This window comes from Pseudomonas sp. BS-2016 (assembly GCF_001806145.1).
GTDB lineage: Bacteria > Pseudomonadota > Gammaproteobacteria > Pseudomonadales > Pseudomonadaceae > Aquipseudomonas > Aquipseudomonas lundensis.
In genome coordinates this window covers 114,083-344,768 of record NZ_MLCT01000018.1, presented here as the reverse complement: position 1 = coordinate 344,768, position 230,686 = coordinate 114,083, and the positions used below count along the sequence as shown (strand labels likewise).

The 230,686-nt window shown below is 59.2% G+C and carries 179 protein-coding genes, 2 tRNA genes, 1 pseudogene and 1 riboswitch (2 of these 183 cut by a window edge); of the genes and pseudogenes, 97 read left to right on the top strand and 85 right to left on the bottom strand.

Annotation, left to right across the window (positions count from 1 at the left end):
- From BKD70_RS10120 to yaaA, 12 genes are all read right to left on the bottom strand, one after another.
- Nucleotides 1-234, bottom strand: partial view of an alginate O-acetyltransferase AlgF gene (locus BKD70_RS10120; RefSeq protein ID WP_047273463.1) — the 5' portion only. 423 nt of this gene lie to the left of the window's left edge; only the first 234 of its 657 coding nucleotides appear in the window; its start codon is at nt 232-234; its stop codon lies off the left edge, out of view.
- A 31-nt stretch (nt 235-265) separates the two neighbouring features.
- A complete protein-coding gene (locus BKD70_RS10115; protein WP_047273433.1) occupies nt 266-1,444 on the bottom strand; it encodes an alginate O-acetyltransferase in 1,179 nt (392 codons plus the stop codon).
- A 12-nt stretch (nt 1,445-1,456) separates the two neighbouring features.
- Nucleotides 1,457-3,007: an MBOAT family protein gene (locus BKD70_RS10110; protein ID WP_047273434.1), complete on the bottom strand. Its 1,551-nt coding sequence runs from the start codon at nt 3,005-3,007 to the stop codon at nt 1,457-1,459.
- Between the two features lie 151 nt (nt 3,008-3,158).
- Entirely contained in the window at nt 3,159-4,277 is a 1,119-nt protein-coding gene (locus BKD70_RS10105) for a mannuronate-specific alginate lyase (RefSeq protein ID WP_047273435.1), read from the bottom strand.
- A gap of 8 nt (nt 4,278-4,285) precedes the next feature.
- Entirely contained in the window at nt 4,286-5,719 is a 1,434-nt protein-coding gene (locus tag BKD70_RS10100; RefSeq protein ID WP_047273436.1) for an alginate O-acetyltransferase, read from the bottom strand.
- A gap of 11 nt (nt 5,720-5,730) precedes the next feature.
- Nucleotides 5,731-7,302 carry a mannuronan 5-epimerase AlgG gene (gene algG / locus BKD70_RS10095; RefSeq protein WP_047273437.1) on the bottom strand — a complete coding sequence of 524 codons (1,572 nt, stop codon included), beginning with the start codon at nt 7,300-7,302 and terminating at the stop codon, nt 5,731-5,733.
- A 26-nt stretch (nt 7,303-7,328) separates the two neighbouring features.
- Entirely contained in the window at nt 7,329-8,801 is a 1,473-nt protein-coding gene (locus tag BKD70_RS10090; protein WP_047273438.1) for an alginate export family protein, read from the bottom strand.
- Nucleotides 8,798-10,183 carry an alginate biosynthesis TPR repeat lipoprotein AlgK gene (gene algK, locus BKD70_RS10085; RefSeq protein ID WP_099421401.1) on the bottom strand — a complete coding sequence of 462 codons (1,386 nt, stop codon included), beginning with the start codon at nt 10,181-10,183 and terminating at the stop codon, nt 8,798-8,800. The genes BKD70_RS10090 and algK overlap by 4 nt, the downstream gene beginning before the upstream one ends.
- Before the next feature lie 2 nt (nt 10,184-10,185).
- Nucleotides 10,186-11,355, bottom strand: coding sequence for an alginate biosynthesis protein Alg44 (locus tag BKD70_RS10080; RefSeq protein ID WP_047273440.1), 1,170 nt, complete (start codon nt 11,353-11,355; stop codon nt 10,186-10,188).
- Nucleotides 11,356-11,390: 35 nt separating this feature from the next.
- Nucleotides 11,391-12,872: a mannuronan synthase gene (gene alg8 / locus BKD70_RS10075; RefSeq protein ID WP_047273441.1), complete on the bottom strand. Its 1,482-nt coding sequence runs from the start codon at nt 12,870-12,872 to the stop codon at nt 11,391-11,393.
- Between the two features lie 126 nt (nt 12,873-12,998).
- Entirely contained in the window at nt 12,999-14,315 is a 1,317-nt protein-coding gene (locus BKD70_RS10070; RefSeq protein WP_047273442.1) for a nucleotide sugar dehydrogenase, read from the bottom strand.
- A gap of 704 nt (nt 14,316-15,019) precedes the next feature.
- Nucleotides 15,020-15,799: a peroxide stress protein YaaA gene (gene yaaA, locus BKD70_RS10065; protein ID WP_047273443.1), complete on the bottom strand. Its 780-nt coding sequence runs from the start codon at nt 15,797-15,799 to the stop codon at nt 15,020-15,022.
- 203 nt (nt 15,800-16,002) lie between these two features.
- Here yaaA and BKD70_RS10060 point away from each other — a divergent pair, with 203 nt between their 5' ends.
- Nucleotides 16,003-17,127 (top strand): polysaccharide deacetylase family protein, encoded by a 1,125-nt coding sequence (locus tag BKD70_RS10060; RefSeq protein WP_047273444.1) that lies wholly within the window; start codon nt 16,003-16,005, stop codon nt 17,125-17,127.
- Between the two features lie 42 nt (nt 17,128-17,169).
- On the opposite strand, the gene BKD70_RS10055 is transcribed toward BKD70_RS10060, so the two are convergent.
- Nucleotides 17,170-17,490 (bottom strand): hypothetical protein, encoded by a 321-nt coding sequence (locus BKD70_RS10055; protein WP_047273445.1) that lies wholly within the window; start codon nt 17,488-17,490, stop codon nt 17,170-17,172.
- 462 nt (nt 17,491-17,952) lie between these two features.
- On the opposite strand from BKD70_RS10055, the gene BKD70_RS10050 reads away from it, so the two are divergent.
- From BKD70_RS10050 to BKD70_RS10020, 7 genes are all read left to right on the top strand, one after another.
- On the top strand, nt 17,953-19,347 hold the full coding sequence (locus BKD70_RS10050; RefSeq protein WP_047273446.1) for a PhoH family protein: 1,395 nt from the start codon (nt 17,953-17,955) through the stop codon (nt 19,345-19,347).
- A 660-nt stretch (nt 19,348-20,007) separates the two neighbouring features.
- On the top strand, nt 20,008-22,083 hold the full coding sequence (locus BKD70_RS10045; protein WP_047273447.1) for a type VI secretion system tip protein VgrG: 2,076 nt from the start codon (nt 20,008-20,010) through the stop codon (nt 22,081-22,083).
- A gap of 42 nt (nt 22,084-22,125) precedes the next feature.
- A complete protein-coding gene (locus BKD70_RS10040) occupies nt 22,126-22,935 on the top strand; it encodes a DUF4123 domain-containing protein (RefSeq protein WP_047273448.1) in 810 nt (269 codons plus the stop codon).
- The gene (locus BKD70_RS10035) at nt 22,932-23,453 is read left to right on the top strand and encodes a DUF3304 domain-containing protein (RefSeq protein ID WP_047273449.1); all 522 of its coding nucleotides are present in this window, start codon (nt 22,932-22,934) and stop codon (nt 23,451-23,453) included. Before BKD70_RS10040 ends, BKD70_RS10035 begins: the two co-directional genes overlap by 4 nt.
- Nucleotides 23,438-23,968, top strand: coding sequence for a DUF3304 domain-containing protein (locus BKD70_RS10030; protein WP_047273450.1), 531 nt, complete (start codon nt 23,438-23,440; stop codon nt 23,966-23,968). Before BKD70_RS10035 ends, BKD70_RS10030 begins: the two co-directional genes overlap by 16 nt.
- Nucleotides 23,953-24,486: a DUF3304 domain-containing protein gene (locus BKD70_RS10025; RefSeq protein ID WP_070415364.1), complete on the top strand. Its 534-nt coding sequence runs from the start codon at nt 23,953-23,955 to the stop codon at nt 24,484-24,486. Before BKD70_RS10030 ends, BKD70_RS10025 begins: the two co-directional genes overlap by 16 nt.
- 32 nt (nt 24,487-24,518) lie before the next feature.
- Nucleotides 24,519-27,101 (top strand): DUF2235 domain-containing protein, encoded by a 2,583-nt coding sequence (locus BKD70_RS10020; RefSeq protein ID WP_240478032.1) that lies wholly within the window; start codon nt 24,519-24,521, stop codon nt 27,099-27,101.
- 64 nt (nt 27,102-27,165) lie between these two features.
- On the opposite strand, the gene BKD70_RS10015 is transcribed toward BKD70_RS10020, so the two are convergent.
- The 3 genes from BKD70_RS10015 to BKD70_RS10005 are packed head-to-tail and all read right to left on the bottom strand — an operon-like array spanning nt 27,166 to nt 31,813.
- A complete protein-coding gene (locus BKD70_RS10015; RefSeq protein WP_047273464.1) occupies nt 27,166-30,252 on the bottom strand; it encodes a MexW/MexI family multidrug efflux RND transporter permease subunit in 3,087 nt (1,028 codons plus the stop codon).
- Nucleotides 30,249-31,376 (bottom strand): efflux RND transporter periplasmic adaptor subunit, encoded by a 1,128-nt coding sequence (locus BKD70_RS10010; RefSeq protein ID WP_047273465.1) that lies wholly within the window; start codon nt 31,374-31,376, stop codon nt 30,249-30,251. The genes BKD70_RS10015 and BKD70_RS10010 overlap by 4 nt, the downstream gene beginning before the upstream one ends.
- 23 nt (nt 31,377-31,399) lie before the next feature.
- Complete coding sequence (locus BKD70_RS10005) at nt 31,400-31,813, bottom strand: VOC family protein (protein ID WP_047273466.1); 414 nt, start codon at nt 31,811-31,813, stop codon at nt 31,400-31,402.
- Between the two features lie 47 nt (nt 31,814-31,860).
- Between BKD70_RS10005 and BKD70_RS10000 the strand changes: the two genes are divergently transcribed.
- Nucleotides 31,861-32,787: a LysR family transcriptional regulator gene (locus BKD70_RS10000; RefSeq protein ID WP_047273467.1), complete on the top strand. Its 927-nt coding sequence runs from the start codon at nt 31,861-31,863 to the stop codon at nt 32,785-32,787.
- Here the strand turns inward: BKD70_RS10000 and ribD are convergent.
- From ribD to BKD70_RS09970, 6 genes are all read right to left on the bottom strand, one after another.
- The gene (ribD, locus tag BKD70_RS09995; protein ID WP_047273468.1) at nt 32,766-33,872 is read right to left on the bottom strand and encodes a bifunctional diaminohydroxyphosphoribosylaminopyrimidine deaminase/5-amino-6-(5-phosphoribosylamino)uracil reductase RibD; all 1,107 of its coding nucleotides are present in this window, start codon (nt 33,870-33,872) and stop codon (nt 32,766-32,768) included. The two genes, BKD70_RS10000 and ribD, sit on opposite strands and share 22 nt — an antisense overlap.
- Nucleotides 33,869-35,569: a WD40 repeat domain-containing protein gene (locus BKD70_RS09990; RefSeq protein WP_047273469.1), complete on the bottom strand. Its 1,701-nt coding sequence runs from the start codon at nt 35,567-35,569 to the stop codon at nt 33,869-33,871. The genes ribD and BKD70_RS09990 overlap by 4 nt, the downstream gene beginning before the upstream one ends.
- A gap of 129 nt (nt 35,570-35,698) precedes the next feature.
- A complete protein-coding gene (gene ribA, locus BKD70_RS09985; RefSeq protein ID WP_047273470.1) occupies nt 35,699-36,298 on the bottom strand; it encodes a GTP cyclohydrolase II in 600 nt (199 codons plus the stop codon).
- Nucleotides 36,299-36,337: 39 nt separating this feature from the next.
- Entirely contained in the window at nt 36,338-37,288 is a 951-nt protein-coding gene (locus BKD70_RS09980; protein WP_047273478.1) for an SUMF1/EgtB/PvdO family nonheme iron enzyme, read from the bottom strand.
- A gap of 92 nt (nt 37,289-37,380) precedes the next feature.
- Nucleotides 37,381-38,118: a class I SAM-dependent methyltransferase gene (locus BKD70_RS09975; protein ID WP_047273471.1), complete on the bottom strand. Its 738-nt coding sequence runs from the start codon at nt 38,116-38,118 to the stop codon at nt 37,381-37,383.
- A gap of 91 nt (nt 38,119-38,209) precedes the next feature.
- Nucleotides 38,210-38,656, bottom strand: a complete 447-nt coding sequence (locus tag BKD70_RS09970; protein ID WP_047273472.1) for a DMT family transporter — start codon at nt 38,654-38,656, stop codon at nt 38,210-38,212.
- Nucleotides 38,657-38,856: 200 nt separating this feature from the next.
- Here BKD70_RS09970 and moaC point away from each other — a divergent pair, with 200 nt between their 5' ends.
- The 7 genes from moaC to BKD70_RS09935 all read left to right on the top strand — a co-directional run bounded on the left by moaC (nt 38,857) and on the right by BKD70_RS09935 (nt 44,956).
- Entirely contained in the window at nt 38,857-39,330 is a 474-nt protein-coding gene (gene moaC, locus BKD70_RS09965) for a cyclic pyranopterin monophosphate synthase MoaC (RefSeq protein WP_047273473.1), read from the top strand.
- Nucleotides 39,327-39,572, top strand: coding sequence for a MoaD/ThiS family protein (locus BKD70_RS09960; RefSeq protein WP_047273474.1), 246 nt, complete (start codon nt 39,327-39,329; stop codon nt 39,570-39,572). The genes moaC and BKD70_RS09960 overlap by 4 nt, the downstream gene beginning before the upstream one ends.
- Nucleotides 39,573-39,574: 2 nt before the next feature.
- Nucleotides 39,575-40,024 carry a molybdopterin synthase catalytic subunit MoaE gene (gene moaE / locus BKD70_RS09955; protein ID WP_047273475.1) on the top strand — a complete coding sequence of 150 codons (450 nt, stop codon included), beginning with the start codon at nt 39,575-39,577 and terminating at the stop codon, nt 40,022-40,024.
- Between the two features lie 120 nt (nt 40,025-40,144).
- On the top strand, nt 40,145-42,175 hold the full coding sequence (locus tag BKD70_RS09950) for a type VI secretion system tip protein VgrG (RefSeq protein WP_070415363.1): 2,031 nt from the start codon (nt 40,145-40,147) through the stop codon (nt 42,173-42,175).
- The gene (locus BKD70_RS09945) at nt 42,162-43,016 is read left to right on the top strand and encodes a DUF4123 domain-containing protein (RefSeq protein ID WP_052892132.1); all 855 of its coding nucleotides are present in this window, start codon (nt 42,162-42,164) and stop codon (nt 43,014-43,016) included. The genes BKD70_RS09950 and BKD70_RS09945 overlap by 14 nt, the downstream gene beginning before the upstream one ends.
- Nucleotides 43,017-43,244: 228 nt before the next feature.
- Nucleotides 43,245-44,285, top strand: coding sequence for a hypothetical protein (locus BKD70_RS25330; RefSeq protein WP_052892133.1), 1,041 nt, complete (start codon nt 43,245-43,247; stop codon nt 44,283-44,285).
- Between the two features lie 86 nt (nt 44,286-44,371).
- Entirely contained in the window at nt 44,372-44,956 is a 585-nt protein-coding gene (locus BKD70_RS09935) for a hypothetical protein (protein ID WP_139047486.1), read from the top strand.
- Nucleotides 44,957-45,051: 95 nt separating this feature from the next.
- Here the strand turns inward: BKD70_RS09935 and putA are convergent, their stop codons facing one another.
- Nucleotides 45,052-49,005 carry a trifunctional transcriptional regulator/proline dehydrogenase/L-glutamate gamma-semialdehyde dehydrogenase gene (gene putA / locus BKD70_RS09930; RefSeq protein ID WP_047273044.1) on the bottom strand — a complete coding sequence of 1,318 codons (3,954 nt, stop codon included), beginning with the start codon at nt 49,003-49,005 and terminating at the stop codon, nt 45,052-45,054.
- 457 nt (nt 49,006-49,462) lie between these two features.
- Here putA and putP point away from each other — a divergent pair, with 457 nt between their 5' ends.
- From putP to BKD70_RS09915, 3 genes are all read left to right on the top strand, one after another.
- Nucleotides 49,463-50,950: a sodium/proline symporter PutP gene (putP, locus tag BKD70_RS09925; protein ID WP_047273045.1), complete on the top strand. Its 1,488-nt coding sequence runs from the start codon at nt 49,463-49,465 to the stop codon at nt 50,948-50,950.
- A 227-nt stretch (nt 50,951-51,177) separates the two neighbouring features.
- Nucleotides 51,178-51,519: a hypothetical protein gene (locus tag BKD70_RS09920; protein ID WP_047273046.1), complete on the top strand. Its 342-nt coding sequence runs from the start codon at nt 51,178-51,180 to the stop codon at nt 51,517-51,519.
- Between the two features lie 89 nt (nt 51,520-51,608).
- Nucleotides 51,609-52,445 carry a 23S rRNA (adenine(2030)-N(6))-methyltransferase RlmJ gene (locus tag BKD70_RS09915; RefSeq protein WP_047273047.1) on the top strand — a complete coding sequence of 279 codons (837 nt, stop codon included), beginning with the start codon at nt 51,609-51,611 and terminating at the stop codon, nt 52,443-52,445.
- A gap of 190 nt (nt 52,446-52,635) precedes the next feature.
- On the opposite strand, the gene msrA is transcribed toward BKD70_RS09915, so the two are convergent.
- The 10 genes from msrA to aceE form a co-directional block, all read right to left on the bottom strand.
- Entirely contained in the window at nt 52,636-53,286 is a 651-nt protein-coding gene (gene msrA / locus BKD70_RS09910; RefSeq protein WP_047273048.1) for a peptide-methionine (S)-S-oxide reductase MsrA, read from the bottom strand.
- 67 nt (nt 53,287-53,353) lie between these two features.
- Nucleotides 53,354-56,047, bottom strand: coding sequence for an EAL domain-containing protein (locus tag BKD70_RS09905; protein WP_047273049.1), 2,694 nt, complete (start codon nt 56,045-56,047; stop codon nt 53,354-53,356).
- Between the two features lie 183 nt (nt 56,048-56,230).
- Nucleotides 56,231-57,619 (bottom strand): alkaline phosphatase D family protein, encoded by a 1,389-nt coding sequence (locus BKD70_RS09900; protein ID WP_047273050.1) that lies wholly within the window; start codon nt 57,617-57,619, stop codon nt 56,231-56,233.
- A 192-nt stretch (nt 57,620-57,811) separates the two neighbouring features.
- Nucleotides 57,812-60,019 (bottom strand): lipase family protein, encoded by a 2,208-nt coding sequence (locus BKD70_RS09895; RefSeq protein ID WP_047273051.1) that lies wholly within the window; start codon nt 60,017-60,019, stop codon nt 57,812-57,814.
- 11 nt (nt 60,020-60,030) lie between these two features.
- Nucleotides 60,031-60,843, bottom strand: coding sequence for a hypothetical protein (locus BKD70_RS09890; RefSeq protein ID WP_256542537.1), 813 nt, complete (start codon nt 60,841-60,843; stop codon nt 60,031-60,033).
- 3 nt (nt 60,844-60,846) lie between these two features.
- Entirely contained in the window at nt 60,847-61,635 is a 789-nt protein-coding gene (locus tag BKD70_RS09885; protein ID WP_047299341.1) for a hypothetical protein, read from the bottom strand.
- The gene (locus tag BKD70_RS09880) at nt 61,632-62,486 is read right to left on the bottom strand and encodes a DUF4123 domain-containing protein (RefSeq protein WP_047273061.1); all 855 of its coding nucleotides are present in this window, start codon (nt 62,484-62,486) and stop codon (nt 61,632-61,634) included. The genes BKD70_RS09885 and BKD70_RS09880 overlap by 4 nt, the downstream gene beginning before the upstream one ends.
- Entirely contained in the window at nt 62,483-64,564 is a 2,082-nt protein-coding gene (gene tssI / locus BKD70_RS09875) for a type VI secretion system tip protein TssI/VgrG (RefSeq protein WP_047273062.1), read from the bottom strand. The genes BKD70_RS09880 and tssI overlap by 4 nt, the downstream gene beginning before the upstream one ends.
- Nucleotides 64,565-65,002: 438 nt before the next feature.
- Nucleotides 65,003-66,637, bottom strand: a complete 1,635-nt coding sequence (gene aceF / locus BKD70_RS09870; RefSeq protein WP_047273063.1) for a dihydrolipoyllysine-residue acetyltransferase — start codon at nt 66,635-66,637, stop codon at nt 65,003-65,005.
- A gap of 11 nt (nt 66,638-66,648) precedes the next feature.
- Nucleotides 66,649-69,294 (bottom strand): pyruvate dehydrogenase (acetyl-transferring), homodimeric type, encoded by a 2,646-nt coding sequence (gene aceE / locus BKD70_RS09865; protein WP_047273064.1) that lies wholly within the window; start codon nt 69,292-69,294, stop codon nt 66,649-66,651.
- Between the two features lie 383 nt (nt 69,295-69,677).
- Here aceE and glnE point away from each other — a divergent pair, with 383 nt between their 5' ends.
- The 9 genes from glnE (at nt 69,678) to BKD70_RS09820 (ending at nt 80,768) form a co-directional block, all read left to right on the top strand.
- On the top strand, nt 69,678-72,650 hold the full coding sequence (gene glnE, locus BKD70_RS09860) for a bifunctional [glutamate--ammonia ligase]-adenylyl-L-tyrosine phosphorylase/[glutamate--ammonia-ligase] adenylyltransferase (RefSeq protein WP_047273065.1): 2,973 nt from the start codon (nt 69,678-69,680) through the stop codon (nt 72,648-72,650).
- 84 nt (nt 72,651-72,734) lie between these two features.
- Nucleotides 72,735-73,658, top strand: a complete 924-nt coding sequence (locus tag BKD70_RS09855) for a branched-chain amino acid transaminase (RefSeq protein WP_047273066.1) — start codon at nt 72,735-72,737, stop codon at nt 73,656-73,658.
- A gap of 155 nt (nt 73,659-73,813) precedes the next feature.
- The gene (gene waaF / locus BKD70_RS09850) at nt 73,814-74,848 is read left to right on the top strand and encodes a lipopolysaccharide heptosyltransferase II (protein WP_047273067.1); all 1,035 of its coding nucleotides are present in this window, start codon (nt 73,814-73,816) and stop codon (nt 74,846-74,848) included.
- Nucleotides 74,849-75,910: a lipopolysaccharide heptosyltransferase I gene (gene waaC / locus BKD70_RS09845; protein ID WP_047273068.1), complete on the top strand. Its 1,062-nt coding sequence runs from the start codon at nt 74,849-74,851 to the stop codon at nt 75,908-75,910.
- A complete protein-coding gene (locus tag BKD70_RS09840; RefSeq protein WP_047273069.1) occupies nt 75,910-77,031 on the top strand; it encodes a glycosyltransferase family 4 protein in 1,122 nt (373 codons plus the stop codon). The genes waaC and BKD70_RS09840 overlap by 1 nt, the downstream gene beginning before the upstream one ends.
- Nucleotides 77,031-77,837 carry a lipopolysaccharide core heptose(I) kinase RfaP gene (rfaP, locus tag BKD70_RS09835; RefSeq protein WP_047273070.1) on the top strand — a complete coding sequence of 269 codons (807 nt, stop codon included), beginning with the start codon at nt 77,031-77,033 and terminating at the stop codon, nt 77,835-77,837. The genes BKD70_RS09840 and rfaP overlap by 1 nt, the downstream gene beginning before the upstream one ends.
- The gene (locus BKD70_RS09830) at nt 77,837-78,571 is read left to right on the top strand and encodes a lipopolysaccharide kinase InaA family protein (protein WP_047273071.1); all 735 of its coding nucleotides are present in this window, start codon (nt 77,837-77,839) and stop codon (nt 78,569-78,571) included. The genes rfaP and BKD70_RS09830 overlap by 1 nt, the downstream gene beginning before the upstream one ends.
- A complete protein-coding gene (locus BKD70_RS09825; RefSeq protein WP_047273072.1) occupies nt 78,568-79,320 on the top strand; it encodes a lipopolysaccharide kinase InaA family protein in 753 nt (250 codons plus the stop codon). Before BKD70_RS09830 ends, BKD70_RS09825 begins: the two co-directional genes overlap by 4 nt.
- On the top strand, nt 79,320-80,768 hold the full coding sequence (locus tag BKD70_RS09820; RefSeq protein ID WP_047273073.1) for a lipopolysaccharide kinase InaA family protein: 1,449 nt from the start codon (nt 79,320-79,322) through the stop codon (nt 80,766-80,768). Before BKD70_RS09825 ends, BKD70_RS09820 begins: the two co-directional genes overlap by 1 nt.
- A gap of 96 nt (nt 80,769-80,864) precedes the next feature.
- On the opposite strand, the gene BKD70_RS09815 is transcribed toward BKD70_RS09820, so the two are convergent.
- Nucleotides 80,865-85,094 carry a membrane-targeted effector domain-containing toxin gene (locus tag BKD70_RS09815; RefSeq protein ID WP_047273074.1) on the bottom strand — a complete coding sequence of 1,410 codons (4,230 nt, stop codon included), beginning with the start codon at nt 85,092-85,094 and terminating at the stop codon, nt 80,865-80,867.
- 122 nt (nt 85,095-85,216) lie between these two features.
- Nucleotides 85,217-87,322 (bottom strand): TonB-dependent receptor, encoded by a 2,106-nt coding sequence (locus tag BKD70_RS09810; RefSeq protein WP_047273075.1) that lies wholly within the window; start codon nt 87,320-87,322, stop codon nt 85,217-85,219.
- Nucleotides 87,323-87,495: 173 nt separating this feature from the next.
- Here BKD70_RS09810 and BKD70_RS09805 point away from each other — a divergent pair, with 173 nt between their 5' ends.
- The 9 genes from BKD70_RS09805 (at nt 87,496) to BKD70_RS09765 (ending at nt 96,874) form a co-directional block, all read left to right on the top strand.
- Nucleotides 87,496-87,822, top strand: a complete 327-nt coding sequence (locus BKD70_RS09805) for a YceK/YidQ family lipoprotein (RefSeq protein WP_047273076.1) — start codon at nt 87,496-87,498, stop codon at nt 87,820-87,822.
- A gap of 154 nt (nt 87,823-87,976) precedes the next feature.
- Nucleotides 87,977-89,734: a carbamoyltransferase gene (locus BKD70_RS09800; protein WP_047273077.1), complete on the top strand. Its 1,758-nt coding sequence runs from the start codon at nt 87,977-87,979 to the stop codon at nt 89,732-89,734.
- Entirely contained in the window at nt 89,718-90,848 is a 1,131-nt protein-coding gene (locus tag BKD70_RS09795; protein WP_047273078.1) for a glycosyltransferase, read from the top strand. Before BKD70_RS09800 ends, BKD70_RS09795 begins: the two co-directional genes overlap by 17 nt.
- Nucleotides 90,848-91,744: an antimicrobial resistance protein Mig-14 gene (locus BKD70_RS09790; protein WP_047273079.1), complete on the top strand. Its 897-nt coding sequence runs from the start codon at nt 90,848-90,850 to the stop codon at nt 91,742-91,744. The genes BKD70_RS09795 and BKD70_RS09790 overlap by 1 nt, the downstream gene beginning before the upstream one ends.
- A gap of 120 nt (nt 91,745-91,864) precedes the next feature.
- Nucleotides 91,865-93,259 carry a PIG-L deacetylase family protein gene (locus BKD70_RS09785; RefSeq protein ID WP_047273080.1) on the top strand — a complete coding sequence of 465 codons (1,395 nt, stop codon included), beginning with the start codon at nt 91,865-91,867 and terminating at the stop codon, nt 93,257-93,259.
- 64 nt (nt 93,260-93,323) lie between these two features.
- Nucleotides 93,324-94,208: a DUF6625 family protein gene (locus BKD70_RS09780; RefSeq protein ID WP_169835832.1), complete on the top strand. Its 885-nt coding sequence runs from the start codon at nt 93,324-93,326 to the stop codon at nt 94,206-94,208.
- Nucleotides 94,205-95,356: a glycosyltransferase gene (locus BKD70_RS09775; protein WP_047273081.1), complete on the top strand. Its 1,152-nt coding sequence runs from the start codon at nt 94,205-94,207 to the stop codon at nt 95,354-95,356. The genes BKD70_RS09780 and BKD70_RS09775 overlap by 4 nt, the downstream gene beginning before the upstream one ends.
- Nucleotides 95,353-96,237 (top strand): glycosyltransferase, encoded by an 885-nt coding sequence (locus BKD70_RS09770; RefSeq protein WP_047273082.1) that lies wholly within the window; start codon nt 95,353-95,355, stop codon nt 96,235-96,237. The genes BKD70_RS09775 and BKD70_RS09770 overlap by 4 nt, the downstream gene beginning before the upstream one ends.
- Nucleotides 96,238-96,253: 16 nt before the next feature.
- On the top strand, nt 96,254-96,874 hold the full coding sequence (locus BKD70_RS09765; protein ID WP_047273083.1) for a CatB-related O-acetyltransferase: 621 nt from the start codon (nt 96,254-96,256) through the stop codon (nt 96,872-96,874).
- Here BKD70_RS09765 and BKD70_RS09760 read toward each other — a convergent pair.
- Together BKD70_RS09760 and BKD70_RS09755 are read right to left on the bottom strand one after the other, a co-directional pair.
- Complete coding sequence (locus BKD70_RS09760) at nt 96,871-98,100, bottom strand: acyltransferase (protein WP_169835837.1); 1,230 nt, start codon at nt 98,098-98,100, stop codon at nt 96,871-96,873. The genes BKD70_RS09765 and BKD70_RS09760 overlap by 4 nt on opposite strands.
- A gap of 2 nt (nt 98,101-98,102) precedes the next feature.
- Entirely contained in the window at nt 98,103-99,971 is a 1,869-nt protein-coding gene (locus BKD70_RS09755) for a bifunctional O-antigen ligase/aminoglycoside phosphotransferase family protein (RefSeq protein ID WP_169859519.1), read from the bottom strand.
- A 157-nt stretch (nt 99,972-100,128) separates the two neighbouring features.
- On the opposite strand from BKD70_RS09755, the gene msbA reads away from it, so the two are divergent.
- Complete coding sequence (msbA, locus tag BKD70_RS09750; protein ID WP_047273086.1) at nt 100,129-101,937, top strand: lipid A export permease/ATP-binding protein MsbA; 1,809 nt, start codon at nt 100,129-100,131, stop codon at nt 101,935-101,937.
- Between the two features lie 170 nt (nt 101,938-102,107).
- The gene (gene hldE, locus BKD70_RS09745) at nt 102,108-103,529 is read left to right on the top strand and encodes a bifunctional D-glycero-beta-D-manno-heptose-7-phosphate kinase/D-glycero-beta-D-manno-heptose 1-phosphate adenylyltransferase HldE (RefSeq protein ID WP_047273087.1); all 1,422 of its coding nucleotides are present in this window, start codon (nt 102,108-102,110) and stop codon (nt 103,527-103,529) included.
- A 47-nt stretch (nt 103,530-103,576) separates the two neighbouring features.
- On the opposite strand, the gene BKD70_RS09740 is transcribed toward hldE, so the two are convergent.
- The 4 genes from BKD70_RS09740 to BKD70_RS09725 form a co-directional block, all read right to left on the bottom strand.
- A complete protein-coding gene (locus BKD70_RS09740; RefSeq protein WP_047273088.1) occupies nt 103,577-104,545 on the bottom strand; it encodes a hypothetical protein in 969 nt (322 codons plus the stop codon).
- A 41-nt stretch (nt 104,546-104,586) separates the two neighbouring features.
- Complete coding sequence (locus BKD70_RS09735) at nt 104,587-105,399, bottom strand: aldo/keto reductase (RefSeq protein ID WP_047273089.1); 813 nt, start codon at nt 105,397-105,399, stop codon at nt 104,587-104,589.
- The gene (locus tag BKD70_RS09730; RefSeq protein WP_047273090.1) at nt 105,396-106,571 is read right to left on the bottom strand and encodes an FAD-binding oxidoreductase; all 1,176 of its coding nucleotides are present in this window, start codon (nt 106,569-106,571) and stop codon (nt 105,396-105,398) included. The genes BKD70_RS09735 and BKD70_RS09730 overlap by 4 nt, the downstream gene beginning before the upstream one ends.
- Nucleotides 106,572-106,677: 106 nt before the next feature.
- The gene (locus BKD70_RS09725) at nt 106,678-107,010 is read right to left on the bottom strand and encodes a multidrug efflux SMR transporter (protein WP_047273091.1); all 333 of its coding nucleotides are present in this window, start codon (nt 107,008-107,010) and stop codon (nt 106,678-106,680) included.
- A 147-nt stretch (nt 107,011-107,157) separates the two neighbouring features.
- On the opposite strand from BKD70_RS09725, the gene waaA reads away from it, so the two are divergent.
- Nucleotides 107,158-108,435 carry a lipid IV(A) 3-deoxy-D-manno-octulosonic acid transferase gene (gene waaA / locus BKD70_RS09720; protein ID WP_047273092.1) on the top strand — a complete coding sequence of 426 codons (1,278 nt, stop codon included), beginning with the start codon at nt 107,158-107,160 and terminating at the stop codon, nt 108,433-108,435.
- Nucleotides 108,436-108,465: 30 nt separating this feature from the next.
- On the opposite strand, the gene BKD70_RS09715 is transcribed toward waaA, so the two are convergent.
- Together BKD70_RS09715 and BKD70_RS09710 are read right to left on the bottom strand one after the other, a co-directional pair.
- Nucleotides 108,466-113,160 (bottom strand): dermonecrotic toxin domain-containing protein, encoded by a 4,695-nt coding sequence (locus tag BKD70_RS09715; RefSeq protein ID WP_047273093.1) that lies wholly within the window; start codon nt 113,158-113,160, stop codon nt 108,466-108,468.
- Nucleotides 113,161-113,298: 138 nt separating this feature from the next.
- Nucleotides 113,299-114,735: a TolC family outer membrane protein gene (locus BKD70_RS09710; RefSeq protein ID WP_047273094.1), complete on the bottom strand. Its 1,437-nt coding sequence runs from the start codon at nt 114,733-114,735 to the stop codon at nt 113,299-113,301.
- Between the two features lie 182 nt (nt 114,736-114,917).
- A riboswitch (TPP riboswitch) is annotated at nt 114,918-115,023 on the top strand.
- Between the two features lie 154 nt (nt 115,024-115,177).
- On the opposite strand from BKD70_RS09710, the gene thiC reads away from it, so the two are divergent.
- On the top strand, nt 115,178-117,070 hold the full coding sequence (gene thiC, locus BKD70_RS09705; RefSeq protein ID WP_047273095.1) for a phosphomethylpyrimidine synthase ThiC: 1,893 nt from the start codon (nt 115,178-115,180) through the stop codon (nt 117,068-117,070).
- Between the two features lie 112 nt (nt 117,071-117,182).
- Entirely contained in the window at nt 117,183-118,445 is a 1,263-nt protein-coding gene (cytX, locus tag BKD70_RS09700; protein WP_047273096.1) for a putative hydroxymethylpyrimidine transporter CytX, read from the top strand.
- A 57-nt stretch (nt 118,446-118,502) separates the two neighbouring features.
- Here the strand turns inward: cytX and BKD70_RS09695 are convergent, their stop codons facing one another.
- Nucleotides 118,503-119,249 (bottom strand): RsiV family protein, encoded by a 747-nt coding sequence (locus BKD70_RS09695; RefSeq protein WP_047273097.1) that lies wholly within the window; start codon nt 119,247-119,249, stop codon nt 118,503-118,505.
- A gap of 221 nt (nt 119,250-119,470) precedes the next feature.
- Between BKD70_RS09695 and BKD70_RS09690 the strand changes: the two genes are divergently transcribed.
- The 9 genes from BKD70_RS09690 (at nt 119,471) to BKD70_RS09650 (ending at nt 128,796) form a co-directional block, all read left to right on the top strand.
- Complete coding sequence (locus BKD70_RS09690; RefSeq protein WP_047273098.1) at nt 119,471-120,097, top strand: NUDIX domain-containing protein; 627 nt, start codon at nt 119,471-119,473, stop codon at nt 120,095-120,097.
- On the top strand, nt 120,088-120,540 hold the full coding sequence (locus BKD70_RS09685) for a DUF1249 domain-containing protein (RefSeq protein ID WP_047273099.1): 453 nt from the start codon (nt 120,088-120,090) through the stop codon (nt 120,538-120,540). Before BKD70_RS09690 ends, BKD70_RS09685 begins: the two co-directional genes overlap by 10 nt.
- A gap of 106 nt (nt 120,541-120,646) precedes the next feature.
- Nucleotides 120,647-121,462: a 3',5'-cyclic-AMP phosphodiesterase gene (gene cpdA / locus BKD70_RS09680; protein WP_047273100.1), complete on the top strand. Its 816-nt coding sequence runs from the start codon at nt 120,647-120,649 to the stop codon at nt 121,460-121,462.
- A gap of 111 nt (nt 121,463-121,573) precedes the next feature.
- Entirely contained in the window at nt 121,574-122,182 is a 609-nt protein-coding gene (locus tag BKD70_RS09675; RefSeq protein WP_047273101.1) for a YqiA/YcfP family alpha/beta fold hydrolase, read from the top strand.
- Nucleotides 122,183-122,235: 53 nt separating this feature from the next.
- Nucleotides 122,236-124,140 (top strand): DNA topoisomerase IV subunit B, encoded by a 1,905-nt coding sequence (gene parE, locus BKD70_RS09670; protein WP_047273102.1) that lies wholly within the window; start codon nt 122,236-122,238, stop codon nt 124,138-124,140.
- Entirely contained in the window at nt 124,140-125,117 is a 978-nt protein-coding gene (locus tag BKD70_RS09665; RefSeq protein ID WP_047273103.1) for an esterase-like activity of phytase family protein, read from the top strand. The genes parE and BKD70_RS09665 overlap by 1 nt, the downstream gene beginning before the upstream one ends.
- A complete protein-coding gene (locus BKD70_RS09660) occupies nt 125,114-125,635 on the top strand; it encodes a TIGR02281 family clan AA aspartic protease (protein ID WP_047273104.1) in 522 nt (173 codons plus the stop codon). The genes BKD70_RS09665 and BKD70_RS09660 overlap by 4 nt, the downstream gene beginning before the upstream one ends.
- Nucleotides 125,636-125,646: 11 nt before the next feature.
- Complete coding sequence (gene parC, locus BKD70_RS09655) at nt 125,647-127,911, top strand: DNA topoisomerase IV subunit A (RefSeq protein WP_047273105.1); 2,265 nt, start codon at nt 125,647-125,649, stop codon at nt 127,909-127,911.
- 180 nt (nt 127,912-128,091) lie between these two features.
- Entirely contained in the window at nt 128,092-128,796 is a 705-nt protein-coding gene (locus tag BKD70_RS09650; protein WP_169835834.1) for a membrane integrity-associated transporter subunit PqiC, read from the top strand.
- 109 nt (nt 128,797-128,905) lie between these two features.
- Here the strand turns inward: BKD70_RS09650 and BKD70_RS09645 are convergent, their stop codons facing one another.
- Nucleotides 128,906-130,438: an AhpA/YtjB family protein gene (locus BKD70_RS09645; RefSeq protein WP_047273107.1), complete on the bottom strand. Its 1,533-nt coding sequence runs from the start codon at nt 130,436-130,438 to the stop codon at nt 128,906-128,908.
- Between the two features lie 132 nt (nt 130,439-130,570).
- Here BKD70_RS09645 and serB point away from each other — a divergent pair, with 132 nt between their 5' ends.
- Nucleotides 130,571-131,785 carry a phosphoserine phosphatase SerB gene (serB, locus tag BKD70_RS09640; protein WP_047273108.1) on the top strand — a complete coding sequence of 405 codons (1,215 nt, stop codon included), beginning with the start codon at nt 130,571-130,573 and terminating at the stop codon, nt 131,783-131,785.
- Between the two features lie 47 nt (nt 131,786-131,832).
- Here serB and asd read toward each other — a convergent pair whose 3' ends face one another.
- From asd to BKD70_RS09625, 3 genes are read right to left on the bottom strand one after another with little or no spacing between them, the layout of a single operon-like run.
- Entirely contained in the window at nt 131,833-132,684 is an 852-nt protein-coding gene (gene asd / locus BKD70_RS09635; RefSeq protein ID WP_047273109.1) for an archaetidylserine decarboxylase, read from the bottom strand.
- Nucleotides 132,685-132,693: 9 nt separating this feature from the next.
- Nucleotides 132,694-133,521, bottom strand: a complete 828-nt coding sequence (locus tag BKD70_RS09630; protein WP_047273110.1) for a rhodanese-like domain-containing protein — start codon at nt 133,519-133,521, stop codon at nt 132,694-132,696.
- 44 nt (nt 133,522-133,565) lie between these two features.
- Nucleotides 133,566-135,104: an HDOD domain-containing protein gene (locus BKD70_RS09625; protein WP_047273269.1), complete on the bottom strand. Its 1,539-nt coding sequence runs from the start codon at nt 135,102-135,104 to the stop codon at nt 133,566-133,568.
- A 165-nt stretch (nt 135,105-135,269) separates the two neighbouring features.
- Here BKD70_RS09625 and motA point away from each other — a divergent pair, with 165 nt between their 5' ends.
- Entirely contained in the window at nt 135,270-136,121 is an 852-nt protein-coding gene (gene motA, locus BKD70_RS09620; RefSeq protein WP_047273111.1) for a flagellar motor stator protein MotA, read from the top strand.
- Nucleotides 136,122-136,124: 3 nt separating this feature from the next.
- Nucleotides 136,125-137,117 carry a flagellar motor protein MotB gene (gene motB / locus BKD70_RS09615; protein WP_047273112.1) on the top strand — a complete coding sequence of 331 codons (993 nt, stop codon included), beginning with the start codon at nt 136,125-136,127 and terminating at the stop codon, nt 137,115-137,117.
- A gap of 42 nt (nt 137,118-137,159) precedes the next feature.
- Here motB and rsgA read toward each other — a convergent pair whose 3' ends face one another.
- Nucleotides 137,160-138,191: a small ribosomal subunit biogenesis GTPase RsgA gene (rsgA, locus tag BKD70_RS09610; RefSeq protein ID WP_047273113.1), complete on the bottom strand. Its 1,032-nt coding sequence runs from the start codon at nt 138,189-138,191 to the stop codon at nt 137,160-137,162.
- A gap of 106 nt (nt 138,192-138,297) precedes the next feature.
- Here rsgA and orn point away from each other — a divergent pair, with 106 nt between their 5' ends.
- Both orn and BKD70_RS09600 read left to right on the top strand, forming a co-directional pair.
- Entirely contained in the window at nt 138,298-138,840 is a 543-nt protein-coding gene (gene orn / locus BKD70_RS09605; RefSeq protein ID WP_047273114.1) for an oligoribonuclease, read from the top strand.
- Between the two features lie 169 nt (nt 138,841-139,009).
- Nucleotides 139,010-139,621: a trimeric intracellular cation channel family protein gene (locus tag BKD70_RS09600; protein ID WP_047273115.1), complete on the top strand. Its 612-nt coding sequence runs from the start codon at nt 139,010-139,012 to the stop codon at nt 139,619-139,621.
- Here the strand turns inward: BKD70_RS09600 and BKD70_RS25325 are convergent.
- Nucleotides 139,603-139,782, bottom strand: coding sequence for a hypothetical protein (locus tag BKD70_RS25325; protein ID WP_240478001.1), 180 nt, complete (start codon nt 139,780-139,782; stop codon nt 139,603-139,605). The genes BKD70_RS09600 and BKD70_RS25325 overlap by 19 nt on opposite strands.
- A gap of 725 nt (nt 139,783-140,507) precedes the next feature.
- Here BKD70_RS25325 and BKD70_RS09590 point away from each other — a divergent pair.
- A complete protein-coding gene (locus BKD70_RS09590) occupies nt 140,508-141,503 on the top strand; it encodes a hypothetical protein (protein ID WP_047273116.1) in 996 nt (331 codons plus the stop codon).
- A gap of 53 nt (nt 141,504-141,556) precedes the next feature.
- Nucleotides 141,557-146,239, top strand: a complete 4,683-nt coding sequence (locus tag BKD70_RS09585; RefSeq protein WP_047273117.1) for an RHS repeat domain-containing protein — start codon at nt 141,557-141,559, stop codon at nt 146,237-146,239.
- Between the two features lie 10 nt (nt 146,240-146,249).
- Here BKD70_RS09585 and queG read toward each other — a convergent pair whose 3' ends face one another.
- Complete coding sequence (gene queG / locus BKD70_RS09580; protein ID WP_047273118.1) at nt 146,250-147,314, bottom strand: tRNA epoxyqueuosine(34) reductase QueG; 1,065 nt, start codon at nt 147,312-147,314, stop codon at nt 146,250-146,252.
- Nucleotides 147,315-147,376: 62 nt separating this feature from the next.
- Here queG and BKD70_RS09575 point away from each other — a divergent pair, with 62 nt between their 5' ends.
- From BKD70_RS09575 to BKD70_RS25615, 13 genes and pseudogenes are all read left to right on the top strand, one after another.
- Nucleotides 147,377-148,237, top strand: a complete 861-nt coding sequence (locus tag BKD70_RS09575) for an NAD(P)H-hydrate dehydratase (protein WP_047273119.1) — start codon at nt 147,377-147,379, stop codon at nt 148,235-148,237.
- Nucleotides 148,225-148,698 (top strand): tRNA (adenosine(37)-N6)-threonylcarbamoyltransferase complex ATPase subunit type 1 TsaE, encoded by a 474-nt coding sequence (tsaE, locus tag BKD70_RS09570; RefSeq protein WP_047273120.1) that lies wholly within the window; start codon nt 148,225-148,227, stop codon nt 148,696-148,698. The genes BKD70_RS09575 and tsaE overlap by 13 nt, the downstream gene beginning before the upstream one ends.
- Nucleotides 148,698-150,122 carry an N-acetylmuramoyl-L-alanine amidase gene (locus tag BKD70_RS09565; RefSeq protein WP_197432272.1) on the top strand — a complete coding sequence of 475 codons (1,425 nt, stop codon included), beginning with the start codon at nt 148,698-148,700 and terminating at the stop codon, nt 150,120-150,122. The genes tsaE and BKD70_RS09565 overlap by 1 nt, the downstream gene beginning before the upstream one ends.
- Nucleotides 150,119-152,032 (top strand): DNA mismatch repair endonuclease MutL, encoded by a 1,914-nt coding sequence (gene mutL, locus BKD70_RS09560; protein WP_047273121.1) that lies wholly within the window; start codon nt 150,119-150,121, stop codon nt 152,030-152,032. The genes BKD70_RS09565 and mutL overlap by 4 nt, the downstream gene beginning before the upstream one ends.
- Nucleotides 152,032-153,012, top strand: a complete 981-nt coding sequence (gene miaA, locus BKD70_RS09555; RefSeq protein ID WP_047273122.1) for a tRNA (adenosine(37)-N6)-dimethylallyltransferase MiaA — start codon at nt 152,032-152,034, stop codon at nt 153,010-153,012. Before mutL ends, miaA begins: the two co-directional genes overlap by 1 nt.
- Nucleotides 153,013-153,101: 89 nt before the next feature.
- On the top strand, nt 153,102-153,362 hold the full coding sequence (gene hfq / locus BKD70_RS09550; RefSeq protein WP_047273123.1) for an RNA chaperone Hfq: 261 nt from the start codon (nt 153,102-153,104) through the stop codon (nt 153,360-153,362).
- Nucleotides 153,363-153,374: 12 nt separating this feature from the next.
- A complete protein-coding gene (gene hflX / locus BKD70_RS09545) occupies nt 153,375-154,676 on the top strand; it encodes a ribosome rescue GTPase HflX (RefSeq protein WP_047273124.1) in 1,302 nt (433 codons plus the stop codon).
- Nucleotides 154,677-154,772: 96 nt separating this feature from the next.
- Nucleotides 154,773-155,957 carry an FtsH protease activity modulator HflK gene (gene hflK, locus BKD70_RS09540; RefSeq protein WP_047273125.1) on the top strand — a complete coding sequence of 395 codons (1,185 nt, stop codon included), beginning with the start codon at nt 154,773-154,775 and terminating at the stop codon, nt 155,955-155,957.
- The gene (hflC, locus tag BKD70_RS09535; protein WP_047273126.1) at nt 155,957-156,835 is read left to right on the top strand and encodes a protease modulator HflC; all 879 of its coding nucleotides are present in this window, start codon (nt 155,957-155,959) and stop codon (nt 156,833-156,835) included. Before hflK ends, hflC begins: the two co-directional genes overlap by 1 nt.
- A 323-nt stretch (nt 156,836-157,158) precedes the next feature.
- The gene (locus BKD70_RS09530; protein WP_047273127.1) at nt 157,159-158,346 is read left to right on the top strand and encodes an ATP phosphoribosyltransferase regulatory subunit; all 1,188 of its coding nucleotides are present in this window, start codon (nt 157,159-157,161) and stop codon (nt 158,344-158,346) included.
- A 54-nt stretch (nt 158,347-158,400) separates the two neighbouring features.
- Nucleotides 158,401-159,690, top strand: coding sequence for an adenylosuccinate synthase (locus tag BKD70_RS09525; RefSeq protein ID WP_047273128.1), 1,290 nt, complete (start codon nt 158,401-158,403; stop codon nt 159,688-159,690).
- 139 nt (nt 159,691-159,829) lie between these two features.
- Nucleotides 159,830-160,858: pseudogene (locus BKD70_RS25620) on the top strand (methyl-accepting chemotaxis protein); the annotation flags it as partial.
- A gap of 21 nt (nt 160,859-160,879) precedes the next feature.
- Entirely contained in the window at nt 160,880-161,764 is an 885-nt protein-coding gene (locus BKD70_RS25615; RefSeq protein ID WP_371058211.1) for a methyl-accepting chemotaxis protein, read from the top strand.
- Nucleotides 161,765-161,815: 51 nt separating this feature from the next.
- On the opposite strand, the gene BKD70_RS09515 is transcribed toward BKD70_RS25615, so the two are convergent.
- From BKD70_RS09515 to BKD70_RS09480, 8 genes are all read right to left on the bottom strand, one after another.
- Nucleotides 161,816-163,369 carry an iron ABC transporter permease gene (locus tag BKD70_RS09515; protein ID WP_047273130.1) on the bottom strand — a complete coding sequence of 518 codons (1,554 nt, stop codon included), beginning with the start codon at nt 163,367-163,369 and terminating at the stop codon, nt 161,816-161,818.
- On the bottom strand, nt 163,369-164,394 hold the full coding sequence (locus tag BKD70_RS09510; protein ID WP_047273131.1) for an iron ABC transporter substrate-binding protein: 1,026 nt from the start codon (nt 164,392-164,394) through the stop codon (nt 163,369-163,371). Before BKD70_RS09510 ends, BKD70_RS09515 begins: the two co-directional genes overlap by 1 nt.
- A gap of 122 nt (nt 164,395-164,516) precedes the next feature.
- Complete coding sequence (locus tag BKD70_RS09505; RefSeq protein ID WP_230683737.1) at nt 164,517-165,629, bottom strand: cytochrome-c peroxidase; 1,113 nt, start codon at nt 165,627-165,629, stop codon at nt 164,517-164,519.
- The gene (locus tag BKD70_RS09500; protein ID WP_371913985.1) at nt 165,626-168,403 is read right to left on the bottom strand and encodes a secretin and TonB N-terminal domain-containing protein; all 2,778 of its coding nucleotides are present in this window, start codon (nt 168,401-168,403) and stop codon (nt 165,626-165,628) included. Before BKD70_RS09500 ends, BKD70_RS09505 begins: the two co-directional genes overlap by 4 nt.
- A gap of 183 nt (nt 168,404-168,586) precedes the next feature.
- Nucleotides 168,587-169,558 carry a FecR domain-containing protein gene (locus BKD70_RS09495; RefSeq protein ID WP_047273133.1) on the bottom strand — a complete coding sequence of 324 codons (972 nt, stop codon included), beginning with the start codon at nt 169,556-169,558 and terminating at the stop codon, nt 168,587-168,589.
- 62 nt (nt 169,559-169,620) lie between these two features.
- Nucleotides 169,621-170,127, bottom strand: coding sequence for a sigma-70 family RNA polymerase sigma factor (locus tag BKD70_RS09490; protein ID WP_047273134.1), 507 nt, complete (start codon nt 170,125-170,127; stop codon nt 169,621-169,623).
- 195 nt (nt 170,128-170,322) lie between these two features.
- A tRNA-Leu gene (locus BKD70_RS09485) sits at nt 170,323-170,409 on the bottom strand.
- A gap of 165 nt (nt 170,410-170,574) precedes the next feature.
- Nucleotides 170,575-170,661: transfer RNA gene (locus tag BKD70_RS09480), tRNA-Leu, on the bottom strand.
- 224 nt (nt 170,662-170,885) lie between these two features.
- On the opposite strand from BKD70_RS09480, the gene rnr reads away from it, so the two are divergent.
- From rnr to dnaB, 7 genes are all read left to right on the top strand, one after another.
- On the top strand, nt 170,886-173,552 hold the full coding sequence (gene rnr, locus BKD70_RS09475; RefSeq protein WP_047273135.1) for a ribonuclease R: 2,667 nt from the start codon (nt 170,886-170,888) through the stop codon (nt 173,550-173,552).
- Nucleotides 173,549-174,316, top strand: coding sequence for a 23S rRNA (guanosine(2251)-2'-O)-methyltransferase RlmB (rlmB, locus tag BKD70_RS09470; protein ID WP_047273136.1), 768 nt, complete (start codon nt 173,549-173,551; stop codon nt 174,314-174,316). Before rnr ends, rlmB begins: the two co-directional genes overlap by 4 nt.
- A 235-nt stretch (nt 174,317-174,551) precedes the next feature.
- Nucleotides 174,552-174,977 carry a 30S ribosomal protein S6 gene (gene rpsF / locus BKD70_RS09465; RefSeq protein ID WP_003439045.1) on the top strand — a complete coding sequence of 142 codons (426 nt, stop codon included), beginning with the start codon at nt 174,552-174,554 and terminating at the stop codon, nt 174,975-174,977.
- Nucleotides 174,978-175,005: 28 nt separating this feature from the next.
- On the top strand, nt 175,006-175,236 hold the full coding sequence (rpsR, locus tag BKD70_RS09460; RefSeq protein WP_003171373.1) for a 30S ribosomal protein S18: 231 nt from the start codon (nt 175,006-175,008) through the stop codon (nt 175,234-175,236).
- A 35-nt stretch (nt 175,237-175,271) separates the two neighbouring features.
- Nucleotides 175,272-176,168, top strand: a complete 897-nt coding sequence (locus BKD70_RS09455) for a hypothetical protein (RefSeq protein WP_047273137.1) — start codon at nt 175,272-175,274, stop codon at nt 176,166-176,168.
- 19 nt (nt 176,169-176,187) lie between these two features.
- Complete coding sequence (rplI, locus tag BKD70_RS09450) at nt 176,188-176,634, top strand: 50S ribosomal protein L9 (RefSeq protein ID WP_010563337.1); 447 nt, start codon at nt 176,188-176,190, stop codon at nt 176,632-176,634.
- Nucleotides 176,635-176,755: 121 nt separating this feature from the next.
- Nucleotides 176,756-178,150, top strand: a complete 1,395-nt coding sequence (dnaB, locus tag BKD70_RS09445; RefSeq protein ID WP_047273273.1) for a replicative DNA helicase — start codon at nt 176,756-176,758, stop codon at nt 178,148-178,150.
- 16 nt (nt 178,151-178,166) lie between these two features.
- Here the strand turns inward: dnaB and BKD70_RS09440 are convergent, their stop codons facing one another.
- Entirely contained in the window at nt 178,167-182,288 is a 4,122-nt protein-coding gene (locus BKD70_RS09440; RefSeq protein ID WP_047273138.1) for a dermonecrotic toxin domain-containing protein, read from the bottom strand.
- Nucleotides 182,289-182,525: 237 nt separating this feature from the next.
- On the opposite strand from BKD70_RS09440, the gene BKD70_RS09435 reads away from it, so the two are divergent.
- Entirely contained in the window at nt 182,526-184,832 is a 2,307-nt protein-coding gene (locus BKD70_RS09435) for a YgiQ family radical SAM protein (RefSeq protein WP_047273139.1), read from the top strand.
- Between the two features lie 357 nt (nt 184,833-185,189).
- Here the strand turns inward: BKD70_RS09435 and BKD70_RS09430 are convergent, their stop codons facing one another.
- Nucleotides 185,190-185,393 (bottom strand): hypothetical protein, encoded by a 204-nt coding sequence (locus BKD70_RS09430; RefSeq protein WP_047273140.1) that lies wholly within the window; start codon nt 185,391-185,393, stop codon nt 185,190-185,192.
- A 327-nt stretch (nt 185,394-185,720) separates the two neighbouring features.
- Here BKD70_RS09430 and azu point away from each other — a divergent pair, with 327 nt between their 5' ends.
- Nucleotides 185,721-186,167: an azurin gene (azu, locus tag BKD70_RS09425; RefSeq protein WP_047273141.1), complete on the top strand. Its 447-nt coding sequence runs from the start codon at nt 185,721-185,723 to the stop codon at nt 186,165-186,167.
- Nucleotides 186,168-186,231: 64 nt separating this feature from the next.
- Here azu and BKD70_RS09420 read toward each other — a convergent pair whose 3' ends face one another.
- The 4 genes from BKD70_RS09420 to BKD70_RS09405 all read right to left on the bottom strand — a co-directional run bounded on the left by BKD70_RS09420 (nt 186,232) and on the right by BKD70_RS09405 (nt 190,503).
- Entirely contained in the window at nt 186,232-187,254 is a 1,023-nt protein-coding gene (locus tag BKD70_RS09420) for a DUF1338 domain-containing protein (RefSeq protein WP_047273142.1), read from the bottom strand.
- A gap of 179 nt (nt 187,255-187,433) precedes the next feature.
- Nucleotides 187,434-188,261: an ammonia-dependent NAD(+) synthetase gene (nadE, locus tag BKD70_RS09415; RefSeq protein WP_047273143.1), complete on the bottom strand. Its 828-nt coding sequence runs from the start codon at nt 188,259-188,261 to the stop codon at nt 187,434-187,436.
- Nucleotides 188,262-188,264: 3 nt separating this feature from the next.
- Nucleotides 188,265-189,479, bottom strand: coding sequence for a nicotinate phosphoribosyltransferase (gene pncB, locus BKD70_RS09410; RefSeq protein ID WP_047273144.1), 1,215 nt, complete (start codon nt 189,477-189,479; stop codon nt 188,265-188,267).
- Nucleotides 189,480-189,597: 118 nt separating this feature from the next.
- A complete protein-coding gene (locus tag BKD70_RS09405; protein WP_047273145.1) occupies nt 189,598-190,503 on the bottom strand; it encodes a LysR family transcriptional regulator in 906 nt (301 codons plus the stop codon).
- Between the two features lie 164 nt (nt 190,504-190,667).
- On the opposite strand from BKD70_RS09405, the gene BKD70_RS09400 reads away from it, so the two are divergent.
- From BKD70_RS09400 to BKD70_RS09360, 9 genes are all read left to right on the top strand, one after another.
- Nucleotides 190,668-192,158 carry an aldehyde dehydrogenase family protein gene (locus tag BKD70_RS09400; protein WP_047273146.1) on the top strand — a complete coding sequence of 497 codons (1,491 nt, stop codon included), beginning with the start codon at nt 190,668-190,670 and terminating at the stop codon, nt 192,156-192,158.
- A gap of 91 nt (nt 192,159-192,249) precedes the next feature.
- A complete protein-coding gene (locus tag BKD70_RS09395) occupies nt 192,250-193,533 on the top strand; it encodes an FAD-binding oxidoreductase (RefSeq protein WP_047273147.1) in 1,284 nt (427 codons plus the stop codon).
- Between the two features lie 343 nt (nt 193,534-193,876).
- The gene (locus BKD70_RS09390) at nt 193,877-195,013 is read left to right on the top strand and encodes a branched-chain amino acid ABC transporter substrate-binding protein (RefSeq protein WP_047273148.1); all 1,137 of its coding nucleotides are present in this window, start codon (nt 193,877-193,879) and stop codon (nt 195,011-195,013) included.
- A gap of 166 nt (nt 195,014-195,179) precedes the next feature.
- Nucleotides 195,180-196,094, top strand: coding sequence for a branched-chain amino acid ABC transporter permease (locus BKD70_RS09385; RefSeq protein WP_047273149.1), 915 nt, complete (start codon nt 195,180-195,182; stop codon nt 196,092-196,094).
- Nucleotides 196,095-196,096: 2 nt separating this feature from the next.
- A complete protein-coding gene (gene livM / locus BKD70_RS09380; protein ID WP_047273150.1) occupies nt 196,097-197,380 on the top strand; it encodes a high-affinity branched-chain amino acid ABC transporter permease LivM in 1,284 nt (427 codons plus the stop codon).
- Nucleotides 197,381-197,391: 11 nt separating this feature from the next.
- Nucleotides 197,392-198,267 carry an ABC transporter ATP-binding protein gene (locus BKD70_RS09375; RefSeq protein WP_047273274.1) on the top strand — a complete coding sequence of 292 codons (876 nt, stop codon included), beginning with the start codon at nt 197,392-197,394 and terminating at the stop codon, nt 198,265-198,267.
- Nucleotides 198,264-198,980, top strand: coding sequence for an ABC transporter ATP-binding protein (locus BKD70_RS09370; protein WP_047273151.1), 717 nt, complete (start codon nt 198,264-198,266; stop codon nt 198,978-198,980). The genes BKD70_RS09375 and BKD70_RS09370 overlap by 4 nt, the downstream gene beginning before the upstream one ends.
- 722 nt (nt 198,981-199,702) lie before the next feature.
- On the top strand, nt 199,703-200,470 hold the full coding sequence (locus tag BKD70_RS09365; RefSeq protein ID WP_047273152.1) for an SDR family oxidoreductase: 768 nt from the start codon (nt 199,703-199,705) through the stop codon (nt 200,468-200,470).
- A gap of 69 nt (nt 200,471-200,539) precedes the next feature.
- Nucleotides 200,540-201,445, top strand: coding sequence for a cation diffusion facilitator family transporter (locus BKD70_RS09360; RefSeq protein ID WP_047273153.1), 906 nt, complete (start codon nt 200,540-200,542; stop codon nt 201,443-201,445).
- Between the two features lie 79 nt (nt 201,446-201,524).
- On the opposite strand, the gene ureG is transcribed toward BKD70_RS09360, so the two are convergent.
- The 5 genes from ureG to BKD70_RS09335 all read right to left on the bottom strand — a co-directional run bounded on the left by ureG (nt 201,525) and on the right by BKD70_RS09335 (nt 204,579).
- Entirely contained in the window at nt 201,525-202,139 is a 615-nt protein-coding gene (gene ureG / locus BKD70_RS09355) for an urease accessory protein UreG (RefSeq protein ID WP_047273154.1), read from the bottom strand.
- A 9-nt stretch (nt 202,140-202,148) separates the two neighbouring features.
- Nucleotides 202,149-202,823, bottom strand: coding sequence for an urease accessory protein UreF (locus BKD70_RS09350; RefSeq protein ID WP_047273155.1), 675 nt, complete (start codon nt 202,821-202,823; stop codon nt 202,149-202,151).
- Nucleotides 202,820-203,320, bottom strand: coding sequence for an urease accessory protein UreE (ureE, locus tag BKD70_RS09345; protein WP_047273156.1), 501 nt, complete (start codon nt 203,318-203,320; stop codon nt 202,820-202,822). The genes BKD70_RS09350 and ureE overlap by 4 nt, the downstream gene beginning before the upstream one ends.
- A gap of 173 nt (nt 203,321-203,493) precedes the next feature.
- Entirely contained in the window at nt 203,494-204,126 is a 633-nt protein-coding gene (locus BKD70_RS09340) for a TetR family transcriptional regulator (protein ID WP_047273157.1), read from the bottom strand.
- Nucleotides 204,127-204,300: 174 nt separating this feature from the next.
- Nucleotides 204,301-204,579 (bottom strand): hypothetical protein, encoded by a 279-nt coding sequence (locus BKD70_RS09335; RefSeq protein ID WP_047273158.1) that lies wholly within the window; start codon nt 204,577-204,579, stop codon nt 204,301-204,303.
- Between the two features lie 275 nt (nt 204,580-204,854).
- On the opposite strand from BKD70_RS09335, the gene BKD70_RS09330 reads away from it, so the two are divergent.
- On the top strand, nt 204,855-206,930 hold the full coding sequence (locus BKD70_RS09330) for an AsmA family protein (protein WP_047273159.1): 2,076 nt from the start codon (nt 204,855-204,857) through the stop codon (nt 206,928-206,930).
- Nucleotides 206,931-207,059: 129 nt separating this feature from the next.
- Here BKD70_RS09330 and BKD70_RS09325 read toward each other — a convergent pair whose 3' ends face one another.
- Nucleotides 207,060-207,590 (bottom strand): bacterioferritin, encoded by a 531-nt coding sequence (locus tag BKD70_RS09325; RefSeq protein ID WP_047273160.1) that lies wholly within the window; start codon nt 207,588-207,590, stop codon nt 207,060-207,062.
- An 86-nt stretch (nt 207,591-207,676) separates the two neighbouring features.
- Entirely contained in the window at nt 207,677-208,555 is an 879-nt protein-coding gene (locus tag BKD70_RS09320) for a DMT family transporter (RefSeq protein WP_047273161.1), read from the bottom strand.
- A 97-nt stretch (nt 208,556-208,652) separates the two neighbouring features.
- Between BKD70_RS09320 and BKD70_RS09315 the strand changes: the two genes are divergently transcribed.
- The 3 genes from BKD70_RS09315 (at nt 208,653) to BKD70_RS09305 (ending at nt 211,033) form a co-directional block, all read left to right on the top strand.
- Nucleotides 208,653-209,441: a helix-turn-helix transcriptional regulator gene (locus BKD70_RS09315; protein WP_047273162.1), complete on the top strand. Its 789-nt coding sequence runs from the start codon at nt 208,653-208,655 to the stop codon at nt 209,439-209,441.
- 84 nt (nt 209,442-209,525) lie between these two features.
- Nucleotides 209,526-209,816: a PsiF family protein gene (locus BKD70_RS09310; RefSeq protein ID WP_047273163.1), complete on the top strand. Its 291-nt coding sequence runs from the start codon at nt 209,526-209,528 to the stop codon at nt 209,814-209,816.
- Between the two features lie 206 nt (nt 209,817-210,022).
- Nucleotides 210,023-211,033 (top strand): AI-2E family transporter, encoded by a 1,011-nt coding sequence (locus BKD70_RS09305; RefSeq protein WP_047273164.1) that lies wholly within the window; start codon nt 210,023-210,025, stop codon nt 211,031-211,033.
- Between the two features lie 54 nt (nt 211,034-211,087).
- Here the strand turns inward: BKD70_RS09305 and BKD70_RS09300 are convergent, their stop codons facing one another.
- Nucleotides 211,088-212,353: an Hsp70 family protein gene (locus BKD70_RS09300; RefSeq protein ID WP_047273165.1), complete on the bottom strand. Its 1,266-nt coding sequence runs from the start codon at nt 212,351-212,353 to the stop codon at nt 211,088-211,090.
- A gap of 301 nt (nt 212,354-212,654) precedes the next feature.
- Between BKD70_RS09300 and cbpA the strand changes: the two genes are divergently transcribed.
- Together cbpA and BKD70_RS09290 are read left to right on the top strand one after the other, a co-directional pair.
- Nucleotides 212,655-213,566, top strand: a complete 912-nt coding sequence (cbpA, locus tag BKD70_RS09295; protein ID WP_047273166.1) for a curved DNA-binding protein — start codon at nt 212,655-212,657, stop codon at nt 213,564-213,566.
- A 2-nt stretch (nt 213,567-213,568) separates the two neighbouring features.
- Nucleotides 213,569-213,886, top strand: a complete 318-nt coding sequence (locus tag BKD70_RS09290) for a chaperone modulator CbpM (protein WP_047273167.1) — start codon at nt 213,569-213,571, stop codon at nt 213,884-213,886.
- Nucleotides 213,887-213,966: 80 nt separating this feature from the next.
- On the opposite strand, the gene BKD70_RS09285 is transcribed toward BKD70_RS09290, so the two are convergent.
- A complete protein-coding gene (locus BKD70_RS09285) occupies nt 213,967-215,100 on the bottom strand; it encodes a sensor histidine kinase KdpD (protein WP_047273168.1) in 1,134 nt (377 codons plus the stop codon).
- Between the two features lie 382 nt (nt 215,101-215,482).
- Between BKD70_RS09285 and BKD70_RS09280 the strand changes: the two genes are divergently transcribed.
- Nucleotides 215,483-220,318 carry an NEL-type E3 ubiquitin ligase domain-containing protein gene (locus tag BKD70_RS09280; RefSeq protein ID WP_047273169.1) on the top strand — a complete coding sequence of 1,612 codons (4,836 nt, stop codon included), beginning with the start codon at nt 215,483-215,485 and terminating at the stop codon, nt 220,316-220,318.
- 44 nt (nt 220,319-220,362) lie between these two features.
- On the opposite strand, the gene ureC is transcribed toward BKD70_RS09280, so the two are convergent.
- The 11 genes from ureC to urtA all read right to left on the bottom strand — a co-directional run bounded on the left by ureC (nt 220,363) and on the right by urtA (nt 230,262).
- Nucleotides 220,363-222,063, bottom strand: coding sequence for an urease subunit alpha (ureC, locus tag BKD70_RS09275; RefSeq protein WP_047273170.1), 1,701 nt, complete (start codon nt 222,061-222,063; stop codon nt 220,363-220,365).
- Between the two features lie 74 nt (nt 222,064-222,137).
- Nucleotides 222,138-222,446 (bottom strand): urease subunit beta, encoded by a 309-nt coding sequence (locus BKD70_RS09270; RefSeq protein WP_047273171.1) that lies wholly within the window; start codon nt 222,444-222,446, stop codon nt 222,138-222,140.
- Nucleotides 222,443-222,976 (bottom strand): N-acetyltransferase, encoded by a 534-nt coding sequence (locus BKD70_RS09265; RefSeq protein ID WP_047273172.1) that lies wholly within the window; start codon nt 222,974-222,976, stop codon nt 222,443-222,445. The genes BKD70_RS09270 and BKD70_RS09265 overlap by 4 nt, the downstream gene beginning before the upstream one ends.
- Nucleotides 222,973-223,506: a GNAT family N-acetyltransferase gene (locus BKD70_RS09260; RefSeq protein ID WP_047273173.1), complete on the bottom strand. Its 534-nt coding sequence runs from the start codon at nt 223,504-223,506 to the stop codon at nt 222,973-222,975. Before BKD70_RS09260 ends, BKD70_RS09265 begins: the two co-directional genes overlap by 4 nt.
- Nucleotides 223,507-223,515: 9 nt before the next feature.
- Entirely contained in the window at nt 223,516-223,818 is a 303-nt protein-coding gene (locus BKD70_RS09255; RefSeq protein WP_047273174.1) for an urease subunit gamma, read from the bottom strand.
- 71 nt (nt 223,819-223,889) lie between these two features.
- Nucleotides 223,890-224,729 (bottom strand): urease accessory protein UreD, encoded by an 840-nt coding sequence (locus BKD70_RS09250; RefSeq protein WP_047273175.1) that lies wholly within the window; start codon nt 224,727-224,729, stop codon nt 223,890-223,892.
- 32 nt (nt 224,730-224,761) lie between these two features.
- On the bottom strand, nt 224,762-225,460 hold the full coding sequence (gene urtE, locus BKD70_RS09245) for an urea ABC transporter ATP-binding subunit UrtE (protein WP_047273176.1): 699 nt from the start codon (nt 225,458-225,460) through the stop codon (nt 224,762-224,764).
- Nucleotides 225,461-225,500: 40 nt separating this feature from the next.
- Nucleotides 225,501-226,346, bottom strand: coding sequence for an urea ABC transporter ATP-binding protein UrtD (gene urtD, locus BKD70_RS09240; RefSeq protein ID WP_047273177.1), 846 nt, complete (start codon nt 226,344-226,346; stop codon nt 225,501-225,503).
- Nucleotides 226,343-227,422 (bottom strand): urea ABC transporter permease subunit UrtC, encoded by a 1,080-nt coding sequence (urtC, locus tag BKD70_RS09235; protein ID WP_047273178.1) that lies wholly within the window; start codon nt 227,420-227,422, stop codon nt 226,343-226,345. The genes urtD and urtC overlap by 4 nt, the downstream gene beginning before the upstream one ends.
- On the bottom strand, nt 227,422-228,924 hold the full coding sequence (gene urtB / locus BKD70_RS09230; protein WP_047273275.1) for an urea ABC transporter permease subunit UrtB: 1,503 nt from the start codon (nt 228,922-228,924) through the stop codon (nt 227,422-227,424). The genes urtC and urtB overlap by 1 nt, the downstream gene beginning before the upstream one ends.
- A 72-nt stretch (nt 228,925-228,996) precedes the next feature.
- Nucleotides 228,997-230,262, bottom strand: coding sequence for an urea ABC transporter substrate-binding protein (gene urtA, locus BKD70_RS09225; RefSeq protein WP_047273179.1), 1,266 nt, complete (start codon nt 230,260-230,262; stop codon nt 228,997-228,999).
- Nucleotides 230,263-230,608: 346 nt separating this feature from the next.
- Between urtA and BKD70_RS09220 the strand changes: the two genes are divergently transcribed.
- Nucleotides 230,609-230,686: the 5' portion of a DUF4329 domain-containing protein gene (locus tag BKD70_RS09220; protein ID WP_047273180.1), read on the top strand. 3,423 nt of this gene lie beyond the right edge of the window; the window shows 78 of its 3,501 coding nt (coding positions 1-78); its start codon is at nt 230,609-230,611; its stop codon lies off the right edge, out of view.

The following is a 230,686-nucleotide window of genomic DNA, read 5'->3' as shown; positions in this document are numbered from 1 at the left end:
GCTGAAATCGCTGCTGCCCTGTGCCGCAACGTCGTTGAGCGCGGTATTGCCAACGGTGGCGCTGACGGGCTGGTTGCTGGCGTTGAACATGCGCACAAAGCTGGAGCCCTTGGGCGCGGTCGGGCCGTAGAGGGCGGCATCGCCACCGGCCCAGGCGTGTAACGACAGCAGGCTCATGCCCGCGATCAAGGCAAATGATTTGGCGAGACGACGTGGAGCAGGTGTGAACGGCATGGTTTTAATAGTCATCAGTCGAACCTCTCTTTCAGTGTTGCGCCCGGTTGGGCGTCTCGGATTTCGGCGTGTTTTGTGCCAGTTGCGGTTGGCGTGCGCCCGCTTCTTTCAAGGTTGCGACCCACTGCGGGTCGGCATCACCGATCTCGTTGTCCACCGGCAGGTAACGCTCGGGGAACTCCCAAATCAGCACCTGTGGCGGGGTGTTCTTGAAGGCATCGCTTTTGAGGTAAGCGAGCATCGGCAGGATCGGACCGTGGCCGTCCTTGGAGTCGTTGATCACGTCGCTGCGCAGTGCCTGTTTCAGGGCGCCGACGAAGTTCCAGTTGGGGTTGGCGCTGTAGCTGGTACCCACCAGCGTGACGGGCACTTCGCTGTCAGCGAACAACGCGTCTTCGCTGTCTGCCTCGGCGTTGGCCGCGCGGGTGCTGCGTTTTTCCAGCGGCTCGGAAGGCGGCATCAGGTTGCTGAACAGCGGGTCCATGGGCAGGAAGCGCTCAAGGTCGCCATTGTGCTGTTCGGTTTTTTCGGCCTCGGTCACAAACTGTTGCGGTTCACCGCTCAGGGGGAACTGGCTGCCAATCGCAGCGGCCAGTTGCTGGGCCGCGACCTGTGCGCCATCGGGTGTCCAGTGCGTATCGGTGCGCAGGAAGACTTGCGCGCCGCCTTGTTTGGCCTGTTGCAGCGGGCCCAGCAAGTCGGGGGCAATGATCTGGCTGGCCGCCAGTTGCGCATGGAAGTCACGGTACAGATCGGCGTGAATGCTGGCCGGACGCTCGTCACCCATGTGCTCGGGGTACAGGCGCACCTTGGACGGCACCACCGCCATCACCAGCTTCACCCCGTGGGCTTTCAAGGTTTGGCGCACGCCTTCGACCAGCGCGTAGTTGTCGGCCACGTTTTGCTCGGCGTTGGGCCACGGCTTGAACTCTTCATCGCTGAACAACCAGTGGTTGCGGCCCAGCACCACGCCGGGGCGGCCTTCATTGAACAGGGTGAAATCCAGCGCTGCCCACAGGTTGGTGCCCAACCGCTTGATCGGGAACTCGTCGTCATAGTGGGTCTCGACGGCTTTGCTCCAGCGACCGTTCAGCACGGTGGCGTCGTCGGTGGTGTTAAAGCCCATAAAGCTGCGCAATGAAATCAGCCCCAGGCCCAGCAGCAAGGCGCAGAAAAAGGCGACGTAGACGATGCGTAATGTTCGATTCATGGTCGGCTCCCCTTAGAACTGGAAGTACAGGAACGGCGAGAAGCTTTGCGCCGAGAGTTTGAGAATCGAGGCGATGAACAGCAGCACGATCAGGGTGCGCATTGCGTAGCGCGGCCAGTCGGCCACCCAGAACGCCGGTTGCACGCTGGCTTCTGTGCCCACGGTGTAGCCCGGCAGGTGCAGGCTGCCGGGAGCGTCGCCGGGTATGGCTTTGATCAAGCCCGGTTGCGCGGTGGCCGGGCCATCGGCCTCGGTTTTGCGCGGGGCGTTGGGCGTGCTGTACAGGTCGCGCAGGCCGAAGAACGCCAGCGTCAGGTAAGCCACCACCAGCGTGGCGACTTGCAGGCCGGTGAGGTTGGCGCGGTTGAGTTCCGACAGCGACCATTCCCCGAAGCTGAACATGGCGCCGTACATGCGACCGGCCACGTGCAGGTTTTCGGCCCGGAAGATCACCCAGCCCATGACCACCAGCAGGAAGGTCAGCGCCCAGCGGATCGGGTTCAGCGCGCGCGGCGTGGTGTTGATGCCCAGCGCTTTTTCAATCGCCAGCCACATGCCGTGCCAGGCGCCCCAGACGATGTAGGTGATGTTTGCGCCATGCCACAGACCGCCCAGCAACATGGTCAGGAACAGGTTGCGGTAGGTGATGAGCGTGCCTTTGCGGTTGCCGCCCAGGGTGATGTAGAGGTAGTCACGCAGCCAGGTGGAGAGGCTGATGTGCCAGCGACGCCAGAACTCGGTGATCGACTGACTGATGTACGGCTGTTTGAAGTTCTCCATGAAGCGGAAACCCATCATCAAGCCCAAACCGATGGCCATGTCGCTGTAGCCCGAAAAGTCGAAATACAGTTGCGCGGTGTAGGCCAGCGCGCCGAGCCAGGCATCGCCGGTGGTCGGGTTTTGCAAGGCGAAGCAATGATCGGCCACCACCGCCAGCGTGTCGGCGATAAAGACTTTTTTGATGAAACCCTGCATGAACCGCGTGGCGCCCTCGCTGAACTTGTCGAGGGTGTGGGTGCGGTTGTTGAACTGGTCGGCCAGGTCGCGAAAGCGCAGCACGGGCCCGGCGATCAAGTGCGGGAAGATGGCAACAAAAGCCGCGAAATCGATCAGGTTGCGGGTGGCCGGGGTGTCGCCGCGGTACACGTCGATGATGTAGCTGATGGACTCGAAGATGTAGAACGAGATGCCGATCGGCAACAGCACGTGGGTGAGGATAAACGGGTCGAGCCCGACCGAACCCATCATCGCGTTGATGCTGTCGACGCCGAAATTGGCGTACTTGAAGTAGCCCAGAATCCCCAGGTCAATGACCACACCCAGCAACAGCCAGCGTTGCGCGGGTTTGGTGCGTACCCCGGCGGCACCGACCTTGAGGCCGATCCAGTAGTTCCAGACGGTGACCCCGATGAACAGGGCCAGAAAGTCCACTCGCCACCAGGCATAGAACACGTAGCTGGCGACCAGCAGCAACAGGTTGCGATAGCGTTGCCCGCTCAAGTAATACAGGCCGAGGAACACCGGCAAAAATAAAAACAGGAACACATTGGATGAAAAAACCATCCTGACCTCTCCGTGTGGACCAACAGTAAAGGGCTCAGCCCCCCCAAACCCCCCCGTGAAAAAATGGGGAGGGTGCATGTGTTTCGTTCAGGGGTGGGTGTCGTTCGGTCGACCCTCACCCCAACCCTCTCCCAGAGGGAGAGGGGCGCTTTCAGCCTTTTTCGTGCGCCGGGTCGTAGACCTTGGTCAGGTCCCCGCCCAGACGAAAGGTTTTGAACGGCTGCATCCCGCGCTTCATCTCAATCACCTCGGGCGCACAGGTGTAGAGCGTGCAAAACGGCTCCAGCCAGGCGAATTTGGCGTCAACCTTCAAATCGGTCATGTCCGGCGCCTTGCCGTTTTTGGCTTCAAACGCCTGCGGGTCTTTCACGCCGCTGAGCACGCGTTCGCCCAAGCGTTTGAGCGCCGCGTTGTTTTCGTTGCGCAGGTCCACGCCATTGACCAGCGCGAAACTGGCGATCATCGCCAGCGGCGGCAGGGCGTAGTTGTGGTAGGCGAGGGCGCGTTGCTGGCGCTTGAGTTCGTTGGGCAAAAAGCCTTGGGCGTCGACCTGGTTGGCGCCGACCTTGAACTCTTTCACCGACCAGTCGAACAGGTCGCGGCGATTGGTGGCGATGGACGTGGCCATCACCGACCAGGCGGCCCAGTACGAATGGTTGTTGGTTTTAGCCAGCGGCAGGTTGTCCCAGTCGCTGACCACCTGTTCGGCCATTTTGCTGAACCAGGCTTCGATTTCTTTGGCCTGCTGCGGATGCTGCGCCAGCGGTTGCGATTCGGAGAACTTCAGGCGCAGGTACGACGACGCCATGCTGCCCAAGGCCCATTTGCGCATCGACTTGCCGGTGTGGTTGAACTCTTTGCTCATCAACGCATCGGCCTGCGCCCAAGCGGTCAACCAGCCGAGGGTGCATTCCAGTTGTTCCGGGCGGCCATCACGCATGAACTGCATCACCCGCTTGCTGGTGCCGCGCTCAAGGGTGGTGATACCGGAGGTCGCGTCGCGAAATGCTTTTTCCGAGACCACGTTGAGCGTCGAGCGTGCTTTGTCCGAGCCTTCGTACTTGCTGCGAAACTCCAGCTTGTCGGTGTACGGCTTGGGCATCGCGTCGCAGTCGTTTTTGAAGTCGCCGGTTTTGAACGCTTCGACCGGGGCGTAATAGCCCTGGGGCGGGCGCAAGGGCGCGGCGGCGTGGGCAGTGCTGGCAAACATCGCCAGCCCCAGCAAGGTGGGCGCCAGCAGAGTGCGCAGGTTGATCGGTGCAGTGGGCATCAGAAACCTCATCGTCCGGCCTGCGCGTTCAACGGCGCAGAGTGGGAGAAAACGTTGCGTTTGCAGATTTTGGCGTCGACTTTCTGTGCGTCGCCCGCGTCTTCCGGGCCCTGAATCTCAATGGCCAGCAAGTTCTGGCTGGCCCAGTCTTCATCGGTACGCAGTTCAAAGGCGAAACGCCCGTCTGTGTCGGATGTGGTCGGTTTGTCGATCTTCAGATCTTCATGGCGACCGTTCATGTACCAGAGCGTGGCTTGCAGGGTTTTCACCGACGGGTCAGCGAAGCGGATGTCGATTTGGTGGTTGGCGTTGCGCAGGTCTTTGTTGGTGCTGTTGACCAACATCTGGTTCTTGCCCGGCTTGAGGGTGGCGCTGCTGCTCATCAACGTCGGTTTGCCTTCGCAACCGTTGTCGAGCAGGGCCATCATCTGGCGGTAGATGGTTTCCTGATCCAGGCGATACAGCGGCGAAAACTCCCAAATCAGCACCTTGGGCGGGGTTTTCTGAAACTCGTCACTGCCCAGGTACTGCAACATCGACCCTTCCAGACCACCGCCGGGGAAGGCCACGTTCAGCACGTCGGCGCCGATGTATTGCTCCAGGAATCCGGCAAAGTTGTAGTTCTTGCCGCTGTGGCTGGTGCCCACCAGGGTGATTTGTGGGTTGGCATCGTCGCTGAACAAGTCGCCGTCCGCCGCTTCGCCTTTGGGTTCGGTACTGAACTGGTCCATGTACTGCACGGCATAACTGGTGCCGCACAGCTGCCCGGCCATGTTGTGCAGGGTGCCGGTCTTGCCCATGCGCCCGGTGATTTTGGTTTCGAATTCACGTTGCGGAATGTCGGCAAAGCCGGGGATTTTTTTCACCGTGTCGGCCACGATTTTTGCCGTGCGCTCGGCCCCGTACGGCGTCCAGTGCTGGTCACCGCGGAAGTAAAAGTCGTGGGCTTGTTGCTCATTGGTCAGGGGCGACAGGTCAGGCACGTAATAGCCCATTTTGGCGAAGCGCCCGAGCATGGCCTGGTAGTTTTTCAGCGCGGTGTCGTAGTCGAATGAATCGCGCTCGGCCGGCATCAATTTGTTGCGATTGACCAGCCCGCGGGTCGGTTGATACACCACCACCAGCTCCACGCCCTTGCTCTTGAAGGCGTCGTGCAGCTGTTGCATGCGTTTGTAACCGGCCGGTGTGGTGTCGAACTCAGTGCGCAGGTCTTCCTGGGTACGGAACAGCCAGTCGCCCTGGGCCTGAACCAGCGTGGTGAAGTTCTGCTGATAGCGCGTGGTGTAGTTTTTCGCATCGTGGGCGGCAGGGCACAGGTTGCAGCACGCCTCGGCCGTGAAGGCGGGCGCCTGAACCTCGTCGGCCTGCACACCGGCGGCTGCGCCGAGGATGGCGGCAGTCAGGCCCGACAGGCTCAAAATCTTGATCAGATGGAGGGGCATAACAGTCATCCTCAGTTGCGCAGTTCGGTCTGGCGTTCAACGGGGTCGATCAACACGGCTTTTTGCTGGCGCACCATCAGGTCGAGAATTTCGTCCTGACGCTCACCCAAAATGCCGTTGAAGCTGATGCCGCTGGATTTGGTCGGTGCCAGCATCGACACCCGGTACAGCTCGATGCTCAGCGGCGAATCAATCGCCAGCGGCCCGCTGCCATTGCCGGCCAGCTCGCCGCCCACCATGATCAGCGACACTTCGGCGTCGAACGGGTCGAGCTCGATGTCGCGGTCGGTGTCGGTCAGGTCTTTGATGTGGCCGTACACGCCGGTCAGGCCATTGGCCATGGCGATGTTTTCGTACAGGCGGATGTTGACGCTGTTACGCACGCGGATGCCGTGGCGGCGGTTGTTGATGACTTTGTTGCCCCACAGCAGGTTATTGCCGCTCTCGTAGAGGGTGATGCCGTCGGTGTGGTTCTGGAAAATCTCGTTGTCAGCGATCAGGTTGTTCACGCTGTTACGGTCGATCACCAGCCCTGACAGTTTGTTGTCGTGGCTGCGGTTGTTGAAGATGAAGCTGTCGTTCACCTCGCGGGAAATGATGATCCCGTGCTTGCGCTGGGTGCCGAACACATCGTTCTCGGCAATGATCAGCCCGTGGGAGCGGTCATGGGGGTCGATGCCGTAGACGACGTTGTCGCGGTAGGTGTTGCCCTTGACCACGAAGTCGCGGGTTTCGTAGCAATAGAAGCCGTACCACATGTCCGAGAACTCGGAGCCGATAATCCAGCCGGTGGGCTCGTCGCGCTTGATGACCTTGGCCATGTTGGGCGTGTACTGGGAAATACTCACCCCGTACGACTTACTGTTGGCGTAACCGAAACTCGCCATTTTGGTGTTGATGATGTAGGTCTCGGTGCCGCCCCAGGACAGCAGGAACGGGCGAAATTCCTTGGCATCGCGAAAGGTCGCGGGGCCATTGGCTTTTTCGCGCCAGCCGGTGACCTGGGTGTCACGCACGAACAACTGGCCGTCGTTGACCAGAAACGAACCCGCTTCCTGGGACAGGCGCAGCTCTTGGGTGCTGTTGTCGATCTCCAGAATGCCCTTGTGCCCGACCACAATCGGCAAGCGCGCCAGGTACACACCCGGTGCGGTCTCGCTGAAGTACTGCTTGGGCACGCGTGTGGCCAGATCCTTGAGGTTCACGTAGCCGTCGTCGATGAAAATCGCCTGCGGAATGCCGCCCTGGCGCACCACCCACTCGGCCATTTTGTTGTCGCCGCCGATGAAGTCTTTCAGCGCGTCTTCTTGCATCATGCGGCGCACGCTGACTTTACCGGCGGTGCTGCGCACGATTTTGGCCGCAGCCGCTTCGGCGGTGTAACCCGAGAGGTCGGGCAATGCCGGTTTCGGGATGTTCAGCGGTGCGACGGGCGCGGTGCTGACGGTGTAGGTTTTGGCGTGTTGCAGCTCTTTGGCCACGGTCGGTTTGACCGGCTCGACAGCGGCAAAGGTATTGGAACTGGCCAGCAGCAGAGCGCCGGCCAGCAGGCTGATCGCGCCGATATAAGCAGGATGATTCATGTCACGCACTCCCGTTGGCGTTGTCATCAAAAGCGCCAGATCACGTCAACGAACGCGCGGTGCATGTACGAATCCACCCCTTTGCCGTACGCATCGCCCGGCTTGAACACGCCGCCGCGAAAGCGCACCAGCGCCGAAGGTTCATCGATGGACTGGCTCAACGCGGCAGGCAACAGGCCTTGCTTGAAGTACTTGGTCACCACCAGGTCCATTTCCTGACCGAGGTCTTTTTTGCCGTCCATCATCGGCAGCGCGGTGCTGGCCAGCAGGGCGTCTGTCGGGTCTTCGTTGTTCTGCACGGCATTGATACCGCTGGCACCGATCGGCTTGTTGCCGTCGACCCGCCAGAATTTGTGGTAGACCAGCGAGGCGTCGTATTCGTCGCGCAATTGCCACGAACCGAACAGGCTGGCGCTCTGGATGTTCTGCATTTCGCCCCGGAACGCTTCACCAAAGCGGTGAACCCGCGAGCGCGTACCGGTGAAGTTGGAGCGGTTGCTCTCCAGACCGGTCTGCTGGTAGTTGGCGCTGGCGCGCGAGTAGGCGGCACCCACTTGCCAGTTCGGGTCCAGACGCAGGCGAACCCCCAGGTCGGTGGCCCAGCCATCCACGTCGTCACTGGCTTTGGCGCCAGCAAGGTTGCGGCCGTCCACGGTGGAGGTGGCGAGCTTGTCGCGCTTGCCGCTCATGCCGGTGACGCTGGCCCAGTAATTCACCGTGTGGGTGTTGCGGTAGTTGTAGGCGTCGCTGTTGGCTTCGAGGCCGAGCCAGGTCAGGTCGCCGTTCTGGGTTTTGTCCAGCGCCTCGACTTCTTCACCCTGATGCTTGAGCGAACCATCGTCATGGGTGTGATGGGCGCGCAGGCCGACCCATTGGCCGGGCGTCCACTGCGCCGAAATATCACCGAACAGGTGCAGGCGGTCTTTGTCTTCCGGGGCCAGTTCGGTCAGGTCGGTGCGGTATTCGCTGAAGCGTTCGGCCGCGCCGAGGTTGGCCTTGAGCAAGGTGGTGTCGAACGTCCAGGCGAGCGCTTCGATATTGGTGTCGCGCCATGTGCCGTCGTCATTGCGCAGACGCTGGCGACCGAACTTGAGCTGTTCGCCGGGGTAGGCGGTGAAGCCTTTGTAGCCGACCCAGAATTCGCGCAGGGCCAGGTAGCTTTTGTCCTGCTTGCGCGCATCGCTGCTGCTGTTTTGTTCGGTGTCCGATTGTTGCAGGGTGTCGGTTTCGATGATGTCGCTGGACGTCACTGCCTGGCCCATGGCGTACGCACTCCAGTTGCCGCGTTCACCGTACACCCAGGGGCGCAGGTCAAGGCCGATGCCGTTGACGTCGCCGCCACTGCGGGTGCCGAGGTCGCGGTCGTCTTCCGATTGCGCGGTGATCTTGGTTTCCAGGCCGAAGTTTTTTTCATCGGTCAGCGCCGCCAGGGTCGGGCATGACCACAGCAGGGCGAAGGTCAGGCCGATCCCGGCTTTTACAAAAGGATTCAGGGTCATAGGGCTTCCTCGCCGTTTTCTTCGGCCAGCGTCTGCACCGCCAGAGCGTTCTGGCTCAGGGTGGCGCGCAAGGCTTGTTCTTTTTGCAGCAGGCGCTGAGCCGCGGCGCGTTGATCGGCGGGCAGTTGCTCGTCGAGTTGGGCCGCCAGTTCATTGGCTTGCGGGGTGTTTTGCAGCTTGGCCAACTGGCTGAACACATAGGCGTTCATGGCGTTGGGCTGCGTGCCCTTGCCCTGGGAGAACAGCTGGGCGATGGCGAAGTCCGCGCTGTTCTGGCCGTTACGTGCCGCTTTGAGCAAATGGTCGAGGGCTTTTTGCGGGTACACCTGCCCCAGATAGCCGCGACGGTAAAGCTGGCCGAGGTAGTAATCGGCGGCCACTTCTTTGTCCACGGCGCGCTGGAAATGCGCTTCAGCTTGCTGCGCATCCGGGGTCAGCCATTTGCCGTCGTAATACAGCTTGCCCAGCAACAGTTCGGCGCGGGGTTGATCGGCGGCGCGGCCGTTGTCCAGGTATTCCTGCAACTGAGCGACGTCGCCCTGATCGGGGAAGTCGTACAGCAATTGCGCAAGGCTGACCCACGCAGCGGGGTAGGCCGGGGCAATGTTTTCCAACAGCGAACGGGCCGTCTGCGGGTCGGGTGTGCCCAGGTTCGCATCGGCCAGCACACGGGCCACGCCATCGACTTTTTGCGCCGAGGCGGTGCCCCGGTTGTAAGCGCTTTGCAGTTGCGAAATCAGCGCGGCCTGTTGCTCGGTGTTGCCTTGTTTCTGGTAGACCGTGGCCAGCTCGACGTAACAACTGTCGTTGGCGGACAAGGCTTGGCGGCAGATGGACTCGACTTCATCCAGGTGCTGGTCGTACGTGCCTTCGATGCGGTACAGCGCCACTTGGGCCAGACCGGCCTGCGGGTAGCCTTCGGCGCGCCACTGGCTGATTTGCTGCTGGGCGTCGATCCGGGGGAAGCTCTGCGGGTGCTGCAAATACAGCATCGCCAACGGCGTCAGGCTGTTGGCGTCGCCACTGGCAAACGCTTGTTGCAGCAGCGCTTGCGCCTCGTGCAACTCGGCCTCGCTGGCGCCGGGTTTGGCCGCCAGCAAACGACCCAGACGAGCCTGAGCGCGGGGCGACGTTTTGGCCGCCTCGCGGTAAGTGGCTTCGGCTTTTTTCAGTTGCTCGGCGTCGCGGCTTTCCATCCAGATATCGGCCAGACCGACCTGCGCCTCGGTGTAACCCAAGTCCGCCAGCGCCTGATAGTTGCGCTGGGCAGTGGCCGTGTCGCCATTTTTCAGGGCTTCATTGGCCAGACGCTGATCGGGCAGGCCGGAGCAGCCGGCGAGGGCCAGGGTCAGCAGGCAAAGCGTAGGGAAGGCGTTCTTCATGATTACAGACCTGCTGCCGAGGCTTTGCTGATCAGCCAGTCCATCGACGGACCGCGGTCACTGCGCACTTCAACCGGGCGACCGGCCAGGGCGCTGTCCAGCGGGGCATCGGGCTTGATCTGTACGCGGATGTCGGAAGACAGGTCATCGCTGTTCAAGCTGGTGCTGCTGATGATTTTGCCGGTGCGCTGGTAGTCTTCACCCGCCACCTGGAAGTTCACGCGGGCACCCGGCAGCACGTCGCCAAACTGGCGATAGCTGAAGCGAGCGGCAATGTTGGCTTCGCTGGTGCGCGGCACCAGTTTGAAAATCACGTCGCCTTTGCTGGCGTATTGGCCATTGGCAACCACTTGCTCGGCCACCACGCAATCACACGGCGAGGTCAGGGTGCCGGTCATTTGCTTGCCAAACAGGGTTTCGATATTGGCCGGCTGCAACTGGTTTTCGTCCAGATGGCCTTTGAGCACGTCGAGCATGCTGGTGCTGAAGGTCGCAATTGGCGCGCCATTAGCCGCCAGATTGTCGTCTTTGACCAGGCTTTGCACGGTGCCGTCGCGGGGCATGGTGATGTTCAGGCCGGGGACGCTGACCAGCGCCGACTGGGCGTGGGTGACGAAGTACACGCCGTACACCGATTTGACGATAAAACCGAATGCCACCAGCCCGACGACAAATACGCCGGCACTCAGCACCACGGCTTTCATGCGACCGAACGGGGTCATGCCGCTGCCGCCATCCTTGACCTTGCGCGCCTTGGTGAAGTTGTCGCGCTGCAAGGTGGCGAGCACTTCGCCCATGGTCACGATATCGCCGCTCAGGTGCGAGGTGATGAGGTGACGCAAGGTGGAGATGTCCTGTTGATCGAGGTTCTGGAACTGGCAACCGACGCGTCCGCTCTGGCGGTCAACGTTGCGTACCAGCAGCTCCACGTCCATCGCCAACCCCAGGTTGTCGATCACAAACTGCAAGCGGCCCTTGTGCACTTCGCCCACGGCCAAGGATTGGTTGGCGGCGTAAAAGCTCAGGCCACCGGCCGACAGGTCAATGATGCTGACTTCCATCGGTGTGCGGTCTTTGCCGAAAAAGCGCAGCTTGGCCGGGATTTTGACCCGTGCGTGCTGACGCTGGGCTTCGGATTCGTGGACAACGTTGGTGTTTACTTGAGTGTTCATAAGGTCTTGTTCCTGGTTAATTCGATCGGGTCGGGTCAGACCATCGTCAGCAGCACGGCAACAAAGATGCTGGCGGCCGAGAAGGTCATGGTCCGAGACGACCAGGTGTTGAACCAACGTTGAAAGCTGGCCAGATCACGGGTCAATTTGGTGTCCTGACGGGTCCAGGATTGTTGGTCGAGGCGGAAGAACACGTAGATCTTCACCAGCGCACCCACAATCTGGTTGTAATAAAGAATCAGCGGGTAAGCCGGGCCGATGCTGTGCCCGGAGCAGGCCAGCAACAGGGTCAAAATCAGGCGTGTGATGCCGATCCACAGCAGGTAGGCGATGAGGAACGTGATGCCGTATTTGGCGCTGGCAATCAGCGCGACGGTCAGGCCGAGCAACGAGGTCCACATCGAAATGCGCTGGTCGAACAGCACCACACTGGTGAACAGGCCGAGGCGCTTGACGCCCAGCCCCAGTGCCCGGGCGTTCTGCCGCAGGTTGTTGCCGTACCAGCGGAACATCAGTTTGCGGCTGGCCTTGATGAAGCTCTTCTCCGGCGGGTGTTCAACGGTGTGAATGGCCGCGTCCGGCACGTAGAACGTGTCGTAGCCCAGGCGCATCAGGCTGAACCAGCTGGACTTGTCGTCGCCGGTCAAAAACTTGAAACGGCCCAGACGCCAGTGCTGCAACGAGTCGCTTTCTACGTCGGCAATGAAGTCCGGGTCAGTGACCACATTGGCGCGAAAGACCGACATCCGCCCGGTCATGGTCAGCACGCGTTTGGACAGGGCCATCGAGCACATGTTGATGTGGCGCTGGGCGAAGCGCAGCTTGTGCCACTCGCTCATGATGTAACCGCCGCGCACTTCGCAGAACTCGTTGGTGGTCAGGCCGCCGACATTGCCGAACAACTGGAACCACGGCACGGTTTTGCGCACGACGCCGGGGGCGAGCACGGTGTCGCCGTCGATCACGGCCACCACGGCACGGCTGTCCGGCATGTGCCGCGAGATGGCGCGAAAACCAAAGGCCAGGCCGTCGCGCTTGCCGGTACCGGCAATGCGCACGAAGTCGAGTTTGACGCGCTCTGGCGGGTTAAGGCGCTCCCACATGCTCTTGACCAGCAGCTCGTCGGACATTTCCACGAGCGAGCACACCACTGTGGTCGGCAGGCCGCATTCGATGGCTTCGCGAATGACTGAGCTGTAGACCTGCGCCGTGGTCAGCGCGTCGATACGAAAGCTGGTCACCATCAAAAACACATGGGACGGGTCTGCCGCTTTGCCCAGCTTGCGCACTTTGCGTCGCAGGTGCGGGTACACCACATATAAAAACAGCATGCCGCGCAGGAAGTGCGTGGCACCCATTGAATAGCGCCAGATACCCACGGCGCCAATCAGGAAAATAAAGTTTTTCGACTCGGAGTCGAAGGTCGATGTCGGCAACGCCAGCGCGAGGCCCATCAACAGCGTGAGGTAAAACAGCCAACCGGCGGCTTGGAGAAGGCCGTGTTTTAGCCTGAGCATAATGAGGTTCCGTTTGAGCATGGAGGCTGTGATGCGCAGAGCGTGTAGTCGCTGGCGCAGGCTGCGATCGTTCGAGGTGTCAAAGATCGCAGCCCGTTTCACTCGTCAGCGGCTACAGCGCTGTTGTTACCAGCAAATGCCTTCGGTACGGCCGACGGTGCAGGTGGCTTTGGACATGAAGCCCACCAGGTCGATGACCTGTTTGCCCTGTGGCGCGGTTTCGGCCAGCGCACGGAACTTCTCATCGCGGTTGCCCAGGATGATCACGTCGCTGTTGTTGATCACGGAGTCGAAGTCCGAGTTGAGCAGGGACGACACGTGGGGGATTTTGGATTCGATGTAGTCTTTGTTCGAACCGTGGACGCGGGCGTATTCGACGTTGGTGTCGTAGATGCTCAGGTCAAAGCCCTTGCCGATCAGCATTTCGGCCAGTTCCACCAGCGGGCTTTCGCGCAGGTCGTCAGTACCGGCCTTGAAGCTCAGGCCCAGCAGGGCAACTTTGCGCTTGTCGTGGCTGGCGACGATGTCGAATGCGTTTTGCACTTGCGACACGTTGCTGCGCATCAGCGAGTTGAGCAGCGGCGCTTCCACGTCCAGCGAGCTGGCACGGTAGGTCAGGGCGCGCACGTCTTTTGGCAGGCACGAGCCGCCGAATGCAAAACCCGGACGCATGTAGTACTGCGACAGGTTCAGGGTTTTGTCCTGACACACCACGTCCATCACTTCGCGGCCATCGACGCCGACGGCTTTGGCGATGTTGCCGATTTCGTTGGCGAAGGTGACTTTAGTGGCGTGCCACACGTTGCAGGTGTACTTGATCATCTCGGCGACTTCGATGTCCTTGCGGATGATCGGGGCGTCGAGTTCTTCGTACAGCGATTGCAGCACGTCACCGGAGGCTTTATCGAACTCGCCGATAACAGTCATTGGCGGCTGGTCGTAGTCGGCAATCGCGGTGCTTTCGCGCAGGAATTCCGGGTTGACCGCGACGCCGAAGTCGACGCCGGCCTTTTTGCCCGAGCACTCTTCGAGGATCGGGATGACCACATTTTTCACGGTGCCCGGCAGCACGGTGCTGCGTACCACGATGGTGTGGCGCGATGTCTTGTCGCGCAGCACGGCGCCGATTTCGCGGCACACGGCTTCGATGTAATTGAGCTCCAGGTCGCCGTTTTTCTTGCTCGGGGTGCCGACACAGATCATCGACAGGTCGCTTTCGCGGATAGCCGAAGCAAAGTTGGTGGTGCCGCGCAGGCGGCCATTCTGGATGCCCTGGGCGAGCAACTCGCCAAGGCCCGGTTCAACGATGGGCGATTTGCCGAGGTTGATCAGGTCGATTTTGTCCTGAGAGATATCTACGCCGATCACTTCGTGACCACGGGCGGACAAACAACCGGCGCACACGGCGCCAACGTAACCCAAACCAAATATGCTGATGCGCATCGCAATTACCTCTGTCTTGTATAGGCCAATTAATGGCCGGACTTAAAGTGTGGGCGCACTTGGAACTACGGCACATAAAAGCCGTAACGCCGGGTGCAGGCATCGTTAAGTTTTAAGTTGTTGGAAGTTGCACCTTTAATGTGCAACTCATCACTATCAGTAAGGCATGTCAGATGATGGGGACGGCCTTGGGTGGGCGCCTGGCGCCGCGCGCTCTCTTATTTTTAGCCTTTGAAAACAAAGGGTTATAGCTATGTTTCAGTCACCTTTGTTTTGGCTTTTTAACAACCGATAACACCAGGGAGTTGGTCTTATCTGTGTAAGTGATATCTCACAAGCTCTGTAAGAATCGTTACGGGTTGTATGAGCGGAGGTATCGGACATAGTTCCGGGCCGTTCATCCCGTTTTCGACGAAATTTAACAAAATGAAAAATGATGGCACTGGTTCCATATTGATAGCACTTCAGGTTTTACCCTTTAGTTATAGGGTGTTCATCAGAGAGGATAGTTAAGTGCCACTATGGATAAATAAATTAGGTGCCACTATGAAAAAAAGTCACATCTGTCGAGTGAATTTAAGTTCATGGATATTTTAAGACGTATTTTTGGCGTCAAATATTTGGCTGTTCGGGGTGAAGTGTGAAAGGGGTCACACGCAGGTGAGCTCCCCGTTCAGGCCGGGGAGCGTCAAAAAGGCGGGGGGTTATTCGGGGGCGTGGTCGCGCAAAAAGACCAGCGAATCCGGTTTGGATTGCTCGGCGCTGTAGTAGTAACCCTGAGCATCGAACTGCTTGAGCTGTTCAGGGGTGTTGATGCGTTCCTTGATCACGAAACGGCTCATCATGCCGCGGGCTTTTTTGGCATAAAAGCTGATGATTTTGTGCTGCCCGTTTTTCAGGTCCTTGAATTCGGTGTTGATGATGCGCGCGTTCAGGGCTGATTTCTTGACCGCCGAAAAGTACTCGTTGGACGCCAGATTGAGCAGCACATCATCGCCCTGGGCGGCCAGTGCTTCGTTGAGCCACTCGCTGATGCGCGTGCCCCAGAAGGCGTACAGGTCTTTGCCCCGCGGGTTGGCCAGTTTGGTGCCCATCTCCAGGCGATACGGCATCATCAGGTCCAGCGGGCGCAGCAGCCCGTATAGCCCTGAAAGCATGCGCAGATGGGTTTGCGCGTAATCAAAATCCGCCTCGCTGAAATCCACGGCATTGAGGCCGGTGTACACATCGCCCTTGAATGCCAGCAACGCTTGTTTGGCGTTTTCAGGGGTGAAAGCAGGTGTCCAGCTGCCGAAGCGCGCGGCATTCAGGCCGGACAGCTTGTCGGACAGGTGCATCAGCTCGCCAATCTGCTGCGGGCTCAGTTCGCGCAGTTGGCCGATCAACGCCTGTGAATGATCCAGGTAGTGCGGCTGGGTAAAGCGCTGGGTGGCCGGCGGCGTCTCATAGTCGAGGGTTTTAGCGGGTGAAATCACCATCAGCATGGGGTCGTCTCCTGTAAGCGTCGGGGGATTCTAGGGGGTTGGGCGGTTTGACTCCACCTATGACGCCGATAGAACGCACAGGCCGCTGATGAAAGGGGGGGGAATCTGGCAGGGTCTGCATGCGAGGACAGCGACGGAGTATCAAAAGGCATTTGGTGGGCAGCAGGTTATAGTGCGCACAGTTTTTACAGGGAGATTGATTCGTGCGTATTGCTCTTTTCTTGTCGGCCTGGCTGGTGTGCCTGAGCACGGTGGCGGCGCCCAATGAGCCCGCAACGCTGGATCGCAGCACGTGGCCAGAGCCGTTAATCAGCCCGGCCCTGTTCGATGTGGCCTCGCGGGCAGAAATCCTCACCTTCGCCCATGCCCTGTTAACCAGTGAAGCGCTGGACGAAGCTGCGCTCAGTCAGCGTCTGGGGTTGAGGATCATCAACATGGATGCGATTGATACGGTCCGTCAGCGCCTGTGGCAACGGCTGTTGGCCAACTACAACCTTGCCCAGCAGAGCTGCGATCAGGACGCATCGTTCTGTTATTACGTCGACGGGATGGACAGCCTGCGCGAGCAAGCGGGCAAGTTCGAGATCGCTGAAGACTCGTTCTACGTGAACTGGGCCGAGCCGAGTGCCACGTTTCATCGTCACTACCTGGACGAGCTGTTACGGCTCGCCGCGCTGTTCCCGCAGACCGGCAGTGAGATCGCTCTCTACGGTGAGCATGAGTTCAATGGCGAGGCGATGAATGACCGGCTGTTCATGTTGTCCTTCGACAGCGGCCCCACCCAACTGCCCGGCACCACGGACTGGCTCACCGACTACCTGCGCAAACAATCCCTGAGCGCGACGTTTTTTGTCTTGGGCAACAGCGTGCAGGCGCGATTGAACAAACAGTCCGAGCAGCAGCTGCAGGCGCTCTACAAAGGGCAGTGCGTTGGCGTTCAGGGGTGGGAGTACCGTTCGCACAGCCATTGGAACGATTGGCAAGATTCAATCCTGCGCAGCACAGCGTTGGTCAAGCGAGCCATTCCCGACAGTTACGTGCCTTTATTCCGCCCGCCCTATGGGCATCGCCGTGAAGACAGCGGGCCTTTTTTTCAATCCCAGGGGCTGCGTGTGGCGCTGTGGGGTATCGATTCGCAGGACATGGCGTCCAGTTTGAGTGCCGAGCAATCGGCGCAGCGGGTGCTCAGCCTGATGTTGCTCTGGCGTCACGGGGTGATTGCCTTCCATGACACTCAAAACAAAGTGCGTACCGCGTTGCCCTGGCTGATGAAAGCCACGGCCCAGAGCGGTATTGGTTGGGAAGAGTGTGCGGCCTTCGGCCAATAGCAGAGGCCAGGGAACGCCCGCCGGTCAAGGCGGGCAGTGAACTCACAAAAGGCGCAATGCCACGTCGCTGCCAACGCGCAGGTATTCGACTTGAGCCACGAGGGCGTCTTTGACAATGGCCTCGCCGGTGTCTGTCAATTTGGCTTTTTTGGCGTCGATGACCGACAGCTGCAGCAATTGCATGGCCACATCCATCGCTTTTTGAAAGGCGGTGATGTTGTTGTGCAGGCCAAATTCGCGGATAACCGCATCCATACGCTCATCGGCATTGTCACGAAGTTGTTGGAATTCGGTGATAGACGCGCTGCCGTCCTTGTAAATATCCAGCAGCATCTGTTCCAGGGTTTTGGAAATAGGGGTCATACAACGTCCTTTGGCTTTAGCAGTAAGTGGGCGCCGGTCTGAATCAGCCCGTGCGCAACGAAGCTTAGTGCTGCCAAAAAGAAGGGCGGGTAGGCGTCCTCGCTGCTGTGTGTAAGAGCAGTCCGGCCGTTTGGGGGGAGGATTCGAATCAGGCGTTGTGGTGCCCGAAACAGGTGAATGTGGGGCCTGAAATGAGCCAGTGCTGTTTCAGGTAATTACTAAGCCTAGTAGCGGTTTGGCATTGTGCCAAGGGCTATTCGTCTTTCTGAAAAAAATAGTGCCCGGCCGCGAAAAAGACTTTTTCTTGTCACACTTTTTGGAGTATTACGAAGACAGACCGCCGAAACCTGCCACACAGGTGGCGTCTTTCAGGACACCACGGGGCAGGTGATCAGGCCGTCATATCGAGGCGCAGCACTGTTGAGGTATTGCGTCGAATGGCTCCCACAAAGGTGACCGAGTATGGATGATCACGGACGTACGCCTTCCTCCAACCAGCCAATCCTTTATGTACTCGATACCAATGTTCTGATTCACGATCCCAACGCCCTGCTCAACTTCGAGGAACACCACGTCGCGATCCCGATGACGGTGCTCGAAGAGCTCGACAAACTCAAAACCGGCAAATTACTGGTGGCAGCGGAATGCCGTCAGGCCATCCGTTTGATTGATCAGGTGCTGGGTGTGGCTTCGCCCGAAGACGTTGAAAAGGGCGTGCCCATCGAGCGCGGCAAAAGCGGCCCCAAAGGCTTTCTGTCGATCCTGATGAACAAGCGCAGAGAACCCAATGCGCTGCTGCCTGAAACCCTTAACGACAACATCATCATCAACCAGTTGATTGATTTGCACGCCCGCTCGCCCGAGATTCAGGTGGTGCTGGTAACCAAAGACATCAACATGCGCCTCAAGGCCCGGGCCTGCGGGATTGAGTCCGAGGATTACAGCACCGATCAGTTGGTGGACGACGTGTCGATGCTGTCACGCGGCTATCACACCATGACCGGTTCGTTCTGGGACCGCGTCAGCAAGGTGGAAACCCGTCAGGGGCATGGCAGCACGTGGCATCAGGTGCAACTGATCGAAAACCTGCCCTCGGTACACATCAACGAATTCATCATCGACGAACAGGGCTTCGTGGGCTGGATCAAGGAGGTGCGCAAGGACCACCTGCTGATTCTCGACATGCACCAGGAACCTTTGCTTCATCAGGAAGCCTGGGGCCTCAAGCCGCGTGACATTTACCAGGGGCTGGCGCTGTATGCCCTGCTTGATCCGGACATCCATCTGGTCAACCTCTCGGGCGCCGCGGGTTCGGGCAAAACCATCCTCGCGCTGGCCGCAGCCATTGAGCAAACCATGGTCAGCAAGCGTTACCGGCGCATCATTTGTACCCGCAGCGTGCAAGGGCTGGACCAGGAGATCGGCTTCTTGCCCGGCACCGAGGCCGAGAAAATGGAGCCGTGGCTGGGGGCGATCACCGACAACCTGGAAGCGCTGCACATGGACGATGAAAGCACCCACGGCAGCGTGGACTACATCCTGAGCAAGGTGCCGTTGCAGTTCAAATCCCTGAACTACATCCGGGGCCGCAGCTTCCAGCAAAGCCTGATCTTGATCGACGAATGTCAAAACCTGACCCCGCATCAGATGAAAACCATCATCACCCGTGCGGGCGCGGGGTCCAAAGTGGTGTGCCTGGGCAACCTGGCGCAGATTGATACGCCTTACCTGTCGGCCACCAGTTCGGGCCTGACTTACCTGACGGAGCGTTTCAAAGACTTCCCGAACGGTGTCCATATTGCCCTGCAAGGGGTGCCTCGTTCGATACTCGCCGAGTACGCCGAATCGCACCTGTAAACCTGTCATTTCACTCCAGATCCGGGCGGCCATGAGCCGCCCTTTTTTTTGGCAAAACGTGCCTTGAAACGCCGTGGCTGAAAAGGGCCAACTGCGCAAGAAGTTGCGCACTCATTTGTGGATAAACCTGTGAATACATTGCTACAGGCCATATGCCTATTGGTCTGTAGAGGAGTGCGCAAGAAGTTGCACAGTACTGCGCAACTTCTTGCGCACTTTTCCCCTGTTTTTGGCCCCAAAAACACCCTCTCAAAAACCCGATTTCGCTATGTGTTTGCTTTAAAAGGAATTCCTAAAAGCTGGCACGAACCTTGATTAATCGATTCAGCGCTTGAGCGATTGTGTGGTCTCTCAAGTGCCTGTTTTCAGCAAGGAGAACCTCCATGGCGGAGCCGAATTACATGCCCCTCACGGGTCCCCGACAGGGGCTAATTATTGCCGCTGCGAACACTGCATTTGGGTGGGTACACCCTGTCGGGACGCGCGTGCAAACCGGGGCATGTTTCAAGGCGTCTGCCAACGCGCGTCGGCTGCTTTTCGGTGCCGAGGCCGGGTGTTCACCTGTGGTTGGTTGTGACCGACCTGCTGCCTGAAGGCAACCCTCGTTCATCACGGAGGTTGCCGTTCCTAACGTTGAGGTGTTCACCCGAGGAGTCATGGATGTTCAGTCCAGCCAACGAAACGCAATTTACGCTCACCATCCAGGGGCTTAAGCATGACCTGCGCGTGCTCAAGTTTCATGGACAGGAGACGATCAGTACCCCCTTTGCAATCACGGTCGAGCTTGTCAGCGAACGCTCCAATCTTGACCTTGAACGCGTGCTGCACCAGCAGGCATTTCTGGCGTTCAACCGCCATGGCAACGGGATTCACGGGCAGATTTATCGCATTGAACAAGGCGAGTCGGGCAAGCGCCTGACCCGCTACAGCCTGACGCTGGTGCCTCACCTGGCGTACCTGCGCCATCGCACCAACCAGCGGATCTTTCAACAGCGCACGGTGGCGCAGATCATTGCCTGCGTGCTTGAAGAACACGGCATTCAAAGCGATACCTATCAGTTCCAATTGAATGCCAGCTACCCGCCGCGAGCGTACTGCGTCCAGTACGACGAGTCAGACTTGCACTTCATTCAGCGGCTCTGCCACGAAGAAGGCATTCACTACCACTTCCAGCATGGCGAACAGTCCCATGTGCTGGTGTTTGGCGATGATCAGACCGTCTTCCCGCGACTGCGCCGCCCCACGGCCTACGTACAAGACAGTGGCATGGTGGCAGATGAGCCTGTTATTCGGCAGTTCAAGGTGCGGTTTGAAGCCCGCCCCAGCCGTGTCACGCGCCGCGATTACGATTTCGAAAAATCCGGTTTTGTGATCGAAGCCGACCACCGTCCCGAGGTGCAGACCCCACAGCCCGATCTGGAGGACTACGACTATCCCGGTCTGTTCGTGACGCAAGATCGCGGTAAGCCCCTGACCCGACGCACCCTTGAGCGGCACCGCGCCGACTACCTTCAGGCCGAGGGCAACAGCGATCAGCCGACGCTGGTCACGGGGCATTTTCTCTCCCTCACCGGGCACCCGCGCAAAGAATGGAACGACCTGTGGCTGCTCACTGAAATCCACCACCAGGGTTATCAGCCGCAAGTGCTGGAAGAGAGCACCTCCTGCGACCTCGAACCGGACACGGACGCGTTCGAGCAGGGCTACCGCAACACCTTCCTGGCCACGCCGTGGGATGTGTTTTACCGCCCCAAACAGGCTTACCCCAAACCCCGGGTGCTGGGCAGTCAGACCGCGTTAGTGACCGGGCCTGCGGGGGAAGAGATCTATTGCGACGCCTATGGGCGCATCAAGGTCAAGTTCCATTGGGACCGCGCAAGCCAGGGGGATGACACGTCCAGCTGTTGGCTGCGCGTGGCCTCCAGCTGGGCAGGCAGCAGCCACGGCAGCGTGACGATCCCGCGGGTCGGCATGGAAGTGCTGGTGACTTTTCTGGAAGGCGACCCCGACCAGCCTGTGGTCAGCGGCTGCCTGGCCAACAGCCGTCACCCGGTGCCTTATCCACTGCCGGCCAACAAGACCCGCACGGTATTGCGCAGCCGCAGCACCCCCCAGAGCACCGGGTTCAATGAATTGCACCTCGAAGACCGCGCGGGTCAGGAGCTGATCTACCTGCGCGCCCAGCGCGACATGCAACGCAAGGTCGAACACGACTGCCGCCTTGAGGTGGGCAACGAGCGGCATGAAACCATCACCGGCAACAACATCGTGGTGCTGGAAGCCGAGGACCATCGCACCGTGGCTGCGGACCGCAAGGTCGAGCTCAAGGCCAATGACTATCTGCACGTTGCCGTCAGCAGCCACACCCGCGTGGGGCAAGCGCTGGTGGCCGAAGCCGGGCAAGAAGTGCACATCAAGGCGGGCGCCAACCTGATTCTCGACGCGGGTGCGAGCCTCACCCTGAAAGCGGGCGGGGAACACATTGTCATTGGCGGCGGGGGGATATTCAGCAGCTCCCCGATTCAAATCGGCGGTGCTCCGGCCAGCGGCACGGCTGCCGCCCCGTTGCTGCCGGGGATGCTCGGGCTCATGGCCACGCCGTCCTTGCTTGAGCACGGCCAGGACCCGACCGCGCAGGCCTCGCCAGCCCCTCAAACGCCACTGCCCCCCAAGCCCGTCTGCAAGGACTGTTTACTCGCCGCGCAGGCCAAGGGCGAAGCGTTAGTGGCGCGTTGATATTCAGGTCACCAAAACAATAAGAGAAGGGAAGGAAAAGCCATGACCACGAACGCAAAAGAATGGCTGCATCACTTGATGGGCGAAGCCCGCAGTGCCGGAATCGATCATCTGGACCTGCTGCTTAACGGCGCCGTGCTGCCAGAGGCGCTGTTACCGCCGCTGCTGGCACTGAGCCCGGCGCCTGAGTGTCAGTGGCTGCTTGAGCACACCCCCGAACAGGCGCTGGCTCATCAGGGGCCGGTGTTACTGCGCATCGCCCTGGGGGATCAGGCGCACATTGCAGCGACAACGCACTTATTCACCGCCGTGCATGCGCAGTTTTGCGTGCTGGCCCTGATCAGCCGTTGGCCTTTCGACAAACTGGCCGTGCAATTGCGTGGCGCCACCCAGGCAACCTGGAACAAAGGCGCCAGCAGCGGCGTGCTGCGCTACTACGACACGCGCCTGTTCAGGCATTTTTGCGAGCAACTCGACCCTGAACAACTGGCGCCTTTCCATGGCCCGGTGTGCCGCTGGCACTGGATCGACCACGACGGTAAAAAGGCCTCGCTGTGCGGTCTGGACATCAACCCCCAGGACCACAGCGCATTGACCGGCCTGACCTTAAGCGCAGCGCAGGTCCAGCCGTTGCACGCCCTCAGCGCAGCCCTCCAGTGGCTCAAAAAAAATGACTGCACGCCTGCCCAACATGGGTTTACCAGCCATGAAGCGCTGATTCGATGCCTGACAGGCATCCACCTGAACCTCAGCCGCCAACAGTTGGAAAAACCGCAACACGAAGCCTTCATCGCCAGCGCACTGAGCGAATTCCCGCCCTTAAGCCTCACCCCCAAGAAGGCCGCCTTATGACCCGCGCAGCTTGGCTCATCGTCATCAGCGGCCTTGCACTGCAAGGCTGCACCCCGCCAAAACCCGTGCGTCTGGGCGCACCCATCGAGGGGTATAGCCATACCTCAGCGGCGATTAACCGGTTTTCTGTGAACAGGGGCGGCGGGCCGAACATCAGTCCTTACAGCGGCGGCGGCAAACAAAATTGCTGCGCGTCACTGCCGGTGAAATGGCACCCCGGGCTGACGGTGGTGGTTGAGTGGGAGAAGGATCCTGATCCGCATGCTTATGGACGTTGGCCGGAACGGATGTTTTCTGATGAGTGGCGCAAGCGTATGGACGAGCACGAAACGCATTACACCCGCCATCGAGCCGTTGTGCCTGTTGCACGGTATGAGGAGTTGGGGCTTGTCAATGTGCACTTCTTACCTTGCAACCAAGTAGCCGTTTCAGCCGGTGCGACTTATCCGGGTCGTCCTGATTATCCGTTTCACTTCCCTCAAAAAATGCAGGAGCCCGCCACATGTCCAGAGTCCTGATTCGAGTCTTGTGGCTGATGTTGATCAGCGGCCTTTCGCTGCAAGGCTGCACCCCGCCAAAGCCCGTGCGTCTGGGGACACCCATCGAAGGGTACAGCCATACCTCGGCGGCGATTCACCGGTTTTCTGTGAACGGTGCCGGTGGGCCGAATCTGGCGCCGTATGGCTACGGGGGTGGGCAAAATTGCTGCGCGTCACTGCCAGTTAAATGGCACCCCGGGCTGACGGTGGTGGTGGAGTGGGAGAAGGATCCTGATCCGCATGCTTACGTGAATTGGCCTCCTCTCGGAACTGACGGCTATCGGGCTGCTTATAAGTTGCATGCCGCCAAATACACCCGTCATCGAGCCGTTGTGCCTGTTGCACGGTACGAACGGTTGGGGGTTGTGAACGTGCACTTCTTACCGTGCAACCAAGTGGCAGTTACCGCGGGGCTCATGATGCCCGGAACGCCCAAATATCCTTATTACTTCCCACAAAAAATGCAGGAGCCCGCCACATGTCCAGAGTCCTGATTCGAGTCTTGTGGCTGATGTTGATCAGCGGCCTTTCGCTGCAAGGCTGCACCCCGCCAAAGCCCGTGCGTCTGGGTGCCCCCATCGAGGGATACAGCCATACCTCAGCGGCGATTAACCGGTTTTCTGTGAACAGGGGGGGCGGGCCAAACATTAGTCCTTATAGCGGCGGTGGCAAACAGAATTGCTGCGCGTCACTGCCGGTGAAGTGGCACCCCGGGCTGACGGTGGTGGTTGAGTGGGAGAAGGATCCTGATCCGCATGCTTATGGACGTTGGCCGGAACGGATGTTTTCTGATGAGTGGCGCAAGCGTATGGACGAGCACGAAACGCATTACACCCGTCATCGAGCCGTTGTGCCTGTTGCACGGTACGAACGGTTAGGGGTTGTGAACGTGCACTTCTTACCGTGCAACCAAGTGGCAGTTACCGCGGGGCTCATGATGCCCGGAACGCCCAAATACCCTTATCAATTCCCTCAAAAAATGCAGGAGCCTGCCACATGCCCACAACCATGAATTCATCTTCCCAAAAGCCGGCTCCGGAATTTATGAGCCCCACTCCTTATTTCAAGGAAGACGGGTTGCTGCCAAAAACGCCGGGCGATGTGTTGCGCAATTACCGAGAGCAACAAGCGGCCTTTCATGGGTTTGAGCAAGCCGCGATGAGTGCTGCTTGGGCTGCGGGACATGCGTACGCGGGCGCCCCGTGCATGAAAATTGTGACGATCAGCCTGTGTTTTGACGGTACGAACAACCATGAACCGTCTGACAGCGAGGCAAAGCCTTCCACCACAACTAACGTGGCGCGTCTTTACCACGCGAGTTTGGGGCGTAACGAAAATGAAGTGGTAAGACGTGAGGGTTTTTACGCCTATTACATGCCAGGCGTTGGCACCGAATTTAAGGAAATACGTGAATTTGAACCCAACAGTGACGGCCTGACAAAGGCGGTGGGCGGTGAGAACCGGATCAACTGGGGTATTACCCGAGTGATCGATGCCTTGAAAAGGGCTTCAGGCGAAACCTATCTGGATACAGATGACGCCTATGCCTTGGTGCAGAAAATGGGCACCAGCCTCACCGAAGACTTACTCGGCGTTTCGCTTTTCAAAAACAGCTATACCCGCCGCCAGGAAGTACTGGCAGCCCCACTGGCTGAACTTAAAAGCCAGATTGATGCGGCACACGCGTCTAAAACCATTCCTGAAATCAAGGCCGTGCGCCTGTTCGTGTATGGCTTTTCCCGTGGCGCAGCCCAGGCGCGGACGTTTGCCAACTGGCTGGAGGCCCTGACCAAGGTGGAGGTGGAGGGCCGCACGTGTTACCTGTTCGCTGGCCTACCGATCAAGATCGTGTTCATGGGCCTGTTCGATACCGTGGCGTCGGTGGGGTTACCGTATATGGTGCCCTTTGCCGCCGGGCACATGGGCTGGGCCGATGGCAGCCTGCGCCTGAGCGATGACGAGGCCTTCCTTGAGCATTGCGTGCATATGGTGGCGGCCCACGAGCAGCGCAGTTGCTTCCCGGTGGATTCCATTCGACGCAAAGCCAACCCGGACGACCCGATGTGTCCGTCCACTTACCGCGCCGGTACGGCGGAGTACATCTACCCCGGCATGCACTCGGATGTGGGCGGCGGTTACCCGCCCGGCGATCAGGGCAAGGCATCGAAGGGCATGTATGAGGTGGTGTCGCAGATTGCCCTGCAGCATATGTACAGCGAGGCATACAAGGTCGGGGCGCCATTGCAAGCCCCTGAACCAGCGTTGGAACCTGAATTGAAAACGCGCTGGCCATGGCTGGTTATGGATGGAACCACCCTTCGTGAGTTCGAGGTAGGCCCCACCGTCATCACCCGTTTCAACGCCTGGCTCAATGCCATGGACAACGGTCCGCTGGAGGAGGTGATGAGGCGCGAGGCGGGGTTGATCACCGGGTGGCGGATCAGCCGTTACGCCAAGGGCTGTGCCCCTCACACGCAGTCGTACAGCGATGTGATGAGGGATGGCGCGACCAAAGACATGAGCTCTGACGAGGTCAAGGCCTTCAAAGCGTTGCACGGCATGCAACTCAAGGCAGACGCGGCCGCGCTGGCGGGCGCGCCTGCTCCCGTTTTGACCGAGGTGCAGTTGGCTGAAAAAACAGCCCACGAAGCCATCAAAAAGAAGTACGAGGAACGTAGCAAGACCACGCCCGTGCAGAGGTTCAACACCAGCAAGGTGTACGAACCGTCCCTTGAATACCGGCAATTGCGCAACGCCATGGCCGATTTTCGACGTGACTACGTGCCGGAATGGAACCTGGACGCCAGCGAGTTTGTCGGCTTCGGAACGCTGTTAAACACGTTTCTCGGCGGGTTGGTCTACATGACCAATGAGCAGGATGAAGCGCAGCACTATGCCGACATGCGCAGGGATGGGGAGATCCGTTATGGGCAACTGTTCGGCCATGATGGCAAGGCGTTGAACGACAGTGTGTTGCCGATCATCCGCCTGTTCGATGAGCATGTGCATGACTCCCGCGCCTGGTTCATGAACGCGGAGTTGAATGAGCGCGAGTTGTTCAGTGATTACTTCCGTTATCGCAACATCTTTTTCGACACCGAGTCCAACAACGAACTGACGTTGCTGGTGACCACTGAGCGCGTGGTGGGCGTGGCGCTGGCGGTGGCCAGCGTCGGCCTGAGCGTCAAACGCCATGACCCGCGCTTTCTGGTGGGGCTGATGATCCCGACCCTTGGCACCCCGGTGTTTCGCGGCAAAGTGGGCTTCCCGAGCATCAGCGCGTTTGACACCGTCACGCGCCGCGCCCTGCCCATGGTTGAAGGGCTGACCTCAATCCGCGCCTTCAGCAAAGACACGGCCAGCGCCGTCAAAGCCGCCCAGGCCTTGCCGCTGGCGCCGCTGCTGAGCGAAGCCACAGCCACGACCGAAGACCTGATCGCCATCCTCAAAGGCGAACCCGCCGAAATCCCCGTCCCCAGCACCGATGAACTGGCTCGCACCGCCGCCCGCAAATCCCGCTGGCCAAGCCCTGTGGAAATCGACCCCATTGAGCAGGCGATTGCCGAACTGGTCGGCGGCCACGTCTACGGCAAACCCTACTTTTTGGACATCGATTCGATTGTGTAGCGCCGGTTGAGGGCCAGCCCTGGCTGGCCCTGGCTGGCCCTGGCTGGCCCTGTTCCGCAGGGATTTACACGGTTTCAGGCTCGCCGCAGGGGGCTTTTTCAAGGGAGACCCCGTGGGTCACCGGCGCCGTGTGCCGTGTTGAGATGAGGGTGTAGATCGACGGCAGCACAAACAGCGTGAACAGCGTGCCCACGACCATCCCCACCACAATCACGATCCCCAGGCCAAAGCGGCTGCTGGCGCCCGCGCCGCTGGCGAACAGGAGCGGCACCAGACCCACGACCATGGCGGCGGTGGTCATCAGGATCGGGCGCAGGCGGATGCGCGCCGAGCGGATGATGGCGTGGGCCGGGGAGCAGCCACTGGCCTGTTGCAGTTCGTTGGCGAACTCGACCATCAGAATCCCGTGTTTGCTGATCAGGCCAATCAACGTCACCAGGCCGATCTGTGTGTAGATGTTGAGCGTCGCCCAACCCAGCGCCAGCGGGATGAGGGCGCCGCAGATCGACAGGGGCACGGTGATCAGGATGATCAGCGGGTCGCGCAGGCTCTCATACTGTGCGGCCAGCACCATGTAAATGACGATGATGGCGAACAGGAAGGTCATCATCAGCGCGTTGCCTTCGTGGATGAACTGCCGCGAGTCCGATTGCCAGTCGTGGCTGAAGCTGGCAGGCAGTTGTGCGCTCTGATTGGCCAAAAAGGCCACCGCTTCGCCAAGGCTCACGCCTGGGGCCGGGATGCCCTGAAAGGTGGCCGAGTTTTGCTGGTTGAACTGTTTGAGGCGGTTGGGCTGGATGTCACTGTGCAGGCTGACCACGGTCGACAGTGGCACTTGCACACCGCTGTCAGTGCTGACGTAAAAGCCGTTGAGCGCGTCCGGGGTCAGGCGCTGTTTGGCTTGCGTCTGCGGGATCACGTCGTAGGAGCGGCCCTGCAAACCAAAGCGGTTGGTGTAGTTTTCACCGACCAACACCGCCAGCGTGCTGGCGATGTCTTGCAGGCGAATGCCGAGGCTGTTGGCTTTGCTGCGGTCGATGCGCACTTCAGTCACCGGGTTGTTGAAGTCCAGGTCACTGTCGACCACCGCGAACAGGCCGCTGGCCCGCGCCTGCTCCTTGATGTCTTGCATGGCTTGATACAGCGCGCGGTAATCCTCGGTGCTGCGAATCACCAGTTGCACCGGCAGGCCGCCGGTCGAGGCGGGCAGGGGCGGCATCTGGAAGACGAAGATCGAGTTGCCTTCCACGGCGTCCACCTGTTGTTGCAGCTCGTTCTGGATCTGTGCCGCGCTGCGGTCGCGCTGACCCCATTCGCTGAAGTTGATCCCCGCGAAGCTGGCGGCAACCCCGTCGGTGCCGTTGATGATCCAGGTGCTGGTGGTTTCCGGGATCCGGGCCAGCAGTTCGCTCAGTTGGGCAGCGTAGCGCTCCACGAAGTCGAGGTTGGCGTGTTGCGGGGACTTGATCGCCAGCAGCAGGTTGCCCTGATCTTCGTTGGGCGCCAGTTCCTTGTCCGCGTGGCCGTATAGCAGCGGCAGGCTCAGCAGCACCAGCAGGCCGAACGCCAGTACCGCGCCGCGTGCGCGCAGCGAATGCACCAGCCCGCGCTGATACAGGCGCGACAGGCGGTGAAAGAAACCCTCGGCCAGCAGGCTCATGCGCCCTTCGCTCTGGCCGGGCGGCAGCAGTTTGGCGCACATCACCGGCGTCAGGGTCAGGGCGATCACGCCGGACACCAGCACCGCGCCCGCGAGTGTCAGGGCAAACTCCTTGAACAGCGCCCCGGTGAGGCCATTCATCAAACCGATGGGCATGTACACCGCGGCCAGGGTGATGGTCATGGCGATGACCGGCGAGGCGATTTCCCGTGCGCCAACCAATGCGGCGTCAAGCGGCGCGCGGCCTTCCTTGATGTGACGGTGAATGTTCTCGGTCACGACGATGGCGTCGTCCACCACCAGGCCGATGGCCAGCACCATGGCCAGCAAGGTCAGCAGGTTGATGCTGAACCCGAACATCGCCATCAGCGCCAGCGCCCCGAGCATCGACAGCGGGATGCTGAGGATCGGGATCAGCACGGTGCGCCACGAGCCCAGGCACAGGAAGATGATGACCACCACGATCAGGATCGCTTCGAGCAGGGTTTCGAGCACTTCCAGAATCGAGGCTTCGATAAAGTGCGCGGTTTCGAACGCCAGCGCCACCTCGACACCGGGCGGCAGGGTCTTCTGGATGTCGGGGAGCAGGCGCTTGATGCCCTCGACGATCAGCAGCGGGTTGCCCTTGGGCGTGGCGTACAGGCCCAGGTGAACCGCAGGTTTGGCGTCCATCAGGGCGCTGGTTTCATAGGCGGCCGAGCCCAGTTCGATCTCGGCAATGTCGCGCAGGCGCAACAGGTGGTCGCCACGGTTGCTGATCACCATGTCGCGAAATTCATCGAGGGTGTTGAGGTCGCTGTTGACCTGGATCGAGGACACCACGTAGTGGCCCTTGATCTGCCCCGGTGCGGCCTGAAAGTTGTTGGCGCGAATCGCCTGTTCCACCTGATCGGCATTGATGCCGTGGCCCGCCATGCGCTGCGGGTCGAGCCACACGCGCATGGCCAGGCGCTGGCCACCAAACGTGTCGACCTTGGCCACCCCTTCAAGGGTGGAAAACAACGGTTGCACCACGCGGCTGAGGTAGTCGGTCAGGGCGGCGGCGGACAGGGTGTCGCTGGAAAAGCCGACGTAGGCGACAGCCGTGGAGTCCCCGGCCGAACGCTCGATGACCGGGTCATAGGCCTGCTCGGGCAGGCGGTATTTGACCTGATTGACCTTGGCAATCACTTCACTCAGCGCCTTGGCCGAATCTTCGTTAAGCGCCATGCGCAGGGTAATCACACTGTGGCCCTGCACCGACGATGAACTGACGTAATCGACGCCTTCCACCGATGCCAGCGACTGGTTGATTGGCTGGGTGATGAAGCCTTGCATCAACTCGGCGGGCGCGCCGGGGTAATCGGTGCTGACGGTAATCACCGAGCTTTCCAGCAGCGGGTACTGGCGCACGGGCAGCCCCATCCAGGCTTTTAGACCGGCGAGCAGGATCATCAGGCTGACCACCAGCGCGAGCACCGGGCGGTGGACGAAAATGTCAGTGAATTTCACTTTTGCGCTCCTGCTTCGACGGCCAGCGCGGCGCTGGTCACCGGTTCGATGCTCGCGCCATCACTGAGCTTGATCTGGCCCGAGGTCACGACCTGGTCCTCGGCCGACAGGCCCTTGTCGATCACCACCCGGCCATCGCGCCGCTCGCCGGTCTTGACCGACACGCGGCGTACCGTGGGCGCGCTTTTTTCATCACGGGCCGGTTGCACCACGTACACGTCTTCGCCATAGGCGCTGTAGGTGACGGCGGTTTCCGGCAGGCTCAGGGTGTTTTCCGGCATGGCCTGTGGCAGGCGCACACGGGCAAACATGCGCGGCAGTGCTGCGCCAGGCGGGTCTTGCAGGCGTGCCTGAACGCTCAGCGTGCGGGTGCGGTCCAAAAACGGGTCGACGCTGCTGACCACCGCCGTGACCGGTTGGCCGGGCAGGGCATCGAGTTCAATCAGCAAGGGGCTGCCAGTCTTAAAGTGCGCCAGGGCTTTTTCGGGCACGCTGAAATTGACGAACAGCCCTTTATTGCCGATCAGGTTGATCAGGGTGTCGCCAGGGTTCACGTATTGGCCCATGTGCACTTTGCGAATACCCAGCGTGCCGGCAAAGGGCGCACGAATGGTGCGCTGCTCGATCTGTGCCATGAGTTCCTGCAAGGCCCCGCGTGCGGTGGTGTATTCGGCCTGGGCATCGTCCAGGGCCTCGCGCGACACGGCGTTGGAGGTAATGAGTTTTTGCAGGCGTTCGAGGCGTACGCGGGCGTTGTCCACCTGACCTTGCAAGCGCACCCGTTGCCCGCGCTCGGGGGCATCGTTAAGACGCACCAGCACTTGACCACGCTCGACCCGTTGCCCGGACTCGATGGGCAGCTCGACGATACGCCCGCCGATTTCGGCCGGCACGCTGACTTCTTCCACCGCTTCGAGCTCGCCGATGGCCTCCAGGTAACGGGTGAAGGGCTGGCGACTGACCGGCGCCACGGCCACCTTGATCGGGGCCGCCACATACCCGGCCGGGGCAGGCTGTTGCCAGCGCCAGACTCCCCAGGCCACGCCGGCAAGTACGAGAGCAATCAGGGCCCAAAGGGTTGTGCGCCGGATCAGCGGACGAGTGCTTGCAGCGACGTGAGGCATGATCTTCTTCCTTAAAGAGGCAATCAGTAAATCGGCCAACAGCCCGGCGTGAGCAATTCGACGAGGTTATGGTCGGGGTCGCGGAAATACACACTGGAACCGCCTTTGGGCCATTGCGTGCGGCCTTCGATGGCCACACCGCTGTCGTCCAGTTTTTGCTGCCAGGCGGGCATGTCGTCGGCGTCGATGGCGAAGCACACGTGAATCCGGCCGTGGGCATCGTGCGGTGGGATTTCGCCGCCGCTCAGGTATTTGGTTTCAAGGGACGCCCCGCGTTTAAACAACAGAAGCGTGTTGAGGTCGCCGACGTTAAACGCGACCAGCACATCGCTTTCGACCATGACCTCCAAATGAAGGGTTTTGTAGTAAAAATCTTTTGCTGCTGTAAGATCTTTCACGTAAAGAGCGGTTTCAATTATCCGTTTGAGTTGAAGCATGGGGCGCTCCGTATCGGGAAGGTAATCCCGGATTTGTGAATGACAGGATGGTCATGGTTTTACTGCGCAATATTGATTTGAACCTGTTAGTGGTGCTCGACGCGCTGCTGACCGAAAAGCACGTCACCCGCACCGGGGCCCGGCTGCATTTGAGTCAGCCGGCCATCAGCCACTCTCTGAGCAAGTTGCGGGTGTTGCTCGACGACCCGATCCTGATCCGTCAGGGCAGCGAAGTGGTACTCAGTGCCCTGGCGCAAAACCTGCAGGCGCCGCTCAAGGAAATCCTCAGCCAGATTGAAATCCTGCTCGGTAAGTCGATTGACTTTGTGCCCGCCAATTCTCACCGCACCTTCCGCCTGGCGATGTCTGATTACGGCGCGGCGATCGTGTTGCCCAAGCTGTTGCGGCAACTGCGCGCCGAGGCGCCGAACACCACGCTGGTCGTGACCCAGGACAGCCGCCACGGCATGCTCGAACAGATTGCCCAAGGCAAGATCGACCTGGCGTTGGGGGTGTTCCCCAACCTCAGCGCGGACATCTCCAGCGAAGTGCTGTTTGAAGAAACCTTCTCCTGTCTGCTGGATCGCAGCACCTTGCCGGCCAACGGCCAGCTGGATTTGGACAATTACCTGTTGCGCCCGCACATTTCGGTGTCGGTGGACGGTTGTTCGAACGGTGAAATCGACCGCCTGCTGCGTGACGAAGGCTTGCAGCGCCGCATCGCGGTCAGTGTCCCGCACTGGCGGACCGCCCCGAGCATGATCAGCAACACCGACCTGATCCTCACCGTGGCCACCCGTACGCTGGATAACGCGTTGCTGGATGAAGAACTGGTCAGCCTCAGCCCGCCGTTGCCGATTCCGCCGTTCCCGTTTGTGCAGCTCTGGCACAACCGTTTCGGCGAAGACCCGGCGCATAGGTGGCTGCGCGAGCAAGTGCGGCAGGTGGTCGGTCATGCAGCCCCCGTGACCTGAGCCGGGCGCAGGCGTAAACGCAAGTCCTGACCCAGTTGCGTGACATCGAACAGGGTGAAGTCCAGCGCTTGCTTGAGGTGCACCAGCTCCGGCATGTGCACCAGCGGCCGGGCCAGATCGCCCAGCAGTTTGGGTGCCATGTAGACCAACACCTCGTCCACCAGACCGGCTTTGAGAAATGCCCCGGCCAGGGTCGGACCGGCCTCGACCATTACGTCGTGCAACCCGCGCTGGCTGAGCTGGCTCAACAGTTCATGCAGGTCGAGCCCGTAGATATCGCCGTCGACGCGCAGCACTTCGGTGGTCTGATTCGCGGGCAGAGGCGTGTCGTGGCGCACCACGTGCAGGCTCGGGGCGCTGCTGTTAAACACCTGCGCACTGGCCGGGACTCGGGCGGCGCTGTCCAGCACCACGCGCAGCGGCGCGACGGCTTCGGGCGAGGAAAGCTGGCGCACCGTGAGCAGCGGGTCATCCCCCAGCACGGTGCCGCTGCCCGTGATGATGGCGGCACTGCGGGCCCGCCATTGCTGCACATCGGCACGCGCCTTGGGCCCGGTGATCCATTGCGAGCGGCCGTTGCTCAGCGCCGTGCGCCCGTCCAGGCTCATGCCCATTTTCAGTTGCACCCAAGGGCGCTGGCGCTGAATGCTCGACAGAAAACCGCGATTCAACTCACTCGCCGCTTCGCGCATCAGCCCCACCTTGACCTCGACCCCGGCGGCCCTCAACGCGGCAATTCCTTGGCCATTGACCTGTTTGAACGGGTCTTCAAGGGCCACGATCACTCGGCTGACACCGCTTTCGATCAAGGCCTGATGACAGGCCCCCGTGCGGCCGATGTGGCTGCACGGTTCCAGCGTCACGTAGGCGGTGGCCCCCTTGGCCAGGGCGCCTGCCTGGCGCAAGGCGAACACCTCGGCATGCGGCCCGCCCGCCCGCCGGTGCCAACCCTCGCCCACGACGCAATTGCCGTGAGCGATCACACAGCCCACCCGAGGGTTGGGCCAGGTGGAGTGGCTGCCACGCTCAGCCAACGACAGCGCGTGTTGCATGTGCTGAAAGTCGACTTCGGTGAAATAGGTCATGACAGCAGTGGCCTGCCTGCACGCGCCGTGATCGGGTAAATGCGACCGTCGTAGGCGCTGGCCAAAAAGCCGTTGCCGTTGGCCGCCTGGGTCAGGCAGGAAATGCCGCTGGCGGTCGGCTTCTCGAACTTCTCCCAAAGGCCGGTGCGTACATCGAACAGGGCCACAGTGCCGCCATAGCTGCCGGTGGCGATCAGGTTTTGGTCCTTGGACACGGCGATGCACTTGATTGAATGGTTGTGCGGGGTTTCGAAGACTTCACTTTCGCCATTGCGCCACAGGCGCAGCTTGAGGTCGCGGCCGATGCTGGCGAATCCGCCCTCAATTTGCGTGCAGCCGTTGGAGATGCGGTCGTGCGCCTTGTCCAGATAGGTGTGTTCGGTGAAATCGTCAATCGTGAAGAACGCCGCTGCTGCGGTGGCACACACGCTGAAGATATAGGTTTCGTCAGCGGCAATGCCTTTGATGGCGTTGTCGTGCATGGCCACTTCCGTGAGGAAGACGGGCTGCTGATGATCCAGTTTGAATATCAGCGCTTCACCGGTGTACGTGCCGATGGCCGCGTGCAACTGGCCGTCTTTGATGAACGTGGTGCCGCAGTTCAGGGGCGAGCGGTGCTGGTACAGGGCCTGTCCGGTACGGGCGTCGAACACCGTGCCCATCTGGCCGCCGGTGAGTACGCTGTCGCCGAACGGCAGCAGGAAGTTGCACAGGCTGCCGGCCTGGGTGTTGGCCACGCCGTTGACGTGCAGGATGCCCGCATCCCCGATGCTGAAAATGTCATCGTTGACCAAGGCCACGGCGTTGAGGCTGATGGCTGGTTCGATGCCGTCCAGGTCCCAGATCTGGGTGCGGAAGTTCCAGGTGGCATAGCATGAGCCGAAGGTCACGAACGCAATACGGTCTGTGCCGAGCAGGGCGCAGCTGCGTGGCCAGATGATGCTGGGCAGTGAGGTTTCGGCGGTTTTTTCCAGACGGTTCTGGCTGTTCAGGTGCCAGAGCATCACGGAGCGGTCATAGCTGAGGCTGATCAACAGACGCTGGGCGTCGTCCCAGATGATGCGCTTGATACCTGCGGTGTGAGCCGGTTGCAGGAACGTGCCCTGGGCGCTGATCAGTGAGATTTTGCCCTCGTCGTCACCGGCGAAAATGATGCCGTCGCGCGACAGGGCCACGGTGTCGGTTTCAACCCCGCCCAGGTCAATGATTTCCAGTTGTGCGCCGGTCATGGCGTCCCAGCGGCGGATCGAACCGTCGTCGCTGCTTGAAACCAGCGTGGCGCCGTCAGCGGCCCAGCACACTGAAATAACATCGGCGGTGTGGCCTTCGAGGATGCGCAGGGTGCGGCCATTGAGGTCGAACAGACGCAGCGTATGGTCGCGTGAGCAGGTGGCGATGGTTTGTCCGTCAGGCGAGAACGCGGCCATTTCGATGTCGTCATCGTGGCCGATCAGCACTGCTTTCATGCGCAGGCTCGGCACTTCCCAGACGCGCGCGGTGTAGTCACTGCTGGCGCTGACCAGCAGGGTGCCGGTGGGGTTGAACGCGCACTGGTTGGCCAGGTGGTCATGCACCACGCGCTGAATCGGGGTTTTGGTGGTGGCATCCCACAAAATGACCTGATTGTCATAACCGGCAGTGGCGACATAGAAATCTTTAAACGTGGCAATACCGCTGATCGGGCCGAAGTGCTTCATGTGTATTCATCCTGAATAGGTAAAAGTGCGTCATGCCGTGCCGTTAAAAACCGATTGTTTGCAAGGGCTGCCACAGACGATAAATAACGGGGCCCCTGCAAAGAACTTGCGGGTATTTAATGGACGGACTTATTTGAACAAGTTGATGTGGTGATTCTTTTTATTGATCTTGGCTTGTAAATAAGGCCGGTTGTGCCGGGTCAAAAACACCCCGGTCGGGATCACGTCGTCCACCTGCACGCCGTTGTTTTGCAGGGCGATTACTTTGTCCGGGTTATTGGTAATGACCCGGCAATGTTGCACCCCCAGTGCTTTCAACATATGGGCTGCTTCCGTGAAGTCGCGATCATCTTCACCAAAGTTCAAATGTTGATTGGCTTCAAAGGTATCCATGCCAGTGTCTTGCAGGCGATAGGCATCCAACTTGGCATATAAGCCAATCCCGCGGCCTTCCTGGCGCAGGTAAATCAAATAACCGCCTTCTTCGTGCATGCGCTCGATGGACTCGGACAATTGCGGGCCGCAATCACAGCGTTGGGAACTGAAGACATCTCCGGTCAGGCATTCAGAGTGCAAACGCACCAAAGGACTATTGATCGACGCCGGACCCAGTTTGATAACGATATGTTCCTTGTCGGCTTCCAGCCCCGTAAAGCTGTAAAACGTACCGGGGATACCCGATTCATTCAGGTGGATATCTACCTGGTTTCTAACGCGCAGCGGGTTCATAGAATTCCTTTCCTATTAACGGATTTTTATTAGTTGGGGTTACAGCGTTTCAGCGAGCCTGAAGCCCATGACATAGATTTCGCGCGGGTATTTGCCATGCCGACGGCAGTTGCGGGCCAGGTCGCGAAACCGTGTAAAGCTGCCGCCCCGTGCGATGCGGTGGTTGCCTACCACGGTGACCAGGTCATCGCTGATGGCGTGTCCGCCGGGGTAGGGGGCATAGTCGTCGGCCACGTATTCTTCAACGTTGCCCGCCATGTCCATGCAGCCGAAGGGCGAGGCGCCCAGGGGGAACATGCCCACTGGGGTGGTGTTGAAAATGCCCATTTCGGCGGTATTGGCGTGTTCCGGCAAAAAGCGCTCACCCCACGGAAACTCAAGGTTCTCCGGCCCGGCCGCCGCGTATTCCCATTGCGCTTCAGTGGGCAAGCGGAAGGCGCGCCCCGAGCGCAGGCTCAGCCAGGCCACGTAAGCGTCGGCGTCTTCTGCGCTCAGGCCGTAGACCGGATGGTTCGAACGTTCCACCGGGAATTGCCCAAATGCCCAGTTGGTCGGAATGCGCGGCTCCAGCGAATCTTCGAGAAAAGCTTTGTATTCCAGATTAGTGACCGGGTATTTGCCGATGGCATAGGGTTGAAGCTGCACCGTGTGGCGCGGCACTTCCTTTTCGATCCAGCTGCGGTCCAGCCCCAGCCCTTGCATCCTGTCCATGACACTGTCGACCCTGGCTTCATCCAGCCCGGTTTCAATCCAGCCACCTTCGATGCGGATCATCGGCGGGTTAAGCACATCCAGACGCGGGTCCAGGGTCTCGGCCAGGTAGCGGCCTGCCGCCAGGCGGATCGGCAGCGCGGCGTGCGGGTCTTCCACGCGCCGCGTCAGCAGGCTGGCTGGCGCTTGAGTCAATTGCTGCCACTCAGCCAGCGGCAAGGCCAGGTTGAGGCCCGGCTGGAAGTGCTCTTCGAGCCCCATTAATTGGCGGTCAGTCATGTGCGCGGTCAGCGGGCCGTCAAATACCGGCCAGTGGGGAAACGCCTTGGATGTGTTTGACACGTCGAACTCCACTACAGATGCAAAAGGTGTCAGAGGGTGCAGACCAGGCCGGTTTGCAAACAGTTGCGCTCAAAGTCACCCCAATAGCCTTCCGGGAATTTCTGGCGATTGGTTTTGGAGATCAACGGGCGTTGCCAGTGATAGTCGCTGAACCCCGCCTTGCGGATGGCCCGCTCGTAGTCTTCGTGGCTCCAGCGGTAAAAAGTGAATTCGCTGGGTGGCGTGGTGACAAATTCTGAAGGGCAGCGGAATCCGCCTTCGTGAGGGTTTTCGCTTTTGACGTGTACGCCGTACTTGGTGAAGTTGCCGTCTTCAAGGCGGAAACTGGGGTCGACGGTGTAGGCAATCAGCTTGCCGCCGGGCTGCAGGTTTTGCGCAACGGTGTAGAACATCGCTTCCAATTCGGCGGGCGACTGGGCGTAGTTGAACAGCCAGGCAGCGGTCACGCGTTCAAATTGGCCCATCACCGGCATCTCGCAGACGTTGGCCACGTGAAACTCAATGGCCTCGTTGTTGCGGGCCGACTCCTTGCGTGCCAGCTCGATCATCGACGGCGAGATATCAACCCCCACCACCCGCGCCGCGCCCTGACGGTACAGCTCGCGGCCGAAATACCCATAACCGCAGGCCAGGTCCAAAACGGACTTGCCTTTCACATCACCCACCATATGAAAGAACGTTTCGGTTTCAACGGAACGTTGCGATGCGGTGTCGGTGAAGACTTCAAAGCGATCGCCAATGGCGTCATAAGCGGTAAAAGAACTCATTGCTCACCTATTAAGTGTGATTGCTGTTATTAAATGCCGACCCCTGATAAAGGCCGGTGGGTGAAGTTGTTGCCTTTAAACGCGTCGCGGATTAACTGCGTACCGCAATTAAAAAACCGGCCAGTACCACACTGACGCCAATGATCTTTTGCAGATTGAGGGGTTGTTTGGGTAAGCCCACTAACCCGAAGTAATCAATAATGACCGAGATGGTCAACTGGCCGATAATCACGGCCATGATGAAGTTGAGTGCACCCAGTCGCGGCACCAATATCAGGGCGGCGGTGATATACAACACACCGGCAATGCCGCCAAACCAGATCCACCAGGGACCTGCTTGCAGGGCGGCAATATTGGGACGAGGTACTTTAAAAATCAGCATGACCACCATCACGGCAATACAACTGACCACCAAAGACACGGCAGTGGCCCATAAGGGATGTCCTAATAACACGCCCAGTTTGGCGTTAGTGCCTGCTTGCAAGGGCACTGCAAAACCCGCCAATAAACTCAAGACAATGGATACAAATAAACTCATGGTGCGTGCCGTCCTTTTTTTTAATCTTGTACGGCGAATATAAAAACAGGGCCAATTCTTTGTTCTAATGCGCGATATTCGCGAGGTGGATCGCCTGGCTACAGGCCTTGAGCCATAAGGCATTGAGGCTGCTGGGCGATCGAGGGTGCGCATGCAGCAGAGGCGGGTTTACAATCGCCGCACTTGAAGGGAGTAACCCAGTGCTGACTCATTTGGATTCACAAGGCCGTGCCCACATGGTGGATGTCACCGACAAAGCCGTGACCTTTCGCGAGGCGGCGGCCCAGGCCGTGGTGCGCATGCGCCCCGAAACGCTGGACATGATCGTCAGTGGCGGCCACCCCAAGGGCGACGTTTTCGCCGTGGCGCGCATTGCTGGCATTCAAGCGGCCAAGAAAACCTCTGACCTGATTCCCCTGTGCCATCCGTTGATGCTGACCGGCGTCAAGGTCGAACTCAGCGCGCAGGGCTCCGATGCCGTGTTGATCGTGGCGCGTTGCAAGCTTTCCGGGCAGACCGGCGTCGAGATGGAAGCCTTGACCGCCGCCAGCGTTGCGGCACTGACCGTGTATGACATGTGCAAGGCCGTCGACCGCGGCATGACCATCGAAAGCGTGCGCGTGCTGGAGAAGCGTGGCGGCAAGAGCGGGCATTTCAAGGCCGATGCGTCATGAAGCTCAACGTCATGTATTTCGCCCGTTACCGTGAAGCCTTGGGGCGGGACAGCGAGCAGGTCGAAGGCGTTTTTTCATCCATTGCTGAGCTGCGCTCGCACCTGTTGCAACGTGGCAACGCGTGGGACGTACTGGCTGAGCCCAACCTGATGTGTGCGCGTAACCAAGACCTGTGCAAACTCGATGAACCCTTGGCAGACGGCGACGACGTTGCGTTCTTTCCGCCGGTTACGGGAGGCTGAACATGGCCATTCGCGTCCAGACAGAGGCGTTCGACCCTGGCGTTGAGGTCAACGCCCTGCATGCCGCCAACGCAGGCGTGGGCGCCGTGGTCAGCTTTGTTGGCTATGTGCGCGACTTCAACGACGGTCGCGACGTGGCGGGCATGTTTCTGGAGCATTACCCCGGCATGACTGAAAAAGCGCTGGGCAAGATCGTCATCGAGGCCGAGCAGCGTTGGCCGTTGCTCAAACTTGAAGTGCTGCACCGCGTGGGCGCCTTGCAACCGGGAGAGCCCATCGTCTTTGTGGGCGTCGCCAGCGCCCATCGGCAAGCGGCGTTCGACGCGTGTGCCTTTGTGATGGACTACCTGAAAACCCGGGCGCCGTTCTGGAAAAAGGAACACACCCCCGACGGCCCGCGCTGGGTGGAGGGACGCGCCAGCGATCACGCAGCGGCTGATCGCTGGACGTAGGGTAGGGGGGCGGTCATTCACCGGCCGATCCCGTTTCTTTTAAAACATTCCGAATCGTCTGACACGTGATTCCTAAGCTAATCCTGTAGCGTCCCGTCCTCAGTTTCTGAGGAACCAAGGATGTCCACCGTTAGCCGCCAAACCCGCTTCCAGCTGACCCTCATGGGCAGTGACCAGCCCTTTTCGGTGCTGGCATTCAAAGGCGAAGAGGCCATCAGCGAGCCGTTTTCCTTTGACCTTCAACTGGTCAGTGAACGGCCCAGTCTTGACCTCGAAACCCTCTTGCACCAACCCGCCTGGCTCTCGTTTGGCCCCGGTCACGGCATTCATGGCCAGATTGAGCGCATCACTCGCGCCAGTACCGGCAAGCGCCTGACCCATTACCGCCTGACCCTGGTCCCAAGCCTTGCGTACCTCGCGCATCGCACCAACCACCGGATTTTCCAGCACCTGAGCGTGCAGCAGATCATCCAGCAGGTGCTTGAAGAGCACGGCCTGCTCAGTGACGTCTATAGCTTTGCCGGGTTCTCGGAGTACCCGCCTCGCGACTATTGCGTGCAATACGGCGAGTCGGACCTGCACTTCATCCAGCGGCTGTGTTTTGAGGAAGGTTTTCACTATTACTTCAGGCATTCGCCCGACAGGCATGAGCTGGTATTCGGGGATAAACAACAGGCCTTTACCCCGCTCAAAGCGCCCACACCTTACGTGCCGGGCAGTGGCCTGGTTGCGCAAGGCCCTGTCGTCCATGATTTTCAGATGAGCCTGCAAGCCTGCACCAACCGCACGTTTACCCGCGATTACGACTTCGATAAAGCCGGGCGCACCCTTGAGGCAGACAGCCAGTCGCCCTCCAGCATGCGCCCGCTGGAACGCTACACCTATCCCGGCCGCTTCACCCGCGATCAAGAAGGCCTGCGTCATAGCCTGCGCACGCTGGAGCGCCATCAGGCCCAACACTGCGTGGTCAGCGGCCAGAGCGATCAGCCCGCCTTGCTCAGCGGGCATTTTCTGACCCTCAGCGAGCACCCGACCCCTGCAAACAACGCGCAGTGGCTGCTGACCCGCGTGCGGCATGAAGGCCACCAGCCGCAAGTGCTGGAAGAAGCGGCGCCCGCCGCCGACGAAGGGTTTCAGGGCTATCGCAACACTTTTGAAGGAACGCCGGAGATCGGCACCTTTCGGGCCCCGACGGTGTACGAAAAGCCGCGCATTTTCGGCAGCCAGACCGCCCGCGTCACCGGCCCGGCGGGCGAAGAAATCCATTGCGACCCGTATGGCCGGGTGCGGGTCAAATTCCATTGGGACCGCAGCCCCGTCACCGATGAACGCAGCAGTTGCTGGCTACGGGTTTCGTCAAGCTGGGCGGGGGCGCGCTATGGCGGCGTCAGCGTGCCGCGGGTCGGCATGGAAGTGCTGGTGGACTTCGTCAACGGCGACCCGGACTGCCCGATCATTTCCGGGTGCCTGGCCAACAGCCTCAACCCGTTACCGCTGGACTTGCCAGCCAACAAGAGCCAAAGCGTGTTCCGCAGCCGCAGCACCCCCGGCGGCAACGGTTACAACGAACTGCGCATTGAAGACCGCCAAGGCCAGGAGCTGATCTACCTGCATGCGCAGCGTGACCTTGAGCAACACATCAAACACGACAGCCGCTTGCAGGTCGACGGTCAGCGCAGCGAAACCGTGACCGGCAACAGCATCAGCGTGCTCCAGGCCGAAGAACAGCGCACCGTCAGCGCGGACCGCAAAGTGCAGATCCTGGGCAGCGATCATCTGCACGTTGCAACCAGCGCCCATACCCGTGCCGGACAGAGCGTGCTGGCCGAAGCCGGGCAGGAAATACACCTCAAGGCGGGCGCCATGGTGGTGCTGGAAGCGGGCGCAGCGCTGACGCTGAAGGCGGGCGGGCAACATATCGTCATCAGTGCGGCGGGGATTTATTGCAGTTCGCCCATCCAGCTGGGAGGCGTGCCAATACCGGGCACGCCGGCGATGCCGTTAACACCGGGCGCGGTGGAGGTCTTGCACAGTGTTGAGCTGGACCCGGCGACCCAGATACAGGCATTGAGCCTCAAGGCACCAGCGTGTCCGCAGTGCGAAACCTTAAAAAAGACCGTTGCAGTGGGAGGCGCTCATGCTGACGCCTGACGCCTTGCCTCGCGACCTGCCCTGGCAGCGCAATGCCTATTTGTTTCTGGACGGTATCAGTGTGAGCAACCTGCGCGTCCGGTTGCACGAGTGGTTCGACGCGCCGGATTTCCAGCTGTTGTATGCCAACACACCGCTGGCGTCCTGCAATGCCGTCTCTCCCTGCCTGGTTACGCTCAACGGCCTGCAAACGCCAGGCTTGCAGCCTTATTTCAAGCAGATTGCTGAAGAATGGGGCTACCTGATTTTCAGCCAGGCCAGCGCCTATGAGGTCATCTGTCATTTGCGCGCGCTGCTCAATGCGCAGTACCCGCAAGGGCCGAATGTCTGGTTGCGGGTGGCTGACCCCGCCGTGATGCACGCCTTGCTCACCCATGCCGCCAGCGCGCACACGCCACACATGTTCGGCCCGATGGAGCAGGTGGTGCTGCCGGATGTGGTCAGCGAGGCGTGGCACCACCATGTGCGCAACGGTGATCTGCCTCAGCCCTTGGGGCCTCAACCGTATGCGCTGTGTGATCGCCAGGTGGCCTTGCTTGATGAGGTTCGTCTGCGGTCTACCTGGATCAACCTGCATCAGCACGTGCGTGGAGCATTCCCGCATGCGCCGATCGGTCAGGACGCGCCAGCGCGCTGGGCGTGGATTCGCCAAATCACCGAGGAGGCGTATGGGTTGGGATTCAGCAGCGAACACGACATCTGCCTGTACGCCAACGTGCAAGTGTTATTAGGGCATGACGGGGTGACACAGCACCCCGACATCGTCGAATTGCTGACCCGACCGTCCTCGCTCACGCCTGCCCAGCGCATTACACACGCCGCTGAGGACCTCACGGCATGAGCGCAGGGCGAGATAAAGCCCATACCCTTGGTCCTGGATGGCCTATGTCCCCTGTTGGGTGAAGGCGACAGGGCATCCCGAGATTAAACAACAAGGGTTCAAACAGGCGGCGAAGGCGCTGGAGGTTTATGGGGTAGAGAGCCAAGTCGCAGGGTTAACCCTCCGGTTTGGAGTACCGGCTCGTCATGACGTGAGGGCCTGCGGCAGCAATCAAAAAGGGTGATTTAAATGAATGAAGATCGATATGAGCACACACCGCGCGCGGGCGACCATGCTAAAGCCGCTGATTGTGAAATGTTGTTTCTAGCGCCCAAGCCGGTTCCCACGGGGTTTACGCCCTTTAGTATTCAGAAGATAAATCGACACACGAGTGATGTGTTTATAGATGTGGGACCTGGAGTCCGTAATTTCGAGTTTGAGTTTCGACTGGCTGCGGGATTCTTAGTGAGTGTGGCTTTAATTTTTACGATTTTGAATGTGATTATTTCTTTGGGCGCTTACGCCCAAGGGCATGATTTCAGGCGTGTGCTGATCGATAACGTTAACAATGCCTATGTGCTGGGGGGTGCAGGGTTCCTGTTGATCGCCGTCGGGATGTTTCTCTATAAGTGGGTCAAACGCGATATGACTCATCCCTGCATGCGTTTTAATCGCCAGCGCCGCGAAGTGGCGTATGCGCCCAAACATGGCCAGCCGCCGTTTATCGTGCCGTGGGAGGAAGTGGTTGCCGGGGTTACGTTCAGCCGGACGGTCAATGAACACATAAAGGTGACTGCTTCGTTGATGATCGGATTGCATGACCGCGCCAGTGGCGCTCTGGAATGGATGAGCATTCCCAGGGATAACCTGAAACTGGCGATCAGCGAGTGGGAAGCACTGCGGGTTTATATGGAAGAAGGGCAGCTGCGGGGGATGCGGGACACGTTGTTGACGGATGAAGCATGCACCCCCGGCACGGTTGCCCACTTCCATCAGTGCCGCCGGGTATACCGCGACACCCACTCGGCGCTGGCGTACTGCTTTGGATTTTTGATGGTTCAGTGGTGTAGCGGCTGGACCTTGCCCTGCCGACTGGCTCAATGGCTAAAAACGCGGCCCAAGGCGACGTTTCCGAAGTCCATTGTTGAATGGTCGACATCACTCCCCCCGAAACACCATGCCAAGCCCAGCGCCGAGTTGCTGCAAAAAAGTGCGCAGATGCGCGAGGCCTATGGCAAGGGCATAAACGTGCTGGGGTATTTCAATATTGAAGTCCCGGATCGGGTTTGATTAACGACTGAGTCGTTCATATGGTTGAGATTTGTCCTGCATGAAACTCGGAACAGGATGATGTTTCGGCGCTGTGGAAGGGAGCAATGTCGCCGCTTTCATTCGTCTGGAATTTCCCTATGGCACAGGACACAGCACTCGCGGGCGTTAGGCCCGCCGAGTTTCATGTCATTTCGATCAAAAAGTTCATCTTCATGTACGCCATCACCATGGGGTGGTACTTGATAATTTGGTTCTATTTGCAGTGGAGGCAGTACAAGCGTTCGACCGGCGATAATGTGTGGCCTGCCTTCAGAAGTGCTATTGGTTTGTTGTATGTTTTTTCGCTCTTCAGCAAAGTGCAGTGCGCACTCGTTGAGTCCGGTCGCGACTATGAGTGGTTTCCGACCGCCCGCGCCATCGTGCTGTTTACCGCTTGGATCGTCTCGAACGCCACCCTGTTGATGGAGCCGGAACCCTTCCTGTTTGTGCTTCACGCAGGGGTGTTGGCGCTCTGCTGCTGGGGACTGGCAGGGGCTCAGAAGGCCATCAATTTTCTGCACAACGACCTTCAAGGCAAACAGAACCAGGCACTGAGTCTTGGCGAAAGCGTGTGCGCAGTCGGAGGGGGCGTTATGTGGGTGTTGTTGATCGTGACGTCGTCACTTGTGATGGATATGCCCATTGAATAAACGCGCCTGCGAGGTTGATTGATTGTTCGCAGGCAATAAAAAAACCGGGCACCTTCACAGGTGCCCGGTTTTTTTTTCAGCTTACGGTTACGGCATCAACCGATGGTCATCAAGCTGGCGTTACCCCCCGCTGCAGCGGTGTTGACGCTCAGGGCGCGCTCGATCACCAGGCGTTCCAGTGCGATGTTGGTTTCGCCCTGGGACAGACCTTGCACACCGACGATAGCGCCCGCACGTTTGGCCACTTGCTGGCACACATCGCGCAATTGGTCGCAGTCGCCATGGTGCAGCACGGCGTCGAACACCACCTCGTCCTTGGTCCAGTCAGCGACCTGTTTGATGCGTGCCTGTACTTCTTTGGGCAGGCGGGTCAGCAAGGCTTTGGCCAATTCGCTGTCCGGCACGACCGCCGAGCTGCCCACGGCCAGAACGGCAGCCAGTTGAGTCAGCAGGTCGCTTTCAGTGTCGGCCAGGCACAGCACGTGTTCGCGCGGCAGGATGGCGTAGCTGTTGCGCTCGCCCGTCGGGCCATTCAGCAGGCGGGTAATACCGCTTTGCGAATGGGCGGCGAACTCGCTGCACAGTTCGGCCAGTGCCGCTTGCTGATTGTTTTGTGCCCAGCTTTGCAGCGCTTTGAGGGGTTTGCTCAAGGCTTCGCGGGCCTGGGTGTCTGGCGCGCTGATGGCGTCAACTTTCGCGAACGATTGCTCAATGGCATCGGCCGGACGGGTCGACAGCAGGCGGAACAGGTACAACGGGCCACCGGCTTTAGGGCCAGTGCCTGACAGGCCTTCACCACCGAATGGTTGCACGCCGACCACGGCGCCGACGATGTTGCGGTTCACGTAGACGTTGCCCGCATTGACGCTGTTGACCACTTTGGCGATGGTCTCGTCGATGCGCGTGTGTACACCCAGCGTGAGGCCGTAGCCCGATGCGTTGATTTGCGCGATCAGGTTGTCGAGGTCTTTGCGCTTGTAGCGAACCACGTGCAACACCGGACCGAAGATTTCGCGCTCCAGCTCGTCAAAGCTTTCGAGTTCAATCAGGGTCGGCATGACGAAGGTGCCACGCTTGCATTCTTCGATGTCGGCAATAGCCATTTGGTACACGTTGCGACCCTTGTCGCGCATGCCCTGGATGTGTTTTTCGATGCCGGCTTTGGCTTCGGCGTCGATCACCGGGCCAATGTCCACGCACAGACGCTCAGGGTTGCCCATGCGCGATTCGGCCATGGCACCTTTGAGCATTTCGATGACGCGATCAGCCGAATCTTCCTGCAAGCACAAGACACGCAGCGCCGAACAACGCTGACCGGCACTGTCGAAGGCCGAGGACACCACGTCGATGACCACTTGTTCGGTCAGCGCCGAGGAGTCGACGATCATGGCGTTCTGGCCACCCGTTTCAGCGATCAGCGGGATTGGACGGCCTTGGGCATCCAGACGGCCCGCGATGTTGCGTTGCAGCAGACGGGCGACTTCGGTGGAGCCGGTGAACATCACGCCTTTGACGCGATCGTCGCCGACCAGACGGGCACCCACGGTTTCGCCACGGCCCGGCAACAGTTGCAAGACGCCTTCCGGGATACCGGCTTCCAGCAGGATGCGCACCGCTTGTGCCGCCACCAGCGGCGTTTGCTCGGCAGGTTTGGCGAGTACCGGGTTACCGGCAGCCAGCGCGGCAGCCACTTGACCGCTGAAAATGGCCAGCGGGAAGTTCCACGGGCTGATGCACACCACTGGGCCCAGTGGGCGGTGGGCATCATTGGTCAGGTCGTTGCGTGCCTGTACGGCGTAGTAGCGCAAGAAGTCGACGGCTTCGCGGACTTCAGCGATGGCGTTGGCGTAGGTCTTGCCCGCCTCACGTGCCAACAGGCCCATGAGTGGCTGGATCTCGGCTTCCATCAAGTCAGCAGCACGTTCCAGAATGGCCGCGCGTTCGGCGGGCGGGGTGGCCTGCCAGATCGGCGCAACGTTCAGGGCGCACTGGATCGCGTTATCGGCGTCTTCAACCGTGGCTTCCTGCACGTGGCCAACCACGTCACGCAGATCGGACGGGTTGAGCACAGGGGCCGGGGTTTCAGTGCTGGACGCGCAACCGAGCATCGGCGCGGCTTTCCAGTCATTGTGGGCAGTGGCCAGCAAGGCGCAGGACAGCGACGCCAAGCGGTGTTCGTTGGCCATGTCGATGCCGCTGGAGTTGGCGCGTTCGCTGCCATACAGGTCGCGCGGCAACGGGATGCGCGGGTGTGGCAAGCCGAAGCCGCCTTCTTGCGCAGCCATTTGCTCGATCTGCGCGATCGGGTCGGCCACCAGCTCCTGAATCGAAATGCTGTGGTCGGCAATGCGGTTCACGAACGAGGTGTTGGCGCCGTTTTCCAGCAGACGACGCACCAGATACGCCAGCAATGTTTCGTGGGTGCCGACCGGTGCGTACACGCGGCAAGGACGGTTCAGCTTGCCTTCGGAGACTTTGCCCACCACTTGCTCGTACAGCGGTTCGCCCATGCCGTGCAGGCATTGGAACTCGTACTGTCCGGGGTAATAGTTCTGACCCGCGATGTGGTAAATGGCCGACAGTGTCTGGGCGTTGTGGGTTGCGAATTGCGGGTAGATGGCTTCTGGCACGGCCAGTAGTTTTTTCGCGCAGGCAAGGTACGACACGTCGGTGTACACCTTGCGTGTGTAGACCGGATAGCCTTCCAGGCCTTCAACTTGGGCGCGTTTGATTTCGCTGTCCCAGTAGGCGCCTTTTACCAGGCGGATCATCAGGCGATGACGGCTGCGGCGTGCCAGGTCGATCACGTAGTCGATCACGTACGGGCAACGCTTCTGGTAAGCCTGAATCACGAAGCCGATGCCGTTCCAGCCCGCCAGTTGTGGTTCGAAGCACAGACGCTCCAGCAGATCGAGCGACAGCTCAAGGCGATCGGCTTCTTCGGCGTCGATGTTCAGGCCGATGTCATATTGCTTGGCCAGCAAGGTCAGCGACAGCAGGCGCGGGTACAGCTCGTCCATCACGCGCTCGTACTGGGCGCGGCTGTAACGCGGGTGCAGGGCCGACAGCTTGATCGAAATGCCAGGGCCTTCATAAATGCCACGGCCGTTCGACGCTTTGCCGATGGAGTGGATCGCCTGCTCGTAGGACGCGAGGTATTTTTGCGCGTCAAGCTCGGTGAGTGCTGCTTCACCCAGCATGTCGTAGGAATAACGGAAGCCTTTGGCCTCAAAGCGCGTGGCGTTGGCCAGGGCTTCAGCGATGGTTTCGCCGGTTACAAACTGTTCGCCCATCAGGCGCATGGCCATGTCGACGCCCTTGCGGATCATCGGCTCGCCGCTTTTACCAATGATGCGGCTCAGGGAGGAGGTCAGGCCCGCTTCGTTGTGGGTCGAGACCAGTTTGCCGGTCAGCAACAGCCCCCAGGTCGCCGCGTTGACGAACAACGACGGGCTGTTGCCCAGGTGTGGGTGCCAGTTGCCGGTGCTGATTTTGTCGCGAATCAGGGCGTCGCGGGTGCCTTTGTCCGGGATGCGCAGCAGCGCTTCGGCCAGGCACATCAGGGCCACGCCTTCCTGAGACGACAGGGAGAATTCTTGCAGCAGGCCTTGAACGATGCCTGCACGGCCACCGGCGCTCTTCTGATTGCGCAGTTTTTCGGCAATCGAGGCCGCCAGGGTTTGCGTGGCTTCGGACATCGGCGCAGGCAGACGGGCCTGCTCGATCAGCATCGGCACCACTTCAGGTTCCGGGCGACGATACGCCGAGGTGATCGCGGCGCGCAGTACGGATTGGGGCAGAATGCTTTCTGCGAACTCCAGGAAGCACTGGTGAGCGTGATCGGTTTGCACGTCGTCGGCGTCATCGCTGGCCGCGCCAGGGATACCGCTCAACTCGGTCAGGGTTGCACCACCCTCGAGTTTTTCCAGGTAATTGAAGATTGCCTGCTTGATCAGCCAGTGGGGCGTGCGATCAATCGAAGTCGCGGCGGCCTTCAGGCGCTCGCGGGTCGGGTCATCAAGTTTGACCCCAAGGGTGGTGGTAGCCATATTTTTATCCTCATGGGTGCCGCATTTGCGCGGCAGCAGCTGGCGGCAAGATTAGCTCCGCGCACAACGAGGTGCAACCTAGTGCAACCCGTTTTTTTGAGGATTGTTCGACACTTCGTCAGGAATTTTCCTTGGCTGGATTTTTTTGCACAGCGTTGGTGCTTTTTCTTTGCTTATGTGCGGTTCTTGCTCCGAAAAGGAGCAAAAAAACCGAATTGAGATGAAAAGGCGACAAGGTGCAACTTGTCAGACAAAAACTGGTTGCACCTGATTTGCTTTGTTGCATAGCATTCGCCGCTAAGGTGCAACCGCTTCACTGTTTGGTTCATCGGCTGATGATTTTCCTGGGGAAACGTCAGTTATAAATGCGCGGCTATGTTCTTCGTCTCAAACAGGACGTTTGTGAGGTCCCACCAGACCGCTGCTAAACATAAAAACAATGCCAGGGCTTAATTCAATGAGTGTTAGTAACCCAACCCTGATCACGTTCGTGATCTATATCGTGGCAATGGTGCTGATTGGCTTTATGGCCTATCGCTCCACCAACAACCTTTCTGATTACATTCTCGGTGGCCGTAGTTTGGGCAGTGTCGTGACGGCGTTGTCCGCTGGCGCCTCCGACATGAGCGGCTGGTTGTTGATGGGTTTGCCGGGTGCGATTTATGTTTCCGGTCTGTCGGAAAGCTGGATTGCCATCGGTCTGGTGACCGGTGCCTACCTGAACTGGCTGTTTGTGGCGGGTCGCCTGCGGGTACAGACCGAGCACAACGGCGATGCACTGACCCTTCCGGATTACTTCGCCAGCCGTTTTGAAGACAAGAGCGGGCTGCTGCGGATCATCTCTGCCATCGTGATTCTGGTGTTCTTCACCATCTACTGTGCTTCCGGCATCGTGGCCGGTGCCCGCCTGTTCGAAAGCACCTTCGGCATGCCGTACGAAACCGCACTGTGGGCGGGCGCTGCAGCGACCATCGCCTACACCTTCGTCGGCGGTTTCCTGGCGGTCAGCTGGACGGACACCGTTCAGGCCACCCTGATGATCTTCGCGTTGATCCTGACGCCCATCATTGTGCTGTTGGCGACCGGCGGCGTGGATACCACCTTCCTGGCGATCGAAGCGCAAGACCCAAGCAACTTCGACATGCTCAAAGGCACAACCTTCATCGGCATCATCTCGCTGATGGGCTGGGGTCTGGGTTACTTCGGCCAGCCGCACATTCTGGCGCGCTTCATGGCTGCCGACTCCGTGAAATCGATCGCCAAGGCGCGTCGCATTTCCATGACCTGGATGATCCTGTGCCTGGCCGGTACGGTTGCTGTGGGCTTCTTCGGTATCGCTTACTTCTCGGCACACCCTGAAGTGGCCGGTCCCGTGACCGAAAACCCTGAGCGCGTGTTCATTGAACTGGCCAAGTTGCTGTTCAACCCATGGATTGCCGGTGTATTGCTGTCGGCCATTCTGGCGGCCGTCATGAGCACCTTGAGCTGCCAGTTGCTGGTGTGTTCCAGCGCCCTGACCGAAGACTTTTATAAAGCCTTCCTGCGTAAAAACGCTTCGCAAAAAGAACTGGTGTGGGTCGGTCGCGCCATGGTGCTGGTGGTTGCGTTGATCGCCATCTTACTGGCGGCCAACCCTGACAACCGCGTTCTGGGCCTGGTGAGCTACGCTTGGGCAGGCTTCGGTGCCGCGTTCGGCCCCGTGGTTCTGATCTCTGTGCTGTGGAAAGGCATGACCCGTAACGGCGCGTTGGCCGGTATCGTGGTGGGCGCCATCACCGTCATCGTGTGGAAGCACTTCGAGCTACTCGGTCTGTACGAAATTATCCCGGGCTTCATCTTCGCCAGCATCGCCATTCTGGCGGTCAGCGCGATGGGCAAAGGCCCGAGCAAGATGATGGTCGAGCGTTTCGATGCGGCCGAGAAAGACTTCAAGCTGAACCAGTGAGTGGATTGAGCCTGGGCTCAAGTCACTGCCTCTGAAAACGGCCCGTCTCCTTTGGACACGGGCCGTTTTTTTATCCACAACCTCAACAGGCACGGAATTCAAGAAGGCGCGCCGTAGGAGGGGTCTTGGAGATTTTGACGAAGCGTCTGAGCCTGTTTTAACCCGTGATTCAACGACTAGCCTTGCACCAGCGCTCGCGTTCGAGCGTTCACTCAAGGAGGTTGTTAATGAGCAGGAAAGTCATTCGCGGCGATATATCGCTGCACAAAATACCGTTTCAGTTCCAGAGCCAGTATGTCTGGACGATTCAGCTGTTTACCGTGTTGCCCAACGGTGTTCGCAAGCAACTCGGGATGATCAGCGAACCCACCTCGATCAGAGAGCCCTGGAATTTTGCGTTCAACTTCGATGATGACCATACCCCCGACGGTGTTGGGCACTATGGGATTCGGGTTGAAGTACTGGATGGCACCGTGGTGGTGGCGGATGCCGATCAGAGCTTTTCGATTGCCTGGCATAACGACGCGCCCAGCTTTCAACAACTGGTGCTAGAACCCCAGGCCATCTGAGGGGAGCCGCCGTCGAGCGCAGGGAGCGGCATAACGCCTGACGACATGGGCTGCACAGGGTAAACTTCGGCCCCTGCGCAGGAGCAACCATGAACTATCGTCACGCCTTCCACGCCGGCAACCATGCCGACGTCCTTAAACATATTGTTTTGACCCGCCTCATCGCCTTGATGTCGCGTAAAGAGCAGCCCTTTGCCTACCTGGATACCCACGCGGGCATTGGGTTGTACGACCTTCAAGGGGATCAGGCCACTCGCACTGGCGAGTACCTGGAGGGCATTGCACGCCTGTGGGGGCAGAAAGACTTGCCCGCCGTGACGGCGGATTACATGCAAGTGCTGCACAAGCTGAACCCGGACGGTGAGTTGCGTTACTACCCGGGCTCGCCTGAATTGGCGCGGCGTTTGACCCGCTCTCAGGACCGCGTGTTGTTGAACGAGAAACACCCCGAAGACGGTGTGTTGCTCAAAGACAACATGAAGGGCGATCGTCGGGTTGCGGTGCATTTGGGGGAAGGCTGGCATGTGCCGCGTGCGCTGCTGCCCGTGGCCGAAAAGCGTGGGTTGATGCTGATTGATCCGCCGTTCGAAAAGCTCGACGAAATGAAACGCTGCGCCGAGTCGTTGAAAGAGGCCATCAGCCGGATGCGTCAGACGGTGGTAGCCATCTGGTATCCGATCAAGGACAAGCGTCAGCTGCGTCGCTTTTATCAGGATTTGGCGGGTTCAGGCGCGCCGAAACTGTTGCAGGTGGAGTTGTTTGTCCACCCGCTCGACACGCCCAATAGCCTCAATGGCTCGGGCTTGGCGATTGCCAACCCGCCTTGGGGCCTGGAAGAAGAGCTGCGCGAGCTGTTGCCGTGGTTGGCCAAAAAACTGGGGCAAACCCAGGGCGGCTGGCAGATGGAATGGTTGATCGCGGAATAAGGCATCGCCCGCACACACTGACGGTCAGGGCGGTGTGTGGTGGGTGGGCGCAGTCGGCGGCGGTATCGAATCACAGCCTCACGCAGCGTGGCAGCGACCACAGGGTGGCGGGTGTCTGTAGTCGGTGACGCGCTGCGTGAGGCTGCGTGAGGCTGCGACGGGTGTGACACGGTTAACGCGTTATGGCGCTTTAAATCGGGCAGGTCACGCCTGTGCCGCCAATCCCGCAATAACCCTCAGGGTTTTTGGCCAGGTATTGCTGGTGATAAGCCTCGGCAAAGTACACCGTCGGGGCCTCATCAATTTCAGTGGTGATGGTGCCTTTACCTGCTTTGGTCAGTTCGGCCTGGTAGGCCTCTTTGCTGGCCTGGGCGAGTGCGAGTTGTTCAGGCGTGGTGCAATAGATCACCGAACGGTATTGGGTGCCGATGTCGTTGCCCTGGCGCATGCCCTGAGTCGGGTCGTGCAGTTCCCAGAACATTTTCAGCAGTGCTTCATAGCTGACCTTGTCCTGATCGTAGACCACCAGCACGACTTCAGTGTGGCCAGTCAGGCCCGAGCACACTTCTTCGTACGTCGGGTTGGGGGTCGAGCCGCCCGCATAGCCCACGACGGTGCTGACCACGCCATCTTTTTGCCAGAACTTGCGTTCCGCGCCCCAGAAACAACCCAGGCCGAAAATGGCAAAGCCGACATTGCCAATAAAAGGGCCCAGCAGCGGGGTGTTTTCAAACACGAAATGCTTTTCGGGCAGCACCATAGGCGTTTCACGGCCCGGCAGGGCTTGTTCAGGGGTAGGTAGCACGTTTTTATTCACCAGGATTTCCGAGCGCAAGACCATGTTTCAAGCCCTCTCAGTCAGTTTGTAAAAATGTAGACCGCCAGTGTGCCCGAGTGTTGCGGCGCTGTCAGTCCAGAGGGCCACGCGGGTAGCGTTTGAGTTTTTCCACCAGTTCGCTGCCAGGAATCGGTCGGTCAAACAGGTAGCCCTGGCCCACATCGCAGCGATGGCGGCGCAAGAAGGCCAGTTGCTCGGCGGTTTCAATGCCCTCGGCCACGACTTTGAGCTTGAGGTTGTGCGCCATGGCGATCACGGCCGAGGTGATTTCCATGTCGTCCTGGTTGTCCGGGATCTCATTGATGAAGCTGCGATCGATCTTGATGATGTCGATCGGGAATTTCTTCAAGTAGCTGAGCGATGAGTAGCCCGTACCGAAATCGTCCATGGCCAGGGTCAGGCCCAGTTTTTTCAGTTGGTCGAGCTGCAGGTGAGTGTCTTCGGTGGCTTCGAGCAGCAGGCCTTCGGTCAGTTCCAGCTCCAGCAAACGCGCGGGCAGTTGTTCTTCCTTGAGGATGCTGGCAATCGAGGCAACCAGGTCGGGGTCGGAAAACTGCTTGGGCGACAGGTTAATGGCGACTTGCAGGTTGCCCAGGCCTTCGGCGCTCAACTGCTTGCTCATGCGGCAGGCCTGACGTGCAATCCACTTGCCGATAGGGATGATCAGGCCGGTTTCTTCGGCCACGCTGATGAACTGGTCCGGGCGGATCATGCCGCGCTCCGGGTGGTTCCAGCGCAGCAACGCTTCCATCCCCAGCAACCGGCCTGTGCGCAGGCACAGTTTGGGCTGGTAAAAGACGTCAAGCTCGTTTTGGGTCAGGGCGCGGCGCAGGTTGTTTTCGACGAACAGCTTGTAGCTGGCTTCGGCGTTCAGCGCTTCGGTAAACACCTGAACCTGATGTTTGCCATTGGCTTTGGCTTTGTGCAGGGCAAGGCCTGCGTTACGCATCAAGGTTTGCGGGTCGCGGCCGTGCAGCGGTGCGCTGGCCACGCCTACCGAGCCGGTCACGCTGATTAACTGGTTGTCGACGAACATGGGTTTGTCGAGGGTCATCAACAACTGGCAAGCCATCTGCTGGCCGGCTTCAAGGTCCGTGTCGTCGAGCAACACCGCGAACTCATTACTGGCAAACCGCGCCAGACTGCCGCTAGGGCTCAGGCTATTGCGCAGGCGGCGTGCGAGGCTGATCAGCAGTTTGTCGCCGGTCTGGTGACCGAGGCTGTCGTTGATGCGTTTGAAATTGTCGATGTCCACCAGCAGCAGGCAAAGCGGGGCGTCATCGTGACGGTTGAAGCGTTCATCAAGGTTGCGAATGAAGGCGGGGCGATTGCCCAGATTCGTCAGGTTGTCGGTATAGGCCAGGCGCTCGATGCGTTGTTGGGACAGTTTGGACTCGGTAATGTCTTCATAAATACCGATGTAATGCGTCAACTCGCGGTTGTCGCCGTAGACCTTGGAAATCGACAGTTGCCCCCAGTAGGGTTCCAGGTTTTTACGTCGGCTTTTGAATTCGCCTTGCCAGCTGTTGCTTTTGCTCAGGCTCGATTGCGCGTCGAACAGCAGTTCGCTGAGGTTCTCCAGCGCGGGCAGCTCGGACAGTTTGTGACCCTGCACTTCTTCGGTGCTGTATTGGGTGATGGCTGTAAAACTGGGGTTTACGTACTCCACCACGCCATCGCAATTGACCAGCAAGAAGGCATTGGCGCTTTGTTCCACGGCCCGCTGGAACAGATGCAGCGCATTGGTGGCCGTGCGCCGGTTGTGATTGTTGATGACCTGCGCGAACTGGTCGGCCAGCTCTCCGGCAAAGGCTATTTCATCGGACTGCCACACGCGGGTGCTGCCTGTTTGCTCAAGGCACAGCACGCCCACCACCTGACCATCGATGCGGATACTGGCGTCGAGCATGGCGTTGACATCGCTCCGGCTGAGGCTGGCAGCCAGTTCGCGGGTGCGTGGGTCACGGGTGGCGTTTTGCGCGTCAATTGAGCGGCTGGTGTGCAGGGCTTCGAGGTAATCCGGGAAGTCACTGGCATCGAAAATATCGTGGGCGACGTAGGCATTACTTTCGCGCTCGTAAGCGGAAATAGGCAGCAGGCGGTTGCCTTCGAGGTTCCACAGGCTGGCGCCGTCGATTTGATAGATGTCGCAGGCGCTGCGGGTGATCAGCTCCGCGGCTTCTTGCAGGGAGTTGTTCTGGCTATAACGATGGCGGGCCAGGCGCAGGATCAAGTCTTGCTGGGCGCGGACACGTTCCAGATGCTGAAGTTGCTCTTGCTGGGCGCGCTGGTTGAGTTCAAGGGCAATCTGCAAGCGGGAGTTCTGGGTTTCGAGATCATCCAGCGGCACCGGGGGGGCGCTGTTGACGGCCGACTCAACCACCAGCAGGTAGCCACGTAACAGGTGCCGATTATGTTGTTTGTAGGCTTCGCCCAGTTCCATCAGGCTCAGCGCGCCCAAGGAGGTGTGCAGGGTGTAATGCACCACGTAATACGGGTTGACCCCCAACTGGAGCTGGATTGCGTCGTGCAACCGGTAGCGTGCTTGCGGTTCCATCAGGCTGGCATAAGGCGACCCCAGCAACGAACACAGCTCCACGGCCGGCAAGCCGAATTGGCGCTCGCAATTAGGGTCCAGGTAAAGCAGTGCCCAGCTGGCGTCATTAAGCCGCTCGAAACGCAGCATCCCGAGCCGGGAAGGCACAGGTAACTGCGTGACGACCTCGGCTGCCGCTCGCGGGACAGCATCGGGTTGGCTTTTCATCGGGAAACTCGCTTCACAAATGCTGTTAACGCATGGGCTGGCGCCTGTTACTGCGGTTTGAGCAAGGTTGCATCATGCTCACTGCGCTGACAAGTGAGCATGCAGGCTAAGTGCTATATGGGGTTATCGGCAGGCAGTCCCATTCCTGCATGCCGACTGTCGTACGTTTCAGATTTATGACTTTCACATCAGGGCGAGGGTCACGGATTCGATTTTTCTGCCTTTTTTATCGTGAAAGTCCACGTTTAACTGGTCCGCTTGCAGCGTCAGGCAAGCGAAATTGTCTTCGCTGATCATGCGGCTGGTCATTGAGACCTCATAAGCGCCGGCACTGTTGGTGGCCAAGGGGCGGTCGAAGATCAGGTTGTTGGCTTTGGCGTAGGGCAGCATTTTTGAGTTGCACAGTGGCGAAGAAACGATGCTGTGTACGAGGAAGTCAGGGTCTTGGCTATGCCGCAATTGGCTGGTCAATGAGCCATGAATATCGCCGGATACAAAAATGACGTTTTTGATCTTGTTGGTACGAATGGTCTCAAGAAGACGTGTGCGCTGGGCTGAGTAAGCCTGCCAGCCATCGTCGCCATGTTTGTTTTGGTCGGGGAAGACCAGCACGCTGCTGACAATGAATTTCACTTTGGCCGGGCTCTGGATCAGCCATTTAAGTAACGCGTTTTCCTGCTCGACGCCCAGCATGCGTTTGTTGCTGTCCTTAAGTGTGCGCTGCGTGCGGCAATCCATGACAAACCAGTCGCTGTCGCCGTCGGCAAACGAGTACCAATAGCGCGATGCCTTTCGGTTGATTTGTCCGTCGGGCAGCCGCTCAAGCGCCGGGCCATGGCTGCACTGATAGATTTCATAAGCACGGATGGCATTTTGATAAAGCGCTTTGTCGGTGCTGCTTTGATTGGCGGGCCAGTTATCCTCGATTTCATGGTCATCGAGAATCATGTACGTCGGTGTGCCCGACATTAAGGTGCGGATGTGAGGCTGAGAAAAGGCGCAGCGGTATTTGTGCGCGATGGAGGGGTAATCACGGTCGGGCGCCACGATGTTCAAATCATCAACGTAGACCTGATCGCCGATCATCAGCAGCGCATCGAGCGGTTGGTGGGCTGACAGCGACTGAATCGCGCTGAAAATGGCGTCCCCGAGTTCGGGCGCAGATGGCACGCCCAAGGTGAGCCTGAGGTAGCGACAAGACCCCACGATATAACGACGTGCCCGATTGCGTTCGGTGCTTGCAGTCTTGAAGGTATAAACGGTTTGTGGCCATTCCAGCGGTATCTTTGCCACGGTTTCGGCGGTGTGGTCGGGGTGCGTGGTGTTGAACCAGCCCGCCTGGTATTCGTAGGGCGTGTCGGCTTCAAGGTTGTCCAGCACCAGGGTGTCGGACATGTCGTAGGCGTCATCGAGCTTTGAGTAAACACCCGAAGACCACAGCGATTCGCCGCGTTTACGGTGCCGAATGCCTGCGAAAACCGGGTAATCCTGGCTGGGGGCGCCGCGCAGAAAAATGCGCGCATGGTGAGCAGTGGTGTAGCCCAGAATTGGGCCGACAGTGGGTCCATTCACATCGAAATCCTTTCTGATGTTTAAAAAAATCCTTTTTTAAACATAGAAGTGGCCCCACTGGATGACCTGTCCGTGAGTTCGACGCGCGCTGTAGGCCGCAGCGATCAGCGCCTGTGTGATCCTATCGATATGAACACCGCAAAACACAACCTCCAGCCCGGTGACTGGCGCAACCGGGCTGCTGGCGAGGCGTTACACAATGGAGTCTAAGTCCAGGAAATATGGCTTCCCGGCTGAAGCGACCTCCAAGTCATACCCCGTGAGCTGAGGGATCATCGCGATTTGCACCTGCACCTGGTTCTCGCGCTGGGCCATCCAGCGATCCAGCGTGGGTTGCAACTGGTCAGACTGCGCGGCCGTGCCGTAGACATCCTTGAGGGTCAGGTAACGATCGTTCTGGGTTTTGAGGCGTTGCAGGGCCGTGCCCAGCTTGCCGTACTCGCCTGAATAGTCGTTGACGGTCTGAATGTAGTCGGGCTCGTTATTGGCATACCCCTTGGTGTCGGCGGCTTCTCTGCTCTTGTTCAACACCTGTTTGCGCATGGTTTGCAGCGCCTCACTGACCAGCCTGTACTCACGGTTGGTGACCACCGTCTGACTGTCTTTCTCGGTTTGCTGCCAGCGCCGCAAGGTGGCCCATGAGAACGGGATGTAAGAGCCCGCCAAACTGTGATCCCCAAAACTCATGAACTGTTGGATCAAACCACCGCGCCAAGGAAGATCCCCGTCCTTGGCCAGGGCGCGGGTGCAAGCGGCCTCTTCGATAGAGGCACAACCAGGGTTCCAGAGAATGGAAGATTTTTCCTCGGCGCCGAAACGCACGGGCATGAAGTGGTGCAACGTGCCGTGATGCTCATACGGTTTGCCGCCGACCCGCACCAGGCCTCCGACAAAAATCAAAATGGCCATCACCGGGTTGATCACAAACAGCGAAGCGAGCCCCGGAAGCCAGATGGTACGCCGGGCATTCATCCAGGGCGCGGGTACGCTGGGCACCACGTCGTCGTTGTTGACCATACGATGGTGAACCAGCGGCCTGGCGGCCTCGACGAAAGCCGCATCACCCGCGCGTGGCGCGCCGTAGGTGTAGAGGAGGATGTCGTACTGTTGCTCTTTATCGTTGCGCAAGGCCTCGGCGAGGATCAGTGCAATTGCCCCGCCCAAACTATGGCCCGATATGATGATTTTTTGACCTGTATAGAATTGGGAAAGATATTTTTTTATGAAATTTTTCAGGGCTTTATAGGCATCGTAAAAACCGTGGTGAACATGACCTGTACCCTCTTCAAAAGGCACTTGTTCAGCATCGGCGTCACGCCACCAGTCTGCCTTTTCAAGCGTGCCACGTATGCCGATCAGGATGATTTCATCATGGTGTGTGATATAGGCCTGTGTGCTTTTACCGCTCAGCAAGTACTCATCGTGATCGGTGAAAAAATGAAGATTGGCCGGGTGCTCTTGCTCTTCTTCTTTCTCCGGTAAATTGCTTTCATAAAGCGTGGGGTCGAAGGGCAGGATTTCGAAGCGTTTGGAGTAGGGCACCTCTTCATAAAGAGGGTAATAGCGGGTGACCGAAGATTGGTCTTTTTCGACCCTCCAGCTTTGGCGAAAGTTTGCCAGGGCATCCCCGAAAAAGTTGCCAACACTGGGGTTAAATTTGAATTCGACTGTATGGGTAGGCCTGACGGGCGGCTTTTGGCCGAAATCCGAATAACTCAGCCCCGCCATGATGGAGAGCTGATACAAATTCAAGGCGCTGAATTCATTCGCGGTTGAAAGCAGGGGCCTGAAGGCACGCAGAGGGCGAACTTCCAGCACAGTATGGCGATTAGGCATTAGCCCGACACCGTACAGGTCGGACGCGTCTTGCCCCGGCGATAACTGGGCCACTGCATCAAGCAGTACTTTTTTGGGCGGGTAGTGACGGTCAACCACCGGCGGTAAATGCGCGCCGTTTTTAACCAGGTCGCGAACCTCCACCTGAATGAAATTGCCGTCGTTCTTATTGGCAGGGTTGTGTTCGGTACGGAAGCCGTCTTTGTGGAAAAAATGGGTTTTTTCTGCTCGGACTTGGAGTTCGGTGATGGGGAGCGGGTAGAAGTATCTGTCAGCCAAGTGTCGATAGGGTTGCTCTAAAGCAGAATGTAGAGAGTCGAAGTGGAGTATTGCTGGTCCTTTATAACAATCATGGATTTTCGCGGAGCCTTTTGAGTCCAGAACCCCAACGTATTGCACAAGAGTGCTATCCATAAGTTTGTAACAAAGCCCTGCATAGGGAGCACCATTTCCGTTTTCATCCACAAGCTGGAAACTTATCCATTGCTCTTTCGATGGGCAGGAAAGTATGTTGCTTTGAAAAGTGGATCTTTCATCGCTATCTATTGATGGAAATATAGCCATCGTTATTTTCCTTATTCTGTACAGTTCGGATAAACGGTACACTCTCGACCGCCCGGCATTTTGAAAGACTCAAGGAATTTATACGGCTTGGTGCAAGGCTCCTCATTTTGGGTGCCCCAAACACCTGTACAGGCTTTCCACCCTTTTGGAGTTTCAATCCACCAGCCTTTGTAGTAAGGCATTTCAATTTTGGCCACGCTCAACACCAACTTGACTGTCGAGTCCGCCAATTGATCGCGATGCAAGCGGCCGCCGATCATGCGTTTTTCCATGTCGCCGTTTGCATTCAAGGCTCTGCACATCGGGATTTTTACGATGTAGCGATATGGGCCCATAGTTCTGAATAACCACTGGCATTGCCCTTCAAACACTTGAGGCGTAGAGGCTTGTTGCGAGGTTTCATCTGAAATAGAGAAGTTGGCAGATTCTTGTGAAGTATGCTCTCTGCCTGGCCCCCACCGCCCCTCAATAGTCAGCTTCAAACTGTGAAGCACTGACGAGCAACCATGTTCGTTGTCGGTCAGTGGCACTTTAAATTCAACTTGGTGGGCCGTTTTTGGCTGGTCCGGCTTGAAGTGCAGACGACCGACGCGGAACGGTTTGCCGGATCGGCCCGTGCAGGTTTCTCCGGGCGCAGGTATGTAATTGCCTGTGCCCGTCACCGTAAAGTTTTCAGGCACGTCAGCCTGAAAGGTGAAGGTTTTGGGTGGGGTCATGGAACAGCCCGACATCACCAAAGCCAAAGCGCCCAGGCACGCTGTTTGCACCCAGTTGATGGCGGGTATTCGCACGTTCCAATCGCAAATGTTTAGACGTGTTTTCATTGTTTATTGTTCTTGTTCAGTGCAGCTGGGATAAACAGTGCAATCGCGACCGTCAGGCATTTTGAAGTTTTTAAATTGCGGGGGACTTATGCACAGTTCTTCTATATCCCGCCCCCAATTCCCTTTACAGGGTTTCCAGCCGGCGGCTGTCTTAATCCAGTAGCGGTTGAAGTAAGGTTCTTCTTCCTTCGCCACAGACAACACCAACTTGACTGTTGAATCCGCCAGCTGATCGCGATGCAAGCTGCCGCCGATCATGGGTTTTGCCATTTCGCCGTTTGCACCAAGGGCCTTGCATTGCAGTATTTTTCTGATAAATCGCTTAGGGCCGGCTGTTCGAAAAAACCACTGACATTGCCTCTTAAAAACGCGGACCGGTGGTGTCGAATTGGCGGGCAAATGTGCAGAGGGTTCATCACTGATAGAAAAACCAGCAGACGCCAAACTCATGTCCAATTCACGTTTGCCCCACTGTCCTTCAATCATCAGCTTCAGCCCTCGCAGTATCATCGAGCAGCCATGGTCGTCGTCTGTCAGTGGGACTTTGAACTCAACCTGATGGGCTGTTTTGGGTTGCTCCGGCTTGAAGAACAGGCTGCCTGTCGTGAACGCTTCGCCGGAGGGGGCGATGCAGGTCTCACCGGGCGCGGGTTTGTAGTTGGCCGTGCCGGTCACCGTAAAGTTTTCAGGCACGTCAGCCTGAAAGGTGAAGGTTTTGGGTGGGGTCAGTGAGCAGCCGGTAAGGAGGCTTATGCTGGTGCTCAAGAGCCATGCACGCAGGTTGGGCTTCATAGGGGCGTTTCTCCCGCCCAGAACTGCACTTCGCTCAACAGTCGCTCAAAGTGGGCCTGGGGCGTTTCGTGGTCGCGGGGGGACCAGTTTTTTATCAGCGGCCGCTCCAGGGTCTCTAAACGGTGCAGCACTAAAAAGTGCAGCTGTTCGGGCGTGTTCCAGTTCCAGTGCCGCGCTTGGGTCAGTTGCTCGGCCAGCCACTCGTCCGGGTCTCGATGCTGGCTGAGTGCGAGCATTTCATCGCTGCGTTCGGCCCACAGGTAGCGGTAGATATTGGTGTGCAGGATGTCGATGGCCAGCAACGGCGGGGCCGGGACGTTGAGCCACGCCGGTTGGTCGGGTACGGGGTGTTCACCGGGCGCGGGGTTGTGGGTGACGTCCCAGCGCGATTGGGCCCAGTAACACACGCTGGTGACAGGCCCCAGGTAGCCGGGCCGAGCGTCTTCTGGCATGAACGCCAGCGCCCGGGCCAGCACCCGGTTGTCGTGGAAACGGTACAGCGCCTGATTCGGGCGGGTGCCGGTGATGATGCGTTCGCGCCAGTGCCGGGTCAGGGCGGGCAGTTGCTGTTGGGGCAGGCTGGCCAGCCAGCCCCAGTGGCGCTGCGGCTCGGCCAGCAGTGTTTCGAGCACGGCGTATTCCCGGGGCTCGATGATGAAGATAAAGGGCCCGGCATCGGCCAGTTCGCTGACCGGGGTCTGGTGATAGACCCCGCAGTAGCGTTCGTAATCGCAGCTTCGCAACAACTGTTGACGGGTCTCGCGCTCGTCTTCGGAGTCCAGCACCAGAGCAATGGCCTGGCCGAGTTGACGCTGTTCGCTCATCCATTGCACGACGGTGGTGAGGCTCATGATGTGGCTCCTTGCGGCAGGCAGACGCCGTCTTTGCACGCCTCGCAGAGGGGGCAGAAGTCAGTCCCCTTGGCTTTACTGGCCTTCATCAGGGCCGACAGTGTGGGCGCAATCAGAGGTTTGGCCGCGATGGCCTGCGCCTGGGCTGCCTGCAATGGCGCGACGCCGGGCACGGGCGCACCGCCGACCACGATCGGCACGCTGCTGAAAATACCCCCGCCATTGATCACGATGTGTTGGCCGCCCGCGCTCAGGGTCAAGCTGGCCCCACCGTTGATTACCACGTGGGTCGCGGTGACATGGGCGTGGGCTCCCCCCTGAATCACCCACGTGCCGTCGACCTGGGTACTGCTGTTGCCGGTGACCGAGAGTTGCTCGTTGCCTTCGATCACGGTGTCGCGCAGCCCTTGGGTGGTGTGCTGTTCGTTGCCTTTGATGAGGCTGGTGCTGTTGCCGCCAACCTGCTCGAAACGGTCGTTATCAATCAGGCTGCGGCTGTCGCGGGTGATGTGTTCGGCGCGGTCGCGGCCGATTTTTGTGTCGCTGTCGTTCAGCACGATGTGTTCGAGATCGCGCTGTGCCCGCAGAAAGATTTTTTCCTGCCCGGCACGGTCTTCAATTGACAGTTCGTTGTAACCGCCGGTGTGCGGCGAGCTGTGGCTGCGCATCACTGTTCGGGTTTTATTGGCCGGCAGCGGGTAGGGCACAGGTGTTGATGTGTTGGGCACGCAGCCGGTGATCAGCGGTTTGTCGGGGTCTCCTTCGACATAGGTGACCACCACCTCCATGCCGACGCGGGGGATGGTACTGGCACCGAAATGCTCGCCCGCCCAGCTCGATGACACGCGTACCCAGCAACTGCTTTTGTCGCTGTCCAGTTCGGCCCGGTCCCATGGCAGCTCGATCCGCACGCGTCCCAGTTCATCGCAAAAAATCTCTTGGCCCTCCGGGCCGGTCACGCGGGCGGTCTGGGTCACGAGCGGAGGGCGCGGGGGTGTCAGGGGCGGGCGGTAGAACACGTCCCACGGGATGGCGCTGAACTGGTTGCGGTAACCCTGGGTGAAGCCATCTGCGGGTTGCACATCGCTGCTGACGGACTCTTCCAGCGCCTGGGGCTGCAGGCCTTCGTGATGGACGCTGAGCAGCAACCACAAGTCGTTACAGGCTTTACGCGGGTGTTGGGTCAGGGTGAAGAAGTGGCCGCTGCGTAACACGGGCTGATCGCTATGGCCTTCAGCCAGGCGATAGTCGCTGCGATGGCGCTCCAGGGCTTGCCGGGCCAGTTGCATGCCGCGTTTCTCGGTGTCGATCAGCGCCGGGTACTGATAGTCCTCGAGCGCGGGGGCAACGTCCGCCGTGAAAGTGCTTTGCAGCAGCAGGCTGGGGCGCTTGAGGTCGTAGTCGCGACGCGTCACGGTGCTGGTCCGGGTGCTCAGGCGCTGGGAGAACTGCTGAATCACAGGGTGGTCGGCCACGGTGCCAGTGCCTTGTTGGTAAGGCGTTTCTCCCAAAAGAGGAAAGTAGGTCTGGGTGTCTGTGAAGACCAGCAAGTGACCGTCTTTACTGTGCTGGTGATGCCAGGCGATGCCCTCTTCGGCGCACAGGCGCTGCAAGAACTCAAAATCAGTCTCGGCGTATTGCGTGCAGTATTCACGCACCGGGCTGTGGTGGACGTTGAAGGCGTAAGCATCTGCCTGGATGCCATGGCCCCCAAGCACCTTGGCCAGCACTTGCGGCACGCTCAGGTGCTGGAAAATGCGCGGGTTCTGGCTGAACTGCAAATAGTGCAGGGCGGGTACAAGGCTGACGCTATAACGCGTCAGGCGCTTGCCGGATTCCCCGACGTATACCTCTTCGATATGGCCGTGGAGCCCTTCGCCTTTATGGCCGAACTGTAGAAAAGCGGGTTGGCACAATAATGATTCCAGATCGATATTCGAATTTTCGCTGACCAACTCGATGCGAATGGCGTACAGCTGGCTGATCGCTTCCTTGCCGTTGAATGCCAAGACTTTGAAGTCGTTACGCACGTTCGGGATGAGCAAGGAAAAGTGAGCTGTATTGGCCTGCGCGAACATGTTTTTTACCCATGAAAAGAGTGAATTCAGCCCCGCAGGCCTGAATGGGAGCTAAGTGGGTAATCAACTTTCATGCCACTGTTTTTTAACGCCTTGTTTATACGGTAGTTATTTTTTTTTGGATTTTTAGAGGGGTAATTTACCCGTCAAAAGTTAGGGAAAGTTCGAAAAAGTGCGCAAGAAGTTGCGCAGTACTGTGCAACTTCTTGCGCACTTGCTTGAATGTATTGAACAGTAAGGGCTTCAGCGATGTATCCACACACTTATCCACAATGAGGTGTGCAAGAAGTTGCGCATAATGGCCTTGGGCTATTATGTTTTTGAGGGTGTTTTTAGGGCAAAAAAAGCCCCGCCAAATGGGCGGGGTTGAGGTACGAGCGTGGCGCTCGGAAAACAGTGCGCGGCCCCGGTCTTCGGTGAAGAAGACCGGGGTCAGGCTTACAGCAAGATGGTGCGGATATCAGCCAGCAACTGGCTCAGGCGCTGGGTGAAACGTGCAGCGGCAGCGCCGTTGATCACGCGGTGATCGTAGGACAGCGACAGGGGCAGCATCAGTTTGGGCTGGAAGGCTTTGCCGTCCCAGACAGGCTGAATGGTTGCCTTGGAGACACCCAGGATCGCCACTTCCGGCGCGTTGACGATCGGCGTAAAGCCGGTGCCGCCAATGTGACCGAGGCTGGAAATGGTGAAGCAGGCGCCTTGCATGTCGTCAGCGGTGAGCTTCTTGTCGCGGGCTTTGGCAGCCAGTGCAGCGGCTTCAGCAGCCAGTTGCAGCAGGCTCTTCTGATCAACGTTCTTGATCACAGGGACCAGCAAGCCGTCCGGTGTGTCCACGGCGAAGCCGATGTGCACGTATTTCTTGCGGATGATGGCTTTGCCGCTTGGCGCCAGCGAGCTGTTGAAGTCGGGCATTTCCTTGAGCAGGTGGGCGCACGACTTGAGCAGCAGGGGCAGTACGGTCAGTTTCACGCCGGCCTTTTCAGCCACGGCTTTTTGCGCGACGCGGAAAGCTTCCAGCTCAGTGATGTCAGCCTGATCGAACTGCGTCACGTGAGGGATGTTCAGCCAGCTGCGGTGCAGGCTCGACGCGCCGATTTGCATCAGGCGGGTCATGGCCACTTCTTCGACTTCACCGAAACGGCTGAAATCGACAGCCGGAATCGGGGGAATGCCAGCACCACCGGTTGCACCGGCGGCCGGAGCGTCCTTGGCCTTCTGCATCATGGCTTTGACGTAGGCTTGCACGTCTTCTTTCAAGACGCGCCCGTGCGGACCGCTCGGGCTCACGGCGTTCAGCTCGACGCCGAACTCGCGGGCCAGCTGACGCACAGCAGGGCCTGCGTGAACTTTGGCGCCTGTTGGCGCAGGCGCTGCGGCCGGGGCAGGGGCTGCCTCGGCTTTGGCGGCTGGCGCAGGGGCTGCAGCGGCAGGCGCTTCAGTTTTGGCCGGAGCCGGGGCGGCTGGCGCAGGTGCAGAAGGTGCCGCCGCGCCTTGAACCTTGAGCTTGAGGATGAAATCGCCAGTGCCGACTTCGTCATCGAGCTTGACCGAAATGCTTTCCACCACACCGGCAGCTGGCGATGGAATTTCCATGCTGGCCTTGTCGGATTCGAGGGTGATCAGCGATTGATCGGCCTCAACGGTGTCGCCAGCCTTGACCAGAATCTCGATGATTTTGGCTTTGCCCGACGAGCCGATGTCCGGGACGTGAATGTCCTGCACGGTGGCTTCTGCCGGGGCCGCAGCGGCGGGTGCCTGGGCGGCTGGCGCTTCTGCGGCAGGGGCTTTGGCAGGCTCATCAGCGGCGGCCGGAGCGGCGGCTTCAGGCGCCGCGCTGGCGCCCTCGACTTCCAGCTCCAGCAGTTCGTCGCCTTCTTTGAGGCGGTCGCCCAGGTTAACTTTCAGGCTCTTGACGATACCGGCCTTGGGCGCAGGGATTTCCATGCTCGCCTTGTCCGATTCCAGCGTCAGGATGCTCTGGTCGGCTTCAATGCGGTCGCCGACCTTTACAAACAGTTCGATGACTTCACCTTCACCGCTGCCGATGTCAGGTACTCGAATGAGTTCGCTCACAAATATTCTCCTCAGCAGTCCAGTGGGTTGCGTTTTTCCGGGTTGATGCCGAACTTGACGATGGCTTCAGCCACCACCTTGGGTTCGATATCGCCACGGTCAGCCAGCGCTTCAAGGGCTGCCAACACCACGAAGTGACGGTCTACTTCAAAGAAGTGACGCAGTTTTTTGCGGCTGTCGCTGCGGCCGAAACCGTCAGTGCCCAGCACTTTGAATTCCTTGACCGGCACCCACTGGCGAATCTGTTCAGCGAACAGCTTCATGTAGTCAGTCGACGCGATAACCGGACCTTTACGGCCACTCAGGCACTCTTCAACGTAGCTGACCTGTGGCTTCTGGCCAGGGTGCAGGCGGTTGGCACGTTCAACGGCCAGGCCGTCGCGACGCAGTTCGTTGAAGCTGGTAACGCTCCACACGTCAGCACCGATGTTGAATTCGTCACGCAGGATCTTCGCAGCTTCACGCACTTCACGCAGGATGGTGCCGGAGCCCATCAGTTGAACGTGGTGAGCGGCTTCCTTGGTGTCTTCTTCAAGCAGGTACATGCCCTTGACGATGCCTTGCTCGACACCGGCCGGCATGGCTGGCTGCTGGTAGGACTCGTTCATCACGGTGATGTAGTAGAAGACGTCCTGTTGCTCTTCGGTCATCTTCTTCATGCCGTCCTGAATGATCACCGCCAGCTCATAGCCGTAGGTCGGATCGTAGGTGCGGCAGTTCGGGATGGTTGCAGCCAGGATGTGGCTGTGACCGTCTTCGTGTTGCAGGCCTTCACCGTTGAGCGTGGTGCGCCCGGCGGTGCCGCCGATCAGGAAGCCACGGGTGCGGCTGTCGCCAGCGGCCCAGGCCAGGTCGCCAATACGCTGGAAGCCGAACATCGAGTAGAAGATGTAGAACGGCAGCATTGGCTGGTTATGGTTGGAGTACGAAGTACCGGCGGCGATGAAGGAGCTCATGGCGCCTGCTTCGTTGATGCCTTCTTCGAGGATCTGACCTTTCTTGTCTTCGCGGTAGAACATCACCTGGTCTTTGTCGACGGGCTCGTAGAGCTGGCCGGCGGACGAGTAGATGCCCAACTGACGGAACATGCCTTCCATACCGAAGGTACGGGCTTCGTCCGGGATGATCGGGACGATGCGCTGGCCGATGTCTTTGTCTTTGACCAACTGGGCCAGGATGCGCACGAACGCCATGGTGGTGGAGATTTCGCGATCGCCGGAGCCGTCAAGGATGGCCTTGAGGGTGTCCAGTGGCGGAGTCGGAATGCTCATGCTCTTGGCGCGACGCTGAGGCACAAAACCGCCCAGTGCCGTACGACGCTCGCTCAGGTAGCGGGCTTCAGCGCTGCCTTCTTCGGGTTTGAAGAACGGCAGGTTTTCGATTTCTTCGTCTTTGACCGGAATGTCAAAGCGGTCGCGGAACAACTTCAGGCTGTCGACGTCGACTTTCTTGGTGTTGTGCGCTGTGTTTTTCGCTTCGCCGGCACCGGTGCCATAACCCTTGATGGTCTTGGCCAGGATGACGGTTGGCTGGTCTTTGTGGTTGACCGCTTCGTGGTACGCCGCGTAGACCTTGTACGGGTCGTGGCCGCCACGGTTGAGTTTCCAGATTTCGTCGTCGGACAGGTCTGCAACCATCGCCTTGAGTTCAGGCGTGTTGAAGAAGTGTTCACGGACGAACGCGCCGTCTTTGGCTTTGTAGTTCTGGTACTCGCCGTCGATGACTTCGTCCATGCGGCGTTGCAGGATGCCGTCGACGTCTTTGGCCAGCAGCGGGTCCCAGAAACGGCCCCAAATGACTTTGGTCACGTTCCACTGAGCACCGCGGAACACGCCTTCGAGTTCCTGGATGATCTTGCCGTTGCCGCGAACCGGGCCGTCGAGGCGCTGCAGGTTGCAGTTGATGACAAAAATCAGGTTGTCGAGGTTTTCGCGGCCTGCCAACGAGATGGCGCCCAGGGATTCCGGCTCGTCACACTCGCCGTCGCCCAGGAAACACCAGACTTTTTGCTTGCCGGCCGGGATGTAGCCACGGGCTTCCAGGTACTTCATGAAGCGTGCCTGGTAGATCGCCTGAATCGGACCCAGACCCATGGAAACGGTCGGGAACTGCCAGAAGTCAGGCATCAGCCAAGGGTGCGGGTAGGACGAGAGGCCCTGACCGTCGACTTCCTGGCGGAAGTTGTTCATTTGTTCTTCGGTGATGCGGCCTTCCATGAACGCACGGGCGTAAACGCCCGGGGAGGTGTGGCCCTGGAAGTAGATCAGGTCGCCGCCGTGTTCTTCGGTCGGGGCCTGGAAGAAGTAGTTGAAGCCGATGTCATACAGGGTTGCGCTGGAAGCGAAGCTGGAGATGTGACCGCCCAGGTCAGAATCTTTCAAGTTCGTGCGCATAACCATGGCCATGGCGTTCCAGCGAACCAACGAGCGAATGCGGCGTTCCATGAACAGGTCGCCAGGCATGCGTGCTTCGTGGGTCACGGGAATGGTGTTGCGGTATGGCGTTGTGATGGCGTACGGCAGCTGCGAACCGGTGCGAGTAGCGAGCTCACCCATACGGGTCATCAGATAGTGAGCACGGTCTTCGCCTTCTTTGTCGAGAACCGATTCCAGGGCGTCCAGCCATTCCTGGGTTTCGACGGGATCGAGGTCTTGCATGGCTTGCTCCAGGGCGGAAAGGCTTCCAGAATCGGTTGCCTGAGTTTGCGACTGGCCTTGTGGGCAGACGACATAAATTCTTGGATAGCCGGAAGTAGATTCCGGGGTTGTGTAGTTTTACTACAAATCGTTGGCCATTTCAGCCTTTCAAATGGGTGAGTCAGTAGTAAAACTACAGGATAGGCTTCAACGGCCCCCTGTTTGCTTGTGTGAAAAATCGATACTGTTGGTGCGAAATTTATCTTTTTGCCGAGTTGTCGCAGGTTTTGTGCCAATAAAAAACAATTGTCAGCTATTTATAACCTTTGTTCGACAGTCGGATTAAACCGCTGTTTCTTCCTGTCACCGTACCCGGCATTCCCTTCGCCGATCAAGGATAGACCATGAGCCTTCCGTCGCTTGCTCCAATTCCCTCCCTTTTAATGCCCGTTGCGAACCGTGCCGAACAGTCTTGGCGCGCTGCAGTGGCCGGGCTTGACGGCGGGCCGGGGCTGGACGATTGGTCTGACGCGCGTTGGGCAGCGTTCAGTCGCGTCAGTGCGGCCAGTGACTTCTTTATTGAGCAGGCGGTGCGCGACCCGATGATGTTGCTGGAGCTGGCGAGCTTCGGTGAGCTGGACCGCAACTTCGCGCCTGGCGAGCTGTGCGGGCAAATTGCTGCCGCTGTGCAGCAGGCGCAAACCGATGAGGAGTTGGCTCGCGTGTTGCGTCGCCAGCGCACGCGGCAGCAAGTGCGCATCATTTGGCGCGACCTGACCCGCCAGGCGGACTTGATCGAAACCTGCCGCGACCTGTCGGACATGGCCGATGCCTGCATCGATCAGGCTTATCGCTGGCTGTACGAACGTCATTGCCAGCAGTTCGGCACACCGATCGGGCAGCGCAGTGGCGAGCCCCAGCCGATGGTGATTCTGGGCATGGGCAAGCTCGGGGCGGTGGAGCTGAACCTGTCGTCGGACATCGACCTGATCTTCGCCTACCCCGAAGGGGGCGAAACGGTCGGCGCCAAGCGCCCGCTGGACAATCAGGAGTTCTTCATTCGGTTGGGCCAGCGCCTGATTAAAGCGCTGGACCCCATGACCGTCGACGGTTTTGTATTCCGCGTCGACATGCGTTTGCGTCCGTATGGCTCGTCCGGGGCGTTGGTGCTGAGCTTCAATGCGCTGGAGCAGTATTACCAGGACCAGGGCCGCGACTGGGAGCGTTACGCGATGATCAAGGCCCGCGTGGTGGCAGGCGATCAAGTCATGGGCGCGCAATTGCTCGATCTGTTGCGCCCGTTCGTGTACCGGCGCTATCTCGATTTTTCGGCGATTGAAGCGCTGCGCACCATGAAGCAGCTGATTCAGCAGGAAGTGCGGCGCAAAGGCATGGCCGACAACATCAAGCTGGGGGCGGGCGGGATTCGCGAGGTTGAATTCATTGCTCAGGCCTTCCAGTTGATTCACGGGGGGCGAGACCTGAGCCTGCAACAGCGCCCGCTGCTCAAAGTGCTGAGCATTCTGGAGGGGCAAGGCTATTTGCCTGCCGCTGTGGTCGCTGAATTGCGCGAAGGCTATGAATTTTTGCGCTACACCGAGCACGCGATTCAGGCGATTGCCGATCGCCAGACCCAGATGCTGCCCGACAGCGAGCTGGACCAGGCGCGCATTGCGTTCATGATGGGGTTTGACAGTTGGGCCGCGTTTCACGCGCAACTGATGGCGTGGCGAGGGCGAATTGACTGGCATTTCCGTCAGGTGATTGCCGACCCGGACGACGAAGAAGACATCGATGACGGTGAGCTGATTGTCGGCGGGGAATGGTTGCCGCTGTGGGAAGAAGTTCAGGACGATGCAGCGGCGTGCGTTCAACTTGAAGAGGCCGGGTTTGTCGACGCGCCCAAGGCACTGAAACAACTGGCCAGTCTGCGTTCCAGTCCGCAACTGCGCGCAATGCAGCGCTTGGGGCGGGAACGTCTCGACGCGTTTATCCCGCGCCTGCTGGCCCAAGCGGTTGAACACGCCAACCCGGATTTGGTGCTGGAACGGGTGTTGCCGCTGGTGGAAGCCGTGGCCCGTCGCTCGGCGTATCTGGTGCTGTTGACCGAAAACCCCGACGCGCTGCGCCGTCTGTTGACCTTGTGTGCGGCCAGCCCGTGGATCGCTGAGCAAATCACGCGCTTTCCGCTGCTGCTCGATGAGTTGCTTAATGAGGGCCGTCTGTTCAAGCCGCCCCTGGCACCGGAGCTGGCTGCGGAGTTGCGTGAGCGCCTGACGCGCATTCCGGAAGATGACCTGGAACAGCAGATGGAAGCGCTGCGTAACTTCAAGCTGGCGCACCGTTTGCGCGTGGCGGCGTCGGAAATCGCGGGCAGCCTGCCTTTAATGAAGGTCAGCGATTACCTGACATGGCTGGCCGAGGCCATTCTGGAACAAGTGCTGGCGCTGGCCTGGCGTCAGACGGTGGCCAAATACGGCACGCCGCAGCGCACCGACGGCAGCCTGTGCGACCCCGGCTTTATTATTGTCGGCTACGGCAAAGTGGGCGGTATCGAACTGGGGCACGGCTCTGATCTGGACCTCGTGTTTATCCACGATGGCGACCCGAACGCCGATACCGACGGGCCAAAACCCATCGACAGCGCACAGTTTTTCACCCGCCTGGGGCAGCGGATCATTCACTTGCTCACCGCGCAAACCAACTCTGGCCAGTTGTATGACGTCGATATGCGCTTGCGTCCGTCAGGCGCTTCCGGGTTGTTGGTCAGCTCCCTCGGTGCTTTTGAGCGCTATCAGCAAAACGAAGCCTGGACCTGGGAGCATCAGGCGTTGGTGCGCGCCCGTGTGCTGGTGGGCTGCAAGCAAGTGGGCAGTGCATTCGAGCAAGTGCGCGCCAGCGTGCTGGGCCGCGAGCGGGACTTGCCCACATTGCGTCAGGAGGTCAGCGAGATGCGGGCCAAGATGCGCGACAACCTCGGCACGCGCATAACCGCCGCCGGCCTGGGTGAAAACGCCTTCGAGGCCACCGTGCCGTTCGACCTCAAGCAGGACGCCGGAGGTATCGTCGATATTGAATTTATGGTGCAATACGCGACCCTTGCATGGGCGCGGGACTACCCGCAGTTGCTCCGTTTCACCGATAACATCCGCATTCTGGAAGGGCTGGAAGAGGCCGGGTTGATGCCCGCCGCCGATGCCAGCCTGCTGCGCGAGGCTTACAAGGCCTTTCGTGCCGTTGCCCACCGCCAGGCCTTGCAGAAGGAAGCCGGGGTGGTCACGGGCGATCAGTTTGTCGTCGAACGTCAGAACGTACGGCGCATTTGGTCTGAGCTGGGCCTGGGCCCGGTCAGCCAGAACACAGAGTTAAAGCTGTAAAACGTATCCGGCGGGCCCATAAGGTCCGTCCAATTTGCCTGTCGTCTCAAGGCGCAGGTGCTGGATTCTTTGAGGAGCGTAATGATGTCGATGGCTGATCGTGATGGTGTGATCTGGTATGACGGCAAATTGGTGCCGTGGCGTGACGCAACAACCCACGTGCTGACCCATACCCTGCACTACGGCATGGGCGTGTTTGAAGGCGTGCGTGCGTACGAAACCCCGCAGGGCGCCGCGATTTTCCGCCTGCAGGCGCACACTGACCGCCTGTTCGATTCGGCCCACATCATGGGCATGAAGATCCCGTTCAGCAAAGACGAAATCAACGAAGCGACCCGCGTGGCGGTGCGTGAAAACAACCTCGACAGCGCCTACATTCGCCCGATGGTGTTCTACGGGTCTGAAGCCATGGGCCTGCGTGCCACCGGGCTGAAAGTCCACGTGATCATCGCGCCGTGGAGCTGGGGTGCCTATATGGGCGCCGAAGCACTGGAAGTCGGGATCAAGGTGCGTACCAGCTCCTTCACCCGCCACCACGTGAACATTTCCATGACCCGTGCCAAGGCCAACGGTCACTACATCAACTCGATGCTGGCCCTGCAGGAAGCGATTTCCGGCGGTGCCGACGAAGCGCTGTTGCTGGACCCGGAAGGTTTCGTGGCCGAAGGCTCGGGCGAGAACGTGTTTCTGGTCAAGGATGGCGTCATCTACACCCCGGACGTGACCGCGTGCCTCAATGGCATCACCCGCAGCACGATCCTGACCCTGGCCACCGAGCTGGGTTACAAATTTGTTGAAAAACGCATCACCCGCGACGAGGTGTACATCGCCGACGAAGCGTTCTTCACCGGCACGGCCGCTGAAGTGACGCCGATTCGTGAAGTCGACGGGCGTCAAATCGGGATCGGCCGTCGTGGTCCGATCACTGAAAAACTGCAAAAGGCTTACTTTGATCTGGTTACCGGCAAAACGTCGGCCCACGCCGAGTGGCGTACACTGGTCAAATAAAGCGAAATGGCATCACAGCGGGGAGGCGAAAGCCTGAGACCCGCCAGTTAAGAACAGGCTGCCCCTGCACGAGCGAGTTCGCTCACTCTTGCGGCTGATGGCCCTTGACTGGCGAGCATCAGGCGAATGCCTCCCTTGCTTGTTTATGGAAACTTATGAAAATTTTGATCGTTGGGCCCAGCTGGGTCGGTGACATGGTGATGGCGCAGACACTGTTCCAGTGCCTGAAACAGCGTCACCCAGAGTGCGAAATCGATGTGCTGGCGCCTGAGTGGAGCCGGCCGATTCTCGAGCGCATGCCTGAAGTTCGCCAGGCCTTGAGCTTTCCGCTCGGCCACGGCGCACTGGAACTGGCCACGCGGCGCAAGATCGGCAAGTCCCTCAAGGGTCAGTACGATCAGGCCATCCTGCTGCCCAATTCACTGAAATCGGCGCTGGTGCCGTTTTTCGCCGGGATTGCCAAGCGCACCGGCTGGCGCGGCGAATTTCGCTACGGCCTGCTGAACGACGTGCGCACGCTCGACAAAGAACGCTACCCGCTGATGATCGAGCGCTTCATGGCGCTGGCGTATGCGCCGGGCGCCGCGTTGCCTACGCCGTACCCGCGCCCGGCCTTGCAAATTGACCCGCAAAGCCGCGACGCCGCGCTCAACACCTTTGGCCTGACCCTCGACCGCCCGGTGCTGGCGTTGTGCCCAGGCGCGGAATTCGGTGAGTCCAAGCGCTGGCCGTCTGAACACTACGCCAACGTCGCTGAACAGAAGATCCGCGAAGGCTGGCAGGTGTGGCTATTCGGTTCGAAAAACGATCACGCGGTGGGCGAAGAGATCCGCGCACGCTTGATCCCCGGCTTGCGTGAAGAGGCTGTCAACCTCAGCGGCGACACCTCGCTGGCCGAGGCCATTGATCTGTTGTCTTGTGCCGACGCCGTGGTGTCCAACGATTCGGGCCTGATGCACGTGGCGGCTGCGCTGAATCGCCCGCTGGTGGCCGTGTATGGTTCAACCTCGCCGGGTTTCACCCCGCCGCTGGCCGACAAGGTTGAGATCGTGCGCCTGGGGCTCGAATGCAGCCCGTGTTTTGAACGCACCTGCCGTTTCGGTCATTACAACTGCCTGCGCGAACTGATGCCGCAACTCGTCGTAGACGCCTTGCAGCGTTTGCAGGGCTCACCGGTCGAGGTTCACTAGGTGCGCGTCCTGTTGGTGAAAACCTCATCCCTCGGGGATGTGATTCATGCATTGCCTGCGCTGACCGACGCCGCGCGGGCGATTCCGGGCATCACGTTTGACTGGGTGGTGGAAGAAGGCTTTGCCGAGATCCCGACCTGGCACCCGTCAGTGGGCAACGTGATTCCCGTGGCCATCCGCCGCTGGCGCAAGAACCTCTGGGAAACCATCAAAAGCGGCGAATGGCGACGTTTCAAGCAACGCTTGCGCGCTGAAAAATACGATCTGGTAATCGACGCGCAGGGTTTGCTCAAAAGTGCGTGGCTGACCCGCTATGTCAAGGCGCCCGTCGCAGGGTTTGATCGCGACTCGGCCCGGGAGCCGTTGGCCAGCCGCTTTTACCAGCGCCGCCTGGCTGTGGCGCGCGGCCAGCACGCCGTCGAACGTTTGCGTCAGCTGTTCGCCGTTGCGCTGGGCTACGACTTGCCCAAAGGCTTGGGCGATTACGGGCTGGATGTCGACCGCTTGGTCGAGTTGCCGCGTCAAAAGCCGTTTGTCCTGTTCCTGCACGGCACCACGTGGGACACCAAACACTGGCCCGAAGTGTACTGGCGCGACCTGGCCATTCGCATGGGGCACCTGGGCGTTCAGGTGCGCTTGCCGTGGGGCAACCCGGCTGAGAAGGCCCGCGCGGAACGTATCGCCAGGGAGTTGCCTCACGTGGTGGTGCTGCCCAAGTTGAACCTGGCAGGCGTCGCCAAAGTGCTGGCCGGCGCCAGTGCCTGCGTGGCGGTGGACACGGGCCTCGGGCATCTGGCGGCGGCACTGGATGTGCCCACCATTTCCCTGTTCGGGCCGACCAACCCCGGTCTGACGGGCGCCTATGGCAAGTCGCAAATCCACCTCGCCAGCGATTTCCCGTGCGCGCCTTGCCTGCAGAAAAAATGCACATACCCACCGACTGCACAGGACCAGCAGCGGTTTGACCTGAAAACCGAGTGGCCCTTGTGCTTCACTCGTTTGAGCCCTGAGCGTGTCGCAAGTCGATTAAGCACGTTGTTACTGGCTGAGGAACTGCGCTGATGCAACTGGCTTTTGTCCTGTACAAATACTTTCCGTTTGGCGGTCTGCAACGGGACTTCATGCGCATTGCGCTGGAGTGCCAGAAACGCGGGCACCAGATCCGCGTCTACACCATGATCTGGGAAGGCGATATCCCGCCGGGTTTTGAAGTGCTGGTGGCGCCGGTCAAGGCGTTCTTCAACCACACGCGCAATGAAAAAATGCTCGCCTGGATGCAGGCCGACCTGGCCAAGCGCCCGGTGGATCGCCTGATTGGCTTCAACAAAATGCCGGGGCTGGACGTCTATTACGCCGCTGACGGCTGTTTTGAAGACAAGGCGCAAAACCTGCGGCACTCGATGTACCGCTATTTCAAGCGCTACAGGCACTTTGCCGAGTACGAGCGCGCGGTGTTCGACAAGCACGCTAAAACCGACATTCTGATGATTTCCGAAGTCCAGCAACCGTTGTTCATCAAGCACTACGGCACCCCGATCGAGCGCTTCCATTTGCTGCCGCCGGGGATTGCGCTGGATCGCCGTGCGCCGCCGAATGCGGCTGACATTCGCGCGGATTTCCGGCGTGAGTTCAAGCTGGCAGACGATGATTTGTTGCTGGTGCAGATCGGTTCTGGCTTCAAGACCAAAGGCGTGGATCGCAGCCTTAAAGCGCTGGCGGCCTTGCCCGCGGACCTTAAAAAACGCACCCGCCTGTTTGTCATCGGTCAGGACGACCCCAAAGTCTTTCAATTGCAAAGTGCCACGTTGGGGCTGGGCGAGCACGTGCAGTTCATGAAAGGGCGCAGCGACATCCCGCGCTTTCTGTTGGGCGCGGACGTGCTGATTCACCCGGCCTACAACGAAAACACCGGCACCGTACTGCTTGAAGCGCTGGTGGCCGGCTTGCCGGTGCTGGTCAGCGCGGTATGCGGTTACGCCCATTACATTGCCGAAGCGAATGCGGGGCGTGTGCTGGATGAGCCGTTCGAGCAGGCGCAACTCAATGAGTACCTGACCCACATGTTGTCCGATGATGCTGCGCGCGCGGCCTGGAGCCAAAACGGCTTGGCCTTCGCGCAGACGGCCGACCTCTATAGCATGCCGCAGCACGCTGCGGATGTGATTCTGGCGGAGCAACACTGATGAAATTGATACTTGCCGAACCGTTCAAGCGCTTATGGGCCGGGCGCGATGCGTTCACCGAAGTCGAGCGTCTGGAAGGCGAGGTTTACCGCGAGCTGGAAGGCCGACGCACGTTGCGTACTGAGGTCGACGGGCGTGGTTTCTTTGTCAAAATCCACCGGGGCATTGGCTGGGGCGAAGTGTTCAAGAACCTGCTGACCGCCAAATTGCCCGTGCTCGGCGCAGGTCAGGAGTGGCGGGCGATCAATCGCCTGCATGAGGTCGGCGTTCCGACCATGACCGCCGTGGCCTATGGCGAGAAAGGCAGCAACCCGGCCGCACAGCACTCGTTCATCATCACCGAAGAACTGGCGCCCACGGTCAGCCTTGAAGATTTCAGCATCAACTGGGTCAAGCAACCGCCTCAGCCCCGGCTCAAGCACGCGCTGATCGCTGAAGTGGCGCGCATGACCGGCATGATGCACCGCGCAGGCGTCAACCATCGCGACTGCTACATTTGCCACTTTTTGCTGCACACCGACCAACCGGTGACGCCGGACAATTTCCGTCTGTCGATCATCGATTTGCACCGCGCCCAGACCCGCCCGGTCATCAGCCGCCGCTGGCGCAACAAAGACTTGGCAGCGCTGTATTTTTCGGCGCTGGACATCGGCTTGACCCCGCGCGACAAACTGCGTTTTTTGCGTGGTTATTTCCAGATGCCGCTGCGCCAGATCTTGCGCGATGAAGCCCGTCTGTTGGCCTGGCTGGAAGGCAAGGCGAAAAAACTCTACGAACGCAAAGTGCGTTATGGGGATGCACTGTAATGGCGGGCTGGAATCTGGACCCGGCCTACAGCGCGCTGGCCCGCGACTTTGGCACCCTGGACGCGGTGTTTGCGCTCAAGGGCGAACACCTGACCCGCGATCCGCTGTCGGAGGTGATCCGCGTTCAGCGCGAGGGCGTGAATTATTACGTCAAGCGCTACACCGGGGCTGGCAAAGGGCTGCGTCGCTATCTGGGCCGCCCGCGCGTGAAGTCCGAATGGCAGAACCTCAAGCGGTTCGCCAAGTGGGGCATTCCGACGGCTGACGTGGTGGCCTGGGGCCTTGAGCGTAAAGGTCTCGCCTACGCCCGTGGCGCCATGATTACCCGCGAACTGCCCAACACCCGCGACCTCTCGGAGCTGGCCGACAACAACGACCCGTTGCTCAAGGACCGGCGTTGGGTCGATGGAGTCAGCCGCCAGTTGGCGCGTTACACCAAGACCATGCATGACCACCGCTTCACCCATAACGATTTGAAGTGGCGCAACTTGCTGATCGACGATCAGGCGCAGCTGTATTTGATCGATTGCCCCAACGGCGACTTCTGGCGCGGTTTCTGGCTCAAGTACCGCATCACCAAAGATCTGGCCTGCCTCGACAAAGTGGCCAAATACCACCTGTCGGCCACCCAGCGCCTGCGGTTTTATTTCCAATACACCGGGCGGACGACGCTCACTGGGGCGGACAAGGAACGCGTCCGTCATATCGTGCGTTTTTTTGAGGGCCGGGAATGACTGATTTTGTGGCAGACGCTGATCGCGCCTTGCTGGAGCGCAATGGACTGGCGGATTTCGATGCGTTGTGGAACCTGCAACTCGATGCGGTGGACGAACCCAACACCAGTCGCGGTGGCTGGAGCAGCGTGTTTCGCATGGACCTCGACGGTCAGGGGTTTTACCTCAAACGTCAAAGCAACTACCTGACCCGCACGCTGCACAGCCCGTTGGGTGAGCCGAGTTTCGCCCGCGAGTTCCGTAATATTCAGCGCTATCAGCAGTTAGGCATTCCCGCGCTGGAAGCGGTGTTTTTTGGTGAGCGCAAAGTCGGGGGCGAGCGTCGGGCCATTCTGATGACCCGTGCGCTAGATGGCTGGAATGACCTCGACTCGTTGCTGGAGCAATGGCCCCAGTTGAGCGCACCCCAGCGCCAGGCGATCTTGCAGGCCTGCGGCCAACTGGCGCGGCGTCTGCACGAGGTGCGTCAGGTGCACGGCTGTTTCTACCCCAAGCACATCTTCTTGCAGCCTGATGGCCCGGCGTACCGCGCGCAGTTGATCGACCTTGAAAAAACCCGGCCGTTGCTGTTGGGCCAGCGCGACCGGGTCAAGGATATTGAGCCGTTACTGCGTCGCGCGCAGGTCTGGACTGAAACAGACGTGCGTACGATGCTGGCGGCTTATCTCGATCAGCCCCTGGACAGCGGTTTGGTCGAGGCGTGGTATCAACGTCTGAATGTGCGTCGTAATCAAAAGGAGAACCGCTGATGCGTCTATCCGAACTGCAAAAAACCGGGCGTGCCCCGGGATTGCCGCTGAGTATTGAGCTGGCGGACGCCGCCGGGCCCGCGCACTTGCAACTGCTGACGTTGTTGCGCGTCTTGCCGGGCCAGCGCTATGTCGGCGCCGGTGTCTGGCGTGGTCGCACCGTGCTGGCCAAATTGATGGTCGGCAGCAAGGCTGCGCGCAACTTTGAACGTGAGCTGACGGGTGTGCGCGTGTTGGCCGAGCAGGGGTTGACTACACCGCTGTTGCTGGCAGACGGGTTGCAGGAAGGTGAGGGCGGCTGGTTGCTGTTTGAGTTTCTGGAGCACGCCGAGAGCCTGGGCGACGCGTGGCGCGCCGTTGAGGATTTGCCGGTGCTGGCAGACGAGCAACAAGCTGTATTGGCGCAAGCCCTGGAAGCCATTGCCCGGATGCACCTCAAAGGCGTGTGGCAGCAAGACCTGCATCTGGACAACCTGTTGCGTCAAAACGGCAAACTGTTCGTCATCGACGGTGGCGGTATTTGCGTTGAAACCGCGGGCACGCCGTTGTCTCGACAAAAGGTGCTGGAAAACCTGGGGGTGTTCTTCGCCCAGTTGCCCAAAAACCTTGAGCCGTTTATCGAAGAGTTGCTGGTGCATTACCTGCTCAGTAACGGTGAGCACGCCTTGCCGCTGGAAGCATTGCTCAAGCACGTCGAAAAAGTGCGCGCCTGGCGTCTGAACGACTTTCTCGACAAGGTCGGCCGCGACTGTTCGTTGTTCAGCGTGCAACGTGGGGCGATGTCCTTTCAGGCTGTGCGACGTGAAGAAGAGGCGGCGATGGTGCCGGTGCTGGCCAGAGCTGATGCGTTGCTCGATCAGGGCCATCTCTACAAAACCGGCGGCGCAGCCAGTGTCGGCAAGGTTGAAGTAGACGGTCGCACGCTGGTGATCAAACGCTACAACATCAAGGGCGTTGCCCATTGGCTTAAACGCTTCTGGCGCCCAAGCCGCGCCTGGCACTCATGGCGTGAAGGCAATCGGCTGGCGTTTCTCGGTATCGCCACGCCCAAGCCGTTGGCACTGTTGGAAACCCGGTTTTTGTGGTTGCGCACCAAGGCCTATCTGGTCACTGAATACTTGCCCGGGCCGGACATCATTGAGCGTTTTGCGCCTTACGTTGAGAGCGGCGATGCCCCAGAAGCCGAGTTGCAGGCGCTGGATCAGCTGTTTGCTGACTTGATTCGTGAGCGCATCAGCCATGGTGATCTGAAGGGGCATAACGTGTTTTGGGACCCATCACGGGCGCCCGGACGTTGGGCGCTGATTGATCTGGACTCAATGTGCCAGCACCGCAGCACTGCCAGCTTCTCCGCGGCCTACGCCCGTGACAGGGCGCGCTTTATGCGCAACTGGCCGCAGGCTTCAGCGTTGCATCGTTTGCTGGACGAGCGCCTGCCTACGTGCTGATCGATGTGGCTTGACCCGCGCGCCCCTCTGCAAGGCCCCGCCCCTTTCGGCGGAGCCTGACAGACAGGCGCAGTGCCAGACTGCTATGTAGTTAATTTACGGCGCATGCCGCAGGCCGATAGCGTTGAGGTCTTCTATCAAGTCTTTGACGAAAACGTAGCGCTTTTCATGGACGGGTTGCCAGCGAGGGCGCTCGATAAAAAAGTGCCCTGATTCGGTTGTTTTCAAAGGCGTGTAAACGATTTCATTGGAAGTGGATCGATGTATTAACCGTGCGCCTTGCGGGGAATTGTCGAGCAGGAATGTGCCGGGTTTATCCAGTTGATGTTCAAGCTGCTCTACGCTCAAGGGTGGCCTGCCGGGTTGGGCGCCTTCGATGTTTACTTCAAGCCAATAATCGTTTTTCAGCCATGTATAGTCAGCGCCGGGCCTGTTCTTTATCAGGTCACTGATGTCTTGGCGAAGGGTGTAGGGCGTTCCGCAAGCGGCATCGGACACTCGTATGCCGACAGCCCCTTCAAGTTCAGACAACCCCGGTACACCTTTGAACGTGTTGGTGTGTGAATTGCCTGTCAAGGCGATCCATTTGTGTCCGCCGGTGTCTGCCATATGTTTTTGGATAACACGAGAAGCGACGTAACTGAACATTTCATACCGTTCCAGATTAAAGGCGGTTATTGGCAAGTCCTGCGAGTAGTAACTGGCCATGCAGTCGAGGGCTTTCACTTCAATCCCGTAACGCCTCGCCTCTCGTACCAGGTTGCTGTAGGTATAGGGGGTGCCCTCGGGCAATTGGTGACCCGCATCCTGGTTTTTCAGAAACTGCTTTAACGGTCGATCCATCTTTCCGGTTTTAAAGTATTTATCGAGCAACGGTTGATGCGCGTCGGTTTGAAGGTGTTCGAGATAAATCACCTTCACCTTGTTTTTAGACAGAGACTTCATGCTCTCGATAAGAATCTTTTTAGCGCCGATGTCCGAGTGGCATTCACCGACCACGATGCCGTTGAAGTCTTCATGTAACCGCTTGAAAAAATCCTGTGGCGCCATGGGCTCCGGGAACGTGGGGCGTGCAGCCCGTGGCTGTATAGGGTTGCTTGCGAAAAAGTGTTGAGCGTCGGCCAGCAACTTAAGCCGAAACTCAGTGAAGAACTTAGCCAGCCGTGCGATTTCGGGATTGGGAAAAATATAGTGACTGTCCAAAAACTTGGGCGTGTTTTCAATATGAAGTTGCAGGGCCTTGTTGTATTGCGCAGGCACGTCGTAATGACCTTCAGGCACTACGGGCAGGGCAGCAGGCAGTTCAATGTCGGGGTTTCGCAGTGACCGCCAGCAGTTTGGCCCCAGCTTGATTTCCCAGTGCTCCGCGGGTTTACGCAGTTTGTACGGGCCGGCACGCTGTGCTGATCCGCCGGGTGTTTGCAAATATACGTTGCGGCCCAGCCAACCTTTGTACACCTCATATACATGGCCGTTTTCCTGTATGTAACGCTTGTTATTGAGGTGATAGATGCCCTGGCTGTCGGCCGTATGAGCCGACAGGTTCACGCCAGTTACCCGTGCACTTTCCACGAGGCGTACAGGGGCGCTCTTTCGTTGGAAGAATGGCGCCACCACATTAACGCCCCAGCGCCCGGCCGAGATTTCCCGAACAGGCGTCTGATACGGTGCGTTGGGGTTGCGTTCATCAATCACGCGCCAGGTGTTCTCCAGCGTGTCGTAGCGAGCGCGGTACACGTTGCCGGTTTCATCTTTTATATAGTGCCGCGTTGGCCCGGTTGCGCTTGCAACTGACTCATACACACCGCCGCCATAGGCCCCGCCCGTTTTCAGAAGCAGGTCGCTGCCGGGCTTCGCGCATGCCGCGCCGGGACTGAGTGTTGCCGCTGGGGGTTTGACACGCTGGCGGATGGCGCGCGCGAAAACAGAGGAGCCCGCGAAATCTGAAGCGCCATCGGTCACATGGGCGATAGCCCCCATGAAGTGCAAAAAGGCTTCGTGTTCGTCTTCGCGTGCGAGTGCGTCCACCCCCAGCGTGATTTGATAAATGAAGCGCAGCGCCACAATGGGCAGCAGCACGCGGACAGGTAATACGAAGGACACCACATCAACGACGGCCAACACCGCGTCCTTGGCAGTGTTGACGTTACTTTCGTAGGTGGAGGTCGTTTGCTCATCCGCGTCCCGGAACGCGTAGGACACTTCATTGTTGTATGACGCTTCGAACGCATGGTCATAGATGATCTGCAGCTGGGTGTTGGATTCATCCAGGCCTGCTTTCAACAGGGGCGCGAGGTAAGGCTGGCGAGCGGATGTCACACGCTGTTGCACATAGCTGTGCAAATGCTCGCGGGACATTAACTGCCCCAGCGCCTGACGAGCGTTCGCCACTAGAAACCGGCTATTGTCGGGCGCATCAGGCAGGTAACAGAGCAGCTCGGTGCTTGCGGTCGAACTGAACACCATCACGCCGGGCAGCACGTTCTTATTCACGATCAATAGCTGTGCCCTGATCTGCGCACCCTCGACCTTTGCACGTGTCGCATCATCAGGCTGATCGAGCACGGCTTGTACGATGGCCACTTGCGTGGCGTTCAGGGTGCCGGCCAATTTGGCTTCAAGCAGGTCCAGGCTCAGTTGTGCCCGCTTTAGCGCTACGTAGCGTTCTTTACGCCAGCCGGCTTGTGGCGACGTCACCAACACATGATTCAAGTGTTTGATATAGCTGTCGCCCACATCCAGCTGGCGGACCAGCGTCTTGATGTAGTCCTTGGTGAGGACCGGATGCGGGGTGCCATTGGCCTCTATGATCTGGGCCGTGAGCGCAAACGTCACGTCCCACACACCGACATTGGAGAGTGCCAGCTGGGTCAGGCTCATGCGGTGGGTGACGTAGCTGATCGTAGGGCCGGTCCTGTCGATGCTGTTCCCGGCGGTGTAGGCCGAACCAAACGTGGGGAAGATCACGGGGCCTGTTTGAACCGCCTCAGTGGTCAGAATGCACAGGCTGTCGGGGTCGCACTCAATGCCGTGGTCGGCTTTGATCTGCTGCTTGAGTTGCGTGCGGGCGTAACCCAGCAGCGTGTGTTTCTTACCGCTTTCGGTGATGGGGGAGGCATCCGGGGCTTCGCAGGCCTGCTGTTCATGGATCAGCCGTGCTGCGGCCAGCCGCCATTGCGCTTTTTCATCGTCGGTTGCTGTTTTGAGCCAGTGCGGCAACTGCTTCTCAAACAGGTGGGCATAGCGCGAACGCACAATGGCCGCCGGGTTCACGAACCAGCTCGCGTTCACGGACTGTTCGATCCGTTTGAACAACCGTTGCGGCGACACGAACGTGGTCCCTGCGAGGTGATCGCGTCGGACTTCGGCGCAAGCATGCAGCATGTCGTGCTTCAGTTTCTCGATTAAGTCGTTTGCGCAAAAGGCCGGGGCCTCTTGTTCGGTCGAGACCAGCCTGACCAGCTCAAGACCCTGTGTGTGTGGGTGTTCTTTGGCCAGCACCAGGTTAAGTAAAGCGGTGCGCTGGTCAGGGTCCTTGAGCCTGGCGTTGAGTTCCTGTGTCAGCAGATGCAGCGAGTCGAACGCCTCAAGGCCGTTGTCAGGCGTGTAAAACACGACAGTGCGCAGGCTTGAGTCGTCCGTGTCGCTCAGGTGTTTGTCGGTCATGGCAAACACCCCCCTCAGCTTGATATCGGGCATAGGCCTTTCGGCCTTCAGGAAAACTTCGTACAGCCCTTGTGTTGAGGGGTGCTTAGGCAGGACCGAACTGCAGCCGTGAGTGATTGCATCGGCCGCTGCGCGGCTCAGGGTTTGGTCTTCAAGGCGCACCGCAGCCTCGTCCAACAGCAAATGCTGAAGACACTGGGTCAACCATTGCTGGGGCGGCATCGCTTGGAACTCGGCATGCGGCGTTTGCCAGAAGTCAGCCCAAACGTCCTGAACACAAAGGTCATAGTTGCGAATGACATGCTCTAGGTAGCTTTCAAGGTCGGCGGGTGGCAGACCCGGAGTTCGATGCGCCTCGTCCACGGAGTAAGCCTGACTGTAAACATGGTGTTGGCCTTGTACGAAGGTAGGCGGAGTTTGTGCCAGAAAGCTGCCTTCGATCTGCGAGCTGAGGGTCTTGCTGACGAGCACCGGGGACTGCCCCGGCTCGGGCAGGGCTTCGTGATTGATGTGCAAACCTTCGGTCCGGGTGTCTTGGGGAAGCCGCGGGAAGGTTTTGCACAGCCGATGATTAAAGGCCGCCTCTAGCGTGGGCACGTGCAAACGCAGAGTGTGCAGCTTATGTTCAGCGCTTTTGAGGCGATCCAGGTGCGTGGTCATATGACGTCCTTGTCAGAGCCCGCGCGGGGATCGCGCGAGCCAGTGCTGACAGGAGATATGAACGGAGTCGGGCTAGGGTGGTAGATAGTTACTGCCGGTGGCGTTCTCTCGCTTTACATGCCTTAAAAGCTGTACTGCGCGCCAGCACCCGCGTACCACGAGCGGCCGGGGGCTGCTTCGTAAAAACGGTCGTTGCCGTCGGCCACAATCACCGAGCCCACGTATTGGCGGTCCAGCAAGTTGTCCAGGCGCAGGGTCTGGTGGAAGGTCCAGTGCTCGACCTTCTGCTCAAACTGCGCCCGCCAGTTGAACACACTGTAAGCCGGTGCCGCCTTTTTGCTGTTGGTGTCTTCGACGTACACCTTACTGCGGTACATGCCTTCGACGGCGGTGCTGACCCAGTCGGTCGGCTTCCAGTTCACTTCGGCAAACAGCGTGGTTTGAGGCACGCCGGGCAAGTAGTTGCCTTTGTCCACCGGGCCTTTGCTACTGGCGAAGTCGCTGTCGTAAGTTGCCTGAAGGCGGGTGTAGGCAAGGGTGGTGGTCCAATGCTCGCTGAGCTGGCTTTCGACGCCCAGCTCAAAACCGCGGCGCAGGGTGCGGCCAGCGTTTTGGTAAATAGCTCGGCCTTGGTCATTCTGTAGAACAGAAATTTCATCTTCAGTTGTGATCTGGAAAATAGCGGCGTTAAGGCGGGTATTGCTGAGCTGCGCCTTAAGACCCATTTCGTACTGCGTGCTTTCAGAAGGCTTAAGCCCAAAGTTGAAGCCTTTGTTACCGACCGTGTAAGCCATTTCCGCCTGAGTCGGGGTTTCAAAACCTTTGCCCGCGCTGACATAGCCATGCAGTTCAGGCGTGAAGGCATACATCACGCTCATCGACGGCGTGGCTTTTTCATAACGTTTGTTGCCGCTGTCATCGCCGTTGGTAGCGGTTATAAATTGATCATGTACATCCATTTCCATGGTGCTGTAGCGCAGCCCGGCTTGAACGGTCCAATTGTCGATGGCCCAATTGGCCTGCACGTACGGATCGAGGCTGCGGGCGGTGTCGACTTCGTCGCGAACCAGTGCGCCTTTAACCCCAAGTTGGTTGCCGAGGTAGTTGTTATAACCATGGCGACTGTCCTGGCTTTGGTCGTAATCGAGCCCTGCAATCAAGGTCAGATCCCCCGGAACGCTGTACACCGGTTGCAGCCAGCGCAAGCTGCCGCCATAAAATTTACGGTCGAACTGGACAACGCCGCCCCCTTGTTCATTTGCCGGGTTTGGTTTTGGAGGGTTACCTACCGTTTTTGGAATCGCCAAATACTGAATCACGCTGCGCGTACCGGTGTACGCATTGACCTGCAAGGTCGCGTCGCCAAAGTAGCGCTCGTAGTTCATGCCCAGTTGCTGATGATCGATGCTTTTGCGCGTGTTGTACGTGAGTGCGTTGGGCGTGACTGAGCGCGGATCGGCCTTGTAGGCGTCCCAGCTTTGCCCCAGCGGGTCTTGCGTGCCGTTTTGCTCAAGGCTGCTGTAGATCAGCGCCAGTTTGCTGTCTTCGTCAGGTTTGAGGTTGAGCTTGGCAAAGGTCTGATCGCGGCGGGCAGCGCTGTGGTCGCGGTAGCCGTCGGTGTCCATGCGCGAAGCATCGAGCACAAAACCAACGCCATCGGCAGCGCCTTCGGCCGTGAGATGGTTTTTGCTCAGGCCGTCGCTGCCGACGAGGGTTTCGGCGCCAATACGAGGCGGCCCTTCGCCGTCTCTGGAGAACATTTGAATGACCCCGCCAGCATTGCTGCCGTAAAGCGTGGCTGCCGGGCCGCGCAAGACTTCAATGCGCTCGGCGGTGTCGAGATTAAAGGTCGCGGCCTGGCCCTGGCCGTCCGGTGTGCTGGCGGGGATGCCGTCCGCAATCAGTTTGATGCCGCGCACGCCAAACGCGGAGCGGGCACCAAAGCCACGGGACGAGATCTGTAGGTCCTGCGCGTAGTTCTGCCGGTTTTGCACCACCAGGCCTGGAACGCGGGACAGCACTTCCGACGCGTTGATACCCAATTGGCCATCACTGATGTGCTGCTGATTGATGCTGTCTACCGAGTAGGGCAGGTCAAAACTGGGGCTGGCGCTGCGCGAACCCGTGATGACACTTGGGTCGAGTTCCAGTGTGTCAGCAACGCTGAAGGGGGCGAGGCACAGGCCCGGCAGCAAAAGGGCAAAACGGGCGGGTACAAAAAATTTCATGGGGGGTATCGGGGTTCCGTGTGACGCGACCCGTCAGGGCGACGGGTTTCAGGCTAGCAGAGGGGGTGCAGTTTAGCGGGCGTAAGAGCGTTCATACGAGGACTTCAGAAGCCATGACCTGCAAATCAAGTAAGTCGGGTGCTAGGTTGCCCAGTCCTTCTGGAGTCAATCGGATGACCTGCAAACGTGCGCTGTTGTGTGTCTTGCCGTGCCTGTTAATCGGCTGCGGAACCGCCAAAACCCTGATCGGCAGCGATGCGAGCGTGGTCCGGGACCTGAAAAAACAGCGCACATATTGTGAGTCGGTGCCGCGTGTGTATAGCGGTGTGGCGTTCGACCTGTGTGTGATGAATGCCACGCCCAATACCGTCAGTGGCGTGCCCGAAGGGTTTGTGCCGATTTTCTTTTTTGACGTGCTGGCCAGCGCGGTCGTCGACTCGGTGGTGCTGCCCTACACGATTTTTCTGCAGAACCGCGATGGCAGCCTGCTATTGAAGTAGACGGTCAGGGCGCCAGGGCGCGGCAAATAGCGCTGGGTCATTGCGGCACTCTTTACGCTATAATCCCGCCCTTTAGTTGTTTCCTGCTGTGTAGGAAGCACTTCATTTTTTTCAGGCGCCCGCCGCCTGCCTGCATTCAAAAGAGGCACAACCTGTGGCATTGACGATTCTTGGCCTGTCCGGCGCCCTGAGCCATGACCCCTCAGCGGCCCTCTATATCGACGGCAAGCTGGTAGCAGCGGCCGAAGAAGAGCGTTTTGTCCGCGACAAGCATGCAAAGCACCGCATGCCTTACGAGTCCGCGAAGTTCTGCCTTGAACAGGCGGGTATCAAGCCTTCTGACGTTGATGTGGTCGCGATCCCTTTCGCACCGATCAGCTTGTTCGGTGAGGCGCGCTGGCACTATGCCAAGCGTTACTGGTACGCCCCGGATCGCGCGCTCGACGCCATCCTGATGGGCAATCGTCGCTACAAGCGCTATCGCAACAAGATTGTCTGGTGCCTTGAGCAGCTGGGTTTCGATCCGAAAAAAATCAAGATCGAACCGGTTGAACACCACTTGGCGCACGCCTCCAGTGCTTACCACTGCTCGGGTTTCAAAGAGAAAACCGCGATCCTCGGCATCGACGGCAAGGGTGAGTACGCCACCACCTTCTTCGGCTATGGCGAAAACGGCAAGATCACCAAGATCAAGGAATTCTACGACCCGGACTCCCTCGGTGGCCTGTATGGCGCGATCACCGAGTTCCTGGGTTTCGAGATGCTCGACGGCGAGTTCAAGGTCATGGGCATGGCGCCGTACGGCGATGCCAGCAAATATGATTTCTCGCGTCTGGCCTCGTTCGAGAACGGCGAGCTGGTGATTAACACCGAATACGCCAACGTGATCGGCCTGCGTCGTTACAAAGAGAAAGGCAAGGGGTTCTACTTCTCGCCAAAACTGATCGAGTGGCTGGGGCCCAAGCGTGAAGGCGATATCGCCGATGAACCTTACATCCACTACGCGGCCAGCATGCAGGCGCTGTTCGAAAAACTGTCTCTGCAGATGATCGACTACTACTTGGGTGACATCCTCAAGGAAACCGGCAAGCTGGCCTTCGCCGGTGGCTGCGCGCTGAACGTGAAGCTGAACCAGAAGATCATCGCCCGTCCTGACGTCAAGGAGCTGTTCGTGCAGCCTGCCTCCGGTGACGCAGGCACGGCCGTGGGCGCGGCAGCCTATGTGTCCGAAGCCCGTGGCGTGCCGGTCGAGAAGATGGAGCACGTCTACCTTGGCCCTGCGTACAGCAACGAAGACGTGATTGCCGCGTGTGCCCGTCACCCTGGCAAACCGGCGTACCGCAAGATCAATAACACGCCTGAAAACATCGCCAAAATCATGGTCGATGGCAATCCGGTGGCCTGGTTCCAGGGCCGTATGGAGTTCGGCCCGCGCGCATTGGGCGGCCGTTCGATCATCGGATGCCCGAGCAGCGCAGGCGTGGCTGACCGCATCAACGAGCAAATCAAGTTCCGCGAGCGCTGGAGGCCTTTCTGCCCGTCGATGCTCGACACCGTGGCCCCGCAGATGATCAAGGTCGATCACCCGGCACCGTTCATGACCTTCACCTTTGAAGTGGCGGAAGAATGGAAAACCCGTGTGCCTGAAGTTGTACACGAAGACGGTACTTCGCGCGCTCAGGTGCTCAAGCGTGAATACAACCCGCGCTACTACGACATGATGAAAGCCCTTGAAGTGCTGACCGGTAATGGCGTGTCGCTGAACACCTCGCTCAACCGCCGTGGCGAGCCGATGGTTTGCTCACCGACCGACGCACTGAACATGTTCTTCGGCTCGGATCTGCAGTACCTGATCATGGAAGACATTCTGGTAGTCAAAGACGGCGCGGACGCTTATGACTCGCTCGACTGAGCGTCATGTGTTGCAGTTCTGCCACGGCTATGACGGGCCGTTTCTGGACTGCGCCCGTCAATACGCCAGCCTGTTTGCGGGCACCGGGTACAAGGTCACCACGGTCTTTCTGACCGGGGCGGCCGACCCCGAGGTGGCGGCGGGCTGTGGGTCGGACGAAGTGCTGTTCATGGAATTCAGCTCCAGCGCCATTCGTGGCCTGAAGCTTAGGGCCATTCGCGAGATGCGCAAAATTGCCGCCTCGCGTTCGTTCAGTTTTTGCATCGCCCATAGGTTCAAGCCGATTTACATCGCTTTGTTGGCCACTGACTTGCCGGTGATCGGCGTGCATCACGCGTTTGGCGACTACCAGCGTCGCAGTCGCAAGCTGTTCGCGCACCTGTTCCGTAAGCGCCTGAGCCTGGTGGGCGTCTCGGATGCAGTGCGCGATGACATGCGCGCGTGCTTGCCCAAGTGGCCGACCGGGCGTATTCGTACGCTCTACAACCGTATCGACATTCAGGCGGTACAAGCCAGTCAGTTGCCACGTGCCGAAGCTCGCGCCGACCTTGGCCTGCCCGCTGAAGCCTTCATCGTGGGCAACGTCGGCCGCCTGCATCCCGACAAGGACCAGGCCACGCTGATTCAGGGGTTTGCCAAGGCATTGCCGCAACTGCCTGCTGGCAGTCAGTTGGTGATCATGGGCAAGGGCCGTCTGGAACAGGACCTCAAAGAACTGGCCAAAGCGCTCGGGATCGCCGCTCAGGTGAATTTCCTGGGGCAGGTGCCTGACGCCCGGCGCTTTTTCCGTGCCTTCGATGTGTTTGCGCTGAGTTCGGACCACGAGCCTTTTGGCATGGTGCTGCTTGAGGCCATGGCGGCGGGTGTTCCCCTGCTGGTCACGGCGTGCGGTGGCGCCAAGGAAGTGGTCGAGGGCGTGGGGATCCTGTTCCCGCTGGGCGACGCCGATCATCTGGCTCAAGGTTTACAGCATTTGGCGCAACTCGATGACGCTCAGCGTCAAGCGTGCGGTGAACTGATGCTGGCGCGCCTGCACGAACGCTTCTGCGATCAGGCCGTGCGCGACACCTTCTGGCAGTTGCCGCACGTCACCGACCTGACTGCGGAGTCCTGATGCTTAATCGATTTCAAGGCTGGCGCGAGCGCGGCTGGCGCGCAGTTGACGCGCACACCTATGCCGCTGCCTGGCAGCGTTTTGGTGGCAGCGTCGCGACACACCCACAGGTGGTGGAACGTCTCGCCAACCTGGCCGGCATCCCGGTGCGTTACCTGGCCTGGGAGCACAACGGCGAGCTGAAAGCTGCCATCCCGACCTGGGGACGCGATCTGGCGTTATCCAAAGATGTGCTCAAGCGTCACGGCAAAAAAGGCCTCTTCGATCTGGGCAATGCCGAGTTGATCCTGCCTGCCGCCGCAGACGCACACGCGCCGTTGCGCCATCGTGGGCGCTACTTGTCGCAGCTCAATGAGGGGCGTTTCAGCACCTTGCAGCCGCAAACCGAACAGTTGGCCATGGCGCGCACGCCGGAAGAGCTGTCAAAGAAATTCCGTTATAACCAGCGTCGCGAACTGCGTTTGCTGGAAGAAGCGGGCGGCGTGATACGCCCGGTTTCGACGTTTTCCAGTGTCGAGCTGTCGGCAATCTATTGCGATTTGTTTCTGCGTCGTTGGGGGTTTGTCGCCACCGGGGCCGAGCGTATGGCTGAGGTGATTGAGCTGCTGCGCGAGTTTTTGATGGGATCGGTGATTTTCCTCAACGATGCCCCGATTGCAATCCAGCTGGTGTATCGGGTTGAATCGCCGCAATGGATCAGCGTCGAATACGTCAATGGCGGCGTCGACCCCGAAACCCGTGCGTTCAGTCCCGGCAGTGTGCTGAGTTTTCTCAATACCCAGTCGGCCTGGGAACAGGCCCGTAGCGTCGACAAGCCTCTGCGGTTCTCGTTCGGCCGCGCCGACCGCGAATACAAAGAGCGCTGGTGCAACCCGGTGCCTGTCTTCAAGGTGTGAATGGACGCGCAAGCGCGCGTCTCGCGATGCTACCGGTGCGGAGTGTGAGCTACCGGGTTAACGCCATCACGGGGTCAGCGCGCGTCTAAAGGCAAACCGCCAGCAAACAAGAGCCCAGTCATGACTCGCAAGCAACAACTCCTAAAGCGCCATCGACGCAACAAGCGCATCAGTTTGCTGATCGGCCTGGTGATACTGATTGCCTGCGGGGTGCTGGTGGCCTGGTGGCTGCCGTTAGTACTGGCCGTCCTGGGCTGGATCGCCCACGAAGCGTGGTTTGCCGACCACCTGTTTTACGCGCCCCAAGACGACTATCAGTACCGTTTTACACCTGATAGCGAGTGCCCGGCTGTTCGCCTTGAAGGCAGTCGCCTGGTACTGGACGCGCCCATTGACCTGTGCGGCAACGAAACCCTGATCCTCGCGCTCAAGGTCAAAAGCAGCTGGCTGGGACGTTTTATCGACCCGTTTGTCGTGTTTTCCGACGACCGCCAAACCTTTGAACGGGGCGTTAATGGCCTGCGCTATGTGAACCTCACGGGCAATGCCGACGCGTTGATCGCAGGTGAGTTGAACGTTCGTGGACGTTATTGCCGGGTCATGGGCCCGCCTCAACTGTGGGTCATGCGCCAGCCTGATTACCGCGAGCAGCGTGTGATGGTGATTGCACCTCACGCCGATGATGCCGAGTTGGCGGCGTTCGGTTTGTACAGTCAGGCCAACGAGGCGTGGATCGTGACCCTGACAGCGGGCGAAATCGAGGCCGAGCACTATCAGCAGATGGGCCTTGGACGCGCTGAAGCGGCTCGGCTCAAGGGCCGTCTGCGCGCCTGGGACAGTTTGGCTGTGCCGCGCTGGGCCGGGGTGCCCGAAGCGCAATGCGCGCAACTGGGTTACTTCTGCCTGCAACTGCCCGCGATGCAGGCAGCGCCCGACCAGCCTGTGCCTTCACGCGAAGCCGACCTGACCGATACTCGGCTGTTTCGCCAGTTGAACGCGTTCGAATTGCCGGGTGACCTGGACGGTGCGCCGACCTGGAACAACCTGTTGGCTGATGTTCGCGCATTGATCTTGCGAGCCCGGCCTGATGTGTTGGTATTGCCGCATCCCGCCATCGATCCACACCCCGACCATGTCTGCGCACATGCAGCGGTCATTGAGGCGCTTGAAGGGCTGGAGTGGCAGCCGCAGACGATTTTGGGCTACGCCAACCATTTGCATGACAATGACCGCTGGCCAATGGGCAACAGCGGTGATGGCATCGCGTTGCCACCGGTGTTCGACACCGCACTCACGTTGCGGCCTTGCTGCCTGTTGTTGAGTTCAGAGCAGCAGCGTGACAAGGCCATGGCGTTGGGCATGATGCATGACCTGCAACCGCGTGCAGCGCTCAAGCGCCGGGTGCGGCGGTCGATACAGACACTCTTGGCTGGCCGAAAGCCATCGCCTTGGGGTGAAAACGAGTTTTTCCGTAAAGCGGTTCGCCGCCATGAGTTGTTTTGGCGGCTCAAATAATAAGAATCACCGTAATCAGGGGCATAGCATTGCCCTCTATCTCGACCTTTACATTGAGTTCCCCGTGATAAAACCATCGCCGCGTATTGTGTTTGTCATTCCATACTTCGGCCAGTGGCCGTTCTGGATGCCTTTTTTCCTGGAAAGTTGCCGGCGCAACCCAGACATTGACTGGCTGCTGTTCAGCGACTGCGGCGTGCCTGACAACCTGCCACCCAACGTAACAATCCAGAGCATCAGCTTTGGCGATTATTGCCGCACGGTGTCTGAGCGTCTGAATATCCACTTCGCGCCCAAAGCTGCTTATAAGTTGTGCGACATCAAGCCCGCGCTGGGTTACATCCATGAAGACCGCCTGCAGGGTTACGATTTCTGGGCGTTTGGCGACATTGACTTGGTGTACGGCAACTTGCGCAGCTACTTCACGGCTGAGCGTCTGTCGCGCTATGACCTGTTCTCGACCCACGAGCGCCGCGTGGCTGGCCATCTGTGCCTGATGCGCAATACGCGCTGCAAGCGCGAGCTGTTCATGAAAATCGAAAACTGGCAGCAGCGTTTTACCGATGATCAGCATCATGCGCTGGATGAAGGCGCATTCAGCCGCATCTTCTTGTGGCGCAAGAATTTTCCGAAGCCCTTGTTTGATCTTGTGGGCAAGTTCAACCCGTTGCGACGTACCAGCGATTTCACCGAGGCCTTCAGTACGCCGGGTGGCTGCATCAAATGGCACGACGGCACAGAAAATTTCCCGGGCCAATGGTTCTGGAAGAACGGCCAATTAACGAATGATCGTGACGGTGACCACACCTTTCCGTACTTTCACTTCGTCTGCTGGAAGCGCAATGAATGGGCGGCCTTGCCCATACCCGATCCCGTCACTGTCCAGCGTCTGGCCGCAGAGCCCGCCTGGATTATTGATGCCACCGGATTCCACCGGGGAGAGCTATGAAACGTTCCAAGGTTTTGCAGTTGCAGCCTGATTACAACGTCAAATCCCACGACTTTGCCGACCTAGCCGAGCAAATCGTGCGTGCGCTGCCCCGTGAGCGTTACGAGATCACCGCCGCGTTTTTGCGCGGGCGCCCCGGTCCGGGCGAGCCGGTGAGCAAAGCGGATCATTCCGTGTACTTCGAGTTCAGCGACAAGGCGCTCAAAGGCATGCGCATCCGCGCGATGTGGGCGTTGTACAAGTTCTGCCGCAAAGAGCAATTCGACGTGGTGATCTGCAACCGCTTCAAGCCGGTCAACATGATGTTGCAGCTTAATCGCTGGCTGAAAATCCCGTTGTGCGTGGGGATTTCCCACGGTTTTGGTGAGTACGATCGCGTCTATCGCCGCAGCCAGGCCAAGCGCCTGATCGACAAGGCGTGGCGTTTTGTTGGCGTATCGCCTGCGGTCAAGCAGTACCTGCTGGACTGCAAATGCGGCTTTACTGACGAAAATACCTACGCGATCACCAATGCCATCGACATTGAGCAGGCCGAAGCCCTGCAATTGCCGCGCGTTCAGGCACGCGAAAAGCTCGGGCTGGATCAAGATGCACGCATGGTGGGGGCCTTGGGACGACTGGTGCCTATCAAGGGGCACCGCTTCTTGTTGCAGGCTTTTGCCGCGTTGAAAGACAAATACCCGAACGCGCAACTGGCGATCATTGGCGCCGGGCGAGAAGAGTCGCGCTTGCGCGAGCAAATCCAGCAGTTGGGCCTCAATGGCCGGGCGCACTTGTTGGGCTTTCAGGAAAACGCCTTGCAGTACGTGCGCGCTTTCGACATCTGGACCATGCCGTCACTGGCCGAGGGGCTGGGGCTGGCATTGTTGGAAGGCATGAGCGGCCACCTGCCGGTGATTGCTACCGAGGTGCCGGCCATGTTGCCGTTGATTCAGGGCGCTGGCGGGCTGGCCGTCAAACCCAGCGATGTCGCCACCCTGACCGCTGCGCTCGATGACTACCTGGCGCTGCCGGACGAAGCCCTGCGCGCCAAGGGCGAACAGGCTTACCGCTATTTGCAGGAGCACCATGACATCGAGGTGTTCCGCCAGGCGTATTTAGATTTGATCGACTCAGGCTTGAGTCAGGCTCGCAAGGAACGCTCATGACACACGCTCAACCGTTGGTGACGGTGATCATCGCCTCGTACAACCACGCCCCTTACATCGAACAAAGCATTCAGAGCGTTCTGGATCAGACGTATCCGAACATTGAATTGCTGGTGGTCGACGATGGCTCGACCGACGACAGCGTGGCGCGCATCCAGCGCTTGCAGGCAGCCCATGGGTTTGATTTTCGCGTGCAGCAGAATCAGGGCCTGACCAACACCCTCAACGGCGCTATCGCGCGGGCCAAGGGTTCGTTAATCGTACCGTTCGGCTCCGACGACATCATGAAACCCGACCGCATTGCGGTTCAGGTGGAATACATGGACGGCAAACCCGAAGTCGGTATTTGCGCGGGCAACATTGAACTGATCGATGCCCAGGGCAATTTATATCCCGAGAAGCGCCAGCGCCGTGATGTGCCGTTCCGTCGTCTGGACTTTGATGACATGTTTCTGGAGCGCAAGCCTTACCCGCCGGCGACCACGCTGATGATTCGCCGCGAAGCGTTGGACAAGGTGGGAGGGTTTGACCCGAGCATTCGTCTGGAAGATTTGTACATCGAGTTGAAAATCACCCACGCCGGGTACTTTATCGACGGCCTGAACGTGGTGATGGCGCAATACCGCAAGCACGCGACCAACTCGTACAAAAATCACCGGTTCATGATCGACAGCATTTTGCGCATCTACGCCCTGTTTAGCGATCACCCGCTCTACGACGAGGTGCGGTACAAGTTTCTCAACTCCATGTTCCTCAAGACAGCCAACCGTGACCGGGCGCTGGCCCGAGAACTGCTCAAGCAGATCCCGTTCAAACACTGGACCGGCAAAACCTGGCGCGGTCTGGGGCGGTTGTATTTTTCGCCGTTGGAAAAGAGCTGAGCGAACGGGAGTCGTTATGGGATGGCTGGAGCGTTATCGGGAAAAGCGTGCCAAGCGCGCTATTCGAAAACTGCCAAAAATTGAGCGCGGTGTAGCGCGTTTCAAGCAACAGTATCCGGATTACGCCATCGGCTATGGCAGCTACGGGCTGCCGCAGGTGCACGACTGGAAGGAAGGTTCAACCTTGCGCATCGGGGCTTTTTGCTCGATCGCCGAGGGGGTTAACATTTTTTTGGGCGGGCATCATCGTGCTGATTGGGTCACCACGTTCCCGTTTCCGGCCATGCTCAAATCGGCGCAACATATTGCTGATTACAACGGTACCCGTGGCGATGTCGTGGTCGGCAATGATGTGTGGTTATGCTCTAACAGCACCTTATTGTCGGGGGTGACCATCGGGCATGGCGCTATTGTGGCAGCCGGTGCGCTGGTGACTCGCGATGTAGAACCTTATGCCGTTGTCGGCGGTAATCCGGCGCGCTTTTTGCGCTGGCGCTTCCCGCAAGAGCAGCGTCTCGCGTTGCTGCAAAGTGCCTGGTGGGACTGGCCATTACCGGAGATCGAGCAAGTGGTCGGTGCGTTGTGCAGTGACGACATTGACGGTTTTCTGGTTTATGCGAGACAACGCAGCGTTTAGTCTGCGTTGTGGGTTTCAGAGGCCGATTTGACGGGGCCATTGACTGGCGAATTTCTGCGCAGCCAAGACAAGAAACGCTTGCCAGCGTTAATGCCCGGCTTCTCAATCAACAAAAACGTCAAGCTGCTGACTGCTATCAACAGACAGCTGCTGAAGGCTGTGAGAGTCAGGAAAACTAAGGGCTCCTTGGTGTCGAATGGCAGCGCCAGTGGCAAGCGTTGCATCAACAGCCAGATGACGAAGCCATGCAGCAAGTAGGTGCTGTAACTGATTTCTCCCATCCAGCGGATACTGCGCAGTCTCAGTGCACCGAAGAGTGTGTTGCCCGAGGCCACAATCGTAAAAAAAACGGTCAGTAGCATCAGCGGGAAAATGGCGAAACTTTTACGAAACAGCAGGAGCTCAATGGCCAGCGCCAATAACGCAATCCAGCCTGCTTTCGGGGTCTGTCCCCACGCCATCCGCTCAGGGTTGCGCACCCAGTAGGCAGCCGCTATGCCACCCAGAAAGCTCATCAGGATGTGCTTCTTCAGCGAGTGTTCCCAGCCAATCACTTGATACAGGGTATAGATGCCGATCAGGCACGCCACCACCTGAATCCAGTGTTTTCGGTACAGGAACACTGCGCCGAACAGCGGCAGTGCCATGTAAAAGAACACCTCATAGTTGAGTGTCCAGGTGACGTTGGAGATCAGCATCCCCGTCTGCGGGTACTGATTGATATCTGGACGGTCGAATACGAGCCATGCCAAAACTTGCCGTACCACCTCGCCAGGCGAGTCTTTCAGCTCCCAATCCTGAATGTAGAGAACGCTGAAAATCACCAGTGCCAATAGCGGCAGGTAAAGCGGATAAAGCCGGAATACCCTCGACACGGCGAACGCCAGCCAGTCGTGGTGGCGCCCATGTTTGAGCAGGCGTCCCCAAAACAGGAAACCGGTAATCATAAAGAACAGTGCGACGCTGGCCAGGCCAATCTGCGTATAAAAGTTGCTCGGCGGGACGTTTATCTCACCCGTGTGCAAATAGACCCACGTAATGGCGACGTGATGGATAAACACCCCGAACGCCAAATACCCGCGCAGTCCATCCACACTAGAAAAACGGTTTTCGCCGACATGCTCAAGGCTTCCCCGGATACGCGGGAAATAGCGGAGCAACAACGCTGAAGTGGTAATCGCCAGTGCGTAAGCAATCACGGCCCATAACGGGTTGTTGCTCCCCAGGCTCAACTGACGGTGCTCCCAGTCTGGCCCAGTTGTTCAATCTGGCGCCTCAAACGGCCAACGGCAATTTCCGGCGCAAGGCTGGCATAGCCATCGAGCAACGCTTGCAGCTGCTCTTCGAACAGCCAGCGGCGGTCTTCGGGGTAACGCTGCATGTGGCGCAGGTTGCGTTGGCGTAAAGCAAGCCTCAAGGGCGACGGGTACAGGTGCAGGTCGGCAATGTCGATCAGGCCAAACTCACCGTCGTCCATCAGTAAGACGTTGCCCAGATGCAGTGAACGGAAGTAAACGCCTTGTTCGTGCAGCAACGCCAGAAACTTGCCGAAGCGCTCCACCAGCGCCTGTCGCATCGCGCCGGAGCCCATTGACTGCATCACTTGTCGCAACGTTTGGCCAGGCAATGGCTGATACAGCACGCCGCTGCTGCCGTCGGCAAAGACATACAGGTCCAGAATGGCGGGTGCGGTAATGCCCAGTGCTTGCAGGCGCTCGCTATTGACGGCAAAGCGCTGTGAATAAGGATTGAAACTGCCGGAGGTATAGCAGCGGCGCTCGCGGAAGAGTTTCAGGAAATTGCCGTTTTCCAGTCGAAGGACTTTTGGCCCCAGGCCGTCTTCTTCAATTACCTTGGCATTGACTTCAAGAGCCTTGAAATCGGCTTTGTTCAGGCACTTGACCGGTCGATCGAGAACGGCCTTGAGCCGCTGGCCCACGCTTAATGCCGCGATCAGTGCCAAGGGAATCCATAGCAGGTACCAGTGTTCTTTTGGCCGCGGCAGGATGCCCCCGCCTTCAGTCAGCGCGGCGCCAATGCCGTACACCAGCCAGGCGGAAGCCAGAATGAACAGGGGATTTACGCGGTGGCGCCAGCTGTTGTACAGGCCCCACAGTTGCATGAACGCCCATGGGATAAGGCCAACAATGCCGACGTAGTAAAGAACGCCCAATGCAAAGTTGTGTGGTTCGCTGAGGAAATAGCCGGAGTTTTCGAGTTCCAGCGCCAGTGGAGCTTCATAACCATGGCCGAAGAAAGGCTTTTGCCCGATCAGTTCAAGCGCCATGCCCCACAATTCAAAGCGAAACGAACTGCCACGGCTGAAAATCATCTCGGAGAACAGCGCAAAAACCACGACAGCGCCAGCGATGAGCATGCCCATCAAGGCCAGCGAGCGGCGATTCCAGCAAATGAAACTGAGCCAGATCATGCTCAACACCACCGCGACCAGCGGTGTTCTGGAGCCTGTGGCCAGCAGCGCGGCAAACATGATGAGGCACGCGGGGGCCGCAGCCAGAACAATGGCTTGGCGCTTGCTGGTCATGCCGAGGGTCAGCCAGTAAATGCAAAAGAAACCAAACGCATGGGAACTGAGGAGCGGGTTGTCGAAGGCACCAGTGCCCACCATCCGCGCTTCCGGTGAATAGATGCCGGCAAACACATACAAGTTGTAAACGGTCATCACCAGCGCAACGACGGCGGCGCCGAAGAACACGGGTTGCAGGCTTTCGCTGCGGTATTTGACCAGCAGCGAGCACCCCAAAAACAGCATCAGGATATGCAGCGGAGGCTTCAGCAGGCCGAGCGGACTGTTATCGGTCGGGCTCCAGATCAGGGTGATCATTGCCCAGGCGATAAACGCGAGCATGCCCAGGATCAAGGGCTCTTGAAGCAAGGTTTTCATCTCGCGCGGTCGCAAGAGAAGGGCAATCAGTGTCGGAATACTGAACAAACCGTAATACAGTTTGTGGTGGATGCTGCGGTCGGGCACAAAATACAAATCAGATAGAAGCAAAAAAAGCCCGACCGGCAAAAGCCACAGGCAAATGAAATCGAACATCCGATGTTTTGAGTAGCTCAAGTAACTGAATTGCATGCTGAAAGGTTCATTCCAGGTTTTGGATGACCATATTAACGTAATGGCCATTTAATGTCGTTTTAGGCGTCCTGTGAGACCTTGTCCCAACCGGCTGGCAGTACACCAGAGAAGCTGTGATAAAGTCAGCAACCTTTTTTCACAACTGTCGCGTGATATGACCGAATCCAGCCCCAGCTCAAGCGAATCGAGCTTGAAGATCTATCTGCGCCTCCTCAGTTATGTCCGGCCTTATATCGGTCTGTTTCTGCTGAGCATCATCGGCTTCCTTATCTTTGCTTCTACCCAGCCGATGCTGGGCTACATCCTCAAGTACTTCGTGGATGGCCTGTCCAATCCGGATGCGGTGTTGTTCCCCTCGGTTCCCTACTTGCGAGACTTGCGCCTGCTGCAGGCGGTCCCGCTGCTGATCGTCCTGATCGCGGCGTGGCAAGGTTTTGGCTCGTTCCTGGGTAACTACTTCCTGGCCAAGGTTTCGTTGGGCCTGGTCCACGATCTGCGGGTCCAGTTGTTCAACAACCTGCTGGTGCTGCCTAACCGGTACTTCGACAAACACAACTCGGGGCACTTGATCTCGCGCATCACCTTCAACGTGACCATGGTCACCGGTGCGGCCACCGATGCGATCAAGGTCGTCATCCGTGAAGGCATGACCGTGGTGTTCCTGTTTGCGTCGTTGCTGTGGATGAACTGGCGCCTGACGCTGGTGATGATCGCCATCCTGCCGCTGATCGCGGTCATGGTCAGCACGGCCAGTAAAAAATTCCGCAAACAGAGCAAGAAGATTCAGGTGGCGATGGGCGACGTGACGCACGTGGCGTCCGAAACCATCCAGGGTTACCGCGTGGTGCGCAGCTTCGGCGGCGAGAAGTACGAGCAACAACGCTTCCTGAAGGCCAGCCAGAGCAACACCGACAAACAACTGCGCATGACCCGTACCGGGGCCATCTACACGCCGATGCTGCAATTGGTGATCTACGTGGCCATGGGCATCCTGATGTTTCTGGTGCTGTACATGCGCGGCGACGCCTCGGCGGGCGACATGATTGCCTACATCACTCTGGCGGGCCTGTTGCCCAAGCCGATTCGCCAACTGTCCGAAGTCAGCTCCACCATCCAGAAGGGTGTGGCGGGCGCTGAAAGCATCTTCGAGCAACTGGACGAAAAACCGGAAGTGGACACCGGTACGGTGGAGCGTGATCACGTCAGCGGTCGTCTCGACGTCCGTCACCTGAACTTCACCTACCCGGACACGGATCGTCAGGTGCTCAAGGACGTCACGTTCACGGCCGAGCCGGGCCAGATGGTGGCGTTGGTCGGGCGCTCGGGCAGCGGCAAGTCGACGCTGGCCAACCTGATTCCGCGTTTCTACCATCACAACTCGGGTGAAATCCTGCTCGACGGCATCGAAATCGAGCAGTACCGCTTGCTCAACCTGCGCCGTCATATCGCGCAGGTGACTCAGCACGTGACCCTGTTCAGTGACACGGTCGCCAATAACATTGCCTATGGCGACTTGGCCGGCGCACCGCGTGCCGATATCGAAAAAGCCGCGCGCGACGCTTATGCCATGGACTTCATCGAGCAACTGCCCCAAGGCCTCGACACACAGGTCGGTGAAAATGGCGTGCTGCTCTCCGGTGGTCAGCGCCAGCGTCTGGCAATCGCGCGGGCCTTGTTGAAAAACGCGCCGTTGCTGATTCTGGATGAAGCGACCTCGGCCCTGGACACTGAGTCCGAGCGCCATATTCAGGCGGCACTCGATCACGTCATGGAAGGGCGCACCACGTTGGTGATTGCGCACCGTCTTTCGACCATCGAAAAGGCTGACCTGATTCTGGTCATGGATCAGGGCCAGATCGTTGAGCGCGGCACCCATACCGAACTGCTGGCGCAAAACGGTTATTACGCGCGCCTGCATTCCATGGGACTGGATGCGCCCCTGACCTCGGGCGATATCGCCTGACCCTGCGCGGGAGACGGGCCTGCCCCTCTCCCGCGTTTGCCCGTGTGTAGGTCGATACGGGTAATGTAAGCCTCGTCTGATTCTCATTCCCCGCGATAAATACCGTGAACTGACCAGCGTTCACCCTGTGTTAATATCGCGCCCCTGTTCATTTTGTATGTGGGTTCTCCATGAAGTTGTCCATGCCGCGATTCGATCAAGCCCCTGTCTTGGTGGTAGGCGATGTCATGCTCGACCGTTATTGGCATGGCGGAACCTCACGGATTTCCCCTGAAGCGCCAGTACCGGTTGTCAAAGTCGAGCAAATCGAAGACCGCCCGGGCGGCGCTGCCAACGTTGCGCTCAACATCGCTGCATTGGGTGCACCTGCTTCACTGGTGGGCGTGACGGGCGATGATGAAGCCGCCGACAGTCTGGCCAATAGCCTGCAAGGTGCAGGCGTACGCGCTCTGTTTCAGCGTATTGCCCATCAGCCGACCATCGTCAAGCTGCGGGTCATGAGCCGTCACCAGCAATTGCTGCGCATCGACTTTGAAGAACCCTTCGCCACGGATGCACTGGCCTTGGGGGCTGAAGTCGACAACTTGCTCGAAGGCATCAAGGTGCTGGTGCTGTCGGATTACGGCAAAGGCGCGTTGAAAAACCATCAAGTGCTGATCCAGGCCGCTCGCGCCAAAGGCATTCCGGTGCTGGCTGACCCCAAGGGCAAAGACTTCTCGGTGTACCGTGGCGCCAGCCTGATCACGCCTAACCTCAGCGAGTTCGAAACCATTGTGGGCGGCTGCACCGATGAGGCCGATCTGGTCGCCAAGGGCGCCCGCCTGATGGCCGATCTCGACCTCGGTGCGCTGCTGGTAACCCGTGGCGAGCACGGCATGACCCTGCTGCGTCCGGGCTTCCCGGCCATGCACTTGCCAGCCCGGGCCCGTGAAGTGTTTGACGTGACCGGTGCAGGCGACACGGTCATTTCTACCTTGGCTGCCGCGATCGCCGCGGGTGAAGAACTGCCCCACGCCGTTGCGCTGGCCAATCTGGCTGCTGGCATTGTGGTGGGCAAACTCGGTACGGCAGCCATCAGCGCGCCGGAACTGCGTCGCGCCATCCAGCGCGAAGAAGGGTCCGAGCGGGGTGTGTTGAGCCTGGAGCAACTGCTGCTGGCTATTGACGATGCACGTGCCCACAACGAGAAAATCGTGTTCACCAATGGCTGCTTCGACATCCTGCACGCCGGTCATGTCACGTATCTGGAACAGGCCCGTGCCCAGGGCGATCGCTTGATCGTCGCGGTCAACGATGATGCCTCGGTGAGCCGTCTCAAAGGCTCGGGCCGTCCAATCAATAGCGTTGACCGCCGCATGGCGGTACTGGCCGGGCTGGGCGCGGTGGACTGGGTCATCAGCTTCCCTGAAGGCACTCCTGAAAACCTGCTGGCTCAGGTCAAGCCTGACGTGCTGGTCAAAGGTGGCGACTACGGCATCGATCAGGTAGTCGGCGCTGACATTGTGTCGGCCTACGGCGGCACGGTGAAAGTGCTGGGGCTGGTCGAGAACAGCTCGACCACCGCCATCGTCGAGAAAATCCGCGGCCAGTAAGGTGTGCGGGCCTGCCCCGATCTGACCCTTCCCTTATGGGAGAAGGGTCAGGTTGAGGTGTTTTTGCGTTTCACCACTTTTCTGAATATTTGCCTGGCCTTACCGGTCAAGCGTTTGAGCCTCGACTCTTTGTCCGGTTCGCTCAAGCCCTGCTGTTTGAGCCAGTCCTTCCAGCGAATCCGCTCTTCGCGCACCACCCAGCCTTCCTGAACCGCAAAACTTTCTGCCAGATGCAGGCCACGGGTACTTGCCGCGTGCAATTTGTCTTTGTTCAGGGTGTACAGCTCGGCACACGGCTGGCCATCGGTCAGCGGGATCAGGTACAAATCAGGCCGTTTGCGATCAAGGCGCGCCACCAGTTGATCACCTTCGAGCCGTTCGTCCACATGAAACAGGCTCAGGGATTTGGCTTCTTTGGGCACTTCCAGGCGCAAGTCATAGACCAGTTGCAGCGATGCCGTCGGTAAATGCACGTAGGCCCGCGGACGTTCCAGCAGGGGCTGGCTGCCACAGCGCACGGGACGCGCCGCGCCCGAGTTGGGCGTCAGGCGAAAGGGCAGGGCTTCGCGGTAATGCAGCGCGCTGATGTAGGGGGCTGGCAGCCAGGTCTCGTTGAAGCGTCCGCCGAGCCAGCCTTCGGGGGTTTCCAGCAGGCATTCTTCGGCCACTTCCTGAATGGCGGTGTGCAGCGGCAGATTCATCTCATGGGCCGGGACGTAGCCGGAGATCAGCTTGAGCACCACATCGCCACGATCCTGACGCCGCTGGCGCACCAATACCCAGTAATCGCGGCCCTGCCATTGCAGCGTCAGGCGTACGGACACGCCCAGATTCGCCAGCTCCAGCCCGAAGCGCCCGGTATCGGCCACGTCGACCTGTCGGCGCTTTTGCAGGGTTTGCGCAAAATTGAGCGGCATGCCGACGCTTTGGTAACTCAGGCCTTCGGCAGTGGCCTCGACAAACAGAGCCAGGGTTTTGAAGTCGCTGGGATTCTTGCGGATAAGTGAACGCGGCATGTCGGCTCCTTCTTGCGTCGGGGTCGGCCGCGTCGGCGGCATCAGGGTGTGCGCAACACCTGCGCTACCGTTGCCACGTTGTGGGCCAGGTGCAAAGGATTGATGGTGCCGACAATAGCACTGGCAACCCCATGATGGCCAAACACCAGTTCGAAGCTGGCCCGCACCGGGTCAACCCCCGGGCTTAAGCAGACGTGGCCGCTGGCCAGCGCTTTTTTGACCAGAATGGCCTTGCCATGCGCCGCCGCGTAATCGATGACCGGCTTTTCGGCCTGCTCATTCAGGTTGTACGTGACCATGGCGCAATCGCCGGTTTGCAGGGCTTTCAGCCCGCCTTCAACGGTTTTTCCTGACAGGCCGAAGCCCCGGATCTTACCTTCGCGCTTGAGTTCAGCGAGCGTTTCATAGACCTCGCCCTCATTAAGAATGGCCAGATCATTGCCATCGGAGTGCACCAGCACCAGATCGATGACGTCTGTTTCTAAACGCTGAAGGCTGCGCTCCACGGACTGTCGGGTGTGGGCGGCGCTGAAGTCATGGCTGGACTGGCCGTTGACGAATTCTTCACCGACCTTGCTGACGATCACCCATTCATGACGCTGCCCGCGCAACAGCGGCCCGAGGCGTTCCTCACTGCGGCCATAGGCCGGCGCGGTGTCGATCAGGTTGATCCCCAGATCGCGCGCGAGCTTGAGCAGCATGCGTGCTTCGTCATCATCCGGGATCTGAAAACCGCTGGGGTATTTCACCCCTTGGTCACGGCCCAGCTTGACGGTGCCCAGCCCCAGCGGGGACACCGACAGGCCGGTACTGCCCAGCGGGCGATGCAGGTCGTGCAAGGTAGGTTGGCTCATGGCAGCAGTTGCTCCCAGGGTGTCTGGCCCAGTGGCGGGCGTGGCAGCTCAGGCAGGGCAGGGACATGACCCGGTTTGATGCCGTCCTGCTCCAGGGCTTGCAGCACGCGGTCCGAGAAATCCGGTGCCAGCGCCAGTTTGGTGGGCCAGCCCACCAGCAAGCGGCCCTGATCGGACAGAAAGGCGTTGTCCGGGCGCACCAGACCCGATTGCGCGGGTTCAGCACGGTTGACCCGCAATGTGGCCCATTGCGCCTGGCTCAGGTCGACCCACGGCAGCAGGTTGCTCAGCTCTTTTTGCGCCACGGCGATTTGCTCGGCCGGTTCGCGGGCCACCCCGTCGGCCTCGGCAATATCGCCCCCCAGATACCACACCCACTCGCCATTGGCCGCCGGGTGGGTGGTCACGGTAATGCGCGGCTTGGGACCGCCGCCCAGGCAGTGCGCGTACAGCGGTTTGAGGCTAGGCCCCTTGACCAGCACCATGTGCAAAGGCCGTAACTGTTGCGCGGGAACACTGATGCCTGCACTGGCCAGTAGCTCGGCATTACCGGCCCCGGCGCTGAATACAATGCGTTGCGCGTGGATGTCACGCCCGTCGACCCGCAAGCCTACCCACTCATTGTTATCAAAGAGTGGCTCGATGGATTGGCCTGCGAGCAAACCATCCCCTGCGAGGTTGGCCAGTCGTTCAATCAGGCTCGGCACGTCGACCACCAGCTCGGCCAGGCGGTACACCTTGCCCTTGAAACGCGGGTCTTGGAGGGCAGGCGGCAATTGCTCGCCCTTGACCTGATCGACACGGCCCCGGACGGCCTTGCTGGCGAAGAAGCTGGTGAGGTTGCCCGCCAGTGTGCCCGGTGACCACAGGTAATGGGCCTGGGACAGGATACGAACGCCGCTTAAGTCCAGTTCGCCGTCACCGGCCAGCGCTTCGCGCCAGCGGCGCGGCATGTCGGCAATGGCTTCGGAGGCGCCGGTCAGTGCGCCGTGCAGCGCGTACTTGGCGCCACCATGGATGATGCCTTGAGACTTCACACTTTGGCCGCCACCCAGGCTCTCGCGCTCGACCACAATCGTCGAAAAGCCCTGTTTACGCAGGCGGGCATTGAGCCAGAGGCCGGCGACACCAGCGCCGACAATCAATACGTCGGTGGAAATTACAGATGGCATGGGCGACCTCAGCGTTCAAAGACAAGGCCGGGAGTATACATCCTGATCGCGCCCCTATCAGGCTAACCCTGCGACGCCGGGCTTCAACGCCACGGCGTGCAGCGGGTTAATGACCGGCGGTTTTGGAAAACAGCTGAATCACCACCACGCCCAGCACAATCAGCGCCATGCCCAGCATGGCCGGCACGTCGAGTTTCTGTCCGTAGATAAACAGTGCGGCAACGCTCACCATCACGATCCCCATGCCCGCCCACACAGCGTAGGCCACCCCGACCGGAATGGTGCGCACCACCAGCGTCAGCATCCAGAACGCCGTGGCGTAACCGGCAATCACCAGGACAAGGGGCAAGGGCGTGCTAAAACCTTTGATCGCTTTCATCGATACGGTGGCAATCACTTCGGCGCAAATGGCGATGGCCAAGTAGTAGTAAGCGTTCATGTTGGAGTCCTGAATGAGGGGCGCAGCAATTTAACAGCACGGCATTCTAGTGATTGTAAAAGTGTGTAGCGGTTTTTTATTGCATCTTGCGCGGGCCCTGTTCGGTGCCATCATCGTGGATGTCGTTTTCAAGTAAACTCCGCGCCCATGAATAGAACCCTGTACACCTTGCTGTTTCATCTGGGGCTGCCGCTGGTAGCGATTCGCTTGTGGCTGCGGGCACGCAAGGCGCCCGCTTACGCCAAACGCATCGGTGAACGCTTCGCCCTGAACCTGCCCGTGATGCAGCCGGGCGGGATCTGGGTGCATGCCGTGTCAGTGGGCGAAAGTATTGCTGCCGCGCCCATGATTCGGGCGCTGCTCACACGTTATCCACAGATGCCGATCACTGTGACCTGCATGACGCCCACGGGTTCACAGCGGATCGAGGCCCTGTTTGCCGATGAACCGCGTATTCAGCATTGTTATTTGCCTTACGACTTGCCGTGGGCAGCGGCGCGCTTTTTGGCGCGGGTGCAGCCCAAACTGGCCGTCATCATGGAAACCGAGCTGTGGCCCAACCACATCCACCAGTGCGCCAAGCGCGGGATCCCCGTGGCGCTGGCCAATGCCCGGCTCTCGGCCCGTTCGGCCAAAGGCTATGCGCGTTTCGCCAAACTCACCCGGCCCATGCTCGAAGAAATGAGCTTGATCGCGGTGCAGACCGAAGCCGAAGCCGAGCGCTTCCGTCAGTTGGGCGCGCGTCCCGAGTGTGTGCAAGTGACCGGTTCGATCAAATTCGACCTGACCATCGACCCGCAACTGCTCACCGCGGCGCGGGCGTTGCGTGAGCAATGGCAAGCGCAAGAGCGCCCGGTGTGGATTGCGGCCAGCACCCATGAAGGCGAGGACGAAATCATACTGGCGGCCCATCGACAATTGCTCAGCCACTATCCCGATGCGTTGCTGATACTTGTCCCGCGTCACCCCGAGCGCTTCAACAGCGTGTTCGAGCTGTGCCAGCGTGAAGGTTTCGATACGGTGCGCCGCTCTACGGCCGCCCCGGTCGGCCCGCACACGCACGTGCTGCTCGGGGACACCATGGGCGAGTTACTGTTTTTGTACGCGCTGGCTGACAGCGCGTTCGTTGGCGGCAGTCTGGTGCCCAACGGCGGGCACAACCTGCTGGAACCCGCCGCGCTGGCCAAGCCGGTGCTCAGTGGTCCGCATCTGTTCAACTTTCTGGAAATCGCTGCGCTGCTGCGCAACGCCGGTGCGCTTGAAGAAGTGGAGGATGCCCAGGGGTTGGCCGTTGCCGTTCAGCGTTTGTTCGAGCTGCCTCAAGATGCGCAGCATATGGCACAAGCTGGCCTGAACGTGATGCTGGCCAATCAAGGCGCTTTGCAGCGCTTGCTGGATGGATTGGCGCGCTTGCTGGCGCGCTAAGCCACCCAGGTCTCGCGTGATGAACCGCCCTTAGTTGGCCAGGGGCAAGAACCAGCGCTCAGCCATGGCCTTACCGATCTGGCCACGGTGAATGTTGACGATGGCTTGCCCGGTTTGAGCCGTATTGAGCTGCGAGTAGTAGCTTTGTTTGCGCTGCTCGCCGGTTTTCAAATGGGCGACGGTGTAGCGCTCCTTTGGGGTGTCGAGTTGCTCATAGTGAAAATGGGCATACCACAGGGGCGTCTTGCCCGGCTCGCTGATGGCATATTCCTGAATGAAGTCCTGACGCTCGCCGGTTAACTGGATACGGCGCCCCAGCCCTGCAATCTGGACGAGTCCTTCGTCGAGCAGGTAGTGCAGGTTGCCGTGGGTGGGCGGCAGTTCAAGGCAAAGTTGAAGGCGCAGCGCCTTGCCTTGCGCTTGAAGCCGCTGGGCGGCGCTGTGCATGTCATTGATCAGGGTCTGGTCGGCGGGCAAACGCGCGGGTTCAGGTTGCCCCAGCCAGGCGGCGTGCAACTCGTCGGCCAACGTGTCGAATTTTGACGCTTCATGGGTGAGGATTTCTTCTATTTCCTGCGGGTGCCGTGCCTGGTTCTTGTATTGCAGGGCTTTGCGCTGAATCGTCTCAAACATGCCGTACAGTTTGCGCGCCAGCCCCTTGATGACATCCAGTGGGCGTTTGGCAATCGGCGCTACCGGGCGTGGCGAGGTGATCTGCACCCACTCGTCCCCGTGTTGCGAATAGGTCGACAGTACTTTGTTGTCGTATGCGTCCCGTATTTCAACCACCTCAATCGGCCATTCCCCGCCCGCTGGCCGAACGCTGCCAATCAGACTCCCTTTGCCACGGGCCTTGATGACTTTTCGCAACGGCCGGCCGGTCGCGGATGGCACGCGTTTGCGGGGCTTTTTGCGGGGTTTTGCCGGGGGTTTGATTTCAGCGGCCAGTTGCGTCGTGGCGTCTTGATAAAGCTGGGTCAACAATTGGCGCAGCTTGTTGAAATAGTTCATCTCCAGTTCTTCGGCGTTGATGAGTTCGATGCCTTGCACGGCATCCAGCGCCTGGCCGTAGTGCTCGACCAGACTGTCCAGCACCTCCAGGCGTCTACCGGATTCCAGCTCCAGGGAGTTGAGCTGGTTGTGGGTGTGGATATATTCCCTGAGGGGGTCGATGGCATTGTCGAGGCTGTCTTGTACTCGAAAGCTGGCCGTTGTTTTCGAACTGGCCAGCTTCAGGCAACTGAGTAAAAAGCTCTTTAGCGTCAGGCTGGTGTGTTCGTCAGGGGACAGGCTGGAAGTCAATTGATTGGCCGCTTCGGTCCCCGCATCGCTCAAGTTGGTCAGTTGGTCGAGGAAGTTGTTTCTGAGTTCCACATACTCGACTGCGCGCTCATTGAGGTCTATTTGCAGTTTGATGAATTGCAGAAAACCTTGTGGGTCAGCGTCACCGGCCGCTTCCAGTTCGGGACCGGGCGTCGTGAACTGAGGCCACTGTCGGGTGAGGATGCGTTGCTCGGTCGCCAGATAGGACAAGGCGACGGAGCGATTGTCGAACACTTTTTGCAGCAGGGAGATCACCACCTTTTCGCTGAACGGGATCTGCAACTGGATGCGCTCACTCATACTGTTCAACAGTTCCTGGTAGGCCATCAGTTGACGCGACAGCGCAGCTTCCAGTCGCGTGCGCAACAGGGCGAGCTGTTCAGGGGTGAAGCGTGGGTCGGTGCTTGCCTGGACATAGATCGAACGGGTTTTCTCCACAATGTCGAAAAGCGACCGTTCCTGATCGAAAAAGCCCTCCAGCGTGGCCTTTAGTTCGTTGATGCGCGCCTGTTTCTGTTGTTGATACGCGGCAATCCGTTTAGGCGGCATGCCGCCGTGCAGGCGTAAGCCCAAATCCAGCGACCAGTTGCCATCAGTGTCTGAGCGAACATTCGGCCCGCACTGGTTGTTGTCGGTGGGTAACACGATGGTGGCGCTTGCCTCCTCATTCAATTGGACTTCATAGAGTTGCGCGTCAATCAGCACGTGCCATTTCTGGTATATTCGGTACAGGCCTTTGCCTGTACCACTGGCGTGTGCCGGTGGCAGGGGCACCGGGCGGGCAACCTGAAACCTCGCGAGCCGAGTGCGCTGGCTGGCGTCAAGCCGATACGGGCCGAAGAAACTGAAGTCCAGAACGGTGCTTTGGGTATTGGGGAACTCACCGGGCAGCGCCACGGCCCCTTCAAAAATTTTGGGGAGCGGAGGAGCGGGCCATTCTTCTGCATTGCGACGTGGGGCGATGGGCCTCAGGGCCATTTTTCTCATCGTCGTCAGCTGTGCCGGTCGGTCGGGTGTGATCCTCGGCGCCAGGTGCAAAAGCACCATGCCGAGGTTAATCAGCACGTCCACCATGGCCAATTCCCGTTCTTCGGCGTCATTGCTGGCCAATGCCGGTATGTCTTGAGCGGCTGAGCGGGCCAGGCTCAACAGCCAGCCCGTCAGCATCAGGGGGCGTGGCAAGCCGGGTAGCAGCAAAAGGCTGTCAAAAATCAGGCCGCCACCTTGCAGCAATACCGCCCAGCGGCTTTCACGGTTAGACACCGACTCTGCGTCGGCCTGGTCTACCAGCGCTCGGGCATTGCTGCCGTACAGCGACAACATCAGCTGACCGTTATGCAGGTATTGCAACAACTCACTGCTGGCGCCATCGGTTGCCAGTTGGGCAGGGGCGGGTACTTCACGCGGGGCAAACTCATCCCCCGTGCCGAACCGAACGTAATGCGGCTCAAGGAAACCGCCGTTGTCATAGATCGGGCGGGCACTGTCACTCAACCAGGTCAGTACGCTGGTCTGCAGAGCCCCCGGTTTGACGATGGCGTCGAGCAGCGCGTCCCGGGTGGCGAATTCAAGCAACGATTGCGCATAAAGCGGCCGATAGAGCAGGTGGGGTCCGACGTCGATATTGGCGGGTTCAATGATGAACATGTTGCTCACCACGTCCGCCGTCGCCTCGGGTTTGCGCACCAGGGCCAAATACCGAATGACCACCGTTTGCCCGTCGGTCTCGCGGTCGGCAGCCAGGGTTTTTACCAGCGCTGCCACATAGCGGGCGCCCAACGGTGTTACGCCGTTTTCGTGTTTGAGACTTAACTCCAGCGCGAGCAACGGCAGTTGTACCCGCAGGTGCTCGGCAAACAGGCGCTCGCGTGCTTGCGCATCCGGCGTATTGCTCAACAACAGGTTTTCCAGTCGCTTGGGGTAGTCGCCGCCGATGTTGGCTTGCTCGATCAGCCCTTGACTGCGGGTGATGTAATCAGGTGTCAACCACGTGGGCAAACTGAGCCCTAGGCGATGACGCACGGTCAAGCGGCCGGTGGGGCGACCCTGCAAATTTTTCAGCGCCAGCTCGGTCAGGGTCATAGTGACGGGCTCTTCAATGCCAATCGTGCCCGGTAAACCCGTCACCGTATGAAACGTCAGCTCAATGTCGTCAGGGGCGAGCTGGGCTTCGGGTGTTTGCGGCTGAACCTCGGGCTCTAACCGGCTGCGCTCACCCATCATTAGCTGTTGCAGAACATCAACGGTGTAGCTGCGTATATCGGCAATGCCACTCAAAAACGTTTTGCCTTGATGGTTTTTTTTCGTGCTGGCCAGTGCCAGGCTGAATTGGCGGTAGAGCGCTTGATCCGCAAGAGCGGCTTTTTTCAGCCAGTCAGGCAGTTTCTGTTCAAGTGCGGCCAGCGTGTTTGGGGCCAGGCGTGGGGTGCTGATAAATATGCTCGAAGGGTCGGCAATATCTTGGTAGACCGCCTGCAGTTGGGTCCAGCCGAGGCTGGAAGGCAGTTTGAGCATGCTCAGGTTGGTCAACTGCTGATTCAAAATGGCCGCGCTCTGGGCATCAAAAATGTTGCCGTCGAGTTCGAAGCGTTTGATGTGGACTTCTTCGGTGGTCACCGATTGGCCAATACTCCTGCTCCAGGCTCTGGCAAATGAATTGAGGGTTTTGAAGGGTCTGACGGTTGCGCTCGGGGACCAGGAAAGCACCTGGCCAGGCAATTCGATCACCAGTCGCGTGCTCAGTATCGATCGGCTGGTTGAATTGACCAGCGTGGCTTTGGCCAGGTAGGCGCGGGTAGCCCCTTCGCCGTATTGGCCGATCCGGTCCGCACGTTCGGGGCAGTCCAGAATTTGTTTAATGGCTGCGCGGTGTGTGTCGTTCAGGTCGGTTTGTTGCACCACGCTGATGCTCAGGGTGTCCTTGAGCAGATGGCTGAGCCATCGCAAGCGACTGGTTCCGGTATTGGCCTGTGCTGACCAAAAATCAGTCAACGCGCTTTGTAAGCCGATCGGTACACGCCAGGTCAGCTCTTCGATCACCTCCTTGACGACCGCCATGTCCAGCTTGCCCTCAGCGGGCGCGAGCCAGGTCGGTGGGTCATCGCACAGGTAATAGGGCTGGTTATTGCGCGGGGTGAAGTCCAGCTCGGTGCCACTGCCCAGATACGCCAGCACGGTAGGCATGAACGGTTGCAAATCCCAGCCGATGGTCAAGCGCGGGACGGCCAGTTGGGTGCGTTGCAGGTCGATGATGAGTGTCGGGTATTTTTCGCCAAGGGCGCCGCTGAGCATGCTGCGCACCAGCGCCTCAAGGTCGGGCGGGTTGTCGAACTGTGCCTTGACGGCACTGGCGACGGGAATAAGGGGTGCTGTTGCCGGGACAAGGGCAGGGTATGTAGACATGAGCGTACCTGTGTTGAGTTCCAGAGGTCACACGACCGATGCCGTATTAATGGCCGGAACGCTCACGCACAGGTGGTAGCCGGATATGCCCGGGCAGGGATGATCGCAGCCGGGTGGCCGCGATCACCGAGGGAAGGTTCAGTTGCCGGGCGAGCGCATGTTGGCTTCGGCGGCTTGCGCCAGATCGGGCGGCAGGAAGTCTTTGTCGGGGTTGTAGTCGGCTTTCAGGTAACGCGACAGCGCGTCCAGATCGCCGGGGTTTAGCGTGCCGGCGACTTGCTTGAGGCGCAGGTTGTCGAGGATGTAGTCGTAACGGGTGTTGTTGTAATCGCGCACCGAGTTGTACAGCTGGCGCTGGGCGTCCAGCACGTCGACGATGTTGCGCGTGCCCACCTGATAACCGATTTCCGTGGCTTCCAGCGCGCTCTGGTTGGAAATGATCGACTGCTTGCGCGCCTGAACCTGTTCGACGTCAGTGTTGACCGCACGGTGCAGGTTGCGGGTGTTTTCGACCACCTGACGGCGCAAGCCTTCACGTTGCTGTTCGGTCTGATCGAGGCGCGAGTATGACTCGCGGACCTGCGAACTGGTCAGGCCGCCGCTGTAGATCGGGATATTCAACTGTATGCCGATGCTGCGCTGCGACACGTCACCGCTGTAGCGCTGCTGCAAGGCATTGGGGTTGCTCAGGCCAAAACCGTCGTTGTCGCCGGTCTTGTACTGCGCCACCGCATCGAGGGTCGGCGCGTGACCGGCCTTGCGTTGCTTGAGGGTTTCCTGCGCAGCGTCCACGGCAAAGTTACTGGCCAGCAGATTGAGGTTTTGCTGCGCGGCGGTTTCCACCCAGATTTTGGCGTTGTTCGGTGACGGCGGCAGGATCGGCAGCGTATGGCGCATGCCTTCGATCGAGTTGTACTGACGGTTGGTCAGGGTGATCAGCGCCTCGAACGCGTCATCGACCTGGCGCTGTGCCACGATCCGGTTGGCGCGCGAGGTGTCGTAACTGGCCTGGGATTGCAGCACGTCGGTTTTGTCTGACAGACCCACGTCAAAGCGTTCGCGAGACTGATCCAGCTGGCGCTTGAACGCCGCCTCTTCGGCCTTGGTCGCGGCCAGTGTGTCCTGGGCACGCAACACCGAGAAGTAAGACTCGGCGGTTTGCAGGATCAGGTTTTGTTCCGTGGCCGACAGTTGCAGCGCGGCCTGCTCGTTGACCGATTCGGCGGCTTTTAACTGGAACCAGCGGTCAATGCGAAAGATCGGCTGCGCCAGCGTCGCCTGATACACCACCGCACTGCGTGTAGTGGTCAACGAAGGCTGGTCAATGGAGGTGCGCACGCTGCTCGACTCGGCACCGCCCGACAGGTTGGGCAGCAAGCCGGCGCGGGCCTGCGGCACCACTTCTTTGCGTGCCGCGTAGTCGGCACGGGCGGCCGCCAGGTCGGCGTTGTTATCCACCGCCTCGTGATACACGCTGACCAGGCCTGTCTGGCTGGCCAAGGGGGCCTGGGTTTCCATGGCCATTACGTTGGTCGCACAAGACACGGCGATAGCCAGTGAGAGTTTGCGCAGCATGAGCGATCCCTAGTTCAATAATGCGGAGAAAATAAACTCCCGAGGCCTCGTGTGGCACTCGTGGTGTCAAGACGTAGCGAGTGTAGTAGCGGTGACACCTTGCAACAATGCCGTTGTTGCGACTTTTATCAGGCTGATTATTCCGGGGTTGGCGTTCTGCCTCAGTCTTGTCTAGACTGGCCGGGTTCTTGTCGGGGTGCCTTGCTATGAGGCTGAGATCGAATAATTTCGGATCCCGTTGAACCTGATCAGGTTAACGCCTGCGTAGGGAACAAGATTTCTCGTCACCCGGCGAGTCCTCTTGAGTACCGTCCGGGATCGATTGTTCAAAAAATGATCAATCTTTCGAGGCCGTCACTCAGCACCCAGTCCTTGGGTCAGTCCGTACATTTTTCAGGTTCTCCCTCCGACAATCCGCCTGGATGCAGTCTGGAGAGCCGTGATGAGTACGACAAAACTAAAAAACGCAATCAACCTCAGTGATTCGGCCAAAGTCGATGAACAGTCGGTCAAGCCATTTACCCGCTCGCAAAAAGTCTACGTACAGGGCTCACGCCCGGACATTCTGGTGCCGATGCGCGAAGTCAGCCTGGACGTGACGCCCACTGATTTTGGCGGCGAAATCAACGCCCCGGTATTGATCTACGACACCTCAGGCCCCTACACCGACCCGTCGGTGCAGATTGACGTGCGCAAAGGCCTGGGCGATGTGCGCTCGGCCTGGATCGACGACCGAAACGACACCGAACGCCTGCCGGGGCTGAGTTCGAACTTCGGCCAAATGCGCCTTGAAGACGCCGAACTGACCCAACTGCGTTTCGCCCACGTCAAGAACCCGCGTCGGGCAAAGGCCGGTGCCAACGTCAGCCAAATGCACTATGCGCGTCAAGGCATCATCACCGCCGAGATGGAATACGTCGCCATCCGCGAAAACATGAAACTGCAAGAAGCGCGGGCGGCGGGTCTGCTGGACCAGCAACACGCCGGACACAGCTTCGGCGCCAACATCCCGAAAGAAATCACCCCTGAGTTCGTGCGCGAAGAAATCGCCCGCGGCCGCGCCATTATCCCGGCCAACATCAACCACGTTGAGCTGGAGCCCATGATTATCGGGCGCAACTTCCTGGTGAAGATCAACGGCAACATCGGCAACAGCGCGCTGGGTTCTTCGATCGAAGAAGAGGTGGCGAAACTGACCTGGGGCATCCGCTGGGGGTCGGACACCGTCATGGACTTGTCCACCGGCAAGCACATCCACGAAACCCGCGAGTGGATCATCCGCAACTCGCCGGTGCCGATTGGCACCGTGCCGATTTACCAGGCGCTGGAAAAGGTTAACGGCGTGGCCGAAGACCTGACGTGGGAGTTGTTCCGCGACACCTTGATCGAACAGGCCGAGCAGGGCGTGGACTACTTCACCATCCATGCGGGTGTACTGTTGCGTTACGTGCCGCTGACGGCCAAGCGCGTGACCGGCATCGTGTCCCGGGGTGGCTCGATCATGGCCAAGTGGTGCCTGGCGCACCACCAAGAAAACTTCCTCTACACCCATTTCGACGACATCTGCGAAATCATGAAGGCCTACGACGTCAGCTTCTCGCTGGGCGACGGCCTGCGTCCGGGCTCGATTGCCGACGCCAACGATGCGGCACAGTTCGGAGAGCTGGAAACCCTGGGCGAACTGACCAAGATTGCGTGGAAGCACGACGTGCAGTGCATGATCGAAGGCCCGGGCCATGTGCCGATGCAGTTGATCAAAGAGAACATGGACAAGCAGCTTGAGTGCTGCGACGAAGCGCCGTTCTACACCCTGGGCCCGCTGACCACGGACATTGCGCCGGGCTACGACCACATCACCTCGGGCATCGGCGCCGCCATGATCGGCTGGTTCGGGTGCGCCATGCTCTGCTACGTCACGCCCAAGGAACACTTGGGGTTGCCGAACAAGGATGACGTGAAGACCGGGATCATCACTTACAAAATCGCGGCCCATGCTGCCGACTTGGCCAAAGGCCATCCGGGGGCGCAAATCCGAGACAACGCGTTGAGCAAGGCGCGTTTCGAGTTCCGCTGGGAAGACCAGTTCAACCTCGGCCTGGACCCGGACACCGCCCGCTCGTACCACGACGAAACCCTGCCCAAGGACTCGGCCAAGGTCGCGCATTTCTGTTCCATGTGCGGGCCGAAATTCTGCTCGATGAAAATCACGCAGGAAGTGCGCATCTATGCCGCCAACCAGCGCATCGACGCGGTTGACGTTGATGTGGCCCAAGGCCTGGCCGAGCAGGCCGCGCGCTTCAAGCAGGAAGGCAGTCAGCTGTACAAAAAAGTGTGACGTCAGGCCAGCCCCTGTCGAGGCGTGTCACTGCGCCTCGACGGCGGTGACCTGATCAGGCAACGGCCACAGACCCTGACAGGGTTGTCCTCCTCTTTTCGAGACACATTCTTTGAACGTACCCGGCCTGTATTCCCCGGATTCTGCGGTCCCGGCGGACCAGCGTGTCTTCGGTGCACGCGACCTGTTTTCCCTGTGGTTTTCCCTCGGCATTGGCTTGATGGTGTTACAGACCGGCGCGTTACTGGCGCCGGGCCTGGGCCTGTCGGGTGCGTTGCTGGCAATCTTTCTCGGCACGCTGGTGGGTGTCGCCTTACTGGCGTCGGTCGGGGTGATTGGCTGCGACACCGGCCTGTCGTCCATGGCCGCGCTCAAGCTCAGCCTCGGCAGTCGCGGTGCGCTGCTCCCGGCGCTGCTCAACGTGCTGCAACTGATTGGCTGGGGCGCGTTTGAAATCATCGTGATGCGCGACGCCGCCAGCCTGCTCGGCGCCCGGGCGTTCAGCGACGCCAGCGTGTTCAGCAACCCGCTGCTGTGGACGTTGTTTTTCGGGGCGTTGGCGACCTTGCTGGCTGTCAGCGGGCCGCTGACGTTTGTGCGCAAAGTCCTGCGCAAATGGGGGATTTGGTTGCTGTTGGCGGCTTGTCTCTGGCTGACGTGGAACCTGTTCTCCAAAGCTGACCTGGGCGCGTTATGGGCGCAAAAGGGCGACGGTTCACTGCCGCTGGCGGTCGGTTTTGACATCGCGATTGCGATGCCATTGTCATGGTTGCCCTTGATCGCGGACTACTCACGCTTTGGCAAACGCGCGAAAAAGGTCTTTGGCGGCACGGCTGCGGGCTTCTTTTTGGGTAACGTCTGGCTGATGAGTCTTGGCGTGGCGTACACCCTGGCGTTTGCCCCCAGTGGCGAGGTGAATGCGTTGTTGTTGGCGCTGGCCGGGGCAGGGTTGGGGATTCCGTTGTTGCTGATTTTGCTCGACGAGTCGGAAAACGCGTTCGCGGACATTCACTCGGCGGCAGTGTCGGGCGGGGTGTTGTGGCGATTGAAGGTTGAACATCTGGCGTTGGTCATCGGGGTGATCTGCACCCTCATCGCCTGCTTTGCGCCGCTGGCGCAGTACCAGAACTTCTTGTTGCTGATTGGCTCGGTGTTTGCGCCGTTGTTTGGCGTGGTGCTGGTGGATCACTTCCTTGTGCGCAAACGCAGCGCGCAGGTGACCACGGCGTTGTTCTGCTGGCCGGCATTGCTGGCGTGGGCGGGTGGGGTGAGTACCTACCACCTGTTGGCCAATGTGTATCCGGATGTGGGTGCGACCTTGCCAGCGTTGGTGCTGGCGGGGGTATTGCACTGGGCTTTTGGGCGTCGCCGCTAAAAGCCCCTCACCCCAACCCTCTGCCTGTGGGAGAGGGTTGGGGTGGGCTGGGGAGACTCACCGTTGTGCAGGGAACCACTGCGGCTTGAGAATCCCGTTGAGGCGCGAGTAAGGGATTTTCAGTTCGACATGGCCTTCGGAGTACGGCGCAATGCTGTACACATCGTACTTGAGGACCACATTGTCCTTGAGCAAGGCCACGTGCGGGGTTTGTTGGAACGGCCAGTTTTTGACGAACTCGGGATCGTTACCGAAGCGGGTGCTGATCAACCAGTTGTTGTGCGCGACTTTACCTGCAGCCCAGAAGGCTTTCTCCTGACCTGGAATCAACATGTCCTGCAAGGTCACTTCCCGCTGATCCTGACGCGAATAGTTGATAAAGCCACGGCCTGGCATGCCGTGCGCGCCACCGGTGTCCAGATAGCTCGACAGCTCAATAATCACCAGGTCGTCATGCTGCTCACGTACCTTGGCCTGCAAATAGCTGCTGTTGCGACTGGCGGCGGTGCGCAAAAACTGTTCGCGGTAGGCATTGAGAGAGGGCGCCAGTTTGTCTTCAGGCGAGAAGACGGTCATTTTCAGCAGGCGGCTTTCGATCAGCGCGTCCAGTTTGGGGTCGCCCTGCGGGTGTACGGTGTCGATGTTCACCAGCGGGCAATCCTGGCCCTTGCACCCGGTCTTGAGCTGTTCCGAGGCATCAGGGGTGAAGGCCAGCGGTTTTGGCGCGGACGCTTGAAATACGCTCTGGCATGCGCCCAGGGTCAGGGCGATGCAGGTCAGGGAGGCAAACTTTAAAAGCGACATGGTCGTCCTTCATCAACAAAAGAAAAGCAAAATTATGGAGGTTCGACTGCCTGCGAGGGCATCCGTTCGCCACTAAGCTTAAAGGTGCCAATTAGAGTTGGTTTGCAGGTGATCCGTCTATCCCCGTGTCAGAAAAGTGGCTGCATCGCGGCGTTCATGCGCGTTAGGATGCGCGATGCCGCGGGCCACCCCGGCAGGAATTAGCCAGCAAGAGGTTTGAAATGACGGATACCACGAAGGCGACTACGCCCCGCACAGTCGAGATCGTCAAGCGCGAACAGTGTTTTAAAGGTTTCTACCAACTGGACCGCGTGCACTTGCGCCACGAACTGTTTGCCGGTGGCATGAGCCGTGAGATCAGTCGCGAAGTGTTTGTGCGCCATGATGCGGTTTGCGTGTTGCCCTACGACCCGCAGCGTGACGAGGTGGTGCTGATCGAGCAGTTCCGCGTCGGCGCCATGGGCAAGACCGACACGCCGTGGCTGATCGAGCTGGTGGCCGGTTTGATCGACAAGGAAGGCGAGGTCAATCCTGAAGACGTGGCCCACCGCGAAGGCGAAGAGGAGGCCGGTGTGACCTTCACCTCGCTGTGGCCGATCACCCGCTACTTCCCGTCGCCGGGCGGCAGCACCGAATTTGTGCACCTGTACGTGGGCCGGTGCAGCACCGAAGGCATTGGTGGCTTGCATGGCCTTGAGGAAGAGGCGGAAGATATTCGAGTGACAGTTTGGGCGTACGAAGATGCGCTTCAGGCAGTACGCGATGGTCGAATTTCCAATGCAGCGAGCATCATTGCCCTGCAATGGCTGGCGCTCAATCGCGCCGAGGTGAGGGGGTTATGGTCGTAAACGGGGTGCGCGACCGTTATCGGGTCGACTTGATTGGCTTGCAGGCTGCCTGCGAGGCCAATTACGCGCGCCTGATGCGTTTGTTGCCCGACATGCGCGAGCAGCCTGATGCGCGGCGCATTGCCGTGACCCAGGGCGATCAGATGCTGGGCGTACTGACCCTTGAAGTGATGCTCGACTGCCCGTACACCAGCACCCTGCGCGTGCGTCAGGAACATAGCTTGCCGTGGTTGCCGGTGCCCGAGTTGCAGGTTCAGGTGTACCACGATGCGCGCATGGCTGAAGTGATTGGCGCCGAACATGCACGACGCTTTCGCAGCATCTACCCTTATCCCAATGACGCCATGCACCAGCCTGACGAAAAAGCTCAGCTCAATGTGTTTCTGGGTGAGTGGTTGAGCCACTGCCTGACGTGCGGTCACGAATACGCACAAGTCAGGTAACACCGCTTCAAGTCGCTGTCGAATCGCGAGGCTGCGATCGACAGCGCAGGCGCTCAGGCTAATGGCATAATCGCGCCCTTCATCGACGCCCTCCGGGAGAGCCGCCTTGCCGAGTGTTTCCACCCTGACCACTGAAGACCCGGTGCTGCTGGTGCAGCTCTCTGACAGCCACTTGTTTGCTGACGCAAACGGCTCCCTGCTGGGGCTTAACACCGCGCGCAGCCTGCAACAGGTGATCGACCTGGTCAGTGCCGAGCAGCCGTCTGTCGACGTGTTGTTGGCCACTGGCGATCTGGCCCAGGACGGCAGCGTCGCGGCCTACCAGTATTTTCGACAGGCCACCGCCGCGTTGGCGCCCGTGGCGCGCTGGATTCCGGGCAACCATGACGATGTTCAGCAGATGCGCGAGGCGGCCATTCAAAGCCGGTTGATGGAGCCGCGTGTCGATGTTGGCAACTGGCGCATCACGTTGTTGCATTCCAACGTGCTGAATAAAAGCCATGGTTATCTGGAGGACGACCAACTCCAGCGACTGGCGCAATCACTGAGCGAAGCGCCGGAACGTCATCACTTGGTTTGCCTGCATCATCATCCGGTTCCGGTTGGTTGCCAGTGGATTGAGCCCATCGGCCTGCTCAATGCCGACGCGTTCTGGGCGGTGGTGGACCGCTTCCCCCAGGTCAAAGCGGTGTTGTGGGGGCATGTGCATCAGCCTTTCGATCAGCAGCGTAAGGCGGTCAGGTTGCTGGCCACGCCTTCAACCTGTTTCCAGTTCGCGCCCCACAGCGAGGATTTCAAGGTCAGCACCGAGGCGCCCGGCTACCGCTGGCTGCAGCTGAACCCTGATGGCACTTTGGATACCGGGACCTCGCGGGTGGCGCACTTTGACTTCGAACCCGACTACTCCCACGACAAATATTGACCACTGGACAAACTTACAGATGATGGGTCGAGTCATTCACCCCGAGTCAGGCTAAACTGCGCGTCTTTCTCAAGGCTGTGTCTGGCTGAATTTGTACTCGGGAGTAATGGCATGTCGGGTTCCATCTTGTATATCCACGGTTTCAACAGCGCGCCCGAGTCCAAAAAGGCTTCGCAGTTGACGTCGGTGATGCAGCAAATGGGTCTTGGTGAGCAACTGCGTGTGCCAGCCCTGCACCATCACCCGCGACAGGCGATCGCACAGCTTGAGGCCGCCATTGGCGAGCTGGGCAGCCCGCTGCTGGTGGGCAGCTCCCTCGGCGGCTACTATGCGACCTGGCTTGCCGAGCGCCACGGCCTCAAAGCCTTGCTGGTCAACCCGGCCGTCAGCCCGCACCGCATGTTTGACGGTTATCTGGGCACCCAGACCAACCTGTACAGCGGCGAGACCTGGGAGCTGACCCACGATCACGTGAACGCCCTGGCCGAGCTTGAAGTCCCGGCGCCCCGCGATCCGCAGCGCATTCAAGTGTGGCTGCAGACCGCCGATGAAACCCTCGACTACCGCTACGCTGAAACGTACTACGCAGCGTGTGCCTTGCGCATTCAGGCCGGGGGCGATCACAGTTATCAAGGTTTTGCCCGGCAACTGCCCGCGCTGCTGAGCTTTGCCGGAGTAGCAGCAGAACAGTACCAGGCCATCGACTTCGCGGCCCTGTGAGGCACCGGCGAATGGCCTTTATTTTCTTTATTTACGACTGACGACGAGACCCTATGGCCACTCCCAGCGCTAGCTCTTATAACGCCGACGCCATCGAAGTCCTCTCGGGCCTCGACCCGGTGCGCAAACGCCCCGGCATGTACACCGACACCAGTCGGCCCAACCACCTGGCTCAGGAAGTCATCGACAACAGTGTCGACGAAGCCCTGGCCGGTCACGCCAAATCGGTCAATGTCATCCTGCACGCCGACCACTCGCTGGAAGTCAGCGACGACGGGCGCGGCATGCCGGTGGACATTCACCCCGAAGAGGGCGTGTCGGGCGTCGAGCTGATCCTCACCAAGCTCCACGCGGGCGGTAAGTTTTCGAACAAGAACTACCAGTTCTCCGGCGGCCTGCACGGCGTGGGGATCTCGGTGGTTAACGCCTTGTCGACCCAGGTCCGGGTCAAGGTCAAGCGTGATGGCAACGAGTACCAGATGACCTTCGCCGATGGCTACAAAGCCACCGACCTGGAAATCATCGGCACCGTCGGCAAGCGCAATACCGGCACCAGCGTCTACTTTGCGCCGGACCCGAAGTATTTCGACTCCCCCAAATTCTCGGTCAGCCGCCTCAAGCACGTCCTCAAGGCCAAGGCCGTGTTGTGCCCCGGTCTGCTGGTCACGTTTGAAGACAAAAACACCGGCGAAAAAGTCGAGTGGCATTACGAAGACGGCTTGCGTTCCTACCTGGTGGACGCCGTCAGTGAATTCGAGCGCCTGCCCGACGAGCCGTTCTGCGGCACCCTGGCGGGCAATAAAGAAACCGTTGACTGGGCGCTGCTGTGGCTGCCCGAAGGCGGCGACAGTGTTCAGGAAAGCTACGTCAACCTGATTCCGACGGCGCAGGGCGGCACCCACGTCAACGGTTTGCGTCAGGGCCTGCTCGATGCGATGCGTGAGTTCTGTGAATTCCGCAGCCTGCTGCCGCGTGGCGTGAAACTGGCCCCGGAAGACGTGTGGGAACGCATTGCGTTCGTGCTGTCGATGAAAATGCAGGAGCCGCAATTCTCCGGCCAGACCAAAGAGCGCCTGTCGTCCCGCGAAGCGGCCGCGTTTGTCTCCGGTGTGGTCAAAGACGCGTTCAGCCTGTGGCTCAACGCGCACCCTGAACTGGGCATGCAATTGGCTGAGCTGGCGATCAACAACGCCGGTCGCCGCCTCAAGGCCAGTAAAAAAGTCGAGCGCAAGCGCATCACCCAAGGGCCGGCGTTGCCGGGCAAACTGGCTGACTGTGCGGGCCAGGACCCGATGCGCGCCGAGCTGTTTCTGGTGGAAGGCGATTCCGCTGGCGGTTCCGCCAAGCAAGCGCGGGACAAAGAGTTTCAGGCGATCCTGCCGTTGCGCGGCAAGATCCTCAATACGTGGGAAGTCGATGGCAGCGAAGTGCTGGCCAGCCAGGAAGTGCACAACATTGCCGTGGCCATCGGCGTGGACCCGGGCGCGGCCGACATGAGCCAGCTGCGCTACGGCAAAATCTGCATCCTTGCCGACGCCGACTCCGACGGTCTGCACATCGCGACGTTGCTCTGCGCTTTGTTTGTGCAGCACTTCCGGCCGTTGGTGGACGCCGGTCACGTGTACGTGGCCATGCCGCCGTTGTACCGCATCGACCTGGGCAAAGAGATTTTCTACGCCCTCGACGAGGCTGAGCGTGATGGCATTCTTGACCGTCTGGTGGCCGAGAAAAAACGCGGCAAGCCGCAGGTCACGCGATTCAAGGGGTTGGGTGAAATGAACCCGCCGCAACTGCGTGAAACCACCATGGACCCGAACACGCGTCGCCTGGTGCAGCTCACGCTGGAAGACTTCGCCGCGACCTCCGAAATGATGGACATGCTGCTGGCGAAAAAACGGGCGGGCGACCGTAAGACCTGGCTGGAATCCAAAGGCAACCTGGCGCAGGTGCTGGCCTGATGCGCAGAGCCTTGTTGGCGCTGCAGGTGCTGGCGACCCCGGTAATGGCCGAAACATGGCCAGCACTGGTGTTGCAGTCTGAGCACCCGGTGGAAGGCATGCGCGGCGGCAATCTGTCGGGGCTGGCGGTGTGCCAGGGTGAAATGTGGGCTGTGTCTGACCGCGATGATGATCAGATTTACCGGCTTGATACCCGTTATCCCGAGTGGCTGGCTGAAGCCGTGAGCCTCCATCTACCCCAGCCGCCGAAGACCGGTTTGCCGTGGGGCGTGCGCATGATGGGCAAAGCCATCAGCCCGCTGCGCGGTGGCGATCTCGATTTTGAAGGCATCACCTGCGACGCGGCGGGCAACCGTTACGTGGTCAGTGAATCCCATGCCGGTGTGGTGCTGATCGCGCCGCAGGGCAACGCCTCCTGGCTGAAAATCGACGCCGGTCTGGTGCGTCAGGCGCGGGCCAGCGGCATGCTGCTGCATTTCAATGCCTTGTTTGAAGGCATTGCGATCAACCCGCAAGGCAATCAGATCTGGCTGGCGGCAGAGCGCGAGCGCCGTGGCTTGCTGACCCTGCACAAAAAACAAAGCGTGTGGGCCTGTGAAGACAGCTGCGTAATCATGAGTGAGGCGGGGCCGCAACAGCCGCCACCGCAACTTAAGGCCAAATCGCAGGCCAAGGATTTCGCAGATCTGGCGGTGTTCGAAGGCAAGTTGTTCACCCTCGAGCGCATGGCTTATCGCGTGTGCCGCCGAACGCCTGCCACCGGGCACGTGGAGCGCTGCTGGTCGTTCGCCAATGACGCACTGACCGCCGCGCGCCGCTACGCCTCGGCCTACGGCAATGCCGAAGCCTTGAGCGTCGACGCTCAAGGGGCCTGGATCGGTGTCGACAATGGCAACCACGTGCGTGCCGATGGCGAGGCGCGTCCGGTGGTCTACCGCTTTGCGGCGCCGCCCGGTGGTTGGGGCGCCCGGTCATGAGCCAGCAGCCACCGGGCAAGCGGGCCGGTCGTGTCTTCATGATCGTGGCCTGGTGTGCGGGCCTGTACCTGGCGACCCAGTTTTTCGGGCGCTGGGAGCAGCGTCAGGAGAACCCCAACCGCGACGTGGTTTCGGAACAGGGCGAAGGCTTCATCGACGTCAAGCTGCAAGCCAACGTGCAGGGGCACTTCGTCGCCAGCGGCCGTATCAACAACGTGCCGGTGGAATTTTTACTGGATACCGGGGCCACCGACGTGGCGGTCCCGCTGGATTTGGCCCGGCAACTGGCATTGCCCAAGGGCGTGCCCGTGACCCTGAATACCGCCAACGGGCAGGCGCAGGGCTATCGCACGCACATCGACCGCCTGCAACTGGGTGCCATTGTGTTGCGCAACGTGCGCGCAGTGGCTGCGCCGGGGCTGGACGGCGAACAGGTGTTGCTGGGTATGAGCGCTTTGAAAAAACTTGAATTCACCCAGCGCGGCGGCACCATGCTGCTGCGCCAGACAACGAACTGAATGAGGTCCGCATGAGCGACTCCCTTGATCTCAGCCTGGACGGCGTAGAACGCCGGTCACTGGCCGACTTCACCGAACAGGCCTACCTCAACTACTCCATGTACGTGATCATGGACCGGGCCTTGCCGCACATAGGCGACGGCCTCAAGCCTGTACAGCGGCGTATCGTCTACGCCATGAGCGAGTTGGGGTTGGACGCAGACGCCAAGCACAAGAAATCGGCGCGTACCGTCGGTGACGTGCTCGGCAAGTTTCACCCCCACGGCGATTCGGCCTGTTACGAAGCCATGGTGCTGATGGCGCAGCCGTTCAGCTACCGCTACACACTGGTTGACGGTCAGGGCAACTGGGGTGCGCCGGACGATCCCAAGTCGTTCGCCGCCATGCGTTACACCGAGGCGCGCTTGTCGCGTTACTCCGAAGTCCTGCTCAGCGAACTGGGTCAGGGCACGGCGGACTGGGTACCCAACTTCGACGGCACGCTGGACGAACCGGCTGTGTTGCCTGCACGTTTGCCGAATATCCTGCTCAATGGCACCACCGGCATTGCCGTGGGCATGGCCACGGACGTACCACCGCACAACCTGCGAGAAGTCGCCACCGCTTGCGTGCGTTTGCTCGATGAGCCCAAGGCCACGGTTGAGCAACTGTGCGAACACATTCAAGGCCCGGACTACCCGACCGAAGCTGAAATCATCACCCCGCGCGCCGACCTGCTGAAGATCTATCAGACCGGTCGTGGCTCGGTGCGCATGCGCGCGGTGTATCACGTGGAAGACGGCGATATCGTCGTCACCGCCTTGCCGCATCAGGTCTCGGGCGCCAAGGTGCTGGAGCAAATTGCCGCATTGATGCAGGCCAAGCCGACCAAGCTGGCGATGGTGACTGATCTGCGTGACGAATCGGACCACGAAAACCCGTGCCGCATCGTCATCATTCCCCGCAACAACAAGGTCGACCTCGACGAACTGATGCAGCACCTGTTCGCCGTGACGGATCTGGAGTCCACGTTCCGCGTCAACATCAACATCATTGGCCTGGACGGCAAGCCGCAGTTGAAAAACCTGCGGGCGCTGCTGGTGGAATGGCTGGAATTCCGTATCAACACCGTGCGGCGCCGCTTGCAGTTCCGCCTCGATAAAGTCGAGCGTCGCCTGCACCTGTTGGACGGTTTGCTGACGGCTTACCTGAACCTCGATGAAGTGATTCACATCATCCGCACCGAGGAGCACCCCAAGGCTGAATTGATTGCACGGTTTGCCCTGACCGAAACACAGGCCGACTACATCCTCGACACGCGCTTGCGCCAGTTGGCCCGTCTCGAAGAGATGAAGCTGCGTGACGAACAGGATGCCCTGCGTAAAGAACAGGCCAAGTTGCAAGCCCTGCTCGGCAGCGAAGCCAAGCTGAAAAAACTGGTGCGCAGCGAACTGCTGGAAGATGCCAAAACCTACGGCGATGACCGTCGTTCGCCGATCGTGGCCCGTGCAGAAGCCAAGGCACTGTCGGAAAACGAGCTTGTCCCGACTGAGCCTGTGACCGTTGTGCTGTCTGAAAAGGGCTGGGTGCGGTGCGGTAAAGGCCATGACCTCGACGCCACCGGACTCTCCTATAAAGCGGGTGACGGCTACAAAACCGCGGCGGCGGGGCGTTCCAACCAGTTTGCGGTGTTCATCGACTCCACCGGGCGCAGTTATTCGGTGGCGGCGCACACCTTGCCCTCGGCCCGTGGTCAGGGCGAACCGTTGACCGGTCGCCTGACGCCACCACCGGGTGCCAGTTTTGAATGCGTGCTGTTGCCTGAAGACGACGCGCTGTTCGTCATTGCCTCCGACGCGGGTTACGGCTTTGTGGTCAAGGGTGAAGACCTGCAAGCCAAGAACAAGGCGGGTAAAGCCTTGCTCAGCCTGCCCAAGGGCGCCAAGGTCATGCAGCCGCGTCCGGTCACCGACCGCGAGCATAACTGGCTGGCGGCGGTAACCACGGAAGGGCGTTTGCTGATCTTCAAGGTCAGCGACTTGCCGCAGTTGGGCAAAGGTAAAGGCAACAAGATCATCGGTATACCCGGCGATCGCGTGGCCAGTCGCGAAGAATACGTGACCGATATTGCCGTGTTGCCGGACAACGCCACGCTGGTGTTGCAGGCTGGCAAACGCAACCTGTCGCTCAAGCCTGATGACCTCGAACACTACAAAGGCGAACGCGGACGTCGAGGCAACAAATTGCCCCGTGGTTTCCAGCGCGTGGACGCGATGTTGGTAGAAACGCCCAATTAAGCCGGTTTAGAGCGCCCGATCTGCGTTTTTTCGCGTAGATCGGGTCTGCGGCGCTGGAGTCGGGCTGGATATTCGCGGATGATATGGCGCACTTGCGGCACCGCCCCTTGGCGATGTGGCCAGCGACTTTTTCGAGAATCACACTGTGGCGCGCCCGATGGCTGCCACCTGGATGGAATGATGAACGTTCTGCGCCTTCCTTTAATTGCGTTGCTGACCGGTGTGCTCGGTCTGGCGGGGTGCTCCACGCATCAGCCAGCGGCCTTGTACCAACTGGACAGCGGCACCCCCGGCCAGCCCGCGCAAAGCGCCGGCATGGCCGTGGTACTCGGCCCGGTCACCGTGGCTGACTACCTGCAACGTGAAACCCTGCTGCAACGTCAAACCGACGGCAGCCTGAGCGCGGCCACCGATGGTCGTTGGGCAGGTAGCCTGTCGGCGGATATCGATCAACTGCTGCTTCGCCAACTGGCCTGGCGTCTGGACAGCCAGCGCGTGGTATTGGCCCCGGCCCCTGCGGGCTTCGCCCCGGACGTGCAAGTGCTGTTGTCGATTACGCGTCTGGACTCTGGCAAAAATCAGCCGGCCATCCTTGATGCGCAATGGCGTCTGATTGACCGTCGCGGTCAGGTGCGTGATAACCGCATGGTGCATCTGGAAAAACAGCACGATGGCACCACGGCCTCTCAGGTCAAGGCTCAAGGCGAGTTGTTGCAACAGATGAGTCAGCAATTGGCGGTGGCCCTTAAACCCTTGGCCAACCAGCCGCCGTTGGTGGAGTCCCGCAAGCCGGAGCCAAAGCCGGCCCGCAAAGGAGAATCAGACAAGCCCCGCATTCCGATGGCTTCACCGATTCGCACAGACATGGAAGTGTTTCGCTTCTGAGTCAGTGACCACTACAAAAAAATCCCGCATCTGAGCGGGATTTTTTTGCAGGTCAAAAACCCCTCACCCAACCCTCTCCCGGATGGAGAGGGTGAGTGCGTTTGTGGATTTACCCGCGCTTCTCGTGCATGCGCGCCAATTGGCGTTCAAGCATCGACGGGTACGGTTCCATCAAGCGCTCTACACAGCACGCCCCTTCAGGGCTGGCAATCGGGCGGATGCGGGCGCGCTGGCGAATCAGCGCATCGTCACTGATCTTGCGCTCAACCAGCAGCAAGTTGCGGCTGTGTTGTGACAGCGCCAGCGCGTCTTGCGCGGTTTCAGTCAGCAGCAAGTCGATCTGGCTCATGCCCGTCAGGCCTTCGCCCACCACCAGCCCCAATTGCAGCTGCAAGGTGATGCCACTGTCTGCCACTTCGATTTGCAAGGCGTGACCCAGTGCGCGCAATAGCTCACCGCAGCAAATGGCGTTGGTCAGGTAGTCGTCGCCGCTGTCTTCGCTGTGGAACAGCATCAGCGTGCTGCCATCGTTGAGCGTGTGCAGCTCGCTGTCATACAGCGAGGCGGCTTGCTCCAGGCAGTCGCGATAACGTTCCAGTAATTCGGTCAGGCGGGCGCGGGGCAGGCGACGCAGTTGATCCTGCGCACCCAGTTGCACGGCCAGCACAGCGCTCGGCTGTGGCGCGGAGGGTGCGGTCGGCTGCGGCTTGGTCAGGGTCGCCGGGGCGGCACTGCCCGTGTCGCGCAGGTCGGCAAACGGGTCTTCGTCGCTGTCGTCTTCTTCCGCATGAACCACGTGCCGCGGGGCCGCTTTGGGGGCTGGCGCAGCAGGCGCTTCGTCAAAGTCCGGGTCGCGCAGGTTGCGCACTTCGAACGAGGGCTCTGGCTCGTCGTCTTCGTAGTCGCTGTCGTCGTAATCGGGCTCAGGTTCTGGCTCGGGCTCTGGCGCAGGCGGTGCCAGGCGAGTGTGAAGCTGGCGCGCCAGATCACCGATTTCATCCTGGCGGTTGATCGCCGGTGTGTAGGGATCAGGCTCGCGCAGCCACACGCGCAATTGCAACAACGGGGTGGAGATGTGACGCCCCAGACGCAGGCTCAAGGCCAGCGCCAGCGCCAGCAAGATTGCGCTGAGGATGCCCATGCTTTGCAGGCTGATGGTCATCGGTTGCTGGAACTGGTTCATGTCGAGGCTGATGCGCAGATGCCCGGCGGTCACGTCCTGGAACGTGATCTTGGTCTGGTACATGCCTTCGGCTTCGCCCAGCAGGCCGTTTTTCGGTCGCTCACCGGCTTCTGCGAGGATGCGGTTGTCAACGCTATAAATAGCCGCGTGCGCCACCAACGGGTTTTTCGTCAGGTTATTGAGCAGCACGTTGAGGCTGAGGATGTCATTGGACACCAGCAGCTCGGTGGCAGACGTCGCGGTTTGCGTGGTCAGGCTCTGACCCAGTGCGTCGGCCTGATCATGCATGGCCTGCTTGAATTGCAGGCCCATGACCACGGCGTAAATCACCAGTGCCAGGGCGACCAGAATCACGTTATGGCTGGCAATACGCAGAGCCAGCGGAATGCGGCGATCGCGCAGGGCCCGGAAGATCAGCAGGAAGAAGTTATCGGTTTTGACAGGCGATGGCCGGTTCACTGAGCGCGGCTCTTAGTCCGTTAAATTGGTGCGCAGTATAGCGAGCGGCCCACAGGCGGCAAAGCCTTGGCGATGCCCGATGGTCACTGAAAGTGGGTAGAATGCGTTTTTTTTAGCGAATGGGGGTGTGCCTTGCGCGAAATCGTCTTGATAAACATCACGGGTGAAGACCGTCCGGGTCTCACTGCGGCCATCACCGGTGTGTTGGCCAACAATGGTGTGAACATGCTCGACATCGGCCAGGCCGTCATTCATGGCGTTTTGTCGTTGGGGTATCTGGTTGAAATCGAGCAAGCCGATCAAGTGTCGGCCGTGCTCAAAGACCTGCAACCCCTGATTGCCAATGAAGGGCTGCAACTGCGTTTTGACCCCATTAGCGAAGCGCATTACCAGCGTTGGGTGAACGAACAAAGCCAGAAGCGTCACGTGGTGACATTGATGAGCCGTCAGGTCACCGCCCAGGAGCTGTTACGCGTGACGTCGGTGATCAGCCAGCACGGTTTGAACATTGAACAGACCGATCGCCTGTCCGGCCGCGTGCCGCTGGATGCGCCGACGCGTCTGAGCAAGAGCTGCATCGAGCTGCGCGTCACCGGCGAAGTGGCTGACCTTGATGCCTTGCGTGCCGAGTTCTTCGAGCTGTCGCAGGCGCTCAACATCGACATCGCGCTGCAGGAAGACACCCTGTTCCGTCGTAATCGCCGCCTGGCCGTTTTCGACATGGACTCGACCCTGATTGAAGCCGAAGTCATCGACGAACTGGCCAAAGCCGCGGGTGTGGGCGATCAAGTGGCGCAAATCACCGAACGTGCCATGGCGGGTGAGCTGGACTTCAAGGCCAGTTTCAAAGAGCGTTTGGCCTTGCTCAAGGGGTTGGACGTCGGTGTGCTGGACGCCATCGGTGCATCGCTGCGTTTGACCGAAGGCGCAGAAGTGCTGTTCGCTGAACTCAAGCGTCTGGGCTACAAAACCGCGATTCTGTCCGGCGGTTTCACCTATTTCGCCAAGCAGTTGCAGGCCAAGCTGGGCATCGACTACGTGTTCGCCAATGAGCTGGAAGTGGTGGATGGCAAAGTGACCGGCGTGGCAGTTGAGCCGATCGTTGATGCGCAGCGCAAAGCCGACTTGCTGCGCGAACTGGCGCAAAAGGAAGGTTTGAGCCTGGAGCAGACCATTGCGGTCGGGGACGGCGCCAACGATCTGGCCATGCTGGCCATCGCGGGTCTTGGGGTCGCGTTCCGTGCCAAGCCGCTGGTGAAGAAGTCGGCCAAACACGCGATTTCAACGCTGGGTCTGGATGGCGTGCTGTACCTGTTGGGTCAGCGCGACCGCAACAGCCAGGGTTAATCCGCCACTGTCGTCGCTGCCGCACCCTGCGGCAGCGACACCAGGATTTACTCGCCGATCTTCTGGCCCATCATCACCGGCGAACCCGCCGTCAGCTCTTGCGCCCATTTCACCTGTTCTGGCCCGAACAGCACGATCGCGGTCGAACCCAGTTTGAACCGGCCCAGCTCGGTGCCTTTTTCCAGATGGATCGGCGCACGCGCCGCTTCGTCATAACGAAAGGTTTTCAGCTCGCGTTTGGGCGGCGTGACCAACCCTGCGAACACCGTTTCAATCGAAGCCACGATCATCGCGCCCACCAGCACCACGGCCATCGGGCCGCGTTCGGTGTCGAAAATGCACACGGCGCGTTCGTTGCGGGCGAACAGTTCTGGCACGTTTTCAGCCGTGGTCTGGTTGACCGAAAACAGGCGGCCCGGCACGTAGATCATTTCACGCAGGGTACCGGCCAGCGGCATGTGCACGCGGTGGTAATCCTTGGGCGACAGGTAAATGGTGGCGAACTCACCGCCCATGAACTGCGAAGCCACGGCCGGATCGCCGCCCACCAGTTCCAGCACACTGTAGCTGTGGCCTTTGGCCTGAAACACCCGGCCGTGTTCAATCGCGCCCAGTTGGCTGACCGCCCCGTCGGCCGGGCTCAAAATGGCGCCTGGCGTCTGGTCCAGCGGGCGTGCGCCGTCTTTCAGGGCGCGGGTGAAGAATGCATTGAAGTGCTCGTAAGCGGTGATGTCTTCAACCAGGGCCTGAGACATGTCCACCTGATAACGCTTGGCGAACCAGGTGGTGAAGGCATTTTTGAACCAGCGAACGCGGCACTCGGCAACGCAGCCGGCCAGGCGCGACAGCAGGTGATGCGGCAACAGGTACTGACTGAGGAGAAACAAACGCTTTTTCATGACGGGTCCTTAATGTTTGGCAGGCAGTTCGACGGGGGTGTCGGGGTGGTTGCCCCATTCGCCCCAGGAGCCTGCGTAGCCTTTGACGCGCGGGTAACCGAGCGCCTTGGCCACCAGATACGTAAAGCCAGAACGATGGTGAGTCTGGCAGTGGGTAATCACTTCTTTGTCGGGCGTAATGCCCAGATCCTCAAGGATCTGCGCCATGTCCGTGCGGATGCGCAGGCTACGGGCTTTATCCATGCCTGCGGTCCATTCAAAATTTTTCGCGCCGGGGATATGACCCCCTTTGGCCGCCAGCACTTTTTCGCCGCTGTACTCAGCCGGGCTGCGAGCGTCCCAAATCGCCAGATCGGCAGCGCCCAACCGGCTTTGCAGGTATTCGCGGGTGGCAGTGGGTTCGTCGTGCAGGATCAGCGTGACCGGTGCGTTTTTAGGCGTCGGAACCTCGGTTGATTGGCGCAGGCCATCGGCGATCCATGCGTGAATACCGCCGTCTACATAGTGATACGCCTTGTGCCCGATCACATCCAGCAGCCAGATAAAGCGGCCCGCCCAACCGCCGCCTTCATCGTCATACACCACGTAGACCGCGTCAGGGTTGTGCCCCAATTCGCTGAACAGTTTTTCGAGCGCGGCTTGCGTGGGCAATAAGCCCGGAGCAGGCGGCAGGCCGAGTTGGGTGCGCTTGGGATCAACGAAGCGCGCGCCTGGCACGTGGCCTTGGGCGTAGCGTGCCTCGCTGGTCAGGTCGACAATAATCAGGTTCGCTGCGTCGAGCCGATCATGCAGGTCTTGGGGCTCAATCACCAACGGCAAGCCAGAGAAGTCAGGCATGTGAGGTCTCCAGGGCGAAAAGGGGGCGAATTGTAGCGCAAGCGTCAACGTCCGCGCGTGGTAAAGCTGTTGAGCGCTTTTTCGATGCATTGCACGGTTTTGCCGAAAGCCTGCACGGTGGTCTCAGAAAACGGCCCGCCGCCCTGATCGGCCAGCACCAGCATCACCACGCGGCCGTTGTTGCTGATCGAGCGCAACAGCAGGTGCTCGCCGGGAAACAGGCCGCGCAAACTTTTTGGCAGGACCGCTGTGATCTGCGCATTGTTTTCGGGTGTCAGGCGAAATTGCGCCGGTTGCGTCATCAAGCGTTGCAGGACAGCGCTCTGGTTAATTTGCAGGCTCAAGTCGAAGGCTGCCTTGGGCAATCCGGCAATCTGATGCACGCTCAGGCTGGTCGACGTTTTATCGGCCATCAACAGCAGCACCCGGCGCATGCCGCAGGCCACCAACGCATCGCGGGCGCAGGTGGTCAGGTGCATCGAATTGGTGAACGAACTCGGTTCGGCCAGCAGTTGCCCGCATTGCTTGCGCCACACCACCAGCGATTCGGCTGACGGCGGCGGGGCAGGCAATAAACCCCGGTGCATGCGACGCACGCCCCACGGCCACAACAGGGATTGAGCCGGGTGCCAGAGGTCGGGCATCGAGTGATAGCGCGCGCTGCTGGCCGCGTTCTGGTGAACCAGTTGTTGCAGTTCTTCCAGTGGCATTTGCATGTACAGGCTGGTCAGGTATTGCCAGCGCAAGTTGTGAGGCGTGTCCCAGGCCTGCTGGGCCGACAGGGCCAGGCCATTGGCCAGCAACACAGTGTTTGACGGCTGATTTAACCAGCGGCGCAGGGCCGGGTCAGCGTCCAGACGTTGCTGCTGACGCAAACGATGATGATTGTCGCGGGCGATATGCAACACCCTGACCAGGGTGCGCTGTTCGTCGGTGATGACGGCGTAACCTTGCAGCACCCATTCGGGCAGTCGCCATAATTGCGCCAGCGCGCGGCATATTTCAAACAGGCGCACGCCGAACAGTGTGAGTTCAACTTTGTTTGCGCATTCACCTTTATGAATCACCCGCAGTTCCCACTCTTCGAGCTGTTCGGGGTGAGTGAGTGCCATGGCCCACAGCGGCGACAGAAACAGCAGGCTGCCCCAATAGATTTCTTGCCACAGGCGCGCCAGGCGATTGCCAAACAGGCCGCTGGCTTGTTGCGCAGCGTGCTGGCTAATCAGTTGAATCTGGCGAAAAGCCTGCGGGATTTCTTCCCACGGCAACGCGGGCAGGCGTTCAAGCAGTTCTTGTGTGCGGGCCAGCCCCAGGCGGTTGATCGCCACTTCCAGGCTCTCGGCCGGCTCGCTCAAACTGCCGTGCGTGTGGTGATTGGCGTCGCGGATCAAGCTCAGTGCCAATGCAGGACTGTCTTGCATCAGCTCGGCAATGTCGCGTAACGAGCGGCGATTGTCGTTGATTGCCTTGCAGACGCGCTCGTGGCTGTCTTGCGGGATGGGCAGGCGAACAGCGTCGAGCTGCTTGACCCACGCATCGAGGGTATTGGGGATTGGAGTCGCGTTGCCGGTTTCATTAGCCATGATGGGAGAGTGGTCATCATCCATTGTTTACACGCCCGGAGTGGGCCCAACTGGCTTTTCGCCTTTATGGCCTATAGTCTGGCGCAGTTTTGCCGATAAGTAGAAGAAGAGTTTTTTAACTCTCGAATATGACCTTGAACCCGACGCAGAAGTACCTGAATTCCTATGGCTAAAATTATCGGCATCATTGTCGTGTTCGCGAGCGTGCTCGGCGGATACGTGCTTTCCCACGGCAAGATCGGGGCGCTGATTCAGCCGTTCGAGGTCTTGATTATCGGCGGGGCGGCGTTTGGTGCGTTCCTGCAGGCGAACCCCGGCTACATGACCATGCACGTGATCAAAAAATCGCTCGGCATGTTCGGTTCGCGCTTCACCCACACGTTCTACCTGGAAGTGCTGGGGCTGGTTTACGAGATCCTCAACAAAAGCCGTCGCGAAGGCATGATGGCCATCGAAGGCGACATTGAAGACGCCGCGGCCAGCCCGATCTTCGCCAAATACCCTTCCGTGCTCAAAGATGACCGCATGACCGCGTTTGTTTGCGATTACTTGCGCATCATGTCGTCGGGCAACATGGCGCCCCACGAACTCGAAGGCTTGTTTGACATGGAGCTGTTCAGCCTTAAAGAAGAGCTTGAGCACCCGTACCACGCCGTGACCGGGATTGCTGATGGCATGCCGGGCTTCGGTATTGTGGCTGCGGTACTGGGTATCGTGGTGACCATGGCTTCGCTGGGCGACGGCGATCAGGCGATGATCGGCGTGCACGTGGGTGCGGCGCTGGTCGGTACGTTCTTCGGTATTTTGGCGGCCTACGGTTTCTTCGGCCCGCTGGCGACCTCGCTCTCCCACGATGCGAAAGAAGAACTCAATGTGTACGAATCCATCAAGGCGTCGCTGGTCGCTTCGGCCTCGGGCATGCCGCCGTCGCTGGCGGTCGAGTTCGGTCGTAAAGTGCTGTATCCCAAGCACCGTCCGAGCTTTGCCGAGCTGGAACAAGTAGTCCGCGGTCGCTGATCCATGGAAAACAATCAGCCAATCATCATCAAGCGCGTCAAGCGCTTCGCGGCGGGCCACCACGGTGGCGCCTGGAAAATTGCGTTCGCTGACTTTGCTACGGCGATGATGGCGTTCTTCCTGGTGCTGTGGCTGATGTCCACAGCCACCCCGGAACAGAAAATCGCCATTGCCGGTTACTTCAAAGACCCGATCGGGTTCACCGAAACCGGCACGCCGTACATCATCGATTTGGGAGGCACGCCGACCCTGGCGCCGGACACCACCCTCAATCCTGAAGAAAAAATGCAGCCTCAGCCCGACAAGATCACGGTCGACACCGATCAGGTCGAAGGCATGGCCGAGCAAGTCGAGAAAGAACGGCTCGAACTGCTGCTTCAGGAGTTGCAGAACAAGGTCGAAGAAAACCCGCAATTGCGCAAATTCAAAGACCAGCTGTTGTTCGAAATCACGCCTGACGGCCTGCGCATCCAGATCATGGACGCGGAAAACCGTCCGATGTTCGACGTCGGCAGTGCGCGCCTCAAGCCTTACTTCGAAGACATATTGCTGGCCATGGCGGACACCATCAAAGCCGTGCCGAACAAAGTCAGCATCAGCGGGCACACCGATGCCACGCCGTATGCCAGCGATGCGGAGTTCGGTAACTGGGAATTGTCGGCCAACCGCGCAAACGCAGCGCGCCGGGCATTGATCGCGGGCAGTTATCCACATGATCAGGTCGCGCGGATTGTGGGTTACGCCTCGTCGGTGCTGTTCGACAAGGTCAACCCGCTGAACCCGATCAACCGCCGCATCGACATCGTGGTGTTGACGAAGAAAGCGCAGCAGGCGATTGAAGGTGAACAGGGCACCGAGATGGCCACGCCGCAGGCGCCGACCACTCCGATTGACCCGATCACCCTGCCGGCTGACCAAGTGCCACCCGCCATGCATGAAGAACGGGAAAAACTGAACCTGTTTGATGACAAGGCGCCAGCAACACCGAAGCCTTGATGCCGCATGCCTTCACCCTCGCTCAGAGGGTGAAGGCACCGTTCAGTAACTCGACTCAGGCAGGCTGGCGATGATCGAACGGTAGCTGTTCATGCGTTGTTGCTGTACGCGGCCATCTTCCAGCGCCATCAGCAAGGCACAGCCCGGCTCGCGGTCGTGCTTGCAGTCGCGGAAACGGCAACGGCCGATCAAATCGTGGAACTCGATAAACCCGGCTTCCACATCCGCCCGGCTCACGTGGCCCAGGCCAAACTCGCGAATACCAGGGGAGTCGATCAGCTCGCCGCCACCCGGGAAGTGGAACAGCCGCGCCGTGGTCGTGGTGTGCGTGCCCTGACCGGAAATTTCGGACAGCGGTCCGACCCGCAGGTTGACCTCGGGCAGCAAGCTGTTGACCAGCGATGACTTGCCCACGCCCGACTGACCCACAAACACACTGATGTGCCCGTCCAGCTTGGCTTGCAACTGCTGCATGCCGTCGCCGTGATGTGCGGACACTTCCAGCACCGGATAACCCAACTGACGATAAACGCCCAGCAACGCATTCAGCGCAGGGGCGTTTTGCTCGTCAATCAGGTCGGCTTTGTTGAGCAACAGCAACGGACGAATCCCCGCGTGCTCGGCGGCTACCAAATAGCGGTCGATCAAGTTGGCGTGTGGCTCGGGCATCGGCGCGAACACAATCACAATCATGTCGACGTTGGCGGCAACCGGCTTGAGCTGGCCACGGCTGTCTGGGCGGCACAGTTCGGTTTTGCGGGGCAACTGGGCGACGATCACGCCAATCCCTTGGTTGCCCGCGCGCCATACGACGGTGTCACCGGTCACCAGGGCTGGCAGGTTGGCACGCAAATGGCACCGGAACATCTGGCCTTTGAGCTCGCCTTCCTGGGCCTCGACTTCGACCTGCACACCGAAGTGCGCGATCACCAGACCGAGTTGCTCGGGGCCCAGATCGCCCCCTTCAAGCGCTTCGACGGCACTGGATTCGCGTTTGGCGGCGCGGGCAGCGCGCTCGCCCTGGATCTTTTCGATGCGCCAGTTTTGGCGACGGTTGAGCTGGCGTTTGGCCATGGGTGTTCCGTGTTGATAAAACGATAAGGAGGGTAAAACGCTGGCGAGTTTAGCACGTGGGCTGCGTGCCTAAGCTAAACTGCGCGACTAAGCCCAGGAGCCTTCTATGCAAAACCCACAGAATTTGATTTGGATTGACCTGGAAATGACCGGTCTGGACCCAGACAACGACGTCATTATCGAAATGGCCACCATTGTCACCGACAGCAACCTCAACACCCTGGCTGAAGGCCCGGTCATCGCCATCCACCACAGCGACGACGTACTGGCGCGCATGGACGAGTGGAACACCCGCACCCACGGTCACAGCGGCCTGACCCAGCGCGTCAAAGACAGCACCACCAGCATGGCCGAGGCCGAGGCACAGACCATTGCCTTCCTCGAACAATGGGTGCCCAAAGGCAAGTCGCCGATCTGTGGCAACAGCATCTGCCAGGATCGTCGCTTTCTTTATACCCACATGAAAACCCTGGAAAGCTACTTTCATTACCGCAACCTTGACGTCTCGACGCTCAAGGAACTGGTGGCTCGCTGGGCACCCGAAGTGCGCGACAGCCTGGTGAAAAAAGGCACGCACCTGGCGCTGGACGACATCCGCGAGTCGATTGCCGAGTTGCAGCACTACCGCAAACACTTCATCAAGTTCTGAAACGCGTGCCGGTCGCCGCTGCCGCCGGCTGCTAAGGGCGCAGCGGCAACCCGTTTTCAGCGGTGGCGTGGCCTGCCGACAACCTTTACAACAGTCGTGCCCACGCCGCCCCCTTTTGGTGCCCGCGCCAACTGAGTAGACTGCGCGCCTTATTGCAAGGAACGCCGCCATGTTGCTGATGCTCTATTTAGTTGCCATTACTGCCGAAGCCATGACCGGGGCGCTGTCTGCCGGGCGTCGGGGCATGGACTGGTTTGGTGTGGTACTGATTGCGTGCGTCACGGCGCTCGGTGGCGGCTCGGTGCGCGACATGCTGCTCGGTCACTACCCGCTGACTTGGGTCAAACACCCGGAATACCTGGTCCTGACCACGTTTGCTGCGCTGGTCACGATCTTCATTGCCCCCTTGATGCGTCACCTGCGCTCACTGTTTTTGGTGCTCGATGCGCTGGGGCTGGTGGCTTTCACCCTGATCGGCTGCATGACCGCGCTGGAAATGGGCCAGGGCATGCTGGTCGCGTCCGTCAGTGGTGTGATTACCGGTGTGTTTGGCGGCATCCTGCGAGACATCTTCTGTAACGACATCCCGCTGATCTTCCGCCGTGAGCTTTACGCCAGCGTTTCATTTGCGGCTGCGTGGTGCTTTTTGCTGTGTACTTACTGGAACATGCCCAACGAGCAGGCGATTTTTGTCACCTTGTTCGGTGGGCTTTTGTTGCGCCTGTTGGCAATCCGCTTTAACTGGGAAATGCCCAAGTTCGTCTACAACGACGCGCACTGAGTCGGCTGTACACCTGCCAAGAGCGCGTCGACCACGGCGCGCGCCATCTCCACGTTATGAATCACGCTCCACAACCGTTCAGCTTCAAAGCGGCTGAGGTGGGAGCTGATGTCGTCGGCGTTCAATTCTGCCCCTTTGAGCAACAACGAGACCTGCTGCAAGGCTTCCTGAGCCGTGACGCCGGGTTGATGCTGAATAAGGACGAGCCGGAATGGGCCGTGGTGTGCAGGGAATGGAGGGGTGGGTCGGAGACGATTGTTTTCATCGATTTGTGCCCACATTCAAGTTGGAAGAGCTGCTGCAGTTTCGCGGTCAATCGAAAGGTGGCAGTTGTGTGCAGGTTGACAGACCGGGGAGAACAACCAATACCCGGCGCACCCGAAAGTGCCCCGCACACAACGGCCATGACACGGTGAAATGTGGCTAGCGGTTGCCTTACTCGTCCTCATGCGGTCTGTCAAACCCGGTCACTGATCTCTGCGAGACTATCCGCGCATTTCAAATGCCACAAGGCGGTGCGGTTTTTCAAGGAAACATCCCGCAAATGAAAACGACGATGCAGGTGCAGACGTTGCAATTTGTGTGGGAAATTTTTCTAACTTAACGCTCTTTTTGTAGGCGAAAGTTTACCCGTCATGCGGATTTAAATATTCCCTGTGTGCGACAGTGCATCACTCACCTGTCCTGATAATAGTTTTCTGAATTGAATGTTCTTATTTAGGGGGCGTGAACGGTTTCGCTAGCGGAGCAACTTAATTTGATGCGATTGCGGAGAATCAGCCTACAGCTTGTAGAGAACATACGGTTCTCTGTTGTTGAGTGGCTGAGCTAATCTGCAAAGGCATGGAAGGATCTGTGCGATCAAAATTAGACAGGGAGCTTACGTGTGAATGAATTATTAAAGGATAGTGCTGCTGTCGATGTGGGCGACATTGCAGGGGTTTCAAAGTTAAGTGTGGTTTTTGACTCGCATCCCAATAATGTGTCTAAAAAAATTTATGCGAATGAAAGGATGCAAGCGCGAATCACCGTATTAATAAGCTGCATCGATAACAATGGGCGTGATGTTCGCCCTTCGGATGACATGCTTAAAAGCCTTAAACTGATTCACTATCACGGTGGGCATGATCTTGGGTCGCAGTGGATGGTCCGTGAAGTGCCCAACCAATACAGGCATGACATCTCAGGCGCGGGAGGGCGTCAGCGTCGTCACGCCAGCGATGAAGATGAAAACGGGGTGGTGGTTGAGCGCTGGATCAGCTGTAATCAATTGGATGAAACCAGGATAGCTGCCGCTATTACCCTCCCCAATGGTCAGGTGGTGAAAAGCAATAACCCTCACTCTTTAATAGGGGGCAGTGACAGTTCAGTGACATTGGAGGCGATTGCCCCAGTTCGCTATGGCCCTGAGTATTTCCGATTGGAGAAAGTTGCTGAGCCCGCGGACCGAGGACACAAAATTTACAAGTGGTATTTGGGATTGCGTGTGGGCGCAAGCAATATTGCCCTTCAAGACTGGATTACTAAAGATATAGAGGTATTTAGAGGGCAGCCATTTTACTGCGATTCTTGGACGGGAGGCACCATCAACTCTCCCTTGTATGTTGTGGCTACTCTCACTCCCACCGAGAACAAGCAGCTTCATGTCTGGCTGCCTACAGACTCGGCAGACCATTCAGGGCGTTTCAGACAGAACTACATCGTTGATGTGAATGACAGGGCTGGAGAGTTAACCATTGTTCAAGGGCTTTCTGGATGGGGAGATCGAACTCGTCCGGCGAAAAAAAATCCTTGTTTCATCACCGTTATTGACGAGTACGGGACGGAACATGCGCTGCATATTGTCGTTAATGAGTATGAGCAAGGCTTCGAGTTGAAATGACGAAAAGGGGGCGTTCTATTCGCGTGATATATAAAATTTGAAAGGGGTGCGTAATGCCAGTTACGGAAAATAGCGACATTTATTCAAATGCTTTTAACTTTGATAGTTTCCTGTCGGGAGGTGTGGATCCTCGCACAGGTATTTACAGTTGTAGATTGTCGTTGGGCAACGTCCATTCTCATGCGCTCAATGGTCCAGCCCTGCCACTGAGCCTTCACTTCAACCCGCTTAATTCCGTTGATCGCGGTTGTGGTCTCGGCTGGACGCTGGCGGGTACGCGTTATGATCGGACAGCTAAAACGCTATCGCTGGCAGGCGGAGAAACCTATAAAACGCAGGAGTTACCGTCCAGGGTTCTGCTGACGGATCAAAAACTTGAGCGCCACAAATTGCTTGTAATAGGGGAAAACCGCTTCCTCTTGTCCGCTCAAAATGGCCAACGTGAAGAACTGGCCATGATGGGGCTCAGCAACGTTGCAGTGACGCAACGAATATGGAGTGCCAACGGGGCAAGTCTTGAACTGGCGTACACGCTTTATAACGGTCATCCGATGCTCAGCGAGGTGCGCGATAGCCGTCGCACGCTGTTGTCGATCACGCGTACGGGCGCTGGATTAGAGCTCAAGCGCTTTCCCGGTTCCGCTGAGGAAGCCACTTTCGTTATTCATTTAGTTAATAACCGCCTCTCAAGTATGACTTTGCCCGAGGGGGGGCGATGGGAAATACGTTATCTGGTTCTCGACGGGTTGGCCTATGTGTCGCGCTTGTACTCACCCTTGGGGGCCGTTGAACATATAAGTTACAAAAAAAGGGGGCTGCGCTTTCCTGAGGGGAGCGGCATGCCTGCAATGGCTTCGGTGGCAACACATGCTGTATTCCCGGGTCATGGGCAGCCCTTCATTCACAAGCGCTTCAGCTTTTCAGATACCAACTTTCTAGGCTTTGGGGCGGCCGGTTTCTCATCTGAAACGTCTGGCGACAGGCTGTACAAAGTTGTTGGAGATTACAGCTATGCATCGACCGAAACCCTGATGTCAGGGAGTGAGGTGCACAGTGAAACAGTGCGCACCTTCAACAAGTTTCATTTGCTGGACGCTGAAGTGACTCAGTGCGGTGCCAAAAAAATATCCGAGCGGGTGGATTATCACACTGAGCCAGGCAAGTGCTTCAGGGACCAGCCCGCTCAATGTCGACTGCCAAAGCGCTCGCTGAAGCGCTACGAGGATGTCAAGACAGGCACTTTGCGTGAAGAGGTCACACAGTTTGAATTCGACGCATATGGCAATGAAGTCAAACGTATAACGCCTGATGGCCTTACCACGCTGACAGACTATTTCCCCAGCGAAGGCGCTGACGATTGCCCGGCGGACCCTTTAACGTTTGTGCGATTCCCACGTCAAAAAACGGTTTTCTCTGGCACCCACGCGCAAGACCCTCATCACATCACACGATTTCGGTATACCGCCTTACCGTTGCTGGAGGGCTCGACAGTTGCTTCGGTTGTTCCCGTGCGTGAGCAGTTTTTTGTACGTGTGGGTGAAACCGAGGTTCTGCATGAACAAACCGATTATGAATACGCCGCAACACCTCAGGATCCCACTCTGCATGGTCGCCAAGTAGCCAAAACGTCGACCCTCAACGGCTTGGCTACCAAAGAAACGAATAACTACTCCATCAGTCATCAAGCGGTGACGGTAGAAACTGTACTGACGGGCCATGACGAAAGCCGCGCAACGGACCGCGTTGTTTACTGCGCATTTACGGGAGCATGTTTATCACGTAGCGAAGAGGACAAGGCGCCTGTCGAATATGAATATGACGCGTTAGGGCGGGTGATACGCGAAACCGTTTCCAAGGCTTCATCCTACGAAGCCTCAAAAACACGGACTTACCAGCTTCCCCAATCCGAGTCGCAGTACCCCACGCTCCTCATTACTGATGTCAATGGTATGCAGCAGCGAGTGACATACGACGGTATTGGCCGTGTCTGCACGATCGAGGAACAAGACGTAGAAAGTACTTCGACCGAACAGCCACTGCGGCTCATCAAGCGCAACCAGTACAACAGCCTGGGTCAGCTTCAGAGCGAAACAGTGACAGACTGGCTGGGAGGCACGCCGTTGGTGCTTCAGACACGCTATGTCTATGACGATTGGGGGCAGGTCAAAACAACGCTGCACCCTGATGGTGTGCAGGCGCATGTCGAGCGATCCCCCGAAGATTTATCGGAGGTCTGCTGGAAGCAGGGGCAAGGTAAAACGGTCACGTTCTTTAATACCCAAGGCAAGCCTGTCAGTGTGGAGACCTTCGACTTGCAGGGCGTTAGCCAGTCCAAAACGACCCATGTCTACGATGGCTTTGGCCGATGCATCCGGCAAACAGACCCCGAAGGCAATGAGACAGCATTTGAGTACGACGCCTTTGGGCGCCTCTGTCGAAGCACTTTGCCCGACGCGACGGTTGTAGAAACCCGGTATGCCTTGTTCAGTAGCGAGGAACTGCCGGTGCAAGTTCAAGCGGCTAACAAAGTGATCGGCACCCAGACATTCGATGGCTTGGGCCGTTTGGTCGCAAGCAACACCGGGGGGCGGAAAACGACCTATGAATATGCACCGGGTAGCTCACTTCCACGCGCAGTCACTCGACCCGATGGTCAGCGCAGCACACGTGACTATGAGGCGCAGCTTGATGGCGCTGTGGTCGGACGTACGAGCGCGAATCAAACCGCCGTTTATGGTTATGACCCCCGCTCCGGATTGCTCACTCGCGCCAGCGAACAGGGACGAACCAGCACCTATGAATACTCCCGTGCGGGAAGGCTAAAGCGCGAGCAATGGGCCTTGGCGGGGCAGTTGTACGAGGCTTTCTACACCTACTCTCTGGGGGGGCGCGTGCTGAGCCAGATCGGTGTAGACGGTTCGCGAAGCGAACATGGTTATGACGCATATGGCCGGTTGAAAACCATGAGTAACGGTGCCTTAAAGGCTGAATGCGAGTACAACGCCCTGGGGCAGATGCACATCATCAAAGCCAGTGATGCAGCGCACCAACAGCTCATAACGACCTTGAATTATGACGAGCTGGGACGGGAAGTGCAGCGCGTGGTGCACGCCAATGGCATCGAGAAAATCACTCTGAAAACCCGTTACACCCGTGCCAGTAAAGTTGCTCAGCGCAGCCTGTTGAGTAACGGGGTCGTCCTGCGCGATGAGCATTTCGACTATGACCGTCGGGGACGACTTATTCATTACCGGTGTAATGGCTCCCAGCGTCCCTGTAACCCGCTCGGGAAAGAAATTGTGGCCCAGCGCTTCGAATTTGATGCCTGGGACAACATTGTGTTGCTGCAGACAGACTTTGAGGGCGGTCAAAACACTACGACCTACACCATGAGCGAGAGTGATCCGACGCAGTTGATCAAGGTTGAGCACTCTCATGCGGACTATCCAGCGGCGGTTACATTGCGCTATGACGCCAATGGGCATCTGATTCTGGATGCAGCCGGTCGGACGTTGAGTTATGACGGCCTGGGTCGTCTCACACAGGTATCGCTGGCGGTTAATGCTGCCGTTCGCAAGTACGGCTATGACGCGGGGGATCGGTTGGTTGAGGTGATCGATAGCGACACGGCGCCCAGGCATTTTTTTTACCGCGATGACTGTTTGGTCAATGAAGTGAAAGGCTCGGATACCAAGACGTTTTTCCGTATGGGAAATACGCTGCTGGGGCAGGAGGAGCAAGGGGCAGCGGTACGTACAGTCTTATTGGCGGGTGATTCACAGAAAACCGTATTGGGTGCCTCTGTGACTGATCATTTTTCTTCGGTTGCGTATGACCCTTATGGCAACCGGTCGATGCAGGGTGATGTGCTGACCGGGCTCGGTTTCAATGGCGAGCGGCTTGACTCGGTGACTGAGTGCTACCTGTTGGGCAATGGCTATCGGGCTTACGATCCGTTGCTGATGCGTTTTCAAAGTCCGGACAACCAGAGTCCGTTTGGAGCCGGAGGGTTGAATCCCTATGCCTATTGTTTGGGTGATCCGATCAATCGAAGCGATCCTACAGGGCATTCCGTTTGGGAAGCTCTGCTAGGCGCCGGTATGGCCGCGCTGGGTATCCTGGCAAGTATTGCAACTTTTGGTGCGGCTACACCGCTGGCAATCGCGGGACTGGTGGCGGGCGTGACCAGTGGCATCGCAGGGATTGCCAGTGCTGTATTCCAAGGGGCCTGCCCGGAGTCAGGTGCAGGCGAAATATTGGGTTATGTAAGTCTGGGGCTTGGGCTTCTATCAGTGGGTATAGGCCTTGCCGCCATGGGCAAAGCTTTCAGCCATGTTGGTAATCGTTTGCACGATGCCTTTAAGAGTGGGCTCGATGGAAAAGGGGCGCTGAAGGCCGGAAAGGCAATGGCAAAAGGTGCCAAAGGGAAAACGATTGCACCCACCGTCAAATGGAAGGTTATTGCGCCCAAGCCGAAAAATATACGTTCAGATTTGAGTGAGAGTGCCCTGAATGACTATCAGCGTTTTGTTAGAAGTATTGAAGAGCAGAATTTACACCCGGGTATAGCCGCGCAAAAACTGGGTGACGCCAAGTACACAAGAATGAGTGGCACGGCTAAAAACATACATCAATATGAGATTCGAATAGGTGGAAAGGACCGCGTGACGTTTTTATTGCACAAGGATTCAGTAGAAATACTCCAGGTGGGCGGGCACGCTCTGATGAAGAAGTAAGCCCAAACCCCTAACGCGCCGCGTGCTGATCAAGCGCCCACTGCACATGCTCCTGCACCAGCTCTGACGGGTAATCGCGGCGTGCCTTCAATGCTTCCAGCACAGGAATGGTCGACGGCGCATTGCCCAGTCCCACGGCCAGATTGCGCAGAAAGCGCTCATAACCGGCGCGGCGAAGCGGCGAGCCTTCTGTGCTGCTGAGGAACGTGGCTTCATCCCACATGAACAGTTGCGCCAGTTCGGCGTTGTCCAGATTGTGCCGTGGTTTGAAGTCACCTTCGGCCGTGGTACGGGCGAAGCGGTTCCACGGGCACACGATCTGGCAGTCATCGCAACCAAACACCCGATTGCCGATCATGGCCCGCAGTTCGACCGGGATGGCGCTCTTGAGCTCAATCGTCAGGTATGAAATACACCGCCGCGCATCCAGCACATACGGCCCGACAAACGCATTGGTCGGGCAAATGTCCAGACAGGCTGTGCAGCGCCCGCAATGCTCGGTTTCGTGGGGCTCATCTTCGGGCAGCGCAAGGTCGACGAACAGTTCGCTCAAAAAGAAGTAACTGCCCGCCTTGCGATTGAGCACTAAGGTGTTCTTGCCGATCCAGCCTAAACCGGCCTTTTGTGCGATGGCTTTTTCCAGCACCGGGGCGCTGTCGACGAAAGCGCGAAAGCCGAACGGCCCGATCTGGGCTTGAATACGGTCTGCCAGTTGTTGCACGCGCTTGCGGATCAGCTTGTGGTAATCACGCCCCAGTGCGTAACGCGACACGTAGGCTTTTTCAGGCTGGGCCAGTAAGTGCGCCATGTGCGTGTCGCCGGGCAGGTAGTCCATGCGCAGCGAGACCACGCGCAAGGTGCCGGGTACCAGCTCTTCGGGGTGCGAGCGTTTGCTGCCGTGGGCGCCCATGTAGTCCATTTCGCCGTGGTAGCCCGCCGCGAGCCAGCGTTCGAGGTGTTGCTCGTGCTCCCCCAAGTCGAGGCCGGCAATGGCGACTTGTTGAAAGCCCAGCTCGCGGCCCCATTCCTTGATGGATTGAGCGAGAGCGGGCAGGTCGACAGTATTAGCAGGCATGAGGCAAGAGAAACCGGGGCTGAGATGCGTATAATTCTGCCAGACATCGGAGCCCGACACGTATGCCGCAGACCAAACACCTGTTATCTGAACCCGACCTCCTGCGTGCAGCCACGCTGCCACGCCTGCCTGCCCGCGCGCCAGACGCCCATAAAGGCCAGTTCGGGCACGTGCTGCTTATCGGTGGTGACCGAGGTTTTGGCGGCTCGATTACCTTGAGCGCTCAGGCGGCTTTGCGCTGCGGCGCCGGGCTGGTGTCGCTGGCCACACGCCCTGAGCATGTGCCCGCGGCGTTGACCCGCTTGCCTGAAGTGATGACCTCAGGTGTGTCGTCGGCCAATCAGGTGATGGGCCTTTTGGCGCAAGCCTCGGTGTTGGTGGTCGGCCCCGGTTTGGGGCAGGCGGCATGGGGCCGTAGCTTGTTGTCCGCAGCGGCGCAGGCAAAAATCCCGCAAGTGTGGGATGCCGATGCGTTGAATCTGTTGTCCAACGCTGACCTTGCCTTGGCTCCGGGCACGGTGATGACGCCGCACCCTGGTGAGGCGGCTCGGTTGCTGGGCATCAGCACTGAACAGGTGCAGGCCGATCGCCCTGCAGCGGCGCGGGCGTTGGTTGAAAAATACTCAGCTGTGTGCGTGCTTAAAGGCGCAGGCAGTTTGATTGCCGGGCTGGAGGGGCAGTTGGCGCGCTGCGATCTCGGTCACCCTGCCATGGCCACCGCCGGGTTGGGTGATGTGCTGGCAGGGGTGATTGGCGCCTTCATGGCACAAGGCATGGCAGCGTTTGATGCTGCGTGTCTGGCGGTGTGGCTGCATGCCAGCGCCGGAGAGCAACAAGGAACTTTGGGCCGAGGGCTGGCGGCCACTGATTTGATTCCAGCCATTCGTCAGTTGTTGGAGGAACACGCACCGTGCACGAATTAACACTGCAACTGGACGATGAAGCGGCCATGACCGCGTTTGGCGCAAAGTTGGCGGGCATCACGCAAGGCCATGGTCTGATCTTCCTTGAAGGCGACCTTGGAATGGGCAAGACCACCCTGTCACGCGGCCTGATCCGCGGGCTCGGGCATGTGGGCGCGGTTAAAAGTCCGACCTTTACGTTGGTTGAGCCCTACGAGATTGACGACATCCGCGCCTTCCATTTCGACCTTTACCGTTTGGTTGACCCTGAAGAGCTGGAATTTCTGGGCATCCGCGACTATTTCGAAGATGACGCACTGTGTTTGATCGAGTGGCCCGAAAAGGGTGCAGGCTTTTTGCCAAAGCCCGACCTGACCATTACCATTACCCCGCATAACACCGGGCGTTTGCTGAAGCTGACGCCCCAAGGTTCGCGTGGCGAGTCTTGGTGTGCCGCCTTGGCACCGGAAAACAATCAATGATGGGGTTTGGTATGCGCTTTCGCGCGTTAGTGAGTGTCGTTGGAGTGTTGCTCAGTGTCATGGCCGTCAATGCCTTGGCCGCGACTCAGGTAAAAAGCGTGCGGCTGTGGCGTGCCCCGGACAACACCCGTTTGGTGTTTGACCTGACAGGCCCGGTGCAACACAGCGTATTTACCCTCACATCGCCTGACCGTCTGGTGATCGACATCAACGGCGCCACTCTGGCCGGTGCATTGAATGTGCCGACGGCCAACACGCCGATTACCAGTTTGCGTTCGGCGCAACGCACACCCACCGACCTGCGCGTGGTGATTGACCTGAAAAAGGCCGTCACCCCCAAGAGTTTCGTGCTGGCGCCTAACGCCCAGTACGGCAATCGTCTGGTGGTTGACCTGTATGACCAGGGCGTGGACCTGGCGCCAAGTCTGCCTGCCACCAACGTGGCGAAGGTGCCTGTGGTGCCGGTGACCCCTGCGCAGCCTGATGTCACATTGCCCCCGATCCCGAGTGGCAAGCGCAGTGTTGTGGTGGTCATTGACGCTGGCCACGGCGGTGAAGACCCGGGCGCTTCCGGCTCCCGCGGTCAACGCGAGAAAGACGTGGTGCTGGCCATTGCCAAAGAATTGCAGCGTCAGGTCAACGGCATGAAAGGCTTCCGCGCCGAACTGACCCGCACGGGCGATTACTTCATTCCTCTGCGTGGCCGTACTGAAATTGCCCGTAAGAAGGGCGCCGATCTGTTTGTCTCGATTCACGCTGACGCCGCGCCTTCCAAGGCTGCGTTTGGCGCTTCGGTGTTTGCGTTGTCTGAACGCGGCGCCACCTCTGAAACCGCACGCTGGCTGGCCGACAGTGAAAACCGTTCTGACTTGATCGGCGGTGCCGGTAACGTCAGCCTGGACGACAAAGACCGCATGCTGGCCGGTGTGCTGCTCGACCTGTCGATGACGGCGTCGTTGACCTCCAGCTTGAACGTGGGTCAGAAAGTCCTGACCAACATTGGTCGCGTGACCCCGTTGCACAAGCAACGCGTGGAACAGGCCGGGTTTATGGTGCTTAAATCGCCGGACATCCCGTCGATCCTCGTGGAAACCGGCTTCATCTCCAATGCCAACGAAGCCTCGAAGCTGGCGTCGGCGAATCACCAGCAAGCACTGGCGCGCTCGATCAGCAGCGGTGTTCGCCAGTTCTTCCAGCAAAACCCGCCGCCGGGCACGTACATCGCCTGGTTGCGAGACACGGGCAAAATCGCCCAAAGCGCTCGCGAGCACCGTGTGTTGCCGGGCGAAACGCTGGCCATGATCGCGGTGCGCTATCAGGTTGGCGTGGCCACGTTGCGCTCCAGCAACAGCCTGAAAAGCGATGAACTCAAAGTGGGCCAGACCCTGAGTATTCCGGCTGCTGAACTGGTGTCCAAGCAATGAGTGATGTTGAGCTCACGAGCAGTGCGCGGATTGAACTGCTCAGCCCGCGCCTGGCCAACCAGATTGCTGCGGGCGAGGTGGTTGAGCGTCCCGCGTCGGTGATCAAAGAGCTGCTGGAAAACAGCCTGGACTCCGGCGCCAAGCGCATTGATGTGGACGTTGAGCAAGCCGGTATCAAGTTGTTGCGTGTGCGCGACGACGGCAGCGGTATCTCAAGCGACGATTTGCCTCTGGCACTGGCGCGGCACGCCACCAGCAAAATTCGTGACCTTGAAGACCTTGAGCGGGTGATGAGCCTCGGTTTTCGCGGTGAGGCGCTGGCGTCCATCAGTTCCGTCGCGCGGTTGACCCTGACCTCGCGCACCCGTGGTGCCGATCAGGCGTGGCAAGTCGAAACCGAAGGCCGCGACATGGCGCCTCGGGTTCAGCCGGCGGCCCATCCCGTGGGCACGTCGGTTGAAGTGCGCGACCTGTTCTTCAACACCCCTGCGCGCCGCAAGTTTCTCAAGACTGAAAAAACCGAATTCGATCACCTGCAAGAAGTCATCAAGCGTCTGGCGTTGGCGCGCTTCGACGTGGCCTTCAATTTGCGCCACAACGGCAAGTCGATCCTCAACCTGCACGAGGCGCGTGACGACGTAGCGCGTGCCCGGCGCGTGGCCGCGGTGTGCGGTTCGGCGTTCCTGGAGCAGGCGCTGCCGATTGAAGTCGAGCGCAACGGCTTGCATTTATGGGGTTGGGTGGGCTTGCCGACATTCTCGCGCAGCCAGGCCGACTTGCAGTATTTCTACGTGAATGGCCGGGCCGTGCGCGACAAGCTGGTCGCGCATGCGGTGCGTCAGGCGTACCGCGACGTCCTGTTTAACGGGCGTCACCCGACGTTTGTGCTGTTTTTCGAGGTCGATCCTTCGGTGGTCGACGTGAACGTTCACCCGACCAAACACGAAGTGCGTTTTCGCGACGGGCGCATGGTGCATGACTTTTTGTACGGCACCTTGCACCGTGCGCTGGGTGATGTGCGCCCCGAGGACCAACTGGCAGCTCCGGCACCCGTGCCGGGGGCTGAGCGCCCGACCGGTCTGGACGCGGGGGAGTTTGGTCCGCAAGGTGAAATGCGCCTGGCCGCCCATGTGCTGGAACAGCCGCAGTCCGCGCCCACCCCGCACGTTGCCGGATCAGGCGCCGGAGCGGGGTATCAGTACCAGTACCGCCCACAGCCTGCCACGCCCTCGGTGCCCGCCGAAGAAGCACGCAATGCCTACCGCGAATTTTTCGCGCCGCTACCCGAAGCCAATGCCTCGCCACTGCCTGAAGGGCAGGGCGACATCCCGCCGCTGGGCTTTGCGCTGGCGCAGCTCAAGGGCATTTATATCCTTGCCGAAAACGCGCTGGGCCTGGTGTTGGTGGACATGCACGCCGCGCATGAACGGATCATGTACGAGCGGCTGAAAATCGCCATGGCCAGCGAAGGTTTGAGCGGGCAGCCGTTGCTGGTGCCCGAGTCGATCGCCGTCAGTCAGCGCGAAGCCGATTGCGCTGAAGAACACGCCGAATGGTTCCAGCGCCTGGGCTTTGAATTGCAGCGTCTGGGCCCGGAAACATTGGCCATCCGCCAGATTCCGGCCCTGCTCAAGCAAGCAGAAGCTCAGCGTCTGGTGCATGACGTGCTGGCCGACTTGATGGAATACGGCACCAGTGACCGGATTCAGGCGCACCTCAACGAACTGCTCGGCACCATGGCGTGCCACGGTGCGATCCGGGCCAATCGCCGCTTGGCGATCCCGGAAATGAACGGCTTGTTGCGTGACATGGAAAACACCGAGCGCAGTGGTCAGTGCAATCATGGTCGTCCCACCTGGACCCAAATGGGTCTGGACGACTTGGACAAACTCTTTTTGCGCGGTCGCTGATGACAGGTTCCAACGCATTACCCCCCGCCATTTTTCTGATGGGGCCGACGGCAGCCGGCAAGACCGACCTCGCCATTGAGCTGAGCAAAGTGCTGCCCTGCGAGCTGATCAGTGTTGACTCGGCGCTGGTGTATCGCGGCATGGACATTGGCACTGCCAAGCCTTCGCACGACATATTGGCCAAACATCCGCACCAATTGATCGACATTCTCGATCCCGCCGAGAGCTATTCAGCGGCTGACTTTCGTGCGGATGCGTTAAAGGCCATGGCCGAGATCACCGCGCGCGGCAATATTCCGCTGTTGGTGGGCGGCACCATGCTCTATTACAAGGCATTGATTGACGGGCTGGCAGACATGCCGGCCGCTGATCCCGAGGTGCGTGCGCAGCTCGAAGAAGAGGCGCAGCGCCTGGGCTGGCAGGCTTTGCACGATCAGTTGGCGGCGATCGATCCCGAGTCCGCGGCGCGCATTCACCCCAACGATCCCCAGCGTTTGACGCGTGCGCTTGAGGTCTATCGCGTCAGCGGTCTGAGCATGACTGCGCATCGCCAGAAACAATCTGAGCAATCTACTAAAGCAGCGGCTTCAGGCGCTAGCCAATTGCCCTATACTGTCGCGCATCTGGCCATCGCTCCGGCGCAACGTCAGGTACTGCATGAACGAATTGCACAAAGATTCGGGCAAATGCTGGAACAGGGGTTCATAGATGAGGTCCTAGCCCTGCGTAATAGAAGTGACCTGCATGCGGGGTTGCCGTCTATACGTGCAGTGGGCTATCGACAAGTCTGGGACTACCTCGACGGCAAGCTGTCGCAGGCCGAGATGAAGGAGCGCGGCATCATTGCCACGCGCCAGTTGGCCAAGCGGCAGTTCACCTGGTTGCGCGGCTGGGATGACATGCATTGGCTTGATAGCCTGGCCTGCGACAATCTGCCACGAGCCTTGAAATACCTGGGATCGGTCTCCATATTGAGCTGAGTCTCCGGAAATGCCGTCTATCCTATGGGTGTGGCGTCATCGACCCTCTAAATTTTGTTTCTTTTTTTATCCTTACAGGAGTGCGGCATATGTCAAAAGGGCATTCGCTACAAGACCCTTACTTGAATACTTTGCGTAAAGAGAAGGTTGGCGTTTCCATCTACCTGGTCAACGGGATCAAGCTGCAGGGGACCATCGAGTCTTTCGACCAGTTCGTGATTCTGCTGAAAAACACCGTCAGCCAAATGGTTTACAAACACGCTATCTCGACAGTCGTTCCTGTGCGTCCAATTCGTCTGCCAAGCGCAGCAGAATCGGAACAAGCAGACGCTGAGCCAGGTAACGCCTGATAGGAGTCTGCTTTGTTCTTTGAGCGCCACGGTGGTGGTGAGCGAGCAATCCTCGTTCACTTGGAAGGTCAGGACCCTGAGGCGCGCGAAGATCCGCAGGAGTTCCAGGAGTTAGCTGTGTCGGCCGGCGCCGAGACCGTCGCGTTTTTTAACGTGCCGCGTCATCGGCCATCGGCCAAGTACCTGATTGGCAGTGGCAAGGTCGAGGAACTACGCGACCTGGTCAAGGCCGAGAAGGTCGACATTGTGATTTTCAATCACGTCCTCACGCCCAGTCAGGAGCGTAACCTCGAACGAGTTTTCGAGTGTCGCGTGCTTGACCGTACCGGGCTGATTCTCGATATCTTCGCTCAACGTGCCCGTACCCATGAAGGCAAGCTGCAGGTCGAACTGGCCCAGCTTGATCACATGAGCACGCGTCTTGTGCGCGGCTGGACTCACCTTGAACGCCAGGGTGGCGGTATCGGTTTGCGCGGGCCGGGTGAAACCCAGCTTGAAACCGACCGGCGTCTGCTGCGCGTGCGTATCAGCCAGATCAAGGCCCGTCTGAAAAAAGTCCGCAGTCAACGCGAGCAGTCCCGTAGAGGGCGCCAACGCGCCGATATTCCTACAGTGTCGCTGGTGGGCTATACCAACGCAGGCAAGTCCACGCTGTTCAATGCGGTGACCGGTTCTGATGTGTTCGCTGCCGATCAGTTGTTCGCCACGCTCGATCCGACCCTGCGTCGTCTGGATCTGGACGACCTGGGGCCAATCGTACTGGCTGACACCGTGGGCTTCATTCGTCATCTTCCGCACAAGCTAGTTGAAGCTTTCCGGTCTACGCTCGAAGAGTCGAGCAATTCGGATTTGTTACTGCATGTGATTGATGCGCACGAACCGGAGCGCATGGCGCAGATCGAGCAGGTGATGGTGGTGCTGAACGAGATTGGCGCCCAGGACTTGCCGATCCTTGAGGTCTACAACAAAATCGATTTGCTTGAAGCGGTCGAGCCGCAGATCCAGCGGGATGCCGATGGCAAGCCGCAGCGGGTCTGGTTGTCGGCCCGCGACGGCGAGGGGCTGGAGTTGCTGCAACAGGCCATTGCCGAGTTGTTGGGCAACGAATTGTTCGTGGGTACCTTGCGCTTGCCGCAGCGTTTTGCTCGACTGCGTGCCCAATTCTTTGAATTGGGCGCGGTGCAAAAAGAAGAACACGACGATGAAGGCGTGTGCCTGCTGGATGTACGCCTGCCGCGAGCCGAGCTTAATCGCCTGGTCAGCCGCGAAGGGATGGAACCAGCGGTGTTCATCGAAGAACACACTTTGCAATAAAAGCCTCGCAAAGCGGTCGTGCCGCTGTGATAGGCATTCTGTAGCATTGGTCGGCGCGCCGTGGGCGCGTCTTTGCTTTATCAGATGGAGAGCGCTATGGCTTGGAATGAGCCGGGTGGCAACTCGAACAATCAGGATCCTTGGGGTAGCAAACGCCCTAAAAATGGCGACCGCAAGGGACCACCAGATCTCGACGAGGCCTTCCGAAAGCTGCAGGAAAGCCTGAATGGGTTGTTCGGTGGTGGGAAAAAACGTACAGGCGGTAGCGAGGGCGGTTCAAGCGGCGGCAAAAGCGCCGGTTTTGGCGTGCTCGGTATCGTGCTGGTCGTCATGGCAGCCGTCTGGCTGTACAGCGCTGTTTACGTGGTCGATGAACAGGAGCAAGCCGTGGTGCTGCGACTGGGCAAGTACTACGACACAGTGGGACCGGGCCTGAATATCTATTTCCCGCCGTTCGATAAAAAGTACATGGAAAACGTCACGCGTGAGCGTGCGTACACCAAGCAGGGCCAGATGCTGACTGAAGACGAAAACATCGTCGAAGTGCCGCTGACCGTGCAGTACAAGATCAGCAACCTGCGCGACTTCGTGCTGAATGTCGATCAACCGGAAGTTAGTCTGCAACAGGCGACCGACAGCGCCCTGCGTCACGTCGTGGGTTCGACCTCGATGGACAAGGTGCTGACCGAAGGCCGTGAGCAGATGGCGATAGAGATCAAGGAACGCTTGCAGCGCTTCCTCGATACCTACAAAACCGGTATCACCGTGACTCAGGTCAACGTGCAAAACGCCGCCGCACCGCGTGAAGTACAAGAAGCCTTTGATGACGTGATCCGTGCCCGTGAAGACGAGCAACGTGCCCGTAACCAGGCCGAAAGCTACGCCAACGGTGTGGTGCCGGAAGCACGTGGTCAGGCCCAGCGCATCATTGAAGATGCCAACGGCTACCGTGACGAAGTGGTTTCGCGCGCCAAGGGTGAGGCTGATCGCTTTACCAAGCTGGTTGCCGAGTACCGCAAGGCACCGGAAGTCACGCGTGACCGTCTGTACCTGGACACCATGCAGGACGTCTTCAGCAATACCAGCAAGGTACTCGTGACCGGCAACAAGAACGGCCAGAGCAACCTGCTTTATCTGCCGCTGGACAAAATGATTGAAGGCCGTAATGGCAAGAGCACGCCGGCAACCGGTTCTGCCGCCGCCGCGAGCACCAATAACGATGCTGCTTCACATGTCAGCACCGATCTGCCGCAACAGCCGCGTACCAGGGAGAGCCGCTGATGAGCAATAAATCGCTGATCGCCCTTATTGTCGGCGTAGTCGTGGCAGTGGTGGCCTGGAACAGCTTCTACATCGTCTCGCAAACCGAACGCGCGGTTCTGCTGCGCTTCGGCCGTGTGGTTCAGGCGGATGTCCAGCCCGGCCTGCACGTGAAGATTCCTTACGTTAACCAGGTGCGCAAGTTCGATGCCCGCCTGATGACGCTGGATGCGCCGACTCAGCGTTTTCTGACGCTGGAAAAGAAAGCTGTAATGGTTGATGCCTTCGCCAAGTGGCGCGTGAAAGATGCCGAGCGCTTCTACACCGCCACCTCCGGCATGAAGCAGATTGCTGACGAGCGCTTGTCGCGCCGTCTGGAATCCGGCCTGCGTGACCAGTTCGGCAAGCGCACCCTGCACGAAGTGGTGTCGGGTGAGCGGGATGCCTTGATGGCTGACATCACGGCCTCGCTGAACAAAATGGCTGAAAAAGAGCTGGGCATCGAAGTGGTCGACGTTCGCGTCAAGGCCATCGACCTGCCAAAAGAAGTCAACCGTAGCGTGTTCGAGCGCATGAGCACCGAGCGTGAGCGTGAAGCGCGCGAGCACCGGGCCAAGGGTAACGAGCTGGCGGAGGGCATTCGTGCCGACGCCGACCGTCAACGTCGTGTTCTGCTGGCTGAGGCGTATCGTCAGTCTGAAGAATTGCGCGGTGATGGTGATGCCCAGGCTGCCGCGATTTACTCCAAGGCTTACGGCCAGGATCAAGAGTTCTACAAGTTCTATCGCAGCCTGCGCGCTTACCGCGAAAGCTTTGCGAACAAGAGCGACGTACTGGTCCTGGACCCGAGCAGCGACTTCTTCCGTTACCTGGAAAAGTCCAAGCCGCAGCAACAATAAGGCGTCATGCCGTCCGATTGTGGTCTCTGACGTAACAATCGGGCGCATGCTTTCACTCCGCCTGGCGGGCAAATGGCCTGGCGGGGTGATCCTTTAAGAAAACGTGTGTATGATGCGGCAGCCGGGAAATTCCCGGCTTTTTTGCGTCTGCATGTTTGATTGACCGATCGGCTGGTACAGCGTCGGCAGATTTTTCGAGGAATGTGCTGTGTGAGCCTTTCGTTTAAGGCTTTTTTGCTGTGCGCGTTCAAGACGCAGCCACGTTCTGCTTTACTCAAGGCTCGCCTGCTGGCTGGCCGCCCGGATCATAGGGGAATGGCGTAATGGCAACGGTAGACCGCTGGCTCCTGCCAGATGGCATCGAAGAAGTACTTCCACCTGAAGCAGCCCGCATTGAAGTGGCGCGCCGTCAGGTGTTGGATCTGTTCCAGAGCTGGGGCTATGAGTTCGTCGTCACCCCGCATATCGAATACTTGGAGTCCCTGCTGACCGGGGCTGGCCAGGATCTCGACCTGCGGACCTTCAAGGTTATTGACCCGCAGACGGGTCGCCAGATGGGTTTTCGTGCCGACATCACGCCGCAAGTGGCGCGTATCGACGCGCATACCTTGCGCCGTGCTGGTCCTAGCCGTTTGTGCTACGCCGGCAGCGTGCTGCATGCTCAGCCGCGTGCCCTGTCATCCTCGCGCAGCCCGATTCAGCTGGGTGCCGAGTTGTATGGCGATGCGAGCCCGAGCAGCGACGTTGAAGTCATCAGCCTGATGCTGGCAATGCTGCAACTGGCTGACGTCCCGGATGTCCACATGGACCTGGGGCATGTCGGTATTTACCGTGGTTTGGCCCGTGCGGCCCGACTGTCGGTTGAAGTGGAACAACAATTGTTCGACGCCCTGCAACGCAAGGCGATCGACGAAGTAACGGCCTTGACCGAAGGCTTGCCGGCCGATCTGGCGGACATGCTGCGGGCATTGGTTGATTTGTGTGGCGGTCGCGAGGTGTTGGCTGCTGCGCGTGAGCGACTGGCCAGGGCACCGGCGCAGGTCATGGCGGCTCTGGATGATTTGCTGGCGATTGCCGAGCGGTTGTCGGTGCGTTTCCCGCAGTTGCCGTTGTATTTCGACCTGGGTGAGTTGCGTGGGTATCACTACCACACCGGTGTGGTTTTTGCGGTTTTTGTACCGGGCGTTGGGGACTCCATCGCTCAGGGCGGTCGGTATGACGACATCGGTGCCGACTTCGGTCGTGCCCGTCCGGCAACCGGCTTCTCGACCGATTTGAAAACCCTGGTCACCCTGGGGCGTGCTGAAGTCGAGTTACCGTCTGGCGGTATCTGGATGCCAGACAGCACGGATGCGGCACTCTGGCAGCACGTTTGCCAGCTTCGCAGCCAAGGCCAGCGCGTGGTTCAGGCATTGCCTGGGCAGGCGCTGACCGCCGCCCGCGAGGCCGATTGTGACCGCCAATTGATTCTGCAGAACGGCGCGTGGCAAGTCATGCCGCTCGCTTCTTGAGTTTTCCTGCCGGCGGCTGCCGGCACCAAGTTTGCGCGAATGAGGACAAGTGTTATGGGTAAGAATGTCGTAGTCCTGGGCACCCAATGGGGTGATGAGGGCAAAGGCAAGATCGTTGATCTGCTGACCGAACATGCTGCCGCTGTAGTGCGTTACCAGGGCGGCCACAACGCGGGCCACACGCTGGTTATCGACGGCGAAAAAACCGTATTGCACCTGATTCCGTCGGGCGTGTTGCGCGAAGGCGTGCAATGCCTGATCGGCAACGGCGTCGTGGTTGCTCCCGATGCCCTGCTGCGTGAAATCATCAAGCTGGAAGAGAAAGGCGTACCGGTGCGTGAGCGCCTGCGTATCAGCCCGTCCTGCCCGCTGATCCTGTCCTTCCACGTGGCGCTGGACCAGGCCCGTGAAAAGGCCCGTGGCGAGCTGAAGATCGGTACAACCGGTCGCGGCATCGGCCCGGCTTACGAAGACAAAGTTGCACGTCGTGGCCTGCGTGTCGGCGACCTGCTGAACATGCCGCGCTTTGAAGCCAAGCTGCGTGAGTTGGTGGAATACCACAACTTCATGCTGGTGGGTTTCTACAAAGAACCGGCCATCGACTTCGACAAGACCCTGGCCGAGTGCAAGGAATACGCCGAGCTGCTCAAGCCGCTGATGCTGGACGTGACAGCCGAGCTGCACGACCTGCGTCGTGCTGGCAAAGACATCATGTTCGAAGGCGCGCAAGGTTCGTTGCTCGACATCGACCACGGCACCTACCCGTACGTAACCAGCTCCAACACCACGGCCGGTGGCGTTGCGACCGGTTCGGGCGTAGGCCCGATGTTCCTGGACTACATCCTGGGCATCACCAAGGCGTACACCACCCGCGTGGGTTCGGGCCCGTTCCCGACTGAGCTGTTCGACGACGTCGGCGCTCACCTGGCCAAGCAGGGTCACGAGTTCGGCGCCACCACTGGCCGTGCCCGTCGTTGCGGCTGGTTCGACGCCGTTATCCTGCGCCGCGCTATCGACGTGAACAGCATCTCGGGCATCTGCCTGACCAAGCTGGACGTACTGGACGGTCTGGAAACCATCAACATCTGCGTAGGCTACAAAGACGCAGACGGTAACGAGATCGCACCGACCGACGCTGACAGCTACGTGGGCCTGCAGCCTGTGTACGAAGAAGTGCCGGGCTGGACTGAATCGACCGTGGGCGCCAAAACCTTGGAAGAACTGCCAGCCAACGCACGTGCTTACATCAAGCGCGTAGAAGCACTGATCGGCGCGCCGATCGACATCATTTCGACTGGCCCGGACCGCAACGAAACCATCGTTCTGCGTCACCCGTTCGCTTAAGTCGCATGCTGTCAACCAAAGGGCCCTTCGGGGCCCTTTGTTGTTTTTGCCGCGCAGGCCATTCACGGCACGACCCTTGCTGTAGAGAACCTTATCAAAGGTGCCATCAATGTAATGGCACGTCGTAGAGGGGTTCGTCATGTCAGCCATTCTTTCTCTGTTACAAAGCCGACTGTTGCGGCCCGTGTTCGTTACCCTTGGTATCGCTCTTTTGGTGCAAGTGCTGGTCGCGGTTGCACTGACACGGAGCACGGTCACGGCGCTGGAGTCGGACCTGGATGCGCGTCTGGGGGCCGACAGCCAAAAACTATCAGTGGAGCTGGAGCAAGCCGGACGTGAAGTCAAAGGCAGTCTGGAAGGACTGTCTGCGAGTACGCGCCAACGCCTGACGGCAGGTTTGTCCCCGCGCTTGAAAGAAGAACAGGCGCAGGTGCGTACAACGCTTGAAAAAAGCCTGATGGATTCCGCGAACGACATGGCGCAACTGCTTGCCGCCGTAGCGCCCCGTGCCATGTGGGACAGCGACGTCCCCACGCTGTCTGAATTCGCCCGTCGCGCTCAGCGCAACCCCAACGTGCTGTTTGTGGTGTACGACGACGCCACCGGCCAGCACCTCACGCGTTACCTCAACCGTGAAAACCCGATCAACAAGGCACTGCTGGAAAAGGGCCAGGGCGACCGTGCGCTGGATAAAGTGCTGGATGCGGCCCGGCATGATCCGGCGGTGTATTACATCGAAGCCCCGATCAGCCCCAATGGCGTGGAGATCGGCAAAGTCCTCATGGGGGTTTCCACCGCGACGATTGAGCAGGACGTGGCGGCGCTCGATCAGCGGTTTAACGGGTTGATTGCCAGCAGTGAGCAGTTGGTCAGCGACAGCCTGCAAGGGGCAGCCGCCGACAGTGCGGGCGCGTTGCGTTCGCGACTGGAATCGGCCCAGGCCGCCGCGGCCCAAATGCAAGCCAATACCGCCAGCACCGTGCGCGATGCGGCGGATACCTTGCGCTGGCGCATCGGGCTGGGGCTGGCGATTGTCGGGTTTGCTGTCTTGCTGCTGGTGGCCGTGGTGCTGGGGCGGCGGGTGGTCAACAAACTCCTGTTGTTGATCGCAGCGCTGGATGACCTGGCCGCCGGGGAAGGGGACCTGACCAAGCGCGTGGGCCTGAACAGCAAAGATGAAATCGGTGACATGGCGGGCGCGGTCAACCGGTTTGTCGACAAGTTACAGCCCATCGTGCGTGAAGCTGGCGATGTGGCGCAGCGCACGGGTGTCGAAATCGGTGCCATGACCCTGCGCAATGCCGGTGCAGACGCCGCCGCGCAACTGCAGCGGGACGAGGTGGCACAAAGTCTGGATGCCTTGTCGACCATGGCCGATGCCGCGCAAACGGAAAGCCATGCGATGCAGGCGGCGCTCCAGCAGGTGATGGACATTCGCCAGGCCACGGATGAAAACACCCGGACCTCGGCGCAGGTCGGCGGTTTGATCGAAGCCTTGGCGGTGCAAGTGGGGGCGGGCGCCAAAGTCATCGAGCGACTGGCCCAGCAAAGCGAGCAGATCGAAGTGGTGCTTACCGTGATTCACGGTATCGCTGAGCAAACCAACCTGCTGGCCCTCAATGCCGCCATTGAAGCGGCGCGAGCCGGAGAAACCGGGCGCGGGTTTGCGGTCGTGGCCGATGAAGTCCGGGCACTGGCGAGCAAGACACAAAGTTCGACCGGCGACATTCAGGCGCACATTGTGGCCTTGCAGCAAGGCGCGAAAGAAGCGGTCGCCGCTATCGGACTGGCTGGGCGGCAAGCCGATGAAGGGCTGGCGGTGTTGCGCGGGAGCGTGCAATTGCAGAAAACCGTGCAGGCGTCGGTCGAAAAAGTGCATGCCGCCATTGGCGACGCGACCAGGGCCGCAGCCCATCAGGCACAGGGCGCGCATGCGGTGCGCGGACGGGTAGAGGTGATCCATGCGCAGACCGAGCGTGCGGCGCAGGCGGTAAATGAAACCACCGCCAGCGGAAGGGTGCTGGATGGGTTGGCCGCGCAGCTGAAAGCGAGCCTTGGGCAGTTCCGGGCGTGAAATCAAACCACCCTCTCCCCAGTGGGAGAGGGTGGCGTGATGGCGTGCTGTTCAGCGGCTCAAATACATCCGTGTGGTCAGCAAATACACGGGCAGCCCCGACACCAGGATCAGCAGCGCCGCATACGGTGCTGCGGCGGCAAACTCAATGTTTGAGGTGTGCGACCACACTTGCGTGGCCAGCGTGTTCAGCCCGGTCGGGCTCAGCAGCAGGGTCGCGGTCAGCTCTTTCATGGCATCGAGGAACACCAGCGCAAACGCCGCACCCAGCGCCGGGAAGATAATCGGCAATGTCACGCGGCAAAATGCCGAGAACGATGAGGCTCCCAACGTGCGCGCCGCTTCTTCAAGTTGCGGCGCGGCTTTGTTCAGTGCCGTGCGGATCGGGGCTTGTGCCAGCGGCAAAAACAACAAAGCGTATGCGATCAGCAGCAAGGTCGAGGTTTGGTACAGCGCCGGCACGTAATGCAGCGCGAAGTACACCAAGGCCAAGGCAATCACCAGCCCCGGCAAGGCGTGCAGCAGATACGGCAAGCGCTCGGCCCAAATCGCCAACTGACCTTTATAACGCACCACCAGCAACCCCACCGGCACCGCCAGCAGCAGGCACAGCGCTGCACCGCCCAATGCCAGAGACAGCGACGAGAGCAACGCTTCACCGATTTCAGCCATTGGGAACGCCGCCGAGCTGCCTTTAACCAGCCAGTACACCAGCATGCCCAACGGAATGCCGCTGCCAATGATCGCCAGCGCCAGGCAATACGCTTGCCCCGCCAGCGCCAATTTGCCCAGACGCACTTGTCCGGCGTGACGCGCAGCGCCCTGGCCGATGCGTACATGACGCCCCTTGCCACGCACTTTGAGTTCCAGCCACAACAACGTCAGGCACATCACCAGCAACACGGCTGACAGCATCGCCGCATTGGCGTTACTGAATTCCAGTTCGAATTGCTGATAAATCGCGGTGGTGAAGGTTTGCAGGCCGATGATCGACAGCGCGCCGAATTCCACCAGCATGTGCAGGGCAATCAGCAGCGAACCGGCCAGCAACGATGGCCACAGCAGCGGCAGGGTAATCCTGAAAAACACCCCCCAACGATTCTGGCCCAAGGTTCGGGCCGACTCTTCAAGGGCCGGGTCGAGGTTGCGCAATGTGGCCGCAACCGGCAGGAAAATAAGCGGGTATTTGGACAGGCTCATCACCAGAATGGCGCCGCCCAACCCTTCAAAACTGGAACTGAGCGACACCCAGGTGAAACTGCTGACAAACGCCGGGACCGCGAACGGCAGGCACAAAATCACCCCCCATAGGCGGCGTCCCGGCAGGTTGCTGCGTTCGAGCAACCACGCCAGTGACAGCCCGACCAGCGCGCAGGTCACGGTCACGCCCACCATCAGCAGTAACGTGTTGCGCATCAGGCCGAACACATAAGGCCGCCACAACATATGCGCCGCTTGCGCCCACCCGGCCTGCCAGGCTTTGGTGCCGACATACAGCAACGGCAACAGGCTCAACCCGACCAGCAACAGGACGGGCAGCAGCAGCCAGATGGAAGGCCTTTTACGTTTCAGGGTGAAGCGCGCAGGTTGGGCGGCCGCAAGCATCAGAGCAGGCCAACGTCGCGTTCGAGGTCCAGCGCTTCTTCGGCGTTGCCCAGGTCGGCTGGGGTCACTTTGGGCGGTTGCAGTTCATCGAACGGCTTGAGCCCGCGCTCCGAGACCATGCCTTTGCGCATCGGGTATTCGGCGGTGGTGTTGGTAATTACCCGCTGGCCTTCTTCGCTGGCCATGTAGGCCAGCAATTGCTGGGCTTCTTTCGGATGCTTGCTGGCTTTGAGCACGCCTGCGCTGGAGACCGTAATCAAGCCGCCCGCATCACCGTCGGTGAAGTAATGCAGCTTGGAATCCAGTTGGCCTTTTTCGCGCTGCAAGGCAAACCAGTAGTAGTTGTTGACCAACACTGCCGCCACTTCGCCGTTCTCGACCGCTTTGAGCGCCACCATGTTGTTGGTGTAGGTCTTGCCGAACGCGCGCAGGCCCGTCAGCCACTCTTCCGCGGCTTCACGGCCATGCAGCTTGATGATCGCCACGGCTTGTTCCTGAAACGCGCCGCTGGTGGGTACAAAACCGATCTTGCCTTGCCACTCGGGGTCAGCGAAGTCCATCACCGACGCTGGCAGGTCTTTTTCATCGATCTTTTTCGGGTTGAACGCGACCACGCGGGTACGTGCAGTCACGCCGATCCAGGTGCCATTGGCGGCCACGTATTCCTTGGGCAGGGCTTGCAGCGTGGCGTCATCAGCCTTGGCCAGAAAACCCTGTTCGCCCAGGTTGTTCAGGGGCGGGGATTCCTCCGCGTAGAACACGTCGGCGGGCGATCGATCACCTTCTTCCATGATCTGGCTGGCCAATTGATTGCTGCTGCCTTTGCGCACATTCACGTGAATGCCGGTCTTGGCTTCGAACGCGGCGGCGAGGTTGTCACCGACTTCCTTGTGCTGACCGTTATAGAGCGTCAGGGAAACTTTGTCGGCGGCGTAGGCGGTAGGTGCGGTGAGTGTGAGACCAAGAGCGGCGATCGACAGGCCGCGCAGTAGGAATGTCGCAAGCTGGGTATTTCGGAGCATCATTCGCTGGGTTCCTCGCTTGGGTACTACAAAACTTGTAACAATAATAAACGATATTGTTTCTCAAGTGCGCTTGACCCAGCGTCCAATTGCGCAAACGCGACCAACTGTGATGCCGCTTGCCTTCATAGCGTGTCGAGAAAGCTGCGTAAGGCCCGTAATTCATCCTTGTCCATGTTCAGCACTTTCAGGCGTTCGCTGGTGGTGGGGAACAGCGGATCGTTGGCTTGCTGCGCGTTGGGGCGTGGGCGCGGCATGCCCATGTTGTAGAACGCCAGCGTGCCTTCCATATTCACGAACAGGCCGTTGTGCATCCACGGCGCGGTTTTGCTGACCAGCCGCAGAGACGGTGTGCGGAAGGCGCCCACGTCCTCGGGCTTGCCGGTTACTTGGTAGCGCCCCAGGTCTTCGTATTTGCGCCCGTAATAGCTGAGCCCCACGTTGTGGAACTGTTCGTCACTCAAGGCGGGGCCGAAGTGACAGTTCATGCAGCGCGCTTTGGTGCGGAACAGATGCAGGCCGTAAAGCTGCTCTTCGCTCATGCGCTGCGGGCGCCCGCGCAGTAATTGTTCGAACGCGGTCGTGCGGGTGGCCGTCACCAGCGTGCGCTGAAACGTTGCCAAAGCCTGTGCGGTTTTTTCTTGCGTGATCGGCCCTGGACCAAACACTTCGGCAAACTGCGTACCGTAGGACGTGTCTGAATTGAGCCGTTGTAGCAGTTGCGGAATATCGAAGGCCATTTCCACCGGGTCAATGATCGGGTGCATGGCCTGCTGTTCAAGGCTGCCGCCGCGGCCATCCCAGAACAGCGCAGCACTGTAACCGCTCATCACCAGGCTGGGGGCATTGCGGCGGCCGCTTTGGCGGTCATGGCCAAAAGACACGCGTCGACCATCGGCAAACGCCAGGTCGGCTTCATGGCAAGACGCGCAGGCAATCTGCCCTGAACGCGACAGCTTGGGGTCGTTGAACAGTTTTTTGCCGAGCGCCGCTTTGGCATCGCTGAACGGGTTGTCGGGCGGCGCGGGGGCGTGCGCAGGAAGCGCGGCCATCTCTTGCCATTGCACGTCGGCGTCCACAGTGGGCGCAGGCCACTGCGCAACGGGCTGGCGATACAGGTTGGCGATGCAGGTTTTGTAGTCGGCGGCAGTTGCGACGCAGGGCTGAGCCGCGTTCGCGGTGCAGGCGAGCGCGCCCAGCCAGAGCCCAAGCATGCTGCGATGAATGAGTGCTTTCAAAATGTGTAACCCACTTCGACCATAAATTGGCGACCCACTTCAAAGGTTGTCAGGCCCGTGGTGTCGGTGGCGCTGACGATTTGTTTGTCCAGCAGGTTGGTGACATCCAGGTTGACGAACACCGATTGGTCCTTGGCGGTGGGCATTTCCCAGGCCAGGCGGGTGTCCCAGGTCAGTGCCCCGGAAAACGGCGTCTCTTCCCAGACGCGCACGGCAGCGCCCTGAAACTCTGTGGTTTTACCCGTGGCCGCGATCCGGCGGTAGCCGTCGCGGTAACGCAGGAAGTTGCTCCACGTCAGGTGCAGCGGTTCAACTTCGGTGACGGTGGTCAGGCGTGCCGTCCAGGGGCGGTTGTAATTGCTCGCGGGCATGTCCGAATACTTCATGAACTTGCCGTCGTACTGGATCGTCGGGTCTTCCACATAAATGGCGCCAATGTTGGCGCTGTAGTTGGACAGGCCGGTGTTTTGCACCGTGCTCCAGTCCATGGCGAATTGCCCCGTGGTGCGGGTGCTGCCCACTATGAAGGGGCGCAGCGGGGTGATGGTCAGGGTGTAAATGTCGGCTTCGCTTTGGCCGCCGTTGTAATAGGTGTAGTAATTGGCCGCCAGGGTGGTGGGGTCGTCGGTGGGCGCTCCGATCTGTGAGCCCCAGGCGCGGCTGACTTGTTCGCGCCCTTTGCGGTTGACGTATTTGACAGCGAACTCGGTGTCCCACTGCACATGGCTCAGGCCGAGGGTGAGTTCGTCGTCATAGGGCACTTTGAGCTGGTTGAACTTGCTGTCGTTTGGGGTGCGCTTGCTCATTACCCAATCGGCGGACGGGTTGGGGCGTGTGTATTCGGTGTTCATGGCGGCCACCCCGTCGCGCAGTTTGTAGGCGTACAGGTTGCGTCCGTAATACCGGTTGGCGCCAGCGGTGAGGCGGGTCTGGCCGTTGCCGAACACATCCAGTTCCACGGCAAATCGCGGCGCCAGGGTGACTTGTTTCATGTAGTCGTCGCCGTCGATGCGCACGCCGGGTCGTACCGTCAGGCGTTTGTAGCGCATTTCGTCCTGGATATAGAGCGCCCATGAGCGGGTGTCGAAGGACGTTTTACCTTGGGTCACGGTTTTTTTGTTGGCGTATTGGCCTTCCCAGCCATTGACGGTCATGCCCATCGAGCACAACGGGTCATTGGCCGGGCAGGACGTGGCCTTGGCCACTGAATAACTGGTGTAGGGCGTGGCACGTTCGTACATCACCGTGTTTTGCGTCAGCTCCAGACCGGTTTGCACGGCATGATCGACACCCAGCCAGTTGACGCTGTTCCAGTCCGCCTTGAGTTTGTAGGCCAGGGTTTTCTGTGCCTCGTCGATATCCCCGAAACCACCTTCCGTGGCGGTGAGGGCATTGGTCCAGTCTTTGGTTGTGGAGGTGCGCCAGAACACCATGTAATCGCTGTCCGAGGTCCGGGAAGTGTTCATCTGGCTCCAACTGAGGTTTTGCTCAACCCGGGCCAGCGGGGCGTTCCAGACCATGCGCGCGCTGAGGCTGTCACCACCGGCCTTCATCATGCGGCCGGAATAAATAGCGTTCGGGCCGAAGGTTTCAGCGGTTTCAGGCGCATGGGTCACGCTCATGTCCAGCTTCCAGTCCTCGTTGATTTGCCAGGCGGCCTTGAGGAAATAGTTGTCGATGCGTCGGGTCTGAACCTCGTCGGCATTGGCTGTTTGCGTCTGGTTGGAGACTGAAAACACGCGGGTCGGGATGGTGGAGTCCTTGCGCGAGAAGCTGCCGAGCAAGCCGAAGTTGTCGGTCAAGTGCCCTTCGAGCGTGGCGCGGGTGATGATTTTTTTGAATTTCGGCTGGGAGCTGTTACCGAACCCGGCTTCGTAATTCTCCAGATCCGGGTCGTCTTCATTGAGGTGATAACGGGTCCATTCAGAGCGCGTCATTTGTACCGACAGCTTGCCGTGCAGGTCCATGCTCGGGTCGCGGGTGTCGGCCTGGACCACGCCGCCGTTGAAGCCGCCGTATTCGACGGGCACGTTGCTGTCGTAGACCTTGATGTCATTGAGCAGGTCGGTGTCGAGGGCCAGACCCTGACTGCGACCCGGTATTTCGTCCATGTCATCGTTAGTGTTGCCAGGGTCGAGGTCGTTGTTCATGTTCATGCCGTCGACGATGAACAGGTTTTGCCAGGGCTGTGCGCCGTTGATGCTGATGTTGGCCGGGGCGATCTCGCCGGGGGATTTGCTGTTGAGCTGATTGTTATCGAACTGCACGTTAGGGTTGGTGCGCAGCAGGCTGGTGATGTCGCCATTACCGGACGGCAGGCTGTCGATCATTTGCCGGTCGATCACTTGCTCGCCTTGGTACACCGCGTCCATGGCGGTAATGGGTGTGCTTTTGATCATCAGCACGTCGTGTTCGGCAGGCGGCAGAATCGACACGCTGTCGGCGGAGGTGGCTTCCCATTGCAGGCCGCTGCCACTGAGCAGGCGGGCGAGGGCTTTCTCGGGGCTCATGTTGCCGTTCACGGCCGCGCTGTCGTGGGTGGCCAGCAGTGTGCTTTCCGCGCTGACTTGCCAGCCGGACTGGTGTGAGAACGCAATCAGGGCAGTGGCCAACGACTGGGGCGGAATCTGGAAGCGCAGTTGTTGCTGGCTCATTTGAGCCTTCGCCTCAGGGAGCGCGGCGCAGTTCAGTGAGGGCAGAAGCAGGCACGCAGCAAAGCAAAACGACCTGGAGCGAGGCAGGCTGACGCAACAACGCAAACGCGGAGAAGGCATGAGATGACCTACGAAATGAAACGCCATAGTCACTAATGCGAATCTTTATCAGTGACGTTCGTAGGTAAAGACGCCCGGCGAAACAGGATTTCCAGAAATAAATGAAAATAAATTTGAAAGCTGAAAAGGCTGGCGCAGGCACGCCCCGGGAGTGCGTGTTAGCGCCTCGGACGGGTGTGGACGCTAAGGTTTTGCCGAAACGATCAACGTATACGGCACGCTGTCTTGTAACTGTCCGCCAAGCGGCGCGATGGCGGCCTGCAGGGCGCGTTTGGGGTCGCGCAAGTTAAGAGCGGCGGTAATGCGACGTTGGCCGAGGGTTTTGTCTGTCAGCAAAATCAGTCCCGGCTGATAGCGCCGCAATTGTGCGACTACGTCCTCCACCGATTGGTCAATCGCCACCAGTTGCCAGCGCCGCCAGGGTGCGATCTGCTCGTTGGGCAGTTGAGCCAGGCGGGTGCTGTCGTCAGACGCGTTATACCGAAGTTGATCGCCGTGGTGCAGCAGGTGATCGGGAGCGGACGATGATTGCGAGGTCTTGACGGCCACCGTGCCGCTTTCAACGCTGACATCCACGTGACTGCCCTGCAGGTTCACGGCAAACGCCGTCCCGGTTACCCGCACGCGTACAGGGCCGGCATTGACATAGAACGCGCGCGCGGCATCGGGTTGTACCGAGAAAAACGCCTGGCCCCGCAACAACGTCACCTCCCTTTGCTGCGGGTCGAACTGCACGTCCACCAGGCTGTCGCTGTCGAGCAGTACGTGGCTGCCGTCGCTCAAGGTGATGTCGCGGTGTTCAGCCGTGGGGCTGTGAAAGTCGGCGCGCAAGGCTTGCCAGTCCGGCAGCAACATGAACACCGCACAGGCCGCGACGGCTGCGCCGATCAGCGAGCGTTTGCGTCGGCGGAAGTGTCGCGGTGCAGGCGCGGGCGTCAGCACGGGCGAGGGCGCGGGCTCAAGCGGCAGGCTCAGCGCCTCGCCGCTCAAGCGCCAGACTTTCAGGGCTTTGCGGTACGCCGCGTCATGTTCGGGTGCGCTGGCGCGCCAGGCGTACAGCTGTGTGCTCAGTTCGGGGTCGTCAGGGTGTTGCTGAATCAGCAGCAGCCAGTCGAGCGCAGTCTCCCAGACCGGGTTCGGGTTTTCAGACGTCACGGCACACGCCACCCGAAGCAAAAATGTGGGCGGGTGCGACCGGTGGCGGCGTATCGAAAAAGTCAGTCATCGCTCATTTGTTCCGCGCAGTAAGTCAGGGCGTCGCGTACCAATTGATGGGCCAGGCTGACAGAAATCCCCAGGTGTGTGCCGATTTGCTGGAACGTCATGCCTTGCAAACGGTGCAGGATGAACGCTTGGCGGGTGCGTTCCGGCAGGCGCGTCAGAGCATGTTGCAATTTGCGCAGCTCGTCCAGATGCAGGGCTTGCTGCTCGGGCGAAGGTGCGCTGGACATGTGCTCATCGGGCGCATCATCGCGGGTGGTGTGACGATTCTCAAGGCTGACGCGGCGATTGAGGTCAAACGCCAGGTTGCGCACGATTCGATAGAGGTAGCCAACGGGTTGGGTCAAGAGGCTAGTGCTTTCTGCCCCTTGGCTGAATCGTAACCAGGCGTCTTGGACGACATCTTCGGCCTTGGCGCGGCAGCCCACGATGGGGGCGGCATAGTCCACCAGGGCATGGCGATGCGCGAGGTAGAGTTGAAGCCTTTCGTTGGTGTCGGACACGGGGTTCCAGGCGTACGCATGAGCGATCTGAAGATGGCCGGATATTAGTGCGATTGAGATGGATTATCAAATGCAGCGTTAGGCGGCTGATAGAAGGTCTTGGCGGGAGAGGGGAGGTTTCAAAAGACAGAAACTAAAAAGCCCGCTTTCGCGGGCTTTTTGAGTGATTTGCAGCGTAGAGCTGTAAACCTGAATTGGTGCCCAGAAGAAGACTCGAACTTCCACGACCTTGCGGTCACCAGCACCTGAAGCTGGCGTGTCTACCAATTTCACCATCTGGGCAGTATCAGCAACGTTGCCGCTGTTGATGTGGCGCACTATACGGAGCACTTTTAATTCTGTAAACCCCTGTTTTAGTTTTATTAAATCAGTGGCTTAGAACGCAAAAACCCGCTTTCGCGGGTTTTTGTGTGAGGCTGAAGATTGTACTAATCTCCATCTCTAAATTGGTGCCCAGAAGAAGACTCGAACTTCCACGACCTTGCGGTCACCAGCACCTGAAGCTGGCGTGTCTACCAATTTCACCATCTGGGCAGCATCTTCAACGTTGCCGTTGTCGATGGCGCGCACTATACGGATGGCCCTTTGACCTGTAAAGCGTTGTGAATAAAAATATCGAAAATTTTTCGCGAACGGTTACAAGGCAGCCGCAAAGCGCGTCAGAAAGGACTAATAAGGCTCTGAGTGAGTCCGAAATTTCCCGTTTCAATACGCGTATGCCAAACTAACCCGCATATAGACAAGGTGAAAACTATCTAATGGCCGATTGGCAGACCCTCGATCCCGAGGCCGCACGTGAAGCGGAAAAATACGAAAACCCTATCCCTAGCCGCGAGCTGATCCTTCAGCATCTGGCCGAGCGCGGCTCGCCAGCTGCTCGCGAGCAGTTGGTAGAGGAGTTTGGTCTTACCACGGAAGACCAGATCGAAGCCCTGCGTCGTCGCCTGCGAGCGATGGAGCGCGATGCGCAACTGATTTACACCCGTCGTGGCACGTATGCCCCGGTGGACAAACTTGACCTGATTCTCGGCCGCATCAGTGGTCACCGCGATGGTTTCGGTTTCCTGATCCCGGATGACGGCAGTGATGACCTGTTCATGAGCCCGGCGCAAATGCGCCTGGTCTTTGATGGCGACCGTGCGCTGGCCCGTGTTTCGGGGCTGGATCGCCGTGGCCGTCGTGAAGGCGTCATTGTTGAAGTGGTATCACGCGCTCACGAAACCATCGTGGGCCGTTACTTCGAAGAAGGCGGCATCGGATTTGTCGTCGCCGACAACCCGAAAATCCAGCAAGAAGTGTTGGTCACGCCAGGTCGCAACGCCGGTGCAAAAGTCGGTCAGTTTGTGGAAGTGAAGATCACCCACTGGCCGACGCCGCGTTTCCAGCCGCAAGGTGATGTGCTTGAGGTCGTGGGTAATTACATGGCGCCGGGCATGGAAATCGACATTGCCCTGCGCACCTACGACATCCCGCATGTCTGGCCTGAAGGTGTTGTAAAAGAAGCGCGTCGCCTCAAGCCGGAAGTGGAAGAAAAAGACAAAGAGAAGCGCATCGACTTGCGTCATCTGCCGTTCGTCACCATTGACGGCGAAGATGCACGTGACTTCGATGACGCGGTCTTCTGTGAGGCCAAACCGGGCAAATTGCGCCTGTTCTCCGGTGGCTGGAAGCTGTACGTGGCCATCGCCGACGTTTCCAGTTACGTGAAAATCGGCTCGGCGCTTGATGCTGAAGCGCAAGTGCGCGGCAACTCGGTGTATTTCCCTGAGCGCGTGATTCCGATGCTGCCCGAGGAACTGTCCAACGGCCTGTGCTCCCTGAACCCGAAAGTCGATCGTTTGGCGATGGTGTGCGAGATGACCATCTCGAAAACCGGCGAAATGACCGATTACCAGTTCTACGAAGCGGTGATCCATTCCCAGGCGCGTCTGACCTATAACAAAGTCAGCACCATGCTGGAGCACGCTAAAACCAGCGAAGCCAAGCAACTGCGCAGCGAATACGCCGACGTGGTGCCGCACCTCAAGCAGCTTTACTCGCTGTACAAGGTCTTGCTGGCGGCCCGTCACACCCGTGGCGCGATTGATTTTGAAACGCAGGAAACCCGCATTATTTTCGGGTCTGATCGCAAAATCGCTGAAATTCGCCCAACCACCCGCAATGACGCACACAAACTGATTGAAGAGTGCATGCTGGCGGCCAACGTGGCCACGGCTGAATTCCTCAAGAAGCACGAAATCCCTGCGTTGTACCGCGTGCATGATGGCCCGCCGCCAGAGCGTCTGGAAAAACTGCGTGCCTTCCTGGGTGAATTGGGACTGACCTTGCATAAAGGCAAGGACGGCCCTACGCCGAAGGATTATCAGGCCTTGTTGGCCAGCATCAAAGACCGTCCGGATTTCCATCTGATCCAGACCGTTATGTTGCGTTCGCTAAGCCAAGCGGTATACAGCGCTGATAACCAGGGCCACTTCGGCCTGAATTACGAAGCCTACACGCACTTCACATCGCCTATCCGTCGCTACCCTGACTTGCTCACGCACCGTGCGATTCGCAGCGTGATCCACTCCAAAATGGACACCCCGCACGTTCGCCGTGCAGGTGCGATGACCATTCCCAAAGCGCGTATTTACCCGTACGACGAAGCCGCCCTCGAACAGCTCGGTGAGCAATGCTCCATGAGCGAGCGCCGTGCCGACGAAGCCACGCGTGACGTGACCAACTGGCTCAAGTGCGAGTTCATGAAAGACCGCGTAGGCGAGTCGTTCCCGGGCGTTGTCACGGCCGTGACCGGGTTTGGCCTGTTCGTGGAACTGACCGATATCTACGTCGAAGGCCTGGTGCATGTCACGGCCTTGCCGGGTGACTACTACCACTTCGACCCTGTGCACCACCGCCTGGCGGGCGAGCGCACTGGCCGTAGCTTCCGTTTGGGCGACACCGTTGAAGTGCGGGTCATGCGCGTCGATCTCGACGAGCGCAAGATCGACTTCGAGATGGCTGAGAAAACCCTCAGCGCGCCAATCGGTCGTAAAAATCGTGGGGCTGAGAAACCGGCCGCCAAATCGACCAAGCCAGCCGGAAAGCCAAGCGGGTACGACACTGAGAAAGTGGCCGAACCCGCCAAGGCGCCACGTCGCGCACCTGCCAAGTCCAGCAAAAACTCGGACGACGCCTATCGCCCAAGCGACGCAGCGGCCAAAAATGCCGAGCTGCGCAAAAGCCGTGAATTGAAGCAGGCGCTGTTGAGCGAATCGAAAAACGGCGGTCGGACATCGGCGCCGGGAAAGTCGGGGAGGGCAGCCCCCGCTAAAGATGCGGGCAAGCCTTCCAAGCCAAGCAAACACCGTAAAGGCCCGCCAAAATCGGGCGCCGCGCCTGCCGCCAAAAGCGGCGGGTCGCGCAAACCTAAGGCCAAGTCATGAGTCAGTTGGAAAAAATCTACGGTATTCACGCCGTAGAAGCGTTGCTTCGTCATCACCCAAAACGCGTCAAGCAAGTGTGGCTGGCCGAGGGTCGCAGCGATCCTCGCGTGCAGACGCTGATCACGCTGGCTGATGAAAATCGCGTGCCGGTCGGCAATGCCGAGCGTCGCGAAATGGACGTGTGGGTCGAAGGCGTACACCAAGGTGTCGTGGCTGATGTCAGCCCGAGCCAGGTGTGGGGCGAGGCAATGCTCAACGAGCTGCTCGACCGTACCGAAGGTGCGCCGCTGATTCTGGTACTGGACGGCGTAACAGACCCGCATAACCTGGGGGCTTGCTTGCGTACTGCCGATGCGGCAGGTGCTTTGGCTGTCATCGTGCCTAAAGACAAGTCGGCAACGCTGACACCGACGGTGCGAAAAGTTGCCTGTGGTGCTGCGGAAGTCATCCCGTTGGTGGCGGTGACCAACCTTGCAGCGACCCTGAAAAAGCTTCAGCAGCGCGGGCTCTGGATTGTCGGCACTGCCGGTGAAGCCGAGCAGGAGCTGTACGAGCAAGACCTGACCGGGCCGACCATCCTGATTATGGGTGCCGAAGGCAAAGGCATGCGTCGCCTGACGCGTGAGCATTGCGACTACCTGGTGCGCTTGCCGATGGCTGGCAGCGTCAGCAGCTTGAACGTTTCGGTGGCCACAGGTGTTTGCCTGTTCGAAGCCCTGCGTCAGCGCAGCGTTAAAGCCAAGTCGCCCGCTAAAAAGAAATAAGCCAGCTGTATAGCCGCTGCCGCGCTCTGCGGCAGCGACTCCAGCCCAGGCATGGCCTGATTGTTCAAATAATCACCAATTGCCTTGCGCCTCTGTTGTGCCTTCTCTACAATTGCGCCCCTTGCCGTCATGGCGGGCGCATATGTGCCTCTCTAGGCAAGACACACAAGTGTCATTCACTCCTTGTCTGACCGCTTTTCAGTTAGCGGCAGGCTACAACCCGTAAGGAGCATTCATGCGTCATTACGAAATCATCTTTTTGGTCCACCCGGATCAAAGCGAACAAGTCGGCGGCATGGTAGAGCGTTACACCAAGCTGATCGAAGAAGACGGCGGCAAAATCCACCGTCTGGAAGATTGGGGCCGTCGTCAACTGGCCTACGCAATCAACAATGTTCACAAGGCTCACTACGTGATGCTGAACGTTGAGTGCACTGGCAAAGCCCTGGCTGAGCTGGAAGACAACTTCCGTTACAACGATGCTGTGATCCGTAACCTGGTCATCCGTCGCGACGAAGCCGTAACTGGCCAGTCCGAGATGCTCAAGGCTGAAGAGAACCGCAGTGAGCGCCGTGAGCGTCGTGACCGTCCTGAGCATTCTGACAGCGCCGATGGCGATGACAGCGATAACAGCGACGCCAGCGATAACGCTGACGAGTAATCCACGGACCTTTTGAGGAGCCAATTACATGGCACGTTTCTTCCGTCGTCGTAAATTCTGCCGCTTCACAGCAGAAGAAGTGAAAGAGATCGATTACAAGGATCTCAACACTCTGAAAGCTTACGTATCCGAGACCGGCAAAATTGTTCCAAGCCGCATCACCGGTACTAAAGCTCGTTATCAGCGTCAGCTGGCCACCGCTATCAAGCGCGCCCGCTTCCTGGCCCTGCTGGCCTACACCGACAGCCACGGCCGCTGAGACCGGGCAGTCGACAAGCAGTAAAGGATTGAAGCATGCGCGCCTTAGCTGAGTTCATCATGCGAGGCCGTGTGCAGGCCACGTTAGTCGTGGCCGGATGTGCGGCATTGCCGTTCTTGTTCTGGTTGAGTGCTGCTGCAGGTAGCCTTGTGCTCCTGCGGCGCGGTCCGAGAGATGCGTTAAGCATCCTCTCATGGGCGTTACTGCCGGCCTTGGTCTGGTGGTTTATCGGAGAACCCCGCACCTTGATGGTGTTGCTGGGAACTCTGGGTCTGGCGTTGTTTTTGCGCGCCGGGCAGCCCTGGCACCGCGTGCTGCTGGTCAGCGTGGCGTTGGGTGGTGTGTATGGCGTTATCCTGGGCACGGTTTTCCGCGAACCCATTGGTGCGATGGCGCAAGAGTTGGAAAAACTCTTGCCGCAGGTCCTCAATGGACTCTACGACAAGTTATCTGACGTAGAGCGAGCGCGCCTTGGAGCACTGATTGCACCTGTACTGACCGGTTTGATTGCAGCTTTGATGCAGGTCGTCAGCGTGCTGAGCCTGATGCTTGGGCGTTATTGGCAAGCGTTGTTGTACAACCCGGGCGGTTTTGCCAGCGAATTTCGCAGCATCCGCCTACCGCTGGGTCCAGCGCTATTGTTGCTGGCGTGCATGCTGGTCGGTCCGAACTTCGGACCACAAATGGCCATGCTCACGCCGTTGTGCAGCGTAGTGTTGTTCTTCGCCGGGCTGGCCCTGATTCATGGGCTGGTGGCGCAAAAGCGACTGGCCAAGTTTTGGCTGGTGGGGTTGTACGTCACGCTGTTGCTGTTTATGCAGCTGATCTATCCGTTGCTCGTGGTTTTGGCCATTGTCGACAGCCTGATTGATTTTCGCGGACGTTTGGCGCCGAAAGACGTCGATAAAGACTCTGCGAACGGTGAAGGTTAAAAGTTAAGAGGATTTTCACATGCAACTGATCCTTCTGGAAAAAGTCGCAAACCTGGGCAACCTGGGCGACAAAGTAAATGTTAAGGCCGGTTACGGTCGTAACTACCTGCTGCCATACGGCAAAGCCACCGCTGCAACCGCTGCCAACCTGGCTGCGTTTGAAGAGCGTCGCGCTGAGCTGGAAAAAGCAGCAGCTGACAAGAAAGCTTCGGCTGAAACTCGCGCTGCCCAACTGGCTGAGCTGGAAGTGACTATCACTGCCACCGCTGGTGACGAAGGCAAGCTGTTCGGTTCGATCGGCACTCACGACATCGCTGATGCACTGACCGCCTCTGGCGTTGAAGTTGCAAAAAGCGAAGTTCGTCTGCCGAACGGCACTATCCGTAACGTTGGCGAATTCGACGTGGCCGTGCACCTGCACGCCGAAGTTGAAGCAACCGTACGCGTTGTTGTGGTAGCTGCTTAAGCAGTCTGACTGACTGGCACCTTGTGTGTCGGACGGTTAACATCGGGCACGATCCTGTTCACAGGTCGTGCCCTTTGTCTTTCTGCAGACCCTGATTTTCACCCCAAAATTACACGTGGCCATGAACGATATCTCCGCTCCTGAGCAATATGACCTGCAAACCGCATCCCTGAAGGTGCCACCGCATTCCATCGAGGCCGAACAGGCCGTGCTCGGTGGTTTGATGCTGGACAACAACGCCTGGGAACGCGTGCTGGATCAAGTATCGGACGGCGATTTCTATCGACATGACCACCGCCTGATCTTCCGGGCGATCGCCAAGCTGGCGGACCAGAACTCCCCGATTGACGTCGTGACCCTTGCCGAGCAATTGGACAAGGAAGGTCAGACGTCGCAAGTGGGCGGTCTGGGCTACCTGGGCGAACTGGCCAAGAACACCCCGTCGGTGGCGAACATCAAGGCGTACGCGCAGATCGTTCGTCAGCGGGCGACACTGCGCCAATTGATCGGCATCAGTACTGAAATCGCAGACAGTGCGTTCAACCCTGAAGGCCGCACTGCCGAAGAAATTCTCGACGAAGCCGAGCGCCAGATCTTCGCGATTGCCGAGGCCCGGCCTAAAACCGGCGGCCCGGTCAGCGTCAACGATTTGCTGACCAAGGCCATTGACCGGATCGATACGCTGTTCAACACCGACAATGCCATCACCGGGTTGTCCACTGGCTACACCGACCTCGACAACATGACCAGCGGCTTGCAGCCGGCCGACCTGATCATTGTGGCCGGTCGTCCCTCGATGGGTAAAACCACGTTTGCGATGAACCTGGTTGAAAACGCCGTGTTGCGCAGTGAAAAAGCGGTATTGGTCTACTCCCTGGAGATGCCAGGTGAATCGCTGATCATGCGTATGCTCTCGTCCTTGGGCCGCATCGACCAGAGCAAAGTGCGGGCGGGCCGGCTCGAAGACGATGACTGGCCGCGGTTGACCTCGGCCGTCAATCTGCTTAACGACCGCAAACTGTTCATTGATGACACGGCCGGTATCAGCCCGTCTGAGATGCGGGCGCGGACACGGCGCCTGGTGCGCGAACATGGCGACATCGGCCTGATCATGATCGACTACCTGCAATTGATGCAGATCCCGGGTTCGGGCGGTGATAACCGCACCAACGAAATTTCCGAGATTTCGCGTTCCTTGAAAGCACTGGCCAAGGAATTCAACTGCCCGGTGGTGGCACTGTCACAGCTCAACCGCTCCCTTGAACAGCGTCCCAACAAACGCCCGATCAACTCCGACTTGCGTGAATCCGGAGCGATCGAGCAGGACGCCGACGTCATCATGTTCGTGTACCGGGACGAGGTGTATCACCCCGAAACCGAGCACAAGGGCGTGGCTGAAATCATCATCGGTAAACAGCGTAACGGGCCGATCGGTACGGCCCGTCTGGCGTTCATCGGCAAATACACCCGCTTTGAAAACCTGGCGCCCGGCAGTTACAACTTCGACGACGAGTAATACGTTTCTGCCCGTGTCAGGAGGGTGGCGGGCCGAACATCTTTCTGATGACGGGCTCGCTGTATTGGTAGTTCCAGCGCAACTCTGTACCCGCAGGGATCACGTCATTGGCGACCAGAGCAGTCAATTGCAAGCGCTGCATGGGCTGGGTGCCTTTTTGTACGTCCATATCAAACGGCACGGCCTCGACGTTGTAACCGGACGTGGCCTGCCGCACGGGATAGTTATCTTCGTACTCAAAAATAGTATTGATGCGTGACGTGATGTTGTCGCCAGAGAGCAATACATCATTGGTTAACGCGTCGGGTGCACGTTCGCCGGGTTTAGGTAGCTTGTGGGGTTCGACGGATAACAGATAAGGGTCCTGACGATAAGTAGCCACGATCTTGGGCAGTAACTCCCCACCGTAAAGTCCCAACACTTCATGCTTTTGAAGCGTTCGCCGGGCAATCACCGTCTTTTCTCCTATCAGTGCGGCTTCCTGCGGGAATTTCTGATGCGCTGCCGTGAACGTGGCCACCTCCATTTTGTCTTCATAGAGGCGGGCGACCTTTTCGTACCCTTGCCACTGAATGTAGGGCGTGATTTTGCTTTTGGGGATTCTGATGTCAGAAGTCAGGGACTTACCAATCGCCTGCATGAAGCGTATGCGTAAGGGCTGGCCATCCATGTCACGGATCGGATACCTGCCATTGTTGTATCGGTTATAGACGCGGCGGTAGTTCTGGCTGTGTTGATAGTTTTCTTGTGAACGCATTTTCATGAGTTCCATAAAGCTGAAAGGCTCAGGTGAGAAGCTTTCTTCGGCTGAGGCGTACTCGTCAGATGAGCGTGCCGATTCAAACTCATCGTCTGTCGAGACCATCGACTCAAGCTCGTCATCCGTAGATTCCAGGCCGCTGGTGGGGCTAAGGGGCGGCTGGCTTTCCCCGGCTTCGGCGGCACGACGGATTAAAGGGGAGTCCGGCATGCCTCCCAGCAACTTGCCCTTCTGTGGGTCGATTTCCCACATGCCTTGCGCGTTTTTGCGGACATACGGTTTGTAGGCTCTGGACGGGCTGCGGGCATCAATCAATTGCCACCCCCATGGGTCAGACCTGATGCGGTAAAACCGTTCACCTTCAAGGACGTAGTGCCGGGAGAAACCATCTGCCTGAGTCGGGCCCTCATAGATCCCGTCGGTTCTTAAGGTGAGTTGCTTCGGGGCGGTTGGTTCGGCGAATAATGGATCGAACGGGTGCCCGACTGATGAAACCGGGATGACTTTAGGGCGTAGCAGCCTGGTTGGCAGCCAGATACTGTCCATGTGCCTGAGGCCGAATTCGCGAACGGCTTGTTTGAGCGAACGACTCTGGGTCGCTGCGAACAGGGCCGAACGCTGGGTTGGGGTCAGCGTGAGTTCGATTGCCTTATACAGGTCTGTGGCGCCAGCAATCGGCTCGCCAGTTGAGTGGTGGGGCATAAACAGCTCGCCCTTGGGGGCGAGGATGTAGCGGCCTGTTTCGTTCATTTCGCCTGCACCGCCTTCCAGTGTTCCGCTGGAGAAACCCTGACGTATTTCCAGGCGATGTGATGCGGGCCAGCCCGGTAATCGCTCAAGCAGGGACAGAATGCAGGTCACGCTTTCGGGCGTGGAGGCTGAGTCCAGGTGTATCCCTTCCTTGATACGACTCGTGCTCAGCTGCTGTGCGTACCGGTCAGCTTCCCAGCGCTGCAGATCATCGAGAGGCTTCTTGTGCGCGAGTTGCTCCTCCACCTGCTCGTCGCTGAGCACCGCAAGCAGCTCTTCGCGATGGCTCTGCGACAATTCCGGTCTCAAGTTGCGCAGGTACACGTCCATGCCTGAAGAGGGGGCTTCACTGTGCCTGTACAGCGACGTCAACAACTGCTGCTTATTCGCCTCCAGTTCGTCGGTCAGGCGAATGGCCAACTTATCGAGGCTGCTGAAATACGGCAGGGCTTCTGCCGGCACTTCAATGGGAGTGACGAGGCTGTCGAGGGTGTCGGAAGGCAGCTGTTCTGCCAGTACCTGCAAGAGCTGGCCTTTTGCAAAGCGCGCCTGTGAAACCTTGAGTACGGTGCCTGAACTGCCATGCGCCAACAGCGATCTGTTTTGTGAGTCCACCACCTGTAAAACCCGGTTCTTCGGCCATTCCGGCAGCGAGGCCGTCAGGTAAAACTGAATGAGGGGAGAGTGAGCGGTTTGTTGCGTTCCATCCGCATGGTTGAGTTCAAATGTGTTTATTTCGGCATCCAGATTGAAGCGTTTGATCACATCGCGCAGTAAAGGGGTTGGCCGTAAGACCTCTTGATGGAGTTGCACCAGTGTGGCGCTCTCTTCGTCCGCGATATGCAGAATCGACGCCACGTTGGCGCGGGTGATGTTTGAGGTTTCAGGGATCAACCGCTTAAAAAGCTTCAACAGATCCCAACCTTGCGGATTCTCGTGCTCCAGGCGCCAACTGCCTTTGCCATTGGTGAGTAACGTCGGCCTGTAAGCGTCTTCAGCGTAGGGATGGACCAGTTGCCAGAGCCCGGTCTTCTGATCTCGGTTAACGGCGTGCAGGTGGTCGTCCAGTTTCACGTAATGTTGCTGATCGTGCAGGTACAACCCCTGATCATCTGCAATCGCCTCTTCGGGTAATTCATTGAAATGGCGATAAGGTGTGAGGTCGGGATTCCACAACCGGGTGCTTTGGTTGCCCATTTTTACCCTGACCAAACCGGCCGTGAATCCAGCCGTTTTGACAGCGCCTGCAGTAACCGCTGCCAGCGCTACGTTATCGACCACATCCATCAGGCAGTTCAAGGCTTCGTCGCTATCGCCGCGGCTCCAGGCCTCGATGCCGTGAAAAACAGTACTTATTAACTGGGCGCCCGTGACCGCCAGTAACACTTCGCCCACCACAGGAATAAATGACGCCGCGAAGAACAACAAGGTTTTGCCTATCTCGCGGTAGTGCTCCAGTCGCTGCTCACGAGCGCGTCTGTCGGTCTCGCCTGTGGAGACGACCAAGGCCTTTGCATAGCTTTTAATTTGATTGATCTGTTGTTGAGCAATGGCTTCGAATACATCGCACTGGATATCTGTTCGGGCCACCAGTTGGTCAATGTGCGGAGCTATAACCCCGCGAGAGTACTTCCCCGGCAGGATGTCCAGTGTGGTACCGGAAACAGTAAACAGCGTGCCTTGATATCGGTGTGGCACGAGTCGGTTGAACAGTGCGAGGTAGTGAGGGTTTCTCAGGCGTTTGGCAAGCTCAGCTTCAAGCTCTTCCATCGACGCATGCTGACGAAACAGGGCGAACGGGTCATTCGGGGTATACAGCAGCACCTGATGAGCAACATGTCGGTCGCTGATGACCAGCACGCTGGGCAACGCCACGCCATTGATGGTCAAGTGACTGCACAACAGGCTTGAATGCCGGCCTTCACGGTGCAGATCCAGCAAGGTCTGATAAAGGGAGCTGTTCAGTTTGTCCCGCAGGAGGGCAATGTGTGCGGCGCACTCAAACGCATCTTTTTCCTTCTGGGCGAACAGCATTCTTACTTGATCGTGTGTGCGCCTGGCCTGTGAGCCGAGCAGCGGATCGAAGCATTCATTGAGGTGGCGCTGATACTGACTGCCGAGGTCCAGTGAGCGGCACATGCGTGCAAATCGTGTTGCTGAAAGGTTCAAGGGCGCCTTGAGCGGCGTTGTTTTCGGATACAGGCCCGTGCCCGTCTCAAGCCCGCCTTCTTCGGCCTCGTCAGGCTGGAAATTCTGCATGGCTGCTTCCAGCAGCGAATGCATTGAATATCCTGCATGGGTTTTGATGAGCCCGAGCAAATGGCTGTTTTTCAAATCCCGCACAAACATGTGCTTGTTGTCATCAAGCGCACCAAGAAATGTCTGTCGCAAGGCTGCATCCAATAAAGGCTGACAAAAAGCCTGCGGGCTTTGGACTTCGTCCAGCAGAGCCTTCAAAGCGTGGCGCGATTGATTGCTCTTGATCAGGCTGCTACGCAAGGTCTGGCGGATAGCGTGCGGGGCTTGGGTCACCCATTGGGGTAACTGTGACGAAATGAAATCGGCATGCGCCAACGGGATGGGCTCGGGGGCAGGCTCACTTGTGGTTGTTTGATCGGGCTCGTTCATTGACTGCTCCATGGAAGGCGTTGAGTCGCCTCAGGCTATCCACGGATTTTTGGGTAAGGTGTTAGGTATATAGGCTCAAATGCCCGGCTCGAACCTGTACAGGCAAGCGCCGCGAAAGGGTTAGGGGGAAAGCCGACCATTGCCGTCGGAATTGGTTATTTTTTGTGCTATATTCCGCGCCCGCGAATTTCTCCGTAAATGTCGCGTCCTTTTTTGCACTCAACACCGGTCATCGACATGCAAGCAGCGAAGCCAATTTTTGACTATCCCAAGTACTGGGCCGAATGTTTCGGGCCAGCGCCATTCCTGCCAATGAGCAGGGAGGAGATGGATCAGCTTGGCTGGGATTCATGCGACATCATCATCGTGACCGGTGATGCGTATGTCGATCACCCGTCGTTCGGCATGGCCATCATTGGTCGTTTGCTGGAGTCCCAGGGCTTTCGCGTGGGCATCATCGCCCAGCCGAACTGGCAGTCCAAAGACGACTTCATGAAGCTGGGTGAGCCGAACCTGTTCTTCGGCGTCGCCGCCGGCAACATGGATTCGATGATCAACCGCTACACCGCTGACAAGAAAATCCGTTCCGATGACGCCTACACCCCCGGTGGCATGGCGGGCAAACGTCCGGACCGTGCGAGCCTGGTGTATAGCCAGCGCTGTAAAGAAGCCTACAAACATGTGCCGATTGTCCTGGGCGGTATCGAGGCTTCCCTGCGTCGTATCGCGCACTACGATTACTGGCAAGACCGCGTGCGCAACTCGATCCTGATCGACGCGTGTGCCGACATCCTGCTGTACGGCAACGCCGAACGCGCGATCGTCGAAGTGGCTCAACGTCTGTCGTACGGTCACAAGATCGAAGACATCACCGATGTGCGCGGCACCGCGTTCATTCGCCGTGACACGCCCAAAGACTGGTACGAAGTCGACTCCACGCGCATCGACCGTCCGGGCAAGATCGACAAGATCATCAACCCGTACGTGAACACGCAGGACACCCAGGCCTGCGCCATCGAGCAGGAAAAAGGCCCGGTTGAAGACCCGAGTGAAGCCAAGGTCGTGCAGATCCTGGCCAGCCCGCGCATGACCCGTGACAAAACGGTGATCCGTCTGCCGTCCGTCGAAAAGGTCCGTGCCGATGCGGTGTTGTATGCTCACGCCAACCGTGTGCTTCACCTCGAAACCAACCCGGGCAACGCCCGTGCGCTGGTGCAGAAGCATGGCGAAGTGGACGTCTGGTTCAACCCGCCTCCGATTCCGATGACCACTGAAGAGATGGACTACGTGTTTGGCATGCCTTACGCACGTGTTCCGCACCCTGCGTATGGCAAGGAAAAAATTCCTGCCTACGACATGATTCGCTTCTCGGTGAACATCATGCGCGGCTGCTTTGGCGGCTGTACCTTCTGCTCGATCACCGAGCACGAAGGCCGGATCATCCAGAACCGCTCCGAAGAATCGATCATTCGCGAAATCGAAGAGATCCGCGACAAAGTGCCTGGCTTCACCGGCGTCATTTCTGACCTCGGCGGCCCGACCGCGAACATGTACCGCATAGCCTGCAAAAGCCCGGAAATCGAATCCGCGTGCCGCAAGCCGTCGTGCGTGTTCCCCGGCATCTGCCCGAACCTGAACACCGACCACTCGTCGCTGATCCAGCTGTACCGCAGTGCTCGTGCCTTGCCGGGTGTGAAGAAGATCCTGATTGCCTCCGGCCTGCGTTACGACCTTGCGGTCGAGTCGCCGGAATACGTCAAAGAGCTGGTGACCCACCACGTCGGCGGTTACCTGAAGATCGCCCCGGAACACACCGAGGAAGGTCCGCTCAACCAGATGATGAAGCCGGGCATTGGCAGCTATGACAAGTTCAAGCGCATGTTCGAGAAGTACACCAAGGAGGCAGGCAAAGAGCAGTACCTGATTCCGTACTTCATCGCCGCTCACCCCGGTACCAAAGACGAAGACATGATGAACCTGGCGCTGTGGCTCAAGGGCAATGGCTTCCGGGCGGATCAGGTGCAGGCGTTCTACCCTTCGCCAATGGCCACGGCCACGGCGATGTACCACTCGGGCAAGAACCCGCTGCGCAAGGTCACGTACAAGAGTGACTCGGTGACCATCGTCAAGAGCGAAGAGCAGCGTCGTCTGCACAAGGCGTTCTTGCGTTACCACGACCCCAAAGGCTGGCCGATGCTGCGTGAAGCATTGATCCGCATGGGGCGCGCTGACCTGATCGGTTCGGGCAAGGACCAACTGATCCCGTTGCATCAGCCCGCCACTGACAGCTATCAGAGTGCCCGTCGTAAAAACTCGACACCGGCCGGTAGCCACAAAGTGGCCAAGGACTCCACCACCAAGATCCTCACCCAGCACACCGGGCTGCCGCCACGCGCCAGTGACGGTGGCAACCCGTGTGACAAGCGTGAGCAAGCCAAGGCTGCGGCATTTGCCCGTAACAAGCAGGCTGCCAAAGAGCGCCATGAAGCGGCCAAAGGCGGCAAAGGCAAAAAGCCTGCGCGCAAGCCCGTCGTCCCGCGCTAACCGTCTGGTAGCGGCTACTGCTTTCTGCCCGTAGCCGCTGCCTTGGCACGCCGTTGTGATCGAATGCACAGCGTTCGGTCAGACCGATCTCGCGTGCCAACCCAACCCTGATCGTCACTCAAAGACGCCTGAGCCGTGTTGCTCGGCGCGTCGGCGGCTGCCGGTTTTTCAGGTGGTGCGCTGGGAGGCCTGCCACGCACGCGCAGGTCGAATGCGATACATCTTGCAGGCATGGACCGTGAAGGGCGTCTGACGACGTTACAAGGCGGTCAGGGTGACTGCGAGGATCAACAGCCGGGCTGCTGATCCTGATCACAGATCCTGTGGGCCGGGTTGTGGATAACCGGGCCGAGGGTGTTACGCGTTAGGGGCTTTGTCTTCTTGAGCTGCGCCAGTCTCTTGCGCTTCAACGTCAACGTCACCTTCAGTGTCGACGTCCTGCTCCAGTTCTGCGGCGCCACCTTCAGCGGCAGCCTTCTTGCGTTGCAGCTTCTCTTCTTTCTTCTGCTCTTTAGCCAGGTCTCTTTGACGCTTTGCGAAGTTGTAGTTTGGTTTGGCCATGGGCGATCCTCTTGCGCTCGAAGGTGAGGTGAGCGGTGGGTATTCTGCCCTGTATTAGTGCTTAGCCGTTAGCCGGGTTTTTGCAAGGCTGTTTTTTGCGTCTGAAACATAACCCTGGCTGCCATGAAAAGTCGGGTTTTACGCGGGATCACTTATTCTCCAAAAAACCAGAACATGACCTAAGGTTATAAGCCCGCCGTTCGTCTAGCGGGCTATTACACCGGATTAAAACGTTGCGCCATGATCCAGGTCATTGGAATCGAGACGATTTTCGGGCAACCTGTATACAAATTGTGGATTTTTAATACCCTGCCTTGGAGATACACCATGTTTGCCAAAGTTGTTGCGGTATCCCTTTTGACTCTGGCCAGCGGCCAACTGTTGGCTGCTGAATGCAAAGTGACTGTCGATTCGACTGACCAGATGTCGTACAACACCAAAGAAATCACCATCGACAAGTCCTGCAAAACCTTCACGGTAGAACTGACCCACTCTGGCAGCCTGCCGAAGAACGTGATGGGTCATAACTGGGTGCTGAGCACGAAGGCGGACATGATGGGTGTCTCGACCGATGGCATGGCCGCCGGTATCGACAAAAACTACCTCAAAGACGGTGACACCCGCGTGATCGCCCATACCAAAATTATCGGTGCTGGCGAGAAAGACTCGGTCACGTTTGACGTTTCCAAACTCAAAGCCGGTGAAGAATATGAATTCTTCTGCACCTTCCCAGGCCACAACTCGATGATGAAAGGCGCCGTGGTACTTAAATAACCCCGCGCAGCGTTTAAAAACAGCCCTGACAGGTTTACGCCGTCAGGGCTGTTTTCGTTTTGCCTCAGGCGTTTGACGCCGTCATTTTGAAGATTCCCTGGGCATTGCTGCTGTCGAAGTTCAGGTCCAGGCGTTGCGTCGCCGGGTCTGTCTCGCGCTGAATGAACTCTACAAACGAGCCCGGCACCTGATGCTCGCGGTACACCCCGTGTTCATCCACCAGCCCGCGTGTCACGGTGCAGGCCCGATAGGCCGTCTGCATGACCCGTCCTGATGCCGACACTTCAATGCTGTCTTTCATTGGGCGCTGGAGGTCGCGTTGTTGCGCGACCGTGGCGTGCAGATCGCTGACGCGGTCGGTCAGGTGGTTGAAGCTGTTGCCTTCGGTCGCGATCCAGGCCATTTCGGCGCTTTCCTGGAGCAGACACTGATAATCGGCCTCTTGCACGGCACCGTGCTGGCGATCAAACGCGTGGTACAGACCTTGTAACACCTGTTGCGCGTCACGCAGGCTGCAATGGCGGGTCAATTGCAAGCGGTGAAGGATGGCCTTGTGCTCAGCGTTGAGTGGGTCGCGGCTGCTGCTGACCACCCGGCTGACCGCCTGTTGAAACCCCTCGCTGAAGCGTCCCGGATGCAATTCCGACACAAAAAACTGTGCAATGTCCTCAGGCAAGTCCATGTGTCGGTAGCCCCAGCCGGTCATGTTCAGCTGGGTCAGGGGATAGGTGCGCACATCGGTAAAGCCCAACGGCTCCAGCAACCGAGAGAACGCCAGACGGCCCCGCGGCAGCTCGCCATTTACCGGCCAGTCCACCGTGCGAATGGCGCCATGATCGAACACCACTTTGCGTCCTTGCTGCGCTTGCTCTTGCACATAACGTCGGCCATCCGGCACCGCGTCCACCAGCTTGTGCAGCAGGCACAGGTTCAGCGCTTCAGCGAGCCATGCCCGATGTAGCGCCTGCGGGTGCCAACTGAAATCCAGCAGGCCCTGTGGGACTTCAACATGCTCGCGCAACCAGTGAGCGGCGGGTTGGCCGATTGCAGACTCGACCAGCGAAAACAAACCATCGAAAGCAGACATGGCGGACAAGGCTCTGGCGACAAAACGAGCGTCTATCAAAGCCCTTGGGACGGCGTGCCACAAGCGAAAAAAAATGCGGGGTTCATTCCGTTTTTTCTGGCTGGGGAATCAGCCACGTCTCACCCCCGTTCCTCTCCTTTCGAGAGAGGGGCGGGCGATTTCAACAGGTGTCCTACGGCTCACGGCGCAAACGGCATTTCACGTTTGTGATGGGTTTTTTCATACGTTTTGCAAATGATGTCGAACGCTTGCTCGCTCACTGGCTCGCCGTGCAGGAAGGCATCAATCTCGGCATAGGTGACGCCGTGGGACGCTTCGTCGGGCTTGCCCGGTTCCAGGTCTTCGAGATCGGCCGTCGGGACTTTTTCGACCAGCGATTCCGGGGCCCCGAAGAAGCGCGCAATGGCCCGTACCTGGTTTTTGACCAGCCCGCTGAGCGGGGCCAGGTCGCACGAGCCATCCCCGAACTTGGTGAAGAAGCCCATCACCGCTTCTGCCGCGTGGTCGGTGCCGATGACCAGCCCGCCTGTTGCGCCCGCGATGGTGTATTGCGCCACCATGCGCATCCGCGCCTTGGTATTGCCCAGTACAAAATCCACCGTGGCCGGGGGTTTGCCTTCGAACGAGGCAACTTCAGCGGCCAGCGCCTTGACGGCAGGGCCGATATTGACGGTCTGGCGCTCGTCCGGGTTGATGAAATCCACGGCGGCGGTGGCATCAATTTCGTCGTGCTGCACACCGTAGGGCAGGCGCACGGCGATAAAACGGTAGCGCTCATCGCCGGTCTGCTCGCGCAGTTGCTTGACCGCGCGTTGCGCCATCAGGCCAGCGGTCAGTGAATCGACGCCTCCGCTGATGCCCAGTACCAGGGTTTTGAGCCCGGCATTGTTCAGGCAGCACTGGATAAAGGTAATCCGGCGCGCAACTTCAGCTTCAAGGGCATCGTCGTCTTTAAACGGTGGCTGGACATTGAGGTCTTTGGCGATCTGACGCTGTACGGCCTGCATGATTCACTCCTTGGGAGAATGTTCAGGAACTTGGAAAACGTGGCGCAAATAGGCGGCGAAATTAGGATCGGAACAGTGCGTCTTGCCCGGTTCATCTGAAATTTTCGCCACGGGGGAGCCGTTGCAGCCGGTCATTTTAAGCACGATGCTCATGGGCTCAACCCCCGGGATGTCGCAGGTCAGGTTCGTCCCGATGCCGAAGCTGACGTTGATGCGGCCACGCAACGCGCGAAAGATTTCCAGCGAACGGGGCAGGGTCAGGCTGTCGGAGAACACCAGCGTCTTGCTCATTGGGTCAATGCCCAGCTGGTGGTAATGCGCGATGCACTTTTCAGCCCACACCACAGGGTCGCCCGAATCGTGGCGCAAACCGTCAAACAGCTTGGCGAAGTACAGGTCGAAATCCTTCAGGAACGCATCGGTGGTGATGCAATCGGTGAGCGCAATCCCCAGCAGGCCACGGTATTCGCGCACCCAGCAGTCCAGCGCGGCGCTTTGGCTGTCGATCAGGCGCGGGCCGAGTTGCTGATGCGCCATGATCCATTCGTGGGCCATGGTGCCCAATGGCTTCATGTCCAGCTCGCGGGACAGGTTGACGTTACTGGTGCCCACGAATTTGCCGGGGAAGTCGTGCTTGAGCACGTTGACCACTTCCTCTTGTACCCGGTACGAAAACCGACGACGTGTTCCGAAATCGGCCACCTGCAACCCTGCCAGTTCATCGGCGCTGGCATTGGCCTGCAACCAGTCAAACTTGCGGTACAACTGCTCGCGGGCTTGGGACAGCACCGTGTTGGCATACCGCGATCGGTTGCGCACCTCACTGACAATCGCCAGCAACGGCACCTCAAACAGAATCACATGCAGCCACGGGCCGCGCAGGCGAATGAAAAGTTCGCCGTTTTCGATCCCGGTATGGACATAGCGCAGGTTGAACCGAAACAGGCCCAGGAAGCGTATGAAGTCGGGCTTCATAAACGTAATCCGCTCCAGAAAACCGAGTTGGTCCTGACTCATGTTGATGTCGGCCAAACGCTCGATCTGATGCCGGATTTCGCTCAAATACGGGCGTAAATCTTCGTGATTACGGCAACGAAACTCCCATTCAACTTCCACGTTGGGATAGTTGTGCAGCACCGCCTGCATCATGGTCAATTTGTAGAAGTCGGTGTCGAGCAAGTTCTGCACGATGCGATCGGCAAACACACTCTCGCTCATAACGCGAATCTCCCTGCTGGCCGTGCCTGATTGCCACGGCTTTCAGCGCTTTCAATGAATGACGCTAGTGGCGCATATCCGCGTGCGGTTGTGCCAGTGGTTTTTGCTTCGAGAACGGCTACAACGGGTGTTCTTCTTTAATTTGCTCCATCATCCAGTTCACAAACGCCTTGACTTTGGGAACTGCGGCCGCGTGTTCCGGGTAGGCGAGGTAATACGCATCGTGACTGGGTAACGCGTATGGCCAGGCAATGACCAGTGTGCCGTCAGCCAATTCTTCTTCGACCAGAAAGCGCGGCAGCAGTGCAACCCCGCAGCCCACTTGAGCCGCCCGGATGCACATATAGAACGTGTCAAAACGCGGGCCGTGATAACTGTGATCCGTGTGCAGGCCCTGGCTTTCGAACCATTCATGCCACGCTTGCGGGCGCGAAGCGTTTTGCAACAGGACCAGATCGGTCAACTGCGTCGCGTCGACGAACGCGGTAGCGGGCAGGCTCGATGGCGCGCACACCGCCACCAGCGATTCGCTGAACAGCTTCAGGGATTCGGTGCCGGGGCGGGCGCCTTGGCCGAAGTAGAACGCCAGGTCACTGCGCCCTTGCAGCAACTCATCGGCTTCCTGCTCATTGCATACATCCAGATGAATCTGCGGATGTCGCAGACGCCAGCCTTTAAGGCGTGGGACAAGCCAGCGAGCGCCGAAGGTCGAGGGTGTAGAGACACGCAGGACCTCTGTTTCCCCGCCGTAGGAACGCAGCGTGTGCGTCGACATCTCCACTTGGGTCAGGATTTTTCGGACTTCTACAAGGTACAAATCCCCGGCTGGCGTCAGCTGTAGACGGCGCCGTACCCGGCGAAACAGCAAGTGCTGTAGCAACTCTTCCAGTTGCGCGACCTGTTTACTGACGGCGCTTTGAGTCAGGTTCAGCTCTTCAGCCGCACGGGTGAAGCTCAGGTGGCGAGTCACCGCTTCAAAACACTGCAAGGCAGTGATCGAGGGCAGGTAGCGTTTATTGAGCATGGCAGCCTCTGCTTCTTGTTGTTCGCTGACGTTACCAGCGCTGCATGAATTTTCGGAATGATATCTCGCTTAAAGGTCGTTTGTTGGCGCGAGATGTGCCAGCTACAACTAAAGACCTGAGCCGCAACCGGCGGCGAACGTTTTCATGTTGAAGGAGTGCCTGCATGGTCGCTGCATTGCTGGATCGTTTAGGGGTTGACCCTGCGCTGTACCAACAGGGTAAACAGCCCGTTCACACACCGATTGATGGCAGCCAGATTGGCGCCGTGCACTGGGAAGGTGCGGCGCAAACCGAGCAGCACGTGACCCGTGCCGAGCACGCATTTGAAGCCTGGCGCACTGTGCCGGCGCCACGTCGCGGTGAGCTGGTGCGGCAATTCGGTGACCTGCTGCGCCAATACAAGACCGATCTTGGCGAGCTGGTGTCCTGGGAAGCCGGCAAAATCACCCAGGAAGGCTTGGGTGAAGTGCAAGAAATGATCGACATTTGCGACTTCGCGGTCGGCCTGTCGCGTCAGCTGTATGGCCTGACCATTGCTTCGGAACGCCCCGGCCACCACATGCGCGAAACCTGGCACCCGCTGGGCGTGGTCGGTGTCATCAGCGCGTTCAACTTCCCGGTCGCAGTGTGGGCGTGGAACACCACGCTGGCGCTGGTGTGCGGCAACGCAGTGATCTGGAAACCGTCCGAGAAAACCCCGCTCACCGCCCTGGCGTGTCAGGCGCTGTTTGACCGGGTGCTGAGCACTTTCAGTGACGCCCCTGAGCATTTGAGCCAAGTGATTATCGGTGGCCGCGAGGCAGGCGAAGCGTTGGTCGACGACCCGCGTGTGGCGTTGATCAGTGCCACCGGCAGCACCCGTATGGGCCGTGAAGTGGCGCCCAAAATTGCCGCGCGCTTTGCCCGCAGCATCCTCGAGCTGGGTGGCAATAACGCCATGATCCTCGGCCCGAGCGCCGATCTGGACATGGCCGTGCGCGCCATCCTGTTCAGTGCCGTGGGCACGGCCGGGCAGCGTTGCACCAGCTTGCGCCGCCTGATTGCGCACGAATCGGTCAAAGAAGAAATCCTCACCCGCCTCAAGACCGCGTACGCCAACGTGCGCATCGGCCATCCGCTGGAAGGCAACCTGGTCGGCCCACTGATCGATAAACACAGTTTTGACAACATGCAGGATGCGCTCGAACAGGCCTTGAGCGAAGGCGGGCACGTCTTCGGCGGACAACGCCAACTGGCCGACCAGTACCCACATGCGTATTACGTCAGCCCGGCCATTGTTGAAATGCCCGAGCAGAGTGAGGTGATGTGCAACGAAACCTTTGCGCCGATCTTGTACGTGGTTGGCTACAGCGAGTTTGACGAAGCCCTGCGCCTGAACAACGCGGTGCCGCAAGGCTTGTCATCGTGCATTTTCACCACCGATGTGCGCGAGGCAGAGCGCTTTATGTCGGCCACCGGCAGTGATTGCGGGATTGCCAACGTCAACATCGGGCCCAGCGGTGCCGAGATTGGTGGCGCCTTTGGTGGCGAAAAAGAAACCGGCGGCGGGCGTGAGTCGGGTTCGGATGCCTGGCGCGGCTACATGCGGCGTCAGACCAATACCGTCAACTACTCGCAAGAACTGCCGCTGGCGCAGGGTATTACGTTTGATTGAGGTAGGACGCTTGCCCTCACCCCAACTCTCTTTCTTCGGGAGAGGGCCAGGGTGAGGGCTTCTGGTTAAGTTTCAGGTGTGGAGCTTGGCAATGCCTTTACGCGAAGAATGTCTGTGGGAAAGCCTCACGCCGCAACGTCCTCAAGCGCCTGCCTTCAAGGGCGAATTGAGCGTTGACGTTTGCGTGATCGGTGCAGGTATTACGGGGTTGTCAGCCGCCATTCATTTGCTCGAACAGGGCAAAAGCGTGTGTGTGCTGGAGGCGCATCGCACCGGGCATGGTGGTTCGGGGCGCAATGTGGGGCTGGTCAACGCGGGGCTGTGGATCCCGCCCGACGAAATCGAAGCCGGATTTGGCAAAGCCGTGGGCAGTCAGCTCAATCGCATGCTTGGAGCTGCGCCAGCGCTGGTGTTCGACCTCGTCGACAAATACCGCATTGATTGCCAGTTGCGCCGCGAAGGCACCTTGCACATGGCCCACAACGCCAAGGGTGAAGCCGATCTGCGCAGCCGCGAGCAGCAATGGCGACTGCGCGGTGCTCCGGTGCAACTGCTCACCGGCGCGGCGTGCGAAGCGGCCACCGGCACCTCGAAAATCGCCGCGGCCTTGCTGGATCGCCGCGCGGGCACACTCAACCCCATGGCCTACACCTCGGGGCTGGCCAAGGCCGCGGGTGATCTGGGCGGGCGGCTGTTCGATCATTCCCCGGTCACCGGGCTGGAGCGCCAGGGGCAACGCTGGTCCGTGCAAACCGAGCGCGGCGCCGTGAATGCCGAACAGGTGGTTCTGGCCTCGAATGCCTACACCGAGGGTGAATGGACTGACCTGCGACGTAACTTTTTCCCAGGGTATTACTACCAGGTTGCCTCCAAGCCTCTGGCAGACGAAACCGCGCAGCGCATCCTGCCCGGTGGGCAAGGCTCGTGGGATACACGCCAGGTACTCAGCAGTATTCGGCGGGATGCCGATGGCCGTTTATTGCTGGGCAGCCTCGGCAATGGCAATCAGAAACCCGGCTGGTTCCTCAAAGCGTGGGCCGACCGTGTGCAGCAGCACTACTTCCCGTATTTGAAAGGCGTGGAGTGGGAATGCACCTGGACGGGATGTATTGCATTCACCCCCGATCACTTGATGCGTTTATTTGAACCGGCGCCCGGTCTTGTGGCAGTCACCGGTTACAACGGACGCGGGGTCACCACGGGCAGCGTGGTGGGCAAGGCGTTTGCCGACTATTTGTGTCACGGCGACGCCACGGCGCTGCCCATTCCGTTTTCGTCCATGCAGCCCCTCTATGGCACCGGTTTGCGCAGTTGTTTATACGAGGCAGGTTTTTCCCTGTACCACGCCGGGCAATGTTTACGGATCGTGATTTAGTCCGCCGTTTATGTGTGTAACGGCTAGCCTCTAATGGTGCGCCCTGTAGCAGCGATGCACCGCGAGTGTGCAGTTCGGTGACGTCGCGGGTTACAGGTCGATTGGGCGCTGCAGGGCAACCCGGTTGCAAGGTTGAAGACTCAAGGTGGCGCCTGCTGAAAACAAACAGTTACACCTTCCTCGGTTTAGACGGTTGCACGCCCAATAAAAATGGGCTCGAAACAGTCGACAGAACAATAAGACAGCGGCTTTTTCAAGAATAAAAAACCAATGGCACGCGCCTTGCTCAGCGCTTTAAGTGAAGTCGAAGTGCCAACTAAAAAAACCTCAGGAGCACCACCTCATGTCGCAGACGTTCTACAAGAAAGGTTTTCTGGCCCTCGCCGTTTCGGCTGCGATGGGCATGTCTTCGTTTGTTCTGGCGGATGTAAAAATCGGGGTTGCCGGTCCAATGACTGGCGCCAACGCGGCATTTGGTGAGCAGTACATGAAGGGGGCACAAGCGGCAGCGGATGCAATCAACGCATCGGGTGGCGTCAACGGCGAAAAAATCGTGCTGGTCAAAGGCGACGATGCCTGCGAGCCCAAGCAAGCGGTTGCGGTGGCCAACCGTCTGGTCGATCAGGACAAGGTAGCGGCAGTGGTGGGGCATTTCTGTTCTTCGTCCACGATTCCGGCGTCCGAGGTGTATGACGAGGCGGGTGTCATCGCGATCACGCCGGGTTCCACCAACCCGCAGGTGACCGAACGCGGCCTGAGCGCCATGTTCCGCATGTGCGGTCGGGATGACCAGCAAGGCATCGTGGCGGCCGACTACATCGTCGATGTGCTCAAGGGTAAAAAAGTGGTGGTCCTGCATGACAAGGACACCTACGGCCAAGGCCTGGCCGACGCGACCAAGGCCCAGCTTGAAAAACGCGGTGTGACACCCGTGTTGTATGAAGGCCTGACCCGGGGTGAAAAAGACTTCAGCGCCGTGGTGACCAAGATCCGTGCCGCGGGCGCGGACGTCGTGTACTTCGGCGGTCTGCACCCGGAAGCGGGCCCGCTTGTGCGTCAGATGCGTGAGAACGGTCTTAAAGACGTGAAGTTCATGTCTGACGATGGCGTGGTCACCGATGAATTGGTTACCACCGCCGGTGGTCCGCAATACGTTGATGGCGTGTTCATGACCTTCGGCGCCGACCCGCGCCTGTTGCCTGACAGCAAGGCCGTGGTAGAGCAATTCCGCAAAGGCGGCACCGAGCCTGAAGGCTACACCCTGTACGCCTATGCCTCGATCCAGGCCCTGGCAGATGCGTTCAACGGCGCCAAATCCAACAAAGGCGAAGACGCGGCCAAATGGCTCAAGGCCAACCCGGTGAAAACTGTCATGGGTGAAAAGGCCTGGGACAGCAAGGGCGACCTCAAAGTCTCTGACTACGTGATGTACCAGTGGGACAAAGACGGCAAATATCACCAGCTGGAAAAACAGAAGTGAGTTGAATCCCTCGCCCGACCGTTGCCTGAGTGGCGGTCGGGCGGGTGAGGCTTTGCATCACCTGTCTTCTTTTCCAGGAGCCACGTAAATCCAGTCATTCAAACTGTCTTCGGACGGTGTGGGGGGCGAGTGTCTGCGGATTGGCTCCAGTGCGTGAGATTGCGTTATGGACGGTATTTTCCTACAGCAACTGCTGAACGGCCTGACCCTCGGGTCTGTCTACGGCCTGATCGCCATCGGCTACACAATGGTCTACGGCATCATCGGCATGATCAACTTCGCCCACGGCGAGGTGTACATGATCTCTGCTTACCTCGCGGCGATCAGTCTGGCTCTGTTGGCATACTTCGGTATTGAATCCTTCCCGCTGCTGATGCTGGGCACCCTGATTTTCACCGTGGTGGTTACCGGGGTGTATGGCTGGGTGATTGAGCGAGTGGCCTACAAACCCCTGCGAAATTCCACACGACTGGCACCGCTGATCAGTGCGATCGGCATTTCCCTTATCCTGCAAAACTACGTCCAAATCGCACAAGGTTCGCGCCAGCAAGGCGTGCCCACGCTGCTCAGCGGTGCGTGGCGGGTCGATATCGGGACCGGTTTCGTCCAGCTCACCTACACCAAGGTCTTCATTCTGGTCGCCGCCTTCGTGGGCATGGGCCTGCTGACCTACATCATCAAGTACACCAAGCTGGGGCGCATGTGCCGCGCCACGCAACAGGACCGCAAGATGGCGTCGATCCTGGGCATCAATACGGATCGGGTGATTTCCTACGTGTTCGTGATTGGTGCAGCCATGGCGGCACTGGCTGGTGTGCTGATCACCATGAACTACGGCACGTTCGACTTTTATGCCGGGTTCATCATCGGTATCAAGGCGTTCACGGCCGCCGTGCTCGGCGGGATTGGATCGCTGCCCGGCGCCATGCTCGGCGGCATCATCCTCGGCATCTCCGAGTCGCTATTCGCCGGTCTGGTCAACTCTGACTACAAAGACGTGTTCAGTTTCTCGCTGCTGGTGCTGATCCTGATTTTCCGTCCTCAAGGCCTGCTGGGTCGTCCACTTGTGGCGAAGGTGTAAGTATGTCTGCAGCCATTAATAAACCGATTGATGTGAAAAAAAGTGTCGTGGATTCGATCCTGGCCGGGTTGATCTCACTGATTGTGTTCGGCCCGATTGTGGGGGTGGTGCTCGACGGCTATAGCTTCAATTTGCAACCCGCCCGGGTCGGCTGGCTGGTGGCGATCGTGATGGTCGGGCGCTTTGTCCTGAGCCTGTTTTTGCAAACACCCCGTGGTCTCAAAGTGCTCCAGGGTTTTGAATCCACGGGCTCGGGCGTGCACGTGTTGCCGCCGGACTACAAGACGCGGCTGCGCTGGATCGTGCCACTGCTGATCGTCATTGCGATTGTGTTTCCCTTCTTTGCCAACAAGTACCTGCTGACCGTGGTGATTCTGGGCCTGATCTATGTGTTGCTCGGCCTTGGGCTGAACATCGTCGTGGGGCTGGCGGGGTTGCTCGATCTTGGCTATGTGGCGTTCTACGCCATCGGCGCATACGGTCTGGCCCTTGGCTATCAGTATCTGGGGCTGGGGTTCTGGTCGGTGCTGCCATTGGCGGCGATTGCGGCAGCCATGGCCGGGTGCATTCTCGGGTTCCCGGTGTTGCGAATGCACGGCGATTACCTGGCCATCGTGACGCTGGGGTTTGGCGAAATCATTCGTCTGGTGCTCAACAACTGGTTGTCTTTCACGGGCGGGCCTAATGGCATGCCGGTGCCATCGCCAACCTTTCTGGGCCTTGAATTCGGGCGCCGAGCCAAAGACGGCGGGGTGCCGTTTCACGAGTTTTTCGGGCTGGCCTACAACCCCAACATCAAGTTCCTGTTCATTTACATCGTGCTGTTTCTGGTCGTGCTGTTGGTGCTGTACATCAAGCATCGCTTGACCCGCATGCCCATCGGCCGCGCTTGGGAAGCCCTGCGCGAAGATGAAATTGCCTGTCGCGCCATGGGGCTCAATCACGTCTTGGTCAAACTGTCGGCGTTCACCCTGGGGGCGTCCACGGCGGGCCTGGCGGGTGTGTTCTTTGCCAGTTATCAGGGTTTTGTAAACCCGTCGTCGTTCACCTTCTTTGAATCGGCGCTGATCCTCGCGATTGTGGTACTCGGGGGCATGGGGTCGACTGTCGGCGTGGTGATTGCCGCGTTTGTACTGACGGTCGCGCCCGAGCTGTTGCGCAGCTTTGCCGAATACCGCGTGCTGCTGTTCGGCGTGCTGATGGTCTTGATGATGATCTGGCGGCCACGGGGCCTGATTCGCATCAGCCGTGTCGGGGTCACACCACGCAAGGGAGTCGCGCCATGAGCGAGCGTTCCATGGATAAAGACGTCGTGCTCTCGGTGGACAAGCTGATGATGCACTTTGGCGGGATCAAGGCCCTGAGCGATGTTAGCCTCAAGGTCAAACGCAATTCGATCTTCGCCCTGATCGGCCCTAACGGGGCCGGGAAAACCACCGTGTTCAACTGCCTGACCGGCTTTTATAAAGCCACCGGCGGCAGGATCGAACTCAACGCGCGGGGCACCCGCACCAATGTGATCAAACTGCTCGGCGAGCCGTTTCGGGTGACGGATTTTGTCTCGCCCAAAGCGTTCGGCAGCCGGCTGTATTACAAAATGTTCGGCGGCACTCACCTGGTCAACCGCGCCGGTCTGGCACGAACCTTCCAGAACATTCGCCTGTTCAAGGAAATGTCCGTGCTGGAGAACCTGCTGGTGGCCCAGCACATGTGGGTCAATCGCAGCCTGCTGGCGGGGATTCTCAATACCAAGGGCTACCGCAAGGCTGAAAGCGACGCGCTGGACCACGCTTTCTACTGGCTGGAGGTGGTGGATCTGGTGGACTGCGCCAACCGTCTGGCGGGCGAGTTGTCTTACGGCCAGCAACGGCGACTGGAGATTGCGCGGGCCATGTGTACGCGGCCGCAAATTATCTGTCTTGACGAGCCGGCGGCGGGCCTCAACCCGCAGGAAACCGAAGCCCTGAGCGGCATGATTCGATTGTTGCGAGACGAGCACGACCTGACCGTGGTGCTGATCGAGCACGACATGGGCATGGTCATGAGCATTTCCGACCACATCGTGGTCCTCGACCACGGCAACGTGATCGCTGAGGGCGGGCCTGACGCCATTCGCAACGACCCGAAAGTCATCGCCGCGTATCTGGGTGCAGACGAAGAGGAGCTGATATGACGAGCACGATCCTCGAACTCAAGGAACTGGACGTTCATTACGGGCCGATTCAGGCGTTGAAAAAGGTCTCGATGCACATCGAAGAGGGCGAAACCGTCAGCTTGATTGGCTCTAACGGTGCCGGAAAATCCACCTTGTTGATGTCGATTTTTGGGCAGCCCCGCGCCAGTGGCGGTCAGATTCTTTATCAGGGTGTGGATATCACGCAAAAGTCTTCGCACTACATCGCTTCCAACGGGATTGCCCAATCGCCGGAGGGGCGTCGTGTGTTTCCGGACATGACGGTGGAGGAAAACCTGCTGATGGGCACCATCCCCATCGGTGACCAGCACGCCAAAGAAGACATGCAGCGCATGTTTGACCTGTTTCCGCGGCTCAAGGAGCGCCGTAATCAGCGGGCCATGACCATGTCCGGTGGTGAACAGCAGATGCTCGCCATTGCCCGTGCGTTGATGAGCCGCCCGAAGTTGCTGCTGCTGGACGAACCGAGCCTTGGGCTGGCGCCCATTGTGGTGAAACAGATCTTTGCCACCCTGCGGGAGCTGGCGCAAACCGGCATGACCATCTTTTTGGTCGAGCAAAACGCCAACCATGCGCTACGGTTGTCGGACCGCGCCTACGTGATGGTGAACGGAGAAATCCGCCTGACCGGCACGGGCAAAGAGTTGTTGAGCAACGAAGACGTGCGTAACGCCTATCTGGGCGGCCATTAAACCCCGCCGTCAGCATCACCCTGCTCGCCCCCTTGGGGCGAGCCGTTCTTACCCCGCCTGAAATTGTGGAAAACAAAATTGCAACCCTGCCAAAGCGCGACATAAAGACGCTGTAATTTGTTGTTTTGTCATCGTTTTGACTTGTCCCCGTTTGCTGTGGAGGTGGCTGTGGGTAACGTGGGAGTAGTTGGCTGTAGCCCTTTATTTATAAGGGCTGTAGCGGTGTGGTTGTTTTTTGATCGCTGTCTTTTCCGCGACCTCTCGGGTGATTTGTCAACAGCTTTGTTGATAAAAATACGGCCTTGAAAAAACCGCTGCGCCCTGTGGATAAGTCTGTGGTTAAACTCTGGAAAGAATGCCCTGAGCGGCGTAATTACTGGCCTCTGGCTATCCCTGCACTTTCAACTGCACGCACCTTTTTAGGGCGTGTGCATGGAGTGCGTATTCAGGTCAAGCAAAAAACCTTGGATAAACGCCTGCAACCCTTGCATGGCGGGGCTTTGCGCGTTTCGAGTTGCCCCCAAAGACTGTGGACGGGCCTGTGGATAAGGTGAGCGCACATGGCGCTATCCCTTGTGCGATGTGGTCTGGAGACGGTTGGTTGTTTTTTGCACAGTACACGACTGCCCACGCAACCTGCTTGCCGCTCAAACGCACTCGGGGCATTCTGCTGGCCGTCCCATTACCCCGGCGGACCCTGCCCGCCAGCCAAGGAGAACACGATGACTTCCACCCTGTTTATTACCGGCGCGACTTCTGGATTTGGTGAGGCGTGTGCACGCAAGTTTGCGCAAGCAGGCTGGAAACTGGTGCTGACCGGCCGTCGTAAAGAGCGTCTGGACGCCCTGTGTGAAGAATTGTCCAAGCACACAGAAGTGCATGGCCTGGTGGTCGATGTGCGTGACCGTGGGGCGATGGAAACGGCGATTGCCAACTTGCCGCCCTCGTTCAGCACGCTGCGCGGACTGATCAACAACGCCGGGCTGGCGGTCGGCACCGACCCGGCCCCGCAGTGCAAGCTTGACGACTGGGAAACCATGGTCGACACCAATATCAAAGGGCTGCTGTACACCACCAACCTGTTGCTGCCGCGCCTGATTGCCTACGGGCGCGGTGCCGGGATCGTCAACCTGGGTTCTATCGCGGGCAATTACCCGTACCCCGGCAGCCACGTGTATGGCGGCACCAAAGCCTTTGTGAAGCAATTCTCCCTGAACCTGCGCTGTGATCTGCAAGGCACAGGCGTGCGCGTCAGCAACATTGAGCCGGGTTTGTGCGAAAGCGAATTCTCCATGGTGCGCTTCGGGGGCGATCAGGCGCGCTACGACGCGACCTATCAGGGCGCTGATCCGATTCAGCCCGAAGACATCGCGGAGACCATTTTCTGGGTGCTCAACACCCCGGCACACATCAACATCAATCGCCTTGAACTGATGCCCGTGACGCAGTCCTGGAGCGGTTTTGCCATCGAAAGGCACGCCAAGGAGTAAACTCGCCCCTGGCAGCCCACCCGCGACCTCCTGAGGGGGTCGCATTCCATCGGGCTGAAAGGAGTTTTTGTGAGTAACCGTGGCGAGCAGATTCTGCTCAAACAATCGACTGTTCTAATGTTTGCGGTGGCCATTGCGGGCATCGTGACGGGTTTTATTTCGGGGTCGCAATCCATCCTGTTTGATGGCTTTTTCTCGTTGATCGCAACGTTTATCAAGGTGTTGATGCTCATAACGGCGCAACTCATCGCCAAGGAGAGCAACCAGCGTTTCCAGTTCGGCTTCTGGCACCTTGAACCCATGGTGTTGTTGATCGAAGGCAGCTTCCTCTTATTGATTGCGATCTATGCCTTTCTGAATGGTGTGTTCGGCATCATCAATGGCGGGCGCGAGATTGAACTGGGGCTGGTCATCCTCTACGCAGCGGTGTTTACCGTGATCGAATTTGGCTACTACTTCTGGGTTCGGCGCAAAAATCGAACGTTGAAATCGACGCTGATTCAGTTCGACAACATCAGTTGGCTGGTGGATGCCATGTTGTCGGTGGGCCTGTTGATCAGTTTCCTCACGGCGCTGGCCCTGACGCATCAGGGTTATGCACAGTGGGCAGCTTATGTGGACCCGGCAATCCTGATTGTGCTGGCCCTGAGCATGCTTGCGCCTGCGTTCAAAATCCTCAAGCCGGCATTGCGCGACGTGCTGGGGATTGCCCCCGACGCACTGGACGACAAGGTGCGCGAGGCACTGGAAATCGCCTCGGCGCGGCATGGTTTTGAAGGTTACAAAACCTATGTGCAGAAGCATGGCCGGGCGCGTTTCATTGAAATTCACATCGTGTTGCCTTCGGGGTATCCGCTGACGAGTGTGAAAACCCTTGATGCCATTCGTGAGGAAATATCCGCGATGCTGGGCAAGGCTGACAGCGCACGCTGGCTGACCATTTGCTTTACCGGCGACCGCAAGTGGATTGCGTAATCATTGCGTAAGGATGGATCGCAGCCACACTCGGCTGCGATCAGGCGCAAAGCGCTCAAAATCCCCCTGATACCTCGCACTATTGAGTTATCAACAGCCCCTGACGCTCTATAAAAGCCACGATCGCATCGAGGCCCAAGCCGGTTTTCTGGTTACTGAACACAAACGGTTTGTCGCCGCGCATGCGCCGCGTATCGCTGTCCATCAGCTCCAGCGAGGCGCCCACCAGCGGTGCCAGGTCGATTTTGTTGATCACCAGCAAGTCCGACTTGCAGATTCCCGGCCCACCTTTGCGCGGTAACTTGTCACCCGCCGACACGTCGATCACGTAGATCGTCAGGTCGGAGAGTTCGGGGCTGAACGTGGCCGACAAGTTATCCCCACCCGATTCCACCAGAATCACGTCCAGGCCGGGAAAGCGGCGGTTCAATTGATCCACCGCTTCGAGGTTGATCGAGGCGTCTTCGCGGATGGCGGTATGGGGACAGCCGCCGGTTTCCACGCCAATGATGCGTTCGGGTGCCAATGCCTGGTTGCGTACCAAAAAGTCGGCATCTTCGCGGGTATAAATATCGTTGGTCACGACCGCCAGGTTGTAACGGTCCCGCAACGCCAGGCACAACGCCAAGGTCAGCGCGGTTTTACCTGATCCGACCGGCCCACCAATGCCGACACGCAGAGGTTGTGTATTCATTCAAAACTCCTAGGACCGAAACAGGCGGCTGTACTGGCGCTCGTGGGCCATGCTCGCTAAAGACAGGCCAAAAGCGGCGCTGCCCATGTGGGAAACATCCAGATGACTGGCGTGCAGTTGCGCCAGTTGCAGGCTTGGGGATAACTCGCTGGTCATGCGTTGTGCCGTTTGCTGGCCTAACGGCAGTGTTTTCATCAACACGGCCAACTGGTTCTCCAGCCAGCTCCAGAGCCATGCCGCCAACGCGTCCTGCGGGTTGATGCCCCACGCACGTGCGGCGAGTGCCCAGCCAAGCGCCAGATGCGGCTCGTCTTGCTGTAAGAGGAACTGCCGCGCGGGCTCATCCAGTTCAGGTAAGCCGCTCAGCAACTGTTGCAGGGAATAGCCCATTTGCCGGCTTTCCTGATGCAGTTCGCGGGTTTCCCGGCTGGCGCGGTGTTCGTCACAAAACCGTTGCAGGGCGGGCCAGTCTGCTTGGGCGGCAGCCTGGCAGTGAGCGAGCAATAGCGGGGCTTCGAAGCGGGCGAGGTTGAGCAGCAACTGGTCGTTGATCCAGCGCGCGGCGCTGGCCGGATCGCGCACCCGGCCTTGCTCCACCGCCATTTCCAGCCCTTGGGAATAGCTGTAGCCGCCAATGGGCAATTGCGGGCTGGCTAGACGCAGCAGCGCCCAGGCCGGGCTCACAAACGCACACCAAACTGGTGAAGTTTGGGCGCGTAGTTGAAGTCTTCTTCGCCCGCCCGGGAGTGGTGATGACCACCGCCGTAAGCGCCGTGTTCAGGCTGGAACGGGGCTTCGATGGATTCGGTGCAGGCGCCCAGTTGATCGAGCATCGCCTTGAGCACGTAGTCATCCAGCAGTCGCAGCCAGCCGTCACCCACTTGCAGCGCTACGTGGCGATTGCCCAAGTGATAAGCGGCGCGGGTCAGTTCGAACGCGTTGTCGCACGTGACGTGCAGCAGGTGTTCAGGGCTGGCGCAGACGCGCACGATGCGCCCGTCCTGCGCCTGAAGGAATTCGCCGTCGTGCAGGGGCGTCTGCCCGCGGTCCAGAAACAGCCCGACCTCTTCACCGTCGCTGCTGAAACAGCGCAGACGGCTTTTGCTTCGGGCTTCGAAGTTGAGGTGCAGCTCGGCGCTCCACACGGGGTGGGCGTCGACTCTTCGGTGAATAACCAGCATCGGTAGGCTTCCTGCGATTAACGATAGGCATGCTCACAGCAAGGGGCTTGCCAACCTGGCCGGGCAGCGCTGATGTCGCGAATCGTATGCTCAAAAACAGAGCAGGAAGATGAAACTTGATCTAAACAAGTGCGCACACTGGGCTGTGTTGCACCAATGAGGTGCGAAGTCGCTTACTCGGTGCTGCCCAACCCTTGCCAGTGTTTGAGGCCAATGAAGATGAAGCGCAGTTGCTGGCTGATTTTGGCCTGCGGTTGCAGGTAGTCCGGCAGCGGTTCGGCGGGCGGATCAATCACATCGGGCAACGCCGCAAATACACTTTTGACCACCAGATCGGCAATCACGGTCAGCGCCGCCGGATTGAGATGGTGCAGCTTGGGCTTGGAGCCGAGGTCGGCGGCCAGGTCGGAGGTGATGTCTTCGCGCAACGCCGCGATGGCCTGCCGAACCGGTTGCGAACCGCCGTATTGCTCCCGCGCGAGGAACAGAAACTGCGAGCGATTGGCCTCGACCACATCGAGGAAAATCCGCACCGATGCGTTAATCACGCCGCCCATGAACAATTCGTTATGGCGTACCAGGCGGATGGTTTCGCGAAAGGTCTGGCCGACCTCGCTGACCAACGCCAGGCCCAATTGGTCCATGTCGCTGAAGTGCCTATAAAAGCCGGTGGGCACGATGCCAGCGGTTTTTGCGACTTCACGCAAGCTGAGGCTGCCAAAGCCGCGCCCCGATTCCATCAAGTGGCGGGCGGCGTCCATCAGCGCAAGGCGGGTCTGTTGTTTCTGTTCGGCGCGGGGGAGCATCTGGGCGGGTCTTCCTGACAAGTGCAGCGGCGCACTCTAGCAAATCAGCTTTGATGACGTCGAACGCAGTTAAAGACTCAGGCGGGTGAACGTGACGCAGTCGTTAGTGACGAATAACGCGGGGTCGGGCTTGCGATCGTTTCGCGCTGCTCGTCAGCGACGACTGCGGTGCGCTTAGCTGGCACGTTGATTCCTTTCGGCCAGACGCTCTGCGCCACCTTCGGCCAGGCGGTTTTGTTGCTGCTTCTGGGTGCGGTCGTAACCGTCTTCGGCCACACGGTTGTGTTGATCCAGCGTGCGTTGTGCGCCGTCTTCAGCAACCGGGTTCAAAGGCTCGCTCAAGGTGCTGGAGGCGGGTTGTGCCAAGGGTGCCGACTGATCTTCAGCGGGCAGGGCGAAGGCGTTAAAGGCAAACAGTGACAGGGTCAAACCAAACATGGCTGGGCGTTTCATGATGCGGGTGCTCCGTAGCAAGGCAGTCAGTGGGTACGGGGGCAATGCTACGCTTGGATTTTCGATAACAAAGTTCATACGGCCAATGGTGATAATCAACACAATTGATTGTTCAACCAAAGGCCTCTAGCCCGCTGCTTTGCGGACGGGTAAAAGAGAACACGAGGCTTTTTTGAGGCAAAGCGGCACACGGGTTAAACCTTGGACCGTCTTTGCCGGTCGTACTTTTATACGCGTCGCAATCTGGACGTTCAGACGTAATAAGGAGCCGTGTCATGACGCGCACCCGTAAAGTGCTTGCCTGGGTTGTGGGCCTGTTTGCCCTGTTGGTCGCCGTGCTGGTGGTGCTGATCGCCACCTTCGACTGGAACCGCCTCAAGCCGACCATCAACACTAAGGTTTCTGAAATTTTGCATCGCCCGTTTGCCATCAACGGCAATCTGGCTGTGCAGTGGCAGCGTGAGCCCGATGAAGGCGGCTGGCGCGCCTGGGTGCCGTGGCCGCACGTGATCGCTGAAGACCTGACGCTGGGCAACCCCGAGTGGTCGAAGACGCCCCAGATGGCCAGTTTGAACAAGGTTGAGGCGCGTCTGTCGCCGTTGGCCTTACTGACCCAGACCGTAGCCATTCCGCGTATTGATTTGGTTCAGCCGAGCGCCGACCTGGTGCGGTTGGCGGATGGCCGGGCGAACTGGACCTTCACTTTCGATCCCAAGGACCCGGACGCCGAACCCTCCAACTGGACGGTGGACATCGGTGCCATCAAATTCGACAAGGGTCACGTGACCCTTAATGACCAGACCCTGAAAACCCGGCTGGATGTAGTGATTGATCCGCTGGGCAAGCCGATTCCGTTCAGTGAAATCGTGGGTGAGAAAGAGGCGAAAAAGTCGCAAGAAAAGGGCGCTACTCCGCAGGACTACGCCTTCGCGTTGAAGGTCAAAGGCCAGTACCACGGTCAGAACCTCGACGGCACAGGCAAGATCGGTGGCTTGTTAGCGCTTCAGGACGCGAACCAACCCTTCCCGTTGCAGGCTCAAGTCAGCATCGCTGACACCAAGGTCGCGTTGGCCGGCACCCTCAGGGACCCGCTCAACCTGGGGGCGCTTGATCTGCGCCTGAAACTGGCTGGCAGCAGCTTGAGCAACCTCTATCCGCTGACGGGCGTGACATTGCCGGATTCGCCGCCTTATTCCACAGATGGCCACTTGATTGCCAAGCTGCATGAGCCGGGCGGTGCCGTGTTCACCTATGAAAACTTCAACGGCAAGATTGGCAACAGTGACATCCACGGCGACCTGAAATACGCCGCCAGCCAGCCGCGCCCCACGTTGTCGGGCAAGTTGGTGTCCAATCAACTGTTGATGGCTGACCTTGGGCCGTTGATCGGCGTGGACAGCAGCAAAGCCGCCAACGCCCCGAAAGCCAGCGCAGGCGCGAGCAAGCAACCGGCGGGTAAGGTGCTGCCGGTGGAAGAATTCCGTACCGAACGCTGGCGCGACATGGACGCCGACGTGGAATTCACCGGCAAACGCATCGTGCAAAGCGCCGAGCTGCCGTTTACCGATCTCTACACGCACCTGGTGTTGAACGATGGCCAATTAAGCCTGGAACCGCTGCGTTTCGGCGTGGCGGGCGGCAAGCTGGACGCGCAGATTCGCCTCAACGGCCGCAGCACACCGCTGGAAGGCCGGGCCAAACTGACCGCGCGCAATTTCAAACTCAAGCAACTGTTCCCCACCTTCGAGCCTATGAAAACCAGCTTCGGTGAGCTCAATGGCGATGCGGAAATCTCCGGGCGTGGCAATTCGGTGGCCAAGTTGTTGGCCACCTCGAATGGCGGCTTGAAAATGATCGTCAACGACGGCGCCATCAGCCGTGGCCTGATGGAAATTGCCGGGCTCAATGTGGGCAACTACATCGTGGGCAAAATCTTTGGTGACGAAGACGTGAAGATCAACTGCGCGGCGGCGGACTTCGGGATCAAAGACGGCCTGGCGACGTCGCGGCTGTTCGTGTTCGACACCGAGAACGCGATCATCTACATCGACGGCACGGCTAACTTCGCCACCGAGCAACTGGACCTGAAAATCACCCCGGAGTCCAAGGGGCTGCGGTTGTTCTCGCTGCGTTCGCCGTTGTACGTGCGCGGAACGTTTGGTAACCCGTCGGCGGGCGTGCAAGCCGTGCCGTTGATGCTGCGCGGTGCGGGCATGGTCGCTCTGGGTGTGATTGCTGGCCCGGCAGCCGGACTGCTGGCGTTGGTGGCGCCGAGTGGCGACGAACCCAACCAGTGCGCACCGCTGCTGCAACAGATGCAGCAAGGCAAAGTGCCCAAGACCGTGAAGTAAAGGCTTGCCCTCATTCCCACCTTTCCCTGCGCGGGAGAGGGTGGGGGGCGAGGGCTCAAGCACGCAAAAAACCCGTAAAAAAGCCCGCCCCCACGTGACGGGGGGCGGGCGCTGTCGGCCTGATGAGGCTTACAGGTCTTGCAGAATGTCGGCCATGTCGTCGGCGTGCTCTTCCTCTTGCGCGAGGATGTCTTCGAAGATCCGGCGGGTGGTCGGGTCTTTGTCGCCAATGTACTGAATGATTTCACGGTAGCTGTCGACAGCAATCCGCTCAGCGACCAGGTCTTCGTACACCATTTCTTTCAAGGTCGTACCGGCCACGTATTGGGCGTGGGCGTTCTTGGACAGCAGGTCAGGGTTGAACTCCGGCTCGCCGCCCAACTGAACGATACGCTCGGCCAGTTTGTCGGCGTGTTCCATCTCCTGATTGGCGTGCTCCAGGAACTCATCCGCCGCGACGCTGGCCTTCAGGCCACTGGCCATGAAGTAATGACGCTTGTAGCGCAGAACACAAACCAGTTCGGTGGCCAGCGACTCATTGAGCAACCGCAGAATTTCTTCGCGGTCTGCGCTGTAGCCTTCGGTTACGGCACCTTCTTCGACGTTCTTGCGAGCGCGTTCGCGAAGGGTTTGCTTGTCGGATAACGTTATCTCGGTCATTTCAATCTCCTCACTAATCCGGTTGCCGCCTCGCTCTGCTGGCGAAGTCGGTTCATAGGGTGTGAGTTCAGCGCACCGAGAAAGTTTTATCGGATGTTGCGCACCGGCGTGGTCCAGCGTTCCGACAGAATCACCCCGCCCAGCGTCAATGCCCCACCCACAAGATGAAACAGGTGCAATTGCTCTTTAAGCACCACGGCGGCAATCAAGGCGGTAATCAAGGGCAGCAAGTTGAAGAACAGGGTGGTGCGGCTCGGCCCCAGCAATGCAACGGCCTTCATCCAGGCCAACGGCGCAATCATCGACGCCAGCACGCAGGCGTACAGCACCAGGCCGATGTTGTGCACGGTCGGGCCGACCTTGGGCGAGATCAGGTACAGCGGCAGCAGCACCACAATCGCCACCAGCACTTGCAGGTAGAGCATCTGCAACGGCGGCAGGCGCAGTTGCCACTTCTTGAGCAGGGTGCTGTAAATCGCGTAGGCGAGGGTGGCGACGAGCATCATCGCGTCTCCCAGGTTCAGGCCTTGATCGAGCAAGGTGCCGAGGCTGCCACTGGAGACCACCACCAGCACCCCGAAAAACGACAGCACGGCGCCCACCAGCGCCCCTGCGGTCAGGCGCTGGCCGAGGCTGATGATGGACAGGGTGAGCACCATCAACGGCATCAGCGACAAAATGATGCCCATGTTGGTGGCCGAGGTGCGGGCCGCCGCGTAGTAGGCAAGGCTTTGATACACCGCCATGCCCAGCACGCCGAGGATAAAGATCTTGCCCAGGTTGGGGCGGATGACCGGCCAGTTGGCCAGCACCGGTTTGATCATGAACGGGGTAAACAGCAGCCCGGCCAGCAGCCAGCGATAAAAGCCGATCTCCGAGGGAAAGATCGCCCCCACGGCGAGTTTGTTGATCACGGTATTGCCGGCCCAGATAAAAATGGCCAGTAGCGGGTAAGCGTATTGCATCAGGAACAACCACAGGATTAATGAGCCGCGATTATCCGCTTGTCTGTCCGCAGGCCTATACTTCGATCCAGCCAACCTCTTCGTGAATCCAGACAGCATGCGCAAGAACCTGATCAGCGTTCCCGAGTTCGATCAATTACCGGCTCCGGTCTACTTTCGTTACGCCGAAATCGACGCGCACAGCCACGCGTGCCCACACCGGCATGCCTGGGGGTCGCTGGACTACGTGGCCCATGGCGTGATGCGTTTTGAGGTCGACGGGCAGCGGTTTATGTCGCCGCCGCAGTACGCGTTATGGATCCCGCCCAATACCGAGCACAGTGCCTACAATGCCCAAGCCATTGTTTACCGTTCGGTGTATCTGGACGCAGCGCATTGCCAGCACCTGCCGCCCCGGCCGGTCACGTTGGCGATCAGCGACATCCTGAAAGCCATCCTTAGCGACTTCGCCCGCCGCGATGTCAACATTCCCGAAGGCGAGGCCGACCAGCGTCTGGCCCAGGTGCTGGTCGACCAACTGAGCCAGGCGGCCGTGCATCGATGCTTTTTGCCCTACGCCAATCACCCCGGTTTGCAAGGGGTGCTGGCCGCCTTGCAGCGACAGCCGGGGGACAACCGCCCGTTGGGGCAGTGGGCCGAACAGGCGCATGTCAGCGAACGTACGTTGGCGCGGTTGTTCGTGCGTGAGCTGGGCATGAGCTTTGGGGAGTGGCGCCAGCGCTTGCGTTTTCTGGCAGCCATCGAAGCACTGGAGTCGTCGTCGCGCAGCGTGCAAGACATTGGTTTCGACATGGGTTACAGCACGGCGTCGGCGTTTATTGCGATGTTTCAGCGTCTGGCCTGTTGCACGCCCGAGCAGTATCGGCGCAAGGCGCGGCATGTTTAAGCGCTCATGAGGAAGCTGTAACAGAGTTTGTCTACACTGCGATGAAGTCCGCCGCGTCCGCTGCGGCCACAAGGAGAAAACTCCATGAAGATGCTGCGTGTTCCTCTGCTGCTGGTGGGTGTGTTGGTGTGCTCGCAAGGGTTTGCGGCCACGGCCCAACAAAACAAAATGACCGCGTGCAACGCCGAGGCCAGTGCCAAAACCCTCAAAGGCGACGCGCGTAAAGCCTTTATGAGCAGTTGCCTCAAAGCCAAGCCGGCCGGTGCGATGACTCAGCAAGAAAAAATGAAAACCTGCAATGCCACCGCCACCACCCAGGCACTCAAGGGTGATGAGCGTAAAGCGTTCATGAGCGATTGCCTGAAGAAAAAGTAGTCACTTGTCGCCCCGCGTTCTCACTGCCCCAGGCTGCGAAGCGTTGCGAGACACCGCGTTCATTCAAGCGCGGCGCTAACCCTACGCAGCCTTGGCCAGGGCTGATCAGAGGGCCTGCCCCGTCCTCCGGCAGTCACATTATGTAGTGATCCCCGTCGAAGGCTGGCAGACTGCCCGTCCTTTTACCCTGCTTGTTTTGAGGCTGTATGCCATCGTTTTCTCAGCGTCACATCTTGCTGGCCAGCTACATCATTATTGCGGGCGGTTTGTTGCTGGTATTTCCTTTGCGCTTGTTGCCCAGCCTGTTGGCGGGTTTGCTGGTGTACGAGCTGGTCAACATGCTCACCCCGCAACTGCAACGCCTGATCGCCGGGCGCCGTGCGCGTTGGTTGGCGGTGATGTTACTGGGCACGTTGGTGGTCAGTGTGCTGGCGCTGATTTTTGCCGGTGCCATCAGCTTTTTGCTGCACGAGGCCGAGAACCCCGGTGCATCTCTGAACAAATTCATGGCCGTGGTCGACAAGGCCCGTGGCCAGTTGCCGCCGTTTTTAGACAGCTACCTGCCCGCCAGTGCGGCGGAGTTTCGCGTCGCCATCGGGGCGTGGATGAACAAGCACTTGAGCGACCTGCAACTGGTGGGCAAAGACGCGGCGCACATGTTCGTGACTCTACTGATCGGCATGGTACTGGGCGCCATCATCGCCTTGCAGCGCATCCCTGATGTGAGCCGCCGCAAACCCTTGTCCGCCGCGCTGTTCGAGCGTCTGCACCTGCTGGTTCAGGCGTTTCGCAACATCGTCTTCGCGCAGATCAAAATCGCACTGCTCAATACCGTGTTTACCGGGGTCTTCCTGGCCGTGGTGCTGCCGTTGTTCGGCGTTCACTTGCCGCTGACCAAAACCCTGATCGTGCTGACCTTCCTGCTGGGCCTGTTGCCAGTGATTGGCAACCTGATCTCCAACACGCTGATCACCATTGTTGGCCTGTCGCTGTCGATTTGGGTGGCGGTGGGGGCCTTGGCCTACCTGATCGTTATCCACAAGCTGGAATACTTTTTGAACGCCAAGATTGTGGGCGGGCAGATCAGTGCCAAGTCGTGGGAATTGCTGCTGGCGATGCTGGTGTTCGAAGCCGCGTTCGGCCTGCCGGGGGTGGTGGCCGGGCCGATTTATTACGCGTATTTGAAGAGTGAGTTGAAGCAGGTGGAGTTGGTCTGATCGCCGGTCTTCACCCAGCCCTCTCCTTGCGGGAGAGGGTGGGGTGATGGGCTATCAGCCGTAACGCTTTTTGGCTTCAATCGCCAGACCGCTGCCGATGCTGCCGAAGATGTTGCCTTCAACATGACGCGCATTGGGCAGCATGGCCGACACGCTTTGGCGCAATGCCGGAATACCGCTCGACCCGCCCGTGAAGAACACCGTGTCCACCTGCTCCACAGCCACGCCGGCATTGCCCAGCAGTTGGGTCACGCTGTTGCGGATGCGTTCGAGCTGGTTGTCGATCGAGGCTTCGAACAGCGCACGGCTCAGGTCAACGTTGAGTCCGGCTTCGATACGGTCCAGCGGCACGTGGCGACTGTCGTTGCGGGTCAGTTCGATTTTGGTTTCTTCGATTTCCATTGCCAGCCAGTGCCCGGCGCGCTGTTCGATCAACTTGAACAGGCGGTCGATGCCGCCGGTGTCTTCGATGTCGTAGCGCATGCTGCCCAACGCCAGTTGGGATTTTTGCGAGTACACCGAGTTGATGGTGTGCCAGGTCGCCAGGTTCATGTGGTGGCTGGTGGGCATGTAGGCACCGCTCTTCATGCGGCTGCCGTAGCCGAACAGCGGCATTACGCCTTGCAGGCTCAGTTGTTTGTCGAAGTCGGTCCCGCCCACGTGCACACCGCCGGTGGCCAGAATGTCGTCCTGGCGGTTGTCCATGCCGCGCCGCTCGGGTGACAGGCGCACCAGCGAGAAGTCGGAGGTACCGCCGCCGATGTCGACAATCAGCACCAGCTCTTCGCGCTCGATGGTCGACTCGTAGTCGAAAGCGGCGGCGATGGGTTCGTACTGGAAGGACACTTCCTTGAAGCCAATGGCACGGGCCACGTCGGTCAGGGTGTTTTCGGCTTCCTGGTCAGCCAGCGGGTCGTCATCGACGAAGTACACCGGGCGGCCCAGTACCACTTCTTCAAATTCGCGACCGGCGGTGGCTTCGGCGCGTTTTTTCAGTTGGCCGATAAACAGCCCCAGCAGGTCTTTGAACGGCATGGCCGTGCCCAGAACACTGGTGTCGTGCTTGATCAGCTTGGAACCCAGCAGACTTTTGAGTGAGCGCATCAGGCGGCCTTCATAGCCTTCCAGGTACTCATGCAGCGCCAGACGGCCATACACCGGGCGGCGTTCTTCAATATTGAAGAACACCACCGAGGGCAGGGTGATTTTGTCGTCCTCCAGCGCAATGAGGGTTTCCACGCCTGGGCGCAGCCAGCCGACGGTGGAGTTTGACGTGCCGAAGTCGATGCCGCAGGCACGGGCCGGAGAGGCGTTTTTCATGTCTGTCGTGTTCCGGTTAAAAAACGGCCGCGCAGTGTATGTCAGACGGTCACAGAATCGAAGCACGACTATTCGTTAATTCGCAGGTTTTAATCCCCTTGAAAGACTATCCTTCACCCCCAAACTTCCAGACATTGGCTTGGTGGTTGTAAGGCAATTGAGTGAAGCCCGTAGGCTGCCGATAAACTTTTGCAGCGCCGTAGCGTCGGAAGATTGAGATCGGTCAATCGACAGACTGGCTAACCCAAGCATTGTGGGTGGTCTGAGTGGCGCGATATTGATAACGGATGGTGATCCTTACATGGACTTCAAAGACTATTACAAGATTCTGGGTGTAGAACCCACGGCTGACGATAAGGCGATCAAGACCGCTTATCGCAAGCTGGCGCGCAAATATCACCCGGATGTCAGCAAAGAAAAGGACGCCGAGAGTAAATTCAAGGACGTGAACGAAGCGTATGAAGCGTTGAAAAGCGCTGATAAACGCGCCGAGTACGATGAAATTCGCAAGTACGGTCAGCACGGCCAGCCGTTCCAGGGGCCACCGGGCTGGCAGGGTCGTTCCAGTGGCGGCTTCGAAGATGCAGGCGATTTTTCGGACTTTTTCAGCTCGATCTTCGGTTCGCGCGGTAATGGCTTTGGTGGTCAATCAAGCCGCAGCGCGGGTCGTCGCGGGCAGGATGTTGAAATGGAATTACCGATTTTTCTGGAAGAAACCCTGTCGGGCGAGTCCAAGCAGATCAGCTTTCAGGTGGGTGGCACCAGCAAGACCCTGAACGTGAAGATCCCGGCCGGTGTGACCGACGGCGAGCGCATTCGCCTCAAAGGTCAGGGTGGCCCGGGCATGGGCGGCGGGGCCAATGGTGATCTATACCTGATCATTCGGTTTGCACCGCATCCGAAGTTCGACGTGGAAGGCCACGATCTGGTGATTACGGTGCCTTTGGCGCCGTGGGAAGCCGCATTGGGGACCAAGGTCGCCGTGCCGACGCTGACCAGCAAGATCAACCTGACCATTCGTCCGGACAGCCAGAGCGGCCAGCGTTTGCGCATCAAGGGCCATGGTTTGATGGACAAGAAAGGTCAGCGCGGCGATTTGTATGCCCAATTGAAAGTGGTCATGCCCAAACACACTGACGAGGCGAGCAAAACCTTGTGGCAAGAGCTGGCTGACAAAGCAGCCTTTGATCCGAGAGCCCAATGGAGTAATTGATCATGAGCAGCACCCTGATCGTTCAGCTGGACATGGAAAGGTTCTGCGAGGAGGCCAATTTACCGGCCACTTACGTGATAGAGATCGTCGAACACGGAATTATCGAACCTCAGGGCCACGCACCGGAGGCGTGGCGTTTTGAAGACTATGAACTGGTCATCGCAAAGCGTGCAGCCAAGCTGCATCAAGACCTTGACCTGGAATGGGAAGGCGTCGCCCTGGCGCTGGACTTGCTCGAAGAGGTGCAGCACCTGCGGTCTGAAAACCGCCGCCTGAAGCAGCAACTGGGGCGGTTTGTGGGCAGCAACCCCAACGCCTGACCGGCTTAAGGGGCAGCCTTGTACCCCGACAGCGACTGCACAGGGTTAATGCCCTGACGTGCAGTCGCTGGCGCGCGGTATCAGGCTTTTTTCGGTAACACCACGGTAAAGGTGGTGCCTTCGGCGGCGGTTGAAGTGACTTCAATCGTGCCGCCGTGGGCGTTGACCGACTCTTTGACGATGTACAGGCCAAGACCGAGGCTGGTGGAAGTGCCCGGCAGGCTGACGTCTTCACTCGGGCTGCGCACCAGCGGGTCAAACAGGGTTGCCAGCGAGCCTTCATCAATGGGCGTGCCACGGTTGTGTACCGAAAGCAGGACCTGCTCGGCGCCGCCTGTCAGCGTCACGGTGACCACGCGGCTGTGGCTGCCATGTTGCAGCGCATTGCCAATCAGGTTTTGCAGCAACTGATTGATCAGGCCGCGATCCCACTCACCTTGCACAGGGCCATCAATGGTTAACACCGGCTCGCAGTCCGGTTGCCCGGCGCAGGCTTCGGCCAATGCCGCGCGGCAGGCTTCGCCCAGGTCCATGCTCACCGGTTCGATCGGCAACTGGCTGCCCAGACGGCTGCGCACAAATGCCAGCAGATCGCTGACCATCGAACCCATGTGCCGCGCACCGTTCTTGATGGCGTTCACATAGTTCAGGGCATCAACGTCAAGCTTGGCTTTACGCTCCAGCATCTCGGTGGACATGCTCACCGCTTGCAGGGGCGCGCGCAGGTCGTGCCCCAGAATGGCCAGAAAGATGTCGCGCGAGCGATTCACCTGATCGGCGTAGGCCGCGGTGGATTCGGCCAGCGCTTCATCAATGGCTTCGTTGAAGCGAATCATGTCCTGAAAGTGCCCGTGCTCCGGGAATGGCAGGCTGTCGACCCACAGGCGGATGACACACGCGCGCAGGTGCCGGAATTCGGATGTCATCTGCACCAGATCGAAACCGACCGTATGGCGCAGCTCGCCGTGGCTGGCGGCGGCCTCGTCCAGGCTCGGGGTTTTATCCGGGCCTTCGCCCTCAGCCTTGGCCTGTTGCTCGCTGGCCGTCTGGGCGGTGGTCATGTCACGCGAGGCCGCCAGCAAAATGGCCTTGGCATGGTCGCGCAGGGCCACGCTGTCCATGTGTTCGGCCGCAGGCGTAATGGTTTCTGCAAAGCGCTCCCACTCATCGACGATGCGATCAGCGTTTTGCACGATGAATTCGGATAGGCGCATGCCCAAATACCCTTGCTGTAAGAGCGGTAGTCAAAAAAGGTGACGCATATTAGCGCATGCGCGAGTATCGCCCTCAACTCAATATGCCGTATATCGTAATCCCCCAAGATCGCGGATCCAGCCGATAAGCTGCAGGTCTGCGCGTGCCTGAGAATGTCCTGGCCGATTGGCTGATTCACCCGCGGCCTCCCGGCTGGGATCGGTGTGCGGGAGGGCCTGCCGGGGGGTAGATGAAAAGAACATTCGGCAGGGGCTATATATCGCTGCGCTGTATACAAATGCTCGCTCGTTCAGGCGCGATTTAACGCAACGTTTTGCGTTATTTAAAGGACGGCAATCGGGTTTAGATGTGGGAGGACTTACGCATCGAAAAGAGCTTTATATGAATAAACAACCTGCTGCCCCTGACACCTTTCCTCCTCAGGCCTTGGTGCACATGGATGAAACTTCCGAAGCCGTCAAACAAAACATGCCGCTCTGGCTGTTACAGGCTGATGACGATACCCGACAAAAAGTCATTCAGGCGTTCATCACGACGCATGCCCTCGAACAGCAATTAGCCGCGCATCTTTCTAAAGTGGTTGCCCCTGCCGACTTTGCCAAAGGCTTGCTGAACCCGGCGCTGTCAGCCAAATGGGGGCGAGAGGTGGACAGCGAGCGCAATATCTTTGTCAATGTGCAACGCTTTTCCTTCAACCTGCTGGGGGATGCGATCAAAGAGCCGCTGGATATCGTCTTGCCCACAACATGGCGGCCCATTACCTCAATGACGCATTTGACGTTATTGGAAGCGGCCATGCAGAACTTCTCACGGGCGGAAGTTGAACGTGACTTTAACGGCGTTGCGTATGTACTGGAACACCGCGGGAGTTCCAGGCGCACAGGGTTAAATCCACAGCACTTTGCACAGTTATGCCGAACATTAAATCTGGGCGGCAAGTATCAAACCTACCTGAAAAGCCTTTTTTATCCTTATGAACGCATCGACCGTTTTCAAACGGATCATTCCGGATACGGTATTTATTCGGACTTTATAACCCATGCAAAAAGCCAACTTGAATTACTCAGTCATCAGGCCTATTTGACGCATGCGATTGGCTTAACGGCTTACCAGATGCTGTTGCAGTGGGTCAGGGGGGAGCCGCAGCCGCGGTGGGGCAGGCGCAACGTCCGGGTGTGTCACATGACGATGCTCAGCGTTAAACAGCACGGTGTGGGACAAGCAGGGTGCCCGATACACGGGGCCCTGGTGTTCATGCCCACGCCCCTGAACGCTGAAAATTCGCTGCCTTGTCTTGTGTATACCCCTCACGATCAGGGGTTGCCCTTGTGTGAATACGCGTCGCTGCAACGTTTCAATGACCTTTACGCCTTGCGCTTACGGGAGGAGGAGCCGAAAGCCGCATTGATCAAAGCCGTGGAACAGCGTTATCAAACGGCCTTTGCCAAACAACTCGAGCAGGCACTGCGCGTCAAAGGGAAAACGGCTTCGTTGGTCGCGGTAGAGACATGGCGGCCTCGTCCTGATTTACAGATCCAATGGGTGGAATCGGGTCACACGCCGTTTGTGACGCTCTATACACAATTGATTGAGCAGGTGTTGAGCAACGCACGTTTTGTGATGGCCCCGACCCAAGAGCAGGACATCTCCCCCCTTGACCAGTTGCGTGCCTTGTTTGAAGCCGCCCAGCCTTTTTTGAATCTGGCGGCTTTTTTTGTTCCGCTCGTTGGCGGGCTCTTGCTGTTGTCCACCAGCATGCAGTTACTGTCGCAAGTGTATGTCGGGGTTGAGGATTGGTCCCATGGTGAGGTGAAGCAGGCGTTCGAGCACTTCGAGTCAGTGGCACAAAACCTGATCGTATTGCTCGTAGGTGCCCGTGCGACCAAGGCCTGGTCTTCCTTCAACCCCGACATTGCCTACCCCTCGCTGATTGAAACCCTTCGCCGGGTGAACACCGCGGCCGATGAAACACGTTTGATGAAAGTCGATCTCGCGCCGTTTGTCAGTGACGTTAAGTTGCCCGAACATCTTCAGCCAGACAGCGACGGTATTTACCGCACCCAAGACCGCACGTTCGTCCACATCAAAGGCCAGCCGTACGAGATCAAATACGACGAGGCCATCAAACACTGGCGCGTGCAGCATCCCAAGCGTGAGGGCGCCTACGCGCCGGTGGTTGAACACAATGACCAGGGGGCGTGGTTTTTGGGCATCGAGCGCGCGGGTGAATGGGACAAGGTGGAGTCACTGCACCGGGCCTCCTCGCATAAGTCGGCGTTAAGTGAGTCCGAGGTGGAGCAGGTGCTCAACATCGTGGGGGCGCAAGACGATGCCCTGCGCTGGAGCCATGTCAATCGTGAACCGCCCCCGGCGCTGGTGCTCGATACCCTCAAACGCTGGCAGCTGGCAGATGACGTTGAGCGTCTGGTTGAACGATTGCAGGCGTCTGCGTCGGTGCAATGGAGTGATAACCGTCACATTGTGCGTTTGCTGGAGCGTATGCCCGGTTGGCCGCCGGGCACGTGGCTACAGATTTTGGGTGCAGATGGGCGTGTTCTTCAGGATGTGACGCTGGCCGGTGAATGGCGCTCGCCCCTGCGTGTGAACATGACCGATGTGCAGCAGCAGGGGATATTCAGCGCATTGGCGGCGGCCATGGATGACGCCTTGGCCGCGACATTTCTTGGAGCTGAAGCGATCACCCCGCAACAGCGTGCCGACGCGTTGCTCAACAAGGTCGCCGGTTTCGCCCTGACCCAAAAAAAGACCTTGTTCAGCGAGGGGTACAAGGCAAGCGAAGTATTCGCTACCGGGCCCAGGCAAACACTTCATCGGCACCACCCCACGCTGCCCGCCAGTGTGGTGAGCGAAGTGCTGCGACACGCCAGCGTCAGTGAAATCCGCGTGTTGAACAGCCTCAAGAAGGTTCCGTTGCGACTGGCCGAAGAGTTGCGGCTCTATGGCCATGCGTTGAGCGTGACGCGTGCGCTGGAAGGGTGCTATCTCGATACCGAAGACCCCGCCCCAACCCTTCGCCTGGTCGGGGCGCTGTTCTTGAAAACGGCTCAGGGCAAGCAATATGTGAGCGCAGGCCAAGAGCCTTTGCTGCGCAGCGCTCAAGCCGGGACGCTATTAGACAACGCGCAAACGTTGCGGGCGCTGGCGCTTGTGAAAGGGGATGCGTTGTTGCGCGATCAACTGGTCGCCTACGCCCATGACCACCAGGACGAAACCCGGGGTGCGCTGGGGTTGCAGCCCATCAAGCCGTGGTTTAAATCCCCCATGCGACTGGCCCGTGGGCGCGTGGGTTATCCCCTGAGTGGCAGAATCACGGATGCCGGGCGCAGTGCGTTTCAGATCCGCCGCGTAAAAAGCCTCTATCCGCAATACACGCACACCCAGTGCGAAGCATTCCTTCGTGCGCTGGAGACCTCTAAGGCTAATCCAGAGCTTGAACTGGTGCGCCGCGAGCTTGAATACGAAGCGCTGCAGGACGCTTTGCGCAGTTGGGTCGGCCAGCCGCTGCCGGAGTATTCAGTGGCTGCCCGCCGAGATGTCTCGCCGCTCACGATCAAGCGGGCAGCGAGCAACGTTATCAGCCGTGCCTGGCGGCGCGAGACCCGGCTGGAAGATGAAATCGGCAATCTGAATGAGTACGTGGAGGATGCAAACCTGTCTGCCCAAGACCTGCCTGATCCACGGCGCTATGTGCTGGACCTCAGCGGCATGCCCGTCGGTGACTTGCCGACGCTGCCGGGCAGTTTTCGCCATATCTCAGTGCTCATCATGGATGACATGGCGTTAAACGAAGTACCTGAAGGTTTTCTCGAATGTTTCCCTGACCTGCGGTGGCTGTCGATGGAAAACAACCGGCTCAGCACGTTGCCGCGGGCGCTGAAGCAGATGAAAGGTTTGCTAAAGCTCGACCTCGCTCATAACGAAATAGCCCTGACCGCTGAGGCTAGCAGCACCCTGGCGGGGCTGACAAACCTCAGAGAGCTGAATCTGGGCAACAATCCTTTAGGCCAAGCGGTGGATGTCAGTGGCATGCAGCGTTTACGCCATATTGATCTGCGCCATACCGCAAGCACCTATTGGCCATCCGGCGTTGAGACCTTGAATGAAGTCGCTTATCTGGACTTGCGTGACAACAACATCACTCAAATTCCCGATGCGGTTTTCAATTCCGATACGCGCCTGAATGCGGTGACCTATGTGCATGACAACCCGCTCACACCGGTCAGTGAGCAACGGCTGGATTCATACGCAGAGCGGACCGGGATCAACATGGGCTACGTCTCCACGCGGGGGCACAGCTTTCTGACCGACCCGCGCAGCTATAGCTGGTTTTTGAGTGGCCCCGAGCCGTTGGCGGCCAGGAAACAGGAGATCTGGCAAAGCCTGGAGCAAGACCCGCAGACCCAGGATTTGCGACGGGTGCTCATGGGCCTGACAGCCACTCCGGCCTACGCCAATGAAAGTACGCGTGACTCACTGATCGAACGGATTGGCACGATGCTACTGGCCTTGGGTGACGATACCGAGTTGCGGGAAAACCTCATGCTCAGGGCCGGTCATGGTTCGACATGCGGGGATGGGCTGGCGTTGATTTTCAGTGATCTGGAAGTGCTCACTCTTGTGGCCAAGGCCAAGGAACCGGTGGGCGCGGAAGAATGCGAGCTTAAATTGCTGCGTTTGGCGCGCAGCTTATATCGCCTGGATCAAGTGGAAGTGATCGCGCGGCATTTGATGCAAGAGCGATACACCCGCGGGCACGATGAGGAACTTGGCGAGCTCAATGAACTGGACGAAGTGGAGTTCCGGCTGGCGTTTCGCATCGCGTTGGCGGAGCCGCTGGAGCTGCCGGCGCAACCGCTGGCCATGGAGTACGAGCACTTGGCGGATGTGTCGCAAATGCTCATTGACGGGGTGCGGTATCGGGTACTGGCCAATGAGCGTTCCACCAGCAATTTGTTCGACTCAATCTGTGAGCGGGAATTTTGGGTGGATTTCTTGAAGAAAAAATATGCTCACCAGTTCGCGGCCATCCTTGAACGGCACATGGTGCGCACCCACGAGGTTGAAGTCGGGGCGCATGCCTCCTCGGACGAGGCCTACAAACAATCGCTGGAAAAAATCGGTGAGGATTACAAGGCGGCCTGTAAAGCGTGGGTTCAGCGCTTGACCCATTGGGAAATGACGGTGCATCCGTTTTAACCCTGGCCCTCACGCCAGCGTGTGCTTGCGTGAGGGCATACCGGTCAAAACAGAAAGTAGCGTTGCGCCATTGGTAACACGTCGGCCGGTTCGCACCACAGCAACACACCGTCCGCCTTGACCTGATACGTCTGCGGGTCGACTTCAATGTCGGGCAGGTAGCCGTTGTGGATCAGGTCGGTCTTTTGCACGTCGCGGCAGCCTTTGACCACGGCAATTTGTTTTTTCAGGCCCAGGGCTTCGGGCACGCCGGCTTCGGCAGCGGCCTGGCTGATAAAGGTCAGGCAGGTGGCGTGGCGCGAGCCGCCGTAGCTGGCGAACATGGGGCGATAGTGAACCGGTTGCGGCGTCGGAATGGAGGCATTGGCGTCGCCCATCAGGCTCGACGCAATCGCGCCGCCCTTGAGAATCAGCGTCGGTTTGACCCCGAAAAACGCCGGGCGCCAGAGCACCAGGTCGGCCCATTTGCCCACTTCGATCGACCCCACTTCATGGCTGATGCCGTGGGTGATGGCCGGGTTGATGGTGTATTTGGCGATGTAGCGTTTGGCACGAAAGTTGTCATTGCCAATCGCGTCTTCCGGCAACGGGCCGCGTTGTTGCTTCATCTTGTCGGCGGTCTGCCAGGTGCGGGTGATGACTTCGCCCACGCGGCCCATGGCCTGACTGTCGGAGCTGATCATCGAAAACGCGCCCAGGTCATGCAGGATGTCTTCGGCGGCAATGGTCTCGCGGCGGATACGGCTTTCCGCGAAGGCCACGTCCTCGGCGATGCTCGGGTCCAGGTGATGGCAGACCATCAGCATGTCGAGGTGTTCGTCGATGGTGTTGCGGGTGAAAGGCCGGGTCGGGTTGGTGGAGCTGGGCAACACATTGGTCAGGCCGCAGGCCTTGATGATGTCCGGTGCGTGCCCGCCGCCCGCGCCTTCGGTGTGATAGGTATGAATGGTGCGGCCCTTGAAGGCAGCGAGGGTGGTTTCGACAAAGCCGGACTCGTTCAAGGTGTCGCTGTGGATCGCCACTTGCACATCGTATTGGTCGGCCACATTCAGGCAGTTATCGATGGACGCAGGGGTGGTGCCCCAGTCTTCATGCAGCTTGAGGCCGATGGCGCCCGCTTCGACTTGCTCGATCAGCGGTTGCGGCAAACTCGCGTTGCCCTTGCCGGTAAACCCCATGTTCATCGGAAACGCGTCAGCCGCTTGCAGCATGCGCGCCATGTGCCACGGGCCCGGGGTGCAGGTGGTGGCGTTGCTGCCGGTGGCCGGGCCAGTGCCGCCGCCGATCATGGTGGTCACGCCGCTGTTGAGCGCTTCTTCGATCTGCTGCGGGCAGATGAAGTGAATGTGGGTGTCGATGCCGCCTGCGGTGAGGATCATGCCCTCGCCAGCAATCACTTCGGTGCTGGCGCCAATGGCGATGGTGACATCGGGCTGCACGTCCGGGTTGCCCGCCTTGCCGATGGCGTGGATCCGGCCGTTCTTAAGGCCTACGTCGGCTTTGACGATGCCCCAGTGGTCGACGATCAGCGCGTTGGTGATCAAGGTGTCCACCACCTCGGCAGCCAGCAACTGGCTCTGGCCCATGCCGTCGCGGATCACCTTGCCGCCGCCGAATTTCACTTCTTCCCCGTAAGTGGTGAAGTCCTGCTCGACCTCAATCCACAGCTCGGTGTCGGCCAGGCGAACCTTGTCACCCACAGTCGGGCCGAACATATCGGCATAGGCGTGGCGGGATATTTTCATGATGCGTTCCTGAGCGTTAAGTCAAAACGGGTCGCCGGGGGCGGCGACAGAGCGTTCACGGGCCAATGTCACGGTCAGTCCAGATCGCCCATCACGCGCCCGGCAAAGCCAAACACCCGGCGCAGGCCCGCCAGCTCGACCAGTTCCACGTCGCGGGTCTGGCCCGGTTCAAACCGTACGGCGGTGCCCGCCGGGATGTTCAGGCGCATGCCACGGCTTTCGCCGCGCTCGAACATCAGCGCATCGTTGGTTTCAAAAAAGTGGTAATGGGAACCGACTTGAATTGGCCGGTCGCCCCGGTTGGACACGCTCAGCCGGTGCGTGCGCCGACCCGCGTTCAGCTCGATCTCGCCCGCCTCGATGCAGTATTGGCCCGGAATCATTGCGGTTCACTCAAGGTTTTGAAGTAGATGGCGGTCGGGCTGTAGTGGCCGTCGGGGCTGCGGCAGTAGTTGGGCAATTCACCGACACGGGTATAGCCCAGGGCGCTGTAGAAGTTTTCGGCGGGCGACCCGGCCTCGGTGTCGAGGTGCAGCAAGCCGCGTTTGTGCTGACGCGCGCCGTGTTCCAGTGCCTGAATCAGCACCTGGCCCAGCCCGCGGCGGCGCGCTTCGTTGAGTACCAGCAGCTTCTGCACTTCGGCCCGGTTCAGGCCATTGGCCTTCTGGCACAGCGCCAACTGCACGCTGGCCAGCACCCGTTGATCTTCGACCAAGACCCACAGCAACAGGCTGCCTTGTTCCAGTTGGCTCAGCACCTCGCAGAAGTAAGCGCTGGCCTTCGGCACGTCCAGATCGTCCATGAACCCGACCGATGCGCCGTGCTGCACGGCATCGACCAACAGGGCGATCAGCCCTTCACGGTAGTCATTGAAGGTGTGCGGGGTGACTTGTAACACCTGCTCGTGGCTCATTGGCCGTGCTCCTGCGGGGGAAGGGCGCCGGGGTTGATCATCAGTTGCATGAAGGTCAGGTCCAGCCAGCGGCCGAACTTGATCCCCACTTGTGGCAGGCGGCCGCTGGTCACGAAACCGAGTTGCTTGTGCACGTGAATCGACGCGGCGTTGGCGCTTTCAATGGCGGCGACCATCACGTGTTTGCCGCAGCCACGGGCGCGTTCGATCAGGGCAGCGAGCAATTGCGGGCCCAGGCGTTTACCGCGCTGATCGGGGTGTACGTACACCGAGTGCTCGACCGTATGGCGAAACCCTTCAAACGGACGCCAGTCGCCAAACGAGGCGTAGCCCAAGGGCACGTTGGCGTCATCCACAATCACCAGAACGGGATAACCCTGTTGTTGCCGGGCTTCGAACCATTGTTCGCGGTTGGGCAGGTCGACGGTCTGCTCATTCCAGATGGCGAGGGTGTTCAGCACGGCATCGTTGTAAATATCGCGAATCGCCGGCAAGTCGGCCGGGACTGCATCACGAATAACGTAAGACATGACGCGGCCTCAGGCGATGGGTTGATGGACAGTGACCAGCTTGGTGCCGTCCGGGAAGGTCGCTTCGACCTGAATGTCGGGGATCATTTCCGGGATGCCTTCCATGACCTGCTCGCGTGTCAGCAGGGTGGTGCCTTCATGCATCAGCTGGGCCACCGTTTTGCCGTCGCGTGCGCCTTCCAGCAAGGCGGCCGAGATGAAGGCGATGGTTTCGGGGTAATTGAGTTTTACGCCGCGCGCCAACCTTCGTTCAGCCAGCAGGCCAGCGGTGAAGATCATCATCTTGTCTTTTTCGCGGGGGGTCAGGTCCATGTCAGGGTCCGTGTTCGGCAGTTAAAAAGTAGCGGAGCGTTTGCTCTGTCCGTAACAACTGTAACGGTGCTTCAGGTACTCCAGATTCTCGGCGCAAGCGCTTCACGGCCCAGCAACGCGGGGCGCAGCAGTCGCCACAGATCAATCAGCCAGCCGCGTGCCTGGAAGGCTTCGCCCGCCAGGCAGCGGGCTACCAGCAGGCCCGGCAGTTGAGTCAGGTCGCCGCGTACCGGGTGAGGCAATGAGCGACAGGCGTCGAGCAGTTCGGGGCTGACGTCTCCGGTCACCAGCAGCGTCGCAAACACCGGGTTGCCGTCCAGCCCGATGGGCGAGTCCAGCAGGCCGTCGCCGCCTACAATGCGCTGGCGCTCATGCCAGAGCAACTGGCCATCGCGGCGAATATCCAGGTGCGACTGGAAGTGCCCGCGCTCGAACCGTTCGCCGCTGGCCTGCCTGCCCAGCGCAATCATGTCCCAGTAAAACAGCCGTGCATCGCCTTGCAGCTCGATGCGGGTGCTCAGTTCGGCCTGGGCCGAGCTGAAGACGATGGTTTCCTGGGGCAACCATTCCAGCGTGGCCCCCGCTGCGACCGTTAACTCAATGCGTTGATAGGCCGGGCCTGCCGCGCGATACCACTTGGCCGCGCCGGGGCTGGTCAGTTGAGCCCAGGCATCTGGGCCGACGCTGGCGCGAATGTCGAGCTGATCGCCACCGGCAATGCCGCCGGGCGGGTGCACGATGATGTGTTGGCACACCTGCGGCCCTTCGGCGTACAGGTGTTTTTGCACGCGCAAGGGGCCGCAGTGACGGCGCAAGGTCGGGCGCGTGCTGTCGCCAAAACGCCCATAGCCCAGCTCCAGCTCGGCGAGCCAGTGGGGGGTGAACAGGGCGGTGTTGGCGGGTAGATTCATGGGGGCTCAGCCAGGTAACAAAGAGTTACAGATTAAATCGTCACGAGGCCGCGCACACCGTCTGTTTGCATATTTTCACCGCGGCCTTGCTGAATGATTTCGCCCCGTGACATCACCAAGTATTGATCGGCCAGTTCTTCGGCAAAGTCGTAAAACTGTTCCACCAGCAAAATCGCCATGTCCCCGCGTGCGGCCAGTTGCTTGATGACCGCGCCGATTTCCTTGATGACCGAGGGTTGGATGCCTTCGGTGGGTTCGTCGAGGATCAACAACCGTGGGCGGCTGGCCAGTGCGCGGCCAATCGCCAGCTGTTGTTGCTGGCCCCCGGACAAGTCGCCGCCGCGTCGATGCTTCATCTCCAGTAGCACCGGAAACAGTTCGTAAATGAACGCCGGTACGGCTTTGGCCTCGGCGCCGGGGAAACGCGACAGGCCCATCAACAGGTTTTCTTCCACGGTCAGGCGCCCGAAGATCTCCCGGCCCTGAGGCACGTAAGCAATCCCGGCATGCACCCGTTGGTGAGGTTTTAGCGAGGTGATGGTCTGGCCTTCCCATTGCACGTCGCCTTCCTTGACGGGCAGCAAGCCCATCAGGCACTTGAGCAGGGTGGTTTTGCCTACGCCGTTTCGGCCCAGCAGGCACGTGACCTCACCGACGCTGACGGCAAACGACAGCCCGCGCAGGATGTGGCTGCCGCCGTAGAACTGATGCAGTTGTTCAACCTTCAACATGTGTGTCCCCTTTTGACGGCGCCGCTGCGGGCCCGATGACTCAACGACCCAGATACACCTCAATCACGCGTTCATCGGCTTGCACGTGTTCCAGCGACCCCTCGGCCAGCACGCTGCCCTGATGCAACACGGTGACGTGGTCGGCAATCGAGCCCACGAAGCCCATGTCGTGTTCCACGACCATCAGCGAATGCTTGCCCGCCAGGCTTTTGAACAGCTCGGCGGTGAACTCGGTTTCAGCGTCGGTCATGCCGGCCACCGGCTCGTCCAGCAGCAATAACGCCGGGTCTTGCACCAGCAACATGCCGATTTCCAGAAACTGCTTTTGCCCGTGGGACAGCAGCCCGGCCGGGCGATGCGGCGCGTGAGCGAGGCGCAGGGTGTGCAGGACGTCGTCGATGCGGTCTTTTTGCTCGCCCGTCAGTGTGGCGCGCAAGCTGGCCCACACCGACTTGTCGGTTTTTTGCGCCAGCTCCAGGTTCTCGAACACGCTCAGCGCCTCGAAAACCGTGGGCTTCTGGAACTTGCGGCCAATTCCCGACTGGGCGATCTGCACTTCGCTCATCTGCCGCAGGTCGAGGGTTTCACCAAACCAGGCCTGACCTTCGGTGGGGCGCGTCTTGCCGGTAATGACGTCCATCATCGTGGTCTTGCCTGCGCCGTTAGGGCCGATGATGCAGCGCAACTCACCGACGCCGATGTACAGGTTCAGGTTGTTAAGGGCCTTGAAGCCATCAAAGCTGACGCTGATGCCTTCCAGGGTCAGGATTGTGCCGTGGCGGGTATTGAGCCCCGTGCCAGCGGCCTGCCCCAGACCGATGGCATCGCGGCTGCTGCCCTGATCCTTGTTGGGTTCGAGCATGGGTTCGAGCAACACATTTCTCATTGATCACCCCTTTTGTGCCACAGCCCGATGACGCCCTTGGGCAGGTACAGCGTGACGACGATAAACAGCGCGCCGAGGAAAAACAGCCAGTATTCGGGGAACGCTACGGTGAACCAGCTTTTCATGCCGTTGACCACGCCCGCGCCCAGCAGCGGGCCAATCAGCGTGCCGCGCCCGCCCAGCGCCACCCACACCGCCGCTTCAATGGAGTTGGTGGGCGACATTTCGCCGGGGTTGATGATCCCCACTTGCGGCACGTACAGCGCGCCAGCCAGGCCACACAGCACCGCGCTCAACACCCATACGAACAGCTTGAAACCGCGCGGGTCGTAGCCGCAGAACATCAGGCGGTTTTCGGCATCGCGCACGGCGGTCAGCACGCGCCCGAACTTGCTGCGTGCCAGGCGCCAGCCGAGGAACAGGCTGCTGACCAACAGCACCACGGTGGCGAAAAACAACGCTGCACGGGTCGCGGGCTCGGTGATGCCGAAGCCCATGATTGTTCGAAAGTGAGTGAAGCCGTTGTTGCCGCCAAAGCCGGTCTCGTTGCGAAAGAACAGCAGCATCCCGGCGAAGGTCAGGGCTTGGGTCATGATCGAGAAGTACACGCCTTTGATCCGCGAGCGGAAAGCAAAGAACCCGAACACCAGCGCCAGCAAGCCTGGCGCCAGCACCACCAGGCACATGGCCCACCAGAAGTGTTCGGTGCCCACCCAGTACCACGGCAGCTCGGTCCATGACAGGAAGGTCATGAAAGCCGGCAGCTCATCGCCCGACGCCTGACGCATCAGGTACATGCCCATGGCGTAGCCGCCGAGCGCGAAGAACAGGCCGTGGCCCAAGGACAGCATGCCCGCGTAGCCCCACACCAGGTCCAGTGCCAGGGCGACGATGGCGTAACACAGGATTTTGCCGACCAGCGTCAGGGTATACGCCGACACGTGCAGCGGGCTGTCGGCAGGCAGCAACGACAGCGCCGGCAACGCCAGCAGGATCACTAGCGCGATCGCGCCGATCAGCGCCGTAGCAGTCGGTCCGGCTTTTTGTGTTGCGGTGATTAGCAATGGCTGGTTCATCAGTCGATCACCCGTCCTTTAAGCGCGAAAAGGCCTTGCGGGCGTTTCTGAATGAACAGAATGATCAGCCCCAGGATAAGGATTTTGCCGAGCACCGCGCCGATCTGCGGTTCCAGGATTTTGTTCGCGATGCCCAGTCCCAACGCCGCGTACACCGTGCCCGCCAATTGCCCGACACCGCCCAGCACCACCACCAGAAACGAATCGATGATGTAGCCCTGGCCCAGATCGGGGCCGACGTTGCCGATCTGGCTCAGGGCCACGCCGCCCAGCCCGGCAATGCCCGAGCCGAGGCCGAAGGCGAGCATGTCCACGCGCCCGGTGGGCACGCCACAGCAGGCGGCCATGTTGCGGTTTTGGGTGACGGCGCGGACGTTGAGGCCCAGACGGGTTTTGTTCAGCAACAGCCAGGTGAGCCACACCACCGCCAGCGCGAAGACGATGATGACCAGCCGGTTGTACGGCAGCACCAGGTTGGGCAATACCTGAACGCCGCCCGACAGCCACGCCGGGTTGGCCACTTCGACGTTCTGCGCGCCAAACAGCAGGCGCACCAGTTGAATCAGGATCAGGCTAATGCCCCAAGTCGCGAGCAGGGTTTCCAGCGGTCGCCCGTAGAGGTGACGAATGATCGTGCGCTCCAGCACCATGCCCACCCCGGCCGTGACGAAAAACGCCACGGGCAGCGCCAGCAGCGGGTAGAACTCGATGGCGGCGGGTGCAAACCGCTGGACCAGCACCTGCACGCAGTACGTGGCGTAAGCGCCGAGCATCAGCATTTCGCCGTGGGCCATGTTGATCACGCCCAACAGACCGAACGTGATTGCCAGCCCGAGGGCCGCCAGCAGCAGGATCGAGCCCAGTGACAGGCCGCTGAACGCCTGGCCCAGCAGGTCGCCGATCAGCAACTGGCGCGTGACTTGCGCCAGGCTGGTTTCGGCGGCGGTGCGTACCCCGGCATCGGTTTCGACGTCCGGTTGCAGCAAGGTTTCAAGCCGGGTACGGGCCAACGGTTCGCCGGTTTCGCCCAGCAGGCGCACCGCCGCCAGCCGCACGGCGGGGTCGGCGTCCACCAGTTGCAGGTTGGCCAATGCAAGGCTCAGGGCGACGCGTACCCCCTCATCGGTTTCGAGGGTCAGGCGACGATTGAGCAGTGCGAGCTGGGCAGGGCGGGCCGTTTTTTGCAGCTGTTGCGCGGCGCTCAGGCGCTGTGTGGGGTCCGCCGCCAGCAGTTGATGGCTGGCCAGTGCGGTCTCGATCAAGCTGCGCAGGCGGTTGTTCAGGCGCACGGTTTTAGGCTGGCCATCGACGATCAATTGGCCGTTCTGTAACCCGCTGAGCAGTGTGGTTCGCGCAGGCTCGGGTTGGGCGGCCCAGCCCTCCAGCAACGCGACCTGTGTGGGCAGGCTGGCGGCGGCAAAGTCGCTGGCGTCATCGGCCTGCGCACCCAACGGCACGAGCAGCAGGCAGGCGACGATAAAGCGGTAAAAGGCAGTGGGCATCATGTGCGTCCCTGTAAGCGCGGCGTCCTCTCCCTCCCCGAAGGTCGAGGGGAAGAGGGGCCTTTGACGGTGTTATTGACCTTTCACCGGGTGATCCGGTTTTTTGTCGTTGCCCGGGATATACGGGCTCCACGGCTGGGCACGGATCGGGCCGTCGGTTTGCCATACCACGCTGAACTGCCCGTCCGGCTGGATTTCACCGATCATCACCGGCTTGTGCAGGTGATGGTTGGTGGCGTCCATGGTCAGGGTGTAGCCCGAAGGCGCGGCAAAGCTTTGCCCGGCCAGCGCTTCGCGGACCTTGTCCACGTCGGTGGACTTGGCTTTTTCCGCGGCCTGCGCCCACAAGTGAATGCCGACGTAGGTGGCCTCCATCGGGTCGTTGGTCACGGCTTTGTCGGCGCCCGGCAGGTTGTGTTGTTTGGCGTAGGCCTTCCAGTCGGCCACGAATTTCTGGTTGACCGGGTTTTCCACCGACTGGAAGTAGTTCCACGCTGCCAGGTTGCCTACCAGCGGTTTGGTGTCGATGCCGCGCAGTTCTTCTTCGCCTACCGAGAACGCAATTACCGGCACGTCGGTGGCTTTAATGCCCTGGTTGGCCAGCTCTTTATAGAACGGCACGTTGGAGTCGCCGTTGACGGTTGAAATCACCGCCGTCTTGCCCCCGGCCGAGAACTTTTTGAGGTTGGACACGATGGTCTGGTAGTCGCTGTGGCCGAACGGGGTGTAGACCTCGTCGATGTCTTTATCCGCTACGCCTTTGGTGTGAAGGAAGGCGCGCAGGATTTTGTTGGTGGTGCGCGGGTACACGTAGTCGGTGCCCAGCAGCACGAAGCGTTTGGCGCTGCCGCCGTCTTCGCTCATCAGGTACTCGACGGCCGGGATGGCCTGTTGGTTCGGCGCGGCGCCGGTGTAGAACACGTTGGGCGACATTTCTTCGCCTTCGTATTGCACCGGGTAGAACAGCAAACCGTTGAGTTCTTCAAACACGGGCAATACCGACTTGCGCGACACCGAGGTCCAGCAGCCGAACACCACGGCGACCTTGTCTTGCGTCAGCAATTGGCGCCCTTTTTCAGCGAACAACGGCCAGTTCGAGGCGGGGTCGACCACGACGGCCTCAAGCTGCTTGCCGTTCACGCCGCCCTTGGCATTGATCTCATCGATGGTCATCAACGCCATGTCTTTGAGCGACGTTTCGGAGATCGCCATGGTGCCGGACAGCGAGTGCAGAATGCCGACTTTGATGGTCTCGGCTGCCTGCACCGTCCAGGTCATGCCCATGGCCACGATGGAGGCTGTGAGGGTGAAAGCTTTGATCAAGCGACGACGCTGCATGGTGCGATCTCCAGAGTTCTGATGGTTGGCGAGCCAATACCTGCACTGACAAGGGCTATAGCAAGGGCTGTGCCGGATTGGTCGGTGCCTCTGAAACCGGGGTTTGCACACAAAATGTGCTTTTTTTCGCACCATCAGAGCGCCCGTCAGGGCTCGCGGTGCACGCGGGTGCGCCGCCTTGGTGCCTGGCACGGCGCAGGCGCCTGCGGCGAAGGGACGTCTGAACGGGGTGGGGGTGGGGCGCGCGGGATTTTATTATTTAAATATGACCTCCCTTCGGGGTGGCTCCTGATGATGTGGAAGCGCGACCGCGTTGCGCTAAATCATCTGAATCAGGAGAGTGAACGTGAGCCAATTTTTCCACGAACGCATCGAGCGCGGCACGGCCGCGAAAACGGTGCCCCTGCCCGCCTTAAGCCCGGCG

What these genes read in the sequence shown, in the direction of transcription:
- BKD70_RS10115 (WP_047273433.1), bottom strand. Translation starts at nt 1,444, where the DNA reads ATGAATCGAACATTACGCATCGTCTACGTCGCCTTTTTCTGCGCCTTG.
- BKD70_RS10110 (WP_047273434.1), bottom strand. Translation starts at nt 3,007, where the DNA reads ATGGTTTTTTCATCCAATGTGTTCCTGTTTTTATTTTTGCCGGTGTTC.
- BKD70_RS10105 (WP_047273435.1), bottom strand. Translation starts at nt 4,277, where the DNA reads ATGCCCACTGCACCGATCAACCTGCGCACTCTGCTGGCGCCCACCTTG.
- BKD70_RS10100 (WP_047273436.1), bottom strand. Translation starts at nt 5,719, where the DNA reads ATGCCCCTCCATCTGATCAAGATTTTGAGCCTGTCGGGCCTGACTGCC.
- algG (WP_047273437.1), bottom strand. Translation starts at nt 7,302, where the DNA reads ATGAATCATCCTGCTTATATCGGCGCGATCAGCCTGCTGGCCGGCGCT.
- BKD70_RS10090 (WP_047273438.1), bottom strand. Translation starts at nt 8,801, where the DNA reads ATGACCCTGAATCCTTTTGTAAAAGCCGGGATCGGCCTGACCTTCGCC.
- algK (WP_099421401.1), bottom strand. Translation starts at nt 10,183, where the DNA reads ATGAAGAACGCCTTCCCTACGCTTTGCCTGCTGACCCTGGCCCTCGCC.
- BKD70_RS10080 (WP_047273440.1), bottom strand. Translation starts at nt 11,355, where the DNA reads ATGAACACTCAAGTAAACACCAACGTTGTCCACGAATCCGAAGCCCAG.
- alg8 (WP_047273441.1), bottom strand. Translation starts at nt 12,872, where the DNA reads ATGCTCAGGCTAAAACACGGCCTTCTCCAAGCCGCCGGTTGGCTGTTT.
- BKD70_RS10070 (WP_047273442.1), bottom strand. Translation starts at nt 14,315, where the DNA reads ATGCGCATCAGCATATTTGGTTTGGGTTACGTTGGCGCCGTGTGCGCC.
- yaaA (WP_047273443.1), bottom strand. Translation starts at nt 15,799, where the DNA reads ATGCTGATGGTGATTTCACCCGCTAAAACCCTCGACTATGAGACGCCG.
- BKD70_RS10055 (WP_047273445.1), bottom strand. Translation starts at nt 17,490, where the DNA reads ATGACCCCTATTTCCAAAACCCTGGAACAGATGCTGCTGGATATTTAC.
- BKD70_RS10050 (WP_047273446.1), top strand. Translation starts at nt 17,953, where the DNA reads ATGGATGATCACGGACGTACGCCTTCCTCCAACCAGCCAATCCTTTAT.
- BKD70_RS10045 (WP_047273447.1), top strand. Translation starts at nt 20,008, where the DNA reads ATGTTCAGTCCAGCCAACGAAACGCAATTTACGCTCACCATCCAGGGG.
- BKD70_RS10040 (WP_047273448.1), top strand. Translation starts at nt 22,126, where the DNA reads ATGACCACGAACGCAAAAGAATGGCTGCATCACTTGATGGGCGAAGCC.
- BKD70_RS10035 (WP_047273449.1), top strand. Translation starts at nt 22,932, where the DNA reads ATGACCCGCGCAGCTTGGCTCATCGTCATCAGCGGCCTTGCACTGCAA.
- BKD70_RS10030 (WP_047273450.1), top strand. Translation starts at nt 23,438, where the DNA reads ATGTCCAGAGTCCTGATTCGAGTCTTGTGGCTGATGTTGATCAGCGGC.
- BKD70_RS10025 (WP_070415364.1), top strand. Translation starts at nt 23,953, where the DNA reads ATGTCCAGAGTCCTGATTCGAGTCTTGTGGCTGATGTTGATCAGCGGC.
- BKD70_RS10020 (WP_240478032.1), top strand. Translation starts at nt 24,519, where the DNA reads ATGAGCCCCACTCCTTATTTCAAGGAAGACGGGTTGCTGCCAAAAACG.
- BKD70_RS10010 (WP_047273465.1), bottom strand. Translation starts at nt 31,376, where the DNA reads ATGCCTCACGTCGCTGCAAGCACTCGTCCGCTGATCCGGCGCACAACC.
- BKD70_RS10005 (WP_047273466.1), bottom strand. Translation starts at nt 31,813, where the DNA reads ATGCTTCAACTCAAACGGATAATTGAAACCGCTCTTTACGTGAAAGAT.
- BKD70_RS10000 (WP_047273467.1), top strand. Translation starts at nt 31,861, where the DNA reads ATGGTCATGGTTTTACTGCGCAATATTGATTTGAACCTGTTAGTGGTG.
- ribD (WP_047273468.1), bottom strand. Translation starts at nt 33,872, where the DNA reads ATGACCTATTTCACCGAAGTCGACTTTCAGCACATGCAACACGCGCTG.
- BKD70_RS09990 (WP_047273469.1), bottom strand. Translation starts at nt 35,569, where the DNA reads ATGAAGCACTTCGGCCCGATCAGCGGTATTGCCACGTTTAAAGATTTC.
- ribA (WP_047273470.1), bottom strand. Translation starts at nt 36,298, where the DNA reads ATGAACCCGCTGCGCGTTAGAAACCAGGTAGATATCCACCTGAATGAA.
- BKD70_RS09980 (WP_047273478.1), bottom strand. Translation starts at nt 37,288, where the DNA reads ATGACTGACCGCCAATTAATGGGGCTCGAAGAGCACTTCCAGCCGGGC.
- BKD70_RS09975 (WP_047273471.1), bottom strand. Translation starts at nt 38,118, where the DNA reads ATGAGTTCTTTTACCGCTTATGACGCCATTGGCGATCGCTTTGAAGTC.
- BKD70_RS09970 (WP_047273472.1), bottom strand. Translation starts at nt 38,656, where the DNA reads ATGAGTTTATTTGTATCCATTGTCTTGAGTTTATTGGCGGGTTTTGCA.
- BKD70_RS09960 (WP_047273474.1), top strand. Translation starts at nt 39,327, where the DNA reads ATGAAGCTCAACGTCATGTATTTCGCCCGTTACCGTGAAGCCTTGGGG.
- moaE (WP_047273475.1), top strand. Translation starts at nt 39,575, where the DNA reads ATGGCCATTCGCGTCCAGACAGAGGCGTTCGACCCTGGCGTTGAGGTC.
- BKD70_RS09950 (WP_070415363.1), top strand. Translation starts at nt 40,145, where the DNA reads ATGTCCACCGTTAGCCGCCAAACCCGCTTCCAGCTGACCCTCATGGGC.
- BKD70_RS09945 (WP_052892132.1), top strand. Translation starts at nt 42,162, where the DNA reads ATGCTGACGCCTGACGCCTTGCCTCGCGACCTGCCCTGGCAGCGCAAT.
- BKD70_RS25330 (WP_052892133.1), top strand. Translation starts at nt 43,245, where the DNA reads ATGAATGAAGATCGATATGAGCACACACCGCGCGCGGGCGACCATGCT.
- BKD70_RS09935 (WP_139047486.1), top strand. Translation starts at nt 44,372, where the DNA reads ATGTCGCCGCTTTCATTCGTCTGGAATTTCCCTATGGCACAGGACACA.
- putA (WP_047273044.1), bottom strand. Translation starts at nt 49,005, where the DNA reads ATGGCTACCACCACCCTTGGGGTCAAACTTGATGACCCGACCCGCGAG.
- putP (WP_047273045.1), top strand. Translation starts at nt 49,463, where the DNA reads ATGAGTGTTAGTAACCCAACCCTGATCACGTTCGTGATCTATATCGTG.
- BKD70_RS09920 (WP_047273046.1), top strand. Translation starts at nt 51,178, where the DNA reads ATGAGCAGGAAAGTCATTCGCGGCGATATATCGCTGCACAAAATACCG.
- BKD70_RS09915 (WP_047273047.1), top strand. Translation starts at nt 51,609, where the DNA reads ATGAACTATCGTCACGCCTTCCACGCCGGCAACCATGCCGACGTCCTT.
- msrA (WP_047273048.1), bottom strand. Translation starts at nt 53,286, where the DNA reads ATGGTCTTGCGCTCGGAAATCCTGGTGAATAAAAACGTGCTACCTACC.
- BKD70_RS09905 (WP_047273049.1), bottom strand. Translation starts at nt 56,047, where the DNA reads ATGAAAAGCCAACCCGATGCTGTCCCGCGAGCGGCAGCCGAGGTCGTC.
- BKD70_RS09895 (WP_047273051.1), bottom strand. Translation starts at nt 60,019, where the DNA reads ATGGCTATATTTCCATCAATAGATAGCGATGAAAGATCCACTTTTCAA.
- BKD70_RS09890 (WP_256542537.1), bottom strand. Translation starts at nt 60,843, where the DNA reads ATGAAAACACGTCTAAACATTTGCGATTGGAACGTGCGAATACCCGCC.
- BKD70_RS09885 (WP_047299341.1), bottom strand. Translation starts at nt 61,635, where the DNA reads ATGAAGCCCAACCTGCGTGCATGGCTCTTGAGCACCAGCATAAGCCTC.
- BKD70_RS09880 (WP_047273061.1), bottom strand. Translation starts at nt 62,486, where the DNA reads ATGAGCCTCACCACCGTCGTGCAATGGATGAGCGAACAGCGTCAACTC.
- tssI (WP_047273062.1), bottom strand. Translation starts at nt 64,564, where the DNA reads ATGTTCGCGCAGGCCAATACAGCTCACTTTTCCTTGCTCATCCCGAAC.
- aceE (WP_047273064.1), bottom strand. Translation starts at nt 69,294, where the DNA reads ATGCAAGACCTCGATCCCGTCGAAACCCAGGAATGGCTGGACGCCCTG.
- glnE (WP_047273065.1), top strand. Translation starts at nt 69,678, where the DNA reads ATGAGCCTTCCGTCGCTTGCTCCAATTCCCTCCCTTTTAATGCCCGTT.
- BKD70_RS09855 (WP_047273066.1), top strand. Translation starts at nt 72,735, where the DNA reads ATGTCGATGGCTGATCGTGATGGTGTGATCTGGTATGACGGCAAATTG.
- waaF (WP_047273067.1), top strand. Translation starts at nt 73,814, where the DNA reads ATGAAAATTTTGATCGTTGGGCCCAGCTGGGTCGGTGACATGGTGATG.
- BKD70_RS09840 (WP_047273069.1), top strand. Translation starts at nt 75,910, where the DNA reads ATGCAACTGGCTTTTGTCCTGTACAAATACTTTCCGTTTGGCGGTCTG.
- rfaP (WP_047273070.1), top strand. Translation starts at nt 77,031, where the DNA reads ATGAAATTGATACTTGCCGAACCGTTCAAGCGCTTATGGGCCGGGCGC.
- BKD70_RS09830 (WP_047273071.1), top strand. Translation starts at nt 77,837, where the DNA reads ATGGCGGGCTGGAATCTGGACCCGGCCTACAGCGCGCTGGCCCGCGAC.
- BKD70_RS09825 (WP_047273072.1), top strand. Translation starts at nt 78,568, where the DNA reads ATGACTGATTTTGTGGCAGACGCTGATCGCGCCTTGCTGGAGCGCAAT.
- BKD70_RS09820 (WP_047273073.1), top strand. Translation starts at nt 79,320, where the DNA reads ATGCGTCTATCCGAACTGCAAAAAACCGGGCGTGCCCCGGGATTGCCG.
- BKD70_RS09815 (WP_047273074.1), bottom strand. Translation starts at nt 85,094, where the DNA reads ATGACCACGCACCTGGATCGCCTCAAAAGCGCTGAACATAAGCTGCAC.
- BKD70_RS09810 (WP_047273075.1), bottom strand. Translation starts at nt 87,322, where the DNA reads ATGAAATTTTTTGTACCCGCCCGTTTTGCCCTTTTGCTGCCGGGCCTG.
- BKD70_RS09805 (WP_047273076.1), top strand. Translation starts at nt 87,496, where the DNA reads ATGACCTGCAAACGTGCGCTGTTGTGTGTCTTGCCGTGCCTGTTAATC.
- BKD70_RS09795 (WP_047273078.1), top strand. Translation starts at nt 89,718, where the DNA reads ATGACTCGCTCGACTGAGCGTCATGTGTTGCAGTTCTGCCACGGCTAT.
- BKD70_RS09790 (WP_047273079.1), top strand. Translation starts at nt 90,848, where the DNA reads ATGCTTAATCGATTTCAAGGCTGGCGCGAGCGCGGCTGGCGCGCAGTT.
- BKD70_RS09785 (WP_047273080.1), top strand. Translation starts at nt 91,865, where the DNA reads ATGACTCGCAAGCAACAACTCCTAAAGCGCCATCGACGCAACAAGCGC.
- BKD70_RS09775 (WP_047273081.1), top strand. Translation starts at nt 94,205, where the DNA reads ATGAAACGTTCCAAGGTTTTGCAGTTGCAGCCTGATTACAACGTCAAA.
- BKD70_RS09770 (WP_047273082.1), top strand. Translation starts at nt 95,353, where the DNA reads ATGACACACGCTCAACCGTTGGTGACGGTGATCATCGCCTCGTACAAC.
- BKD70_RS09765 (WP_047273083.1), top strand. Translation starts at nt 96,254, where the DNA reads ATGGGATGGCTGGAGCGTTATCGGGAAAAGCGTGCCAAGCGCGCTATT.
- BKD70_RS09755 (WP_169859519.1), bottom strand. Translation starts at nt 99,971, where the DNA reads ATGCAATTCAGTTACTTGAGCTACTCAAAACATCGGATGTTCGATTTC.
- msbA (WP_047273086.1), top strand. Translation starts at nt 100,129, where the DNA reads ATGACCGAATCCAGCCCCAGCTCAAGCGAATCGAGCTTGAAGATCTAT.
- hldE (WP_047273087.1), top strand. Translation starts at nt 102,108, where the DNA reads ATGAAGTTGTCCATGCCGCGATTCGATCAAGCCCCTGTCTTGGTGGTA.
- BKD70_RS09740 (WP_047273088.1), bottom strand. Translation starts at nt 104,545, where the DNA reads ATGCCGCGTTCACTTATCCGCAAGAATCCCAGCGACTTCAAAACCCTG.
- BKD70_RS09735 (WP_047273089.1), bottom strand. Translation starts at nt 105,399, where the DNA reads ATGAGCCAACCTACCTTGCACGACCTGCATCGCCCGCTGGGCAGTACC.
- BKD70_RS09730 (WP_047273090.1), bottom strand. Translation starts at nt 106,571, where the DNA reads ATGCCATCTGTAATTTCCACCGACGTATTGATTGTCGGCGCTGGTGTC.
- BKD70_RS09725 (WP_047273091.1), bottom strand. Translation starts at nt 107,010, where the DNA reads ATGAACGCTTACTACTACTTGGCCATCGCCATTTGCGCCGAAGTGATT.
- waaA (WP_047273092.1), top strand. Translation starts at nt 107,158, where the DNA reads ATGAATAGAACCCTGTACACCTTGCTGTTTCATCTGGGGCTGCCGCTG.
- BKD70_RS09715 (WP_047273093.1), bottom strand. Translation starts at nt 113,160, where the DNA reads ATGTCTACATACCCTGCCCTTGTCCCGGCAACAGCACCCCTTATTCCC.
- BKD70_RS09710 (WP_047273094.1), bottom strand. Translation starts at nt 114,735, where the DNA reads ATGCTGCGCAAACTCTCACTGGCTATCGCCGTGTCTTGTGCGACCAAC.
- thiC (WP_047273095.1), top strand. Translation starts at nt 115,178, where the DNA reads ATGAGTACGACAAAACTAAAAAACGCAATCAACCTCAGTGATTCGGCC.
- BKD70_RS09695 (WP_047273097.1), bottom strand. Translation starts at nt 119,249, where the DNA reads ATGTCGCTTTTAAAGTTTGCCTCCCTGACCTGCATCGCCCTGACCCTG.
- BKD70_RS09690 (WP_047273098.1), top strand. Translation starts at nt 119,471, where the DNA reads ATGACGGATACCACGAAGGCGACTACGCCCCGCACAGTCGAGATCGTC.
- BKD70_RS09685 (WP_047273099.1), top strand. Translation starts at nt 120,088, where the DNA reads ATGGTCGTAAACGGGGTGCGCGACCGTTATCGGGTCGACTTGATTGGC.
- BKD70_RS09675 (WP_047273101.1), top strand. Translation starts at nt 121,574, where the DNA reads ATGTCGGGTTCCATCTTGTATATCCACGGTTTCAACAGCGCGCCCGAG.
- parE (WP_047273102.1), top strand. Translation starts at nt 122,236, where the DNA reads ATGGCCACTCCCAGCGCTAGCTCTTATAACGCCGACGCCATCGAAGTC.
- BKD70_RS09665 (WP_047273103.1), top strand. Translation starts at nt 124,140, where the DNA reads ATGCGCAGAGCCTTGTTGGCGCTGCAGGTGCTGGCGACCCCGGTAATG.
- BKD70_RS09660 (WP_047273104.1), top strand. Translation starts at nt 125,114, where the DNA reads ATGAGCCAGCAGCCACCGGGCAAGCGGGCCGGTCGTGTCTTCATGATC.
- parC (WP_047273105.1), top strand. Translation starts at nt 125,647, where the DNA reads ATGAGCGACTCCCTTGATCTCAGCCTGGACGGCGTAGAACGCCGGTCA.
- BKD70_RS09650 (WP_169835834.1), top strand. Translation starts at nt 128,092, where the DNA reads ATGAACGTTCTGCGCCTTCCTTTAATTGCGTTGCTGACCGGTGTGCTC.
- asd (WP_047273109.1), bottom strand. Translation starts at nt 132,684, where the DNA reads ATGAAAAAGCGTTTGTTTCTCCTCAGTCAGTACCTGTTGCCGCATCAC.
- BKD70_RS09630 (WP_047273110.1), bottom strand. Translation starts at nt 133,521, where the DNA reads ATGCCTGACTTCTCTGGCTTGCCGTTGGTGATTGAGCCCCAAGACCTG.
- BKD70_RS09625 (WP_047273269.1), bottom strand. Translation starts at nt 135,104, where the DNA reads ATGGCTAATGAAACCGGCAACGCGACTCCAATCCCCAATACCCTCGAT.
- motA (WP_047273111.1), top strand. Translation starts at nt 135,270, where the DNA reads ATGGCTAAAATTATCGGCATCATTGTCGTGTTCGCGAGCGTGCTCGGC.
- motB (WP_047273112.1), top strand. Translation starts at nt 136,125, where the DNA reads ATGGAAAACAATCAGCCAATCATCATCAAGCGCGTCAAGCGCTTCGCG.
- rsgA (WP_047273113.1), bottom strand. Translation starts at nt 138,191, where the DNA reads ATGGCCAAACGCCAGCTCAACCGTCGCCAAAACTGGCGCATCGAAAAG.
- orn (WP_047273114.1), top strand. Translation starts at nt 138,298, where the DNA reads ATGCAAAACCCACAGAATTTGATTTGGATTGACCTGGAAATGACCGGT.
- BKD70_RS09600 (WP_047273115.1), top strand. Translation starts at nt 139,010, where the DNA reads ATGTTGCTGATGCTCTATTTAGTTGCCATTACTGCCGAAGCCATGACC.
- BKD70_RS09585 (WP_047273117.1), top strand. Translation starts at nt 141,557, where the DNA reads ATGCCAGTTACGGAAAATAGCGACATTTATTCAAATGCTTTTAACTTT.
- queG (WP_047273118.1), bottom strand. Translation starts at nt 147,314, where the DNA reads ATGCCTGCTAATACTGTCGACCTGCCCGCTCTCGCTCAATCCATCAAG.
- BKD70_RS09575 (WP_047273119.1), top strand. Translation starts at nt 147,377, where the DNA reads ATGCCGCAGACCAAACACCTGTTATCTGAACCCGACCTCCTGCGTGCA.
- BKD70_RS09565 (WP_197432272.1), top strand. Translation starts at nt 148,698, where the DNA reads ATGGGGTTTGGTATGCGCTTTCGCGCGTTAGTGAGTGTCGTTGGAGTG.
- mutL (WP_047273121.1), top strand. Translation starts at nt 150,119, where the DNA reads ATGAGTGATGTTGAGCTCACGAGCAGTGCGCGGATTGAACTGCTCAGC.
- miaA (WP_047273122.1), top strand. Translation starts at nt 152,032, where the DNA reads ATGACAGGTTCCAACGCATTACCCCCCGCCATTTTTCTGATGGGGCCG.
- hfq (WP_047273123.1), top strand. Translation starts at nt 153,102, where the DNA reads ATGTCAAAAGGGCATTCGCTACAAGACCCTTACTTGAATACTTTGCGT.
- hflK (WP_047273125.1), top strand. Translation starts at nt 154,773, where the DNA reads ATGGCTTGGAATGAGCCGGGTGGCAACTCGAACAATCAGGATCCTTGG.
- hflC (WP_047273126.1), top strand. Translation starts at nt 155,957, where the DNA reads ATGAGCAATAAATCGCTGATCGCCCTTATTGTCGGCGTAGTCGTGGCA.
- BKD70_RS09530 (WP_047273127.1), top strand. Translation starts at nt 157,159, where the DNA reads ATGGCAACGGTAGACCGCTGGCTCCTGCCAGATGGCATCGAAGAAGTA.
- BKD70_RS09525 (WP_047273128.1), top strand. Translation starts at nt 158,401, where the DNA reads ATGGGTAAGAATGTCGTAGTCCTGGGCACCCAATGGGGTGATGAGGGC.
- BKD70_RS25615 (WP_371058211.1), top strand. Translation starts at nt 160,880, where the DNA reads ATGGCGGGCGCGGTCAACCGGTTTGTCGACAAGTTACAGCCCATCGTG.
- BKD70_RS09515 (WP_047273130.1), bottom strand. Translation starts at nt 163,369, where the DNA reads ATGCTTGCGGCCGCCCAACCTGCGCGCTTCACCCTGAAACGTAAAAGG.
- BKD70_RS09510 (WP_047273131.1), bottom strand. Translation starts at nt 164,394, where the DNA reads ATGATGCTCCGAAATACCCAGCTTGCGACATTCCTACTGCGCGGCCTG.
- BKD70_RS09500 (WP_371913985.1), bottom strand. Translation starts at nt 168,403, where the DNA reads ATGCCTTCTCCGCGTTTGCGTTGTTGCGTCAGCCTGCCTCGCTCCAGG.
- rnr (WP_047273135.1), top strand. Translation starts at nt 170,886, where the DNA reads ATGGCCGATTGGCAGACCCTCGATCCCGAGGCCGCACGTGAAGCGGAA.
- rlmB (WP_047273136.1), top strand. Translation starts at nt 173,549, where the DNA reads ATGAGTCAGTTGGAAAAAATCTACGGTATTCACGCCGTAGAAGCGTTG.
- rpsF (WP_003439045.1), top strand. Translation starts at nt 174,552, where the DNA reads ATGCGTCATTACGAAATCATCTTTTTGGTCCACCCGGATCAAAGCGAA.
- rpsR (WP_003171373.1), top strand. Translation starts at nt 175,006, where the DNA reads ATGGCACGTTTCTTCCGTCGTCGTAAATTCTGCCGCTTCACAGCAGAA.
- BKD70_RS09455 (WP_047273137.1), top strand. Translation starts at nt 175,272, where the DNA reads ATGCGCGCCTTAGCTGAGTTCATCATGCGAGGCCGTGTGCAGGCCACG.
- rplI (WP_010563337.1), top strand. Translation starts at nt 176,188, where the DNA reads ATGCAACTGATCCTTCTGGAAAAAGTCGCAAACCTGGGCAACCTGGGC.
- dnaB (WP_047273273.1), top strand. Translation starts at nt 176,756, where the DNA reads ATGAACGATATCTCCGCTCCTGAGCAATATGACCTGCAAACCGCATCC.
- BKD70_RS09440 (WP_047273138.1), bottom strand. Translation starts at nt 182,288, where the DNA reads ATGAACGAGCCCGATCAAACAACCACAAGTGAGCCTGCCCCCGAGCCC.
- BKD70_RS09435 (WP_047273139.1), top strand. Translation starts at nt 182,526, where the DNA reads ATGCAAGCAGCGAAGCCAATTTTTGACTATCCCAAGTACTGGGCCGAA.
- BKD70_RS09430 (WP_047273140.1), bottom strand. Translation starts at nt 185,393, where the DNA reads ATGGCCAAACCAAACTACAACTTCGCAAAGCGTCAAAGAGACCTGGCT.
- azu (WP_047273141.1), top strand. Translation starts at nt 185,721, where the DNA reads ATGTTTGCCAAAGTTGTTGCGGTATCCCTTTTGACTCTGGCCAGCGGC.
- BKD70_RS09420 (WP_047273142.1), bottom strand. Translation starts at nt 187,254, where the DNA reads ATGTCTGCTTTCGATGGTTTGTTTTCGCTGGTCGAGTCTGCAATCGGC.
- nadE (WP_047273143.1), bottom strand. Translation starts at nt 188,261, where the DNA reads ATGCAGGCCGTACAGCGTCAGATCGCCAAAGACCTCAATGTCCAGCCA.
- pncB (WP_047273144.1), bottom strand. Translation starts at nt 189,479, where the DNA reads ATGAGCGAGAGTGTGTTTGCCGATCGCATCGTGCAGAACTTGCTCGAC.
- BKD70_RS09405 (WP_047273145.1), bottom strand. Translation starts at nt 190,503, where the DNA reads ATGCTCAATAAACGCTACCTGCCCTCGATCACTGCCTTGCAGTGTTTT.
- BKD70_RS09400 (WP_047273146.1), top strand. Translation starts at nt 190,668, where the DNA reads ATGGTCGCTGCATTGCTGGATCGTTTAGGGGTTGACCCTGCGCTGTAC.
- BKD70_RS09395 (WP_047273147.1), top strand. Translation starts at nt 192,250, where the DNA reads ATGCCTTTACGCGAAGAATGTCTGTGGGAAAGCCTCACGCCGCAACGT.
- BKD70_RS09390 (WP_047273148.1), top strand. Translation starts at nt 193,877, where the DNA reads ATGTCGCAGACGTTCTACAAGAAAGGTTTTCTGGCCCTCGCCGTTTCG.
- BKD70_RS09385 (WP_047273149.1), top strand. Translation starts at nt 195,180, where the DNA reads ATGGACGGTATTTTCCTACAGCAACTGCTGAACGGCCTGACCCTCGGG.
- livM (WP_047273150.1), top strand. Translation starts at nt 196,097, where the DNA reads ATGTCTGCAGCCATTAATAAACCGATTGATGTGAAAAAAAGTGTCGTG.
- BKD70_RS09375 (WP_047273274.1), top strand. Translation starts at nt 197,392, where the DNA reads ATGGATAAAGACGTCGTGCTCTCGGTGGACAAGCTGATGATGCACTTT.
- BKD70_RS09370 (WP_047273151.1), top strand. Translation starts at nt 198,264, where the DNA reads ATGACGAGCACGATCCTCGAACTCAAGGAACTGGACGTTCATTACGGG.
- BKD70_RS09365 (WP_047273152.1), top strand. Translation starts at nt 199,703, where the DNA reads ATGACTTCCACCCTGTTTATTACCGGCGCGACTTCTGGATTTGGTGAG.
- ureG (WP_047273154.1), bottom strand. Translation starts at nt 202,139, where the DNA reads ATGAATACACAACCTCTGCGTGTCGGCATTGGTGGGCCGGTCGGATCA.
- ureE (WP_047273156.1), bottom strand. Translation starts at nt 203,320, where the DNA reads ATGCTGGTTATTCACCGAAGAGTCGACGCCCACCCCGTGTGGAGCGCC.
- BKD70_RS09340 (WP_047273157.1), bottom strand. Translation starts at nt 204,126, where the DNA reads ATGCTCCCCCGCGCCGAACAGAAACAACAGACCCGCCTTGCGCTGATG.
- BKD70_RS09335 (WP_047273158.1), bottom strand. Translation starts at nt 204,579, where the DNA reads ATGAAACGCCCAGCCATGTTTGGTTTGACCCTGTCACTGTTTGCCTTT.
- BKD70_RS09330 (WP_047273159.1), top strand. Translation starts at nt 204,855, where the DNA reads ATGACGCGCACCCGTAAAGTGCTTGCCTGGGTTGTGGGCCTGTTTGCC.
- BKD70_RS09325 (WP_047273160.1), bottom strand. Translation starts at nt 207,590, where the DNA reads ATGACCGAGATAACGTTATCCGACAAGCAAACCCTTCGCGAACGCGCT.
- BKD70_RS09320 (WP_047273161.1), bottom strand. Translation starts at nt 208,555, where the DNA reads ATGCAATACGCTTACCCGCTACTGGCCATTTTTATCTGGGCCGGCAAT.
- BKD70_RS09315 (WP_047273162.1), top strand. Translation starts at nt 208,653, where the DNA reads ATGCGCAAGAACCTGATCAGCGTTCCCGAGTTCGATCAATTACCGGCT.
- BKD70_RS09310 (WP_047273163.1), top strand. Translation starts at nt 209,526, where the DNA reads ATGAAGATGCTGCGTGTTCCTCTGCTGCTGGTGGGTGTGTTGGTGTGC.
- BKD70_RS09305 (WP_047273164.1), top strand. Translation starts at nt 210,023, where the DNA reads ATGCCATCGTTTTCTCAGCGTCACATCTTGCTGGCCAGCTACATCATT.
- BKD70_RS09300 (WP_047273165.1), bottom strand. Translation starts at nt 212,353, where the DNA reads ATGAAAAACGCCTCTCCGGCCCGTGCCTGCGGCATCGACTTCGGCACG.
- cbpA (WP_047273166.1), top strand. Translation starts at nt 212,655, where the DNA reads ATGGACTTCAAAGACTATTACAAGATTCTGGGTGTAGAACCCACGGCT.
- BKD70_RS09290 (WP_047273167.1), top strand. Translation starts at nt 213,569, where the DNA reads ATGAGCAGCACCCTGATCGTTCAGCTGGACATGGAAAGGTTCTGCGAG.
- BKD70_RS09285 (WP_047273168.1), bottom strand. Translation starts at nt 215,100, where the DNA reads ATGCGCCTATCCGAATTCATCGTGCAAAACGCTGATCGCATCGTCGAT.
- BKD70_RS09280 (WP_047273169.1), top strand. Translation starts at nt 215,483, where the DNA reads ATGAATAAACAACCTGCTGCCCCTGACACCTTTCCTCCTCAGGCCTTG.
- ureC (WP_047273170.1), bottom strand. Translation starts at nt 222,063, where the DNA reads ATGAAAATATCCCGCCACGCCTATGCCGATATGTTCGGCCCGACTGTG.
- BKD70_RS09270 (WP_047273171.1), bottom strand. Translation starts at nt 222,446, where the DNA reads ATGATTCCGGGCCAATACTGCATCGAGGCGGGCGAGATCGAGCTGAAC.
- BKD70_RS09265 (WP_047273172.1), bottom strand. Translation starts at nt 222,976, where the DNA reads ATGAGCCACGAGCAGGTGTTACAAGTCACCCCGCACACCTTCAATGAC.
- BKD70_RS09260 (WP_047273173.1), bottom strand. Translation starts at nt 223,506, where the DNA reads ATGTCTTACGTTATTCGTGATGCAGTCCCGGCCGACTTGCCGGCGATT.
- BKD70_RS09255 (WP_047273174.1), bottom strand. Translation starts at nt 223,818, where the DNA reads ATGGACCTGACCCCCCGCGAAAAAGACAAGATGATGATCTTCACCGCT.
- BKD70_RS09250 (WP_047273175.1), bottom strand. Translation starts at nt 224,729, where the DNA reads ATGAATCTACCCGCCAACACCGCCCTGTTCACCCCCCACTGGCTCGCC.
- urtE (WP_047273176.1), bottom strand. Translation starts at nt 225,460, where the DNA reads ATGTTGAAGGTTGAACAACTGCATCAGTTCTACGGCGGCAGCCACATC.
- urtD (WP_047273177.1), bottom strand. Translation starts at nt 226,346, where the DNA reads ATGAGAAATGTGTTGCTCGAACCCATGCTCGAACCCAACAAGGATCAG.
- urtC (WP_047273178.1), bottom strand. Translation starts at nt 227,422, where the DNA reads ATGAACCAGCCATTGCTAATCACCGCAACACAAAAAGCCGGACCGACT.
- urtB (WP_047273275.1), bottom strand. Translation starts at nt 228,924, where the DNA reads ATGCCCACTGCCTTTTACCGCTTTATCGTCGCCTGCCTGCTGCTCGTG.
- urtA (WP_047273179.1), bottom strand. Translation starts at nt 230,262, where the DNA reads ATGCAGCGTCGTCGCTTGATCAAAGCTTTCACCCTCACAGCCTCCATC.